At 70.6% G+C, this 226,112-nt stretch carries 197 protein-coding genes and 7 pseudogenes (2 of these 204 cut by a window edge); 98 read left to right on the top strand and 106 right to left on the bottom strand.

Annotation, left to right across the window (positions count from 1 at the left end; all coding sequences use genetic code 11):
* Positions 1–62, bottom strand: partial view of an HdeD family acid-resistance protein gene (locus ACFY0T_RS19015; protein ID WP_388871375.1) — the 5' portion only. It extends 517 nt beyond the left edge of the window; 62 of the gene's 579 nt are visible here — the first part of the coding sequence; the start codon lies at positions 60–62; its stop codon lies off the left edge, out of view.
* Between the two features lie 66 nt (positions 63–128).
* Between ACFY0T_RS19015 and ACFY0T_RS19010 the strand changes: the two genes are divergently transcribed.
* Positions 129–872: an enoyl-CoA hydratase/isomerase family protein gene (locus tag ACFY0T_RS19010; RefSeq protein ID WP_388871373.1), complete on the top strand. Its 744-nt coding sequence runs from the start codon at positions 129–131 to the stop codon at positions 870–872.
* On the opposite strand, the gene ACFY0T_RS19005 is transcribed toward ACFY0T_RS19010, so the two are convergent.
* Together ACFY0T_RS19005 and ACFY0T_RS19000 are read right to left on the bottom strand one after the other, a co-directional pair.
* Entirely contained in the window at positions 865–1,500 is a 636-nt protein-coding gene (locus tag ACFY0T_RS19005) for a DJ-1/PfpI family protein (RefSeq protein WP_388871370.1), read from the bottom strand. The two genes, ACFY0T_RS19010 and ACFY0T_RS19005, sit on opposite strands and share 8 nt — an antisense overlap.
* A 26-nt stretch (positions 1,501–1,526) precedes the next feature.
* Positions 1,527–2,480, bottom strand: a complete 954-nt coding sequence (locus tag ACFY0T_RS19000) for a GlxA family transcriptional regulator (protein WP_388871367.1) — start codon at positions 2,478–2,480, stop codon at positions 1,527–1,529.
* A gap of 113 nt (positions 2,481–2,593) precedes the next feature.
* On the opposite strand from ACFY0T_RS19000, the gene ACFY0T_RS18995 reads away from it, so the two are divergent.
* On the top strand, positions 2,594–3,460 hold the full coding sequence (locus ACFY0T_RS18995) for a hypothetical protein (RefSeq protein ID WP_388871364.1): 867 nt from the start codon (positions 2,594–2,596) through the stop codon (positions 3,458–3,460).
* Between the two features lie 88 nt (positions 3,461–3,548).
* Positions 3,549–5,927, top strand: coding sequence for a Tex family protein (locus tag ACFY0T_RS18990; protein WP_388871361.1), 2,379 nt, complete (start codon positions 3,549–3,551; stop codon positions 5,925–5,927).
* Positions 5,928–6,255: 328 nt separating this feature from the next.
* On the opposite strand, the gene ACFY0T_RS18985 is transcribed toward ACFY0T_RS18990, so the two are convergent.
* Positions 6,256–7,902 (bottom strand): ABC-F family ATP-binding cassette domain-containing protein, encoded by a 1,647-nt coding sequence (locus ACFY0T_RS18985; RefSeq protein ID WP_388871359.1) that lies wholly within the window; start codon positions 7,900–7,902, stop codon positions 6,256–6,258.
* An 87-nt stretch (positions 7,903–7,989) separates the two neighbouring features.
* The gene (locus tag ACFY0T_RS18980) at positions 7,990–9,009 is read right to left on the bottom strand and encodes an oxidoreductase (protein WP_388871357.1); all 1,020 of its coding nucleotides are present in this window, start codon (positions 9,007–9,009) and stop codon (positions 7,990–7,992) included.
* A gap of 66 nt (positions 9,010–9,075) precedes the next feature.
* Between ACFY0T_RS18980 and ACFY0T_RS18975 the strand changes: the two genes are divergently transcribed.
* On the top strand, positions 9,076–10,038 hold the full coding sequence (locus ACFY0T_RS18975; protein WP_388871354.1) for an FAD-dependent oxidoreductase: 963 nt from the start codon (positions 9,076–9,078) through the stop codon (positions 10,036–10,038).
* 9 nt (positions 10,039–10,047) lie between these two features.
* Here the strand turns inward: ACFY0T_RS18975 and ACFY0T_RS18970 are convergent, their stop codons facing one another.
* Together ACFY0T_RS18970 and ACFY0T_RS18965 are read right to left on the bottom strand one after the other, a co-directional pair.
* Complete coding sequence (locus ACFY0T_RS18970; RefSeq protein WP_388871548.1) at positions 10,048–11,334, bottom strand: M14 family metallocarboxypeptidase; 1,287 nt, start codon at positions 11,332–11,334, stop codon at positions 10,048–10,050.
* Entirely contained in the window at positions 11,334–13,295 is a 1,962-nt protein-coding gene (locus ACFY0T_RS18965) for a Xaa-Pro dipeptidyl-peptidase (RefSeq protein ID WP_388871352.1), read from the bottom strand. The genes ACFY0T_RS18970 and ACFY0T_RS18965 overlap by 1 nt, the downstream gene beginning before the upstream one ends.
* A 228-nt stretch (positions 13,296–13,523) precedes the next feature.
* Between ACFY0T_RS18965 and ACFY0T_RS18960 the strand changes: the two genes are divergently transcribed.
* Entirely contained in the window at positions 13,524–15,035 is a 1,512-nt protein-coding gene (locus ACFY0T_RS18960) for a M1 family metallopeptidase (protein ID WP_388871350.1), read from the top strand.
* On the opposite strand, the gene ACFY0T_RS18955 is transcribed toward ACFY0T_RS18960, so the two are convergent.
* A complete protein-coding gene (locus tag ACFY0T_RS18955) occupies positions 15,010–15,942 on the bottom strand; it encodes an adenosine kinase (RefSeq protein WP_388871347.1) in 933 nt (310 codons plus the stop codon). The genes ACFY0T_RS18960 and ACFY0T_RS18955 overlap by 26 nt on opposite strands.
* A gap of 151 nt (positions 15,943–16,093) precedes the next feature.
* Positions 16,094–16,573, bottom strand: a complete 480-nt coding sequence (locus ACFY0T_RS18950; RefSeq protein ID WP_388871345.1) for a macro domain-containing protein — start codon at positions 16,571–16,573, stop codon at positions 16,094–16,096.
* 111 nt (positions 16,574–16,684) lie between these two features.
* On the opposite strand from ACFY0T_RS18950, the gene ACFY0T_RS18945 reads away from it, so the two are divergent.
* Positions 16,685–17,128 (top strand): NUDIX hydrolase, encoded by a 444-nt coding sequence (locus ACFY0T_RS18945; protein ID WP_388871342.1) that lies wholly within the window; start codon positions 16,685–16,687, stop codon positions 17,126–17,128.
* 235 nt (positions 17,129–17,363) lie between these two features.
* Here the strand turns inward: ACFY0T_RS18945 and ACFY0T_RS18940 are convergent.
* Positions 17,364–19,199: pseudogene (locus tag ACFY0T_RS18940) on the bottom strand (AMP-dependent synthetase/ligase).
* A 135-nt stretch (positions 19,200–19,334) separates the two neighbouring features.
* Here ACFY0T_RS18940 and ACFY0T_RS18935 point away from each other — a divergent pair.
* Positions 19,335–20,033 (top strand): MerR family transcriptional regulator, encoded by a 699-nt coding sequence (locus tag ACFY0T_RS18935; RefSeq protein ID WP_388871339.1) that lies wholly within the window; start codon positions 19,335–19,337, stop codon positions 20,031–20,033.
* Positions 20,034–20,048: 15 nt separating this feature from the next.
* Here the strand turns inward: ACFY0T_RS18935 and ACFY0T_RS18930 are convergent, their stop codons facing one another.
* Positions 20,049–20,798 (bottom strand): hypothetical protein, encoded by a 750-nt coding sequence (locus ACFY0T_RS18930; protein WP_388871336.1) that lies wholly within the window; start codon positions 20,796–20,798, stop codon positions 20,049–20,051.
* Positions 20,799–20,868: 70 nt separating this feature from the next.
* A complete protein-coding gene (locus ACFY0T_RS18925; protein ID WP_388871333.1) occupies positions 20,869–21,573 on the bottom strand; it encodes an SDR family NAD(P)-dependent oxidoreductase in 705 nt (234 codons plus the stop codon).
* Positions 21,574–21,713: 140 nt separating this feature from the next.
* Between ACFY0T_RS18925 and ACFY0T_RS18920 the strand changes: the two genes are divergently transcribed.
* The 3 genes from ACFY0T_RS18920 (at position 21,714) to ACFY0T_RS18910 (ending at position 25,384) form a co-directional block, all read left to right on the top strand.
* Positions 21,714–22,742 carry an ABC transporter permease gene (locus ACFY0T_RS18920; RefSeq protein WP_388871331.1) on the top strand — a complete coding sequence of 343 codons (1,029 nt, stop codon included), beginning with the start codon at positions 21,714–21,716 and terminating at the stop codon, positions 22,740–22,742.
* Positions 22,743–22,827: 85 nt separating this feature from the next.
* Entirely contained in the window at positions 22,828–23,898 is a 1,071-nt protein-coding gene (locus tag ACFY0T_RS18915; protein ID WP_388871328.1) for a sugar ABC transporter substrate-binding protein, read from the top strand.
* A 1-nt stretch (position 23,899) separates the two neighbouring features.
* Positions 23,900–25,384, top strand: a complete 1,485-nt coding sequence (locus ACFY0T_RS18910) for a sugar ABC transporter ATP-binding protein (RefSeq protein WP_388871325.1) — start codon at positions 23,900–23,902, stop codon at positions 25,382–25,384.
* A gap of 34 nt (positions 25,385–25,418) precedes the next feature.
* Here ACFY0T_RS18910 and ACFY0T_RS18905 read toward each other — a convergent pair whose 3' ends face one another.
* From ACFY0T_RS18905 to ACFY0T_RS18865, 9 genes are all read right to left on the bottom strand, one after another.
* Positions 25,419–26,159, bottom strand: a complete 741-nt coding sequence (locus tag ACFY0T_RS18905) for an IclR family transcriptional regulator (RefSeq protein WP_388871322.1) — start codon at positions 26,157–26,159, stop codon at positions 25,419–25,421.
* A 58-nt stretch (positions 26,160–26,217) separates the two neighbouring features.
* On the bottom strand, positions 26,218–27,552 hold the full coding sequence (locus ACFY0T_RS18900; RefSeq protein WP_388871319.1) for a glycoside hydrolase domain-containing protein: 1,335 nt from the start codon (positions 27,550–27,552) through the stop codon (positions 26,218–26,220).
* A gap of 145 nt (positions 27,553–27,697) precedes the next feature.
* The gene (locus ACFY0T_RS18895; RefSeq protein ID WP_388871316.1) at positions 27,698–29,323 is read right to left on the bottom strand and encodes a thiamine pyrophosphate-binding protein; all 1,626 of its coding nucleotides are present in this window, start codon (positions 29,321–29,323) and stop codon (positions 27,698–27,700) included.
* Positions 29,324–29,444: 121 nt separating this feature from the next.
* Positions 29,445–31,622, bottom strand: coding sequence for a 3-hydroxyacyl-CoA dehydrogenase NAD-binding domain-containing protein (locus ACFY0T_RS18890; protein ID WP_388871313.1), 2,178 nt, complete (start codon positions 31,620–31,622; stop codon positions 29,445–29,447).
* A 47-nt stretch (positions 31,623–31,669) separates the two neighbouring features.
* On the bottom strand, positions 31,670–32,884 hold the full coding sequence (locus tag ACFY0T_RS18885) for an acetyl-CoA C-acetyltransferase (protein ID WP_388871310.1): 1,215 nt from the start codon (positions 32,882–32,884) through the stop codon (positions 31,670–31,672).
* A 36-nt stretch (positions 32,885–32,920) separates the two neighbouring features.
* Positions 32,921–34,063, bottom strand: coding sequence for an acyl-CoA dehydrogenase family protein (locus ACFY0T_RS18880; RefSeq protein ID WP_388871308.1), 1,143 nt, complete (start codon positions 34,061–34,063; stop codon positions 32,921–32,923).
* A 15-nt stretch (positions 34,064–34,078) separates the two neighbouring features.
* Positions 34,079–35,092 (bottom strand): LLM class F420-dependent oxidoreductase, encoded by a 1,014-nt coding sequence (locus ACFY0T_RS18875; protein WP_388871305.1) that lies wholly within the window; start codon positions 35,090–35,092, stop codon positions 34,079–34,081.
* 3 nt (positions 35,093–35,095) lie between these two features.
* Complete coding sequence (locus ACFY0T_RS18870) at positions 35,096–36,268, bottom strand: CaiB/BaiF CoA transferase family protein (protein ID WP_388871302.1); 1,173 nt, start codon at positions 36,266–36,268, stop codon at positions 35,096–35,098.
* Between the two features lie 142 nt (positions 36,269–36,410).
* Entirely contained in the window at positions 36,411–36,791 is a 381-nt protein-coding gene (locus ACFY0T_RS18865) for an MmcQ/YjbR family DNA-binding protein (RefSeq protein ID WP_388871300.1), read from the bottom strand.
* 138 nt (positions 36,792–36,929) lie between these two features.
* Here ACFY0T_RS18865 and ACFY0T_RS18860 point away from each other — a divergent pair, with 138 nt between their 5' ends.
* Positions 36,930–38,102, top strand: coding sequence for a saccharopine dehydrogenase family protein (locus tag ACFY0T_RS18860; RefSeq protein ID WP_388871297.1), 1,173 nt, complete (start codon positions 36,930–36,932; stop codon positions 38,100–38,102).
* A 10-nt stretch (positions 38,103–38,112) separates the two neighbouring features.
* Here ACFY0T_RS18860 and mmpA read toward each other — a convergent pair whose 3' ends face one another.
* Together mmpA and ACFY0T_RS18850 are read right to left on the bottom strand one after the other, a co-directional pair.
* Positions 38,113–38,259: a morphogenic membrane protein MmpA gene (mmpA, locus tag ACFY0T_RS18855; RefSeq protein WP_388871294.1), complete on the bottom strand. Its 147-nt coding sequence runs from the start codon at positions 38,257–38,259 to the stop codon at positions 38,113–38,115.
* A gap of 104 nt (positions 38,260–38,363) precedes the next feature.
* Positions 38,364–39,053 (bottom strand): endonuclease V, encoded by a 690-nt coding sequence (locus tag ACFY0T_RS18850; protein ID WP_388871291.1) that lies wholly within the window; start codon positions 39,051–39,053, stop codon positions 38,364–38,366.
* A gap of 61 nt (positions 39,054–39,114) precedes the next feature.
* Here ACFY0T_RS18850 and ACFY0T_RS18845 point away from each other — a divergent pair, with 61 nt between their 5' ends.
* Positions 39,115–39,411 carry a YciI family protein gene (locus tag ACFY0T_RS18845; RefSeq protein WP_388871545.1) on the top strand — a complete coding sequence of 99 codons (297 nt, stop codon included), beginning with the start codon at positions 39,115–39,117 and terminating at the stop codon, positions 39,409–39,411.
* Positions 39,412–39,446: 35 nt separating this feature from the next.
* On the opposite strand, the gene ACFY0T_RS18840 is transcribed toward ACFY0T_RS18845, so the two are convergent.
* Together ACFY0T_RS18840 and ACFY0T_RS18835 are read right to left on the bottom strand one after the other, a co-directional pair.
* Positions 39,447–39,770 carry a plasmid stabilization protein gene (locus ACFY0T_RS18840; protein WP_388871288.1) on the bottom strand — a complete coding sequence of 108 codons (324 nt, stop codon included), beginning with the start codon at positions 39,768–39,770 and terminating at the stop codon, positions 39,447–39,449.
* A 74-nt stretch (positions 39,771–39,844) separates the two neighbouring features.
* On the bottom strand, positions 39,845–40,930 hold the full coding sequence (locus ACFY0T_RS18835) for a WD40/YVTN/BNR-like repeat-containing protein (RefSeq protein ID WP_388871286.1): 1,086 nt from the start codon (positions 40,928–40,930) through the stop codon (positions 39,845–39,847).
* A gap of 303 nt (positions 40,931–41,233) precedes the next feature.
* Between ACFY0T_RS18835 and ACFY0T_RS18830 the strand changes: the two genes are divergently transcribed.
* Positions 41,234–41,650, top strand: a complete 417-nt coding sequence (locus tag ACFY0T_RS18830) for an SsgA family sporulation/cell division regulator (RefSeq protein ID WP_388871283.1) — start codon at positions 41,234–41,236, stop codon at positions 41,648–41,650.
* A 15-nt stretch (positions 41,651–41,665) separates the two neighbouring features.
* Here the strand turns inward: ACFY0T_RS18830 and ACFY0T_RS18825 are convergent, their stop codons facing one another.
* Positions 41,666–42,535, bottom strand: a complete 870-nt coding sequence (locus ACFY0T_RS18825; protein WP_388871279.1) for an isocitrate lyase/phosphoenolpyruvate mutase family protein — start codon at positions 42,533–42,535, stop codon at positions 41,666–41,668.
* Positions 42,536–43,422: 887 nt separating this feature from the next.
* Entirely contained in the window at positions 43,423–44,148 is a 726-nt protein-coding gene (locus ACFY0T_RS18820; protein WP_388871276.1) for a GPP34 family phosphoprotein, read from the bottom strand.
* Positions 44,149–44,446: 298 nt separating this feature from the next.
* On the opposite strand from ACFY0T_RS18820, the gene ACFY0T_RS18815 reads away from it, so the two are divergent.
* From ACFY0T_RS18815 to ACFY0T_RS18805, 3 genes are all read left to right on the top strand, one after another.
* Positions 44,447–46,081: an ABC-F family ATP-binding cassette domain-containing protein gene (locus ACFY0T_RS18815; RefSeq protein WP_388871274.1), complete on the top strand. Its 1,635-nt coding sequence runs from the start codon at positions 44,447–44,449 to the stop codon at positions 46,079–46,081.
* Between the two features lie 127 nt (positions 46,082–46,208).
* Positions 46,209–46,985 (top strand): dimethylargininase, encoded by a 777-nt coding sequence (gene ddaH, locus ACFY0T_RS18810; RefSeq protein WP_388871271.1) that lies wholly within the window; start codon positions 46,209–46,211, stop codon positions 46,983–46,985.
* A gap of 224 nt (positions 46,986–47,209) precedes the next feature.
* Complete coding sequence (locus ACFY0T_RS18805) at positions 47,210–48,187, top strand: acyl-ACP desaturase (protein ID WP_388871268.1); 978 nt, start codon at positions 47,210–47,212, stop codon at positions 48,185–48,187.
* Between the two features lie 75 nt (positions 48,188–48,262).
* Here the strand turns inward: ACFY0T_RS18805 and ACFY0T_RS18800 are convergent, their stop codons facing one another.
* The 3 genes and pseudogenes from ACFY0T_RS18800 to ACFY0T_RS18790 form a co-directional block, all read right to left on the bottom strand.
* On the bottom strand, positions 48,263–51,631 hold the full coding sequence (locus tag ACFY0T_RS18800) for a hypothetical protein (RefSeq protein WP_388871265.1): 3,369 nt from the start codon (positions 51,629–51,631) through the stop codon (positions 48,263–48,265).
* Positions 51,632–52,012: 381 nt separating this feature from the next.
* On the bottom strand, positions 52,013–52,513 hold the full coding sequence (locus ACFY0T_RS18795; protein ID WP_388871262.1) for an NUDIX domain-containing protein: 501 nt from the start codon (positions 52,511–52,513) through the stop codon (positions 52,013–52,015).
* A 36-nt stretch (positions 52,514–52,549) separates the two neighbouring features.
* A pseudogene (locus tag ACFY0T_RS18790) lies at positions 52,550–53,903 on the bottom strand (tetratricopeptide repeat protein).
* A 225-nt stretch (positions 53,904–54,128) separates the two neighbouring features.
* Between ACFY0T_RS18790 and ACFY0T_RS18785 the strand changes: the two are divergent.
* The 4 genes from ACFY0T_RS18785 (at position 54,129) to ACFY0T_RS18770 (ending at position 57,205) form a co-directional block, all read left to right on the top strand.
* Positions 54,129–54,878, top strand: coding sequence for a hypothetical protein (locus ACFY0T_RS18785; protein WP_388871259.1), 750 nt, complete (start codon positions 54,129–54,131; stop codon positions 54,876–54,878).
* Between the two features lie 75 nt (positions 54,879–54,953).
* Positions 54,954–55,865, top strand: a complete 912-nt coding sequence (locus ACFY0T_RS18780) for an aminoglycoside phosphotransferase family protein (RefSeq protein ID WP_388871257.1) — start codon at positions 54,954–54,956, stop codon at positions 55,863–55,865.
* On the top strand, positions 55,866–56,597 hold the full coding sequence (locus ACFY0T_RS18775; protein WP_388871254.1) for a class I SAM-dependent methyltransferase: 732 nt from the start codon (positions 55,866–55,868) through the stop codon (positions 56,595–56,597).
* 29 nt (positions 56,598–56,626) lie between these two features.
* On the top strand, positions 56,627–57,205 hold the full coding sequence (locus ACFY0T_RS18770) for an HAD domain-containing protein (protein ID WP_388871251.1): 579 nt from the start codon (positions 56,627–56,629) through the stop codon (positions 57,203–57,205).
* Positions 57,206–57,378: 173 nt separating this feature from the next.
* Here the strand turns inward: ACFY0T_RS18770 and ACFY0T_RS18765 are convergent, their stop codons facing one another.
* The 3 genes and pseudogenes from ACFY0T_RS18765 to ACFY0T_RS18755 form a co-directional block, all read right to left on the bottom strand.
* A complete protein-coding gene (locus tag ACFY0T_RS18765) occupies positions 57,379–57,639 on the bottom strand; it encodes a hypothetical protein (protein WP_388871248.1) in 261 nt (86 codons plus the stop codon).
* Positions 57,636–58,864 (bottom strand): annotated as a pseudogene (locus tag ACFY0T_RS18760) (SDR family NAD(P)-dependent oxidoreductase); the annotation flags it as partial. The gene ACFY0T_RS18765 and the pseudogene ACFY0T_RS18760, both read right to left, overlap by 4 nt.
* Positions 58,865–58,946: 82 nt before the next feature.
* Complete coding sequence (locus ACFY0T_RS18755; RefSeq protein ID WP_388871245.1) at positions 58,947–59,486, bottom strand: hypothetical protein; 540 nt, start codon at positions 59,484–59,486, stop codon at positions 58,947–58,949.
* Between the two features lie 187 nt (positions 59,487–59,673).
* On the opposite strand from ACFY0T_RS18755, the gene ACFY0T_RS18750 reads away from it, so the two are divergent.
* Positions 59,674–62,145, top strand: a complete 2,472-nt coding sequence (locus ACFY0T_RS18750) for a hypothetical protein (protein ID WP_388871242.1) — start codon at positions 59,674–59,676, stop codon at positions 62,143–62,145.
* 11 nt (positions 62,146–62,156) lie between these two features.
* Here ACFY0T_RS18750 and ACFY0T_RS18745 read toward each other — a convergent pair whose 3' ends face one another.
* Positions 62,157–62,405 (bottom strand): WhiB family transcriptional regulator, encoded by a 249-nt coding sequence (locus tag ACFY0T_RS18745; RefSeq protein WP_388871543.1) that lies wholly within the window; start codon positions 62,403–62,405, stop codon positions 62,157–62,159.
* A gap of 271 nt (positions 62,406–62,676) precedes the next feature.
* On the opposite strand from ACFY0T_RS18745, the gene ACFY0T_RS18740 reads away from it, so the two are divergent.
* Positions 62,677–63,468, top strand: a complete 792-nt coding sequence (locus ACFY0T_RS18740; RefSeq protein ID WP_388871540.1) for a VOC family protein — start codon at positions 62,677–62,679, stop codon at positions 63,466–63,468.
* 365 nt (positions 63,469–63,833) lie between these two features.
* Here the strand turns inward: ACFY0T_RS18740 and ACFY0T_RS18735 are convergent, their stop codons facing one another.
* On the bottom strand, positions 63,834–64,673 hold the full coding sequence (locus tag ACFY0T_RS18735; protein ID WP_388871239.1) for a patatin-like phospholipase family protein: 840 nt from the start codon (positions 64,671–64,673) through the stop codon (positions 63,834–63,836).
* Positions 64,674–64,777: 104 nt separating this feature from the next.
* Here ACFY0T_RS18735 and ACFY0T_RS18730 point away from each other — a divergent pair, with 104 nt between their 5' ends.
* A complete protein-coding gene (locus ACFY0T_RS18730; protein ID WP_388871237.1) occupies positions 64,778–65,446 on the top strand; it encodes a TetR/AcrR family transcriptional regulator in 669 nt (222 codons plus the stop codon).
* 10 nt (positions 65,447–65,456) lie between these two features.
* Here the strand turns inward: ACFY0T_RS18730 and ACFY0T_RS18725 are convergent, their stop codons facing one another.
* Positions 65,457–66,503 carry a LacI family DNA-binding transcriptional regulator gene (locus ACFY0T_RS18725; protein ID WP_388871234.1) on the bottom strand — a complete coding sequence of 349 codons (1,047 nt, stop codon included), beginning with the start codon at positions 66,501–66,503 and terminating at the stop codon, positions 65,457–65,459.
* 139 nt (positions 66,504–66,642) lie between these two features.
* Here ACFY0T_RS18725 and ACFY0T_RS18720 point away from each other — a divergent pair, with 139 nt between their 5' ends.
* Positions 66,643–67,545, top strand: coding sequence for a hypothetical protein (locus ACFY0T_RS18720; RefSeq protein WP_388871231.1), 903 nt, complete (start codon positions 66,643–66,645; stop codon positions 67,543–67,545).
* On the opposite strand, the gene ACFY0T_RS18715 is transcribed toward ACFY0T_RS18720, so the two are convergent.
* The 3 genes and pseudogenes from ACFY0T_RS18715 to ligD all read right to left on the bottom strand — a co-directional run bounded on the left by ACFY0T_RS18715 (position 67,542) and on the right by ligD (position 69,370).
* A complete protein-coding gene (locus ACFY0T_RS18715; RefSeq protein ID WP_388871228.1) occupies positions 67,542–68,057 on the bottom strand; it encodes a hypothetical protein in 516 nt (171 codons plus the stop codon). The genes ACFY0T_RS18720 and ACFY0T_RS18715 overlap by 4 nt on opposite strands.
* A gap of 77 nt (positions 68,058–68,134) precedes the next feature.
* Positions 68,135–68,281, bottom strand: a pseudogene (locus tag ACFY0T_RS18710) (multicopper oxidase domain-containing protein); the annotation flags it as partial.
* A 72-nt stretch (positions 68,282–68,353) separates the two neighbouring features.
* Positions 68,354–69,370 carry a non-homologous end-joining DNA ligase gene (gene ligD, locus ACFY0T_RS18705; RefSeq protein WP_388871225.1) on the bottom strand — a complete coding sequence of 339 codons (1,017 nt, stop codon included), beginning with the start codon at positions 69,368–69,370 and terminating at the stop codon, positions 68,354–68,356.
* A gap of 74 nt (positions 69,371–69,444) precedes the next feature.
* Here ligD and ACFY0T_RS18700 point away from each other — a divergent pair, with 74 nt between their 5' ends.
* Both ACFY0T_RS18700 and ACFY0T_RS18695 read left to right on the top strand, forming a co-directional pair.
* Complete coding sequence (locus ACFY0T_RS18700; RefSeq protein ID WP_388871221.1) at positions 69,445–70,515, top strand: ATP-dependent DNA ligase; 1,071 nt, start codon at positions 69,445–69,447, stop codon at positions 70,513–70,515.
* Positions 70,516–70,754: 239 nt separating this feature from the next.
* The gene (locus tag ACFY0T_RS18695) at positions 70,755–71,729 is read left to right on the top strand and encodes a DUF3048 domain-containing protein (protein ID WP_388871218.1); all 975 of its coding nucleotides are present in this window, start codon (positions 70,755–70,757) and stop codon (positions 71,727–71,729) included.
* Positions 71,730–71,937: 208 nt separating this feature from the next.
* Here ACFY0T_RS18695 and ACFY0T_RS18690 read toward each other — a convergent pair whose 3' ends face one another.
* A complete protein-coding gene (locus ACFY0T_RS18690) occupies positions 71,938–72,405 on the bottom strand; it encodes a MarR family winged helix-turn-helix transcriptional regulator (RefSeq protein WP_388871215.1) in 468 nt (155 codons plus the stop codon).
* Positions 72,406–72,653: 248 nt separating this feature from the next.
* Between ACFY0T_RS18690 and ACFY0T_RS18685 the strand changes: the two genes are divergently transcribed.
* The 8 genes from ACFY0T_RS18685 to ACFY0T_RS18650 all read left to right on the top strand — a co-directional run bounded on the left by ACFY0T_RS18685 (position 72,654) and on the right by ACFY0T_RS18650 (position 79,931).
* On the top strand, positions 72,654–73,436 hold the full coding sequence (locus ACFY0T_RS18685) for a CoA transferase subunit A (protein ID WP_388871212.1): 783 nt from the start codon (positions 72,654–72,656) through the stop codon (positions 73,434–73,436).
* Positions 73,436–74,077, top strand: coding sequence for a CoA transferase subunit B (locus ACFY0T_RS18680; protein ID WP_388871210.1), 642 nt, complete (start codon positions 73,436–73,438; stop codon positions 74,075–74,077). The genes ACFY0T_RS18685 and ACFY0T_RS18680 overlap by 1 nt, the downstream gene beginning before the upstream one ends.
* Positions 74,077–75,279, top strand: coding sequence for a thiolase family protein (locus ACFY0T_RS18675; protein ID WP_388871207.1), 1,203 nt, complete (start codon positions 74,077–74,079; stop codon positions 75,277–75,279). The genes ACFY0T_RS18680 and ACFY0T_RS18675 overlap by 1 nt, the downstream gene beginning before the upstream one ends.
* A gap of 10 nt (positions 75,280–75,289) precedes the next feature.
* Positions 75,290–76,060 carry a protocatechuate 3,4-dioxygenase subunit beta gene (gene pcaH / locus ACFY0T_RS18670; protein ID WP_388871204.1) on the top strand — a complete coding sequence of 257 codons (771 nt, stop codon included), beginning with the start codon at positions 75,290–75,292 and terminating at the stop codon, positions 76,058–76,060.
* A 2-nt stretch (positions 76,061–76,062) separates the two neighbouring features.
* Positions 76,063–76,626, top strand: coding sequence for a protocatechuate 3,4-dioxygenase subunit alpha (gene pcaG / locus ACFY0T_RS18665; protein WP_388871202.1), 564 nt, complete (start codon positions 76,063–76,065; stop codon positions 76,624–76,626).
* Positions 76,623–77,951, top strand: a complete 1,329-nt coding sequence (gene pcaB / locus ACFY0T_RS18660) for a 3-carboxy-cis,cis-muconate cycloisomerase (RefSeq protein ID WP_388871199.1) — start codon at positions 76,623–76,625, stop codon at positions 77,949–77,951. The genes pcaG and pcaB overlap by 4 nt, the downstream gene beginning before the upstream one ends.
* The gene (gene pcaD / locus ACFY0T_RS18655; protein ID WP_388871196.1) at positions 77,948–79,075 is read left to right on the top strand and encodes a 3-oxoadipate enol-lactonase; all 1,128 of its coding nucleotides are present in this window, start codon (positions 77,948–77,950) and stop codon (positions 79,073–79,075) included. Before pcaB ends, pcaD begins: the two co-directional genes overlap by 4 nt.
* 64 nt (positions 79,076–79,139) lie before the next feature.
* Positions 79,140–79,931 carry an SDR family NAD(P)-dependent oxidoreductase gene (locus tag ACFY0T_RS18650; RefSeq protein WP_388871194.1) on the top strand — a complete coding sequence of 264 codons (792 nt, stop codon included), beginning with the start codon at positions 79,140–79,142 and terminating at the stop codon, positions 79,929–79,931.
* A 189-nt stretch (positions 79,932–80,120) separates the two neighbouring features.
* On the opposite strand, the gene ACFY0T_RS18645 is transcribed toward ACFY0T_RS18650, so the two are convergent.
* A complete protein-coding gene (locus tag ACFY0T_RS18645) occupies positions 80,121–82,790 on the bottom strand; it encodes an ATP-binding protein (RefSeq protein ID WP_388871191.1) in 2,670 nt (889 codons plus the stop codon).
* A 259-nt stretch (positions 82,791–83,049) separates the two neighbouring features.
* On the opposite strand from ACFY0T_RS18645, the gene ACFY0T_RS18640 reads away from it, so the two are divergent.
* The 3 genes from ACFY0T_RS18640 to ACFY0T_RS18630 all read left to right on the top strand — a co-directional run bounded on the left by ACFY0T_RS18640 (position 83,050) and on the right by ACFY0T_RS18630 (position 86,596).
* Positions 83,050–84,336: an MFS transporter gene (locus ACFY0T_RS18640; protein ID WP_388871188.1), complete on the top strand. Its 1,287-nt coding sequence runs from the start codon at positions 83,050–83,052 to the stop codon at positions 84,334–84,336.
* 4 nt (positions 84,337–84,340) lie between these two features.
* Positions 84,341–85,495 carry an anhydro-N-acetylmuramic acid kinase gene (locus tag ACFY0T_RS18635; protein ID WP_388871185.1) on the top strand — a complete coding sequence of 385 codons (1,155 nt, stop codon included), beginning with the start codon at positions 84,341–84,343 and terminating at the stop codon, positions 85,493–85,495.
* An 81-nt stretch (positions 85,496–85,576) separates the two neighbouring features.
* Entirely contained in the window at positions 85,577–86,596 is a 1,020-nt protein-coding gene (locus ACFY0T_RS18630; protein ID WP_388871182.1) for a DUF2510 domain-containing protein, read from the top strand.
* Between the two features lie 175 nt (positions 86,597–86,771).
* Here ACFY0T_RS18630 and ACFY0T_RS18625 read toward each other — a convergent pair whose 3' ends face one another.
* Positions 86,772–87,389 carry a TetR/AcrR family transcriptional regulator C-terminal ligand-binding domain-containing protein gene (locus ACFY0T_RS18625; RefSeq protein ID WP_388871179.1) on the bottom strand — a complete coding sequence of 206 codons (618 nt, stop codon included), beginning with the start codon at positions 87,387–87,389 and terminating at the stop codon, positions 86,772–86,774.
* A 258-nt stretch (positions 87,390–87,647) separates the two neighbouring features.
* Between ACFY0T_RS18625 and ACFY0T_RS18620 the strand changes: the two genes are divergently transcribed.
* Entirely contained in the window at positions 87,648–88,586 is a 939-nt protein-coding gene (locus ACFY0T_RS18620; protein ID WP_388871176.1) for a phosphatase PAP2 family protein, read from the top strand.
* On the top strand, positions 88,583–89,539 hold the full coding sequence (locus ACFY0T_RS18615; RefSeq protein ID WP_388871173.1) for a hypothetical protein: 957 nt from the start codon (positions 88,583–88,585) through the stop codon (positions 89,537–89,539). Before ACFY0T_RS18620 ends, ACFY0T_RS18615 begins: the two co-directional genes overlap by 4 nt.
* A 90-nt stretch (positions 89,540–89,629) precedes the next feature.
* On the opposite strand, the gene ACFY0T_RS18610 is transcribed toward ACFY0T_RS18615, so the two are convergent.
* From ACFY0T_RS18610 to ACFY0T_RS18580, 7 genes are all read right to left on the bottom strand, one after another.
* On the bottom strand, positions 89,630–90,496 hold the full coding sequence (locus ACFY0T_RS18610) for a phospholipid scramblase-related protein (protein WP_388871170.1): 867 nt from the start codon (positions 90,494–90,496) through the stop codon (positions 89,630–89,632).
* Between the two features lie 52 nt (positions 90,497–90,548).
* Positions 90,549–92,600 carry a phosphocholine-specific phospholipase C gene (locus ACFY0T_RS18605; protein WP_388871168.1) on the bottom strand — a complete coding sequence of 684 codons (2,052 nt, stop codon included), beginning with the start codon at positions 92,598–92,600 and terminating at the stop codon, positions 90,549–90,551.
* 464 nt (positions 92,601–93,064) lie between these two features.
* A complete protein-coding gene (locus tag ACFY0T_RS18600; RefSeq protein ID WP_388871165.1) occupies positions 93,065–93,880 on the bottom strand; it encodes a BTAD domain-containing putative transcriptional regulator in 816 nt (271 codons plus the stop codon).
* A gap of 390 nt (positions 93,881–94,270) precedes the next feature.
* Positions 94,271–95,485 carry an alpha/beta hydrolase family protein gene (locus tag ACFY0T_RS18595; protein ID WP_388871162.1) on the bottom strand — a complete coding sequence of 405 codons (1,215 nt, stop codon included), beginning with the start codon at positions 95,483–95,485 and terminating at the stop codon, positions 94,271–94,273.
* Entirely contained in the window at positions 95,482–96,168 is a 687-nt protein-coding gene (locus ACFY0T_RS18590) for a TetR/AcrR family transcriptional regulator (RefSeq protein ID WP_388871159.1), read from the bottom strand. Before ACFY0T_RS18590 ends, ACFY0T_RS18595 begins: the two co-directional genes overlap by 4 nt.
* A gap of 5 nt (positions 96,169–96,173) precedes the next feature.
* Positions 96,174–97,781, bottom strand: coding sequence for a DHA2 family efflux MFS transporter permease subunit (locus ACFY0T_RS18585; protein ID WP_388871155.1), 1,608 nt, complete (start codon positions 97,779–97,781; stop codon positions 96,174–96,176).
* 355 nt (positions 97,782–98,136) lie between these two features.
* Positions 98,137–98,820 (bottom strand): 4'-phosphopantetheinyl transferase family protein, encoded by a 684-nt coding sequence (locus ACFY0T_RS18580; protein ID WP_388871153.1) that lies wholly within the window; start codon positions 98,818–98,820, stop codon positions 98,137–98,139.
* Positions 98,821–99,190: 370 nt separating this feature from the next.
* Here ACFY0T_RS18580 and ACFY0T_RS18575 point away from each other — a divergent pair, with 370 nt between their 5' ends.
* The 9 genes from ACFY0T_RS18575 to ACFY0T_RS18535 are packed head-to-tail and all read left to right on the top strand — an operon-like array spanning position 99,191 to position 109,781.
* On the top strand, positions 99,191–101,011 hold the full coding sequence (locus tag ACFY0T_RS18575) for a fatty acyl-AMP ligase (RefSeq protein ID WP_388871151.1): 1,821 nt from the start codon (positions 99,191–99,193) through the stop codon (positions 101,009–101,011).
* A 35-nt stretch (positions 101,012–101,046) separates the two neighbouring features.
* The gene (locus ACFY0T_RS18570) at positions 101,047–101,382 is read left to right on the top strand and encodes an acyl carrier protein (RefSeq protein ID WP_388871148.1); all 336 of its coding nucleotides are present in this window, start codon (positions 101,047–101,049) and stop codon (positions 101,380–101,382) included.
* The gene (locus ACFY0T_RS18565; RefSeq protein WP_388871146.1) at positions 101,379–104,435 is read left to right on the top strand and encodes a type I polyketide synthase; all 3,057 of its coding nucleotides are present in this window, start codon (positions 101,379–101,381) and stop codon (positions 104,433–104,435) included. Before ACFY0T_RS18570 ends, ACFY0T_RS18565 begins: the two co-directional genes overlap by 4 nt.
* Positions 104,435–105,457 (top strand): 3-oxoacyl-ACP synthase III family protein, encoded by a 1,023-nt coding sequence (locus ACFY0T_RS18560; RefSeq protein ID WP_388871143.1) that lies wholly within the window; start codon positions 104,435–104,437, stop codon positions 105,455–105,457. Before ACFY0T_RS18565 ends, ACFY0T_RS18560 begins: the two co-directional genes overlap by 1 nt.
* Positions 105,454–107,388, top strand: a complete 1,935-nt coding sequence (locus ACFY0T_RS18555) for an HAD-IIIC family phosphatase (protein WP_388871140.1) — start codon at positions 105,454–105,456, stop codon at positions 107,386–107,388. Before ACFY0T_RS18560 ends, ACFY0T_RS18555 begins: the two co-directional genes overlap by 4 nt.
* A complete protein-coding gene (locus ACFY0T_RS18550; protein ID WP_388871138.1) occupies positions 107,385–107,624 on the top strand; it encodes a phosphopantetheine-binding protein in 240 nt (79 codons plus the stop codon). The genes ACFY0T_RS18555 and ACFY0T_RS18550 overlap by 4 nt, the downstream gene beginning before the upstream one ends.
* Positions 107,621–107,872 carry a hypothetical protein gene (locus ACFY0T_RS18545; RefSeq protein ID WP_388871135.1) on the top strand — a complete coding sequence of 84 codons (252 nt, stop codon included), beginning with the start codon at positions 107,621–107,623 and terminating at the stop codon, positions 107,870–107,872. The genes ACFY0T_RS18550 and ACFY0T_RS18545 overlap by 4 nt, the downstream gene beginning before the upstream one ends.
* Positions 107,869–108,978, top strand: coding sequence for an alpha/beta fold hydrolase (locus ACFY0T_RS18540; protein WP_388871132.1), 1,110 nt, complete (start codon positions 107,869–107,871; stop codon positions 108,976–108,978). Before ACFY0T_RS18545 ends, ACFY0T_RS18540 begins: the two co-directional genes overlap by 4 nt.
* Positions 108,975–109,781, top strand: a complete 807-nt coding sequence (locus tag ACFY0T_RS18535; RefSeq protein WP_388871129.1) for a thioesterase II family protein — start codon at positions 108,975–108,977, stop codon at positions 109,779–109,781. Before ACFY0T_RS18540 ends, ACFY0T_RS18535 begins: the two co-directional genes overlap by 4 nt.
* On the opposite strand, the gene ACFY0T_RS18530 is transcribed toward ACFY0T_RS18535, so the two are convergent.
* Genes ACFY0T_RS18530 through ACFY0T_RS18510 form a run of 5 tightly spaced genes read right to left on the bottom strand, consistent with a single transcriptional unit; the run spans position 109,720 to position 116,496 of the window.
* The gene (locus tag ACFY0T_RS18530; protein ID WP_388871126.1) at positions 109,720–110,598 is read right to left on the bottom strand and encodes an MBL fold metallo-hydrolase; all 879 of its coding nucleotides are present in this window, start codon (positions 110,596–110,598) and stop codon (positions 109,720–109,722) included. The two genes, ACFY0T_RS18535 and ACFY0T_RS18530, sit on opposite strands and share 62 nt — an antisense overlap.
* Positions 110,599–110,633: 35 nt before the next feature.
* Entirely contained in the window at positions 110,634–112,706 is a 2,073-nt protein-coding gene (locus tag ACFY0T_RS18525; protein ID WP_388871123.1) for an AMP-binding protein, read from the bottom strand.
* The gene (locus ACFY0T_RS18520; RefSeq protein ID WP_388871121.1) at positions 112,703–113,878 is read right to left on the bottom strand and encodes a thiolase family protein; all 1,176 of its coding nucleotides are present in this window, start codon (positions 113,876–113,878) and stop codon (positions 112,703–112,705) included. Before ACFY0T_RS18520 ends, ACFY0T_RS18525 begins: the two co-directional genes overlap by 4 nt.
* Before the next feature lie 6 nt (positions 113,879–113,884).
* Positions 113,885–115,297 (bottom strand): MFS transporter, encoded by a 1,413-nt coding sequence (locus ACFY0T_RS18515; protein WP_388871118.1) that lies wholly within the window; start codon positions 115,295–115,297, stop codon positions 113,885–113,887.
* The gene (locus tag ACFY0T_RS18510) at positions 115,294–116,496 is read right to left on the bottom strand and encodes an alpha/beta fold hydrolase (RefSeq protein WP_388871116.1); all 1,203 of its coding nucleotides are present in this window, start codon (positions 116,494–116,496) and stop codon (positions 115,294–115,296) included. Before ACFY0T_RS18510 ends, ACFY0T_RS18515 begins: the two co-directional genes overlap by 4 nt.
* A 109-nt stretch (positions 116,497–116,605) precedes the next feature.
* On the opposite strand from ACFY0T_RS18510, the gene ACFY0T_RS18505 reads away from it, so the two are divergent.
* A complete protein-coding gene (locus tag ACFY0T_RS18505; protein WP_388871114.1) occupies positions 116,606–117,223 on the top strand; it encodes a TetR/AcrR family transcriptional regulator in 618 nt (205 codons plus the stop codon).
* 78 nt (positions 117,224–117,301) lie between these two features.
* On the opposite strand, the gene ACFY0T_RS18500 is transcribed toward ACFY0T_RS18505, so the two are convergent.
* Complete coding sequence (locus tag ACFY0T_RS18500; protein WP_388871111.1) at positions 117,302–118,150, bottom strand: DUF2690 domain-containing protein; 849 nt, start codon at positions 118,148–118,150, stop codon at positions 117,302–117,304.
* A complete protein-coding gene (locus ACFY0T_RS18495) occupies positions 118,147–119,001 on the bottom strand; it encodes a peptidoglycan-binding protein (protein ID WP_388871108.1) in 855 nt (284 codons plus the stop codon). The genes ACFY0T_RS18500 and ACFY0T_RS18495 overlap by 4 nt, the downstream gene beginning before the upstream one ends.
* Positions 119,002–119,319: 318 nt before the next feature.
* Here ACFY0T_RS18495 and ACFY0T_RS18490 point away from each other — a divergent pair, with 318 nt between their 5' ends.
* The 5 genes from ACFY0T_RS18490 to ACFY0T_RS18470 all read left to right on the top strand — a co-directional run bounded on the left by ACFY0T_RS18490 (position 119,320) and on the right by ACFY0T_RS18470 (position 126,831).
* Positions 119,320–119,709 carry a peptidoglycan-binding protein gene (locus ACFY0T_RS18490; RefSeq protein ID WP_388871105.1) on the top strand — a complete coding sequence of 130 codons (390 nt, stop codon included), beginning with the start codon at positions 119,320–119,322 and terminating at the stop codon, positions 119,707–119,709.
* A gap of 230 nt (positions 119,710–119,939) precedes the next feature.
* Positions 119,940–120,917 (top strand): DUF3068 domain-containing protein, encoded by a 978-nt coding sequence (locus ACFY0T_RS18485; protein ID WP_388871103.1) that lies wholly within the window; start codon positions 119,940–119,942, stop codon positions 120,915–120,917.
* Between the two features lie 583 nt (positions 120,918–121,500).
* Complete coding sequence (locus ACFY0T_RS18480; RefSeq protein ID WP_388871100.1) at positions 121,501–122,343, top strand: hypothetical protein; 843 nt, start codon at positions 121,501–121,503, stop codon at positions 122,341–122,343.
* Complete coding sequence (locus ACFY0T_RS18475) at positions 122,343–124,622, top strand: bifunctional serine/threonine-protein kinase/ABC transporter substrate-binding protein (RefSeq protein WP_388871097.1); 2,280 nt, start codon at positions 122,343–122,345, stop codon at positions 124,620–124,622. The genes ACFY0T_RS18480 and ACFY0T_RS18475 overlap by 1 nt, the downstream gene beginning before the upstream one ends.
* A gap of 40 nt (positions 124,623–124,662) precedes the next feature.
* Positions 124,663–126,831, top strand: a complete 2,169-nt coding sequence (locus ACFY0T_RS18470; protein WP_388871094.1) for a bifunctional serine/threonine-protein kinase/ABC transporter substrate-binding protein — start codon at positions 124,663–124,665, stop codon at positions 126,829–126,831.
* A gap of 44 nt (positions 126,832–126,875) precedes the next feature.
* On the opposite strand, the gene ACFY0T_RS18465 is transcribed toward ACFY0T_RS18470, so the two are convergent.
* From ACFY0T_RS18465 to ACFY0T_RS18450, 4 genes are all read right to left on the bottom strand, one after another.
* Positions 126,876–129,764, bottom strand: a complete 2,889-nt coding sequence (locus ACFY0T_RS18465) for an AAA family ATPase (protein ID WP_388871091.1) — start codon at positions 129,762–129,764, stop codon at positions 126,876–126,878.
* 151 nt (positions 129,765–129,915) lie between these two features.
* Entirely contained in the window at positions 129,916–130,062 is a 147-nt protein-coding gene (locus ACFY0T_RS18460; RefSeq protein ID WP_388871088.1) for a hypothetical protein, read from the bottom strand.
* A gap of 143 nt (positions 130,063–130,205) precedes the next feature.
* Positions 130,206–130,712: a hypothetical protein gene (locus tag ACFY0T_RS18455; protein ID WP_388871085.1), complete on the bottom strand. Its 507-nt coding sequence runs from the start codon at positions 130,710–130,712 to the stop codon at positions 130,206–130,208.
* A gap of 407 nt (positions 130,713–131,119) precedes the next feature.
* Positions 131,120–131,560: a hypothetical protein gene (locus ACFY0T_RS18450; RefSeq protein ID WP_388871082.1), complete on the bottom strand. Its 441-nt coding sequence runs from the start codon at positions 131,558–131,560 to the stop codon at positions 131,120–131,122.
* Between the two features lie 35 nt (positions 131,561–131,595).
* Between ACFY0T_RS18450 and ACFY0T_RS18445 the strand changes: the two genes are divergently transcribed.
* The 6 genes from ACFY0T_RS18445 to ACFY0T_RS18420 all read left to right on the top strand — a co-directional run bounded on the left by ACFY0T_RS18445 (position 131,596) and on the right by ACFY0T_RS18420 (position 137,953).
* Positions 131,596–132,726, top strand: a complete 1,131-nt coding sequence (locus ACFY0T_RS18445; RefSeq protein ID WP_388871079.1) for a saccharopine dehydrogenase NADP-binding domain-containing protein — start codon at positions 131,596–131,598, stop codon at positions 132,724–132,726.
* 953 nt (positions 132,727–133,679) lie between these two features.
* Positions 133,680–135,155: a helix-turn-helix domain-containing protein gene (locus ACFY0T_RS18440; RefSeq protein ID WP_388871076.1), complete on the top strand. Its 1,476-nt coding sequence runs from the start codon at positions 133,680–133,682 to the stop codon at positions 135,153–135,155.
* Positions 135,152–135,724 (top strand): helix-turn-helix domain-containing protein, encoded by a 573-nt coding sequence (locus ACFY0T_RS18435; RefSeq protein ID WP_388871074.1) that lies wholly within the window; start codon positions 135,152–135,154, stop codon positions 135,722–135,724. Before ACFY0T_RS18440 ends, ACFY0T_RS18435 begins: the two co-directional genes overlap by 4 nt.
* Before the next feature lie 181 nt (positions 135,725–135,905).
* Positions 135,906–136,634: a ParA family protein gene (locus tag ACFY0T_RS18430; protein WP_388871071.1), complete on the top strand. Its 729-nt coding sequence runs from the start codon at positions 135,906–135,908 to the stop codon at positions 136,632–136,634.
* Positions 136,631–137,515: a hypothetical protein gene (locus ACFY0T_RS18425; protein WP_382278940.1), complete on the top strand. Its 885-nt coding sequence runs from the start codon at positions 136,631–136,633 to the stop codon at positions 137,513–137,515. The genes ACFY0T_RS18430 and ACFY0T_RS18425 overlap by 4 nt, the downstream gene beginning before the upstream one ends.
* Positions 137,516–137,680: 165 nt before the next feature.
* Complete coding sequence (locus tag ACFY0T_RS18420) at positions 137,681–137,953, top strand: hypothetical protein (RefSeq protein WP_351613292.1); 273 nt, start codon at positions 137,681–137,683, stop codon at positions 137,951–137,953.
* A gap of 20 nt (positions 137,954–137,973) precedes the next feature.
* Here ACFY0T_RS18420 and ACFY0T_RS18415 read toward each other — a convergent pair whose 3' ends face one another.
* From ACFY0T_RS18415 to ACFY0T_RS18405, 3 genes are all read right to left on the bottom strand, one after another.
* Positions 137,974–138,834 (bottom strand): tetratricopeptide repeat protein, encoded by an 861-nt coding sequence (locus tag ACFY0T_RS18415; RefSeq protein WP_388871068.1) that lies wholly within the window; start codon positions 138,832–138,834, stop codon positions 137,974–137,976.
* Positions 138,835–138,942: 108 nt separating this feature from the next.
* Positions 138,943–139,407 carry a MarR family winged helix-turn-helix transcriptional regulator gene (locus ACFY0T_RS18410; protein ID WP_382278936.1) on the bottom strand — a complete coding sequence of 155 codons (465 nt, stop codon included), beginning with the start codon at positions 139,405–139,407 and terminating at the stop codon, positions 138,943–138,945.
* Positions 139,408–139,571: 164 nt separating this feature from the next.
* A complete protein-coding gene (locus ACFY0T_RS18405) occupies positions 139,572–140,798 on the bottom strand; it encodes an acyl-CoA dehydrogenase family protein (protein ID WP_388871065.1) in 1,227 nt (408 codons plus the stop codon).
* Between the two features lie 63 nt (positions 140,799–140,861).
* Between ACFY0T_RS18405 and ACFY0T_RS18400 the strand changes: the two genes are divergently transcribed.
* On the top strand, positions 140,862–141,689 hold the full coding sequence (locus ACFY0T_RS18400) for an SDR family oxidoreductase (protein ID WP_388871062.1): 828 nt from the start codon (positions 140,862–140,864) through the stop codon (positions 141,687–141,689).
* A gap of 11 nt (positions 141,690–141,700) precedes the next feature.
* On the opposite strand, the gene ACFY0T_RS18395 is transcribed toward ACFY0T_RS18400, so the two are convergent.
* The 3 genes from ACFY0T_RS18395 to ACFY0T_RS18385 form a co-directional block, all read right to left on the bottom strand.
* Positions 141,701–142,105 carry a hypothetical protein gene (locus ACFY0T_RS18395; RefSeq protein ID WP_388871059.1) on the bottom strand — a complete coding sequence of 135 codons (405 nt, stop codon included), beginning with the start codon at positions 142,103–142,105 and terminating at the stop codon, positions 141,701–141,703.
* Between the two features lie 134 nt (positions 142,106–142,239).
* Positions 142,240–143,652, bottom strand: a complete 1,413-nt coding sequence (gene lpdA, locus ACFY0T_RS18390) for a dihydrolipoyl dehydrogenase (RefSeq protein ID WP_388871056.1) — start codon at positions 143,650–143,652, stop codon at positions 142,240–142,242.
* 183 nt (positions 143,653–143,835) lie between these two features.
* The gene (locus tag ACFY0T_RS18385) at positions 143,836–145,050 is read right to left on the bottom strand and encodes a saccharopine dehydrogenase NADP-binding domain-containing protein (RefSeq protein WP_388871053.1); all 1,215 of its coding nucleotides are present in this window, start codon (positions 145,048–145,050) and stop codon (positions 143,836–143,838) included.
* Positions 145,051–145,114: 64 nt separating this feature from the next.
* On the opposite strand from ACFY0T_RS18385, the gene ACFY0T_RS18380 reads away from it, so the two are divergent.
* Positions 145,115–145,744 carry a TetR/AcrR family transcriptional regulator gene (locus ACFY0T_RS18380; RefSeq protein WP_388871051.1) on the top strand — a complete coding sequence of 210 codons (630 nt, stop codon included), beginning with the start codon at positions 145,115–145,117 and terminating at the stop codon, positions 145,742–145,744.
* A 65-nt stretch (positions 145,745–145,809) separates the two neighbouring features.
* Here the strand turns inward: ACFY0T_RS18380 and ACFY0T_RS18375 are convergent, their stop codons facing one another.
* The 3 genes from ACFY0T_RS18375 to ACFY0T_RS18365 form a co-directional block, all read right to left on the bottom strand.
* A complete protein-coding gene (locus ACFY0T_RS18375) occupies positions 145,810–146,871 on the bottom strand; it encodes an LLM class flavin-dependent oxidoreductase (RefSeq protein ID WP_388871048.1) in 1,062 nt (353 codons plus the stop codon).
* Entirely contained in the window at positions 146,871–147,404 is a 534-nt protein-coding gene (locus tag ACFY0T_RS18370; RefSeq protein ID WP_388871045.1) for an SRPBCC family protein, read from the bottom strand. Before ACFY0T_RS18370 ends, ACFY0T_RS18375 begins: the two co-directional genes overlap by 1 nt.
* Positions 147,405–147,511: 107 nt before the next feature.
* A complete protein-coding gene (locus ACFY0T_RS18365) occupies positions 147,512–147,961 on the bottom strand; it encodes a winged helix-turn-helix transcriptional regulator (RefSeq protein WP_388871042.1) in 450 nt (149 codons plus the stop codon).
* A gap of 155 nt (positions 147,962–148,116) precedes the next feature.
* Here ACFY0T_RS18365 and ACFY0T_RS18360 point away from each other — a divergent pair, with 155 nt between their 5' ends.
* Positions 148,117–149,013: a short-chain dehydrogenase/reductase gene (locus ACFY0T_RS18360; protein ID WP_382095649.1), complete on the top strand. Its 897-nt coding sequence runs from the start codon at positions 148,117–148,119 to the stop codon at positions 149,011–149,013.
* Between the two features lie 40 nt (positions 149,014–149,053).
* On the opposite strand, the gene ACFY0T_RS18355 is transcribed toward ACFY0T_RS18360, so the two are convergent.
* Positions 149,054–149,737 (bottom strand): TetR/AcrR family transcriptional regulator, encoded by a 684-nt coding sequence (locus ACFY0T_RS18355; protein ID WP_388871039.1) that lies wholly within the window; start codon positions 149,735–149,737, stop codon positions 149,054–149,056.
* A 260-nt stretch (positions 149,738–149,997) separates the two neighbouring features.
* Between ACFY0T_RS18355 and ACFY0T_RS18350 the strand changes: the two genes are divergently transcribed.
* From ACFY0T_RS18350 to ACFY0T_RS18335, 4 genes and pseudogenes are all read left to right on the top strand, one after another.
* Positions 149,998–150,966, top strand: coding sequence for an enoyl-CoA hydratase/isomerase family protein (locus ACFY0T_RS18350; protein ID WP_382278918.1), 969 nt, complete (start codon positions 149,998–150,000; stop codon positions 150,964–150,966).
* Between the two features lie 6 nt (positions 150,967–150,972).
* On the top strand, positions 150,973–151,896 hold the full coding sequence (locus ACFY0T_RS18345) for an alpha/beta fold hydrolase (protein WP_351833723.1): 924 nt from the start codon (positions 150,973–150,975) through the stop codon (positions 151,894–151,896).
* Between the two features lie 35 nt (positions 151,897–151,931).
* Positions 151,932–153,407 carry a class I adenylate-forming enzyme family protein gene (locus tag ACFY0T_RS18340; protein ID WP_388871035.1) on the top strand — a complete coding sequence of 492 codons (1,476 nt, stop codon included), beginning with the start codon at positions 151,932–151,934 and terminating at the stop codon, positions 153,405–153,407.
* Positions 153,408–153,435: 28 nt separating this feature from the next.
* Positions 153,436–153,912: pseudogene (locus ACFY0T_RS18335) on the top strand (MFS transporter); the annotation flags it as partial.
* Positions 153,913–154,099: 187 nt separating this feature from the next.
* On the opposite strand, the gene ACFY0T_RS18330 reads toward ACFY0T_RS18335, so the two are convergent.
* On the bottom strand, positions 154,100–154,972 hold the full coding sequence (locus ACFY0T_RS18330; protein WP_369250575.1) for an alpha/beta fold hydrolase: 873 nt from the start codon (positions 154,970–154,972) through the stop codon (positions 154,100–154,102).
* Positions 154,973–155,036: 64 nt separating this feature from the next.
* Between ACFY0T_RS18330 and ACFY0T_RS18325 the strand changes: the two genes are divergently transcribed.
* Positions 155,037–155,642 (top strand): ABATE domain-containing protein, encoded by a 606-nt coding sequence (locus tag ACFY0T_RS18325; protein WP_369250574.1) that lies wholly within the window; start codon positions 155,037–155,039, stop codon positions 155,640–155,642.
* 71 nt (positions 155,643–155,713) lie between these two features.
* On the opposite strand, the gene ACFY0T_RS18320 is transcribed toward ACFY0T_RS18325, so the two are convergent.
* Entirely contained in the window at positions 155,714–156,223 is a 510-nt protein-coding gene (locus ACFY0T_RS18320) for a helix-turn-helix domain-containing protein (RefSeq protein ID WP_316783501.1), read from the bottom strand.
* A gap of 115 nt (positions 156,224–156,338) precedes the next feature.
* Between ACFY0T_RS18320 and ACFY0T_RS18315 the strand changes: the two genes are divergently transcribed.
* The gene (locus ACFY0T_RS18315) at positions 156,339–157,352 is read left to right on the top strand and encodes an NADP-dependent oxidoreductase (RefSeq protein WP_388871031.1); all 1,014 of its coding nucleotides are present in this window, start codon (positions 156,339–156,341) and stop codon (positions 157,350–157,352) included.
* A gap of 261 nt (positions 157,353–157,613) precedes the next feature.
* On the opposite strand, the gene ACFY0T_RS18310 is transcribed toward ACFY0T_RS18315, so the two are convergent.
* Both ACFY0T_RS18310 and ACFY0T_RS18305 read right to left on the bottom strand, forming a co-directional pair.
* The gene (locus ACFY0T_RS18310) at positions 157,614–158,624 is read right to left on the bottom strand and encodes an enoyl-CoA hydratase/isomerase family protein (protein ID WP_388871028.1); all 1,011 of its coding nucleotides are present in this window, start codon (positions 158,622–158,624) and stop codon (positions 157,614–157,616) included.
* A 68-nt stretch (positions 158,625–158,692) separates the two neighbouring features.
* On the bottom strand, positions 158,693–159,853 hold the full coding sequence (locus ACFY0T_RS18305; protein WP_382278906.1) for an iron-containing alcohol dehydrogenase: 1,161 nt from the start codon (positions 159,851–159,853) through the stop codon (positions 158,693–158,695).
* A gap of 128 nt (positions 159,854–159,981) precedes the next feature.
* Here ACFY0T_RS18305 and ACFY0T_RS18300 point away from each other — a divergent pair, with 128 nt between their 5' ends.
* Complete coding sequence (locus ACFY0T_RS18300) at positions 159,982–160,944, top strand: LysR family transcriptional regulator (protein ID WP_382278905.1); 963 nt, start codon at positions 159,982–159,984, stop codon at positions 160,942–160,944.
* Between the two features lie 137 nt (positions 160,945–161,081).
* On the opposite strand, the gene ACFY0T_RS18295 is transcribed toward ACFY0T_RS18300, so the two are convergent.
* The gene (locus tag ACFY0T_RS18295; protein WP_351613366.1) at positions 161,082–161,684 is read right to left on the bottom strand and encodes a TetR/AcrR family transcriptional regulator; all 603 of its coding nucleotides are present in this window, start codon (positions 161,682–161,684) and stop codon (positions 161,082–161,084) included.
* Positions 161,685–161,852: 168 nt separating this feature from the next.
* Here ACFY0T_RS18295 and ACFY0T_RS18290 point away from each other — a divergent pair, with 168 nt between their 5' ends.
* A complete protein-coding gene (locus tag ACFY0T_RS18290) occupies positions 161,853–162,566 on the top strand; it encodes an SDR family oxidoreductase (RefSeq protein WP_351613369.1) in 714 nt (237 codons plus the stop codon).
* Between the two features lie 442 nt (positions 162,567–163,008).
* On the opposite strand, the gene ACFY0T_RS18285 is transcribed toward ACFY0T_RS18290, so the two are convergent.
* The 4 genes from ACFY0T_RS18285 to ACFY0T_RS18270 all read right to left on the bottom strand — a co-directional run bounded on the left by ACFY0T_RS18285 (position 163,009) and on the right by ACFY0T_RS18270 (position 166,719).
* On the bottom strand, positions 163,009–163,839 hold the full coding sequence (locus tag ACFY0T_RS18285; RefSeq protein WP_388871024.1) for an enoyl-CoA hydratase/isomerase family protein: 831 nt from the start codon (positions 163,837–163,839) through the stop codon (positions 163,009–163,011).
* A 112-nt stretch (positions 163,840–163,951) separates the two neighbouring features.
* The gene (locus tag ACFY0T_RS18280; RefSeq protein ID WP_388871021.1) at positions 163,952–164,758 is read right to left on the bottom strand and encodes a strictosidine synthase; all 807 of its coding nucleotides are present in this window, start codon (positions 164,756–164,758) and stop codon (positions 163,952–163,954) included.
* Between the two features lie 32 nt (positions 164,759–164,790).
* The gene (locus ACFY0T_RS18275; protein WP_388871017.1) at positions 164,791–165,657 is read right to left on the bottom strand and encodes an alpha/beta fold hydrolase; all 867 of its coding nucleotides are present in this window, start codon (positions 165,655–165,657) and stop codon (positions 164,791–164,793) included.
* A gap of 66 nt (positions 165,658–165,723) precedes the next feature.
* Entirely contained in the window at positions 165,724–166,719 is a 996-nt protein-coding gene (locus ACFY0T_RS18270) for an NADP-dependent oxidoreductase (RefSeq protein WP_388871014.1), read from the bottom strand.
* Between the two features lie 149 nt (positions 166,720–166,868).
* Between ACFY0T_RS18270 and ACFY0T_RS18265 the strand changes: the two genes are divergently transcribed.
* A complete protein-coding gene (locus tag ACFY0T_RS18265; protein WP_388871012.1) occupies positions 166,869–167,492 on the top strand; it encodes a TetR/AcrR family transcriptional regulator in 624 nt (207 codons plus the stop codon).
* 147 nt (positions 167,493–167,639) lie between these two features.
* Here ACFY0T_RS18265 and ACFY0T_RS18260 read toward each other — a convergent pair whose 3' ends face one another.
* On the bottom strand, positions 167,640–168,248 hold the full coding sequence (locus tag ACFY0T_RS18260) for a TetR/AcrR family transcriptional regulator (RefSeq protein WP_388871009.1): 609 nt from the start codon (positions 168,246–168,248) through the stop codon (positions 167,640–167,642).
* A 48-nt stretch (positions 168,249–168,296) separates the two neighbouring features.
* On the opposite strand from ACFY0T_RS18260, the gene ACFY0T_RS18255 reads away from it, so the two are divergent.
* The 6 genes from ACFY0T_RS18255 (at position 168,297) to ACFY0T_RS18230 (ending at position 175,309) form a co-directional block, all read left to right on the top strand.
* Positions 168,297–169,217, top strand: a complete 921-nt coding sequence (locus ACFY0T_RS18255; protein WP_388871006.1) for an alpha/beta fold hydrolase — start codon at positions 168,297–168,299, stop codon at positions 169,215–169,217.
* Between the two features lie 593 nt (positions 169,218–169,810).
* A complete protein-coding gene (locus ACFY0T_RS18250) occupies positions 169,811–170,722 on the top strand; it encodes an alpha/beta hydrolase fold domain-containing protein (RefSeq protein WP_388871003.1) in 912 nt (303 codons plus the stop codon).
* A 183-nt stretch (positions 170,723–170,905) separates the two neighbouring features.
* The gene (locus ACFY0T_RS18245; RefSeq protein WP_388871000.1) at positions 170,906–172,795 is read left to right on the top strand and encodes a propionyl-CoA synthetase; all 1,890 of its coding nucleotides are present in this window, start codon (positions 170,906–170,908) and stop codon (positions 172,793–172,795) included.
* A gap of 292 nt (positions 172,796–173,087) precedes the next feature.
* Positions 173,088–174,155 (top strand): alkene reductase, encoded by a 1,068-nt coding sequence (locus tag ACFY0T_RS18240; RefSeq protein ID WP_388341434.1) that lies wholly within the window; start codon positions 173,088–173,090, stop codon positions 174,153–174,155.
* 173 nt (positions 174,156–174,328) lie between these two features.
* Positions 174,329–174,463: a hypothetical protein gene (locus ACFY0T_RS18235; protein ID WP_382146396.1), complete on the top strand. Its 135-nt coding sequence runs from the start codon at positions 174,329–174,331 to the stop codon at positions 174,461–174,463.
* Between the two features lie 273 nt (positions 174,464–174,736).
* Positions 174,737–175,309 (top strand): TetR/AcrR family transcriptional regulator, encoded by a 573-nt coding sequence (locus ACFY0T_RS18230; protein ID WP_266695800.1) that lies wholly within the window; start codon positions 174,737–174,739, stop codon positions 175,307–175,309.
* A gap of 253 nt (positions 175,310–175,562) precedes the next feature.
* On the opposite strand, the gene ACFY0T_RS18225 is transcribed toward ACFY0T_RS18230, so the two are convergent.
* A complete protein-coding gene (locus tag ACFY0T_RS18225) occupies positions 175,563–176,354 on the bottom strand; it encodes an alpha/beta fold hydrolase (protein WP_388870996.1) in 792 nt (263 codons plus the stop codon).
* A gap of 835 nt (positions 176,355–177,189) precedes the next feature.
* On the opposite strand from ACFY0T_RS18225, the gene ACFY0T_RS18220 reads away from it, so the two are divergent.
* Genes ACFY0T_RS18220 through ACFY0T_RS18210 form a run of 3 tightly spaced genes read left to right on the top strand, consistent with a single transcriptional unit; the run spans position 177,190 to position 179,353 of the window.
* The gene (locus ACFY0T_RS18220; protein WP_388870993.1) at positions 177,190–178,254 is read left to right on the top strand and encodes a Rieske 2Fe-2S domain-containing protein; all 1,065 of its coding nucleotides are present in this window, start codon (positions 177,190–177,192) and stop codon (positions 178,252–178,254) included.
* A complete protein-coding gene (locus ACFY0T_RS18215) occupies positions 178,251–178,421 on the top strand; it encodes a hypothetical protein (RefSeq protein WP_388870990.1) in 171 nt (56 codons plus the stop codon). Before ACFY0T_RS18220 ends, ACFY0T_RS18215 begins: the two co-directional genes overlap by 4 nt.
* Positions 178,418–179,353 carry a PDR/VanB family oxidoreductase gene (locus ACFY0T_RS18210; protein ID WP_388870987.1) on the top strand — a complete coding sequence of 312 codons (936 nt, stop codon included), beginning with the start codon at positions 178,418–178,420 and terminating at the stop codon, positions 179,351–179,353. The genes ACFY0T_RS18215 and ACFY0T_RS18210 overlap by 4 nt, the downstream gene beginning before the upstream one ends.
* Here the strand turns inward: ACFY0T_RS18210 and ACFY0T_RS18205 are convergent.
* Positions 179,304–179,736, bottom strand: a pseudogene (locus ACFY0T_RS18205) (IclR family transcriptional regulator C-terminal domain-containing protein); the annotation flags it as partial. The gene ACFY0T_RS18210 and the pseudogene ACFY0T_RS18205 overlap by 50 nt on opposite strands.
* Here ACFY0T_RS18205 and ACFY0T_RS18200 point away from each other — a divergent pair.
* A pseudogene (locus ACFY0T_RS18200) lies at positions 179,732–179,983 on the top strand (ABC transporter ATP-binding protein); the annotation flags it as partial. The pseudogenes ACFY0T_RS18205 and ACFY0T_RS18200 sit on opposite strands and share 5 nt — an antisense overlap.
* On the opposite strand, the gene ACFY0T_RS18195 reads toward ACFY0T_RS18200, so the two are convergent.
* The 12 genes from ACFY0T_RS18195 to ACFY0T_RS18140 all read right to left on the bottom strand — a co-directional run bounded on the left by ACFY0T_RS18195 (position 179,955) and on the right by ACFY0T_RS18140 (position 194,050).
* Positions 179,955–182,129: a discoidin domain-containing protein gene (locus ACFY0T_RS18195; RefSeq protein WP_388870984.1), complete on the bottom strand. Its 2,175-nt coding sequence runs from the start codon at positions 182,127–182,129 to the stop codon at positions 179,955–179,957. The pseudogene ACFY0T_RS18200 and the gene ACFY0T_RS18195 overlap by 29 nt on opposite strands.
* Positions 182,130–182,281: 152 nt before the next feature.
* The gene (locus ACFY0T_RS18190) at positions 182,282–183,877 is read right to left on the bottom strand and encodes a glycoside hydrolase family 13 protein (RefSeq protein ID WP_388870982.1); all 1,596 of its coding nucleotides are present in this window, start codon (positions 183,875–183,877) and stop codon (positions 182,282–182,284) included.
* 81 nt (positions 183,878–183,958) lie between these two features.
* Positions 183,959–184,834, bottom strand: coding sequence for a carbohydrate ABC transporter permease (locus ACFY0T_RS18185; protein WP_388870979.1), 876 nt, complete (start codon positions 184,832–184,834; stop codon positions 183,959–183,961).
* Positions 184,831–185,784 (bottom strand): carbohydrate ABC transporter permease, encoded by a 954-nt coding sequence (locus ACFY0T_RS18180; protein WP_388870976.1) that lies wholly within the window; start codon positions 185,782–185,784, stop codon positions 184,831–184,833. The genes ACFY0T_RS18185 and ACFY0T_RS18180 overlap by 4 nt, the downstream gene beginning before the upstream one ends.
* Before the next feature lie 5 nt (positions 185,785–185,789).
* Complete coding sequence (locus ACFY0T_RS18175) at positions 185,790–187,142, bottom strand: ABC transporter substrate-binding protein (protein ID WP_388870973.1); 1,353 nt, start codon at positions 187,140–187,142, stop codon at positions 185,790–185,792.
* Between the two features lie 137 nt (positions 187,143–187,279).
* Positions 187,280–188,278, bottom strand: a complete 999-nt coding sequence (locus ACFY0T_RS18170; RefSeq protein ID WP_388870970.1) for a LacI family DNA-binding transcriptional regulator — start codon at positions 188,276–188,278, stop codon at positions 187,280–187,282.
* Positions 188,279–188,344: 66 nt separating this feature from the next.
* On the bottom strand, positions 188,345–189,034 hold the full coding sequence (locus tag ACFY0T_RS18165) for a GntR family transcriptional regulator (protein ID WP_388870967.1): 690 nt from the start codon (positions 189,032–189,034) through the stop codon (positions 188,345–188,347).
* A 78-nt stretch (positions 189,035–189,112) separates the two neighbouring features.
* Positions 189,113–190,114, bottom strand: coding sequence for a proline racemase family protein (locus ACFY0T_RS18160; protein WP_388870964.1), 1,002 nt, complete (start codon positions 190,112–190,114; stop codon positions 189,113–189,115).
* Positions 190,115–190,146: 32 nt separating this feature from the next.
* Positions 190,147–191,043, bottom strand: coding sequence for a dihydrodipicolinate synthase family protein (locus ACFY0T_RS18155; protein WP_388870961.1), 897 nt, complete (start codon positions 191,041–191,043; stop codon positions 190,147–190,149).
* A gap of 76 nt (positions 191,044–191,119) precedes the next feature.
* Entirely contained in the window at positions 191,120–192,604 is a 1,485-nt protein-coding gene (locus ACFY0T_RS18150) for an FAD-dependent oxidoreductase (protein WP_388870959.1), read from the bottom strand.
* The gene (locus ACFY0T_RS18145) at positions 192,597–192,896 is read right to left on the bottom strand and encodes a (2Fe-2S)-binding protein (protein WP_388870956.1); all 300 of its coding nucleotides are present in this window, start codon (positions 192,894–192,896) and stop codon (positions 192,597–192,599) included. The genes ACFY0T_RS18150 and ACFY0T_RS18145 overlap by 8 nt, the downstream gene beginning before the upstream one ends.
* Positions 192,893–194,050 (bottom strand): NAD(P)/FAD-dependent oxidoreductase, encoded by a 1,158-nt coding sequence (locus ACFY0T_RS18140; protein ID WP_388870953.1) that lies wholly within the window; start codon positions 194,048–194,050, stop codon positions 192,893–192,895. Before ACFY0T_RS18140 ends, ACFY0T_RS18145 begins: the two co-directional genes overlap by 4 nt.
* Positions 194,051–194,152: 102 nt before the next feature.
* Here ACFY0T_RS18140 and ACFY0T_RS18135 point away from each other — a divergent pair, with 102 nt between their 5' ends.
* A complete protein-coding gene (locus tag ACFY0T_RS18135) occupies positions 194,153–195,562 on the top strand; it encodes an aminopeptidase P family protein (RefSeq protein ID WP_388870951.1) in 1,410 nt (469 codons plus the stop codon).
* 21 nt (positions 195,563–195,583) lie between these two features.
* Here ACFY0T_RS18135 and ACFY0T_RS18130 read toward each other — a convergent pair whose 3' ends face one another.
* The 4 genes from ACFY0T_RS18130 to ACFY0T_RS18115 are packed head-to-tail and all read right to left on the bottom strand — an operon-like array spanning position 195,584 to position 199,586.
* Positions 195,584–196,399: an ABC transporter permease gene (locus ACFY0T_RS18130; protein WP_388870948.1), complete on the bottom strand. Its 816-nt coding sequence runs from the start codon at positions 196,397–196,399 to the stop codon at positions 195,584–195,586.
* A 10-nt stretch (positions 196,400–196,409) separates the two neighbouring features.
* Positions 196,410–197,300 (bottom strand): ABC transporter permease, encoded by an 891-nt coding sequence (locus ACFY0T_RS18125; protein ID WP_388870945.1) that lies wholly within the window; start codon positions 197,298–197,300, stop codon positions 196,410–196,412.
* Positions 197,301–197,307: 7 nt separating this feature from the next.
* Complete coding sequence (locus ACFY0T_RS18120) at positions 197,308–198,507, bottom strand: ABC transporter substrate-binding protein (RefSeq protein ID WP_388870942.1); 1,200 nt, start codon at positions 198,505–198,507, stop codon at positions 197,308–197,310.
* Positions 198,508–198,548: 41 nt separating this feature from the next.
* Positions 198,549–199,586, bottom strand: a complete 1,038-nt coding sequence (locus ACFY0T_RS18115) for an ABC transporter ATP-binding protein (RefSeq protein ID WP_388870939.1) — start codon at positions 199,584–199,586, stop codon at positions 198,549–198,551.
* Between the two features lie 134 nt (positions 199,587–199,720).
* Between ACFY0T_RS18115 and ACFY0T_RS18110 the strand changes: the two genes are divergently transcribed.
* The gene (locus ACFY0T_RS18110) at positions 199,721–200,527 is read left to right on the top strand and encodes a FadR/GntR family transcriptional regulator (RefSeq protein WP_388871538.1); all 807 of its coding nucleotides are present in this window, start codon (positions 199,721–199,723) and stop codon (positions 200,525–200,527) included.
* Positions 200,484–201,263 carry a cache domain-containing protein gene (locus ACFY0T_RS18105; RefSeq protein WP_388870936.1) on the top strand — a complete coding sequence of 260 codons (780 nt, stop codon included), beginning with the start codon at positions 200,484–200,486 and terminating at the stop codon, positions 201,261–201,263. Before ACFY0T_RS18110 ends, ACFY0T_RS18105 begins: the two co-directional genes overlap by 44 nt.
* 162 nt (positions 201,264–201,425) lie before the next feature.
* On the opposite strand, the gene ACFY0T_RS18100 is transcribed toward ACFY0T_RS18105, so the two are convergent.
* The gene (locus tag ACFY0T_RS18100) at positions 201,426–202,082 is read right to left on the bottom strand and encodes a hypothetical protein (RefSeq protein WP_388870933.1); all 657 of its coding nucleotides are present in this window, start codon (positions 202,080–202,082) and stop codon (positions 201,426–201,428) included.
* 221 nt (positions 202,083–202,303) lie between these two features.
* On the opposite strand from ACFY0T_RS18100, the gene ACFY0T_RS18095 reads away from it, so the two are divergent.
* The 4 genes from ACFY0T_RS18095 to ACFY0T_RS18080 are packed head-to-tail and all read left to right on the top strand — an operon-like array spanning position 202,304 to position 206,207.
* Entirely contained in the window at positions 202,304–202,960 is a 657-nt protein-coding gene (locus ACFY0T_RS18095) for a helix-turn-helix domain-containing protein (RefSeq protein ID WP_388870930.1), read from the top strand.
* Between the two features lie 32 nt (positions 202,961–202,992).
* Positions 202,993–203,523, top strand: coding sequence for a toxin-antitoxin system, toxin component (locus ACFY0T_RS18090; protein ID WP_388871535.1), 531 nt, complete (start codon positions 202,993–202,995; stop codon positions 203,521–203,523).
* Between the two features lie 13 nt (positions 203,524–203,536).
* Positions 203,537–204,745, top strand: coding sequence for an MAB_1171c family putative transporter (locus ACFY0T_RS18085; RefSeq protein ID WP_388870927.1), 1,209 nt, complete (start codon positions 203,537–203,539; stop codon positions 204,743–204,745).
* On the top strand, positions 204,729–206,207 hold the full coding sequence (locus ACFY0T_RS18080; protein WP_388870924.1) for an FAD-dependent monooxygenase: 1,479 nt from the start codon (positions 204,729–204,731) through the stop codon (positions 206,205–206,207). Before ACFY0T_RS18085 ends, ACFY0T_RS18080 begins: the two co-directional genes overlap by 17 nt.
* Before the next feature lie 243 nt (positions 206,208–206,450).
* On the opposite strand, the gene ACFY0T_RS18075 is transcribed toward ACFY0T_RS18080, so the two are convergent.
* Positions 206,451–207,485 carry an alpha/beta fold hydrolase gene (locus tag ACFY0T_RS18075; protein ID WP_388870921.1) on the bottom strand — a complete coding sequence of 345 codons (1,035 nt, stop codon included), beginning with the start codon at positions 207,483–207,485 and terminating at the stop codon, positions 206,451–206,453.
* 284 nt (positions 207,486–207,769) lie between these two features.
* On the opposite strand from ACFY0T_RS18075, the gene ACFY0T_RS18070 reads away from it, so the two are divergent.
* Positions 207,770–208,006, top strand: coding sequence for a hypothetical protein (locus tag ACFY0T_RS18070; protein ID WP_388870918.1), 237 nt, complete (start codon positions 207,770–207,772; stop codon positions 208,004–208,006).
* A 146-nt stretch (positions 208,007–208,152) separates the two neighbouring features.
* On the opposite strand, the gene ACFY0T_RS18065 is transcribed toward ACFY0T_RS18070, so the two are convergent.
* Together ACFY0T_RS18065 and ACFY0T_RS18060 are read right to left on the bottom strand one after the other, a co-directional pair.
* A complete protein-coding gene (locus tag ACFY0T_RS18065) occupies positions 208,153–208,842 on the bottom strand; it encodes a 4'-phosphopantetheinyl transferase (RefSeq protein ID WP_388870915.1) in 690 nt (229 codons plus the stop codon).
* On the bottom strand, positions 208,790–209,698 hold the full coding sequence (locus tag ACFY0T_RS18060) for a metallophosphoesterase family protein (protein WP_388870913.1): 909 nt from the start codon (positions 209,696–209,698) through the stop codon (positions 208,790–208,792). The genes ACFY0T_RS18065 and ACFY0T_RS18060 overlap by 53 nt, the downstream gene beginning before the upstream one ends.
* A gap of 300 nt (positions 209,699–209,998) precedes the next feature.
* On the opposite strand from ACFY0T_RS18060, the gene ACFY0T_RS18055 reads away from it, so the two are divergent.
* The 3 genes from ACFY0T_RS18055 to ACFY0T_RS18045 all read left to right on the top strand — a co-directional run bounded on the left by ACFY0T_RS18055 (position 209,999) and on the right by ACFY0T_RS18045 (position 214,113).
* Complete coding sequence (locus tag ACFY0T_RS18055; RefSeq protein ID WP_388870910.1) at positions 209,999–211,162, top strand: ATP-grasp domain-containing protein; 1,164 nt, start codon at positions 209,999–210,001, stop codon at positions 211,160–211,162.
* A 130-nt stretch (positions 211,163–211,292) separates the two neighbouring features.
* Positions 211,293–212,975, top strand: coding sequence for a carbohydrate binding domain-containing protein (locus ACFY0T_RS18050; protein ID WP_388870908.1), 1,683 nt, complete (start codon positions 211,293–211,295; stop codon positions 212,973–212,975).
* A gap of 115 nt (positions 212,976–213,090) precedes the next feature.
* Positions 213,091–214,113, top strand: a complete 1,023-nt coding sequence (locus ACFY0T_RS18045) for a D-cysteine desulfhydrase family protein (RefSeq protein WP_388870905.1) — start codon at positions 213,091–213,093, stop codon at positions 214,111–214,113.
* A 4-nt stretch (positions 214,114–214,117) separates the two neighbouring features.
* Here ACFY0T_RS18045 and ACFY0T_RS18040 read toward each other — a convergent pair whose 3' ends face one another.
* From ACFY0T_RS18040 to ACFY0T_RS18025, 4 genes are all read right to left on the bottom strand, one after another.
* Entirely contained in the window at positions 214,118–215,002 is an 885-nt protein-coding gene (locus tag ACFY0T_RS18040) for a sulfotransferase family protein (RefSeq protein WP_388870904.1), read from the bottom strand.
* Positions 215,003–215,155: 153 nt separating this feature from the next.
* Positions 215,156–218,239 (bottom strand): alpha-mannosidase, encoded by a 3,084-nt coding sequence (locus tag ACFY0T_RS18035; RefSeq protein ID WP_388870901.1) that lies wholly within the window; start codon positions 218,237–218,239, stop codon positions 215,156–215,158.
* A 28-nt stretch (positions 218,240–218,267) separates the two neighbouring features.
* Positions 218,268–219,605, bottom strand: a complete 1,338-nt coding sequence (locus tag ACFY0T_RS18030; protein ID WP_388870898.1) for a 6-phospho-beta-glucosidase — start codon at positions 219,603–219,605, stop codon at positions 218,268–218,270.
* Positions 219,606–219,656: 51 nt separating this feature from the next.
* The gene (locus ACFY0T_RS18025; RefSeq protein ID WP_388870895.1) at positions 219,657–220,406 is read right to left on the bottom strand and encodes a DeoR/GlpR family DNA-binding transcription regulator; all 750 of its coding nucleotides are present in this window, start codon (positions 220,404–220,406) and stop codon (positions 219,657–219,659) included.
* A gap of 126 nt (positions 220,407–220,532) precedes the next feature.
* Here ACFY0T_RS18025 and ACFY0T_RS18020 point away from each other — a divergent pair, with 126 nt between their 5' ends.
* The 5 genes in view from ACFY0T_RS18020 to ACFY0T_RS18000 are tightly spaced (at most 43 nt apart) and all read left to right on the top strand, a layout consistent with a single transcriptional unit that may run on beyond the window.
* The gene (locus tag ACFY0T_RS18020; protein WP_388870893.1) at positions 220,533–221,540 is read left to right on the top strand and encodes a carbohydrate kinase family protein; all 1,008 of its coding nucleotides are present in this window, start codon (positions 220,533–220,535) and stop codon (positions 221,538–221,540) included.
* A 43-nt stretch (positions 221,541–221,583) separates the two neighbouring features.
* Positions 221,584–222,870 (top strand): ABC transporter substrate-binding protein, encoded by a 1,287-nt coding sequence (locus ACFY0T_RS18015; RefSeq protein ID WP_388870891.1) that lies wholly within the window; start codon positions 221,584–221,586, stop codon positions 222,868–222,870.
* Between the two features lies 1 nt (position 222,871).
* Positions 222,872–223,834: a carbohydrate ABC transporter permease gene (locus tag ACFY0T_RS18010; RefSeq protein WP_388870888.1), complete on the top strand. Its 963-nt coding sequence runs from the start codon at positions 222,872–222,874 to the stop codon at positions 223,832–223,834.
* 12 nt (positions 223,835–223,846) lie between these two features.
* Positions 223,847–224,683, top strand: a complete 837-nt coding sequence (locus ACFY0T_RS18005; protein ID WP_388870886.1) for a carbohydrate ABC transporter permease — start codon at positions 223,847–223,849, stop codon at positions 224,681–224,683.
* Positions 224,683–226,112, top strand: the 5' end (the start) of a protein-coding gene (locus ACFY0T_RS18000) for a glycoside hydrolase family 2 TIM barrel-domain containing protein (protein ID WP_388870883.1). It continues 1,552 nt past the right edge of the window; the window shows 1,430 of its 2,982 coding nt (coding positions 1–1,430); it begins with the start codon at positions 224,683–224,685; its stop codon lies beyond the right edge, outside the window. Before ACFY0T_RS18005 ends, ACFY0T_RS18000 begins: the two co-directional genes overlap by 1 nt.

Here is a 226,112-nt window from a genome sequence, read left to right as displayed (position 1 = left end):
CCGAAGCCTCGGGTGAGCCCGGCGGTCGCGTCCTTCGGCTTCGCCGCCCTGGACTTGGCCATCAGCGCCTCCTCGCGCCTGCCCCCTTCTTGATCGTACGTTCGGCGGGTGCGGATAGCATCCGGCTCATGGAGCCGCAGCTGCTGCACAGTGTCGGCGACGGGGTCGCCACCGTCGTCATCCATCACCCGGCCAAGCGCAACGCCATGACGGCCGGCATGTGGCGGGCGCTGCCACCCCTGCTCGACGGGCTGGCCGCCGACCCCGCCGTGCGCGCGCTGGTACTCACCGGGGAGGGCGGCACCTTCTGCGCGGGGGCCGACATCTCGACACTGCGTGGCTCCCCGGACGAGGCGCAGGGTCTCGCCGTGCTCGCCGAGGAGGCGCTCGCCGCGTTTCCGAAGCCGACGGTGGCCGCGATTCGCGGGTACTGCGTGGGCGGTGGATCGCAGCTCGCGGCCGCCTGCGATCTGCGCTTCGCCGAGGAGGGGTCGCTGTTCGGGGTGACGCCGGCGAAGCTGGGGATCGTCTATGCGGCCTCCTCGACACGACGGTTGGTGTCGCTGGTGGGTCCGGGCGCCGCCAAGTACCTACTGTTCTCGGGCGAGTTGATCGATGCGGAGCGCGCCTTGCGCACGGGTTTGGTGGACGAGGTGCTGCCGGAGGGCGCGCTCGACAAGCGCGTCGGGGAGTTCGCGAAGGTGCTGACCGCGCGCTCGCTGCTGACGCAGGCGGCGGCCAAGGAGTTCGCGAACGGGCGTACGGACCGGGACGCGTACTGGGCCGAGCAGGCGCGGGGCAGCGGCGACACCGCGGAGGGGGTCGCCGCGTTCCTGGAGCGCCGGCAGCCGCGCTTCACGTGGACTACGTGAGGATGAAACGGCTCTTCGAGCGGAACTCCTCGACGAGGTGCGCGGGCGCCTTCTGCGGGGATCCGGCGTCGTAGGGCGGCTGCGGGTCGTACTCGGTCAACAGCTGTACGGCCTGGGCGTGTTCGTCGCCCGCGATCCGGCCGAGCAGGGTCAGCCCCATGTCGATGCCGGACGAGACGCCGGCCGCGGTCACGTACTTGCCGTCGAACACGACCCGCTCCCCCGTCGGCTCGGCGCCGTATTCCTTGAGGGCGTCGAGGGCCAGCCAGTGGGAGGTGGCCCGGCGGCCGTCGAGGAGCCCCGCGGCGGCGAGCAGCAGGGAGCCGGTGCACACCGAGGTCGTCCAGACGCTGGTGTCGTCGGCGGTCCGCAGCCAGTCCAGGAGGACCTCGTCCGCCATCAGGTCGAACTGGCCCGGGCCGCCCGGGACCACCACGATGTCCGGGTTCGGCACCTCGGCCAGGGCCTTGTCGGCGGTCACCGCCAGATGTCCGGTGTCGGAGCGTACGGGGCCGGCGTGCTCGGCCACGAAGACGGTCTCGGAGTCGGGCAGGCGGCCGAGGGTCTCGTACGGGCCCACGGCGTCCAGGGCGGTGAAGCGGTCGTAGAGGACGATGGCGATCTGCATCGGGGTCCTTTCCAGGGCGGGGTGGGTCAACGGGTGGGCGCGGGCCGGAAACGGCGGCGGTACTCCGCCGGCGCCGCGCCGAGGGTCTTCACGAAGGCGCGGCGCATCGCCTCGGGCGTGCCGTAGCCGGAGGCGCGGGAGATCTCCTCGATGCCGTCGCCGGTGTCCTCCAGGAGGCGCCGGGCGTGTTCGAGGCGGACCCGCTCGACGTACCGGCCTGGCGTCATGCCGGTCTCGGTCCGGAAGGCGCGGGCGAAGTGGCGGGGCGAGAGGCGGGCGCGGGCGGCGAGGGACTCGACGCCGAGGTCGTCGTCGGGGTGCTCGGTGATCCACTGCTGGACCTCGCGCAGGGGTGCGCGCTGCGCGGTCTGGGCGGCCAGCTGGGCGCTGAACTGGGCCTGGTTGCCCGGGCGCCGCAGGAAGACCACGAGGTGGCGGGCGATGGCAAGGGCGGCATCCCGGCCCAGGTCCTCCTCCACGAGCGCGAGGGCCAGGTCGATGCCGGAGGTGACGCCCGCCGCCGTGTACACCTGGCCGTCGCGGACGTAGATGGGGTCCGGGTCGACCTGGATCGCCGGGTGGTCGCGGGCGAGTTTGTCGCAGTAGGCCCAGTGGGTCGTAGCGCGGCGGCCGTCGAGGAGCCCCGCCGCGGCGAGCAGGACGGCGCCGGTGCAGACGGAGACCAGGCGTTCGGCGCGGGGGCCGTGCTCGCGCAGCCAGGAGGTCAGGCGGGGGTCGGGGCGCCGGGTGCCCGCACCGCCCGGGACGAGCAGGGTGTGCGGGGTGGACACCTCGGCGAGCGCGTGGTCCGGGACGAGGGTGAGACCGCCGGAGGTGCGCACGGGCGCGCCGTCCAGGGAGGCGGTGCGGATGCGGTACGAGCCGCCGCGGTAGACCTCGGCGCCCGCGAAGACCTCCACGGGGCCCGTGACGTCGAGGCTCTGCACATCGTCGAAGAGGACGACCAGGACGGTTCGCATGTCCTCGATTCTTGGCGGGCGGCGTGATGGCCGCAATGACGCGTACCCCACCTTTCCTGCCATCCCCGGTCCTGCGGTTCCCCACGTACCGACCAGTCGGTAATGTGCCGGGCATGACCACTCCACTGCCGGAGCGCGCCGGACGGCGCTGCCACAACATCCTCAATCCGCTGCACTCGACGCACTACTTCTCGCCCGACCTGGGGCGGGAGCTCGCCGCGGTCGGGATCGAGGACAGCAGGGGCGCGTACTTCGCGGTGCGGGCAGCGGCCATGGGAGCGGTGGGCCCGGGCACGGTGACCGCGACGTTCTACAACTTCCGCCACGAGCTGGTGGCGCAGCACGTGCCCGAGGTATGGCAGGCCGCCTCTCCGCAGACCGTGCTCGCGGCACGCGCGCGTGCCGTCGATTCGACGCTGCGGCGGCTGCTCGGCGAGGACGTCATCGCCTCCAAAGAGGTGGCCGAGGCGGCGGAGCTCGCGCTGCGGGCGGCCGAGGCTTGCGGCAGGACCGCGCGCCCGCTGTACGCCGCCCACGCGGAACTCCCCGTGCCCGACGCGCCGCACCTCGCGCTCTGGCACGCCGCCACCCTGCTGCGCGAGCACCGCGGCGACGGCCACCTCACGGTGCTGCTCGACGCAGAACTGGACCCGGTGGAGGCCCTGGTGAGCCACACAGCGACCGGCAAGGGCATGGCCCCGAAGTGGGCGCTGGGCACGCGCGGCTGGTCCCGGCAGGACTGGGAGGCCGCGGTCGGGCGGCTGCGGGAGCGCGGACTGCTCGACGCGGAGGGCGAGTTGACGGACGCAGGCGTGGCCCTGCGGGCGGAGATCGAGGAGCGTACGGACCGGCTGGACCGCGCCCCGTACGAGCATCTGGGCGCCGCGGGCGTCGAACGCCTCACCGAGCTGACCCAGGGCCTTCTGATGAAGGCGCTCGCGGCCGGCGCCTTCCCCGAGGGCATGACCGGCAAGGACTGACACCCCCGATCGGTGCCCTGATCCCCCGTTGTCGGTGCCACCTGCCACAATTGCCGCGCAACCTCAGTGGAGAAGGCGGTACGGGATCGTGACGACACCCCTCGTAGGGTCCATCGAAGGCAGGATCGCCGAGGAGCTCGGCGTACGGGAGCGGCAGGTCAAGGCCGCCGTCGACTTGCTCGACGGCGGTTCGACGGTGCCCTTCATCGCCCGCTACCGCAAGGAAGCGACCGAGACGCTCGACGATGCGCAGCTGCGCACCCTCGAGGAGCGGCTGCGCTATCTGCGGGAGCTGGAGGAGCGGCGCTCCGCCATCCTCGAATCGGTGCGCGAGCAGGGCAAGCTCAACGCCGAGGTCGAGGCGCAGATCAGGGGCGCCGAGACGAAGGCGCGGCTTGAGGACATCTATCTGCCGTTCAAGCCGAAGCGGCGCACGAAGGCGCAGATCGCACGCGAGGCGGGCCTGGACCCGCTGGCCGAGGGCCTGCTCGGCGACCCGTCGGTGGAGCCCCTCGCCGCGGCGGCGGCCTTCGTCGACGCCGACAAGGGAGTCGCCGATCCGCAGGCCGCCCTGGACGGCGCCCGGTCGATCCTCACCGAGCGGTTCTCGGAGGACGCCGACCTGATCGGCGAGCTGCGCGAGCGCATGTGGGTGCGCGGCCGCCTGGCCGCCAAGGTGCGCGACGGCAAGGAGGAGGCGGGCGCCAAGTTCGCCGACTACTTCGACTTCGCCGAGCCCTTCAAGGAGCTGCCCTCACACCGCATCCTCGCCATGCTGCGCGGCGAGAAGGAGGAGGTCCTCGACCTCGTCCTGGAGCCCGAGGAGCCGACCGAGGGGCCTTCCTCGTACGAGGGGATCGTCGCGCACCGCTTCGGGATCGCCGACCGCGGCCGTCCCGCCGACAAGTGGCTCACCGACACCGTCCGCTGGGCCTGGCGCACCCGGATTCTCGTGCACCTCGGCATCGACCTGCGGCTGCGGCTGCGCACGGCCGCCGAGGACGAGGCGGTCAACGTCTTCGCGGCGAACCTGCGGGATCTGCTGCTCGCCGCCCCGGCGGGCACGCGCGCGACGCTGGGCCTGGACCCCGGCTTCCGTACCGGCGTGAAGGTCGCCGTGGTCGACGCGACCGGCAAGGTCGTCGCGACGGACGTCATCTACCCGCACGTCCCGGCCAACAAGTGGGACGAGGCCCTCGCCAAGCTCGCACGGCTCGCCAAGGAACACGCGGTCGAGCTGATCGCGATCGGCAACGGCACGGCGTCCCGCGAGACCGACAAGCTCGCCGGTGAACTCATCACCAAGCACCCGGAGTTGAAGCTCACCAAGGTCATGGTCTCCGAGGCGGGGGCGTCGGTGTACTCGGCGTCCGCGTTCGCCTCGCAGGAGCTGCCCGACATGGACGTGTCGCTGCGCGGCGCGGTGTCCATCGCACGCCGGCTTCAGGACCCGCTCGCCGAGCTGGTGAAGATCGACCCGAAGTCGATCGGCGTCGGGCAGTACCAGCACGACCTGTCCGAGGTGAAGCTGTCCCGGTCGCTGGACGCGGTGGTCGAGGACTGTGTGAACGGCGTGGGCGTGGACGTGAACACGGCGTCGGCGCCGCTGCTCGCCCGGGTCTCCGGCATCACCTCCGGGCTCGCGGAGAACATCGTGGCGCACCGGGACGCGAACGGGCCGTTCCGCTCGCGCACGGCCCTCAAGGACGTGACCCGGCTCGGTCCCAAGGCGTACGAGCAGTGTGCGGGCTTCCTGCGGATCCGCGGCGGGGACGACCCGCTGGACGCGTCCAGCGTGCACCCCGAGGCGTACCCCGTGGTGCGGCGCATGGTGAAGACGGCGGGGAGCGAGGTCGCGTCCCTCATCGGCAACACCGGGGTGCTGCGCTCGCTGAAGCCGAACGACTTCGTCGATGAGACGTTCGGTCTGCCGACCGTCACGGACATCCTGAAGGAGCTGGAGAAGCCGGGTCGCGACCCGCGGCCCGCCTTCAAGACGGCCACCTTCAAGGAGGGCGTGGAGAAGATCTCCGATCTGGCGTCCGGGATGGTGCTGGAGGGTGTCGTCACGAATGTGGCCGCGTTCGGGGCCTTTGTCGATGTGGGTGTCCACCAGGACGGGCTGGTGCACGTGTCCGCGATGTCCAAGACCTTCGTCAAGGACCCGCGGGACGTGGTGAAGCCCGGGGACATCGTGAAGGTGAAGGTGCTGGACATCGACATTCCGCGGAAGCGGATTTCGCTGACGCTGCGGTTGGACGACGAGGCCGCGCCTCAGGGGGAGCAGCAAGGGGGCGGGCGTCCCCAGCGTGGGGGGCGGCCGCCGCAGCAGCGGGGGCAGCAGCAGCGTCAAGGGCGTGGGGGCGCCGGTGGGGCGTCGCGGCAGGCTGCGCCGCCTGCGAACAGTGCGATGGCGGATGCGCTCCGGCGCGCGGGGTTGGTGGACCCCAAGCGGGGGCGCGGCTGACGTTCGGCGTTCGGTGCCGGGGCCTTGGTGACAGGGCACCCGGCACCGGGGTCGAGCTCGGGGTGGGTGCGCTTACCGGCGCTCGCAGGGTGCCTCCCCCAAGCTCTTCGAGCAGGGGGTACCCCCAGCGCCCACCCGTGCCGCCTGGGGGTCCCCCCACGCCGTTAAGGCAGTGGGGGAGGCAGATTGCCCGCAGTTGGAGCCGGCGGGCCGCCCTGCGGCACGATTGCCCACAGCTACGACAGTTACCACGGCACCCGGCACCCACGTGTCGCTGCGGGTGGGCTGCCGCCCCGGCGGCACGGCTGCCCGCGGCTGTGCAGTGCTGCTACGACGGCAGCTCCGTCACCTTGCCGTCCGCCACCTCCAGGCGGCGGGTCGTGTGGACTGCGTCCAGCATGCGGCGGTCGTGGGTGACCAACAGGAGCGTGCCCTCGTAGGAGTCCAGGGCTGACTCCAGTTGCTCGATGGCCGGGAGGTCGAGGTGGTTGGTCGGCTCGTCGAGGACGAGGAGGTTGACGCCGCGGCCCTGCAGGAGGGCCAGCGCCGAGCGGGTGCGCTCCCCCGGGGAGAGCGTCGCCGCGGGGCGGAGCACGTGGTCGGACTTCAGGCCGAACTTGGCCAGGAGCGTGCGGACCTCGGCCGGTTCCGTCTCCGGGACCGCCGCGCAGAAGGCGTCCAGCAGGGACTCCGAGCCGTGGAAGAGCTTGCGGGCCTGGTCGACCTCGCCGACGATCACGCCGGAGCCGAGGGAGGCATGGCCGGCGTCCAGAGGGACCCGGCCGAGGAGGGCGCCCAGCAGGGTCGACTTGCCCGCGCCGTTCGCCCCGGTGACCGCGACCCGGTCCGCCCAGTCGATCTGCAGTGTCGCCGGACCGAAGGTGTACTCGCCGCGCCGCACCTCCGCGTCCCGCAGCGTGGCGACGACCGCGCCGGACCGCGGTGCGGCCGCGATCTCCATGCGCAGCTCCCACTCCTTGCGCGGCTCCTCGACCGTCTCGAGCCGCTCGATCATGCGCTGGGTCTGCCGGGCCTTCGCCGCCTGCTTCTCGCTGGCTTCGCTGCGGAACTTGCGGCCGATCTTGTCGTTGTCGTTGCCCGCCTTGCGCCGGGCGTTCTTGACGCCCTTGTCCATCCAGGAGCGCTGCATCTGGGCCCGCCCTTCGAGCGCGGACCGCTTGTCGGCGTACTCCTCGTAGTCCTCGCGGGCGTGCCGGCGCGCGGTGTCGCGCTCCTCCAGATAGGCCTCGTATCCGCCGCCGTAGAGCGTGATCTGCTGCTGCGCCAGATCGAGTTCGAGCACTTTGGTGACCGTGCGGGTCAGGAACTCGCGGTCGTGGCTCACCACCACCGTGCCCGCACGCAGGCCGCTCACAAAGCGCTCCAGCCGCTCCAGGCCGTCCAGGTCCAGGTCGTTCGTCGGCTCGTCGAGCAGGAACACGTCGTAGCGGGACAGGAGGAGCGAGGCGAGTCCCGCGCGAGCGGCCTGGCCTCCGGACAGGGAGGTCATCGGCTGGTCCAGGTCGACGCCGAGTGCCAGGGAGTCGGCGACCTCCTCGGCGCGCTCGTCGAGGTCGGCGCCGCCGAGGCCGAGCCAGCGCTCCAGGCTGTTCGCGTACGCGTCGTCCGCGCCCGGCGCCCCGTCGACGAGCGCCTGTGTCGCCTCGTCCATCACCCGCTGGGCCTCGGCGACGCCCGTGCGGCGCGCGAGGAAGTCCCGTACGGTCTCGCCCTCCCGGCGCTCCGGCTCCTGCGGCAGATGCCCGACGGTCGCGGACGGCGGGGACAGCCGCAGCTCCCCCTCCTCCGGTGTGAGGAGACCGGCGAGCAGCCGCAGCAGTGTGGACTTGCCCGCGCCGTTGGCACCGACGAGCCCGATCACATCGCCGGGCGCGACGACGAGGTCGAGCCCGGAGAAGAGGGAGCGGTCGCCGTGTCCGGCGGCGAGATTCTTGGCGACGAGAGTGGCAGTCATCAGGGTGCCGATCCTAATCGCCCGGCGGCCGGGACCGCGCCGCGATTTTCCGGTGCGGGAGAGCCCCGGCGGCGCAGGCCACCGCGGTCAGCGTGCCATCGCCTCCACCAGCACGCCTCCCGTGGTCCGCGCCACGATGAACGACTCCCCCTTCACCGCCTTGGCGTCCAGCGCGACCCGGTGCCTGCCCGCCTCCAGGATCCCGTCGAAGACCTCGTGCGCGTGGGTGCGGGAGAGCCGGTCCAGCCGGTAGGCGGTCAGCTGGACCCGGCACGTGGAGGCGACCTCGATGCCCGCCTCGCCGTCGGCGGCGACCAGGCGCGTGAGTCGGCGCAGCTCCTGCGGGCTGCGGTCCAGGGCGTGCTCGATCTGGGCGACCAGGAGCGGAACGATCGGGGCGAGGCCCTCGACGTAGGCGACCTCGACGCCCGCGCGCTGGAAGGACTGCCGTACGGCGGCACGTTCGTCCGCGCCGACGGTCCGTCCGAAGACCACCGCGCCGTAGGTACGGAGTTCGTCGGCCGGGACGTCCGCGGCGTCGCGGGTGATGTCGGCGCCTATGCCGATGGTGCGCAGGGCGGCGGCCAGCTTGGCGAGCAGGGCGACGCGGGCGCCGATGAGCAGGACGCGGCGGCGTGGTCCGGAGTCCCCGTCGAGGAGGGAGTTCAGCGCGCTGCGGTACTCGGCGCCGCGGAAGCGGAAGGGCCCTATCCCGTGGTAGCCGTTGAGCTCCAGGTCGGCCCGTTCGTCGGTCTGCCAGGCGAAGTCGCGCCATACGTAGTCGTCGCCGGCCTTCTCGATGACCGCGGTGACGGCACCGCATTCGAGGCTTTCGCATTCGGGGCAGCCGTAGATGACGTACCGGCCGCCGTCGAGCGGGGCCTCGGCCTCCAGGAGGAGGCTGCGCACCTGGGCGGTAAAGATCGCGGGTGGCACGTCGGAGGCGAGCGGGGACACCGCGTCGAGGTCGGAGAGCTGGAACAGCAGCGGGCGCCCGTCGACGATGAAGTCCAGGAAGTCCCGGTGCACTTGGTAGTCACCGTTGGCGAGGACTCCACCGGCACGCATCGCCGGTGCCAGGCCGAAGGTCGCGTACTCGGCAGACATGCTGTGAGTATTCCCAGACTGGGAGTGATGTGACCACTGCATGACATATTCCGCTACCGTCCACCCGTGGAGAACCCTCGCAGCGGTGAAGTGATCGTGGTCGGCAGCGGTGTCATCGGCCTGACGACGGCAGTTGTCCTGGCCGAGAGCGGCAGGCAGGTACGGGTGTGGGCGCGGGAGGCCGCCGAGCGGACCACCTCGGCGGTTGCGGGCGCACTGTGGTGGCCGTATCGCATCGAGCCGAAGGCGCTCGCCCGCGAATGGGCCCTGGAATCACTCTCCGTGTACGAGGAGTTGGCGGTGCGGCCCGAAGAGACGGGCGTACGCATGGTCGAGGGCGTACAGGGCGAGTCGCGGCTGGACGAGCTGGGCCCGTGGGCCGCCCGGGTGCCGGGACTGCGGGCGTCGACGGCCGAGGAGTACGCGGGGACGGGGCTGTGGGCGCGGCTGCCGTTGGTCGACATGCCGGTGCATCTGGGGTGGCTGCGGGAGAGGTTCGTGAAGGCGGGCGGGACAATCGAGGCACGCACCGTGACGGACCTCGCGGAAGCCGAGGCGCCGGTCGTCGTCAACTGCACGGGCCTGGGCGCCCGCGAGCTCGTACCCGATCCGACGGTACGGCCCGTGCGCGGGCAGCTCGTGATCGTGGAGAACCCTGGTATCCGCACCTGGCTCGTCTCGACCGACGCGGACGCCGGGACGACCACGTACGTCTTCCCGCAGCCGGACCGGCTGGTTTTGGGCGGCACGACCGAGGACGACGTCTGGTCGCTGACGCCCGACCCGGCCGTGGCGGCGGAGATCGTCGAGCGGTGCGCGGCGCTGCGTCCCGAGATCGCCGGGGCGCGCGTGCTCGACCACCGGGTGGGGCTGCGGCCGGTGCGCGACACGGTCCGGCTGGAGCGCGAAGTGCTGCCGGACGGGCGGGTGTTGGTGCACAACTACGGTCATGGCGGTGCGGGCGTCACGGTGGCGTGGGGGTGCGCGCGGAAGGCGGCCGGGCTCACGCGCCCGACCGCCTCCGCCTGACGACCGTCCTCAGCAGGCCGTCTCGGGTTCCGCGGCCGTGAGGTGGTACGGCGCGCGATCGTCGAGGAGCAATGGGACGAGGGCGCGCAGCGACTGTCGCAGGGGTACGAGGACGCCGGCCCTGTCGTCGTCCCGCCGTACACGCACGCCGTGCAGGGCGAGTTCGCCGCGCACGTCCGTGTACTGGTCCGCCGTGAGCCGGTAGCCGCAGGGCGGGTCCTGGATCACCTCGGCGGGTTCGGCCGGGTCGTTGTCGGCACCGCCGAGATAGACCGGCCCGGAGTCCCGGTAGCCCGCGAGCCGGGCCGCACCGGTGGCCGCGGCGACCCGTCCGCCGCGCTCGCCCGCGAAGCCGAACAGGCCGCCCAGGGCTGCCAGTTGGGAGTGCACGCGACGCCGGTTGTTCAAGGAGGCGTCGGCCTTTTCGGCGTCCGTGAGCGCGTCGACGCGGCTCTCGATGAGGAGTCCCACGGAGTGCTTGACGCCCGACATGTTCCGCAGGATGCGCTCCTGCCCGTCACCGGCGGTCTGTTTGATCGGGTCGCCGGTCATGGGGTCGGTCCAGATGCCGTACGTGCCCGTCGAGTACCCGCCCTCGTGGGCGGCGGGCCGTACATAGTCCCGCGACAGGGTCTCCGCCTCGTCGTGCACGGCCGGGTCCGTGTTGAGGTTGCGCGGCCAGAGGTCGAAGAGGTCCTTGTCGTAGTACGGGGGCGTGGCCCCGTACTCGTGCAGGTCGTAGACGACATCGGGTCCGCGGTCGCGCAGGACCGCCGCCATCGCCCGCGCCTCGGCCGTCCTGAGGGCGAGGTGGTCGCGGTTGATGTCGACACCGTCGCCGTTCTCGCGGGTGTCGGCGGCGCGGCCGTCGGGGTTGGCGGTGGGGACGACGAGCACCGTGGTGCTCTTCAGGAAGCGCCGGGTCTGCTCGTCCTTGGCGTACGCCAGGTCGCGGATCGTGGTGAGGCAGGCCTCGCGCCCGGACGGCTCGTCGCCGTGCTGGCTGCACACCAGGAGGACGGTGGCGGCCGTGCGGTGCGTGCCGACCCGGACGAGCTGGAGCGGTCGGGCCTGCTTCGTGGTGCCGATCCGGGACACGGACACCCGGTCGCTCGCCTTGTCGACGGCCGCCAGGAATTCCTGCTCCTCGGGCCCGCTGGTCCAGCGTGCGCCGTCGGTCCGCTCGAATCCGGTACGCGGCGGGGCTGGTGTCGCGTACGCGGGAGCCGTCAGCAGGGGCGCGGCCAGGGCCGTGGCGGTGACCGCCACGGCCAGGGCGCGGATGCGTAAGCGGATCAACGGGCCTCCCCCGGGACCCGCTGGGCGGCGCGCGGCTCCTGTACGCCGTCGAGGACAGCCGTGCTCGGCGTCGTGGCGGAACCCGTCGTCGCCCTGGTGAAGGCGTCGGCGCCGCCGACCAGCGGGACGCGGGCCGACGTACGGGAGAGGTCCAGCGTCAGGGTCGGTGTGCTCGACGGAGGATCGATGAGGTCCTTGTCGGTGCCCGCGACGATCAGCGCGAGCCGGTGGCCCTTGGGGACGACGTGGTCGGTGGCCGCCAGGTCGAGCGTGATGGTGTACGCCGTGCCGGGGGTGAGCGGGACGCCCTTGAGGTCCGAGGCGTAGTTTCCGAGGTCGGCCCAGCCGCGGCTGAAGACGGTGTAGTCGACGTCGGTCTTGTTCGCCTGCGTCACCTTGAAGCAGGGGCTGTCGCCGGCCGTGCTCGCGCCCCAGCAGGTGCGGTCGGTGAGCGTGGTGATGCCCTCGCCGGCCGCGTTGTAGTCGCGGATGGTGTCGGGGCCGAGGTCGACGAGTACGGCGGAGAGATGGGCCGTCGAGGTCGTCGGGGTGGCGGTGACGGTCACCTTGGACGAGCCGGACAGGCGCAGGTCGTGGGTGAGCGGCTTGCTGACGAAGCCCGCCTTGTCGGGAGTCGGCTGGTCGATGTGCGCGGCCCAGTCGGTCTCGCTCAGCGCCGGGTTGTCGGTGAAGGTCTCGGTTCCGGAGTTCGTCCGCAGACCGAGGGTGCCGACGCCCGCCTGGGTGCCCGTGCCGGGGCGGAGGGTCGTCGTCTCGGTGGTGCGGGGCGGCCAGACGCGGGAGGTGACCCACTGGTCGGGGTGGCGCTCGATGTCGGCCATGGGCTCGTCGTCGATGCCGTTGTCGTAGCCGAGGAGTTCGTGGTCGAACCAGCGGTGCAGGGTGTCGACCCAGGTGGCGCGGCGGAAGTCGAACGGGTCGACGTGGCCGGTCTGGGAGAGCCAGATCTTGCGCTCGACGCCGTTCTTGGCGAGGGCGTTCCACCACTGGCCGACGTGCTTGGTGCGGACGTTGAGGTCCTGCATGCCGTGGATGAGGAAGACGCTCGCCGTGACCTTGCTCGCGTCCTTCACGTAATCGCGCTCGGTCCACAGCGAGGTCCAGTCGCCGGTGCGCGGCGCCTCGTCGACGAGCTTCTGCTGTACGGCGGCGCACTTGGCGCGGGCGTCGGGGCTGTCGACGTAGTTGGACAGCCAGTCCGGGCCGGAGTCGTAGAGCGGGGCGCCCTTGGCGAAGTAGTAGTCGTACCAAGAGGAGATGGCGCTGATCGGCACGATCGTCTTCAGGCCCTTGACGCCGGTGGCGGCCACGCCGTTGGCGATGGTGCCGTCCCAGCTCTTGCCGATCATGCCGGTCTTGCCGTTGGTCCAGGTGGCCTTGGCTGTGGCGGTGCCGGTGCGGGTGGTGTATCCCTTGGCCCGGCCGTTCAGCCAGTCGACGACCGCCTTCGCGGACTGGATGTCGGAGCGGCCGCCGACGTCCACGCAGCCGTCGGAGCGGTTGGTGCCGGCCAGGTCGACACCGACGAAGGCGTAGCCGCGCGGCACGAAGTAGTTGTCGTAGAACAGCGGCATCTGGACGACGTTGCCGTTCGCGTCGTACGTCTTCTTCTGGCTCTCGTTGCCGCGCCCGCAGCAGGAGTAGTACGGGCTGGCGTCCATGATCACGGGGATCTTGCGGCCCTGCTGGGCGAGTTCGCGCGGCCGGACGATGTCGACGGCCACGCGGTCGGTCTTTCCGTCGCTGTCGCCCTCGAGGCCGGTGTCCACCCAGACGGATTCACGGATCGCGTTCTCGTACGAGTAGATCGGGGTGCTCTCCCGCGGAGCGCTGTGTGCAGCGGACGGGGCCAGGAAAACAGCCATCAGGGCGGCCGTGGCCGCCGTCGCGAGCGATCTCCAGGTCGTGAAGCGCATGCGGCGCGCTGGTTTCGGCATGCGCGGAACGTACCCCGGTCAACTCCCGTGCAAAAGGGGGCCGGTGACGGTCGGAAAGGTAGGCGGGGCGCAGTGAGCCATGGTCGGATCTGAAAGGTCCGTGGGGCGGAATCGCTCATGTCGGCCGAATGGCGATCGTGTGACACGGGCGGCCATGGACATGACCGGGGCCACAGGGACTGAATAGGCTCCGGACAGACTTCATGCCCCGACGACTTGGAGCTTGACGTGCACCGCAGACTCATCGCCCCGGGCGCGCTCGCCGCCTCCCTCCTGCTGGCGATCCCGGCATCGGCGGCCGACTACTCGCCCGGGGCGCCGGGCATCGGCGACCCCTACTACCCGGCCTACGGCAACGGCGGATACGACGTCTCGCACTACGACCTGCGGCTCAAGTACCAGCCCCGGACGGACGAGTTGGAGGGCACGGCAACCCTCCTGGCCACCACCACACAGGATCTGTCGCGGTTCGATCTGGACTTCCTGCTCGATGTGAGCGAGGTGCGGGTGAACGGCGCGAAGGCGTCGTTCGCGACCTCGGGTCAGCACGAGCTGGAGGTCACCCCGGCGAAGCCGCTGCCCAAGGGGACGCCGATCACCGTCGTCGTCCGCTACAGCGGGGTGCCGTCCACGAAGAGCGCGTACGGCTTCTCGACCTGGCACCGCACTCCGGACGGGGCGGTCGCGGCGGACGAGCCCGAGGCGGCGTGGTGGTGGTTCCCGAGCAATGACCATCCGCTCGACAAGGCCACGTACGACGTGTCGGTGGCCGTCCCCGACGGCACCCAAGCCATCTCCAACGGCACGCTCCAGTCGACGAGTTCACGACTAGGCTGGACCCGCTACAACTGGCGTTCCAACAAGCCGCAGGCCACCTATCTCGCCACGCTCGCCCTCGGCAAGTTCGACATCACGACCAGCACGTCGGAGGGCGGCGTCCCGGTCATCAACGCCTACAGCAAGGACCTCGGCGACAACGACGGCGCGGCGCGGGCCAGTGTGGAGCGGACCGGGGAGATCGTCGACTGGCTGAGCGGCTACTTCGGGCCGTATCCCTTCAGCTCCGTCGGCGGGTACGTCCCCAACACCACCACCGGGTACGCGCTGGAGACGCAGACCCGTGTGTACTACAGCCCGCGGCAGTTCGCGAACGGCTCCAACACCTCTGTCGTCGTACACGAGTTGGCGCATCAGTGGTACGGGGACGACGTGTCGCTGAAGGGCTGGAAGGACATCTGGATCAACGAGGGCTTCGCCCGGTACGCGCAGTGGCTGTGGTCGGAGCACGAGGGCGAGGGGACGACGCTGGAACTCGCGGACTACGTGTACGCGTCGCATCCGGCGGACGACGCCTTCTGGACGGTCAAGCCCGGCGACCCCGGTCCTGACAACCAGTTCGACATCGCGGTGTACGACCGGGGGGCGCTGGCGGTCCAGGCGCTGCGCAACGAGGTCGGGGACGACGCGTTCTTCGCCATCCTGAAGGGCTGGCCGAAGGACCACGCGTACGGGAACGCGTCGGTCGGCGACTTCCAGAAGTACGCCGAGCAGGTGTCCGGCAAGCCGCTCGCCTCGCTCTTCGACACGTGGCTGTTCCAGCCGTCCAAGCCGGGGGCGCCTGCGGCGCAGGGCGCGGCGATCTCCGCGGGCTCGGGGAAGAAGGGGGTTCCTGCCCAGGCGCCTGCGCAACCGAAGTCGTGGAAGAAGATCGCCGCTACTGACTCCGTTCACTCCGGCTGAGCTGCAACTTCTCGACGCGGGCCAGGAGTTCGTCACGGCCGATGACTTCGGCCCGCGTCGACGGCACGGTGCAGGCGTGTGCACCGGCCACCGCGCCGTATAGGGCGCACCGCCGGGCTTCCTCCCCGGCCAGCCAGCCCAGGAGGAAGCCCGCGGCGAAGGCGTCGCCGGCGCCGTTGGAGTCCACCACCGGGCTGGGAGGAGTGACCGCCGGGATGTGGGTCACCTCGTCGTCCGCCAACAGGTAGGCACCGTCGGCTCCGGCCGTGGCGACGACCACCTGGGCCCGGCCCCGCTCGACGATCCGGCGCATCGTCCGCTCCGGGTCGGCCAGGGCGGTGGTGGACACGAACACGACGTCGGCGGCGTGGGCGAACGGCTCGTGGTAGGGATTGACGCCGTCCCAGTTGTGCAGGTCGGTCGAGAGAGTCACCCCGGCCTCCCGCAGCGCGGGCAGTGCGAAGGCGCACGGGTAGGTGATGGAGACATGGGCGTGGCGGCTCGCCCCCGCCAGGGCCCGGACCGTCTCCTCGGGCAGGTGGTCCGATTCCTGCGAGCGGCTCTCGTCGTACAGGGACAGCCGCCGTCCTTCGGGGTCCACGAGGTTGACCGCGCGCTTGGTGCCGCCGGGCTGGAGGACGTCGGTGAACGCGATGCCCCGGTCGCGGTGCAGTGCGCGGATCAACTCGCCCTCGTGGTCGTCGCCGATCATGTCGAGGTGGTGCGTGCGCAGGCCGAGGGTGTGCACGCCCAGCGCGACGAAGTCTCCGGTCTGGCCGGCGCGGGTCTCGATCCCGGGCCGGATCATGTAGCTGTCGGCGAAGGGGAGCGGCAGCTCGGGGACGTAGACGATCGTGTCCACGCCCGCGCCTCCGAGCACGAGGACGTCGATCTCGCGGCTGCTCATGATTGTTCCCCGATCGTCGACTTCCGTTGCCGGCAGGTGAGTCAAGCAGGCAGCCCGAGGCCGCGGCAATGACTTGCAGAATATTTCAGCAAGTCATTTCGCCTGTGGTTCCTGGCTGTTGGCGACGTGGGCCCTCGACTCCCGGACGAACTCAGTCCCCGTGGTCGTACACCGTCACCGCCAGCCCACGCTTGACCAGCCGCTCGGTGATCAGCGGCTCCACGCGGGACCATCTGCCGCCGGCCAGGCCGCAGCCGATGCGCGGCATGTGGACGGACGCGCCGAGTTCGGCGGCCTTGTCCGCGAGCAGTCCGAGCGCCGTGTCGATGGCCTCGTAGCGCACGGGTACTCCCTTGCTGCCCGTGCGTATCCCCCGCTGCCCCACCAGGTTCGTCACCCACACATAGCCCTCGACCTGCACGAACTGGGCCGCGCCCAGGCCGAAGTCGTTGTGCGCGCGGTCCCGGTGCCAGGCGCGGTACGCCTTCTCCGGCTCCGGCCAGCGGCGCGAGAGGGCGAGTACGAAGCCCTTCCCCCATCCCCCGATGTCATTGCAGACATGGGCGATCACCTTGACGCCCTTCACCGACGGAACGGTGGCGTCACCCCGGACATACATGATCCCCGACATGACGCCACCGTAGGCGCTGCCACTGACAGTCGCCTGTGAGCTGCTGATTCAGGAGCCGACGGCCCTGAACCGCCCCCTCGCGAACCCCTACTTCGTGAGCTCGCTCAGCTCGTGGCCCTCGGCCTTCGAGACGCGGCGGCGGAGCACGAACCAGCCGCCGACCAACAGGGCTTCCGAGGGCGCATCCTGCTCCAGCGGCGCGTGGACAACGACATGTGGGCCCTGCCCGGCGGTGCGATGAACTTCGGCGAGTCCCTGCCGGACTGCGCGGTCCGGGAGGTCAAGGAGGAGACCGGCTACGACGTGGAGATCACGGGCATCGTCGGCACCTACACGAACCCCCGGCACGTGTTCGCGTACGACGATGGCGAGGTCCGGCAGGAGTTCTCGATCTGCTTCCTGGCGCGGCCGGTGGCCGGACGGCTGGCCGTGTCCGAGGAGTCCACCGACGTCCGCTGGTTCGAGCCCGACCAGGTCGACGCGCTCCCTATGGTCCCCAGCATCCGGAAGCGGGTGAACGACTGGCGCAACGGCAACATGCCCGCGCTCCGGTGATCACCGTTCAGCCGGCCTCGCTCCCGCCCCACGATCATCACCTTCGCGAATCGGCCACACAGCCCACCGCGCTACCGTCAGAATCTCGCGCTTGTCTTGGCCGGAGTTGAGGCAGTCGTAGACCCGGCTCGGGCTGGCCCCGGTCGTGGACACGATCTCAAAGGCGGACCGGCCGGACGGGACCCCGGATAGGACGCGGTGGAACCGCCTTCTTGCGGTACATCTCACGTGATGATCACGGGGTGTACAGCTCCTCGATGACGTGCCTGTAGCGCTCCTGGATCGCCCTGCGGCGCAGCTTCAACGACGGGGTCAGCTCGCCCGTCTCCGGGCTCCACTCCTCGTCGAGCACCCGGTACCGCTTGATCTGTTCGGTGCGGCTGAGCCGTGTGTTGGCCCGCTCCACGGCGCAGGCGATGCCTTCGTTCAACACGGCCGGGTGGACCTCCGCCGTCAGATCCGGGACGATCAGGGCCACCAGATACGAGCGGCCGTCGCCGTGCACATAGGCCTGGTCGACGTAGGGGTGCTCCTTGAGGGTGTTCTCGACGAGCGCGGGCGAGACGTTCTTGCCCGTCGAGGTCACGATCATTTCCTTCTTGCGGTCGGTGAGCCAGAGGAAGCCGTCCTCGTCGATCCGCCCGATGTCACCTGTGGCGAACCAGCCGTCGGCGTCCCGGGCCTCCTCGACCGAGCCGTCCGCGCGCAGATAGCCGTCGAAGACGGTCGCGCCGCGCACCAGGATCTCGCCTCCCCGGCGATGCGGAGCTCGAGGCCGTCCAGGGGCCTTCCCACCGAGCCTGGGCGGAAGGCGCCGGGGCTGTTTGTGGTGGCGACCCCGATCGTCTCTGTCAGACCCCAGGCGTCCATGATCACGAGGCCGAAGCTCGCCCAGAAGGACACCACGGCCCTCGACATGGGGGCCGACGCGCTCGCCGTCCACACCAGTCGATCGAACCCGAAGAGGGCGAGCATCGGGTCGAGCCACTCTTCCTTCGCCGTGCGGTACTCCTCCTCCAGGTCCGGGTGCGGTTCCACGCCCTGTCCGCGACAGTGCACGTACGCGCGTGCGGTCGCCATCGCCTTGTCCACGGCCACGCGCCGCTCCCCGGGCAGCCCGGTCAGCACGGCCCGCAAGGCGTGCGCGAGCTTCTCCCACACGCGCGGGACCCCGAAGAACTGCGCGGGGTGCAGCTCGCGCGCGATCGCGCCCACCTGCGTGGGATCCGCGCAAAGATACACGTGCGAGGCGCGGAACACCGGCAGATAGATCCCGAGCATGCGCTCGGCGATGTGCGCGAAGGGGAGGTAGCAGAGGTGCGCGACGTGGTCGGGGAGTTCGACGAGGCGGTCGAGGGCGAGCGCGTTGAGGACGACATTGCGGTGGCTGATACGTACGCCCTTGGCGTCGCCCGTGGTGCCGGAGGTGTAGACGACGGTGAGGGGATCGGTGGAGCGCGTCTCGCGCCGGCCCTTGTCGTCGGCGGTTTCCGGCGCCTTGAGGGAGTCGTACATCTGGTCCCGCTCCGGGAGGGAGTCGTACGTTCCTTCCTGCTCCCTCAGGGAGTCGCACGTCCGGTCCCCCTCCCTCAGGGAGTCGTACGTCCGATGGGGTCCCGCCTCGGTCGCCTCCGCGACGACCAGCCGCTCCAAGGGCACCCCAGGATCGCTCAACAGCGGTTCCCAGCATGGCAGTTCACGTGCACCCTCGACGATCGCGAGGCGGGCCCGGCTGTGCCGGGCGATGTGTGCGACCTGTTCGGGGGCGGCGGTGCCGTAGACGGTCACCGGGACGGCGCCCAGGTGGGTCAGCGCCAGATCGCTCAGCCAGTGCTCGGGGCGGTTGGTCACCATCATGAGGACGTGGTCTCCGCGCTCGAAGCCGAGGGCGGTGAATCCGGCGGCGAGGACGGCGTCGCGGGCGCACCTCGCGCCAGGTGAGCGTGGTCCAGCCGTCCTCCGCACGCCAGGACAGCGCCGGCAGCTCCCCATGGTCCTCGGCGTTGCGCAACAGCAGGGCGGGGAGCGTGAGTTCGGCGGGTTCCCCGGGGAGTCGCAGGATCGTGGTCATGACCGCCTCCTGGCGCCGTCGGCTCGGTGCGCAGCGCTCCGGACGCTTTCACAACACTGGTGAGACAGCAATACTGTTGCACCGGATCGACTGTGACACCTGAACGCTGCACAGCACGGAGAGACAGGACCTGCCATGACGACGGACACCGAGGAGCCGACGCTCACCGTCGACGAGCTGGCCGCGCGGGCGGGCGTCACGGTCCGTACGGTCCGCTTCTACAGCACCAAGGGCCTGCTGCCGCCGCCCGTGATCGGCCCCCGGCGCGTGGGCCACTACAGCCAGGAGCATCTGGCCCGGCTCGCGCTCATCGAGGAGTTGCAGCACCAGGGCATGACGCTCGCCGCGATCGAGCGGCATCTGACGCAGCTGCCGCCCGGCCTGAGCGCCCATGACCTCGCCATCCACCGTGCCGTGGTGGCCTCCTGGGCGCCCGACGCGGCGGAGGACGTGACGCGTGAGGAGCTGGAGCGGCGGGCCGGGCGCTCCCTGGACAACGAGGAGTTGGACCGGCTCGCCGCGATGAACGTCATCGAGCGGACCGCGGACTCCTTCCGCGTGGACCCGGGGCTGCTGCGGCTCGGCGTACAGCTCCTCGACGTACCGCTCGCGCAGGAGACGATCCTCGCGGCGCGCACCGTCCTCATGGAGCACTCGCGGGCGGCGGCCCACGAGTTGTCCACGCTGCTGCGGGACGCGGTGGGCGAGCGCGAGTCCGTGGCGGCGGTGAAGTCGCTGTCGGCGCACATGCAGCCGCTGGTGGTGCAGGCGCTGCTGACCACGTTCCAGCGCTCCCTCAAGGAGGAGCTGCGGGAGTGGCTCAGGGAGTCCTGAGCCACTCCCCCTGCCCTACGAGACCGCCAGTCCGGCCGCGGACGCGGTGGGCGTGTCGCCGGCCGCGAGCTGCCGCAGCCGCTCGGCGTACATCCGGTCGAGCCCGGTCAGCGTGCCCGACACGGTGGTCAGGGACACGTTGTCCTGGTCCCGGTGCGTCAACGTGCCGATGTACTTGCCCTGCAGGATCACCGTCTCCTGCCTGGTGGACAGCGACGGCGTCTTGTAGTGGAAGGTCACGCTTCCGGCGCCGTACGCCTGCGTGTCGATCACCTGGAGCTTGCTGTTGCCCTGGGCATGGCTGTTCCAGGCGCGGAACGCCTTGGCGGCCGCCGACGCGTTGCGGTACACGATGACTTCGAAGCGGGCGCCCTCGCTCTTGTCGCTCGTGCTGTATCCGACGTCCCCGCGCGCCACCGCGTTCTTGCACTTGGCGGCGGGGTCCTTGCAGCTCTTCGGCCCCCGGGCGCTGGTGTACATCGTGTCGGCGACCGTGCGCAGGGCGCTCGGCATGCTGTCGGCCGGCGGCAGCACGGACTGGGCCGCCTGGGCGCCGGTCAGTGAGGTGCCGCCCGTCGAACCGCCCGTCGACCCACCGGTCGTACGGCTGCGGGACGTGGACGAGTACCCCCGGCTCTTCTTCTTGTGCTTCTTGTCCTGGCATCCCGTGAGCGCGAGCGACAGGACGAGAACGCCGACTCCGGCTCCTCGCAGCACTCGCTTGGTGGTGCACCGCACGTACGGCCCCTCCGTTGGCGTGATCATGATCTACGGCAGCCTAGGACGTCGGAGGAACCCCTCCGGTTGCGCCCGCCACCGCACGCACAAGAAACCCTCACAAGTAGGCGGATCCACCTGCCACGTTGAGGGTCTGGCCGGTCAGGAAGCCGCTGCCCTCGTCCACCACGTACAGGAGGGTGGAGACGAGGTCGGACGGCTCCTGGGTCTTCGGGACGGCCTGCTGGGCGCGGACGTGCTCGAAGCCGCCGTCCGCGCCGACGGTCTGCTCGGCGGTGGCGGTGCGCACCATGCTCGGCGCGATGGCGTTCACGGTGATGTCGTACGGCCCGAGCGCGGCGGCCAGCGCGCGCGTGAAGCCGATCAGGCCCGCCTTCGAGGAGACGTACGCGACCATCGTGGGCGGCGCGGTGAGGACGGCGGCCGACGTGATGTTCACGATCCGCCCCCAGCCCGCCACCTTCAGATACGGCAGTACGGCACGGGTCACCAGGAACGGCGCCTCCAGGTTGACGCGCATGACCCGCCGCCACTCCGCGGGGGTCGTGTCCTCGAAGGCGGACTCCGGGTAGACGCCCGCGTTGTTGACGAGCACGTGCAGCGTCCCGAACCGGTCGATGACGCGCTCCAGCGCCTCACCGACCTGCTCCTCGTCGGTGACGTCGGCGATCAACTCCACGTAGTCCAGTACCCGTTCGGCCGTCTCGTGCTGTGGTACGAGATCGATGCCCGCGACCCGGTATCCGCGCCGGGCGAGCGCGACGGCGAACTCCTGCCCGAGGCCCTGTGCCGCTCCGGTCACCCATGCGCCGAGTGTGATGACCCGTCAGGCACTCGGCAAGAGCGCATTCCACTCGCCGGAACGGCCCTGTTGCCGCGGGCGTTCACGGGGCCCACGCTGCGGGCGACCGCCCAGCGTCAGCCGTACGGGAGCCGTGCCCGATGACCGAGACCGAGCGTGCCGTGGACGACGCCGAGCACACCCGCGAACAGGGCGACGGGCGACGGAAGTTCGGGGCGCTGCCCCGGCGGCTCGGCCGTGACGAGCTGGGCGTGCTCGTCGTGCTCGGGCTACTGATCGCCGGAATCGGCATCCCCTACCCCGACTTCCTCGACAGCGACAACCTGCTCACCACCGCCCACAACTCCGTCTACATCTCGCTGATGGCGTGCGGGATGGTCTTCGCGCTCGCCATGCGCGAGGTCGACCTCTCCGTGGGCGGCACCTACGCGATGTGTCTGGTCGTCGGGGCGCTGCTGGTGCGGGACGGTACGGCGCCCTGGCTGGCGGTCCCGGTGGTGCTGGTCACCGGCGTCGTCCTCGGCGTCTTCAACGCGCTGGTGACGACGCTGCTCGCGCTGCCGTCGTTCATCGTGACGCTGGGCACGCTGATGCTCTACCGGGGCGTCGGGCTCGCCCTCGCCGACGGCAAGCAGATCACCGATCTGCCGCTCGACGACTCGTTCTTCACGCTGGCGGGCGGCGACGCGGCGGGGGTGCCGTTCGCGCTGTGGGTGCTGCTCGCCGTGGTCGTCGTGCTGGCGGTCGTGCTGACCCGGACGCGATTCGGGGCTCGGGTGCGGGCGATCGGGTCCAACCCCGACGCCGCCGCGTTCAGCGGCATCCCCGTCGTCCGCACCCGTATCCAGGCGCTCGCCCTGTCCGGGCTGACCACGTCGTGCGCGGCGACGCTCGCGCTCGCCTTCTACGGGGCCGGTGACCCGACCCTGGGCCAGGGCTACGAGTTACAGGCCATCGCCGCGTGCATCATCGGCGGCACGCCGCTTGCCGGGGGACGCGGCTCGGTGGTCGGGGCGGTGGCCGGGGCGATGATCCTGTCCGTGGTCGCCTCCGGGCTCGTCTTCTTCGAAGTACCCATCAACTGGACGTCGTTCGCGACGGGCGGGGTGATCCTCGTCGCCGTCGCGGCGGACAGCGCACTGCGCCGTACGGGACGCCGGCGCCGCTGACGTCCAAGCCCCTTTGGTACAGGGCCTGTTCGGAGCCTGCTCGGTACCTGGTCGGATCTTGTTCAGAGCCTGTTTGGAGGCCGTGATGCACCCCCGATTGCGTACGCTGCTGGCCGTGCCTGCCGCGCTGGCCCTCCTCGCCGCCGCCGGCTGCGGCAGCGGCAACGGCTCGGGCGGCGACAAGAACGGCAAGCTCGACATGGGCATCGCCGTGGCCAACATCAGCCTGAACTTCGCCCACGAGATGGTCCTCGGCGCGGAGAGCGCGGCGAGCCACGAGGGGAACGTGAACTTCAAGGCGGTCGGGCCGCCCAACACGGACGGGCCCGCCGAGGTGCAGCTCTTCCAGAACCTCACCGCCCGCGCCAAGGACGGCATCGTCCTGGAGAACCTCGACCCGCCGATCTTCACCCGGCCCGCCGCGCGCGCCGTCGACCAGGGCATCCCGATCGTCGCCCTGGACACCTCGCCGACCGATGGCAGCAAGGTCGACTTCTATGTGGGCAACGACAATTACGCGCTCGGCGAGCTGATGGCCAAGGAGGCGCTGAAGCGGCTGGGCGACGATCCGAAGGGGCAGATCGTCATCGGCGTGCCCAACCCCGGGACTCCGGTGCTGGACAACCGGGCCAAGGGCATGGCCGACACCTTCGCGAAAGAGGCCCCGAACGTCAAAGTCCTGGGCCCCTTCCAGACGTACAGCGATCCCGGGCAGAACTACAGCTCCTGGTCGGCGCAGGCGAACGCGCACCCCAAGGCACTCGCCTTCCTCGGTGTCGGTGACGCCGACAGCTACAACCTCGCGAAGATCAAGAAGGCCGAGAACGGCAGCTGGCTCACGGCCGGCTTCGATGTCGACCCGAAGACCCTCGACGCGGTCAAGGACGGCTCGAACTTCGTCACCATCGACCCGCAGCACTTCCTCAAGGGCTACCTCTCCACGGCGATGCTGATCGAGGCCGTGCGCGACCACCACGGCAAGCTGCCCAAGGGCTGGTTCCTGTCCCCCGGCAGGGTCGTCGACAAGTCCAACATCGACGAGATCATCACGCGGCAGAAGTCCGCCACGGCGGCGTACGACTGGTACAAGCCAACGATCGACAAGCTGCTCGGCGACCAGAAGGCCCAGCTCAAGCCGCTGAAGGACGCGCGCTGAGATGAGTGACGGCGACATGCTCGTGGCGCGGGACGTGGTCAAGTCGTACGGCGGGGTCAGGGCCCTGGACGGAGCGGGCATCAGACTGCGCGGCGGCGCGGTCCACGCGCTGGTCGGCGAGAACGGGGCGGGCAAGTCGACGCTCGTACGGATCCTGTCGGGCACGGTGGCGCCCGACGCCGGGACGGTACGGCTCGCACAGGAGGCGCGGGCGGGTGGAATCGCCGTCGTTTCACAGGAGTTGAGCCTCTTTCCCGACCTCACCGTCCGCGAGAACCTTTACCCCCATCGCCCGCCGCGCCGCTATGGCCTGCTCGACCGGGGCGCCATGGACCGCGCCGCCCGCCCCGTCCTCGCCGAGCTCGGACTCGATGTCGACCCCGGCACAATCCTCGGCGAACTCCCCCTGGCCGACCAGCAGTTGACCGAGATCGCGCGGGCACTGCTGCGGCGCCCCAAGGTCCTGGTGCTCGACGAGCCGACCTCCGCGCTGTCGGCCGCCGCCGTGGACCGCCTCGAACGGGTGCTGCGCACCCTCACCGGGCGGGGCATCGCGATCCTGTACGTCACCCACTTCCTGGAGGAGGTGATGCGCTTCGCGCAGCGTGTGACCGTACTCCGGGACGGTCAGGTCGCGCTGTCCGGGGCGCGACGGGAGGACGTGGACGTGCCGGAGCTGGTGACGGCGATGCTGGGCGGTCAGCCTCCGCAGCCCGTACGCCGTTCGCGCGCCGTCGGCGACGGTCCACCGCCGGTGGTGCTGTCCGGAGTGAGCGTCCCGGGGCGGCTCGCCGACGTCACCTTCACCGTGCGCGCGGGCGAGGTGGTGGGCGTGGCCGGGCTCCAAGGGGCCGGCCATCTCGCCGCGTTGGAGGTGGTGTGCGGGCGTACGGCGATCTCGGCGGGGCGTGTCGACGTGGGCGGCCGCGGGCTGCCGCACTCGCTACGGGCCGCGGTTCGCGCGGGGGTCGCGTTCGTGCCCAGCGATCGCAAGCGGTACGGGCTGATGGCCGAGCGGATGGTGTGGGAGAACGCGACCGCTGTGAGCTGGCTGGCGCTGGGGCGCGGCGGCATGGTGCCTTCGCGGGGTGAACTGGTCCGCCGGACTGGCGACTTGACCGGTCGGCTGCGGCTGCGTGGTGGTCCGTACGACGTCGTGGCCCGGCTCTCCGGCGGGAACCAGCAGAAGGTCGTCTTCGCCAAGTGGCTTGCCACCGAGCCCCGCGTGGTCGTGCTCGACGATCCGACCCGAGGGGTCGATGTCGGCGTCCGAGCTGAAATGCACCGCATCGTGGGCGAGTTGGCGGCGGGCGGGGCGGCAGTGCTGATCGCCTCGACCGATCATGCGGAGCTGACGGAGGTGTGCGATCGGGTGCTGGTGTTCGTGCGGGGGAGGATCGTGGGCGAGGTGCGGGGGGAGGGGCTTACGGAGCATGCGTTGGCGGTGGCGGTGCAGTCGGGGGTGACACGGCCGGGGTGGCGGTGAGGCCGCCCCGCTCAGGGCCAAGCAGTTCACCCGGTCAGGCCGAAAGCGTGCGGGTCAGCGCACGTGCCGCCGCGCACACCCTGGCGCCGATGCGTTCCACGTCCAGGCGGCGGGTACCGCCGGTGACCGAGATCGCGGCGATGGGGCGTGCGCCGCGACCGTGTTCATAGACGGGGGCCGCGACGGCCGAGATACCGGCCTCGGCCTCCTCCAGGTTGATGCCGAAGCCGCGCGCCCGGGTCGCGGCCAGGTCCCGGGCGAGCTGGCCGGGCAGGACGAGGGTGCGCGGGGTGAGTCGGGGCAGCGTGAGGTGCGGCGGCCGGGGAGCGTGAGCGAGGAAGACCTTGCCGGTCGCGGTGCAGTGCGCGGGCAGTCGGCCGCCGGTGCGGGAGACGATCGGGGTGGCGCGGCGGCCGGTGATCTTCTCCAGGAAGAGTGTGTCGGGCCCGTCGGGCACGGCGAGGTGCACGTTCTCGTGGGTCTCCTCGTGCAGGTCGCCGAGGTAGGGCAGCGCGGCGTCGCGCAACTCCCGTGCGGACGGGGCCGATTGGCCGAGCACGAAGAGGGCGAGACCGATTCGGTAACGGCCGTCGGGGGTGCGCTCGACGAGTCCCAGCCGGACGAGCTCGCCGATCAGGCGGTGGGCGCTCGGCTTGGGCAGCCCGGTACGCAGGGCCAGCTCGGCGAGGCTCAGCGCGCCCTCGGATTCCCCACAGGCGCGCAGCAGCGCCGCCCCGCGCGCGAGCACCGACTTGGGCGCCGGACCGTCCGTCATGGACCGATGGTGGTCGCTTCCGGGAGGGGGTGACAAGGTGTGGGTCACCGCGAGTGGCTCAGCAACGCGGAACCGGCTTGCTGTATGACGTGTTGCTGGGTGTCGCCACGTAGTAGTCCGACACGTAGTGCCCGTTGTCCAGCCGGTCCCAGACCTTGGTCGTGCCGACTGTCGAACCGGCGCGCTGGCATGTGACCCACGCCAGCGCCCCGTTGGGGGAGGTACCGACGGCGGTGTACCCGCTGCCGGGGCCGCTGCGTTCGGTCAGGCCGCCCGTGGCGGTCACCTGGTAGGGGTAGGTGCAGCGGGGCAGGGGCGAGCTGTAGCCGGTGTTGGACGGCGTGCTGACGTAGTAGTCGGAGACGTAGCCGCCGTTGCTCAGCTTGTCCCACACGGTCGTGGTGCCGACCTTGGAGCCGGGCGCCTGGCAGATGACCGCGAGGGACGAGCCGGGGGCGTAGGTGGCGGCGACCGGGTAGCTCGTCGACGGCCCGGTCCGTGCGTTGAGCGCCGTCGCGCTCGTCACCTTGTAAGGGTAGGCGACCGTGGCCACCGGAGCGTCGAGCCGGTCGTTGTCGATGTTGACCGTGACACCGTCGTAGGTCTCGTCGTGGCCGCCACGGTACTGCTTGGCGCGCTGGTGGACGGCCCACTTGGAGTCGGCGATGCCGGTCCAGCCGGTGAGGGAGTCGACGCCGTCGTAGCGCGCGATCCACAGGGTGTCCGGACGGGCGTACGCCGTCGAGGTGTAGACGTCGGCGAGCTGCTTGGCGCCGAGGTTGAGGTTCATGTAGACGCCGGAGACGTAACCGACCCGGTGCAGTTCCTTGGTCCAGGCCGAGGCGTAGGTCAGTACGGCGGTACGGCACGTGCTGTCGGTCTGGGTGTAGTGCTCGATGTCGTTGTAGAGGGCGCTGCCGGGCAGCATGCCGAGGGACTTGGCCGCCGTGATCGCCTCCTGGGCGGCGGCGGTGCCCTGCGACTTGGCCGTCGCGGGGCTGGTGCTGATCTTGGCGTCGGTCGGGCGGGCTCCGCACGGCGGTTGCAAGCCCTTGTGGATGGGCAGCAGACGCCACTTCAACTGCGACACGGAGGCCACCCAGGAGGCGGTCAACTGCGGCTGGGCGCATGTGCGGTTGATGCCGGAGACGTACACGCCGAGGGCGCGGTACGGCGAGGCGTTCCAGGCCTGCACGGTGGACAGGGGCGGAGCGGTGCAGGCGTCGAAGGCACGTCCGGAGTACCGGGTGGCACTCGCACCCGCCGGATAGCCGACCGGCGTGGCCGGTTCGGCCGCGGCGACGGGGGCGAACACGAGGGCGGCGGCACCGCCCAGGACGCACGCGGACGAGGCGGCGAGAATTCTTCGCGGGGCTGAACGCGGGTACGGCATGATGACCCCCCGGGGCGGTGCGCTGCAGTTCTCTCAGGTTCACCGTCCGTCCTGGACACGTCCATACGCCGATCAGCCTGGTCCATGGACCGCCCCGCTCCCTCACGGCGGCCGGTGGGCCCGGGCGCCTCCCGGCCGCGGCCCGTCACGTCCGTAGCGGTACGTCGACCAGCAGCGGCCGCGTCAGCTTCCCTGCCCCCGCGACCAGTTCTCGCAGCTGATCCGCACTGTCCGCCCGTACCGCGTCCACCCCGAAGAAGCGTGCCACCTGCGTGAAGTCCAGCTGCCCCAGCTCGGTGCCGGGGCACACGCCGCGGCCGCCCCTCGCCTCGTACGTGTCCTGGAGCGTGCGGTAGACGCCGTTGCTCAACACCACGAACAGGACGGGCGCCGACTGCCGTGCCGCGCTCCACAGGCCCTGGATGCCGAACAGGGCGCAACCGTCGCCCAGGACGGCGACGACGGGCCGGCCGGGCTCGGCGAGCGAGCGGCCGACCGCGGCGCCGATGCCCCAGCCCAGGCCGCCGCCGACGGTGTGGGTGTAGCTGCCGGGGCGGTCGAGGCGGATGAGGCGACGGAGCAACAGGCCGACGGTGATGGCCTCTTCGACGACCACGGCGTCCGGCGGCAGGCCGCGCGCGACCGCGTGTGCGGCGGCCCAGGGGGCGAGCGGGGCCGGGGAGTAGGCGGCGCGGGCGGCGGACTCGGCGCGGTCGCGTTCGGCGGTGTGGCGCTCACCGGCGCGCAGGGTGCGGGACTTGGCGGTGCGGTCGGGGACGCGGTCGCGCAGGAGCTCGGCGAGGCGGTGCAGGGACGGGCCGAGCGCGCCGACGAGACCGGCGTCGGCGGGGAAGTTGCGGCCGATCTCGTCGGGGTCGGAGTCGAGATGGACGACCGTGAGGCCGGGCGGCAAGGCGGGTCCGGGGCTGTAGTGGTGGGGCGTGAAGGCGTGGGCCCCGGCGATCAGGACGGCGTCGTACGGGGCGAGGGCTGCGCGGATGGCGTCGTGGCGGGGCGGCAGCATCCCGGCGTACAGGGGGTGCGTGGTCGGGAAGTTCAGGCAGTCGGCCATCGGTTGGTGGTGGACGGTCGCGCCAAGGGCCTCGGCCGCCAGGACGAGCGCGCCCATCGCGTCCTCGCGGCCCACGCCGTCCCCGGCGACGATCGCGGGGCGGGCGGCGGCGCCGAGCAGGACGGCGGCCCGGTCGAGGCCGACGGCCGGTCCGGGTCGTGGCGGGGGTGTGCGGGCGGGCACCTCGACCTCCGTGTCCTCCGTGAGCAGATCCATGGGGAGGGAGAGGAACACCGGTCCGGCGGGCGGCCGTACGGCCTGGGCGAAGGCGCGGCGTAGGGCGAGCGGGAGGTCGTGGGCGTGCTGGACGTCGTACGTCGCCTTCACGGCGGGCGCCGCCAGGCCGACGAGGTCGCCGGAGAGCATCGGGTCCTGCTGGAGGTGGCGGCGGTCCTGCTGGCCAGCCGTGACGACGAGCGGGGTGCGGGAGCGGCGGGCGTTGAGCAGGCCGATCAGGCCGTTGGCGAGTCCGGCGGCGATGTGCAGGCTGACGAAGGCGGGGCGGCCGGTGCCGCGGGCGTAGCCGTCGGCCATGGCGACTACGGCGCCCTCGTGCACGCCGAGGACGTACTCGGGGACGTCGGCGGCGGACAGGGCCGCCAGGAACGGCAGTTCGGTGGTGCCGGGGTTGCCGAAGACGCGGTCCACGCCCTCGCCGCGCAGGATGGCCAGGACGGCGAGGGCGGGTCGGCATCCCATGGGGGCTCCTCGTGGGGACGGGGACCGTGCGACCGGGCGGCGTACTGCGCGACCGGTTCGCCGGTCAGCGTCCGGGTCCCGTCCCCGCGAGGGCAAGAGCGCCGTGTCGCTGAGCGGTACGTCAGCGCGCGTCGGTGAACGTCTCCCCCTGCTCCGCCTTCTCCACCAGCAGCGCGGGCGGCGTGAACCGCTCCCCGTAGCGCTCGGCGAGTTCACGCGCGCGTGCCACGAATCCGCGCAGTCCACCCTCGTATCCGTTGATGTACTGCAGCACGCCGCCCGTCCAGCCGGGGAAGCCGATCCCGAAGATGGACCCGATGTTGGCGTCGGCGACGGAGGTCAGCACGCCTTCCTCCAGGAGCCGGACGGTGTCCAGCGCCTCGGAGAGGAGCATGCGCTCCTGCATGTCCTTGAAGGGGATCTCGTAGCCCGGCTTGGTGAAGTGCTCGCGCAGCCCCGGCCACAGCTTCCCGCGCTTGCCGTCCTCGGCGTAGTCGTAGAAGCCCGCGCCGCCGCTGCGCCCGGTGCGGCCGAACTCGTCGACCATGCGGTCGATGACGGCCTCGGCCGGGTGCGTCTGCCAGGTGCCGCCCGCCTCCTCGACGGCCTGCTTCGACTCCTTGCGGATCTTGCGCGGCAGGGTGAGCGTCAGCTCGTCCATCAGCGACAGGACCTTGGCCGGGTAGCCGGCCTGGGCGGCGGCCTGCTCGATCGACGCGGGCTCGATGCCCTCGCCGACCATGGCGACGCCCTCGTTGATGAAGTGCCCGATGACGCGGGAGGTGAAGAAGCCGCGCGAGTCGTTGACGACGATCGGGGTCTTCTTGATCTGCCGTACGAGGTCGAAGGCGCGCGCCAGTGCCTCGTCGCCGGTCCGCTCGCCCTTGATGATCTCGACGAGCGGCATCTTGTCGACGGGCGAGAAGAAGTGCAGTCCGATGAAGTCGTTCTGCCGGTCGACGCCCTCGGCGAGGACCGTGATCGGCAGGGTCGAGGTGTTGGAGCAGAGCAGCGCGTCGGGCTCGACGACGTTCTGGATCTCCTGGAACACCTTGTGCTTGAGCGCCGTGTCCTCGAAGACGGCCTCGATCACGGCGTGGCAGCCGGCCAGGTCGTTCGGGTCGGCAGTGGGCGTGATGCGGGCGAGGAGGGCGTCGGCCTGGTCCTGGCTGGAACGTCCCCGGGAGACGGCCTTGGCGCAGAGCTTCTCGGAGTAGCTCTTGCCCTTGGCCGCCGCCTCCGCCGAGACGTCCTTGAGGACGACGTCGATGCCCGCGCGGGCGCACGAGTAGGCGATGCCCGCGCCCATCATCCCGGCGCCGAGGACGGCCACCTTGCGGACCTGGCGCGGCTCGATGCCCTGGGGCCGGTTGGCCCCGGAGTTGACCGCCTGGAGATCGAAGAAGAACGCCTGGATCATGTTCTTCGAGGTCTGCCCGGTGACCAGCTCGGTGAAGTAGCGCGCCTCGATGATCAGCGCGGTCTCGAAGTCGACCTGCGAGCCCTCGACGGCCGCCGCGAGGATGTTGCGCGGGGCCGGGTAGGGGGCGCCGTTCAGCTGCTTCTTCAGGTTGGCCGGGAAGGCGGGCAGGTTGGCGGCGAACTTCGGGTTCGACGGCGTACCGCCCGGGATCTTGTAGCCCGGCTTGTCCCAGGGCTGCTGGGACTCGGGGTTGGCGTCGATGAAGGCGCGTGCCTTGGCGAGCATCTCCTCGGGCGTGGCGGCCAGGTCGTGGACCAGGCCGTTCTCCAGGGCGCGCCGCGGCGAGTACTGGGTGCCTTGGAGCAGCACCTTCAGCAGGGCGTCCGCGATGCCCATGAGGCGGACGGTGCGGGTGACGCCGCCGCCGGCGGGCAGCAGGCCGAGGGTGACCTCGGGCAGGCCGATCTTGGAGCCGGGCGCGTCGAGGGCGATGCGGTGGTGGGAGGCGAGGGCGATCTCGTAACCGCCGCCGAGCGCGGCGCCGTTGATGGCGGCGACGACCGGCTTGCCCAGGGTCTCGATGCGGCGCAGGCAGGACTTGATGTCCGTCCCGAGGTCGAAGGCCTGCTGGGCGTCCTCCGGGCCGGCCTTGATCATGTCCTTGAGGTCGCCGCCCGCGAAGAAGGTCTTCTTGGCGGAGGTGTAGATGATGCCGCGGATGGAGTCCTTCTCGGCCTCGGCGCGGTCGGCGATCGCCGCGATGGAGTCCTTGAAGGCCTGGTTCATGGTGTTGGCCGACTGGTTGGGGTCGTCGAGGATGAGGGTGACGACGCCGGTCTCGTCCTGTTCCCAGCGGATGGTGGTGCTCTCGGTCATGGGGAGGGTCTCCGGTCTCCGTTGAAGTCTGTCGGTCCGCTGGGGAGTTACAGGCGCTCGATGATGGTGGCGATGCCCATGCCGCCGCCCACGCACAGCGTGGCGAGGCCGTAGCGCTTGTCCTGGCGCTCCAGTTCGTCGACGAGGGTGCCGAGGATCATCGCGCCGGTCGCGCCGAGCGGGTGGCCCAGCGCGATCGCGCCGCCGTTGACGTTGATCTTGTCCAGGGACAGGCCCATGTCCTTCGCGAACCGCAGCACGACCGCGGCGAAGGCCTCGTTGATCTCGACGAGGTCGATGTCGTCGATGGTCAGTCCGGCCTTGGCGAGCGCCTTGCGGCTCGCGGGCGCGGGCCCGGTCAGCATGATGGTGGGCTCGGAGCCGGAGACGGCCGCGGAGACGATCCGCGCGCGCGGGGTGAGGCCGTAGCGCTCGCCGACCTCCTTGGAGCCGATGGCGACGAGGGAGGCGCCGTCGACGATGCCGGAGGAGTTGCCCGCGTGGTGGACGTGGTCGATCTCCTCGACCCAGTGGTACTTCTGCAGCGCCACGGCGTCGAATCCGCCCAGCTCGCCGATGTCGGCGAACGACGGCTTCAGCTTGCCGAGCGAGTCGGCGGTGGTGCCGGGGCGCAGGTGCTCGTCGTGGTCGAGGATGACGAGACCGCTGCGGTCCGTCACGGGGACGACGGACTTCTCGAAGCGCCCGTCCTTCCAGGCGGCGGCAGCGCGCTCCTGGGAGAGAGCCGCGTACTCGTCGACGTCCCGGCGCGAGAAGCCCTCAAGGGTGGCGATGAGGTCGGCGCCGATGCCCTGCGGCACGAAGTTGGTGGCCATGTTGGTCATCGGGTCGGCGAACCAGGCGCCGCCGTCCGAGGCCATCGGCACCCGGGACATCGACTCGACGCCGCCGGCGAGTACCAGGTCCTCCCAGCCCGAGCGGACCTTCATCGCCGCCATGTTGACCGCTTCCAGGCCCGAGGCACAGAAGCGGTTCTCCTGGACGCCGGCCACCGTGTCGGGCAGTCCGGCGGCGATCGCGGCGATCCGGGCGATGTCGGAGCCCTGGTCGCCGACGGGGCCCACGACGCCGAGCACGATGTCGTCGATCGCGGCCGGGTCGAGCCCCGGGAAGCGGCGCTGGACCTCGTGGATGAGCCCGACGACCAGGTCGATGGGCTTGGTGCCGTGCAGGGCGCCGTTCGCCTTGCCGCGGCCGCGCGGGGTGCGGATCGCGTCGTACACGTACGCTTCGGTGCTCACTGATCAAGCCTTTCAAGGGGGCTGAGGGCAAGAGGGTTAGCCGAGCAGGGAACGGCCGATGATCTCCTTCATGATCTCGGTGGTCCCGCCGTAGATGGTCTGGATACGTCCGTCGGTGAAGGCCCTGGCGACGCGGTACTCGGTCATGTAGCCGTAGCCTCCGTGCAGTTGCAGACAACGGTCAGCTACCCGCTTCTGCAGCTCGGTGGCCCACCACTTGGCCATGGAGGCGTGTACTGCGTCGAGTTCGCCGTTCGCGTGATCGACGATGCAGCGGTCGAGGAACGTGCGGGTGACGGCGCACTCGGTGGCCATCTCGGCTATCTCGAAGCGGATGTGCTGGAGCTTGGCGAGCGGCCGCCCGAACGCCTCGCGCTCCTTGACGTACTCGGTGGTGATCTCCAGCAGATACTCGGCGGCGGCGATCCCGGCGACGGCGATCCCCATGCGTTCCTGCGCGAGGTTCGTCATCAGATGCACGAAGGCGCCGTTCAGCTCGCCGAGCAGGTTCTCCTTGGGGACGCGTACGTCGTTGAAGAACAGCTCGGCCGTGTCCTGGGACTTCTGGCCGATCTTGTCGAGGTTGCGGCCGCGCTCGAAGCCCTCCATGCCGCGCTCGACGACCAGCAGGGAGAGCCCGTGTGCACCGCCTTCGGGAGTCGTCTTCGCCACGACGATCACCAGGTCGGCCAGGATGCCGTTGGAGATGAAGGTCTTGGAGCCGTTGAGCAGCCAGTGGTCGTCCTTGTCCTCGGCATGCGTCTTGATGCCCTGGAGGTCGGATCCGGCGCCGGGCTCGGTCATGGCGATCGCCGTGATCAGCGAACCGTCGCAGAATCCGGGCAGCCAGCGCCGCTTCTGCTCCTCGGTGGCCAGGTCCGTCAGATACGGCCCGATGATGTCGTTGTGCAGCCCGAGGGCGAGCCCGGCGGCTCCCGCGCGCGTGAACTCCTCGGAGAGTACGGCGCTGTAGCGGAAGTCGGCGTTGCCGCCGCCTCCGTACTCCTCGGGCGCGGCGAGCCCGAGCAGCCCCTGCTTGCCTGCCGCCCGCCAGGCGTCGCGCGAGACGATGCCGTCCTTCTCCCACTGCTCGTAGTGGGGCAGCACCTCCTTGGCGAGGAAGGTGCGCACGGTCTCGCGGAACGCGTCGTGCTCGGCGGTGAAGATCTGCCGCTTCATGCGGGAAACGCCCTCCTAGAGCCAGCCCTTGACGGTTTCGATCAGCCGGGCCGGTTCCGGGCCGACGGGAATGACGTTGAGCATCGTCACGCCGGCCTCGCGGAAGGCCTCGACGCGCTCGCGGACGTAACTCTCGGGCCCGCACAGCGACATGAGCTCGCAGAACTCGTCCGGCACGGCGGCCTCGGCCTCCTTCTTCCTCCCGGAGAGGTACAGCTCCTGGATGAGCCGTGCCTCCTTCTCGTAGCCGTACGCCACCGCGAGGTCGTTGTAGAAGTTCTTGCCGGGCGCGCCCATGCCTCCTACGTAGAGGGCGATTTTGGGCCGTGCGAGGTCGCGTACGGCAGCCGCGTCCTCGCCGATGGCGAGCAGTCCGCCCGCGACGGTCCGCAACGGGCCGAGGGCCGGGTCCCGGCGTGCGGCGCCCTCCGCGAGCGCGGTGCCCCACACCTGGTGGGCCTTCTCCGGGATGAACAGGGTGGGCAGCCAGCCGTCGGCGACTTCGGCGGTCATCCGGACGTTGGCGGGGCCCAGCGAGGCGACGTACAGCGGTACTTCGGGGCGTAGCGGTTTGGTGAGGATCTTCAGGGGCTTGCCCAGGCCGCCGGGGCGGGGCATGTCGGTGATGCCGTGGTGGTCGATGACCTCGCGGCGCAGGATGCGGCGGGTCAGCTCGATGGCTTCGCGGGTCCGGCCGAGCGGCTTGTCGTACGCCTTCCCGTGCCAGCCCTCGACGACCTGCGGGCCGGAGGCGCCCAGGCCGATGATGGCGCGGCCGCCTGAGATCGCGTCGAGCCCGGCGGCCGTCTGGGCGATGAGGGCGGGGGTGCGCGAGTAGACGTTGAGGATCGCGGCGCCGATCTTCATGCGTGCGGTGCGGGCGGCCAGATAGCCCATGATCGTGGGCGAGTCGAAGCCGTAGGCCTCGGCGACCCAGACGGCGTCCAGACCCGCGGACTCCAGTGCGGCGACCTCGTCGGCGGCCTGCCGGGGGTCGCCCGCGTAGTCGAGCGGGAGGGAGAGCTCCATCAGTCAGTCTCCAGCCTTCATCGGGTGGCCGTCGTTCATCGGGTCGTGGTCCTTCATCAGGTGGGGCACGCCCCAGTCGCGGGCCACGTCGGCCGTGTCGGCTCCCGGCTGGGCGGGACCGCTGCGGACGGCGGTGTGGGAGACGGAGAAGCGGGGCGCGGGGGCCGGCTGGGTGATGCCCCCGTGGTCGACGAAGGTGCCGCGGGCGGCGAGATGCGGGTGGGCTGGCGCCTCACGCAGTGACAGAACCGGTGCCACACACGCGTCGGAGCCCTCGAAGACCGCCGTCCACTCGTCTCTGGTACGGGTCTTGAAGCGGGCGGCGACCGTCTCACGCAGCTCGCCCCAGCGGGCCAGGTCCTTGTGGGCCGAGGCCAACTCCTCGATGCCGAGCAGGTCCACGAACTCGTCGTAGAACTGCTGCTCCAGGGCGCCCACCGCCATGTACTGGCCGTCGGCCGTCTCGTACGTCCCGTAGTAGGGGCAGCCGCCGTCCAGGAGGTTGGCGCCGCGCCGGTCCTGCCAGCCGCCGGCGGCGAGCATGCCGTGGATCATCGCGGCGAGGTGCGCGGCGCCGTCGACGATGGCCGCGTCCACGACCTGTCCGGCGCCGGTCGCGCGGGCGTGGTGGAGCGCGGCGAGGACGCCGACGACGAGGTAGAGCGAGCCGCCCGCGTAGTCGCCGACGAGGTTCGCGGGGACCGTGGGCGGCTCGTCCGGACCACCGATCATGCCGAGGGTGCCGGTGAGCGCGATGTACGCGATGTCGTGTCCGGCGCGCCGGGCGAGCGGACCCTCCTGGCCCCAGCCGGTCATCCGCCCGTAGACGAGCTTCGGATTGCGGGCGTGGCAGGCCTCGGGTCCGACGCCGAGGCGCTCGGCGACGCCGGGGCGGTAGCCCTCGATGAGGATGTCGGCGCGTTCGGCCAGGTCGAGGACGCGGTCCGGGCCGTCCGCGCTCTTCAGGTCGATGATCACGGAGCGCTTGTTGCGGTTGGTGACGTCGTACTCCGGGTTGATCGCGAGCCCCGCGCCGCCGGGCCGGTCCACCCGGACGACGTCCGCGCCGAGGTCGGCGAGGAGCATCGCCGCGAACGGGCCGGGGCCGATGCCCGCCAGCTCGACGACGCGCAGCCCGGCGAGCGGGCCGTGCCCGGGCGTCCCTGCCACTGCCATCAAGCCCCCAGCACTGTGACACTACTGATGTGACATCAGCGATGTTAAGAACGTGTTCCACATCGGGCAAGCCCTTGACGAGCAAGCGCTTAGTTAAATTCCCGGGTGCAGATCGTGAGAAAGAGGGACAAAACGGGGCGTGTCAGCGCTCGTCCAGCTCCGCGATCAGCTTCTTCGGCGCGATCACGCGGTAGCTCTCCTCGACCCAGTCGCACAGCAGCTCCGCGGCCGGAGCGCCCCGCTCCTCCAGGGGTATGCGCACCCAGCCGGAGCTGCCGAGGCCGTATCCGGCGGGCTCGGCGCCGGGCGAGGCGAGGGCGTGGGCGTGCGCGGCCTCGTCCTTGAGCTTGAGGGTGACGCCCAGCGGATAGCGGCCGTCGTCGACGCCGAGGAAGACGAACACCTTCTTGTTCACCTTCGCGACGGTCTCGCCCCAGGGGAACTCCTCCGCGGCGCCGGGCAGGCCGAGGGCGAACTCGCGTACCTTCTCCCACTTTTTCAGGGCGTTCTTCGGCACGGCCACGACTACCTCCGACCTCTTCGTCCGACCTCATCGTTCGGCTGCTCGTACCTCACGCTAGCCTCAGCCACCGACAACGGCGCTTCGCGCACGGCAGTGGGGGAACCGCCCGCTCGAGCGCAGCCGAGAGTGGGGAGTGTCATGAGCAGGCCAAATGGGACGGATCGCACGTACGACATCGTGCTTTTCGGGGCCACGGGGTTCGTCGGAGAGCTCACCGCGGAGTACCTCGCCGCGCACGCGCCCGAGGGGCTGCGGTGGGCGATCGCGGGGCGGAGCGCCGAGAAACTGGAGCGGCTGCGGGAGCGGCTGGCCGGCACCCCCGGTGTACTTCAGGCCGACGTGGCCGATCCTGAGTCGCTGCGCGAACTCGCCCGGCACGCGCGCGTGGTGGCCACGACGGTGGGGCCGTACCTCACCTACGGCGAGGAACTGGTCGCCGCCTGCGCGGACGCCGGGACGGACTACGTGGACCTCACCGGTGAGCCCGAGTTCGTGGACCTGATGTACGTCCGCCACGACGCCCGCGCGCGGGAGACGGGGGCGCGGCTCGTGCACGCGTGCGGCTTCGACTCGATTCCGCACGACCTGGGCGCGTACTTCACGGTGCGGCAGCTTCCCGAGGGTGTGCCGCTCGCGGTCGACGGATTCGTCCGCTCCCAGGCGATGTTCTCGGGCGGCACCTTCGCCTCGGCGCTCAACCAGTTCTCGCGCGGTCGGCACATGCTCGCCGCCGCGCAGGACCGCAAGCGGCACGAGCCGCGGCTGATGGGACGGCGGGCACAGGCGCCGCTGAGCGCTCCGCGGTTCGCCAAGGAGGTCGGGGCGTGGGCGCTGCCGCTGCCCACGATCGACGCCCAGGTGGTGCAGCGGTCCGCGCGGGCGCTGGAGCGGTACGGGCCTGACTTCCGCTACCGCCACTACGCGGCCGTCGAGCGGCTGCCGTTCGCCCTGGGCGGGGTCGCGGCGGTGGGCGCGGTCTTCGCGGCGGCTCAACTGCCACCCGCGCGCCGCTGGTTGTCCGACCGGATCAAGCCCGGGGACGGGCCGAGCGTTGCGCGGCGCGCGAAGAGCTGGTTCTCGGTGCGGTTTGTGGGCGAGGGCGGCGGGCGGCGCGTCTTCACCGAGGTCGCGGGCGGCGATCCCGGCTACGACGAGACCGCCAAGATGCTCGCGGAGTCCGCGCTGTCCCTCGCCCTCGACGACCTGCCGAAGACGTCCGGGCAGGTCACGACGGCGGTGGCTATGGGCGACGCGCTGATCGAACGCCTCCGCGCGGCGGGGATCACGTTCCGGGTGGCGGCAACCCGGTGACCACGGCCCGTCAGGACGACCAGCCCGTCACCGTGTAGATCATCCCGCCGATCCAGGCGAGTCCGGCGATCACGGCGAGGACCAGTGCGGCCATCACGGCGCGTTCGACGGGCTGGGCGGGGTGGGCGGCGGGCTTCGGGGCACGGTGCGTCGTCATGGGGCACAGCCTGCCGATCATGGGGGTGCCGCCACATCCGTACAGGTACTCAGAACACGTACTCAGAAGACGTGCCCAGTCGGCGCATCAACAGGCCGGGCCCCTCAGGCAGTTGCTTCCCGCAGGGCCCGCCTGCACAGGGAGTCCGCGCGGCGGGTCGACTCCGGGAGGCGGTACTTCGGGGTGAGGGTGAGCGTGTGCGCGCACGCGTTGGCGAGGCTCACGCGGTGGCCGACGGACACGAACACCGGCTTGATGCCGTCCTGTGTGCGCAGCGCGCGGCCGACTTCCTCGGCGCCGGCCTGGAGGGGGGACGCGCTGCCGCGCCGGGCGCCGGGCTCGTCGTACGAGAAGGTGAAGGGGTTCTTGGCCACGCCGATCGTGGGGAGCCCGGTGAGGACGCCGAGGTGGCTGGCGAGGCCGAAGCGGCGCGGGTGGGCCAGGCCGTAGCCGTCGCAGACGACGAGGCCGGGGGCGCAGGGCAGGGCGTCGAGCGCGGCCAGGACGGTCGGGATCTCGCGGAAGGCGAGCAGCCCCGGAACGTAGGGGAAGGAGACCTGGCCGACGGCGGTGGCCTCGGCGACGACGTCGAGAGTCGCCGCGTCGAGCACGACGGCCGCGGCCACGACGACGTCCCGCTCGTCGTCGTAGGCGACGTCGACCCCCGTCACCCGTCCGGTGCCGGGCGGCGGCCCCGGCTCGTCGAGCACCACGCGCTCCCGCAACTCGTCCTGCACGGCACGGGCTTGCTCTTCGGTGGCGGGCCAGCCCGCGGGAATCCTTACCTTCGTCATGGTGGGAACGAGCCTAGAGGGCCACGGAACGGGCCGGTCGGACAGGGGTAGGCTCATGATCATGTTCGTACTGGAGCTGACCTACACCGCACCGCTGGAGGCGGTCGACGCCGCTTTGGAAGCTCATGTCGCGTGGCTCGACGAGCAGTACGCGGCGGGGGTGTTTCTGGCGTCCGGGCCCAAGAACCCGCGCGACGGCGGGGTGATCCTTGCCGTCGCGGAGGACCGGGCGCGGATCGAGGAGATCACCGCGGGCGACCCGTTCGTCAGGGCGGGCGTGTGCGCGTACCGCGTCGTCGAGTTCGTGGCGACCAAGACGGCACCCGCCCTGGAGCGGTACCGGGAGACGCCGGGCTGAGCCCGGCCTCTCCGGTTCACTTGCCGAGGGCGCGTTCACTTGCCGAGGGCGCGCTTCAGCTCGCTCTTGTTCATGTCCGAGCGGCCGTGGATGTTGCGCCGCTTGGCCTCCTCGTACAACTGGTCGTAGGTGGGCCCCTCGGAACCCGTGTGCGAGCGCTGACCGCCGCGCTTGCCGGACGACATGTCCTCGACGGACGTACGGCTGGCGGTCTTCGACTCACCGGCCCGGGCGCGCTCCTTGTTCACCGTGCGCGCGGCGATCTCCTCGGCGCGCTGCTGGCTCTCCCCCCGGTCGAGTGCGCTCTCCTTGATTTTCTCGTACTGGCGTTCCCGCTTGGGGCTCGAACCGCGTGGCATGGCTGATCCCTTCCTCTCGCGGTGACGGCCTTGCGCGACACGAGTACCCCGTATCGGGGCCGACACCGCACGGGTCATTGCTCCAGGCGGGCCACCCGTCCCTTCTCGCCGGAGGCCCAGCAGCCCAGGTCGGGGGTGCAGTCGACGGTGTCGTACGAGCCGGTGTCCAGGGTGCGCCAGGTGCGGCCGCCGTCCGTCGTCAGGTCGGTGCCGGTGGGGCCGACCGCGAGCGCGGCGGTGCGGCTGTGCGGAAGCCAGGTGACGCCGGAGCGGTAGGCGGGCGGCGGCTGGGCGGCGGGTGTCCAGGTGCGGCCGCCGTCGGGGGTGAGCGCCGCGGCCTGGGGTGAGGCCTGGTCGGCGCGGTAGTCGCCGCCGACCGCGAGGCCGTGGGTGCGGTCGCGGAAGGCGACGGCGAAGACACCGCGCGCCGGGTCGCCGGCCGGGATCGGCGTGTCGGAGGCCGTCCAGGTCACTCCGCGGTCCGCGGAGTGCAGCACGCGCGCGCGTGCGCCCCCGCCGGTGGCCAGCCACACATCACGCGGCCCCGAGCTGACCAGGCACTGCCCGCTGGCGGCGAAGCCCGCTTCGCCGTCCTGTGCCGCGGGCATCCCGGCGCTGGGCAGCACCTCCCAGGAACGGCCGCCGTCACTAGTCGACAGGATGCGGAACTTACCGTCCACCGGGTCGCTCATGGCCAGTCCGTGTCGCCGGTCGAAGAAGGTGAGGCAGTCGTAGAAGGCCTTCGGGTCGGTGTTGCGGAAGGACTCCGTCCAGCTCGCGCCGCCGTCGTCCGTGCGGAAGACACGCGAGGCCTCGCCCTCCCCGATGGCCAGGACCACGGCGCGCCGCGCGTCGAACGCCTCGACGTCGCGGAACTCCAGGTCCGCGGCGCCGGGCGGTGAGACGTTCCGCCAGTGCGCGCCACCGTCGGTGGTGCGCAGCACGGTGCCCTTGGATCCGGCCACCCAGGCCGTGTCCCGGCTGACGGCCGCGAGGCCGCGGAACCGTACGTCCGTGCCGCTGTCCTTGAGCTCCCAGTGCGGCGCCTTCGCCGCCTCGTGCGCCTGCGCGGGTACCGTCAGCGCGGCGGCGAGCGCGGCCGCGCACAGTCCCACGATGACCATCCGACTCGTACGTCTCGTCTTCCCCAAGCCCCTCATGGCGGGCGAAGCTAGCCCATTCCCCCGGTGCCGTCCAGATGGCGTCCTCCGGGAACCTCGGGGGCTCGACTGAGTGTCCTCTCGGATGTCCGGAGAGCAGGGGACACGAAATGGATCACCACCTGGATCCCGTGGATCAGCGCGTGGATCACAACCTGGATCCCCGTGGATCACCACAGTGAATGAAATCGGTGACAGAGGTCACTCGGGTTTCAGGTGCACGCAGTGGCTCATTTCTTCGTCTCTTCAATTGACCGGCCTCACCGCCCGGAGTTCGTCCAGCCGTCACAAGGGAGCAAGGCGTTGTCCACCGTCATCGAGCAGCCCGTAGAGGCCCGACTCGTCGCCGCCGCGCCGCGGATGCCGAGCATTCCCGCAACGCTCCACTACGACCAGAGCGACCCCTTCGCGGTCCGTATGACCTTCCCCGCCCCGGCCACGCTGGAGGGCGTGGACGTCTGCTGGACGTTCGCGCGCGAGCTCCTCACGTCCGGGTTGGAGGAGTCGGTGGGCTGTGGCGACGTCCGGGTGCGGCCGTACGGCTACGACCGCACCGTTCTGGAGTTCCACGCACCCGAGGGCACCGCGGTGGTGCATGTGCGCTCGGGCGAGGTGCGGCGCTTCCTGCAGCGCACGACCGAGCTGGTGCCCGTGGGCCTGGAGCACCTCCAGGTGGACCTGGACCACGATCTGGCGGAGCTCATGCGGGGTACGTGCTGAGCGGCGCCGACCCCCTCAGCCGCTTCTGCCCATCAGGGTGTTGAGTTCGGCGTAGCCGAGCCCGTCGGTCAGCGAGTCGTAGGTCCCCGCGTCCAGCAGCTCCCGCGCGGCACGGCGGACCACGGCGTGTGCGGCTTGCGCGATGCCCGAACCCGCGCTGATCCGGGCCACCCCGAGCGCGGCCAGCTCGGTGACGGACGGCGCGCCGGGGCCCACCAGTACGTTCAGCGGGCCCTCGATGCCCTCGGCGAGTGTCTTGACGGTCACCGGATCGCCGGCTCCGGGGACGAAGACACCGTCGGCTCCGGCGGCGAGGAAGGCGGCCGCCCGCTCCAGGGTCTCCTCGATCTTGCCCGCGCCGCGCAGATAGGTGTCGATGCGGGCGTTGATGTACAGCGGCACGCCGGCGGCGTCGGCGGCCGCGCGGGCTGCCGCGATGCGTTCGGCCTGCTCGGCGACCGGGCGCAGCGGGGCGCCGCCGTCGAGCGCGTCCTCGTCGTAGAGCGCGTCCTCGATGTTCACGCCCACGGCACCCGCCGCGAGCACGGCGCGGATCGTGTCCGCGACGCCGTCGGCGTCCTGCGCGTAACCGCTCTCGATGTCCGCGCTCACCGGAACCCGCACCACGCCGGCGATCCGCCCTACCGCACCGAGAGCCCCGTCCCTGTCGAGCCGGTCCCCGTCCGCCGCGCCCAGCACCCACGCGAGCCCCGCGCTGGTCGTCGCCACCGCGCCCGCGCCCGCCTCCTCAACAATCCGGGCACTCACCGCGTCCCACACATTCGGCAGCACGAGCGGACGACCGGGCACATGCAGCCCACGAAAGGCAAGGGCGGTTTCGCGCAGCGAACTCGAGCTCACGGGAAGAGGATGCGGATTCGTCATGGAGACGAGCCAAGCAGGGGGCGGAGCTGGGAGCTGGCAGAAAAACGACGTATACGTGGGCGTAGGGCGACTGGGGGTCAGGCTGCGCGGGGAGCGGAGGGGGACTGGGGGTCAGGCCGCGCTGGGGCGGCGGGCACGCGCGCGTGCGGACGGTGCGGGCACGAGCCCGCGCGGCGGCGGTGGCCCGCGCACCAGGATCCCGGGCAGGAGTGCGCTTCGCAGGGGCGGTGGTGGCAGTGGCGGTGGCGCACGAGGGAGCGCGGGGACGCGCGGTAGCGAAGACTCGACGGCGGGGCGCGTGGGCACGGGCCTGCGGGCGCGTCAGCACAAGTGCCGGAGCGCAGACGCGAGTACGTGCGGTGTCAGTGGCTCGTGGGCCGAAAGTACGGCACCACGGGACCTCACCGTCACGCCGACACCCATACCGGAGCACAGGCGCCGGCACCCGTGGCAGCGGTCGCCCGCGAGCCAGAAACTCGGCCACCACCAACGCCCACCACCGCGCCAACACCCGCGCCGAGCCGGAGGCAACCAGCCCACGCGGCAGCGGCGCCCCCGCGAGCCGCCCCCGCGAGCGCGAGCACCCTCGGTTCGCGTCAGCGCACGCGCAGCGGTCGCCCTCGAGCCAGAAACACGGCCACCACCAACGCCCACCACCGCGCCAACACCCGCGCCGAGCCGAAGGCAACCAGCCCACGCGGCAGCGGCGCCCCCGCGAGCCGCCCCCGCGAGCGCGAGCACCCTCAGTCGCGTCCGCACATGCGCCGGAGCACACGCACGCCGAGCCACGGCGTGGCACGGCCCGGCACACCACGGCCCGGCCCGGCGCTGCCGGGGCCGGCACAGCCATGCCACGCCGGCGTCGCACGCGTACACATGCCGCTCCCTCAACCCCCCGCAGACGCCCCCGAGCCTGCCCCCGACTCCGATCCGGATCCCGATCCCGATCCCGATCCCGACGCGGTCGTCGTCACCGTCGCGATCACTGCCGTGCGCACCTCCTGGATGACCTTCTTCAGGGCCGGAGCCGCCGCGCCGCTGCGTTCGGTCAGGTCTTCGATGCGGTTCTTGTGGAGTTTGCGGTCCTTGGCCGGTACGAGGGTGCGGAGTTCGGCCGCGGCGGCGAGGGCGACGAGGGCCGCGTCGCGGTCGGAGACCTCGGCGACGGGCAGCGGGCCCTCCAGCACTTGCTGGGCCTCCGCGCGCAGCGCGTCCACGGCGGGCAGCCGCTCCAGCTCGTACTCCACGGAGGGAAAGAGGCCGAGGACCCGCTTCTTCTCGGCCCGGAGGTATCCCTCGGCCGCGAGCTGCGCGCGTACGGCGTCCAGGGTGACGCGCGCCCGCAGCGTCACCCATGCCTTCCACTTCCGGGGCCGGGACTCCGCGACGAGTTCCAGGAGCCCGTCGAGGACGAGATCCCCGGTGCGGGAGTCGGCGTCGACAGGGGTGACGATGCCGTTCTCGTCGATGAGCAGTCCGCGCTGCGCCAGCTCGGTGAGGGCGCCGGCGCGCACCAGGTGGTGGAGGTGGGTCGCGCCGGTGACCTTGAGCTTCGTGGTGTCCCAGGCCAGGAGATAGAGCCGGGCGGGCAACGAGAGCGAACCGTTCGGCACGTGATCTCCTTCGCGTCGTCGGGGCCACGTTAATCCTTTGACAGCCTCCGGGGCCGCTCCTACGGTGTGTGGCGGTCCTGTTGCCGTCGATAGGAGAAGGACGTTGCTCGTCTGAGGTCTGAGACACCGCGTCACACACAGCCGCTTCTGCCTGGCTTCGTGTGCGCAGCGTGCGACCTCGGCGTACGAGCCGTCCTCCGGTGCGGGGCCTTCTTGCTGCCCTCCGAACTGGATCGTCGTCACCTCGCGGTGTCCCGAACGCGTACCCCTGACCGCATCCAGCAACCGCGAGGCCCTCATGTCTACCTTCCCCACCTCCATCACCTGTACCTCCCTCTCCTTCGCCTGGCCCGACGGCACCGCCGTCTTCGATGACCTCCAGGTCGCCTTCGGCCCCGGCAGGACCGGGCTCGTCGGCGTCAACGGATCAGGAAAATCAACTCTGTTGAAGCTGATCGCCCAAGAGCTCACCCCGGCCGACGGCACGGTCCGGGTCGCCGGCGAGGTCGGTTATCTGCCGCAGAACGTCACGCTCGACACCGGTCTGCGGGTCGACGAGGCGCTCGGCATCGCCGCCACCCGCGCCGCGCTGCACGCCATCGAGGCGGGTGACGTGGCCGAGGAGCACTTCGACGTCGTCGGCGACGAGTGGGACGTCGAGGAGCGGGCCCGCGCGACGCTCGGCGAACTCGGGCTCGGACACATCGAGTTGGACCGCACCATCGGCGAGGTGTCGGGCGGCGAGTCGGTGTTGCTGCGGCTGGCCGCGCTGCTGCTGCGCCGACCCGACGTACTGCTGCTGGACGAACCCACCAACAACCTCGACCTGTACGCGCGGCGACGGCTGTACGCGGCCGTCGAGGCCTGGTCCGGAGTCATGGTCGTGGTCAGCCACGACCGCGAACTCCTCGACCTGGTCGACCAGATCGCCGATCTGCGCTCCGGAGAGGTCACCTGGTACGGCGGCAACTTCTCCGCCTACCAGGAGGTGCTCGCCGGCGAACAGGAGGCGGCGGAGCGCATGGTGCGCGTCGCCGAGGCCGACCTGAAGAAGCAGAAGCGCGAACTGGTCGACGCCCAGGTCAAGTTGGCTCGCCGCAAGCGCTACGGCCAGAAGATGTTCGAGCAGAAGCGCGAGCCGAAGATCGTCATGGGTGCGCGCAAGCGGGCGGCCCAGGAGTCCGCGGGCAAGCACCGCATCATGCACGAGGAGAAGCTCGCCGAGGCGAAGGAGCGACTCGACGACGCGGTGGAGGCCGTACGGGACGACGACGAGATCCGCGTCGACCTGCCGTACACGGCCGTGCCGCCGGGCCGCACCGTACTCACGCTCGAGAACCTGGAGTTGCGGTACGGCGCGCGCGTGTACGGCGTGTTCGATCTGCGCGGGCCGGAACGGATCGCGTTGATCGGGCGCAACGGCGCGGGCAAGACGACGCTGCTGCGCACGATCAGCGGGGAGTTGGACGCGGTGTCCGGCGAGGCGCGGGCCCATGTGCCGCTGCGCTTCCTGCCGCAGCGGCTCGACGTCCTGGACGAGGAGCTGACCGTCGCCGAGAACGTGGCCCGGTACGCGCCGACCGCCACGAAGAACCGGATCCGGGCGCGCCTGGCCCGCTTCTTGTTCAAGGGGGCGAAGGCCGACCAGCGCGCGGCGACGCTCTCCGGCGGCGAGCGCTTCCGGGCGGCGCTCGCGGCGCTGATGCTGGCCGAGCCCGCGCCGCAGCTCCTCATGCTCGACGAACCGACGAACAACCTGGACATGGCGAGCGTCCGCCAGCTCACGACGGCCCTGGAGTCGTACGAGGGCGCCCTGATCGTCGCCAGCCACGACCTGCCGTTCCTGGAGTCCATCGGCATCACGCGCTGGCTGATCCTGGAAGGAGGAGAACTGAAAGAAATCGCTCCGGAAACTGTCGGGTATCCCGCCTAGTGCCGCGCACGGCGGCCACCTACCGTCGGGTACAGGTGTTGCCCGACGTCAGGCAGGGGGCTTTTGTGCGCGCGAGCCGCGCTGCATGATGTGCGCCGACACCCCCTGCCGATTCGGAGATCCACCCGTGCCCAGCCAGAAAGCCCTCATCCGCCGGCCCAGTCCCCGTCTCGCCGAGGGGCTCGTGACGCACATCGAGCGGGCGAAGGTGGACGTCGACGTGGCGGTCGAGCAGTGGGAGGCGTACGCGGAGGCACTGCGCACGCACGGCTGGGAGACCGTCGAGGTGGAGCCGGCCGACGACTGCCCGGACTCGGTGTTCGTCGAGGACACGGTGGTCGTCTTCCGCAATGTCGCCCTGATTTCCCGCCCCGGCGCCGAGTCCCGGCGCGGCGAGACCGCCGGGGTCGAGGAAGCCGTGGCCCGTCTGGGCTGCTCGGTGAACTGGATCTGGGAGCCGGGCACCCTCGACGGCGGTGACATCCTCAAGGTCGGCGACACGGTGTACGTGGGCCGCGGCGGGCGCACCAACGCGGCCGGGGTCCAGCAGCTGCGCGCCGCCTTCGAACCCCTCGGGGCGCGGGTCGTCGCCGTGCCCGTGAGCAAGGTGCTGCATCTGAAGTCGGCGGTCACCGCGCTGCCCGACGGCACGGTCATCGGGCACGAACCGCTGGTGGACACGCCGTCGCTGTTCCCGCGCTTCCTGCCGGTGCCGGAGGAGTCCGGGGCACACGTCGTGCTCCTTGGCGGCGGAAAGCTCCTGATGGCCGCGAGCGCTCCGAAGACGGCGGAGCTGCTCGCGGACTTGGGCCACGAACCGGTCCTCGTGGACATCAGCGAGTTCGAGAAACTCGAAGGCTGTGTGACATGCCTCTCGGTCCGGCTCCGGGAGTTGTACGTCTGATCGGGTGATCGCGGCGGACGTTCGGCCCTGGGACCTGGGGATCCCCGGCGCTCCCGGGCGTGCGCCCCGGGGGCCCGCGATCTCCGTTCGGGACCCCCGCTGATCAGCGGGTCTTTACAGCGAACTTAACCTACGGTTTCGTAACCTACGGAAACGTAGCCTACGATGCCGTAGGTTGCGTCCCCGCTCGTCTGTACACGTCCCCGTCCCTCCCTGGAGCACCAGTGACGATCACTTCTCCCCACCTCGGCAGCCCGTCCGCCGCCTGGACCGACGCTCGACTGCTGTACGCGCTGGAAGAAGTCGTCGAGACGGAACTCAACCGCCATCTGAAGGTGGCCAAGGACTGGATGCCGCACGAGTACGTGCCGTTCAGCGACGCCCGTAACTTCCCCGGCTTGTTCGAGGACGGCGAGGCCTGGGACAAGGAGCAGTCCAAGGTCACCGAGATCGGCCGGATCGCGCTGGTCGTCAACCTCCTCACCGAGGACAACCTCCCCAGCTACCACCACGAGATCGCCACGCTCTTCGGCCGTGACGGCGCCTGGGGCACCTGGGTGCACCGCTGGACCGCCGAGGAGGGCCGGCACGGCATCGTGATGCGCGACTACCTGCTCGCCTCCCGCGCCGTCGACCCCGACAAGCTCGAGGCGTTCCGCATGGCGCACATGAGCGAGGGCTTCGAGTCGGACAACCGCCACTCGATGCTGCACTCCGTCGCGTACGTCGCCTTCCAGGAGCTGGCGACCCGTATCTCGCACCGCAACACCGGTCACCAGTCGGGCGACCCGGTCTGCGACCGCATGCTGGCGCGCATCGCGACCGACGAGAACCTGCACATGGTCTTCTACCGCAACCTGCTGAAGGCCGCGTTCGAGCTGGCCCCCGACCTGACCATGCAGGCCGTGCGCGACGTCGTCGTCAACTTCCGGATGCCCGGTCACGGCATGCCCGGCTTCGAGCGCGCCGCCGCGCAGATGGCCATCGGCGAGGTCTACAACATGCGCATCCACCACGACGACGTGCTCCAGCCGGTTCTGCGTCACCTCAAGGTGCTGGAGATGGACGGCCTCGGCCCCGAGGGCCTGCAGGCCCAGGAGGAGCTCGGCCTCTTCATGGGCGGCCTGGACGCGGAGGCCTCCAAGTTCGACGAGAAGCTCGCCGCCCGCAAGGCGCGCATGGCGGCACGAGCCGCTGGCTGACGCCCGCCGCTCCCGGTCACCTCACTTCCGGACCCGTCACCTCCGGGGCCCGTCACGGGCCCTGTCCGGGTCACCTCACTCGTACGCCGTCATCTGGTCCAGCGCCGCGTCCCGCACGTCGGCCACCGGGTGGCGGCGCAGTGCTCTCAACTGCTCCCGCCAGGGCGCGGCCCAGCCCGTACGGCTGCCGATCGCCGCGGTGACGGCCGCCGCGAGCAGCCCCTCGCCGTGCCCGCCGTGCGCGCTCAGCCGCCGTACCGCGTCGAGTAGCGCCTCGGGATCCCCCTCGTGCGCCTGCCGCCGCAGCCGCTCCCCGAGCTCCCCGGCCGTCCGGGCGGCCAGCGCCGGGCGGCCCTCGGTCAGGGCGGCCAACCGCTCCAGCCGCATCGGCTCCTCGTCCAGGTCCAGGTGGAATGCCGTGATCGCGGCGGCCTGCGGTGCGAAGGCGTCGTACCCGGCAAGCAGTTCACCGGCGGCGAGGGCCGCGGGACGGATGGGGCCCGGGGCGGTCCTGGCCTGCTGGGCGAGGCGCGCGACCAGGTAGTCGACGCGCTGACGGGCGGGCCGATCGCGCCGCTCGTCGGCGTCGGGGCAACCGTCATCGTCCGCCGTGGCGGTGGTCTCCGCCTCGGCCAGCGTCCGCAGCGCCTGCTCAAGGCCCGGGCCGCCCTGCGGCGAGCCCGCCGCCACGGTCACCAGACCGCCCGCCGCGGCGCGCCAGCTCGTACGTTCCGTCAGATCCGTGGTGGCGTCGGCGAGGACCGTCGCGGCCTGCGGGGACCAGGGCGCCCAGCGGGCCAGGGCCTCGAAGGCGAGGGTGGCGGTCTCCGGGTCGTCGGTGGAGGCGACGTCGCGTACCAGGTGGGCGTACCGCTCGCGGTGGGGCTCCGGCAGGTCCAGCGGGCGCACCCGCAGGACCGCGGTGCGCAGCACCGGTTCGGCGCACGCGGCGTCGCGCAGCAGATCCCAGACGGGTTCCTCGGCGAGCAGGCCGCCCGCGAAGGCCACGCAGGCGGCGCGGACGTCGAGATGAGCGCCCGGCGCCGCGTACGCCTCGGTCAGCAGCGCCGCCGCCCGCGGCATCGGCAGCCGTACGGCGGCGAGTCGGGCGGCCTCCTTGCGGCTGGTCACCTTGGCGCGGGACGCGAACAGCACCGCGCGCAGCTGCTCGGCGAGGCGTGACGGCGCCGCGTACCGGGACGCCCCCGTGGCCGCGTACACGGCGACCCGCGCCCGCTCGCCGCCCGCGTGGGCCAGCAGCTCGGGCAGCGCGTCGGCGGGCAGGTCGGTGCGGGCGAGCGCGGCGAGGGCCGCCTCGGCGAGCACCACCTCCGGGGAGTCCGTCCAGCGACGTACCAGATCGGCACCGATGCCCGGGACGAGCGCACTCTGCGCGAGGGCCGCCGCCCGCTCGTACAGCGGCAGGCCGGCGTCCTCGGTCTGCGCCGCCAACTGCCGGGCCACCGCGCGCCGTTGGCGTGGCACCCAGCGTCGTACGTCACGGTCGACCGGTACGGTCCAGGGCGTGCCCTTGGTCAGAAAGCGCCCGTACGGCGGGGCCTCGGCGAGCAGCGGGTCGAGCAGATCGGTGCGGCGCCGGGTAACGGTCTGGAGGACGGGCCACAGCGCCGCCGCGGACGGTTCGAAGGCGAGGACGCGTGCCGCCCGCTCGTCCCGCGTCGCGGGTGGCTCAAGCCAGAGCTCGACCGCGGAGCGCACGGTCGCGTCATTGCCGTATCGGATGGCCTGCCACAGGAGTTCCTGCAGCTCGGGCATGCCGGCCGCGCGGCGCCCCACCGCTCGGGCGAGCGCGAAGGCGAGGCTGTAGTCGGCCTTCTCGGCGCCCGCCTCGATCCAGGGGCGCAGGGCCTCGTACACCTGGTGCTCCTGGCCGCGGCGCAGCCTCGCGTCGAGCCGGCCGAGGTCGGCGCCTCCGGTGTTGCCGGAGATCCGGACCAGGGTGCGCAGCGCCCAGTTCACCAACTCCCGTCGCCCGCCCGCCGCGTGCTCGCGCAGGACGGAGAGGGCGAGCCGGCTGAGGTGCTCTCTGGTGCCGGGCGAGGAGTCGGGGGCCTCGACCGCGTCGACGGCGATCCGGTCGAGGTGCGGCTCGGCCTCCTCGGTGAACAGCGCGGGCCGGACCCCGGACAGGGTGTACAGCGCGGTCGAACGCACCGGGTCCTGTTCGTTGCGCAACCGCCCCATCTCCTCCAGTGCGGAGGTGACGGCCGCACAGTCGCCGGAGCGGGCGGCGTTGCGGATGAGCAACGGCCAGGCCTCGGCGCGGTCTTCGGCGGCCGGGCGGCGGGTGGCCTCGACGAGCCGCTCGCGCACTTCGGCCACGGGCAGGAAGGACTCGGCGAGCAGCAGGGAGTTCCACAGGGCGCCGCGTTCGCGCGCGACGGCGGCCATCCGCCGGGCCTCCTCGGCGACACAACTGCGCGGCAGCACTTCGAGGATGACCGCGTCGATGGTGACGTGTCCGGCTCCGCGGTCTTCCTGTGCGGCCCGGTAGAAGGCAGGGCGTCGCGCAGGCGGTAGTGCCTTCACGAGCGGCGCGAGATCGCCCCACTCGGCCAAGGCCCTGCCGAACACGGTGAGTTCGGGCGCGCCTGAGCGGGCCAGCCTGCGCAGCACTGCCGGGCCGAGGGCCCGTCTGCGGCGCGCGGCGAATCCGGCGGGCGTGAGCAGCAGCCTGAGCAGCCGGCTCGCGTCGGCCGCCGCGAACTCTCCGAAGCGATCACGCAGTTGGTACGGAAGGGTGACGGGTCCGAAGCGTTCGATCAGGTCGAGCACACGCAGGGGCTCCGCTCCGACCGTGGCGGCCACGCCGGGCGCGTACCGGGCCCACCAGGTGGCGCGCAGGGCCTCGGGCAGCTCCGTCAACTCCCGTTCGGCGACGTCGAGAAGGGTGCAGGGGTGCCGCTTGGCAAGGGCCTTCCATCCGGTGACGGCGTGGAAGAGCTCGGGAAGCAGCCTGCCGACCGTCTCCGCCGTGCACCCGGGCAGCAGCCGCGCCGCTTCCGCGTCGCCCCAGTCCCGCCGCAGCCCGTCCACCAGCCGGTCGGCGACCGCCGTGCGCCGTCCCACGACGATCGCACGCACCAGCTCTCTACGGACCGTCTCCGGGGCGTCGTCGAGCGCCGACTCGTAGGCGGAGTCGGGGACTTGGAGGCTCGCGGCGACGCGCAGGGCGTGTCCGCGCACGAAGGTGTCCGGATCGGCGATGTGGTCCGCGATCCACTCGGCGTCCCGGCCGACCGACGCCGCGACGACGGCGATCCCCCGCTCGTACGGTCCGCGGGCCTCCAGCTCCTCCAGCACCGGCCGCAGTGGGGCCATCTCCCCCACCCGCAGGGCGAGTTCGCGCATGCGCTGCGGGTACGGAAGCGGATCGAGGACGTTCAGCAGGCTGTCGGCGTCCTGCTGCGGGGTGCGGGCCATGCGGGCATTGTGCCTGCTGGAAGCCGTGCGACGTACTGATTTCCCGGTGCGCACCGCTTGGCTGCCGAGGATCATGCGACCCATGCATGACATCAGCACGTCGAGGCGCGCGATCGAGTTCCTGCTGGGTCTGATCGGGCCCGACGACGCCGAGCGGGTGAGGCGGCGCATCGGGTTGCCCCGGCCCGGCGCGGAGGAGGAAAGGCACGCCCCCGCCGCGCTGTACGCCGCCTGGTCGATCGCGTCCTTGGAGTCGACACGCTGCCCGTCTGATCACGCGGACGCGTCCTATCCTTTCTGTCGCCATGCAGCCCCTCCCAAGCAGATCGAACGCCGCTCAGGACCGTATCCGCAGCCACTGACAACGAAGGGGTGCAGACGCTATTGCCATCCGTCGAGTGAGACTTGCTGCCCGTCGGTGAGGTAGCGGTGCAGCGCGCTGGCGGTGGTGTCAACGAAGCCCTCAGGGATGGCGTCGGCGTCGACCCATCGGACCTGGGCATGCTTGCGCGGCTCGCGGTTCTCGGGTTCGCCGGTCCATTCGTGGGTGGCAAAGACGACGGTGAGGAAGCCGTTGGGGGCTTCGACGCCCCAGGCGCCGTGGATGATGTGGGCGACCTTCAGGGCCTCGGGCTTCACGGTCAGGCCCGTTTCCTCGTACAGCTCGCGTACGGCGGTTTCGGTGATGGGTTCGCCGGGTTCGCTCTTGCCGACCGGGAGGTCCCACATGCCCTGGGCGAACTTGGCGTTCTGGCTGCGCTGGAGGAGGACGATGCGGTTGGTGGCCTTGTCGTGGACGATGACGGCGGCGACCAGCAAGGTCATGGATCCGAGGGCGGGCTTGAGGGCTTTGGGCTGGTCGTCGGTTGTCCGCTGAGCCACGGTTGCGTCCCTTTCGTCGGCCGGTTGGTGGGCAGCTTAGGCCAGCGCTTCGCGCGCACGGCGGGCGAGTTCGGCAGCTCCGGGCACTTTGCGGCGCTGGTAGACGGAGAGGGTGGAGCGGAGCGATGTGATCGCTTTGCGGGTGCGGTCGGAGGTCATGCCCTCCATCAGGGTCAGGGCCTGGGACCAGGCTGCGACGGCTTCGTCTGCGCGCGCCTGGGCGGCGAGGCTGTCACCAAGGTCGGCGTAGGAGGGCGTGGACTCGCTTGTACTTCTCGGGGTCCCAGCGGGTCAGGGCGTCGCGGTGCTGCTGTTCGGTGCCGATGTGGTCGGCGAGGTCGGTGAGCGTGCGGGCGGTGTGGCTGGCGACGGTGCCGGCGGCGGGGCCGCTGACGCGGGAGTAGCTGGGCTGAGGACCGTCGTCGCGCAGTAGGGCGTCTTCGGCGGCGAGCAGGGCCCGGGCCGCTGCGGGCTTCTCACCGACGGCGGCGAAGGCACGGGCGTGGGTGATGTGGAGGAGGGCTTCGGTCTGGCCGTCGACGTGGCCGAGGCCGCGGGTGAGCGCGCCTTCGACGAGATCGACGCAGTGGTGGGGCTGCTTGAGGCTGAGCGCCTGGTGGGCGAGGGCTCGCATCATCCAGGCGGCGTGGCCGTGGGAGTCGGCTTCCCAGGCGAGCTGGTAGCCGACCTGGTAGTAGCGCTGGGCGGCGCCTTCCTGGCCGAGGTCGTGGTGCTTCCAGCCTGCCAGGTAGGCGAGTTCGGCCACGGCGCCGAATGCTGCTCGGCGTAAGGCTTCGCTTGGGAAGCGTCCGCGGAGCATGGGGGCGGCGGTGTCGGCGAGGTAGGCGGTGACGGTGGTCAGGCCGTGGCCGCCGCCGAGGCGTTCGTCGGCGGCGCTGAAGGCCGCAGTGATCTGGCGTACGACGTCCATGTCCTCCGTCCCGACCACGGAGGTGCCGGTGCGGGCGCGGAGCATGCGGGCGGTGGCCTCGTGGTCGTGGGCGAGCGGCATGGCGACGCCGGCGGTGGTGAAGGCGGCCACCGCGAGGAAGCGGCGGCGTTCGACGTCGGCGCGGCCCAGGTCGCTGGCGGCCAGGACGGGATCCCGCTCATCCGGCCGGTCGGCGTCTGGCATGCGGAGGCCGAGCTCGGTCTGGGTGATGGTGCGGCCTGCCCGGCGGGACAGGGCTTCGGCAAGGTACTGGCCGGCCCGGCCGGTGGGTCGGCGGGTGCCGTTCACCCAGTGGGAGATGGCCGACTTGTTGGTCTGGAGGATCTCGCCGTTCTCGGCGGCGATGCGCCGGATGTCCCTTGCCAGGGCCTCGTACGTGCAGCCGATCGCGTCGATGGTGTCGCGCAGGCGGGAGTTGGGTTCTCTCTGTGCTGCCACGCGCGCCTCCCGTCCGGGACTGTAAACCGCGTATACCGCTTCAACTGCCTCTCACCGTACCCACTGTGCGTGACAGAGGGTTCACTAATCATCAGCCGCCCGGCCCCGGTCCGACACCGTGACCAGGCTCCCCCTTCGGCCGGGCGGCCCCCGAAGTTCCCTACGCCTACACCGGGTTCGGGCATTCCCGTGCCCGAACCCGGCCGATCAGGGACGGAGAGCACGGTGACCACCATCGACACCACGGCCATCACGGTCGTACTGCCCGAGGCGTTCGACGAGCGCTGGAGCCGCCTGCCCGGCATCCAGGTCGACGGCCGACGCATCACCATCGACCCGGCCGACTACTTCTTCCGCTTCGAGTCCAGCACGTGGCTCGTCGCCGACTGGGAGCTGGTCAAGTCCCAGCTCCTGGACCTGGAGGAGACCACCGAGAGCGCGGTCGAGCAGCTCGCGCTGGAGTTCATCACGACCCACGCCAAGTCCACCTCGGACGCCACCCGGGTGCTCACCACCGCCTACAAGGTGTACGCATACCTCTTCCGCGACGAGCACCTCGCCGGCCTCGGCCTGCCGCAGATCACCGCCGACCACCTGCGGATGCTACGCGAGGCAGCCACGCTGATGGCGCTCAACAAGGTCGAGCTGGACGGGCACGTCTCCAACGTCGGCCCGTGCTGGTTCTTCCCCGCCGCCACCTCCGTCGTCTTCGACCTGGACGACGAGATGGGCGGCCTGCTCGACGAGGTCTACCACGGCGGCTGGTTCAACGAGCACCGCCGCATCGAGTCCATCAAGGCCCACGCCGCTCTCGGCGGACGGCTCGTGCACGGCTGCCAGTCCGTGCCGGACCAGTCCGGCGGTGTCGTGGCGCCCTACGGTGCCTCGATGGCCGCCTTTCGCGACGACCTCGCCGCTTTCAAGGCCGGATGGATCGAGCAGGTCTACGCCCACCGCGTGACCCCGGCCGCGTAGCACCACCGCCCCGGCTCCGGGGCGGGCCGGCACTCTCGCCCGCCCCGGATGCCTTCAATCGCACTGGAGCCCCTTATGGACACGACCCTCAACGCCGACCTCCTGGACAACCTCCTGACCATCGCCGGCCGGTCCACCGTGGTACGTGAGGAGGTGCGCGCGTGGTCCATGTCCGGCGTCGAGCGCCTGACATTCACCGACGGCACCACCGCCATCTTCAAGTACGCCAAGAGGCCGTTCGACAGCGAGGATCAGGCACTCCGGCTGGCCCACACCCTCGGTGTCCCGGTGCCTGCCGTTCAGGCCTCCGCAGTTGTGGACGGCTGGCTCGGGATGCTGCTGGAGGACCTCGGCCCTGCCGTTCGCGAGGCCGACGACCTCGACGGCGCTGCCGCTGCCGTCGTCCTGCACCGCACCCGCACGGCCGCCGCACTGCCCGTCCTCGACCAGGAGCGGCTGCGTACTCTGCCGAGCCGGGCTCTGGAGCACCTCGCTCGGCTCCGCAAGGCCGAGCGGTGGCCGGACGCGGACGACGTCGAGGACGCCCTCGACCGGATCGCCCAGGCAGCTGAAGCACGCTCGGCCGGTGCGACGGTGGCGCCGTTCGGCTGGGTGCACTCCGAGTTCCACCCCACCAGCCTCCACATCGGCCGGCACGGCTGGAGGCTGCTGGACTTCGCCCGCGCCTTCACCGGCCCCTGCCTGCTCGACCTCGCCAGCTGGCACGGCACCCTTGGCACCCCCGACCCCGTGCGTCTGCGGGTCTTCCTGGACACCTACGTCACCGAAGGCGGCACCCCCGACGCCCTCACCGAACGCGGCGGACTGCCCGCCGAGAAGTGGGCGCTGGGCTGGCACCGCATGTGGGCCGTCGAGTGGTTCATGGAACAGTCCATCCGCTGGATCAACGACCCGGCCACCGACCCCGCCTACATCAAGGCCGTCCGCCGCCACCTCACTGACGTAATCCGCCTCCTGGAGGTCTAGGTGCTCGCCCAGGCTTCCCCGTGGTACGTCCACGCTCTCCAACGCACCACGGCTGCTCCCGCCGAGCCGCTGTCCGTGCGTGCACGGATGGAGTGGACGACGCGGCCCGGTAGCGGACCCGGCACCGAGATCCTCGGCCCGGACCTGCGCCGCAAGCGCGTGCTGGAACTCGGCTGCGGCCCCGGCCACAACGCCGCCCACCTCGCCACCCTTCCCCAAGCTCTCGGCTCCGCTCGAGCAGGGGAGACCCCAATCGGCGCCCAGGTCACCGGCGTCGACCTCGTCGGCCTGCAGGTCCGCCGAGCCCGCTCGCACTACGGCCGACTGAGCAACCTGTGTTTCGTCGCCGGCCAGGCCCTGCACTACCTGCAAGCCTCCGACGAACACTTCGACGCCATCTACTCCGTCTTCGGCGCCATCGGCCTGGTAGCCCCCGAGCTCCTGCTCCCGGCCATCGCCCACCACCTCAAGCCCGGGTGCACCCTCGCCTTCTCAGTCCCTCACCCCCAGCGCGGCGGCCTACGCCCCACCACCGACGACCGGCCCCGCCGCGACTACGTCACCCTCCCCGACCGCACCCGACTACCCATCGCCCGCTGGGACTTCGACACCGACCGCTGGGAGAAACACCTCGACCGCGCGGGCCTCTGGCTCACCTCCACGCAGGAGTTCCACGACGCACGTCATGGCCGCTGCCCCACCACCCTCCTCATCACCGCACGCAAGCTCTGACCCCACCCCAGCTCCCTTGGGAGAAACCGATGCGCCCGCCCTACCTGCTCCTCGACGTCGACGGCGTCCTCATACCCTTCCCGGACGCGAAGGGAGCCAGCCCGGCGACCCACACACGGCACGACGTCGTGCCCACTGGCCGAGACCCCGACGCCCCCGTGACCATCTGGCTCAACCCCAATCACGGCACCTTGCTCATGCAGGTGATCCGGACCGGCCTGGTCACGCCGGTCTGGTGCACCAGCTGGCGCCAAGACGCCACCACCCTGATCGGCCCGCTCCTCGGCCTCCCGCCCCTGCCGTACGTCGACCTGCCGCGCCCGCAGATCACGACCAGCCACCCCAACGGCTATCTCTGGAAACGCGATCACGTCGACACCTGGCTCGGCGACGCACCCGCCATCTGGATCGACGACGACTTCACCAGCCTCGACCACACCTGGGCAACGGAACGCACCTCCCGCGGCCAGGCGACCGCCCTTGTTCAACCGGATCCTCACCTCGGACTGCTCGCCGAGCACCTTGTCGAGGTCCTGGCGTGGGCCGTGCGGTTGCCCGTCACGCAGGCGGGGGCCGCGAGCGTTACAGGCGGTGCCGAGGCCGCGTAGCGGAAACAAGCCGTAGGAAGGAGTGTTGCCCTCGTCGCCACACACAGCGAGGGCAACACCTCCTGCTCAGCAGGACTGGTCAAGGGCTACAGGCTCCGCCGGTGCTGCTGTTCGGTGGGTGTCGCCACCGTTGGGTGTGAGGGTTTCGGCCCGTTGGGCAGAGGCCGAGGCCGTCACGGTACGGGAGAGGGCCCTTCGGACCGTGCCGACAACGCCGCGGCGACCAGCGCGGCACCCTCCGCCCCGATCCCCTGCTTGCACAGGTCAAGCCGGCCGTCGGGCAGCGCCGTACCCGCCGTGAAGTCCAGCCGCTCCCCCGCCGGACGGCCACCGCGCAACCAATCGAGCAGCGGCGCCAGTTCGGCCACCGGACGAGGCAGGACGAGTGGCACGCCCACGAACCGCGCCGCGGACCCGGACTCGGACTCGCTCACCACTGCGCCTCCTGGTAGTCCTTGAGGAACACCCCGGACAGGGGTACACCGGCCTCGCCGCGCACGATCGGGTCGTACACGCGGGCCGCCCCGTCCACGATGTCGAGCGGCGTACGGAACCCGGCGCCCGCCATCCGCTCCTTCTTCGGAGCGGGGTTCGTCACTGATCCAGCCGGTGTCGACGGCGCACATGTGCACGCCCTGCTCCGCCAGTTCGGCGGCGCTGGTGCGCGTGAGCATGTTGAGGGCGGCCTTCCCCATGTTGGTGTGCGGATGGCCGGCCGTCTTGTTGCGCACGGCGAAGCTGCCCTCGACGGCCGTCACATTGACGACATAGCGGCGGGGGTTCGGCGAGGCGAGCAGGAGCGGCAGCAGCCGGTCGCAGAGCAGCGCCGGCGCGAGCGCGTTGACCAGCTGCGTCTCCAGGACCTCGGCCGGGTCGAGTGCACCGAGCCGCGCCGACCAGGAGTTGTCCGGGGAGGGGTCGGGCAGCAGCCCGGCCTCGTCGGCCTCGCGCAGCACCACGGGCAGCGCCGACGGACCTCCCTCCAACGCCCGCATCGGCGTGAACCCCGGCGCCTGCCGCGCGCCCTCAGGCAGTTCGGCGTACTCCCGCGGCCAGCAACGCGTACGACTCCGGGGGCCGGCGCACCGTCTGCGCGGCGTTGTTCACCAGGATGTCGAGCGGCTCGCCCTCCTGCCGCAACTGCTCGCACAGCCCGAGGACCTGCCGTGGATCCCGCAGGTCGACGGTCAGTACCCTGAGCCGGTCCAGCCACTTCTCGCTCCCCCGTTCGGCACGGAAGCGGCGCACGGTGTCATGCGGAAAACGGCTGGTGACCAGGAGTTCGACGCCGTCGCGCAGCATCATCAGGCCAGCTGGAAGCCGATCTTGACCCGGCCCCCGGTGAGCAGCGCGCGGCGGCCGCTCAGGTCGGTGCTGAGCGCGCGCCGCGCGATGTTGTCGGCGGCGCAGTCCGGGCACAGCCGGTGGGTAGAAGGAGTGGACCTGTCGATAGGGCGTTTTGCAGACATAGCAGGTGCGGGGCCTGACCAAGACACCACCTGCGCCGGTCGCACCGGGGTGGGCCAGCGGCGCGTCCTCCCGCCGGTCGAGCGCCCCGGTCGCGGTCGCCGCCATCGTGGCCGCGTCGGCGGCGGACAGGTCGGCGCCGCGTACCTTGCGCCTGCGCAGCCGCCCGTCGCGCGCGAAGGACTGCGCTACGCCCGGATGCGCCCCCGGATCTTGACGGCACACCCGCCAGGCGTCCGCATCGATTTACGACCCGGCCCGGGGATGCCCGACGTCAGACGGGTACGACGGGACCGGCGGGAGAGTCCGCGCGCCCCCGCGCGAACTGCGCCCGGCTCACGTGCCGTACGAAGGCGATGGCGGCGACCGCGGCCAGTACGCCGAGGGCGTCGGTGAGCATGCCCGCGCGCAGCGCGTCCCTCACCGCTTCCGTCTGCTCGGCCCGCCGGTGGAGGTTCTGGGCCCAGCGGCCGACGACGATCCACGCCACGAAGGCGACGCACCACGCGACGGCCCAGAGCCGGGAGCGACGGCCGGCGGTGTCTCGGGGACGGCCCGACGCGCGCATGTCGAGAGCGACGTGGTCCCGCACCTCGACGAACCACCCCACGCAGAGAAACGCCGCCCCCGCGAAGGACGCACCCTGGATGCCCGAGAGGTTGCCCACCCACATCTCGGCACGCAGGACGGGCTCGCCGTGCGCCATGCGCCCCAGCACGGCGTGCATGCGCAGCTGCGCCACCAGATGTGCCGCGGCGAAGACGATGTTCGCTCCCAGCGCGGCGCACACGACGGCGCCTGAACCCTTGCCCACCAGTACTCCCCCTCGACAGTGGCCGAATCTGGTCGGCTTGAGGAGGAGCAATGTAGGTGCCGCGGAATCGATCTGTCCACATGTGGCCTCGGACAGGGCCCCGCCGCGCATCCGTTCTCCGTGGGGCCGTCGTACCGATTTACGGCCCGCCCCCGCGGTGCAACGGTGCCCCCAGGGGGTGAGCATCATGGCCCAGACCCATGAGTGGATGTTCTACGAGGTCATGTGGCGCAGCTGGGCGGAGCGGGCGCAGGTCCCGTATCCCGTGCCCTGGTGGGCTCAGCAGGCCTTCCGGCGGTGGAGCGACGACTTCGACGCCGGGACGTACGACTCGAAGGAGGCGGCCTTCGCCTCCAATGCCCTGTACCGCTACTGGAACATGGTCGGCGTCAAGGACCATCGCCAGGAGTCCCTGATCGGGCAGGCGGGCGAGATCGAGCCGGTCTACGACAAGTACTGCCTCTCCTTCTTCCTGTACGACCCGGCGACGGGCGCACTGCGGCTGCCGCAACTGCCCGACTCGGGAAGCGTCGAGCAGCGTATGGAGGCACCGCATCTGCCGGTCGTGCTGACGACGTTCCGTACGCCGGAGGACGTGGAGTTCGTGCAGCGCACCTTCGCCACGACCGTGGGCTCGCGTCAGCGCGACCTCGTCGTCACCCGGGTGACGGTGGGCAGTCCGACCGGACACCCGCGCGAGGGGCTGCTCTGCGCGGCACTGATGCCGGCCGGGCCGAGCGGCTTCCAGCGGCACGACCGCAACGGCCGGGAGATCACCGACCGCCGACTGACGTATCTGCGCCATCTGCCGGACGAGCAGCGCGTGGAGACCAACTCGGGCTGGGGGCCGGTCTTCGACACCGCGCCCGACCAGTACGGGGTGTACGGCAATCCGGACTCGTCGTTCGACCCGGACGCCTATGTCACGCACAGTCCGTTCCACGACCTCGTCATGAGCGGGAAGCTGAATGGCGCGATGGAGGCACAGGACCAGGTGGCCGGGCTGTGCAGCGCGGTGTTCGCCTGGCCGTTCCGGGTGTGGGAGGACGAGGTCTTCGAGATCGACGTACGGCTGCCCGTGGACCTGTACAGCGGGTCGGCCGATCTGGCGGAGCTGCGGGCGACCCCGGTGACCGAACTGGAGTCGGCCAACCGGGACTTCTGGACGGCGAAGCTCCTCGGCCAGGGACTGCAACCCCAACTCCCGCGCACCGTAGGACATCTCACGGACCTCTTCCGACAGGCGCGATCACAGCTGCTGATCCTCTCCGACCGGGGCGAGATCCATCCGGGCCCGACGGTGTACGACTCCTTCTGGATCCGCGACTCGTCGGTGGAGGCGACGGCGTGCTCTCTCGTCGGCGACACGGCCCTGGCGGACACCCAGTTGGGCACGCAATATCCGCTGAAGTTCAACCTGGGCGGCGGGCGCGTCGGGCCCTGCGCCGAGTACGGCTTCTACGGCGGCCCGCACGAGAAGGACGACCACGAGTGGGACAGCAACGGCCAGGCACTGTGGGCGATCGGCCGCTTCGACCGTACGCGCGGCCCGACCGCGGCCTTCGGGGCGAAGCTGTACGTGCCGTTTGTGCGCGATGCCGCTCGCTGGATCCGCGACAACCGGGACGGATACGGCCTGTTGCACCAGGGCTGGAGCGCCGAACACCTCGGCGAACGCGACAAGCGGCACTTCTGGGACGACTTCTGGGCGCTGGCCGGGCTCTACGAGGCGGCCCGGCTCGCCGAGCGGATCGGCGCGCCCGAGGTCGCCGAACTCTGGGGCGCCTTCGACGACTTGAAGAAGGCCACCGGCGACGCGATCCGCTGGGTGCTGGCCGAGCAGCGTACGCGTGGCGCGTGGGAGACGTACATTCCGACCGGACCGGACGACGTCGGCCGGCTCGACTCGACGCTGATCGGGACGGCGGCGTACTTCCATCCGCTGCGGCTGCACATGGGCAGCAAGCTCGGCGAGGACGTGGACCGCGCGGCACGCTGCACGCTCGACACGATGTACGCGCACTTCGTGACCGGCGGCTACCGGCACGAGTCGGCCTGGAACGCGTACGGGCCCTATCTCACCCTGCAGTTGGCGCACGCGTATCTCCTCGCGGGCGACCCGGCGCGGATGGACGCACTGCTCGGCTGGGTGGTGAGCGCGGGCTTCCCGATGGCGGCGGGGCGGCCCGCCGCGCTCGGCGCGTGGAACGAGCAGCACGCCTTCCCGGTCGCCTCGGACTTCGCCGAAGTCCCCTACCGGCACTGGTACATGGGCGACATGCCGCACGGCTGGGCGGCCGCCGAGTACCTCCTGCTGATCCGCGACATCCTCTTCTTCGAGGCCGACGAGGACCGTGATCCGCATGTGTACATCGCGCCGGGTGTACGTCCGCACTGGGTGCCGGCCGGCGAGCGAGTCGGTGTGGACGCCGCACCCACTCTGTTCGGGGAGCCGTTCGGTTACCGGCTCACGCACGATCCGGTCGGGCGGACGGTGACGGTGGACATCACGCAGGCGCCGGAGCGGGTGCGGTTCGTCTATCCGTGCCGGTTCGGCGCGGTGCGGTCGGCCTCCGCGGACGGACGGCAGCTGGCAGTGACGGGGAACGACGTACAAGTTCCGGCCGGGACATGGCAGTTCACGGTGTCGTACGGCTGAGGGGTACCAGGTCAGTGCTGTTCCGTGCGCCGGAGGCCGAGGCGCTCCTTTTCGGAGAGGCCGCCCCAGACCCCGAAGCGTTCGTCGTTGTTCAGCGCGTACTCCAGGCACGCGGAGCGCATCTCGCACATACCGCAGATGCGCTTCGCCTCGCGCACCGAGCTGCCCGGCTCGGGAAAGAAGAAGTCGGCCCCCGTCTGCGCGCACAGCGCCTGCTCCTGCCAGGCCATGTCGGACGCAGTGATCGTTTCCAAGTGCATGGGCATGATCGTGCCGCGCGGCGAAAAACGTTCGATCAACGCGGGATCAACGGCACGCTCCGAGGCCTCCGGCGGCGTCTGATGATGGCCCCGTCGCACGGCCAAAGGCACGGCGGCGCGCGGGGCGCGTGACAACAAGGAAAACTCCCCTGGTCACCCAGGGTAACCACGGCTGTCGCCTGAGCCCGCCCGCGCGCTCCGGCAGCGATTGTCAGTGGGCGGTGGAAGACTCGTCAGTGCAGGCAACGGGACCCCTCAAAGGAGGGCCATGATGCTCACCACCCGTTTTGTCACCGGATCCCCGAACTGGCTGGATGTCGGCACATCCGACATCGACGGCGCCATCTCCTTCTACGGAGGCCTCTTCGGCTGGCAGTTCCAGTCGGCAGGCCCCGACGCCGGCGGCTACGGCTTCTTCCAGCTCGACGGGAAGACCGTGGCCGGCGGTATGCAGACCACTCCGGAGCAGGGCCCTCCCTCCTGGACCGTGTACTTCCAGAGCCCTGACGCGGAGGCCACGGCCAAGGCGGCCGAGCAGGCCAAGGGCGCCGTGCTGATGCAGCCCATGGACGTGATGGGCGAGGGCCACATGGCGATCCTGGCCGACGAGGCGGGCGTGCCTTTCGGCATCTGGCAGCCGGCCCGCACCAAGGGCCTGGACGTGGCCGGGGACCCGGGCTCGCTGTGCTGGGTCGAGCTCTACACCGCGGACATCGCCGCGGCCGCCGCGTTCTACAACTCGGTCTTCGGCTGGGAGACCTCGGCGGTGCCGTTCCCGGGCGGCACCTACACCTGCATCAACCCCGCGGGGACCGAGGAGGAGGCCATGTTCGGCGGCGTCGTCCCGCTGGCCGACGACCCGATCGAGGCCGAGTCCGGTGCGTACTGGCTGCCGTACTTCGAGGTCACCGACGCGGACGCCGTGGTCAGCAAGGCCCAGGAGCTGGGCGGCACGGTCCGCATGCCCGCGACGGACGTGGAGGGCGTGGGCCGCATGGCGAAGCTCGCCGACCCGTACGGAGCCCGCTTCGCGGTGATCAAGAGCGCGCCGCAGCAGAGCTGAGACCCGGATCGGTGGGGCCGCTGGTCCGGCGGGCCCCACCTGTCCCGGCCTATCGCCTGTCCCGGCCTATCGCGTCGACTGTGCGGTCCCGCCTCGGCTCGGCCGGTTCGGCGACCGCGAGGCTGACGCTCCCCCAGTTGTACGGCGCCGGGGTCTCCTTCGTGCGCGATGACGTGTGCGCCGCCGCCCCGTGAGTGAAGCCGCGCAGCGGCGCGGGCGCGTGTGACGTGTGCGGCGCGGCGCGTGACGACGTGTGCGGCGCGGGCGCGCGACCGCAACCCCGACGGCGCACGGTGACCGTCGGGTTCACGGGATCCGGCGCTCCGTCGGCTCCGGCTCGTAGGCCCCGCGGGCTCGTGACGGCGTCAGCCGTGCCACACCTCGGCCACCGAGTCCGCGAGGGCGACGGCCTGGGCGTGGCCGGCACGGGCGGCGGCCGAGCGGCGGGAGTCGTCCATCATGTTGCGGCCCATCACGCACCGGGCGGCGGCATCCGGGGCCAGGAGGCTGACGCGCGCCCCTGCCGCCGCCAGATCGGCGGCCTGCCGCAGGGCACTCGGGTGCGGGCCGACCGCCTTGGGAATCGGCGCGATCGCGACGATGCGACCGTGGCCGCGGGCGAGGTGAAGGTTGCTGGTCGAGCGACTGCCGCCGTCCATCCAGCGGCGGCCCCCGGCGCTGACGGGCGGCCAGACCACGGGCACCGCGCAGCTCGCCGCCACCGCTTCGAGGAGGGTCACACCCGAAGACGCGTCGAACGCCTCGAGGTTTCCGGTCCGCGCGTCGACCGCGGTGATCCGCAACTCCCGCTCGGGCCACTGCCGTACGTCGCCCAACAGGGTGCCCACCGCGTCGAAGACCTCCGACTCGGGGACGGTACGGGCCGCGAGCGCGGCCCGGCCGAGGCGTGCGACGGAACGCCTCGGGTTCCGGGAGCCCAGTGCCGCCCACAGGAAGCGAGCCGTCTGGCCCAGGGTGACGGTCAGGTCGATGCCATCCGCCCCGGCGAGCTGGCGCTCGTACAACTCGGCGGCGGTGACGCCGGAGGCGAGCCGGGAGCCGAAGATCGCGCCCGCGGAGGTGCCGATGACGACATCGGCCCCGGACACCTCGACACCGGCCTCGGCGAGTCCCGCGAGCACCCCGACCATCCACGCGCCGCCGACCGCCCCGCCACCGCCCAGCACCAGCGCCGTGTTCGCCATCAGGTCCACCCCTCCCACTCAAGTGGGGAGCACTCCCCAGTTCCCGTTCCGACGATAGCATCGGTACCGGGGAGTGGTCCCCGGTACTACCGAAGGGTGGGGTCATGGCGGTCGGCGCGAACGGGCCGGATCCGGTACGGCGGCGGCGCGACGCCCGGCGCAACCGCGAGCTGCTGGTCGAGGCGGCCCGCGAGGTGTTCGCCGTACAAGGGCTCGACGCGCCGCTCGATGTGATCGCCCGCCGGGCCGGCGTGGGGAACGCCACGCTGTACCGGCATTTCCCGAGCCGCGCCGCGCTCGTCGACGAGGTCTTCCGGGACACCCTCACGGCGACCATGGCGGCCGGGGAGCGGGCCCGGACCGCGAAGGACGCCTGGACGGGCCTCCTGGACTACATGGACGCGGTGTTCACGGGGCTGGCCGCCGACCGCGGCGCGATCGACCTGATGACCACACGCCTGGAGGGCGTCGCCACGCTCGAGGCCGTGCACGCCCACAACCGGGACACGGTGGACATGCTCCTGCGCCGTGGCCGCGAACAGGGCACGGTGCGTGGCGATCTCACCACCGAGGACCTCCTCTTCGCGCTCGCCGCGCTCGGCCGCGCCGTCCCGGCGCTCACGGCCACGGCCCCGCAGGCCTGGCGCCGCTCGCTCGCGCTCCTCCTGGACGGACTGCGGATCTCCCCGGCCGCCGCGCCGCTGCCCGAGCCCTCGCTCACTCCGGACCAACTCGGAGAAGTCCTGGGTAACTTGGGCCCGCACCGAGCGTGACACAGAGCGCCTACGCGGAGGCCCGTCGTACGAGCGTCGTCGGCAGGACGACGCTGGAGGGTGCGCCTGCCAGGTGGTCCGCGCCGGCCCCGCGGTCGAGGCGACGCAGCAGGAGCCGGGCCATCAACCGGCCCATCTCCTCGATGTCCTGACGAACCGTCGTCAGGGACGGATCCGTCTGCTCCGCGACCGGCAGCATGTCGTCGAAGCCGATCACGGCGACGTCGTCGGGCACCCGCCGCCCCCGCTCGCGCAGGACGCGCAGGGCTCCCGAGGCCGACAGATCGTTCGCGGCGAACACCGCGTCGACATCGGGGCGGCGCTCCAGCAGCTCCCGCATGGCACGCTCGCCGCCCGCGGGCGTGAAGTCGCCCTCGGCGATGAGCGCCGGATCGACGTCCACCATGACGTCCCGGAACCCGTCGAGCCGGTCGACCGCGGACGTCTGGTCGAGGGCACCAGTGATGTGGGCGATGCGTGTACGCCCACATCCGATGAGGTGCCGTACGGCCTCGCGGGCGCCGCCCCGGTTGTCGGAGTCGACGTACACCGTGGGCACGGCGTCGCGGACGCCGTCGCCCCAGCCGGGCCGCCCGCCGAACACGGTCGGCACGCCCGCGCCGTGGATCAGTCCAGGCAGCGGGTCGTCCAGGTGCAGCGAGAAGACGAGCGCGCCGTCGACATGGCCTCCGGCGAGATAACGTCCGACGCGTACGTGATCGTCCCGGCCCTCCGTGAGCAGCAGCACGAGTTGCGAGTCATGTGCCGTCAACTCCTTGCTGATGCCGCGGAGTTGGAGAGCGAAGAAGGGGTCCGCGAAGACCCTGGTCTCCGGTTCGGCGATCACGACGGCGACCGCGTCGTGGCGCCGGGTGACAAGGCTGCGCGCGGCCTGGTTCGGCACGTACCCGAGCTCTTCGACAGCCCGCCTCACCCGTTCGACGAGCGGCTCCCGCACCCCGTCGCCGCCGTTCACGACACGCGACACGGTGGCCCGGGAGACCCCGGCCCGCGCGGCCACGGCCTCCAACGTGGGGCGCGACGCTGTCCCGGTCACCTCTGGGCACCTCCTGGGCGGTTGCGGATCAGGATAGCCGCGGGTGTGCCACGGTGAGAGCGCTCCCGGATGACCGAAAACGGCTTGCGCCGACACATCGGGCACGTCGAAGATCGCCGTATGACCATGAGAAAGGCCCATGACGCCTGACCGCCCCGCGACCAGGCCGGCCGCCTTCGCCCGCCTCCCGCGCCCTTACCGGGACCTGCACATCCTGCGCAGCACGGTCGACGCCTTCGGACGCGCGCACTGGCTGCTGACCGAGCGCCCGCCGGAGCCGCGCCGCGAGAAGCCGTACGACGCCGTGGTGGTGACGGTCGAGGACGGCCGCCCGTACGAGACGCATCTGAGCGCGCTGCAAGCGGCATTCCCCTTGTTCGACGCTCTTCCGGACGGCGGATTCGTCGTCGCGGACGCGCGCAGTCGAGCCGACGAGGAGCATGTGCAGGTCTTCGACGCCCTCGGCCGCCTCTCGTGGACGTTTCGCGTAGGAGACGGCATCGAGCACCTGCTGACCGATGAAGCCGGCGACCTGTGGGTGGGCTACTTCGATGAGGGCGTGTACGGCGACGACGAGCTCAGCTGGCCCGGGCTGCGGCGTTGGAGCCCCACCGGGGACCACCTGTGGACGTACCACTCGGTCGACGGTGGTGGCGCGATCAGCGACTGCTACGCGCTCAACGTCAGCGGCCGCTCGGCCTGGGCCTGCGCCTACACCCACTTCTCCGTGCTGGAGATTCGCCCGGACTCGGGTGTGAAACCCCGCTCGAATCAGGTCCGGGGCGCCAAGGGACTGGCGGTCCACGGCAGTCGAGTGGCCCTTCTCGGCGGCTACGAAGACGATCACGACCGCCTCGTCATCGGCGAGCTGACGGACACGGGGGTCACCCCTGTCACGCAGGGGCGGCTCGTCCGCCGCGACGGCTCCACCCCCGGCCGCCGCCGTCTCGTGTGCCGCGGCGCGCGCATCTACGTGCAGGAGGAGCCCTTCACGGAGTGGGACGTCCTGGACATCGGCCCGCAGTCCACGCCGATGGGCTAACTCCCGTTCGGCCACAGGGCCTTGAGCCGGTCGGGCAGGATGTCCCGAGCCGCCTCCAGGAAGAGTGGACCTTCGTCCGCGGTCTCCTTTCCTCCTTCGTGGATCGCGCGCATCGCCCTGTCCACCCAGGCGTCGTCGAGCCGCTCCCAGTCCGCCGCGAGCCGACGCAGAAACACCAGGCGGAAGCGCCGTCTGGTGTCCCGGTCGTACGGGGCGAATCCATTGAGCGAGATCTGCAGGCAGTCGTCGAAGGCCGAGGTGAGGTCGGCCGGGCTGCTGTCCTCGTCGGCGGTCAGCCACAGGCGGACGAGCGCGTTCACCGCGGATACGGGCGCCTGACGTCCGCTGTCGAAGAAGGTGACGACCGCTGTGTCCCAGGCACCGGCCCAGGGCTCGAGTCCGTGCGCGAACACGTCATCGAGGGCGTCACAGAGGAACTTTGCCTGTTCGCGCAACTGATGGTTGTCGTGCTCGACCCAGGCGAGCCAATCCCCTTCCGTCTGTGGTCTCATCTCGTAGTCCGGCCCGTGGTCGTAGGTCCAGTACGGATCCGACCGCCAGGGCTCGGTCTCGGCGTCCCCCCGCAGGCGTGACCGTGGAGATGGAACGTGTGGTAGTACTCGCCGTGCGTGATCATCACGATCTCTACGCGATCGCCCACCGTGGCCTCGAAGTCGGGGCCGGAGTGGGCGGGCTTGTTGCTGATCGTCATGTCGTTGAAGACGATGGTGAAGGTCCGGTGAGAGACTGCCGGACGTTCGCGGCCGCGCTCGAGGGCTGACCGGCGCGGAGATCCATCAGAAGCCCCCTAACCGTCCTCGTGCTTGGCGCGGCTCGGCTGCACGCGCTTCGGCTCGCCCGGCATCTTGGGGTACTCGGGCGGATACGGCAGATCGCCCAGGCCGTGGTCGTGCTCGTCGCGGCTGGCGAGCTCCAGCAGGGCTTCCAGGGAGAAGGCGTGGTCATCCATGTCGGCGTGCACATCGCCGAGTTCGGCGAATCGCCCCGGCATGGTCGCCAGGTCGAAGTCCCGGGGCTGGGCGTCGTCCACCTCGTCCCACCGCAGGGGCGCGGAGACGGGGGCGTGCGGGCGGGGGCGTACCGAGTAGGCGGAGGCGATGGTGCGGTCTCTGGCTGCCTGGTTGTAGTCCACGAAGATCTTTTCGCCCCTTTCCTCCTTCCACCAGGCGGTGGTGACCTGGTCGGGCATACGGCGCTCCAGTTCGCGCCCGACGGCGATGGCGGCCCGGCGTACCTGCGTGAACGTCCAGCGCGGCTGGATGGGTACGAAGACGTGCAGTCCGCGGCCGCCGGAGGTCTTGGGCCAGCCGCGCAGATCTCCGTACTCGTGGAGGACGGCGCGCAGTTCATGGGCGGCGCGCACCGCGTCGGCGTAGTCCGTGCCGGGCTGCGGGTCGAGGTCGATGCGGAGTTCGTCGGGGCGGTCGACGTCGTCGCGACGGACCGGCCACGGGTGAAAGGTCAGCGTGCCGAACTGCGCGGCCCACAGGACAGCGGCGGGCTCGGTGGGGCACATCTCGTCGGCGCTGCGGCCGCTGGGGAAGGTGATGTGGGCGGTCGGAATCCAGTCGGGCATGTTCTTGGGGGCCCGCTTCTGGAAGAAGGACTCGCCCGTCACCCCGTCCGGGTACCGCTCCAGGGTGGTGGGGCGGTTGCGGAGGGCGCGGAGGATGCCGTCGCCGACGGCAAGGTAGTACTGGGCGAGGTCCAGCTTCGTGAAACCGCGCTCCGGGAAGAAGACCTTGCCCGGGCTGGACAGACGTACGGTCCTCCCGGCTGCCTCGAGTTCCACCGCATCGCCCATGCGAGCCACGGTAGGCGCAGCGCGCAGACCTCGCACACCGGGCGGGAGGCCCCGAGACCGCGCAGAATCAGAACATGGATCTGCCGGTGATGCCACCCGTGAAGCCGATGCTCGCCAAGTCCGTGGCGAAGATCCCGCCGGACATGCACTACGAGGCGAAGTGGGACGGCTTCCGCGCGATCGTGTTCCGCGACGGTGCCGAGGTCGAGATCGGCAGCCGCACCGGGAAGACGCTGACCAGGTACTTCCCCGAGCTGGTCGAGGCGCTGCGGGAGCGGCTGCCGGAGCGCTGTGTGATGGACGGCGAGATCGTGATCGCCAGGGAGGGACGGCTCGACTTCGACGCGCTCACGGAGCGGATCCACCCGGCGGACTCGCGGGTGCGGATGCTGGCAGAGAAGACCCCCGCCTCCTTCGTGGCCTTCGATCTGCTGGCGCTGGCCGACGAGTCACTGCTCGACGTCCCGCTGGGCGATCGGCGCGCCCTGCTGGTGATGGCGCTGTCCGGGGTGACGGCCCCGGTCCATGTGGCGCCGGCGACCACGGACCGCGAGGTGGCGCAGCGGTGGTTCGAGCAGTACGAGGGCGCGGGCCTCGACGGGGTGATCGCCAAACCGCTCACGCTGCCCTATCGGCAGGACGAGCGCGCCATGTTCAAGATCAAGCACGAACGGACAGCGGATGTCGTCGTCGCCGGTTACCGCTTCCACAAGAGCGGTCCGATCGTCGGTTCCCTACTGCTTGGCCTGTACGACGACGGGGGCACCCTGCAGCACGTGGGCGTGAGCGCGGCGTTCCCGATGAAGCGGCGCGCTGAGCTGGTGGGGGAGCTGGAGCCGCTGCGCATGGAGGATGTCGAGCAACACCCGTGGGCGGCCTGGGCGGAGGAGTCGGCGCACGAGACGGCGCGGTTGCCGGGCGCGCCCAGCCGGTGGTCGGCGAAGAAGGACCTCTCCTGGGTGCCGCTGCGGCCCGAGCGGGTGGCCGAGGTGGCGTACGACCACATGGAGAACGGCGTGCGGTTCCGCCACACGGCCCGCTTCCGCCGCTGGCGCCCCGACCGCACCGCCGAGAGCTGTACGTACAGCCAGTTGGAGGAGCCGGTGGGATACGACCTCGCGGAGATCTTCGGTCCGCAGGACTGACCGGGCTGACCGGGCTGCTGACCGGGCTGACGGGACCAACCGGACTGGCTGGACTGGCCGCTCTGGCTGGACTGACGGCTGCCGATTCCTCATGTGACCGCCGCCGATCCCTCGCGAAGAGCCCCCCACTGATCGGCTGATCAGTTCAACTGCGCGAACAATCAGAATCGAACGGGTATAGCCACCGATACACCTATAAGCGCACAATCGATGGCACAGAACGGGGGCGCACGGTGGGCATGCGACACATGGCGCGGATGCGGCGCGGCGCGATGACGGCGGCTCTGCTGGCCGCAACGATGACGTGCTCCCTGCTGGCGGGCTGCACCCGCGACGGCGCGATCGACGACGGGCGCGGCCGGACACAGGGGCCGAGCCAAGACCAGGACAGTACGCCGAGCAGCGGTTCGGTGCTTGCCGTGAAGATCGACAATGTACGCGCGGCCCGCCCGCAGACAGGCCTGGAAGCAGCTGACGTGGTGTACGCGGAGCAGGTCGAGGGCGGCCTGAGCCGGCTGATGGCGGTCTACGCGACCCGGTTCCCGAAGGTCATCGGGCCCGTGCGCAGTGCCCGCGAGTCGGACTTGGAGCTGCTGCGCCAGTTCGACGAGCCGACGCTCGCGTTCTCGGGTGCGCAGCACAAACTTCTCCCGCTGATCAACAAGGCCCCGCTGCACGCACAGCCGCCGGAAACGGCGTCCGGCGCCTACTACCGGGGCACGGACAAGCCCCCGCCGCACAATCTGTATCTGCGCCCGCAGCGACTGGTGGGATCCGCGCCGGGCAGCGCCGCCCTCACCACCGGGTTCCGCTTCGGCCCGGCACCCGCAGGCGGCAGTCCGGAGACCTCACGCACCGTGCGCTTCCCGGCGGCCCGCTTCACCTTCACCTGGTCCGACAGCCGGCAGCGCTGGCTGGTGGACATGGACGGGACGCCCACCGTGACGACCGAGGGCAAGAAGGTGGCTCCGGCGACGGTCGTCGTGCAGTACGTGAAGGTGCGCGCGTCCCAGTTCCACGACTTCCTGGGCAACAACACGCCGTACACGGAGACGGTGGGCTCGGGAAAGGCCAAGGTGCTGCGCGACGGCCGTGCCTTCGACGTGAACTGGGCGCGTCCCAGCGCGACGGACGGCACGGAGTTCACAACGACGGACGGCGCGCCGATGAACTTCCCGCGGGGGCAGGTGTGGGTGGTCTTCGCGAAGGCGTGACCGAAGCGGGTGCGTGACCGAAGCGGGCGCGTGACCCAAGCGGGCTGACCCAAGCGGGCGCGTGACCCAAGTGGGCGCGTGCCCCAAGCGGGCGCCCGGGCCCAACCCGACCCGACCAGGCCCCGATCGGCCGACCCGACGGATCGCACCCGAACGGGCCCTGCCGAAGACAGGCCCTAAGTCTCCCGAAGGCAGGCCCTGAGCCGCCCTAAGCCTTCGAGGACGCCAGGGGTTCCGCCGGGTTGCGGAGCCCCTCCGCCGCGTCCGACACCCGCTGGATGAGGTCGAAGAACATGGTCTGCTCCTCGGCGGAGAGCGGGGCCAGGAAGACCTGGTTCATCCGGGCCGTGCGCACGGTGAGCTTGCGGTGTGTGCGCATTCCCTCGTCCGTGAGGCGCAGCAGGAAGCGGCGGCCGTCCTGCGGGTCGCGCACCTTGTCGAGCAGGCCACGGCGGCCGAGCCGGCTGATGACCTCGGCGATGGTGGACCGGTCGAGCCCGACCCGCTCCCCCACCGTGCGCTGGTCGAGGCCCGGCTCCGCGACGAGGGCGTTCAGGACCGCGAACTGCGGCGAGGTGATCTCCTCGGAGACCATCGTGTTCCACAGCAGATAGTGCGCCTGCTGCAGTCGCCGGGCGAGGTGCCCGGGGTGGGTGGAGAGGTCCACCGCGGCCATGTGCGCTCCTCGGGTCCAGGTACGCGCGCCCCGCCGCGCCATACGAGGGTGATATTCGTTGGTGCACTGAACGATACCCGGCCACCGTCGGACCTGTCTCGTCGTATGCCGAGACTCTCACCTGCCCCTTCCCTGAGGGCCTTGACGGGCCAGGGATCGGGTGGCAGCGTGTGGGAAACCTCGAAGAAATAATCAGTGCCCTGACTAATTGAGGCGCTGGAACGCTCGGGAGAGATGGGGCTTCACGGATGGACAAGGTGGTCGCCACAGCCCTGGAGGCGGTGGCCGATGTGCCGGACGGCGCGACACTCGCGGTCGGTGGATTCGGCCTGAGTGGTGTGCCGAACGTGCTGATCGAGGCGTTGTACGAGCGGGGCGCCAGCGGCCTGAGCGTGGTGTCGAATAACTGTGGGGCCATGGAGTCCGGCCTCGCGATCCTGCTCGCGGCCGGGCGGATCGCCCGGGTGACCGGCTCCTACATCGGCGCGAACAAGGAGTTCGCCCGCCAGTACCTGGCCGGTGAGCTGGAGGTGGAGATGATCCCGCAGGGCACGCTCGCCGAGCGGCTACGCGCGGGCGGCGCCGGGATCCCCGCGTTCTACACCCCGGCCGGGGTCGGCACGCAGGTCGCGGACGGCGGACTGCCGTGGCGCTACGACGGCTCCGGCGGCGTCGCGCTGGCCTCCCCGCCGAAGGAGGTGCGCGAGTTCGACGGCACCCAGTACGTGCTGGAGCACGGCATCCGCACCGACTTCGCCCTGGTACGGGCCGCCAGGGGCGACCGGCACGGCAACCTGGTCTTCAACAAGTCCACCCGCAACTTCAACCCGCTCGCCGCCATGGCCGGCCGGATCACGATCGCCGAGGTGGAGGAGCTGGTGGAGCCCGGGGAGATCGAGCCGGACGCGGTGCATCTGCCGGGCATCTTCGTGCAGCGCGTCGTCGCGCTCACCCCGCAGCAGGCGGCCGACAAGCTGATCGAGAAGCGGACGGTCTCGGCGCCCGTGGCGGACGGAACGGTGAGCGAGTAATGGCCTGGAGCAGGGAAGAGATGGCCGCCCGCGCGGCGCGCGAGCTGCGCGACGGCCAGTACGTGAACCTGGGCATCGGGCTGCCGACGCTGATCCCCAACTACCTGCATCCGGGGGTCGAGGTGATCCTGGAGTCGGAGAACGGCATCCTGGGCACCGGCCCCTACCCCGCCGAGGACCAGGTCGACCCGGACCTGATCAACGCGGGCAAGGAGACCGTCACGGTGCTGCCCGGCGCCTCGTACTTCGACTCGTCACTGTCCTTCGGGATGATCCGCGGCGGGCACATCGATGTCGCCGTGCTCGGCGCGATGCAGGTGTCCGAGCAGGGTGACCTCGCCAACTGGGCGATCCCCGGCAAGCTGATCACCGGGATCGGCGGCGCGATGGACCTCGTGCACGGCGCCCGCACGGTCATCGTCGTCATGACCCACACCGCCAAGGACGGCTCGCCGAAGATCCTCGAACAGTGCGCGCTGCCGCTCACCGGCAAGGCGTGTGTGAACCGGATCATCACCGACCTCGGCGTGCTGGACGTCACCACCGAGGGCCTGGTGCTGGTGGAGACCGCGCCGGGCGTCACCGTCGAGGAGATCGTGGCGAAGACCGCCGCGAAGGTCCGCATTCCCGAGGAGATCTGATGAAGGACGTCTACATCGTCGACGCGGTCCGCACCCCGATCGGCAAGTACAACGGCTCACTGGCCGCCGTCCGCCCGGACGACCTGGCCGCCCACGCCCTCCGTGAACTCCTCGCCCGCACCCCCGACTTGGACCCCTCCCGGATCGAAGACGTCTACTTCGGCAACGCCAACGGCGCCGGCGAGGAGAACCGCAACGTCGCCCGCATGGCCGCCCTGCTCGCCGGCCTGCCCACCTCCGTGCCCGGCGTCACCGTGAACCGGCTGTGCGCTTCGGGCCTCGAAGCGGTCATCCAGGCCGCCCGGGCCATCGCGGTCGGGGACGCCTCCATCGCCGTAGCCGGTGGCGTGGAGTCGATGACGCGGGCGCCGTACGTGCTGCCCAAGTCGGACAAGCCGTTCCCGGCCGGGCACACGGAGTTGTACTCCACCACCCTGGGCTGGCGCATGGTCAACCCGAAGATGGACCCCCAGTGGACGATCCCGCTGGGCGAGTCCGCCGAACTCATCGCCGACAAACACAAGATCACCCGCGAGCAGCAGGACGAGTTCGCCCTCGCCTCCCACCGCAAGGCGGCCAAGGCCCAGGCCGAGGGCCTGTTCGACGCCGAACTCGCCCCCCTCTCCCTGCCGCAGCGCAAGGGCGACCCGGTCGTGTTCGCCGCCGACGAGTGCGTACGCGCCGAGGCGTCCCTTGAGGCCATGGCCAAGCTCAAGCCGTCCTTCCGCACGGAGCACGGCACGGTGACCGCGGGCAACGCCTCGCCCCTGAACGACGGCGCGGCCGCCCTGCTGCTGGTCGACGAGGAGGGACTTAAGGCCACCGGCCGCGAACCCCTCGCCCGCATCCGCGCCACCGGCGTCTCCGCCATCGACCCGCACTACTTCGGACTCGCCCCCGTCGAGGCCGTCAACCGCGCACTCGCCAAGGCGGGCAAGGCATTTGACGACCTGTCCACGCTGGAGCTGAACGAGGCCTTCGCCGCCCAGGTCCTCGGCTGCGTCGCCGAATGGCCCGAGTTCGACCCCGCCATCCTCAACCCGCAGGGCGGCGCCATCGCCCTCGGCCACCCCCTCGGCGCGTCCGGCGCCCGGCTCGCCGGCACCGTCGCCCACCAACTCGCCCGCCAGGGCTCCGGAGTTGGTGTCGCCACCCTCTGCATCGGTGTGGGCCAGGGCCTCGCCCTCGTCCTCGAACGATAGGAAGTCGACCATGGCTCTCACTCAGTCGGACATCGACATCGAGATCAAGGATCTGCAGGACACGTACGACAAGGCGGTCGCCGGCGGCGCGCCGGTCCGGCACCATCCGTCGCGCGACTACGCCCCGTACCGCAGCTCCCTGCTGCGCCACCCCAAGCAGCCGCTGGTCGCCGTGAACGGCGGCGACCCGGAGACGGTCGAGCTGTCGGGCCCGGTCTTCGGCGTCACCGACATCACCGAGATCGACAACGACCTGACGCTCCAGCACCGGGGCGAGCCGATCGGCGAGCGCATGACCGTCTCGGGCCGGCTGCTCGACCGCGACGGCCGTCCCGTGCGCGGCCAGCTCATCGAGATCTGGCAGGCCAACGCCGCCGGCCGCTACGCCCATCTGCGCGAGCAGCACCCGGCGCCGCTGGACCCCAACTTCACTGGTGTGGGGCGGACCCTGACGGACAATCAGGGCCGGTACACCTTCACCACCATCAAGCCGGGCCCGTATCCGTGGGGCAACCACACCAACGCGTGGCGGCCCGCCCACATCCACTTCTCGGTCTTCGGCACGGCGTTCACCCAGCGGCTCGTGACGCAGATGTACTTCCCGAGCGACCCGCTGTTCCCCTACGACCCGATCCTGCGGTCCGTGACGGACGAGGCGGCCCGCAACCGGCTGATCGCCACCTACCAACACGACCTCTCGCAGCCCGAGTTCTCGCTCGGCTACGCATGGGACATCGTCCTCGACGGTCCCTCCGCCACCTGGATCGAGGAAGGCCGTTGAGCATGACCGAGCGGTTGCTCCCCACCCCGTCCCACACGATCGGCCCCTTCTACGGCCACGCGCTGCCCTTCCCCGGCGGCGGACAGGTCGCGCCGCAGGGCCACCCCGACGCGATCACCCTGCACGGGTACGTGTTCGACGGCGCGGGCAGCCCGATCCCCGACGCCCTGCTGGACTTCTGGCAGGCGGCGCCCGATGGCTCGCTGAAGGGCGCGCCCGGCTCGATGCGTCGCGATCCGTCGACGGGCGGCTTCCTCGGGCGCAACGGCACCGACTTCACGGGCTTCGGCCGGGTCGCCACGGACGCCGACGGACACTACGCGCTGCACACGCTGCCGCCGGGCAACGCCGGGCTGCCGTACATCAGCGTGTGTGTGTTCGCGCGCGGTCTGGTGCACCACCTCTTCACCCGCGCGTACCTCGCCGACGGCGCCGACCCGCTGCTCGACTCGCTCCCGGCCGACCGGCGCGCCACGCTGATCGCGGCCGAGGGCGCGCACCGCACGTACCGTTTCGACATCCGCCTTCAGGGCGAAGGCGAAACGGTCTTCCTGGAGTTCCAGTGACAGCTGTCGACCCTGTCGGATCCGACGCCCTGCTCGCCCCCGGGTGGGCGGGCTCCCCCGCGTCGGCCGCCACCTCGGACGGAGCGTTTCTGCAGGCGCTCCTCGATACAGAGGCGGCGCTGACGCGGGCCTGGGCGGAGCTCGGCCCGGCCCCGGCCGAGGCCGCGTCGGCGGTGTCCGCCGTCGCTGCTGCGGACCTCGACGTCCGGGCCGTCGCACTGCTGGCCCGGAGCGGCGGCAATCCGGTGATCCCGCTGGTCGCGCGGCTGACGGCGGCGGTCGGCGAGGAGCACGGGCCGTATGTCCACCGGGGCGCGACCAGCCAGGACATCATGGACACGGCGATGATGCTGGTCGCGCGCCGCACCCTGGACCTGGTCCTGGCGGACCTGGACCGTACGGCGCGGGCGCTGGGCGGACTGGCCGCCGCCCACCGCGACACGGTCATGCCCGGGCGGACGCTGACGCAGCACGCCGTGCCCACGACCTTCGGACTGAAGGCGGCGGGGTGGCGGTCGCTGGTGCTGGACGCGCGGGACCGCCTCGCCGCCGTCCGGCTCCCCGCCCAACTGGGCGGCGCTGCCGGAACGTTGGCGGCCTTCACCGCCTTCGGAGCCGAGGACACGCAGGCCCTCGTGGCGGCGTACGCCCGTGAACTCGGGCTGGTGGAACCGGCGTTGCCCTGGCACACCCTGCGGACGCCGATCGCCGATCTGGCCGGTGGCCTGGCCTTCGCGGCCGGAGCACTCGGCAAGATGGCGGCGGACGTCCTCACCCTGTCCCGTACGGAGATCGCCGAGGTCGCCGAGGGGGCCGGGGGCGGGTCGTCCGCGATGCCGCACAAGGCCAATCCGGTGGCGGCCACGCTGATCGCCGCCACGGCCCGGCGCGCGCCCGGGCTCGCCGCCACGCTGTACGCGTCGATGGTCGCCGAGGACGAGCGGCCGGCCGGTGCCTGGCATGCCGAGTGGGAGCCGCTGCGCGATCTGCTGCGGCTGGTCGCCAGCGCCGCAGGCAACGCCACCGAGCTGGCCGAAGGGCTCCGGGTGAACGCGGACGCCATGCGTCAACACCTCGATCTCACCCACGGGTTGATCGTCTCCGAGCGGCTGGCCGTCGAGCTCGCTCCCGTGCTCGGCCGGGCCCGCGCCAAGGAGTTGCTGACGCGGGCCGCGCGGCGCGCCGTCGCCGAGAACCGGCCCCTCGCGGACGTACTCGGCGAGGAGCCGGAGCTCAAGGAGCTCGACCTCGCGGACCTCACCGACCCCACCCGCTACACGGGCTCCGCGGGAGCCCTCACCGACCGTGCCCTGGAGCGACGTTGACTCACAAACTGCTCAACCACCGCGCCGAGGGTCCCGCCACCGCTCCCCCGCTGCTCCTCGGGCCCTCGCTCGGCACGTCGTACGCCCTGTGGGACAAGGTCGCGCCCGAGCTGTCCGTCACCCACCGGGTCGTCCGCTGGGACCTGCCGGGCCACGGCGGTTCGGCCGCGGACCTGATCGGGCCCGGCGCGAGCGTCGCCGACCTCGCCGAGCTGGTGCTCGCCCTCGCCGACTCGCTCGGCATCGACCGGTTCGCGTACGCGGGCGTCTCCCTCGGTGGCGCGGTCGGTCTGCAGCTGGCCGCGCACCACCGGGAGCGGGTGGAAAGCCTCGCCGTCATCTGCTCGTCCGCCCACTTCAACGGCTCCAAGCCGTGGGAGGAGCGGGCGGCGGCGGTACGCCGCGAAGGACTCGAGGCGCTGGCCAAGAACGCCGACTCCCGTTGGTTCACGCCCGGTTTCACGGTGCCACGGTTGGTCGAGGACCACCGGACCGCGGACCCCGAGGCGTACGCCGCCTGCTGTGACGCGCTCGCCGCCTTCGACATCCGGGACCGGCTGTCGTCGATCAGCGCCCCGACCCTGCTGATCGCGGGCCGCGAGGACCCGGCGACGCCGCCCGCGCATCTGCGGGAGATCGCCGACGCGGTGCCCGGCGCCTCACTCACCGAGATCGCGGGCGCCTCGCATCTGGCGCCGGCGGAGCGTCCCGAAGCCGTGCTCGCGGCGCTGCGCGGGCACTTCGACGGGTACGAGCTGCGAGGCATGGAGGTACGCCGGCAGGTCCTCGGCGACGAGCACGTGGACCGCGCGCAGGCACGGCAGACCCCCTTCACCGCCCGTTTCCAGGACTTCATCTCCCGCTATGCGTGGGGCGAGATCTGGACGGATCCGACGCTGGCGCGCCGCGAGCGCAGCATGATCACGCTGACCGCGCTGGTGGCGCACGGCCACTACGACGAGCTGGCGATGCACGTCCGCGCGGCGCGGCGCAACGGTCTCACGCCCGAGGAGATCGGCGCGGTCCTGCTGCAAACCGCCGTGTACTGCGGTGTCCCGGCGGCGAACTCGGCGTTCGCGGTGGCGCAACGGGTGCTGGCGGAGGACGACGAGGCAGGTGGGTGACCCTGCTGGTGGTAGCTTCAACAGCACCCCGTACATGCCTCCACACCGTGCCTAGGGTGGAGGCATGTCCACTGTTCTGATCACCGGTGCCACCTCCGGACTCGGCCGGTACATCGCCTTCGAACTGGTCCGCTCCGGACACGTCGTCCTCGCGCACGGCCGCGACCCCGGCCGTACGGAGCGGCTGGTCGACGAGCTCCGTACCGAGGGTGAGGCGCACGGCTTCGTCGCCGATCTGGCCGCGCTGGCACAGGTGCGCGAGCTGGGCGACCAGGTCGCCCGCGCGCATCCCGAACTCGACGTGCTGATCAACAACGCCGGTGTGGGCAGTGGTCCGCGCGGTTCCGGCCGTGAGCTGAGCGCCGACGGCCACGAGCTGCGGCTCGCGGTGAACTACCTCGCCCCGGTCGCCCTCACCCGCGCCCTGCTGCCGGTGCTGCGTGCGAGCGCCCCCGCCCGGATCGTGAACGTCGGCTCGGTGGGCCAGGAACCCCTGGACTTCGACGACCCGGAGCTGACCCGGGGCTACAGCGGTGTCTCGGCGTACTGCCGCAGCAAGTTCGCCCTGGCCGCGCACACGTTCGCCCTGGCCGAGGAACTGGCGGGCACGGGCGTCTCGGTGAACGTCCTGCACCCCGCCACCTACATGGACACGGCGATGGTGCGCGAGGCCGGGGTCAGCCCCTGGTCCACCGTCGCGGACGGCGCGGCGGGTGTACTCGCCCTCGCGACACGGGAGGTGGGCACGGGTCGGTACTTCGACGGCATGAGCCCCTCGCGGGCGCATGCGGAGGCGTACGACCGCGAGGTCTGGAAGCGGCTGCAGGCGACGACGGACCAGCTCCTCGGCGCCTGAACCGGCCAGAGGGCGCGTGCGCCCTACGCGCGCCCAGGCCATGCGTGCGCCCCGGCCAGAGGTACGCGCCCCCGTCGGAGGTACGCGCGTGTGCCCCGTCAGAGGTGCGTGTGCGAGCCCCGGCCACGGGTGCATGCGCGCCCGGGCGGGAGTGCCCGCGTGCCCCCCGGCCAAAAGCCCCCGCCCCGCCTAAAGGCCCGCCAGCGCCGCCTCCGCCTGCCGCACCAACCCGTCCGCCCCGCACGAACGCGCCAGTGTCAGCCCCTTGTTGAGCTCCGACACCGAGCGGGCGGCGATGCCGTGTTCGACGCGGGCCGCCGCGTGTTCGTACTGGCAGGGCGAGGCTTCCAGGTAGGTGACCGCCTGGGCGGCCAGTCGTACCGCGCGCTGGCCCGTTTCGAGGGCCGCGGCGCAGCGGAGCGCCTCGCCGATGGCCGTGTCGGTGCCGAAGCGCTCGGCCTGGCGGCGGGCCTCGGTGGCCAGGGCGGCGGCGCGCGCCGGGTCGTCCGTGGCGAGGGCCCGGGCGAGGTCGACCGCCCAGGGAGCGAGCACCGTGTTGTGGTGACCGCGCGCGGTGGCGGCCTTCTCGGCCGCCTCCAGTTCGTTGATGCCCTCCTTCGTGCGGCCGGCGGCGAGCAGCAGACGGCCGCGGACGGAGCGGGTGTCCGGGAGCACGATGGTGGACGGGTACGGGGGTGCGAAGCCGTAGCGGTCGGCGATCTCCGCGGCTTCCTGGACACGGCCGCGGGCGAGCAGCGTGTCGATGAGTCCGCAGGTGGCCGACCAGTACAGGGGCAGCCCGCGCCCGACCCGTTCGGCAAGACGCAGCGACTCGCGCTGGTAGGTCTCCGCGTCGGCGAGGCGGCCTCGTCTGCGGTGCGCGAGGCCGAGGTAGGCGTTGGCCAGGGAGAGGTGACCGCCGCTCCAACCGGCCTTCACATAGGCGTGCAGGGCCTCGCTGAACAGGCTCTCGGCCCGGTCGAGCCGGTCGGCGTAGGCGTACGCGCTGCCGAGCATGAGAAGGAGTTCGACGCCCCACTCGGTGTCGGTCCAGCCGAGTCCCGGTGCGAGGCGGCCGTTGACGAGGGCGCGGTCGCACAGTTCCACGACCTCTTCGGCGTTCTCGCCGCGTGTCATCGCGTCGAAGCCGCGCAGTATGAGCAGCGCGCGCTCGGAGTTGTCCCGGCCGGTGCAGGTCCTGACGAGTTCGGCGAGACCGCGGGAGTGTCCCGAGGGGCGCTCCTCGCCCGCGTGGATGCCCTCCCACATGTAGTGCACGGCCGTCAGTCGCATCCGGTCGGGTCCCGGTTCCAGCCGGGCGGCCTCCGCGTCGACCGTGCGGACGGCCTCGTCGAGCTGGTCGTTGTGGAGCAGCGCCTGGGAGAGCCGGAAGACGGCGTCCACGCGCATGTCGTCCTCGAGGCCGGGCCTTTCGAGGGCGGCGCGCAGATGGTTGATCGTCGTGGAGGGCGCGGTCAGGAGTGTGGCGCAGCCCAGTTCGTAGAGCACGCGCGCGTGGACCTCGGGAAGCGGGGGCTCGGCCAGCGCGCGCTCCAGGCAGCGCCTGGCCGCGTCGGGCGCGCCCACGGCGAGGTGTTCGCGGGCGGCCTCGCGCATCTGCTCGACGAGTTCGGGGTCGTCGTCCGGATGGACTTCGAGGAGGTGGCGGGAGGCCGCGGCGGCGCCCCGGCCGGACTCCGTGACCGCCCACGCGGCCTGGCCGTGCATCGCGGTGCGCAGGGCGTCCGGGATCGAGCGGTAGACCGCGGTCGCGATGAGCGGGTGCACGAACTCCAGCTCACCGTCGGGCACTTGGCCGTACGTCGGCTCGGTCCTGGTCAGGATGCGGGCGGCGCCGAGCAGTTCGGCGCAGCGGACGGCCTCCTCGGTCTGCATGCCGGCGAGTTGGGCGGCGAGGTCGAGGGAGATCCCGGTGCCGAGGATCGCGGCCGCCCAGGCGAACCGGGTGGCGTCGATGCCGAGTCCTTCGAGGCGGGCGACGAGCCCGCGGCCGCGGGCGGAGCGGTTCAGGTCGCGCAGCTCGGCGGCCGAGCCCTCGGCGGGCTCCAGCGCGCTGTCCTGCACCTTGGCGAGCAGTTCGACGGTCTCGTACGGGTTGCCGCCGGTGACCGCCCACACCTCGCGGCAGAACGGTGCGTCGGCGTGCTCCCCGAGTGTGGCGCGGGTCAGTCCCTCGGCCGCGGCCGGGGTCAGCGCGCTCAAGGTGGTGACCGGTCGGGCCGCGGCGGCGACCATGTCGAGCAGCCGGGCGCTCTCGCCGCTGACCCCGCCGGGACGGCGGGCGACCACGACGAGGACGGACAGGTCGTCGAGGCGCTCGGCGAACGCGGCCAGCCAGCGCAGCGTCTCCTGGTCGGCCCAGTGCGCGTCGTCGATGAGCAGTACGAGCGGCCACTCGCGCTTGGCGAGCCTGCGCACCGCGGCGACCAGCCCGTCGCACACGCCTTGCGGGTCGGGCTGACGGTCACCCGGTTCCGTTATCCCGAGGGCGGGTCCGGCGATGTCGTACCAGTCGCCGAGGTATTCGCGCGCCTCCTCGGGCATCAGCGAGACGAGGGCGGGCTGCAGCAGCTGTCGTACGACATTGAAGGGGACGGACGTGACGGTCTCGCCGCCGCGTGCCGACCACACCGCGCAGCCGCTGCTCTCCGCGATCCGGCGGGCCTCGGCGAGGAGCGCGGTCTTGCCGAGGCCCGCCTCGCCGCTGAACACCAGCAGGCTGCCCGAGGAGGCGGAGTCCGCGCGCAGCGCGGCGATCGCCTCTTCGAGGGTGGCGACTTCCGCATCGCGCTCCCACAGGGAAGCCGAGGCGACCGCTCCGGGCCGTGCCTCCGTCATCCCGCTACCTCCCCAGGTCGCCCAAACGACGTACTGACAACGAGCCTAGCCGCCGCGAAGCCCCAGTGGAGGCGGGTCCGGACAGCTGTTGCCGAGACGAGTGACAGCGATATCGCGGAGGCGACGCTGCGGAGCGTCCACCTGCCCGTGTGAAAGTTATTGACAGTCAACAGGCCGCGAATTGAAGCTAATTTTCCAACATCAGTCTCCGTCGCGGCCGGGACCGCCCGGCCCCGGCACGCCCCCGGGAGGAACCGGCATGAGCGCCCCCGCGCACGACTCGGACCTGCGCGCCGCCCGGCCCGAGCACTCCCGCAGAGCCCTGTTCGCGGGCTCCGTGGGGAACTTCATCGAGTGGTACGAGTTCGGGATCTACGGCTATTTCGCGACAGTCATCGCGGCGCGCTTCTTCACACCGGAGGGTGGCAGCGAGGTCGAGGGCCTGGTGAAGACGTACGCGTCCTTCGCACTGGCGTTCTTCTTCCGCCCCGTCGGCGCGGCGCTGTTCGGACGGCTCGGCGACCGGATCGGGCGGCGTCCGGTGCTGATCCTGGTGATCGCTCTGATGACGGCGGCGACGACCCTGATCGGAGCGCTGCCCACGTATGCCACGGTCGGCGCTCTCGCCCCGTGGCTGCTCACGTTCCTCCGGGTGCTCCAAGGGCTGTCCGCGGGCGGGGAGTTCGGGGGCGCGGTCTCGGTGATGACGGAGTTCGCGCCGCCCGGCAGGCGGGGACTGTACGGGTCGTGGCAGTCGTTCACGGTGGCGCTGGGGCTGCTGGGCGGCGCGGGCGTCGCGGCGCTGCTGGCGACCGTGCTCAGCCCGCACGAGCTCGAATCCTGGGGCTGGCGGCTGCCGTTCCTGCTCACGCTACCGCTCGGCCTCGGCGCGCTGTGGCTGCGGTTGCGGCTGGACGAGACGCCGTCCTTCGAGCGGGAGCGGCAACGGGAGCGCCCGCCCGGCCGCGAGGTGGCCGCGGCGATCGCGCTGGGCGCCGGGCGCGTCATGGGCTGGGCGGCGGCCGGTTACACCTTCCTGGTCGTGCTGCCCTCCTACCTCCAGAGCACCCTGAACGCCTCCTTCCAACAGGCACTGCTCGCCACGGTCCTCGCCAACCTCGGCTTCGCGGTCACGATCGTCCCGGCGGGACTGCTCAGCGACCGGATCGGGCGGCGCCCCGTGATGCTCTCGGGGGCCGTCCTCGTCACCGTGCTGGCCATCCCGCTGCTCAACCTCCTGCAGGACACCGGGACTTCGAACGCGGTGAAGGGTGTCGCCGTGTTCGTGGCGGGTGCCGTCGTCGGGCTGATGGCGGGGCCCGGCCCGGCGATGCTCTCCGAGATGTTCCCGACGAGCGTCCGCTACACGGGCCTGGGACTCGCCTACGCCCTGGCCAATGCGGTGTTCTCGGGCTGTGCAGGGCTCATCATCACGGAGACCATCAAACGGACCGGGAGCGTGGACATCCCCGCGTACTACGCGGCGGCCACGTGCGCGGTGAGCGTGCTCGCGCTCTCCACGCTCCGTACAGGGAAAGGGAGTTGAGCAAGTGCGGGTGATCGGTCTGATGTCCGGCACGTCGTACGACGCGATCGACGCGGCGGCCGCCGAAATGGCCCTCGACGGGGACAGCCTCGTCCTGCGGCCTCTCGGGCTCGTCAGCGAGGCGTACGACGACGAACTGCGCGACGCGCTCGCCGCGGCGCTGCCGCCGGCCCCCACGAGCCTGGCCGAGGTGTGCCGCCTGGACACCCTCATCGGACAGGCCTTCGCGGCGGCAGCCGTCCGGGCCGACCGTGAACTGTGCCACTCGGGTGGCGAGTTGGTCGCCTCGCACGGCCAGACCGTCTACCACTGGGCGGAGCACGGGCAGGTGCACGGCACCCTCCAGATCGGGCAGCCCGCCTGGATCGCCGAGGCGACCGGGCTGCCCGTGGTCGCCGACTTCCGCCCGCGTGACATCGCCGCGGGTGGCCAGGGCGCACCGCTGGTGAGCCTGGTCGACCTGCTGTGGCTGCGCGGCCGGCCGGGGACGCCGGTGGCGCTGAACCTCGGCGGCATCGCCAACCTCACCGCGCCGGACGGCACCGCCTTCGACACCGGGCCCGCGTGCGCGCTGGTCGACGCGGCGGCACGGGGGCTGAGCGGCGGGCGCCTCGACTACGACGTGGACGGGGCCCTCGCCGCTCGCGGCACCGTCCACGAGCCCCTGCTGCAGCGGCTGCTCGCCGAGCCGTACTACGCGTTGCCCGCGCCCAAGACGACCGGCAAGGAGCTGTTCCATCTCGGCTATCTGCGCGACGCGTTGGCGGGCTTCGGGACGCTGACCGCGGAGGACGTCATCGCGACCCTCACCCGGCTCACGGCCCGGACGGTGGCCGACGCCGTGCGCGCCGTGCGGGCCACGGAGGTGATCGCCTCCGGCGGGGGCACCCGCAATCCCGTCCTCATGGCGATGCTCGCCGCGGAGCTTCCCGGGGTGGCGCTGCGCACCTCCGACGAACTGGGGCTGCCGTCGGCCGCCAAGGAGGCGTACGCCTTCGCCGTGCTGGGTTTTCTGACGCTGCACGGGCTCGCGGGCACCGATCCGGCGAGCACCGGCGCCCGGCACCCCAGCGTGCTCGGGTCGATCACTCCGGGCAGGGACGGGCTGCGGCTGCCGCCACGGGCGGACCGGGCGCCGGTACGGCTGGTCCTTAAGTGACGCCTCCCGGAACAGTCCCGGAGTGACGCCTCCCCGAGCCCTCTCATCCGCCTTTCACCCAGGGCTCATACGGTGGGCACCATGACGCAGGTGACTCCTCCCGGCTGGTATCCCGACCCCGGGCAGACAGATGACGCTCCCGCCACCGAGCGCTGGTGGGACGGTAAGGCATGGACGGATCAGACCCGCCTCGTCGGGTCGGCCGCCACATGGGGTCCCCCGGCACACCCACCGGCCGCCGGACCGTATCCGGCCTTTCCCCCGGGCTCGCCGCGGCGCGGACTGCGCACCGGCATCGCCGTCGCCGCGGCGATCGCCGTCCTCGCGGGCATCGGCGGCGGTGTGTACGCGCTGACCAAGGACGACGGCAACGGCGGCAACAGCGCGAACTCCCAGGGACCGGGCGGGCAGAACGGCCAGGGCGGACCCGGGGGCGGACAGGGTGGCACGGGTGGTCCCGGGGGCGGCCAGGGCGAGTCGGGCGGCCCCGGCGGCCTGCCCGGCGGCTCCGGCGGATCGGGCGGTCAGACCCCGGCACCCGGTCAGTCCGCGCAGCCGCAGACCGAGGACGGCTATGCCGTCGACGCCGTCAGCGGTATCAGCATCCCGATCCCCGACGACTGGACCGCCAAGGCCAACACGGCCGGGGCCGCGATCGCCACCAAGGACACCTACAAGTGCCCCGGCGACACCTCGGAGGACTGCCAGCGGGGCGGCGCGTACTCGGCTCCCGCGCTCGCGCAGCGTCTGACGTCGACCACGGCGGAGGCGGCGGCCAAGGAGGACATCTCCAAGAACGCCACCGAGTCGTACGGCAAGGGCTACGGCACGATCACCTCGCACACGGAGCTCGCCTCGAAGGCGGTCACCGTGGCCGGTGAGAAGGGCTATCTGGTCCGCTGGAAGGTCGTGACGAGCAAGGGCGACGACGGTTACGTCGAGTCGCTCGTCTTCCCCTCCCCCGCCGACTCGAAGTCCCTCGTCGTGGTCCGTTTCGGTATCGACGTCAGTTCCAAGGCGCCCAAGCAGTCGGTGATCGACACGATCACCAAGGGCATCAAGGTGGCGTCGGGGGCCGGCGGCAACGGGCAGAACGTGTAGCCCGTACACACAGGTAGTCCGTACACCCGTACCTACGGACATGGATCGGCCGGGTGGGGCGCCCCTCCGCTCAAGAGGAACCCCACCCGGCCGGGGGGTGCGCGCCGCCCCCGTCCCCACGGTGCGGCGCGGAACAGGCCGACGTCCGGTCATCCCGCGGACGGCGACCTGAGTCTTATGTCAGGCCGAGGGCCGGCAGCACGACCGCCTCCACGAACTGTGTGAGATACGCCGCATCCGCATGCTGGCCCTCCAGGACGGGGCGAATGCGCAGGATGCCGAGCAGCTGAGCCGGGATGAACTCCAGAGCCGGATGGTCGGCGGCGATCTCACCCCGCTCGACCGCGCGGTTGATCATCTGCCGGAGCTCCACGACCTCGGGCTCCACAAGCGCCTCGCGCAGCGCCTGCTGAAGCTCCTCGTCCTGCATCACGGCATTGCTGAGGCCCTGGAGGAGCTGGGTGCTGTCCCGCCCCGGCCACTCGCCCGCGGCCCGCGCCGCCTCGCGCAGGTCCCCGGCGAGCGAGCCGGTATCGATCCCGGCGAACCGCGGACAGCGGTTGGCGCGCAGCGCCGCCGCCACGAACTGGGGCTTCGTCCTCCACTGGCGGTACAGCGTGGACTTGCTGCAGCGGGTGCTCGCGGCCACGCCCTCCATGGTGATGGCCTCGTAGCCGCACTCGCGGATCTGGTCGAGCACGGCGTCGTAGAACTCCTGCTCACGCTCGGGCGTGATCTTGGAGCGGCGCGAGGCGACAACCGTCTCCGGTCCGTCTGCGGCCTGCGACGTCATGGCTCTTCTCCTCGCTCAATCCGGTTCGTTCCGGTGGTCCACGGTGTCCCGCTTCACACAGTCTAATCGATACGCCAGTGTACCGGTACGGATCCGTATCGGTACACTGGCGTATCGGTACAGTGCCGTATCGGTTCACTGCCGTATCGATGAGCCTTGGACAGGATCCACTCCTCTGTGGAGTGGGGGTCGAGTGGATCCTGTCCTGGGCTCACCGCGCACCACCCCACGCAAGACCGTCAGCAAGGGGGCCGGGGGATGGATTCCCGAACCGAGCCTGCAGAGTCCGCATCAGAAGCAGAACCGGAGCCGCCCGACGCGGCCATACGCCGGGCGTCGCCACGCGGCGCCCTCGCAGAGCCGCACGGGCGCTCCGCCGACGCCAAGCGGCACGCGCGCGCCGCCGACGCGAAGTGGCCCGCGCACGACACCGCGGCGCGTCCGCCGCTCCTGCGTGAGCTTCTGCTCGTCGTCGGGCTCTTCGTCGTCTACAAGGTCGGCCGGCAACTGGCCACCGGCCACACCGGCGAGGCGTTCGGCAACGCGCACCGGGTGTGGGACCTGGAGCGGGCCGTGCACCTGCCGGGCGAGGGCGCCGTGCAGACCGCACTCCTGCACAGCGACACCCTCGTGCACCTCGCGAACACCTACTACGCGACCGTCCACTTCCCGGCCACCGCGGCCTTCCTGATCTGGCTCTACCTGCGGCGCCCGGCCCACTACATCTGGGCCCGCCGGGTCCTCGCCGTGGTCACCGCCGCCGCCCTGGTGGGGCATCTCGCCTTCCCGCTCGCGCCGCCACGCCTGATCGGCGAGGCGGGTCTCGTGGACACCGGGCAGGTGTACGGGCCCACGGTGTACGGGGCGCACCCGGCGACCGACTCGATGGCGAACCAGTTCGCCGCGATGCCGTCGCTGCACTTCGGCTGGGCGCTGATGGTGGCGATCGGCCTGATCGCGGCCACCCGGTCCCGATGGCGCTGGCTGTGGCTGCTGCATCCGCTGCTCACCCTGCTCGTGATCGTCGGCACGGCGAACCACTACTGGCTCGACGCGATCGTCGCCACCGCGCTGCTCGGCATCGCGCTCGCCGTGATCCACCTGCCGCACCGGACGGTGACGACCGCGGGCCGCGCCCAGACACGCGTCGACAGCCCCGTACAGGACATGCCGGAGCTCGTGGGGGCGGGGCGATGAGCGCCACTCTCACCGCCGTCGTCCTGTCCCTGTTCTCCGCCGTCGCGTACGCCGCCGCGGCCGTCGCCCAGGAGCGGCTCGCCTCCCGGTCCGTCGGCTCGGGCACACTGCGGCTGCTGGCCAGCGGCGCCTGGTGGTGGTCGGTGGTGCTCAACGCGTCCGCCGCGCTGCTGCATGTCGCCGCGCTCAAGTACGGCCCGCTCACCCTGGTGCAGCCACTCGGCGCGCTCACGCTCGTGGCGGCGGTGCCACTGGGGGCGCGGGTGGCCGGACGGCGGGTCAACGCGGTCGAGTGGCGCGGTACGGCGCTCACGCTGATCGGCCTGGCCGCGCTGCTCGTCACGACGTCCGGGCCCGCGCCCGACGACGTGCTGAGCGTGCCGCAGGCGCTGGCCGTCGCCGGTACGACAGCCGTGCTGATCGGCGGCCTGTCACGGCCGGGCGCGCGGCCGGGGCTGCGGCACGCGACCGCGTCCGGGTTCGCCTCGGGTGTCGCCTCGGCCCTCACCCAGACGGTGACGGTGGCCGCGACGGACCGCTCGGGCTCGCTGCTGAGCGCCCAAGTGGTCGTGGTGGCACTGCTGGTGGCGACCTTCGCGGCGGGCGGACTGCTCCTGTCGCAGACCGCGTACCAGGGTGGTCTCGGCGCACCGCTCGCCGTCGTGACGCTCGCCAACCCGGTGGCCGCCGTGGTGATCGGCCTGTCCCTGCTCGGCGAACGCCTTCAGGGCGGCGCGGCGGGCGTACTGCTGGCGCTCACGGGAGGGGCGATCGCGGCGTGGGGCGTGGTGACGCTGTCGCGGTCGGCGCCGGAGCCCGTGGCCGTGCCCCCCTCCGTGGTGGACGATGACCACCCGGTCGCCGCGGTGCTGGCGCTGGGGCCCGGATCAGCGACGTACGAACCCTCGTTGGTGCCCCAGCAGCCCAACTCGGGTCATCTGACCGCGCACTAGCGCCGGCTCTCCGGCGTCAACGGCAGAAGGACGTCAACGGCAGAAGGGCGGTTGCGGATCTCCGCAACCGCCCTTCTGTCTGTGTCACTGTCAGCCCAGTCCGCGGGAGTCCTGCTTGAGCGCCGTGTCGACGGTCAGTGCCGTCGCGACGACGAGGCTCAGCAGGGGCTCGGGGAGCTGGAAGTGGATCTGCAGGACGTAGTTGTCCGCAGTGGTGAACATCGTCTTGGCGAGGCCTTCCCAGGTCTTCGTGATCCGGGCGACCTCGTTGTCCGCGTGGTCGACGATCGCGAAGTTCCAGGCACGCCAGTTCTCCGCCTTGATCGCGCCGACCTGCCGGCCGTCGACGTTCATCGCGAAGTTGATCTTGCCGATCATGTTCTGCTGCACGATCTCGCCGACCGGCGAGCCGTCCGGACGCGACACGATCACCCGCGACTTGAGGAACTTCGCGGGGCGGGTCAGCAGCAGCTGCGGCTGACCGTACGCGTCACGGATCTCCAGCTTGTGGGTCAGGAACTGGTCGAGGCTGGAGACGAAGCGCAGGATCTTCCTGAACACGCCCTGACCGACCTCGGTGACCGAGCCGATCTGGTTGCCGTTCTGATCCATGACCTTGTACTCGTTGGTCACCTCGATCAGCTTGGCCTTCTGGTTCACCACCAGGACCGGTTCGGTGAACAGGGTGCCGCCGCCGGCGCCGCTGGGCGCGACCCCGGCCTGCTGCTGCACCTGTCGCTGCACGCGCTGGTCGGGACCCGCGGCGGGCTGCTGGGGCTGCTGGGCGTATGCCTGCTGGGGCTGTTGGGCCTGCTGCGGTACCTGCTGTGCCGCCTGGGCCTGCTGGTCCGCATTCGTGTGCTCGGTCCATTGCGAGCCGTCCCAGTAACGCAACGTCTGGGGCGCCCCGTGGGGATCCGGGTACCAACCTGCAGGAGTGTTCGAATGCGTGGTCACCGGGGCACACTACCGCGAGATGGCCGGAAAACAATCGGCACTTGGGTAACCATCAGCCGGTGACGATCGCCGGGTCGCTCACACCGGGCAGACCGTTCTCGACATGTCCGGCGAATCGCCGCAGAAACGTCGCGTCCGCGTCCGACACGACGGTCAGGTCGTACCAGCGCCTGCTCGCCCGCAGATCCACCGTGTACTTCACGGTCGCGCCCGCCCGCACCTTGAACGACTGCGCCTTTCCGCCATAGCCGTTGGTGAGCTCGAGACTCACCGTGCCCGAGCCCTTGTTGGTGAAGGTCAGCTCCACGTTGCCGCCGGCATGGCGCGCCGTGACCTCGGGTCCCGCCGCCTTGCCGGGGCCCTTGAAGGTGCGCAGGAAACCGTTCGGACCGTGCACGGTGAGGTCGTACGAACCGCCGGAGTACGCCGAGTTCCAGGTGTCCGAGATCGTCTTGCCCGCCTCGGTGGTGTACGTCCAGGGGCCGTCGGTGCGGTTCCCGGAGGTGACGAGGAAGGCGGCGCCGGCCTTGGCGCCCGAGCCGAAGGTGAGCGTGAACGTGCCGGCCGCCGGGTCCGCCGAACCGTCCACGCGCGGCGCGTACTTGAGCGGGCGGGCCGCGCGCGATCCGCGCTCCTGCTTGGGCAGCACCGGGTTCGCGGGCGGGGTCGGCACGTAGTCGGGGTGGCGGTCGTGGTCCGGCGGCTCATACCCGTCGGTGTCCGGCAGCGCGACCGGCTTCGTGTCCTTGTGGGCGAAGTCGAAGGCGGCGGTGAGGTCGCCGCTGATCGCGCGCCGCCAGGGCGAGATGTTGGGCTCGTGCACGCCGAAGCGGCGCTCCATGAACCGGATGATCGAGGTGTGGTCGAGCGTCTCGGAGCAGACGAAACCACCCTTGCTCCAGGGCGAGACGACGAGCATCGGCACACGCTGGCCGAGACCGTAGGGTCCCGCCGTGCGGCTCGCGTCACCCTTGTAGAGGTCCGGGCCGACATCGACCGTGGACTTGCCCTGCGCGGCGGACTGTGGCGGGAACGGCGGCACGAGGTGGTCGAAGAAGCCGTCGTTCTCGTCGTACGTGATGAACAGCGCCGTCTTGCTCCAGACCTCGGGGTCGGAGGTGAGCGCGTCGAGGACCTGGGAGATGTACCAAGCCCCGTAGTTGGCGGGCCAGTTGGGGTGCTCGGTGAACGCCTCGGGCGCGACGATCCAGGAGACCTTCGGCAGCTTCTTGCCCCGGACGTCGGCCTTCAGCTGGTCGAAGAAGCCCTCGCCCTTGCGGGCGTCGGTGCCGGTGCGGGCCTTGTCGTAGAGCGGGTCGCCGGGCTTGGCGTTGCGGTACTGGTTGAAGTACAGCAGCGAGTTGTCGCCGTAGTTGCCGCGGTACGCATCCGAGATCCAGCCCCAGGAGCCGTTCGCGTCCAGGCCGTCGCCGACGTCCTGGTAGATCTTCCAGGAGATCCCGGCCGCTTCGAGGCGCTCGGGGTACGTCGTCCAGTCGTAGCCGACCTCGTCGTTGCCGAGGACGGGCCCGCCGCCCTTGCCGTCATTGCCCGTGTAGCCCGTCCACATGTAGTAGCGGTTCGGGTCGGTGGAGCCGATGAACGAGCAGTGGTAGGCGTCGCAGATGGTGAACGCGTCGGCGAGCGCGTAGTGGAACGGGATGTCCTCGCGCGTCAGGTACGCCATCGTCGTCGACGACTTGGCGGGCACCCATTTGTCGTACTTGCCCTTGTTGAACGCGGCATGTCCGTCGCTCCAGCCGTGCGGGAGGTCCTGGATGAACGCAAGGCCCAGGTCGTCCGCCTCGGGCCGGAAGGGGAGCACGTCCTTGGTGCCGTCCGACTGGTACCAGACCGACTTGGTGCCGGAGGTCGTGGCCGGGCGGGGGTCGCCGAAGCCGCGGACGCCTCTCAGTGAGCCGAAGTAGTGGTCGAAGGAACGGTTCTCCTGCATCAGCACGACGACGTGCTCGACGTCCTCGATCGTGCCGGAACGGTAGTGCGCGGGCAGCGCCGCGGCCCGCTGGATGCTGCTGGACAGCGCGGTGAACGCCGCGGTGCCGCCGGCGAGTTGGAGGAAACGGCGCCGATTCACTTGAGGCATGGGTGGGTGACCTCTTGTCCTGACGGGCCCGGTCGGCCGGATGGTGAGGGAACGTGCGCGGTTGGAGTGTTCCAAGAGCACCAAACGTCAGGGAAGGGTCCTGTGGCTCCTATGTGAAAGTCGGCGGTACGTGAGGCGAACGGTTTCGGACGGGCCGTCAGCCGATGGCTGCTGCGAGGGCTCACCCCCACTCCGGCCCGCCGGTGGCCCGTAGCGTCGCCGTGCGCCGGAGGTGATCAAGGGCGAGAGCGGGGCAACGGCGGGACATGGAGTGGGTTCGACGGTCTTCCGATACCAGCACCAGGGCCACGGTCACGGCACCGTGGCCGGTGCCCGCTCGTGCACGGCCGAGCACGGCATCTCAGCTCCCCCCGCCTGGTGCGGGGGTCAACTGCACGCTACCCGTGGGCAGTTAAGTGACCGCAAATGCCGTATAAAGCGCGCACGGGCGCGCGGTCCCGCGGTCAGCGGATGGCGGGGATGACGCCGGCAGCCTCCAAGCATGCCGGATCCGCCCGGAGTATGGCCTCGTGAGCCAGGCGCAGGGTCGGCCCCGGCTCGACGCCGAGCTCCTCTCTGATCACCCGGCGGGCGTTGCGGTAGGTCCCCAGCGCGTCCCCCTGACGGCCCGCCCGGTACAGGGCCACCATCAACTGGCGGTAGAAGGGCTCCCGCAGCGGATGCTGGACGAGGAGGCCCTTCAGGTCCTCGATCACCTCGTGATGGCGGCCGAGCGCCAGCGTGGAGTCGATGCTCAGCTCGGTGCAATTCAGCCGTTTTTCCTCGTGCACGGCCGCGAACGATTCGATGTCCAGCGACCCTTGAATTCCCTCCAGAATAGGCCCCCGCCACAGCGACAACCCCTTGCGGAGAAGTTCGGAGGCATGGAGAAAATCGGCCGCGCCGTATCGTTCTCGGCCACGGGTGTAGAGCACTTCGAAGTCTTGGAAATCTGTTGTGGCGCCGCTCACATCGAGGATGTATCCCGGCGATGTCGTGGCGATCGGAGACGTTCCTCTGGGTCCGTTCAGGATTTTCCGCAACTGCGAGACGTACACGCGCAGACTCGCGAAGGCGCAGCGCGGCGGACCCTGCTCCCAGAGTTCCGCCACAAGCTTCTCCCCCGGTACGGTCTCGCCCGCCCTGATCAGCAGCAGGGCGAGCAGTTTGGTGAGCTTGGGCTGCTCGGGCGTCAGGTCGACTCCGCCGCGGGTCACCCGCAGCCGCCCCAGCAGCTCGTAGCGGAGCGCATGGTCGGCCTGTAAATAGGACAGGGACACGACAACCCCCCGAATGCGCGAAACGCATTCAACTAAAATTCCGGTTCCCCCGTCCGACCCCAGGTATGGGGCGCCATATGGACAGCAGTTTACTGCTATGCCGTGCAGCTTATGCGAGGTCGTTGCACGTTGCCAGTCCGTCCCGTTACACAGCCATTAAGGAGAATGAACATCCGAAGGCCCGGATACGGACGGCCGGAGAAACATCTACCGCCGCGTACCGGGCCGCCGAATGATATTCAGCCAAGAGCCCGGCCCGCCGGTGAGCGGGCCGGGCTGTCCGGGCCGAGAGCATGCCGCGTCTGCGCCGCCAGTGGGGCGGCCGCCGGTCAGACCGGCGGACCGGCCGGCGGCCCCCGGTCAGGCCGCCGCCAGCCGGTCCGCCCCCGGTCAGGCCGCCGCCGGCCGGTCCGCCCCGAGTGTCTCCAGCAGCCACGAGAAGAGCCGGTCGTGGAACAGCCGCATCGCGCCCGAGTGGCAGTGCGCCCCACCGCCCTCGTCGGCCGTGAACACATGTAACGTCTTGGGCGAGTTGAGCCCCGTGTACACCTTCTTCGCGTGCTCCAGACCGGCGAAGAACAAGTCCTCCTCCGCGTCGAGGACGAGCACGGGGCTGCGTACCTGGCCGATCACCTCCGCCAGACCGAACGCGGGCAGCCTGCGCAGCAGTTGGGACGGGGTGTCGGCCCCGAAGGTCCACAGCGTCTGCCGCAGCAGCCAGCGGGTGAACGTCTGCTGGGCGGCGATCCCCCACATCACCGGGTCGGCGAAGTCGTCGCATCCCTGCTCGACCCAGTCCAGCACGAACGGCGGCAACCCCACGATGTCGCCCAGCTGCCAGACCGCGTCATGGGCGACGCAGCCGGCCAGCCGGTGCTCGAACGCCGCTGCCCGCACCGCGAGCAGACCGCCGAGACTGGTGCCCATCAGCGTCAGACGGTCGGGGTCCACGCCGGGCAGGGACAGCGCGTGGTCCACGACCGGCGTGACCACCTTCTCCCAGTCGGGGCGGAAGACCAGCCCCTGCTCGCGCAGGACCGAGCCCTGTCCGGGCCCCTCGAAGCACAGACAGTGGTAGCCGTGGGCGAGGGCCGCCGCCGCCACGAAGAAGTAGCCCTCCTCGACGGTGGAGTCGAGGCCGCCGTGGTGGATGATGGTCGGCCTGGGCTCGTCCGAGTCGTCCGCCCGGTAGAAGTAGGCAGGCAGCGAGGTGTCCTCGTAGGGGATGCGGACGAACTCCGGTGGCCGGTCCAAGAGTTCGGCCGCGTCGGCGAAAGTCTCCCGGGACAGCCGCATCAGTCGCAGGGCCTCCGGGTCCCGTTGTTGTTCGCGCTGGAAGAACTCGGCGGTCCGGTAGTAGTTGTGCGCCCGCAGCAGGGCGGAGCGGGCGTCGACGGTGCGGCCCTCGTCGCGGGCTGCGGTGCCCAGCCGGTGGACGCGTTCGGCGAGAGTGGCCCACGCGCGCCGCCAGGCTTCGGTGTCGCCGTCGGGGATGTGTGCGGCGACCGCGACGACCTCGCCGAGCTGCGCACCGCCGTAATCGGCGTAACCGGCGGTGCGCAGCGCCTGGTAGTCGAAGGCGGGGTCGTCGAAGAGGAACTTCATGGCAGCGGCTCCTGTGGTGGTGGGAGGTGCTCCGGTGCCGCGCCGGGGAGTGTCCCGGCGCGGGTGGTGCGGGTTCCGTTCAGGAACGTGTCGACGATCAACTCGGCGAACGCCACGGATTCCACGGGGCGTTGACGAAGAATCAGCCGGGCGGCCATCGGCCCGGTGAGCAGTTCGACCGCGTCGTCCAGGTCGAGGTCGGCGCGCAGCTCACCGCTCGCGACGCCGTCCCGCAGCGCCCGCAGCATGGCTTCGCGCCGTGCGGCGACGACGGTGTCCTCGAACCGCTCCACCAGCTGCGGGCGGCGCACCGCCTCCCCGAGCAGGCTGCCGATCAGCCGGTGCAGGTTGGTGTCCTGGCCGCGGTGGCGCAGTTGGTCCACGAGAGCCACCAGCTGGTCCCGCAGGCCGAGTCCGTCCAACGGCGGCACGGGGAGGTCGAGGGTGCTCAGCGCGGCGAGCACCAGCTCCTCCTTGTTGCGCCAGCGGCGGTAGATGGTCGCCCGGGCGACGCCGGCACGCTGGGCGACCAGGTCCATGGACAGGTCGCCGAAGCTGCGTCCCTCGCTGAGCAGGCCGAGCGTGCTGTCCAGGATCGCCCGGTCGGCGGCGGGGTCGCGCTGGCGGCCGCCCCGGGGAGTGTGTCCCGGGACGGCCGCCGGACGGTCGACGTGTGGCGGCATACGGTTCAGACCTCCGTGGTGTGGACCTCTTTGTTGGCGGTCGGCTCTTCGACGCCGGGTGTCTCGACGGCCGTACGGGAAGGCAGGAGCACCAGGCAGACGAGGGCGCCGAGGAACGTAACGCCGGCGGCGACGAGGGCCGTGAGGTGCATGGCAGACACGAACGCGTCGACGGCGCGGGCCGCGAGCGCGGAGCCGGGCGCCCCCAGCTTCTCCGCGACGCTGAGGGTGGCGGCGACGGACTCCTGCGCCGTGTCGCGGACCGGGGCGGGCAGCGGCGTCAGGTGCTCCTCGATCCGGGAGCGGTAGGCAACGGAGAGCACCGAGCCGAGGACCGCGACGCCGAGGGCGCCGCCCACCTGCCGGAAGGTGGTGTTGACCGCCGCCCCGGTGCCGGCGCGGTCCTGGGCTACGGCGGACATCGCGGCGGATGTCGCGGGGGGCATGACGCAGGCGATGCCGATGCCCATGACGAAGAGGACGGACTCGATGACCCAGACCTCGGTGTGTTCGTCGATGGTGGCCACGGCGAGGAACGCGAGCGAGGTGAGCAGCATGCCGCCGGCGCACACCGGCCGCACTCCTATGCGCTTCGCGGCGAGCGTGGCCGGCGGCGAGAACGCCACCTGGGCCACGGCCAGGGGCAGCAGCAGGCAGCCGGCCTCCAGCGGGGTCCAACCCCGCACGCTCTGCAGGTAGAAGACCAGGAAGAAGGTGGCACCGAGCAGGGCGAAGAAGACCAGGCCGATCACCGTCACGGCGGCGGAGAAGCGGCGGTTCAGGAAGAGGGCGAGGTCCAGCGCGGGGCGCGCGCTGCGGCGCTCCCAGAGGGTGAAGAGGGCCAGGACGGCGAGGCCGCCGAGCATCGGTCCCCAGACCGTGGCGTCCGCCCAGTCGTCCGACTCGCCGCCCTTGATCACTCCGTACACGAGGACGGTCAGGCCCGCGATGGAGAGGGCGACGCCGAGCGGGTCGAAGCCGGTGCGCTCGGGGTCGCGGGACTCGGGCACGACGAACAGGGCGGCGACGGCGCCGATCACGACGATGGGCAGGTTGATCAGGAACACCGAGCCCCACCAGAACCGTTCGAGCAAGGCACCGCCGGTGATGGGCCCCAGCGCGACCGCAAGTCCGGCGGCGCCCGCCCAGACGCCGATGGCCTTGGCGCGTTCGGCGGGCGGGAAGACGGCCATGATGATCGCGAGGGTGGCGGGCAGGACGAGGGCGCCGCCGACACCCAACCCGGCCCGGGCGACGATCAGTTCATCGGCGCTGTGGGCGTAGGCGGACCACAGGGAACAGCCGCCGAAGACGACGAGTCCGGCCAGCAGTGTGCGTTTGCGGCCGCAGCGGTCGGCGAGGACGCCGGTGGTGAAGAGCAGGGCGGCGAAGACGAGGGTGTAGGAGTCGATCGACCACTGCAGCTCGCTCTGCGTGGCCCCGAGGCCGACGGGTGCCGGCTCGGCGAGTGTCTTCAGGGCCACGTTCAGGATCGACGTGTCCAGGACGACGAGGAGGAGGCTCACCAGCAGGACCGCGAGGACGCGCCACCGGTGCGGGTGCGCGGTCTGCGGGGTGTGCTCGGCGAGCTTGAGGCGGGGCTGAGATGTCACGGATTCCGCTCCTCGGAAGGAAGAGGGGGTGCGTGAGCCGAGTGCCGTTCTACTGCCGTGTCCTGTTGACGCTAGACCCGGCGGTCAATCGAGTCAACGGTGTATCGAAACATCGTTGACTCGATTGCCCGCTCCCCGCTGGGCGCACTTCACGAGTCGCCAGAGGCCCTCCGGTCCCGGCACACTGCGGGCAACGGCCGTGCGAGCCCGGCGCATTGGCGAGCTTCCGTCGCTCCGGGTCCGGCGCGCCGCCGGACAACCGCCGTGCGGACCGGGCGCCCTGACAGCCAGCCACCGTCCTTACGATCCCGGACCGTTGCCGAGAGACCGTCCTGCGGTGAGGCGCGCTGTCGGCCTACCCGCCCTCCGGGCCCAGCGCGCTGGCGACCACAAAGCGGCCCGCGACCTGTTCGCAGCGCAGGTGCCAGCCTCGTGCCGTTCGGTCCAACCGCCAGCCGCCGTCCCGCGGTTCGGGCCGGGGACGCAGGCGGGAGAAGTCGTGCGCCAGGCCTACGCCGAGTGCCTTCGTGTAGGCCTCCTTCAGCGTCCACAGGCGTACCAGCCTCAGGTTCCGCTCGGCCTGCGGCAGCCCGCACAGTTCCGCCAGTTCTTCCGGGTGGCAGAACTTCTCGGCGAGTCCGGGTGCCAGCAGGGGGCGGTCCGACGCCTCGACGTCCACTCCGATCCGGCGGCCGCGGGCGACCCCGACCACCAGCATCCCGGCCGTGTGGCTGATGCCCACGTCCAGTCCGGCGGGCCGGTGCAGGACCGGCCGCCCGTGGCCGTCGCGGCCCACGACCACCCGGCCCGGTACGGTGCCCGCCACGACGGCCACCGCTTGGCGCAGCAGCAGTCGGGAGCCCAACAGCCTTGCCCGTACGAGGGGTTCGCGTGCCGTGCGGTAGCGGGGCCAGTCCGGGCCGAGCACCTCACGCACGGCCGACACCGTCTCCCCTCCCCCTCCCCAGTCGTCCAGCCGGCCGTGGCAGACCGCGTAGCCGTGCCGCAGCACGGCCTCATGGACCGCGCGCCAGCCCACCGCGGGCAAAGGGCCAACAGGGAGCGGTCTCCCGTCCGGTAGGGAACCCCCGGGAAGCGGCCCCCCAGCAGGCAAGAACCCCCCGGGGACCGAATCCCCCTCGAATGCCGCGCCCGAATCCACCATCACGGCCTCCTTCGTCGCTTCGGCAGACACTGCGTGCCAGCACTGACTGTGCCACTCCGTGCACCCACCGTTGTATCCGCTCGGGCGATGACCGTCCGGAGAACCCCGAACCCGTGACGTGCGCACCAATTTTCGCTTTACGTCTCCTTTTCACGGCACCTCAAGGCTGAGGACACCGGGTGGCACTCGGTGCCTCCCGAAGGTTCCATGCCGCGCCGGTCACCGACCGCGGAAAGGACAGCCCGTGCCGCCCCAGCCTGATCCCCGAACATTGACGGACGCCGTACGAGCCGGCGTGGACCGCCATCCCGACCGTGCCGCCTTCGTGTACCTGCACGAGGACGGCCTTGGGATGCGGCCCGAGGAGCTCAGTTACGCGGAATTGGACCGGCGGGCCCGCGTCGTGGCCGCCCAGCTGCGCCATGCGTCCAAGGGCGACCCTTCTCGCCCGGTCCTGCTGCTCTACCCGCCGACCCTGGACTTCGTCACGGCCTTCCTGGGCTGCTTCTACGCGGGCCGTACGGCCATTCCGGCCCCGCTGCCCGACGAGCCCGGCGAACGGCTGGCCCGGGTCAGCGGCATCCTGCGGGACGCCCAGGTGGGAGCGGTCCTGACCCTCCCTCAGTACCGGCAGGCCATCGGCGCCTGGCTGGTCGCCTCGGGGGACCAGGACGTGGCGTGCCTGTCGACCGGGGCGGACGAGGACGACGGGGCCGGTGCCGACCTGTGGACCCCGCCCCGGGTGCGCGGCACCGACGTGGCCTTCCTCCAGTACAGCTCCGGCTCCACCAGCGAGCCCAAGGGCGTGATGGTCACGCACGCCAACCTCGCCGCCAACCAGGAGGCCATCCGTTCCGCCATGAAGACGCCGGAGGGTGTCGTGGCGGGCAGCTGGCTGCCGCTCTACCACGACATGGGGCTCATCGGCATGACGCTGCAGCCGCTGTGGGTGGGCGGCACCAGTGTGCAGATGTCACCGATCGCGTTCATCAAACAGCCGGGCCGCTGGCTGCGCATGATCCACGACTACCGGGTGGAGGGCACCGCCTCGCCCAACTTCGGCTATGAGCTGTGCGTCCGGCGCGTCTCCGAGGAGCAGTCGGCGGGGCTGGACCTGTCCAGCCTGCGGGTGGCGCTGAATGGGGCCGAGCCGGTGCGCGCCGACACCCTGCGCGCCTTCGTCCGCCGCTTCGCCGGCAACGGACTGCGCCCCGAGGCCGTGCTGCCCTGCTACGGCCTGGCCGAGAACACGCTGCTGGTCTCCAGCGGCGACACCGAGTCGCCGCACCTGGAACTCACCGTCGACGCCCAGACCCTGGAACAGGACGAGCTGCGGCCCGCCCGCACCGGCCGCCCGAGCCGCACCCTGGTCGGCTGCGGCCGCCCGAAGGACACCGAGGTCCTGATCGTGGACCCGATGACCCAGCGAGTGCTGCCCGGCGGGCAGGTCGGCGAGATCTGGCTGCGCGGACCGTCGGTGGCCGCCGGCTACTACAACCGGCGTGAGCTCACCGCCGAGACGTTCCAGGCAGTGACGGCGGACGGCCGGGCCGGATACTTCCGCACCGGCGATCTCGGGGCGCTGCTCGACGAGGAGCTCTATGTCACCGGGCGGATCAAAGAGATGCTCATCCAGCACGGCCGCAACCTCTACCCGCAGGACATCGAGCAGGCCGTCCAGGAGTCCGGGGACGCGTTCCGGCGCGGCGGCGGCGCGGTGTTCAGCGTCACCGACGAGGCGAACGACCGCGCCCACGTGGTCGTGGTGCAGGAGCTCAGGGCCCGGGCGACCAGCGACGAGGAGGCCCTGGCCCGCCTCGCCGCCTCCGTGCAGGCGCTGCTCAGCCGTCAGTTCCAACTGCCCGCAGTGAGCGTGGTGCTGGTACGGCCCGGGGCGATCCGCAAGACCACCAGCGGCAAGACGCAGCGCACGCTCATGCGGCGGCACTTCCTCGACGGCGGCCTGCCCGTGCTGCACCAGCGCCTGCAACCCGCGGTCGCCGCCCTGCTTCCCGCAACGGCCGCGACACCCGAGCAAACCGCCGCCCTGTCGCCCCGCCGCTGAGATCCGAGTCCGAGATCCCGAGAGAGAAGTACGCCATGAGCATCGCTCCCGAAACGCGTACCGCGCCGGCCCCCCAACCCCTGGACCGTCCCTTGCCGCACGGGAAGGCTCCCGACCTCGACCTGTGGCTGACCGAACGGGTGGCCTTCCACCTGCACAAGACGCCCGACGAGATCGACCCCGACACCCCGCTCGCCGACTACGGCATCGACTCGGTCGCGGCGATCAGCATCTGCGGCGAGATCGAGGAGCGCTACCGGCTCGCGGTCGCCCCCACCATCGCCTACGACTTCCCGACCGTGAACGCGCTCACCGGTCACCTCGCCGAACGCCTGGCCGACCAGGCGAAGCACGACAGGGACCCCTCATGACCGAGCGTGAACCCATCGCGGTCGTCGGCCTCGACTGCCGCTTCCCCGGCGCCCGCGACGCCCAGGAGTACTGGTCGCTTCTCATGGACGGACGCGACGGCACGGACCGCGTGCCCGAACAGCGCTGGGACGCCGACCGCTACCACGCCGAAGTGCCGGCCTCCCCGGCAAGCGCCCACGAGGCCCGGCCGCCGGGCCGCAGCAACACGGTGCGCGGCGGCTTCATCGCCGACCCCGACGCTTTCGATCCCGGCTTCTTCGGGATCGCCCCGCGCGAGGCCGCCGCCATGGACCCACAGCAACGGCTGCTGCTGCAGTGCTCGTGGCGGGCCATCGAGGACGCCGCGCTCGCCCCGCAGGACCTGGCCGGTACCGAGACCGGCGTGTTCGTCGGCGTGATGGCCAACGAGTGGGCGTACCTGCAACTCGCCGACTACGACCGGATCACCGCCCGCTACGGCTCCGGCAACGGTTACTTCATGGGCGCGAACCGTGTCTCGTACCACCTCGACCTCAAGGGCCCCAGCCTGGCGGTGGACACTGCCTGCTCCTCCTCGCTCGTCGCCGTCCACCTGGCGGTGAACGCGCTGCGCGCAGGAGAGTGCGACCACGCCCTCGCGGCCGGCACCAACCTGATCATGACGCCGGTCATCAACATCTTCTACGCGCAGGCAGGTCTCTCGGCGCCGGACGGCCGCTGCAAGCCGTTCAGCGCCTCGGCCGACGGGATCGGACGGGCCGAGGGCGTGGCGGTACTGGTGCTGCGCAGGCTGAGCGACGCTCTGGCGGACCGTCAGCCGGTGTACGCCGTGCTGAAGGAGACCGGGATCAACCAGGACGGGCGCAGCAACGGCATCACGGCGCCCAACCGCTGGGCGCAGCAGCAGCTGATCGAGTCCGTGTGGCGGCGGGCCGGCGTCACCGCCGACGACATCAACTTCGTGGAGGCACACGGCACCGGGACGCTGCTCGGCGACTTCATCGAGGCTCAGGCGCTGGGCGAGCTGACCTGTGGCCGCAGCGGCGGCAGCGTCGCGCTGGGCTCGGTCAAGAGCAACTTCGGGCACGCGGAGGGCGCGGCCGGGATCGCCGGGCTCATCAAGGCCGTCCTCGCTCTGCACCATCGCACGGTGCCGCCGAGCCGGTTCGCCGACGACGAGAACCCGAAGCTGGACCTGCCCGGGCGTCGGCTGTCTCTGCTGAGGTCGCCGCTCAAGCTGCCGTCCGGCACCGTGCACGCCGCGGTGAGCAGTTTCGGCATGGGCGGCAGCAACGCGCACGCGGTGCTGGCCTCCGCGCCCCGCGTGGTCCACCGCAGCCGGCACACGGCACCGGGCGTCTTCACCGTCTCCGCCCGCACCCCGGAGCGGCTGCGCGCGAATCTGCTGGCGCAGGCCGACGCCCTGGCCCGGCGTCCCGAGAACCAGCTGGCGCAGCTGTGCTGGACCAGCAACCGCGTCAAGTCCCGGCTGCCGCACCGGGCGGCCGTGGCCGCGGCCGATCTGCCCACGCTGGTCGCCGGGTTACGCACGGCCGCGGAGCACGCCGAGGAGAGCGCGCGGGTGGACGGCGGGCGGCGCGGGGTGCCGTCCGTGGCGTTCGCCTTCACGGGGCAGGGCGCACAGCACCCCCGTATGACCGCGTCCTGGTACCGGTCGTGCCCCGCCTACGCACGCCACCTGGACGAGATCGACAAGCTGCTCGCCCCGCACACCGGGGTGTCCGTGCGCGACCTGATCCTCGACGGCGACGCGGAGGCCCACCGCGCGCGGCTGGCCCAGCCCGCGCTGTTCGCCGTCGGGTACGCGATGGCCGCCACCCTGACCGACGCCGGGATCAGGCCGTCGTACGTGATCGGTCACAGCATCGGCGAGTTCGCCGCCGCATGCGCGGCCGGGGCCCTGGACGTGGCGGACGCGGCGCGGCTGGTCGCCCGGCGCGGGGCGCTGATGGAGAAGCTGCCCGAGGACGGCGGGATGCTCTCGGTGAGCCTGGGCGCCACGGAGGTGGAACCGCTGCTGGTGGGGCGGGAGCGGCTTGGCGTGGCCGCGGTCAACGGCCCGCGCAGCACGGTGATCGCCGGGGATCTCGGCGAACTGGCCGCGGTGGAGAAGGAGTTGGCCGAGCGCAGGGTGTCCGTCCGGCGGCTCACCGTCTCCCATGCCTTCCACTCGCCGCTGATGCGGCCCGTGGTCGAGGAGTTCCGCCGGGAGTGTGCGGACGTGTCCGACCGGCGGCCGGTCCTCCCGGTCTTCTCGACGGTGTACGGCCGTGAGATGAGCGGCGAGGAGACCATGGACGCCGGCTACTGGGCGCGCCAGATCACCGAACCGGTCCGGTTCGCCGAGGCCGCGGGCGCGCTCCTCGCCGGCGGCGTCACCCACGTGGTGGAGATCGGCCCGCGCGCGGTGCTCACCCCGCTGCTGTCGCAACTGCGGGCGGACGGGGACCACTCCGTGAGCCTGCACAGCGCGCACCCCGGAGGGCACGCTCCCGGCCACCGCCCCCAGCAGCTGTTCGGGGAGCTGTGGTGCGCCGGTCTCACGCCGGACTGGGAGCTGCTGTACGACGAGGCGGACCGGGTGCCGCGTCGGCTGCCGCCCCATCTGTTCGACGCCTCGTTCCGGTCCTGGCGCTCCGGCGCCCCCGCGAGGCTTCCTGAACCGTCCGCGCCGTCCGTCCCCCCGGGCGCGGACACCACCGCGGTACCGAGTGGCGCGGACCGCGGGGAAGCGTGCCCGCCGGCCCCGGCGGGGAACCGGCCCGACTCCCTCCCCGCCCTGACACGCCGTCTGGTGTGCCGGGTCGGCGGGCACGATCCCCAGCACGTGCACGACCACCACCGGCTCCACGAGGACCTGGGCTTCGACTCGATCCAGGTCATGGAGCTCAAGACCCGGATCGAGGACGCGCTGCCGCAGCTCGGGTCGCTGCCGATCGAGGAACTGCTCGCCAGCCTGCGCACCGTGGCCGACCTCGTCGGGTACCTGCGCGGCCAACTCGCCGACGGCTCCGCCACCCCCGTACCCGTGCCTTCGGAAGGAACCCGCTGATGGCCCCTCCCACCGCGTACCTGGCCTCGGTCGGCACCTGCCTGCCCGGGGACCCGGTGGACAACGCGACCCTGGCCAAAATCGTCGGCGTCGACGAGACATGGGCCGAGATGTTCATCGGCAACACCAGCCGGTACTTCGCCGTCGACCTGGCGACCGGCCAGGTACGGCACAGCCTGGCCGACATCGCGACGACCGCCGCCGACCGGGCGCTGGCGGAGGCGGGCCTGGAGGCGGGCGACATCGACTGCGTCGTCATGGGTACCGCCACCCCGGACCATCTGATGCCCGCCACGGTGAACCTGGTCGCGGACCGGCTCGGCGTCGACAACGTCCCCACCTACCAGCTCCAGTCCGGCTGCGCCGGTGCCGTACAGGCCCTGGACGTGGCCCGCACCCTGCTGCTGGCCGGGCGCTGCACCACGGTGCTGGTGATCGGCGGCGACGTGTGCGCCAAGCATCTGGAGACCGACTTCGACCCGGGCAGCCGTACCTCCGCCGAACTGGTCAACTACGTGCTCTTCGGCGACGGGGCCGGCGCGGCCGTGCTCAGCACCGAGGCCATGGGCCAGGGCATCGAGATCCGACAGGTGCTCAACCGGCTGGTGGGCCTGGGCCGGGAACCCGGCCAGGTCATCGACTGGTTCGGACTCGGCGACCGGCACAGCGACCGCACGGCGGTCTTCGAGGACTACAAGGCGATCGAGGAGGCGGTGCCGGTCATGGCCGGGCAGATGTTCTGGGAGCTCTTGGACGACCTCGGCTGGGGCGCCGACACAGTGAACTTCCTGCTGCCCCCGCAGCTCTCCGGCCGGATGAGCGACCGCATCTCCGCGGGCATGCCCGCACCGGACGCCCACCGCATCAACGTGGTGCGCACCGTGGGCAACAACGGCAACGCCCTGCCGTTCCTCCAGCTCGCCGAGCTGCTGCGGCAGTGGGACGGCCCCGGGCGAGCGGTCGCGGTCGCCATCGAGTCCAGCAAGTGGATCAAGTCGGGTATCGCCCTGGAGCGTTCATGACCGAGACCGAGAACCGCACCTTCGGCGCGTCCGGCACCTGGCACGACCCCCAGGCTCTCGGCACCCTGCGCGCCCTGCACCGGGCGGGCACGCTCGCCACGGAGTACGGACGGGTACGGGCCCTGCTGGCACGCATGCCCGCGACCGACCTGCCGGCCGCGGGCCACTTGCTGGCTCGGCTCGACCCGAAGGAGGTGTGCCGCCACGCCGACGTGCCGGTGGTCACGGTCGCCGTCACGGGCCACTCCACGGTGGCCCCGCTGGTGGCCCCCCTCACCGCCGAACTGGCCCGGCACGGGATGCTGTTGGAGGCGAAGGTCGCACCGTACGGTTCTTATCTGCAGGACCTGATGCGGCCCGCGACGGCCGGCGAGGAGCAGCCGCAGCTCACGCTGTGTCTGCTCGACGCGCACACGGTCTTCGACGACGTCACCGTGCCCTGGCGGGTCGAGGACGTCGAGGCCGCGGCACGGGCCCGGCTTGCGCTCGTCGCCGGCGCCGTGCGCACCCACCAAGAGGCCGGGCGTGGCCTGCTCGTCCTCAACACCGTCCCGCTGCACCGCCGTCACACCCACCAGCTGGTCGACCTGCGCTCCCGCGCCCGGCTCGGCGCGGTGTGGCGAGACTTCAACCGCGGGCTGCTGTCCCTCGCCGAGCAGCACCCCGGGGTGGTCACCGTGGACCTCGATCCGCTGGTGGCCGAGGGCGTTCCCGCGTGCGATCCACGCACCGCGCAGTACGCCCGCGCCCGGCTGTCCGACGCGCTGCTCGCCGCCTACGCCCGGGAGGCCTCCCACGTCGTCCGCGCGCGCCTGGGCCGCACGCGCAAGTGTCTGGTGCTGGACCTGGACGGCACGCTGTGGGGAGGGGTGCTCGGCGAGGACGGGCCCGGCGGCGTCGAACTCGGCTCCGGGCTGCGGGGCGAGGCCTTCCAGGAGTTCCAGCGGGTGCTCGGGCAACTCGGCGCGCAGGGCGTGCTGCTGGCGGTGAGCAGCAAGAACGACACCGACGCGGTGCGCGAGACGCTGCGCACCCATCCGGCCATGGTGCTGCGCGAGGACGACTTCGTCCGCGTCAACGCCAACTGGAAGGCGAAGCACGACAATCTCCGCGACATCGCCGACCGGCTCGGGCTCGGCCTGGACAGCTTCGTCTTCGTCGACGACAGCCTCTTCGAGTGCGGGCTGGTCGCCGAGCAGCTGCCCGAGGTCGCCGTCGTCCGGGTCGACGAGGAGCCCGCCCTGCACCCCTCGGCGCTGCTGGCCGACGGCTGGTTCGACCTGTTCGAGCTCACCGAGGCCGACCTGGAACGGGCCGGCCGCTACCGCACCGAGGCCCTGCGGCAGGAATTCCGCGAGGACTTCGGCTCCTACCAGGACTATCTCGAAGGACTCGGGCTGGAGGTCGTCCTGCGGCCGCCCAGGGAGCCGGAGATCGCCCGGGTCTCCCAGCTGACGCTGCGCACCAACCAGTTCCACCTGGCCACCGAACGCCTGCAGGTCCCGCAGGTGTCGGCGCGGATGGAGCGCCCGGGGCTGCACGTGATCGCGGTGCGGGCGCGCGACCGGTTCGGCGACCATGGCCTGGTCGGCGCCCTGTTCCTGCGGCGCGACGGAGAGGTGCTGCGCATCGACAACTTCGTCCTCAGCTGCCGGGTGTTCTCCCGGGGCATCGAGAGCGCCTGCGTGGCGGCGGTGCTGGAGTTCGCCCGGGACACCGGCGCGGCCGCCGTGACGGGCCGCTATCGGCCCACGCCCCGCAACTCCGCGTTCGGCTCCTTCTACGCCGAGCACGGCTTCGCCGTCACCGGCACCGATCCGGACCACCCCGACGCCGTCGTCTTCCGGCACGACCTCGGCGACATCACCCCCGCCCCCGCCCATCTGCGGCTGCAGGCCGCGTTCGGGCCGTTCGACGGAGACTCCGCATGACCACTGCCCTCGCCGACACCGAAGAGTTCCGCACCCTCCTGGAGCAGGAACTCGGCCTGCAGGTCCGGGCCGAGGACCTCGACCGCCCCCTGGACGACTTCCCCGACTGGGACTCCGTGCTGCTGCTGCGGCTGGTGACCGTCGTGGAGAACCTCGTCGGCCGGCCCATCCCGGTGGTCGACCTGCTGGAGACGAGGACGTTCCGGCAGATGTACGAGGTGGTGGTGGGCCGGTGACCACGCCCCAGGTCGATCCCGCACGCGTATCCGCCGAACCCGAGGCCTGCCTGCACTTCCATGCCCTGTTCCTCGACACCCAGTTGGACCTCGTCCTGTCCCCCGGCTTCGGCAGGCGGATGCGGGCCGGCCTCGCCCGCCTCGTCACCGGCGGTGGGGACGGGCCGAGGACCGGCGGCACGTCCTGTGTCCCGGCGCGTGTCCCGGAAGAGGCACGTGTCCCCGAAGAGAAAGGAACGGCCCGATGATCCCCGTAGCCGAGTTGCGGAGGTTCGCCCTTCCCCAGGCGTACGCCCAGGGCATCCCCGGGGATGTCGTCCACCGGGTGATGCGGAACCTCAGTGAGGCCGCCAAGGACGAAGGCCCCGGCGTCTGGACCCACGAGTGGTCCTCGCTCGCGAAGGCGGCCGAGGCACGCGGCCGCGATCTGGACGCGGTCCGCTACTACACGATGGCCCGCTTCCCGTACGTCGACGGGCCGGACCGGCAGGCGGCACAGAGCGCCGGTGTGGAGGCCTTCGACCGCTGGCGCAAACGCGTCCGTGGCATCTCCCGGCTCGATCTGCCCTTCGACGGGGCGGGCTTCGCCTGCTGGGCCTCCGGGCTGTCCCAGCGCAGCAGGCTCCCGCTCATCCTCGTCCTGGGCGGCGTCACCAGTACGAAGGAGCAGTGGGCCCCGGTGCTCGCCGGAGCCGACCGGCTCGGCGCGACCGTCGTGGTCACGGAACTGCCCGGCGTCGGCGAGAACACCCTCACCTACGGAACGGACAGCACGCGCATGCTCATGTATCTCGTCGACCTGCTCGGCCGTGCCGCCGACGCCTCCCGTACCTGTGTCGTGGGCCTGAGCTTCGGCGGGCATCTCGCCCTGCGGCACGCGCTGGAGGACGACCGCGTCCGGGGACTGGCGACCGCCGGGGCCCCGGTGCGCGACTTCTTCACCCGCGCCGCGCACCGCACGCCGCTGCCCCGCCTGATGACGCTGACCCTGTCCCACGTGATGCGGACGCCGGTGGACCGGCTCCCGGCCGCCCTCGCCGACTGGGGCCTGGACGAGGAGCAGCTCACCCGGCTGCGCACCCCGGTCGCGTACGCGGCGAGCCGCGACGACGAGGTCGCGCCGCCGTCCGACGTCCGGTTGCTGGAGCGGACCGTGCCGCACCTGCGCCTGGTCGAGAACGACGCCCTCGGCGGCCGGCCCGACCAGGCGGCCGAGACCCGGCTGTGGCTGCTGTCGCAGGCGCTGCGCATGGCCGGCACGGCAAGCGGCGTACGCCGGGCCGCCTCGGCCCGGGCCCGGGTCCTGCGCGCACGCCGCCGCCTCGCCCGTACGTCCGCCGGAGCCCCTGCATGACCACCACGGCTCCGGCGTCCTGCCTCGGCCGGGCGCCCCGCGAGGACGCCCGGCTCAGGCTGTTCTGCTTCCACCACGCGGGCGGCGGCGCCTCGTTCTTCAGCTCGTGGCCCGGGCGCCTGCCGTTCGACGTCGACGTCCTGCCGGTGCAGTTGCCGGGCCGCGAGGCACGCTACCGCGAGCCCCGCTTCCAGGACGCGGGCGAGGTCGTCGAGGCCCTCGGGCGTGATCTCGCGCCACTGCTGGACGAGGGGCCCTGGGCCGCCTACGGCCACAGCATGGGCGCGATGGTGGCCTTCGCGCTGACGGCGGCCCGGCTGCACGAGGGCGGCCGCCCTCCCGAGGCCCTCTTCCTCGGGGCGTACGCGGCGCCACACGTATCGCCGACGCTGCCGCCGCCCGACCGGTACGACGACCACGAACTGGCCCGTCTGCTGGTGGACTTCGGCGGTCTGAGTCCGCAGTTCCTCGGACGGGACGACTGGCTGCGGGTGCTGCTGCCCATCCTCCGCGACGACCTGCGGATCTGCGCGACCCACCACCGGGCGGGGCTGCCGGACCCGGACGACGAACGGGCCCGGCTGGCGGTCCGCGTCGAGGTCTTCGCCGGCGTCGACGACCCGCTCGTCCCCCCGGACGCGGTGCGGGCCTGGGGACGGTACGTGCACAGCTTCCGCATGACGACCGTCCCCGGTGGTCACTTCTTTCCGCGCCAGGCGCCCGACACGTTCTTCGACCGGCTCAACCCTTCGCTGGCCCGGCTTCTCGCGGAGCTGGGCGCACCACCCGCGGCACCCGGCTGATCCGCCGCCGGATCTCGTCGGCGTTCTTCTCGTACAGCCTGCGCTGCTCCTGGACGCCCGGCATGACCCACAGCGGGCGTGACGAGGCGTCGGCGAAGCGGAGTCCCCGGGTGTCGGGCCGCAGTCCGGTCAGGGTGAGCGCGAAGGGCTCCAGGTAGTCGATGCCGGCGTCCGACGTGAGCCGGAACGGCCGGTCGTGGCCCGGGTAGACCACGTCGGACACGGTCAGGACCCGCTCGATGCTGCGGGCGGCCTGGTCGGCGTCCCAGAAGACCAGGGGGTTGCGTTTGGTGCGGGCGACGTACGCGAAGTGCAGGGCGTCGCCGGTGATGGTGGCGCGCCCCAGCTCGGTCTGCACGACCACTCCGATGCTGCCGGGCGAGTGGCCGGGCAGGCCGATGACGTCCACCCCCGGGATGATCTCCTCCCCGTCCGTGACCTCGCGGACGGGGAGTTGTTCGAGGAGCAGCCCCGTCCAGGCGGGCGTGGCCCAGTCGTTGGCGTGCGGGGTGTGCGCGTACCGGCGCTCGTCGGGGTGGAGGAGGAGGGTGGCCTGCGGGAACAGGTCGATGTTCTGGACGTGGTCCCAGTGGGCGTGGGTGAGGACGACGGTGTCGATGTCCTCGGCGTCGAGGCCGTGTGCGGCGAGCGCGTTCCACAGGAAGGGACGGCGGCCGACGTGGGCGGCGTCGACGAGGATGTTGCGGTCCCGTCCGGAGGCGTCCGGGCCGCGGACCAGGAACACCCCGCAGAAGGCGGGATAGCCCTGGTCCGTGTCGATGGCGAAGCCGGGCAGGAGGATGTCGATCGTCGGCATGGAACTCCCTTGGTCCGTGGGCGGGTTGCCCGCTTTCACTGGTCCTGCAGGGCGGTACGGATCGCGTCGAGGCCGGACGGGTTGACGAGTGTGGACAGGTCGCCGGGCGCCTCGCCGGTGACGAGGCTGCGGATGAGCCGCCGCATCACCTTGCCGTTGCGGGTCCTGGGCAGCTCCGGTACGGCGACCACCCGGCTGGGCCTGAACGCGGGGCCGAGCGCGTCGGCCACCCGCCCGCGGATCCGCTCGGCCTCCGGTGCGCCGAGGGGCCACCCGGCCGCCGGGACCGCGAAGCACCACAGGGCCTCGCCCTTGACGGGGTGCGGTATCCCGACCGCGGCCGCCTCGGCGACGGCCGGGTCGCCGACGACGGCGTCCTCGACCTCGGCGGGCCCGAGGCGTTTGCCAGCCAGCTTGATGATGTCGTCGAGGCGGCCGTGGACGAACCACTCGTCGCCGGTCCGGGAGACGAGGTCGCCGTGGGACCAGCGGCCGGGCCTGCGGCCGAAGTAGGTGTGGGCGAAGCGTTCCCGCGCCCGCCACAGTCCCCGGGTCATGCCGGGCCAGGAGTGCCGTACGACGAGTTCGCCGACGTGTCCTTCGGGCGTCTCGGTGCCCTGGTCGTCCTCGATCGCCGCGTCGATGCCCAGGCAGGGTGCCGCGAAACTGCACGGCGACTGGGGCAGGGTGGGCGCGGAGGCGAGCAGGGATCCGCCGACCTCGGTGCCGCCGCAGATGTTGATCACCGGGCAGCGTTTGCCGCCGAAGTCGGCGAAGTACCAGCGCCACGCCTCCTCGGTCCACGGCTCGCCGGTGGAGCCGAGGACTCGCAACCGGGACGGCGCGGTCGGGTGCTTCGGGTCGCGGCCCATCAGCATGCGGGACAGGCTGGGCGAGCTGCCGAAGACGGTGACCCCGTGGTCGTCGAGCAGCCGCCACAGGCGGGTGACGTCCGGGTGGTCGATCGCGCCCTCGTACGCCAGGACGCAGGCGCCTGCGAGGGTGGCGCCCAGGGCGACGAGCGGGAACATGATCCAGCCGGGGTCGGTGACCCAGAAAGCCACGTCGTCCGGCCGCAGGTCGAGGTTGTACCGGGTCTCGCTGCCGACCTGGACCGGAAAGCCGCCGTGGGTGTGGATCGCGCCCTTGGGGCGCCCGGTGGTGCCCGAGGTGTGCAGCAGGAGGAAGGGGGCGCCGGCGGGGAGCGAGACGGTCGCGGCGGGCTCGGCGCCGGCGAGCCGGTGCCAGGTCGTCGTCGCCGGCCCCGGCGAGGCGGTCGGCTCGTCCTGCGACACGTCGCCTGCCCAGGAGGGCCTTGACGCGCGGGGCGTTGCGCCCGCCCCTACGGGTGCGGACGGCACGTCCCGGCCGCTCGGCCCGGAGTCCCGGACGCTCGGCCCGGAGGAGTCCCGCGACGCTGCCGACTCCTCGAGAACGACGACGAGATGACCTACGCAGGTGGCCTTCTCCAGTGCCGTACGGGCCACCGTCTCCATGTCGTGCCGGCGGCCGTGCCGGGTGGTGGCCGCCGCGGTGACCAGGACCCTCGCCCCGGCGTCGACGAGCCGTACCGCGATCGCCTCGGCGCCGAAGCCGGAGAACAGCGGCACCAGGACGGCGCCGATGCGCGCGCAGGCGAAGAGCAGGACGAAGCCTTCGGGACCGGACGGCAGATACCCGGCCACCCGGTCGCCCTCCACAACCCCGAGGGCGCGCAGTCCGCCCGCCACCCGGGCGCTGCGGGCGGCGACCTCGTCGTACGTGAGGATCCCCTTCGTGCCGTCCTCCCGCTCCCAGCGCAGTGCGGGAGCCTGCCCGCGGCCCTGCCGTAGATGGCGGTGGAGACAGGAGTCCACGAGGTTGGTGCGTCCGCCCGGGAACCAGCGGGTGAAGGCGATGCCTCCGGTGTCGTCGCACACGCGCGTCGGCGGCGTGTGCCAGACGATGCCGATGTCCGCCGCGGCCCGCTCCCAGAACCACTGGGGGTCGGTGGCGGACCTGGCCTGCAGTTCGCGGTAGCCGCCGTCGATGCCGTACCTGCGGCAGAAGGCCGCGATGTTGCCGTGTTCGGTGAACTCCGGCGTGGGGTGCCAGACGTACGCGCTCATCGGGTCCCGTCCGGGTTCTCGATCAGTGCGGCGATGCCCTGGCCGCCGCCGATGCACAGGGCGATCACGGCCAACCGGCCGCCGGTTCGGCGTAGTTCGTGAGCCGCCTTGAGCAACAGGACGGTTCCCGTGGCGCCGATGGGATGGCCAAGGGCGATCGCCCCGCCGTTCGGGTTGACGCGGTCCGGATCGAGTTTGAGTCCGTCCATGACGGCCAGGACCTGGGCCGCGAACGCCTCGTTGAGTTCGATCACGTCGATCGCGTCCAGGGTGAGGCCGTTGCGACGCAGCAGGCTGCGGATCGCCTCGGCCGGGGCGACGCCCATGATCTCCGGCTCCAGCGCGGTGACGACCGCGTCGCGCAGCCGGCACAGCGGTGCGGCGTCGGGGGTGAGATCGGCCGAGCGCATCAGCAGCACGGCGGCGGCGCCGTCGTTGATGCCGGCGGAGTTCCCGGCGGTGATCGTGCCGTTCTGCGAGAACACGGGAGCCAGGCCGGCGAGCTTGTCCACCGTCGTGCCGGGCCGGGGATGTTCGTCCGCCTCGACGACGCCGCCCGGGGTGGCCACAGCCACGATCTGCGCGTCGAAACGTCCCTCGGCGACGGCGACGGCGGCCCGGCGCTGGCTCTCGGCGGCCCACCGGTCCTGCCGCTGCCGAGAGACGCGGTACCGGTCCGCCACCACCTCGCCGGTCATGCCCATCGGGTAGCGTCCGAAGGGGTCGGTGACCAGGGAGACGGTGCCGTCGAGGGTCGGCTCTCCCGGTACCTCGTCGGGGGCCCGTTCGCTGTAGTCGAGCAGTGGCTGACGGGTCATCGACTCGTTGCCGCCCGCCACGACGACGTCGACCTCGCCGAGGGTGAGGCTCTGCGCTGCCGACCAGACGGCCTGCAGGCCGGACCCGCACAGCCTGTTGACGTTGTACGCGGGGGTCGTCACGGGCAGCCCGGCGGCCAGGGACGCACGCCGGGCGTTGAACGCGTCGGGGCCCACCTGGCCCACGCAGCCCAGGACGACCTCGCTCACGGCGCCGAGGTCCAGCCCGCCGCGGACGACCGCTTCGCGGATCACGAGGGCGCCCAGCCGGTGCGCGGGAGCCGAGCTCAGTGCCCCCTTGTACCGGCCGATCGGGGTACGCGCCCCGTGGACGACGGCGATGTCTACGGGCATCGGGGGTCACTCCTTCGCTGAGGGCTCCGCGTCCGCGCTGGACGCACTGGACGCACTGGACGCGCTGGACGCACTGGACGTCGCCGGCTGTGCGACGGGCAGGGTGAGGGCGTCCCGGTCGGGTCGGATCAGGAGCGCCGAGACCACGGCACCGGCGATCAGCAGGCAGGCGGCCAGGTCGAAGGCCCGGCCGTAGCCGGCGGCTTCGGTGGGCGCCGCGTCGATGATGCGCCCGGTGACATAGGGGGCGAGCAGGCTGGAGAGGGCGGCGAGGGCGTACGAAAGGCCCAGGGCGGCGCTGCGCCGGCCGGCCGGGCAGATGTCCGCGATCGCCGCGTTGGTCAGCGGGGTCTGTCCGTTGCCCGCGGAGAACGCCAGGACCAGCAGCGGCAGCAGGAGGGGGGCGGGACCGGCCCGGGTCGCGAGCAACAGACACACGCCGGCGAGAAGCGGCAGCAGCGCGCCGACCAGTCCCTGCGCGACCCGGGCAGTCACCCCTCTCCGCAGCAGCCGGTGCGCGACGGCTCCGGCGGTGAGGACCAGGACGGCCATGGACAGGGCGGGCAGCCCGACGATCCCGCTGATCTCCGCGTCGCTGAAGCCCGCCTGCTCCTCCAGGAAGAGCGGCAGCCAGGCGAACCCCAGGGCGAGCGTCCACATGACCGCGAAGGTGGAGAAGGTGGCCCCGAGCCAGGTGCCCGTCGTGACGACGCGCCGGAAGGGGACCGCGGGGCGCTCCCGGTCGGCAGAGACCGTCGGGACGTCCTCCGCCGACACTTCGTCGTCTGCCGCTCCGGGGCCCAGGTGTGCGGCGTACGGCCCGCCGCCGCCGATCCGCAGCCAGACCAGGGTCCACACCACCCCGAGGGCCCCGAGCAGGCCGAACGCGGCCCGCCAGCCGAGGGTGTTGCTGACCAGGACGACCAGCGGGGCGGCCAGGACGGTGCCGCCCGCGCCGCCCGCGACCACGACGGCCGAGGGCAGAGCGCGCCGCTTCTCCGGAAACCAGGTGAACGCCGTGTAGTTGGCCAGCGGGAAGCCCGGCCCCTCACCCGCACCGAGCACGACCCGGGTGGCGACGAGCGCTCCGAATCCTGTGGCGGGCAGGAGGATCGGCAGTTGCGCCGCCGCCCAGACCAGGGCGAGCACGGCGAGCAGGGGCCGGGGGCGGATGCGGTCGCCCAGGAAGCCGACCGAGACCGCCGAGAGGCTGAACAGGAGGTAGAAGCTGCTGGCGATGGTGCCGAACTCGGTGGCGGAGAGCCCGAGGTCGTCCTTGATGGGGCCCGCGGTCAGGCCGAGTACGGCCTTGTCGGCGGCGTTGACGACGATGAAGAGTGCCAGCACGGCCAGGACGGTGCGGGCCCGGCGGCGGGTGCCGTCCGCCGTGGCCGGCCGGGTGTCCGCCCCGACCGTCATGCGCGGACCAGACGTTCGTCGAGCCAGTCGAAGACCCGCTGGTGGAAGCGGAGTGCCGCGCCCTCCTGGCAGTGTTCGCCGGCCCCTTCGGCGGCGGTGAACACCATCAGCTCCTTCGCACAGCGCAGCGCCTGGTGCACTCGCTGGGCCTCGCCGTGGAAGACCAGGTCGTTCTCCGCGTCGAGGACGAGCGTGGGACAGGTGATGTGAACGGCCGCGGTGTCGAGGTTGTACGGCGCACAGGCGCGCAGCGCCTCGGGGGGCGTCTTGGCCCCGAAGACCCACATGCCGTGCCGCAGGAACCAGCGCACCTGGGTGCTCTGGGCCATGCTGACGGCCAGGGCGGGCCCGGCCACGTCGTCCCGACCGTCCGTCACCCACTCGCCCAGGTAGGGCGGAATGCCGCGGAGGGGGACCTCGTAGAAGTCGTAGATCCCGTTGTGCAGGACGCACGCGGCGAAGCGGTCCTCGAAGGCCACGGCGCGGGCGGCCAGCAGTCCGCCGAAGCTGGTGCCGAACAGCACGAGCCTCTCAGGGTCCACCTCCGGGCGGGTCAGGGCGTGGTCCACCACGGGCGTGACCACGTGCTCCCAGTCCGGCCGGAAGACCAGTCCCTGCTCCCGCCGGACGGACTGCTGGCCGGGTCCTTCGAAGGCAAGGACGTGGTAGCCGCGGCGCAGCGCCCCGCCGGCCACCATGAAGTACAGCTCCTCCAGGGTGGAGTCGTAGCCGCCGTGGTGGATCACGGTGGGCCGGCGGCGGCCCGTGTCGTCCGCGAGGAACAGGTATCCCGGGAGGGTGGTGTCCTCGTAGGGGATCCGCAGGGGCACGACCGGTGCCTCTAACAGCTCCGCCGCCTGCGCGAAGGTCTGCCGCGAGCACCGGGCGAGGCAGGCCGACTCGGGGTCGCAGTCCCGGTCCTCGACGCGGAAGAAGTCGGCGGTGCGGTAGTAGTTCGAGGCCCGGAGGAGGGACTCGCGGGCGCTGACCCGGTGGCCGGCGGCGAGTGCCTCGGCACCGACGTGGTGGAGGCGTTCGCCGACGGCGGTCCACTCCCGGCACCAGGCCTCCTCGTCGCCGTCGGGGATGTTGCGGCAGACGGCCAGGACCTCGCCGAGATCGGCGCCCGCGTAGGCGGCGTGCCCGGCCGTGCGCAGCGCCTGGAAGGAGAACGCCGCGTCGTCGAAGAGGAATTTCATCGGGACCCCCTTTCCCGAGACAGAACGGAACAGGGCCGTTCCGTCTCGCCGGAACGTACACCCGGCCCAAACGGAACGCAACCGTTCCGTTCGGTGTTAATCTCCCGCAGTGGAATCGACCAGCCGTAACGACGTCGACCGCAGGCCCACGGGCTCCGCGGTCCTGCGGGAGTCCGTGACCGAGACGATCAGGCGGGCGATGTTCGAGGAGCTGGCCGAGACCGGGTTCGCCCGGATGTCGATGGAGGCCGTGACACGCCGGGCCCGCGTCGGCAAGGCGGCCCTCTACCGCCGCTGGCCCTCCAAGGAGGCGATGGTCGTGGAGCTGGTCTCCGAGGCCGCCGCCGAACACCTCCCCGCGACGGCCGACTCCGGGTCACTGCACGACGACGTCGAACGGTTCGTCCGGGACACCATGGCCGACCTCCGCCATCCGCTCGTCGGCCGGATCATCCCCGACCTGGTGGCCGAGTCGGCCCGCAACCCCTCGCTGAGCGCGGCGCTCCACGAGGCGGTCCTCGCCCCCCGGCGCGCCGCGGTGGCGACGCTGCTGCACCAGGCGATCGACCGCGGCGAGCTGCCGGCCGACATCGACATGGGCCTGGCCGTCGACCTGTTCGGCGCCCCGCTGTACTTCAGGATGCTCGCGGTCGGCGGGCCCACCGACGACACCTACGTCGCCCGCCTCACCCGCGCCGTCCTCGCGGCACTCGCCGCCAGCCGCTGAGCGACGGCCCCAGCCAGGCCCTGTCGTCAGACTCCCGTCGTCCAACCCGCTATGCAGGCGAAGACTTCACGACAAGACCTACGGCGCGACGCACTCGCGCGCGTCGCCGGACGCGGGCATGAGGCAGGCGCGCAGCGCCGAGGGCTGCCGCGCCGGGACCATCTGCGTGAAGAGGTAGCCCTCGGCGTCGAACTTGTCGGCGACGGCGGCCTGTTGGGGCGGGCTTCCGGGTGCGGTGATCTCGACGCGGTCGCCGACCCGGGTCTGCCAGATCCGCGCCCAGGCCGCATCGCATCGCGCGCTGAACCTGATCTCGAGCCCGGCTCCCGTGCGGGTGCGCCGGCCGGCCAGCGTGCGCGCGTCCCGCCCGCAGGCCATGCTCTGCGGATCCCCGCCCCCACAGGCCTGTCCACGACAGCCCGGGGACGGAACCGACACCGTCGTGGCCTCACCGGGTGACACCTCCCCGCCCTGCGGCCGGACCGTACCCACCGCCACCCCCACCGCGAGGGCGACGGCAATCCCGACCACGAGGGCCGTCACACGCCGCGCCGACCGGCCGGCCTTGGGGGATTCCGGGGATTCCGGGGATTCCGCCGGCGCCTCCTCCCGCTGCCCGGCATCCGCCGGTTCGGTCCGCTCCCGGTCCGCGTCGGTCGCCGACGCGTCAGCGGAACTCCCCTCCCCCGTACGTCCGCTCCACTCCGCGTCGGCCAGTTCCCACAGGGCGACCGGCCGCTGCGAGGTCTCGCCCGCGAGCCGGCACAGCGCCTCGACCGCCTGCCGGGGCACCGGGGCGCTGCCGTTCAGGTACCGCCACCAGGAGGACTTGCTGTACGGCGTGCGGTGGGCAAGTCCGGCCAGGCTGAGGCCGGTGCGCTGCCGCAGCGCCCGCAGTTCGGCCGCCAGCCGAGCTCGCGCCGTCATCGGCGCAGCGCCCGCCAGGTGTGCGGACCGACCTTGCCGTCGACGACCAGGTCGTGCTTCTCCTGGAACCGCTGCACGGCCCGTTCGGTGCGCTCGCCGAAGATCCCGTCGACGGGGCCCGGCGAGAACCCGTGGTGGCGCAGCAGGCACTGGGCCTCGACCACGTCCCAGCTCGTCGACCCGTTCTGGAGTACGGCGACGCGGGTGTCGCTGTGTCCGGCGCGCATCAGCCCGTGCTCGCGCCGCACCTCGCAGCCGTACGTCCGTCCGGGCTGGTACGTGTAGGCGCTGGTGTCCGCCCGCACGGCGGACTGCCCGGTGGGCGGCGCACCGCCGGGCCCGTCCCCGCCGGGCGCGGCGACCACCAGGCCGACGACCAGCGCCGTGAGTGCCGCCGCGCCGACGGCAGCGGCCCACTGGATGCGCCGGGAGTTCCGCCTCGGTCCCGTGGGCGAACCGGGTGCGGAGTCGTCGCGATCGGCGTGTGCGCCGTCGTCGCTGTCACCGCCACCGTCGTCATCGCCGTCGCCGTCGTCCGTGTCGGCGGAGGTCACGTGCTCTGTCGCCGCCCGATCCTGGTCCGTCTGCCCCCATGTGGCCTCCGCGAGCTCGTGGAGGACCAGCAGACGTGTGGCATCGCCCCCGCTCAGGCGGGCGAGTTCCGCGACCGCGCGGCGGGGTGGCAGTGCCCTGCCGTTCAGGTAACGCGCCCAGGAGGAGCGGCTGTACGCCGTCCTGGCCGCCAACGCGGTCGTGCTCAGCCCGCTCCGGTCCTTCAGGAGCCGCATCTGTACCACGAGTTGCCGAGCGCGACCGTCGAGTGATCCGGGCAGCTTCTTCCAGCGCGACATGATCCACCTCGTTCGCGCCTGATTCTCTACCGGGGAGTACACATCCCGGCGGAGCTCATCATGGCGCGCGTGCCTCGGCCCTCCGGCGGTTCCGGCCCCGATTGGCGTCTTACCGACCCCCTGGAAGCGGTCCGGGTGTTCCAGCGGTGCGCCTTCGGGCGCGGCTCTCGCCCAGGTCAGAGGGAGGGCGTTCCGTGATTGCCCAAAAGTCCCGGCCGCTCTCGCCGTTGGCCGAATCGGCCGCAAAGCTCGACGGCACCCGGGCGGCACAGCCGGATTGATGCCGCCCGTTCACCGTTCACCAAAGGGAGCTGAACCATGAACATGCGCAGGCATCTCGCGCTGGCGTCCGCCACGGCGGTTCTGGGCAGCGGGCTCGCGATCGCCCCCGCCGCCTCGGCCGGAGCAGTCACCGACCAGGCCGCCGACGCGCCGGCGAAGGAGTACAGCTGCTCGAAGATCTGGTACTCCGGCACGGCACTGACCGTGCGCGGCCACACCGGCAAGCGGGTGATCGAGACACAGTGTCTGCTGAAGCTGTCGAAGCAGACCGGCAAGTTCTGGAAGAACCACGGCTACAAGGTCGACGGCATCTTCGGACCCGACACCGAGCGGGCCGTCAAGTACCACCAGGGCAAGGCCCACATCCTCGTGGACGGCAAGGTCGGCAAGCAGACCTGGAAGACGCTGCGCACGTACAAGTACTGACCGGACCGCCCCATTCGGCCCGTCCGCCACGGGGGTGCGGACGGGCACAGGGGACCACAGCCGGGCACCGACTCCGTCCGATCATGAGCGAGTTCCGGCTCCGCGTTGTCACTCGAGTGCGTTGACGCCCTCCCGAGGACGCGCCTACGGTCCCTCGCCCATACCTGTGCGCGCTGTCCTCACGTCGTCCGGCTGCCCGCGCGCCGGGCGGCCAAGCCCTGGAGTGTCGGATGCGCCGTACCGCCTCGCACCTCTCGCTGTTCCTGCTCGGTCTCGGGACCTTCCTGCTCGTCCTGGCGATGATGCTCGTGTGGTACGTCAGGCCGCATGCCGCCGTGAATCCCATCGACATCGACGTGACCGCCATCTACACGGGCACGGGCAGCGTTTTCGACGTCGACGAGGCCAGGACGCTGCACAACCGGCGGATCACCGTGACGCAGCGCGTGCGCGGCGACGTGGTCGACAGCGAACGGAGCGGGGCGGCGGTCTGGGACGTGGTCACCACGGTCGACACGGACGAGTCGCTTCCCGCCGACGACCCGCGCGACGCCCTGGAGTTCGTCACCGGCCGGTGGGTCACCGACCGCAGGACCAACAAGCCCGTGCACTGCTGCGAGGAGGAGCCATACCACGAGGGCGAGGCCTACCTGAAATTCCCCTTCGACGTGCAGAAGCGCCCTTACCGCTGGTGGGACAACACCCTCGGCGCCACCGTCGTCCTCTCCTACCGGGGCACCGAGAGGATTCGCGGATACCCGGGGTACGTCTTCACGGGCACCGTCCCTCCGACGAAGATCGGAACCCGTCTGGTGCCGGGGGCCCTCGTCGGGAAACCGGAGGCCGACCGGGTGGTCGCCGAGGAGTGGTACGCCAACCACGGCATCCGGCTGGTCGTCGACCCGAGCACCGGTCGCTCGCTCTACGCACAGGTCGGCCCCCGCCGGACGCTCCGCGCACCCGGCGGTACGCAGGACGCCGTCGTACTCCTGGACAGCCGGAAGCTGGCCTTCACGCCGGCCACCCAGAAGTTCCAGGTCAGCCATGCGAAGAAGGAGAGCGGGCAACTGCGGATGGTGGGGCGAACGCTGCCGATCGGCGCGGGTGCGGCGGGATGCGCGCTCACGGCCGCCGGCGGCATCCTGCTGGCGGGAAGCCGTCCGCGGCCCCGTACGCCCGAGACCTCCTCGTCCACGCCCTCGAAGTGATCCGGCTGCACCCGCCTCGGGCAGAGGCAGTGGCACACGCTGGAGGAGCACACGCCGTACGGGGTGTGCCACTCGGCTCCCCGCACCGATCTTGGGCCCGAACTGCGGCTCTGGACAGGGCATTTGCCGAAGCCCTTCCGCGAGACGGAAGAGGCATGGCGGCGCTGTCACGCCCTCCCACACGGTGTCGCCACCACAGGAGACGGGAGCCGCTTCCATGCCTCACATGACATCTGGGCACCGCCGGGATGCCGAGCAATGACCGGGGCGACGCAGCCCGCGTTCGGTCAGGGACATATGACGTCGTTCAGCTTGAAGACCTAGATGCGTGACTACGTCCGCGGGCTGCTCTGCCCGGTCGGCCGTAAGAAGGCCAGCGGCTGGCCAAATACACCGGACACCAAACCCCCGACCACCTCCCCCCGGCCTGGTGACCCGCGTTGGGCTCGGCGTCGGCCGAGTGTGCCCCGGGCGGCACACCTGCGGAATACGTAGCCGGATACGTGGTTCTACTGAGGTCCCTTCCCTCCCAGCCGTCTACGTTCGAGGAGTCGGACGGAGCGAACGGTGTTGAGGGGACTGAGTGACGGACAACACCCATGGAGTGCGGGGCAGTTGGGTGACCTTGCTGGTGGCGGGGAGTCTGCTGGCCGGGTGTTCGGCCCGGACGGAGGACGGGGCTTCCCGGCAGAGCAGCTCGCCCTCGGCCAGGACGTCGCCGAGCACATCGGCCAGTGCCTCGCCGGGCGCCGGGGCGACCCCGTCGGGCGGCTCGTCCGCCGCCACTTCCGTCTTCACGCCCGATGCCTCCCTCGTCCCTGGGACCTCGAAGGACGGGCGCCGCCTGGCCGAGTCCGTCGTCCTCGCCCCGCGCGACTGGGGCCGAGGTTACGTCGCCCAGGAACCGGCCGAGAGCACCCCGGGCACCTGGGCCGTGCTGAGCGAGAGCTGCCGCTGGCAGCGTGAGAAGCTCCCGCGCGGGGTGCTGGCGAGCGCGTCCCGCTACAGCCGGCTGCCTGCCGGCGGAGGAAGGGGCGCGGTCAAAGTGACGGCCGTCGCCACCGTGCACGCCTCCGTCCTGGGCGCCGACGAACAGCTGAGCACCACCCTCGAAGAGGTGCTGCGCTGCCCGGAGCAGCGGCCGCGGTCCGCCGAGCGGATCACGGGTCTGATGTCGCTCGGCACCCCCTTCGGCGCCCGCGAGCAGGAGTACGCCGACGACTCCATACTCGAGGCCGGCGCGTACGTCGAGAGCGGTGGTGCCGCACAGCCGTACCGGTGGATGGTCGCCCGGCTGGGCACGGTCGTCGTGGCCGTCTCCGTGACGGGCGCGAAAGGGAACACCGCGCAGGAACTCCAACAACTGGGCAGCAAGGCCCTGGCTCAGATGCTGACGCGCATCGAGCAGCGGCTGAAGGGGAAGTGATGGAGCCGCTGCGTACCTCCGACCCCGCCAGGCTGGCGGACTACCGGCTGCTCGGACGGCTCGGCGCCGGCGGCATGGGCGTGGTGTACCTGGCCCGCTCGGCCGGCGGAACCCTGGTCGCACTGAAGGTGATTCAGGCCGAGTACGCCGAAGACACCGATTTCCGGGAGCGGTTCAGGCGCGAGGCGGACACGGCCCGCCGGATGACCAGCCCGTGGGTGGCGTCCCTGGTGGACGCGGACCCTGAGGCGGCGCAGCCCTGGCTCGCGACCGCGTTCGTCTCCGGTCCCTCGCTCGCCGAGGCCCTTGCCGAGCACGGGCCGCTGCCGGTGCCGAGCCTGCGGGTGCTGGGGGCACGGCTCGCCGAGGCGCTGCGGGAGCTGCACGCGGCCGGTCTCGTGCACCGTGACGTCAAGCCCGGCAATGTGCTGCTGGCGCTCGACGGACCACGGCTGATCGACTTCGGTGTGGCCCGCGATCCCGACGACACCTCGCTCACCTCGACGGGTGTCGTGGTCGGCACGCCGGGGTTTCTGCCGCCGGAACAGGCGCGGGGCGGGCGGGATCCGGGACCGGCCGGAGACGTCTTCTCGTTGGGCTGTGTGCTGGCCTTCGCGGCGACCGGCCGCCTTCCCTTCGGCACTGGGTCGATTGACGCACTGCTGTACCGGACGGTGCACGACGCGCCGGACGTGGAGGGTGTTCCGGCGGAGCTCGCCGAGGTCGTGAGCAGCTGTCTGGAGAAGGACCCGGAGCTGCGGCCCACGGCCGAGACGCTGTCCGGGACCCTCACGGCCGCCACGCCCTCGTCGCCCACCTCGCCTCCCGACCCTCGGGAGGCCCTGAGAGTCGTACGTCCGCCGGCACCCGAGGAAGACAGGACTCCCGCCGAAGAGGAGCCGGCCCCCGGTGAAGAGGCCTGGCTGCCCGAGCCGTTGGTCCGGCTGATCGCGGAACGGTCGGCCGCCGGGCTCGCGCTGCCCTCCATCGACGACACCGAGGTCGACCCCGCGTCCGCCGGCGCCGCTCCGACGGACACCACGGCCGCGCAGCCTGCGCCCCGTGCCGTCGGCAGACGCCGTTTCCTCCTCCTGGCCTCAGGCGCGGCGGTCGTCACGGCTGGTGGCGGACTGGCCGCGTGGGCGGCCCTCGCCCGTGACGGCGAGAACGACAACGCCGCCCCGAACTCCACCAGTCCCGTGTACACCCTCGGTCTGCATGCCGACCTGACCGGCGATCAGAAGGCGGTCGGCCGGGCTCAGGAGCGGGGGCTGCGGCTGGCGGTCGACGAGTTCAACTCCCGTGCGAACAGCCCCTTCGTACTCGACGTGAAGACGGTGGACGACGGCGGCGATCCGGCGCGGTCGGTCGCCGCGGCCAAGAAGCTCGTCGCCGACCGTGCCGTGCTGGCAGTGATCGGTCCCACCACGGACGCCACCGCCCTGGCCTCTCTCGCGACGTACGACGCCGCCTCGCTGCCCCTGATCGCGGTGTCGCCCGGCGCCACCGTGCTGGGGGTGATGGGCAGCCGGTCCATCCTGCACGCCCGGGTGACGGACACGGTCCTGCCGTTCTACCTCGACGCGTATCTGCGCGGCACCGCGATGTCGCGCACGGTCGGGATCGTCGATGACCGGGCTGCTGACGCCTACGCCTGGGAGATCAGCAGCACCCTCGCCAAGATCCTGCGGGACGCCCGGCAGCCGGCCGTGCCGAAGGTGGTCAGCGCCCTGCGCACCGACTTCGGGCCGACCCTGGATGCCCTGGTCGACGGGGGCGCGGACTCCGTGGTTTTCGCCGGCTACCACGACCGGGCCGCGCTGCTGGCCCGGGAACTGAGCAGCCGTGACTTCCCCGGGGCCAGGGCCGCCGCCCAGGGAGCGCTGGACGCCCGGTTCCTGTCCGCCGCGGGGGACGCAGCCGACGGCTGGGCGATCGTCGCCCCGGTCATGGACGCCACCGTGGCGCCCGAGGCGAAGACGTTCAGGGCCGCTTACCGCAAGCGTTTCGATGCGGAGCCGGAGCGGTACGCCGTCGAGACGTACGACGTGGCGCAGCTCGCGGTGAAGAGTCTGCGTTCGCTGACCTCCGGGCGCCGCACCCGGCAGAACCTGACGACGGCGCTGCGCTCGGCCACGTACAAGGGGATCAGCAGGAACTTCGCCTTCAACCAGAAGACCGGGGCCCTGGTCGTCGACGGCAGCGGGGTCTACCTGTGGAAGGTCGACGGCGGCCGGTTCGCGTACCAGGGCGTGGCTTCCTTCCAGGTGTCCACCTGATGGAGCGCTTCGTACCAGGTGTCCACCGGGTGAGGCGCTGATGGAGCCGTTGCGCGGCGCCGACCCGGCCAGGATCGCGGGCTACCGGTTGCTGCGCCGGCTGGGCGCCGGCGGCATGGGTGTGGTGTACCTGGCCCGCTCGCCCGGAGGCGCGCTCGCCGCGGTGAAGGTGATCCGCGCGGCGCACGCGGACGACGCGGGATTCCGGGCCCGTTTCCGCCGCGAGGTGGAGACGGCGGGCCGGGTCGCCAACCCCTGGGTGGTGCCGCTGCTCGACGCGGACCCGGACGCGGAGTCTCCGTGGCTCGCCACGGCGTTCGTGCCGGGGCCCTCACTGGCGGAGGCGGTGGAGGAGTGCGGCCCGCTGCCGTACGGGACCGTCCGCGTCCTGGGGGCGCGGCTGGCCGAGGCGCTGGACGCGGTGCACGGGGCGGGTCTTGTGCACCGGGACGTCAAGCCCGGCAATGTGCTGCTCGCGGTCGACGGACCCAGGATGATCGACTTCGGTATCGCCCGGATGCCGGAGGACACCGCGCTCACCGCCAGCGGGATGGTGGTCGGCTCCCCCGGGTTCCTCTCCCCCGAACAGGCGCAAGGCAGGGGCCGGGAGATCGGGCCGGCCAGTGACGTCTTCTCATTCGGCTGTCTGCTCGCGTACGCCGTGACGGGCGGGCGCCCCTTCGGGCACGGCTCCGCGGCCGAGATGCTGATGCGCACGGTTCACGACGAGCCGGACCTGGACGGCGTACCGGAGCCGTTGCTGCCGCTGCTGCGGGGGTGCCTGGCGAAGGAGCCCGGCTCCCGGCCGGCCGTGGCCGAGGTCCGGCGGACCCTGGACGGAGTGGGCGAGGGCGGAGGCTGGTTGCCGGAGTCCCTGACCCGGCTGATCGCGCGGCGTTCGGCCGCCGTGCTCGCCCTGCCTGCCGTCGAGGCGACCGAGGTGTCCGGAGCGACGGTGGCCGACGCCCCGCCCGGCGACGAGACGGCCGTCGTCGGGGGAGGCGCCACGCGCCGCCGTTTCCTGGTTCTGAGTTCGGCCGCCGGGGTCCTGGCGGCCGGCGGAACGGCGGCGTGGTGGACGGCGCGGAGTCCCGGCCGCCCCTCGGCCCAGGGAAGCGGAACCGGGCTCCCACGGCTGGTGGTCGCCGTGCACGCCGACCTGAGCGGCAGCGGCCGTACGACGGGCCGCGCCCAGGAGGACGGCGTCCGGCTCGCCGTCGACCACCTCAACTCCCGCGCCGGCCGCGGCTTCGACCTGGCACTGCAGGTGCACGACGACGAAGGCAGCACGACCCGGGCGCGGCAGGTCGCCCGGCGGCTGGCGGCCGACGACCGTGTCCGCGCGGTGCTCGGGCCGACCACCGATGCCTGTGCGAAGGCCACCCTCGGCCTCTACCAGCAGGCACGGCTCCCGATGGTCACCGTGTCTGTCGGACTCAACGAGGTGGACCTCACCAAGTACCGGGTGTACGCCGCCACCCGCCCCGATGACGCGACCCTGGCGGCCCCGGTCTTCGCGTACCTCGTCCGCATCGCCGGGGCCCGCAAGACGGTGCTGATCGATGATGCCGCCGAGGGCGACTTCAGCTGGCGTCTGTGCTCCGGCGTCGACGAGGCCGTCCAGTCCGCGCAGCGCACCACGGTCCGGCGCACCCTCGCCGCCGAGGACGACACGGACGACGACTTCCGTGCCCTCGCGAAGTCGGTGACGGATGCGGGCGCGGACGCGGTGGTGTTCGCCGGCGCGTACGCGCGGGCCGCGCGGCTGGCCCGGGCGCTGCGCTCCGCGCGCTACTCCGGTGCGCGGCTGGCCACCCAGCGCGCCCTCGACCCCCGCTTCCTCGCCTCGGCGGGCGACGCCGCCGAGGAATGGGTGTTCGCCGCCTCCTTCCTCGATCCGACCCGGGTGGCGGCAGCGAAGTCGTTCGTCGCCGCCTACCGCGCACGCTTCAGCACGGCCCCGCCCTGGTACTCCGCCGAGGCCTACGACGCGACGCTCTTCGTGGCCCGCGCCATGACGGCGCTGGGCGCGTCGCGCGCGGAGCGGGGCGCGATCGTGGGCCGGTTGCGCGAGACCGACTACCGGGGGATCACCAAACGCCTGCGCTACGACTCGTCCGCCTACCGCTACACGGACGCGATGTACCTGTTCCGGGCGACCGGGGGCGCCTTCCGATGTCTCGGCGACTACCGGGACGCCACGGCCTGAGCCACGCGTCGTGCCTCAACTGTGGTGCGCGTCTGGTGGGTTGTTCACGCGCGCCGGTCGAGGGCCGCACGCGTCATGAGGCCTGCCAGTGCCGAGCGGGACGGCACGGAGGTCTTCCGGTAGATGGCCGACAGGTGGGTCTCGACCGTGCGGCGGCTGAGGTACAGCTTCGTCGCGATGGCCTGGTTGCTCAGTCCTTCGGCGACGAGTTCGGCGATCTCCCGTTCACGTGTGGTCAGTTGGTCGAGCTCCGTGGGTGCGCGCACGGTTTCCTCGGTCTGGGGGCGCACGAGCTCGGCCAGGTCGGACAGCAGGCGCGCGCCGCCGTCGTCGGCGATACGGCGGGCCCGCTCCCACATCGCGACGGCGCGCGGAACGTCGCCCGCGGCCTGCGCCTGGACAGCGGCCAGCAGCAGGGAGTACGCCTCCCAGAGCGTCGCACCGGAGGGGGCGTACGCCTGCGCGGCGCGCTCGAAGAGGTCCGCGGCTGCGCGGGCGTCACCGTGGTGCTGGGCGAGCGCCGCCTCGGCGCGCAGTGCCGCCCCGCGCTGACCGTGCAGACCCATCCGGTTGGCTTCCTCGACGGCTCGTGCGGCCCAGCGCGCGGCCTGCTCGGCGTCGCCGATCGCGATGGCGGTGCTGACGAGGGTGTCCAGCTGGCCGGGGCGTATGGAGGGCTGCAGCCCCAGTAGTTCGGGACCGCCGGCCTTCAGGATGGCGTCCTGCGCGCGGTGCGGGTCGCCGCTCACGAGCGCCGTGTGCCCGAGCACGCACCTGGCCAACGACGCCCACCAGTGTCTGCTTCCGCCGGCCGCGGCCACGGCCTCCTCTGCGGTCGTCAAGGCCCTGGTGTCGCCCAGGGGGCGGCGCAGGAGAAGGATCAGCGACTTGAAACACAGGGTGAAGGCCAGGAGATCGCTGCTGCCGATGGCTCGTGCGACGGCTTCCGCCTCCTCGGCCGACTCCAGAGCAGACGGCAGCCGACAGGTGTTGAGGTGCACAAAGGCCTTGCTGCTCAGCAGGTGGGGCAGGACGTGGACCTGACCGCTGCGACGGGCGATGTCCAGACCCCGGTCGGCATGGCGTTCCGCGTCGGCGTAGCGCTCGAGCAGGGCTTCCGCCCAGGCCAGCCACACCAGCGACTCGCACAGTTCCGTGAGGTTGGGGTCGGTCAGACCGTCTGCGAGCCCGGCGGCGGCATCGGCGAACCGGCGGGCCGCCGCCGTCTCCCCTTCGTATGCCTCTCCCAACGCCCCCAGCGCCAAGGCCCCCATCTCTCCCATGAGGTCGCCGTGGGAGCGGGCCACCGCGAGCGTCCGCTCGATGTCGTCGCGTACGTCGGGGTAGGAGACGGTGTTCAGGGCGGCCATGCCCAGCGCGAGACCCAGGGAGACCGCCTGGCGGGGCTCGGGGCCGGGGCTGCGGACCAGTTCCCGCTGCAGCAGGGCGATCGCTTCCGGGGAGTGTCCGAGATGCCGTTCCATCATGGCGCACAGCGCTATCGCATCCCCGCGCAGCGATGCGTCGTCCTGCCCGGACCTGCTGATCAGCATGTGGAGCAGATCGCGGCTCTCCCGCAGGCTGCCGCCCACACCGAGTGCTCTGGCGCGCGCCAGCGTCAACTCTCCACGCTGCTGTGCGTGGGCGGGCGTGTCCGGCATGAGCCGAAGGACGACGTCCAGCAGATGGGCGGCCGTCGCGGGCGCCGTGTGGGCGAACCGGGCGGCCGCCTCGCTCAACACGGCCGCCGCCACGGGATCCCAGCCGACCAGCGACCGCTCGACGTGATGAGCACGCTCGGCGGCTGAGGCACCTGCCCGGGCCAGTTCGTCCGCCGCGCCGCGGTGGATCTCGGCGCGGCGTGGTGCGGCGGTGTTCTCGTAGACCAGTGCCCGCAGCAGCGGGTGGCGCAGTGTCCAGCGGCCGTCGGACCCCATGCGCAGCAGATCGCGCCGCGCCAGTGCACCCATGCAGTCGTCGAGTTCCTCCGGCGTGGTGTGTCCGGTCGTCAGGCTCAGCATTGCGGGCGTGGCATGGTCGCCGAGGACCGCCACCGCTTCGACGGTACGGCGCTGCGTCGCGGTCAGCGCGGTCAGTTCGTCCAGGAGCAGGGATCCCAGTCCGCTCGGCACTCCGGACGCGGTGTCGTCGTGGGCCCGGACGGTGGTGCCGCGCGACGACGCGCCATGCCGGTAGGCGTGCAGAAGGCAGTGGAGGTACAGCGGGTTGCCCTCGCTGGATTCGTAGATCTCCTTCGCGTCGCCCAGTGGCAGGTCGGAGGCGAGCGCCTCGATCGACGCCTGCTCGGGCAGCGGTCGCAGCGCCATGCGCTGTACGGCCCCACTGTCGACGCCGCGTGTCAGAGCAGCGGCAAGGGAGTGCGGCGTCTGCCGTTCTCGACGGGCCACGACCACAAGCACCCGGCCGCCCACCGGGTGCCGGATCACATGGTCCAACAACTCCAAAGACGCGGGATCCGCCCAGTGCAGGTCGTCCAGAGCCATCACCAACCCGCTGCGCTCCCCGAGCCCGGTCAGCACGTCCGCGACGGCGCGATAGAGGCCGAACCGGTCACGGTTGCCCGAACCCGACTCCGAGCCCTGCACACTGTCGGCTCCGCGCAGCACAGGTGCCGCCGCCTCGGGCACGGCATCCGAGTCGAGAAAGGCACGATCGACGTCGGCGAACGCGTCCGTGAACGTCTGGAACGGAGTGTGCTGCTCGTACTCCGTGGCCGTGCCGCGCAGCACGGTCAACCCACCCTGCCGCGCCCGCGCACAGAGCTCGCTCAGCAGCCGGCTCTTCCCCATGCCGGCGTCTCCGGCGATGTCTACGACAGCGGGGACGCCGTCCTGCCCCAGACTGCCGATCACCGAGATGAGCCGCTTCAGTTCGTCAGTTCTGCCGACCAGCATCGTCGCCGTCTCGTCCAACGCCGGTACCAGTGTGTCTCCATTCCCCACCAAGTCCGCGTGATCATTGCCGAGTTGTCGCTCCTCCGCAACCTTGCCTGCACGACCTGCCGATACCCTCATAGAAACGTCATCATCCCCGGCGGGAGCCGACTACACGATCCCTGGGGCGTCATTCGACCAGGTAGACCTTTCCGGTCCGGCCTCCGTCGATCGAGCGGACGTAGGCCTGGGCAGCCTTCTGCACCGGTACTGGTGGGACGCCGGCTGAGAGGTCGCCGGAGGCAGCTGCGAACTCGGTGAAGATCGCCGGGCCCACGGCGTTGGTCCTCTGTCCGCGTGACAGCTCTGTCGCCGCCGGGGCAAAGGACTCGAAGGCGCCGTTGGCGAAGGTGCGGATCGACGCGGGGTCGGTGATGTCGTGGGCCTACCTACGGCCCTACTAGCGCCGATCGCGTCGCGTCACGAGTCCTCGTCCGCTGTCACCCAAGCCCACCTGTGCTGGACGTTTCCGCGATCCGGGCTGTCGACGCGGGTGACATGAGGCCCTCCCACGCTGGTCGACCGCAGCCCGCTCAGTAAGGTGCGGTATGCGAAGAAGAGGGTCGCGAACATGGTGACGGCGAAGGCCAGACCAGGCCCGTATCCCAAGCCCGTGGCTGTGCGGTTCACGTGCACGAATCCGTAGCCCGAGAGGATCGTCGCCAAGGCGAAGACCTTCCACAGCACACCGTGCACGCGCCGCTCACGGCGTACGTCGGCGAACGACGGAAGGGTCACCAGGAGCCGCGCGCCGCAGTGGTCGCACGTCTCATGGATCTGGTTCGCGCGGTCCTCGAAACGCTCCAGGCAGCCGGTCGTGGCGTTGGTGAGGGCGGTCGACAAGGTCATGCCTCCGCCGCCGTTCACGTGCCTGTCGACGATGTGCATGATCCTGTACTCGAAACTTCCTGTCACCTCGGCGGCCACGGCTCCCCCTTCTCCCCGATTCCCCGTCACAACCTGGTGATCGATTCCAAAGCGTGCACCTCCCAGCCCGATCTCGGAACATCCGCGTTCACCTGTCGAAGTCGACGCTGAGTGTGGCGGAGGCGGCGATGGTCTGGCAGGTGAGGACGTAGCCTGCGGGTCCACTCCTCACGCGCACCGCATGCCGGCGGGGCGCAGCTGCGAGGTGCAAGTTCCACGCCTCCTGCGGGCACTTGTTGGCGGTACCGGCCGGCAGTGGTCTGCCGGCCCCGCGGCACACGCGCACCGCGGACGCCAGGAATTCGTACGATCCTGATCTACCGCGCACCCGGGCAGCATCCGTAGAACCACGTGATCCACTACGTAGCCGGGCCCGGCGTCCGGGCGTCATCCGAACGACATACGGCCTACTGCCCTGCGAGCAGGTACCGGGCCCGCCACTGCGGCAAGCAGTCGCGGAGGTACAGCGCGAAGGGCATCCACCAGATCAGGTCGTTGGTGACGAGGATGACGCCGGAGGCCAGGGGCCACTGGCCGGTGAGGGCCAGCCACAGCCAGCCGAGCGGTCCGAGGACCTTGCCGGCCAGGCCGACCGCCGCGATGAGGAAGCCTTCGGCGGGGCGCAGGGCCACGTCGAGGTAGAGCAGGCCGTACAGGCCGAGCACCATGCCCAGCGTCATGAAGATCTGCGGATGGTTCTGCGGGGCCATGTCGGCGACCCGGAACAGCCATTGGGGGTCGAGGGCCGCGTAGCAGCCCCAGGCGATGTTGTAGATGCCAGCCGCCGCGAAGACCCGTCGGTGCAGTCGCTCTCGGGGAACGGGAGAAGTCGTATGTGATATGAACATGACCGTATTGTGCAGGTGCCGTAGCATCCCGCCGCATGAGTGAACCGAACATCGTCGTGGTCGGGGGCAGCGGCTTCTACGGCCGGTACGTCGTCGCCGATCTGCTGCGCCGCCCCGACGTCCGCGTCACCGTGGTCTCCCGTCGGCTGCCGGATCCGCCCTTCCCGTCCGAGCGGGTCCGCTGGGTCGCAGGCGACCGCGACGCCCTGGAGCGGCTGGGCGGCCTCCTCGGTGACGCGGCCGCGGTCGTGCACTGCGCGGGCCCGTTCCAGGCCCTCGACGGCCCCGGCACCCACCCGCTCGGGCCGCTGCGGGCAGCGGTGTCCGCCGGAGTTCCGTACGTCGACATCTGCGAGGACCGTGCCTTCCTGGACGCGGCGACGACGGTGGCCCGCTCCGCGACGGCTCCCGTCCTGACCGGGGCGTCCGTCGTGCCGGGCCTGCAGGCGCTGGTCGTCCACGACCTCGCACGTGGCATGGACCGTGTCGACGGCGTCCTGTGCTGCGCCGCTCCCGACACCCGGCGCCACCGCGGCCCGGCGATGTTCGAGGCGATGATGCACGGCGCAGGGCTCCCGTTCAGCGCTCCCCGCGGCGGCGTACAGACCTTGGTGCACGGCTGGTCCGAGCCGGAGTGGACCCTGTTCCCGCCGCCGGTCGGCAGGCGCCTGGTCCACCAGGTGTACGAGATGGCCGACCTGGACGTCCTGGCCGAACTGTGCCGTGCCGGCACGATCGCCTTCAAGGCCGGCACCGAATTCACCGCAGTCAACCGGGCGTTGGGGCTCTTCGCAGCGCTGCGTGCCCGTACCGGGCGACCCCGCGCCACCAAGCGCTGGACCCCGCTGGTGCGGGCGCTCTCGTGGCTCGTCGGCCGGGTCGGCGACGAGGCCGGCGGCTTCACGGTCACCGTGAGCGGTGAGCACGGCGGCCGGCAGGTCGTCCGGCGGTTGGGGATGACGGCCGCGCAGGACGGCGGTCGCATCCCCTCACTGCTCGCCGGTATCGCCGTCGACCACCTGCTGGCGGGTCGGCTCCGCACCGCCGGCCTCGTTCCGCTCCACTCCTGGCTGGCACCGCACGAACTGCGTACGGCGCTGCGCGACCGGGACATCAGCCTGTGGCGGAGGGACGACGAGGACGACTGGCGGCCGTGGGAGGAATGACGAACCGGCTCAGCGTGGCCGCAAAGCGGACGACGGTCTTTCCGTCAGCCGTGGCCGTCGGCGGGCCGTGGAACCGGACGACGGTCAAGGTGCTTGAGTTCGTTGCTGCCAGGTTGAGCGACCACCAACCCCAAGTAGACGCCGGACATCCGTCGGATCTGGCCTGAGTCCGAGATCCGGACCATCCGCGGGCCATCGGCCCCCGCTTGCCTCGTGTGGACGCTGTTCCCACTGGTCAGCGAAATGGATGACGTCTACCACCAGCAGACGAAGAAGCTGCTGGTGAGTCCCTCCCCACCTGGCCGCCTGCGGCAGCCACTCAGCCTGCCTTCATCGGCCCAACGGTCCGAACACCGACAGACGGGCCCGCACTCTGACCAGCCTCTTCACGGAAGTCCTTCCGCCTGACAGAAGCCGCCTTGCCGACTCACCGCAAGCGTCACGACCCTGAGTCCAACCACGGCACGCGGGGCGAGGGCGCCCCGCTCTCAGGGACGGGAACGCCATGCCTCACATGACCGCCTTCGCCAGGAACCAGTGGTACAGCTAGCGCACCTTTCTGACCTGCGCTTGTGTGGGGGCGATGAGGCTGTGACCTGCTAGGACGGGTTGCAGAGGCGAGCGGAGGCAGTCAGAGGAAAACACTCTGATTCGACCCCGGTTCGACCCGGGTCGCTCAAAGGCAGTCAGAGGCAACAGCCTCTCCAACTGGCCTTTGAGAGACCCGAGTTGGACGGCGTGGATCACGAGTGGGCGACTCTGGCGGCATTCTGGCTCACCCCGGTCGAGTTGCGATGGGGACGCCTGCCTCCGCTCGGGGCCAGACGCGCGAAGGCCTCCAGGATGGCCGTCCTGGAGGCCTTGGCCGGCACCGATTGGAGGTCGGTCCCGGACACCACCCGTGGTTTTAGCGGGCCTGGGTGGCGTCCACGTCTTTGCGAGACGACCCCACCGTGCCACACAGCACCTACCAGACGAACCCCCAGCAGCGGCACTCTCACCCGTCCGGCCCCTCGGGCCTCTCACACCTGCCTCCGGTTGTTTCCGATCTCGTACTCCTCGGGGACCTCACCGGCCGCTACGCCGCCGGTAGTTACAGCAGACTCGCCTCCGACGGTCGGGCGGTGGTGCTGCGCGGGGACCGTCAGGGCGCGGCCGAGCACGGGCACCGGATCACCGCGGCCATCGCCTGCCACGTGGCCCGTATCGGCGGCACCTTCGACCAGCTGACGCAGCTTCTGCTACATCCCGAGCATGAGGGCGGCAGGCACGCCCGGAGCATCGCGCTGCGCTCGGGCGAGTCGCGTGCGCTCGGCTACATCCGCCGGGTGTGGTCCAGTGCCTCGGAAGCCGTCGACACCAGCAGGGCGCTGGGTTCCCGGCACGAGGCGTACGAGGTGCTCGCCGGGCTGCGCGACCGCATCGAGACGACGCCCTGGCGCGGAGAGCGGGGACGCACCGCTCTGCGGGTCCTGCGGGCGCACCTGAACTTCGCTGAGACCGCGGGCGGCCTCCTGCACCATGCCAGTGAGCGGCAGACGGCCGAAGAAGCCGGCATCTCCCGCACGACATTGCGGGCCGTCTACGAAAGTGTCCTCAAGCCACAGGGCTGGCTGCGCCGGTTGCGGGTCGGTCATGGCCGGGAGGGCTCGACCTGGTACCTCAACGCGCCGTCGTCTCGTTTCCGCACCACTCAGTACCCCCCCGACCCGGCACTTGAGGAGTGGCCCACTCCTGAGACGGCCACGACTGCCGACATCGACTCCACCGTCCTCGGCCAGCTGATGGGTCACGACGCCTTCGCCCACCACGGCCTCGGCAGCGCCGCCCTCGTGATCATCAGTGCTCTGTGCCAGCGCCCCCACCAAACCGTTACCGAGCTCGTCGGCAGCTCATCGGTCTCCCGCGCCACCACCTACCGGATCCTTCGACGCCTCGCCGAGCACGGCCTCTCCCACCACACCGGGGAGACCTGGGCCCTCACACCGCGTGCTCTGGAGGGTCTCGGCAGCAGCCTTCCGGCTCTCGTTCCCGGACGCGACGCCGTGCGCGCACAGGGCTGGGACACAGTCGCCGAGCAGCACGGCACCAGGGGACTCGCCGCCCGGCGCAGGGCCCTGCACGCGGCCCAACGCGCCGCGTACCGGGAGGCGTTGGACCGGCTCGCAGAGCACCGCAGCAAGGCCGTGGTGATCGTCCGCGACGGCCGCCAGGTCCTGATCCCCGGGCCACGTCCCGACGAAATCCCGTCCGCCTGGCGCACCTCCGGCGGGCGTGTCCTCGATCCGCTCACCGGCCGCGCTACACCCGACTGGCGGATCGCCACGGACGGCCGCCTGATCCTCATCACCCCATCCGACCAGCGCAGTTACGACGAACTGGCCGCCGCCCATGCCGAAGCCCTCAGCGAATGGAACTCCGCCGCATGACCCGACACCACCTGCCGAACACTTCCGTCGACGGCCAACCCGTGGCCCCGGAGGCCCTGCGTGAGCAGTACGAGGCCGGCGCCACGGTCGAAGAACTCGTCGCGATGAGCGGCCTGTCGTACGGGACGGTTCTCAACCGACTGCGCGAGGCCGGGACCGTGATGCGCACCTCGTGGCAGACGCGCAGGCTGCGCGACGGGCAAGCCCGTCGCAACCTCGCGGCCCATCTACGCCGCCTCTACGAACAACAGGGCGCCACACTCACGGAGTTGGCCGCGGCGGGTTCCGTGACACGTCGTGCCGCTCGGCGGCTGCTGATCGAGGCCGGGGGCACACCCCGCACCACCCAGCAGACACTCCGCATCCGCTCCGCGGCCAATGCCGCACGGCGTATGAAGCTCGCGCTGTTCCCGCGTGCGCGGTACGAGGCCGGCGCCACCGTGCCGGACCTCGCCGAGGGGTGCAACTACTCCGTCGGCACCGTCTACCGGCTCCTGCACCAGGCGGGCACCCGTATGCGGCCCCGGCACCACCACGGACCGGCCCACGACCCGAGGAAGCGGTCATGAGCGCGTCTGCGCGTGTCCCTGTCCGGGTCCGGCAAGTCACGGGACCGATGACGAGCCATCCCGAACCCGACTCCGCAGCACGGGGTCCTCCTCCGTCCGTACTCAGCCGCCTCCGGCGTCGGCCTTCTCGCCGATGCACGCACGTCAACACACTTTTCCCGATTCAGGAGATCAAGCACTCGTGAGTGAGAACACCCGTAGCAAGACCCTGGCCGCAGCCGCAGCCACGGGCACGGCTGGCGTCTGGGACGCCTTCGTGATCGTGGTCGGCATGCTCAAGGGCGGCACCGGCAAGACCACCTCCGCCTGGTTCATCGCCCTCTACTACGCCGTCGTCCTCAACCTGCCCACCCTGCTGCTGGACGCCGACGCCACCAGCCAGGCCGCCTACGACTGGTTCAAGGTCGCCCAGGCCGCCGGCTTCGAGATCCCCACCAACCTCGTCATCGAGCGCTACCCCTTCGACGACATCGCCGAATACATCCGCACCAAGCGCACCGAGTTCGGCGCGATCGTGGTCGACGCCGGCGGCGGCAGCGCCCGCATCTTCCACGAGGCCGTCACCGAGGCCAACCTGCTGCTCGTCCCCGTCGCCCCCACCAAGATCGAACGCCGCAAGCTCGTCGCCACCTTCGACGAGGCCGAGCGCGCCGCCGCCCGCAACCCCCACGACGTCACCGCCCACGTGGTCATGGTCAAGGCCGACGACCGCACCAGCCTGCCCGGCCGGGCCAAGGAGCAACTGCTGGAGCCCGCCGAGGGCGAGGGCATCGGCCCGGACCGTGACGAGCCGTTCCCGCTCGCCGAGACCACCATCCACTCCTGGGTGCACTACATGGAGGCCTTCGGCGAGATCCCGACCGAACTGAGCGAGTACGCCAACCTGATGAAGGAGCTGACCGAGGCATGAGCGAGAAGAACGAGAGGCCGAAGCCTCCCGCCCGCCGCACCAGCGGGCGTCCCCTGGGCGGGGCCAAGAAGACGACCCCGCCGCCCCCTCCCCCGACCGCCGAGCTCACCCCCGAGCAGTTCGCCACCGAACAGGCCACCGCCCAGGGCGAAGGCCGTCCCGCTGCCAGCGAGCCGCAGGCTCAGCCCGCTGTATCCATCGGGGTATCGACGCAGGACCCGACCGAGATGATGGCCGAGGTGGCGCAGGAGCCCGCGGCACCGCCCGCCCACCCGCGCGTCGAGGCCGCGCCGGGCAGCCCGGTGCAGGACCCTGCTGCCAGTCAGCCAGCCCGCCCAGCCGTCGTCGCCTCCGAGGCCGGAACAGAATCTCCTGTGGCGTCGATGGAGTGGCAGGCGCTTGGGCAGACCGTGGCCCCGGCTGCACAGCCTTCAGCACCTACGGCTCAGCCCACGCCATTGGCCGAGCACGTCTCGCAGCAGGGGGCGTCTCAAGACACGGGAGCTGCTCCGGGTGTGGCGCACACCGCTGAGGTGGCGATTCACTCGACAGTTCTTCCCGTTATGGGAGCCGCTGCGTTCCCTGTGAGTGCTGGCGCAGCGAATCCTCAGCACGAGCAGCAAGCCGGTTCGGATACGGCGCCCAGTAACGGGACTTCATGGGAGCACGGGTCGGGGCGCCCGAAAGACATCCCGGAAGCGGCGGTCGTCCTCAATCAGCGCATCATCGCGCGCGAGAGCCTCGACTCCTCGGTCCCCGCCGCGCTGAAGCTGAAAAGGCGCATCAAGCGCTTCGCGCTGGACAACGAACTCGACCACCTGCCCATGGGCGACATCGTCTCGGTTGCACTGGACGAATGGCTCACCACCCGCGGCTTCTGACACGCCGTACGGCACAGGGGGCGGCCGCCAGCTCGCTGAGTGCGCGGCCGCCCCTTCCGCCGACTATTCCAATAGCCCAATAGGCGGCTAACTAGCCGCCTAGCCAGACTGATCGGAGCAGCCTTCGTGCCCGACCTCTCCCACCACGCCCGTCGGCTACGCGACATGGCCGACACACTCGAAGCCCAGTCCGAGCCCGCCGACGATCCACTCGCCCCTCATCCAGACACGCTCGCGGTCATCGGCAACCGCAACATCAAACGCGGACAGCTCAACTACGCCGTCCCCGACATCCTGCAACTCCAGCGACGAATCCGCCGCTACAACGCCGACCACGACGTTCCCCACGGCGACATCGTCGTCCTGGCCCTCGACACCTGGCTTCGTGCAAAGGGCTACCCACCCGACCTCACCCGGCCCCAGGCAAAGGCGCAATGAGTAGGGCGCCAGACCAATGGTTAGGTTTGGAGGGCGGCGAGCAGATCGCCGATTTGCCCTGCTTCCTCCATGAGGCCGAGGTCTTCGAACATGCGCTCCGCGCGCACGAAGTAGGTGACGGCCTGGTCTCTGTCACCCGACGTGGTCAATGCCATGCCGATACCGCACAACGCATGGGCGTGGAGGTCGCGGGCGTTGGCTTGCTTGCAGGCCGCTTCTGCCTGCAAGCAGTAGGCGATCTGTTGCTGTGGTGAGAGGTCGTCCAGCTGAGTACAGGTCAGTAGAATCGCCGCCTCAACGAGCGGGCTCCCCACGGCACGGCTGGCCTCGACGGCGCGTTGGCAAGCAGCCTGTGCCGCCTCAGGCCGTCCCGAGGCTTGCAGCGCGAAAGCCGCCGCGCACAGTGCATTCGCTTCATTCGTGGGGTCGCCGAGACGTTGAAAAAGGGAGGCGGCCTCTTCTGCTGTTGCACACGCCTCTGCGTAGTTCTCGAGCTCCTGATGGTCCAGGGAAAGGTTGTTCAGCACCGCGGCCTGTTCGCGCAGATCCCCTACGGCTCGCTGGATGGCGAGAGCCTCTTGGTGGATTAGCAACGCCTCTGCAGGTTTCCCGGAGTCGTGCAGGGCAGAGCCCTTCCCATTGAGTGCCTTACCCCGTTCGTTGTGATCGTCGAGTGAAGCAAAAAGTGCGAGGACCCGCTCGTAGGCGGCGAGAGCTTCGGCGTAGCGTGAGGCACCGTTCAGTGCGATGCCGAGGTTGTTCCATGCGCCTGCCTCTGCGGCGATTGCTCCTGCCTGGTGGGCGATGGCGCAGGCGGTCGTTGTGACGGCGATCAGGTCGTCGAAGTACCCACGCCAGACGAGGTAGTCGTAGAGGACCACCGGAAGCTTGATGGCGATGTCTTGCTGCGCGACCTCGGCGGCCGCCCTTCCGGGACTTCGCCAGAACCGGGGCGTACCGCCGCACCCAGGTGCGATCCCCTCAAGCCGCTAAGCCCGTCTCGCTCCATTCTGCTCCCGGACGGCGTCGAACAGGGAGGTCAGAGTGGGACTTCCCGCGAGGCTGCCCAGCAGGGCGTGAAGCGAGTCTCGTTCCGTGGCACCCAGGTCTGCGAGGATTTCGCCGTCGAGATCGACGAGTGTGCGGTTGAGGCGGGCCAAAACCTTGCGCCCTTCGGCGGTGATGTCCACGGCGTAGCGGCGACGATCCTGCGGATCTCGTGTCCGCTCCGCGTATCCGGCGCGCTCCAGGTCGTCGAGACTCGTCACCATCGTCGCGGGGTCGATGCGCAGGAACGAGCCAAGTGCCAGTTGCGGCATGGCACCGTTGTCCGCCAAAGCCTGCAGGACGCTGTAATGCCGCACTCGCAGGCCGGTCCCGCCGATGCCGTCCTCGGCGATCCTGAACGCCACCTGTCCGAGTTTGACCAGCAGGCAGATGGTGTGTTCGGCCACTGTCCCCGGTACCAGCGGAGCCTCGGACATCGTTTATCCCGCCCATGGTTAGTCATACGTATGGTCCTGTCCATCGTACGAGAAAGCCCGAGGCGGCGAACCGCTGCAGGCCGACGGGATGCCCCACTGTCCGTCGGCTTACTGCACCGGCGCGTCCTGGGCGATCAGCCGACGATGGCCCGGCCGAAGATCTGCCGAGCTATGACCCACTTCTGGATCTCATTGGTCCCCTCGTAGATCTCGCCGATTTTGCTGTCCCGGTAGATCGCCTCGACAGGGCCGGGACTGCCGTCGGCACCCAGTTCGCGCGCGAAGCCGAGGCCTCCGAAGGCTTGGACGGCGTCGCGTGCCATGTCCACGGACAGCTTGGTGGCGTAGTACTTCGCCATCGCGGCCTCGGGCTCCGGGGACGGGTCACCGGCGTCCAGGCGCAGGGCGGCCTTGGTGTAAAGGGTGCGGGCGTTCTCGATCTCGGTGGCCCGTTCGGCGAGCAGGAACTGCCAGTGCTGGTTGGCGGCCACCGGCTTGCCGAAGGCGTGTCGCGTCGACAGGTGGGCCACGGTGTGGTCGAAGGCGGCCTGCGCCATGCCGACCCCGGCAGCCGCGATGCCGATCCGGCCATAGGTCAGAGTCGACAGCGCATGGCGCAGTCCGTGCCCTTCGGCGCCACCAAGGAGGTCGTCGTCGGAAAGCTGCACTCCCGTGAAGCGGATGTCCGCGGTGAGCTGGCCGCGGTTGCCCATCTTGCGGTCGGGAAGGCCGACTTCCACTCCGGGAAGTGCCGTGTCGACGATGAACATGCTCAGCCGGGTGCCGGTGCGGGCGAGAACCACCACGAACCCGGCGACGGGCGAGTTGGAGATCCACCGCTTGTGGCCGTTCAGCACCCAGCCGGCCTCGGTGCGTATCGCCTCGGTCTGTACCGCTTGCGGAGACAGGTCGCTGGAGGCATCCGGCTCAGTGGTGGCGAAGGCACCGACCACTGAGCCTTCCGCGACCTTTCGCAGCCACCGCTGCTGCTGCTCCTCAGTGCCCTGCCGCAGGGCGTTGCCCGCCAGGATGCAGTGCACATCGAAGACGGCCGCGACGCTGCTCGAGTAGTAGGCCAGTTCCTCGATGGCCGCGGCAGTGGCGGTCGCCGGGTGGGTCAGGCCGTCGCCGCCGATCTCGCCGGGGAAGGGGATTCGGAAGACCCCCGCCGACGCAAGCCCTTCAAAAACATGCCGGGGGAAGCCGTCCGTGCGCTCGTCGCCACCGGCGATCGCCACGGCGTGCGGAGCCACTTCGCGTTCTGCGATCCGGCGCACGGCAGCGCGAACGGACTGTGTCTCTTTGGGGGCCAGGAGCTCGTGGTAGAGCCGGTCGATCTGGCGTGTGGGAGTCGAAGTCATACGTGGAAGATACCATTAGCATCGCGTATCATTAGTTCGGCAATCTATTTTGGAGGTTCAGCCATGACTCAGACGCTGGCCGGCAAGACCGTCCTGATGTCGGGAGGCAGCCGCGGCATCGGACTCGCCATCGCCCTGCGCGCGGCCCGCGACGGTGCGAACGTGGTGATGCTCGCCAAGACCGCCGTGCCGCATCCAAAGCTCGAAGGCACGGTCCACACCGCCGTCGACGAGGTTGAGCGCGCGGGCGGCAAGGGGCTGGCCGTAGTCGGCGACGTCCGCGAAGAGGACGATGTGCGCACCGCCGTCAACGCGGCGGTCAGCGCCTTCGGCGGCATCGACATCGTGGTCAACAACGCCAGCGCGATCGACCTGTCGTCGTCGGAGCAGCTGGAGATGAAGCGGTACGACCTGATGCAGGACATCAACACGCGTGGCACGTTCCTGCTGAGCAAGGCAGCGATCCCGCATCTGCGCGAGGCGAGCAACCCGCACATCCTCACGCTCTCCCCGCCGCTGAACCTCGCGCCGCACTGGGTGGGGAAGCATCTCGGTTACACGCTGTCGAAGTACGGCATGAGTCTGTGCACCATCGGGCTCGCCGAGGAGTTCGCCGCCGACGGCATCGCCGCCAACTCGCTGTGGCCGCGGACCCTGATCAACACAGCCGCCGTGCGCAATGTGGTCGGCGGCGCCGGACAAGCCCGTAATCCGCGGATCATGGCTGACGCCGCGTACGCCATCGTCACGCGTGACGCGCGGAAGTGCACCGCCAACCTGTTCATCGACGACGAGGTCCTCTCGGACGAGGGCGTCACCGACCTGTCCGCCTACAGCCCTGCCGGCTTTGAGGGTGATCTCGCGCTCGACATATTCGTCGATCCGGCCTGATCCCGCACCGCTCAGCACATGAACGCGAGGGCGTTCTCAAGGACCTCGTCGGCGAGCTTCGAGCCGAAGGCGACGCGGGACAGTTGCAGCGACCCCGCCATCATCGCGAAGAGTCCGAGGGCCTTGGCGCATGCGGGCTTGGGATCCTCGGGTGCCAGATGGCCAACGATCTCGTCCACGATGGCCCGCGCGCCGTCGCTGCCGACCCGATTGACCGCGCCCGGGCAGCGGCTGACTCCTCGAGTAAGGCGACGGAAGGACATCCGACGCCGCACTGGTACCGGAGCCACCGACACCGTCCCGTCTGGAGCGCCAGCCGACGTGGCGAATGCCGGAGGCGGCACGAAGCCGTCCACTTCCCGGCCCAGCAGCGCGGCGAACTCGATGGTGGTGAGATCGCCCCCGCTGGGGCCCATGGCCTGGAGACCGATGGGCAGCCGCTCCTGCCCTTGCTCACCATCTCCTCTATCTGACTGTCTCGCGCGCAGGTCGGCAACGCGGCAGACCCCCGATGCATCCCCACACCGCATTTCGAGGGGACGGCGCCCTGCTACATGTTGATCATGTGGCCCGCGAGGCCGTGGACGGCTTCCTTGACCGCTTCGCCCAGGGTCGGGTGGGCGTGGACGTTGCGGGCGACCTCGTGGACGGTGAGGTCCCACTGCTGGGCCAGGGTCAGCTCGGGGAGCAGTTCGGTGACGTCCGGGCCGATGAGGTGGGCGCCGAGGAGCTCGCCATACCTGGCGTCGCTGATCAGCTTCACGAAGCCGGTCGCATCGCCGAGGCCGTGGGCCTTGGCGTTCGCGGTGAACGGGAACTTGGCGACCTGGACGTCGTACCCCTGCTCCCTCGCCTGGGCCTCGGTGTAACCGAAGCTGGCGATCTGGGGCTGGCAGAAGGTGGCCCGCGGGATCATCGCGTAGTCGAGCTCCATGGTCTCGGCATCGGCGAGGGTCTCGGCGGCGATCACGCCCATCGCCTCGGCGGCGTGCGCGAGCATCAACTTCGCGGTGACGTCGCCGATGGCGTAGATGTGCGGCACGGAAGTGCGGCAGCGGCCGTCGACGTCGATCGCGCCGCGCTCGGTGACGCGCACGCCGGTGTTCTCCAGGCCGTAGCCCGTGACATTCGGCGCGAACCCGATCGCCTGGAGGACCTTGTCGGCCTCCAGGACCTGCTGGACGCCGTCCTTGCCGGTGACCGTGACACGGACCTGCGCGCCGGACTCGTCGATCGACTCGACACGGGTCGAGGTGAGGACGTCGATCCCCAACTTCCGGTACTGCTTGGCCAGCTCGGCGGAGACCTCCTCGTCCTCCAGCGGCGCGACCCGGTCCAGGAACTCTACGACGGTGACCTTCACCCCGTAGCTGTTCAGGACGTAGGCGAACTCGATGCCGATCGCGCCGGCGCCGGCGATCACGATGGACTGCGGCAGATCCTCGGCGAGGATCTGTTCCTCGAACGTCACCACCCGGGAGGTACGGCGGGTGCCCGGTAGCAGTTTCGGGGTGGCGCCGGTGGCGATGATGCAGTCGTCGAAGCCGATGGTGCGGGTGTTCCCGTCGTAGTCGGCGACCTGGAGCGTGTGCGGGTCCAGGAACGTGCCACGGCCGCTGATCTCCGTGATCCTGTTCTTCTTCATCAGGTAGTGGACGCCCTTGACCCGGCCGTCCGCCACCTTCCGACTGCGGCGGAAAGCCTCCCCGTAGTCGAAGGAGACCTGCCCCTCGACCTTGATGCCGAAGGTCTTCGCCTCGCGCGTGAAGAGGTGCGCGAGCTCGGCGTTGCGCAGCAGGGCCTTGGTGGGGATACAGCCCACGTTCAGACAGACGCCGCCCCAGTACTTCTCCTCGACGACCGCCACCCGCTTGCCCAGTTGAGCGGCCCGGATGGCGGCGACGTATCCGCCGGGGCCCGCACCAAGCACCACGACGTCGAAGCGCTCGCCCTGCTCGTCCATGGAAGGTTCCTTTCCGCTGGGGTGGTCGGCTCCTCGCGAGGGACTGGCCGGCTCCCGATCGAACAACCTGTTCATCAACTCATTGGTGGCAGCTGCAGCTGCCGCCTGCCTCAGGGAAAGCGCAGGCAGTCCCCCGTACGTCCATCTCAGCGCCCCGACGCCATGATCTTGCCCGGGTAGCGATCAGCGGCGGCGGGGCGCCGACACCTCATGGACTTCATGCACTCCGGCCTCGGCTGCACCGAGCCTGAGGGTGTCGAGCCCGAAGGCCGCGACCGGTCCGTGCGCGCCAGGTTTGAGGACCGCATCCGGCGCCGCTGCCTGCACCGCGCCCCACGCCAGAAGAGATCCCGTCATCTCGTACGGATCCGGCCCGGTGAGGGTTGTCGTGACCAGGGGCCGGCCCTGTCCGTCACGGGCTACAGCGATCACCAGGGAACGGCCGTCGAGATCCGGTTCACGGCGGGATCCCGGGAGCCGCTCGGACCATCGCGCCAACGCGGCCCGCACCTTCGCCGACCGCAGCAATGGCGCCTGCAGGGTGGCGGCGATCTGTATCGGCCGGGTCCACCGTCCGAGCCAGCCCAGGCCTACCTCGACACTCTCCAGCTGAGGGAAAACCGCCGGGAGTCCGAGATGCTCCGTGCCCGGGACGGTCAGGGCCGAACGCTTCACACCGGCGTAGCGAAATGTGCGGACCCTCTTGGCGGCACGTTCGTCGATCAGCCGGGGAGGCTGCCCGGGACGTGCAGGACGGTAAGCGAAGCCGTCCTCGGCCGCCGCGGCAACGAGTGTCTGCCACGTACCTGCCGTGGTCAGGGTGTAGGAGTCGCGCAGAGTGCTGCGGTAGAGCAGTTCGTCCCCGTGTCCCGAGCGGGTGATGAAGTAGCCGATCTCGACATGTCGTGCCCGCTCGCCTGCCGTGTCCAGAGCCAGCGCGCCGGCGAGGTTGCCCGGCACGTAGTCATAGCCGAACGACGGCACGAGAGTCGCTCCCCGGGCGGCGGCCACGGAGTCCAGCTCATCGCGGACACGGCGAGCGAAGGGCCCCTCCCCCGCGGAGTCGAAGTAGTGGGCCCCTGCCCGCGCGGCGGCCGTGACCGGGACCATACCGACGTGGGTGAACGGCCCGACGGTAGAAAGGACCACGTCGCTGGGCTCCAGGAGGCGCGCGAAGTCGGACGCCGACGTGGCGTCCACCTCGAACACCGGAAGCTCTGCCTCGAAGGTGTCAGCCAGAGCCAGCATCCTGGTTCGGCTACGCCCGGCCAAGGTCGGCTTCTCGCCTCGTGCGAGCAGTTCCCGGAGCACTCGCTGTCCGGTGTATCCCGTCGCGCCCAGCAACACGATCCTGCGCTTTCCCACGGCTCCGCCTGCCTTCCCGGGGGGCGTTGTCATGACGACCATCGACCGACCGTGAGTCATTCATTGACTTCGGGTCATTGAATATACGATGGCACACATGAGAGGGCCAAACCGACGCCAGATGTACGCGGAGCAGACCCGGGCGGACCTGGTGGCGACCGCGCGCAAACTGTTCGTCGACAACGGCTTCGCGGGCACGTCGGTCGAGGCCATCACCGGGGCGGCGCTGGTGAGCAAGGGCACCTTCTATCACCACTTCCCGGACAAGAAGGCGATGTTCGCCGAGCTGTACACGGAGCTCATTCAGCAGGTCGGGGCTCTGGGAGACGCGACGTCCGAGGCGGTCCGGGCCACGCCGGACGAGCCTGCCATGACCGCGGTGGCCGACCTCACGCACGCCTTCCTGCGGCGGACCATCGACGACCCCCTGCACCGTGAGCTGATGGCCCAGGCACCCGCGGTCCTGGGCGAGCAGTACCGGCACATCAACGAAACCGTCGCCCAACCGCCGATCGAACGGCTCCTGACCGTTTTGGCCGAACGCGGCGACCTGCAACCGGATGTGCCTGTCGCCACCGTCGCCCGGCTGCTCTTGGCAGGCCTGTGCGAGGGCAACCAGATCATCGCCGCCGCGGCGGATCGGGAAGATGCCCTGGCCAGGACGTTCCGCGCGATCACCCTGCTGATGTCGGGCCTGGCCGCCGACGACATCAGCGCCCGCGGCTGACCTGACCGGGACCCCGTCGACGGCACCGACGCTGAGCGGCCCTCGTTGACCGGCATGCCCCGTCGCTACCGTGCCGCCTCGTCCTCGATGTCGCGGACCAGGTCGATGGCCCGGCCCAAGGTCGCGAGCCGGGCGGCGAGGGTCTCGCCGGCGGGATAGAAGCGAACGGTGTCGACACCGGTGTCGCGCCACACGCGCAGCCGCTCGCGCACCATGTCCTCGGTTCCGATCAGCGTGGTCGCCAGCACCATCTCGTCGGTGACCAGGCCGGCCGCGCCGTCCCGGTCCCCCGCCTGCCAACGTGTCCGGACCTCGGCCGCCACCTCGGCCCAACCCTGGCGGCTGTAGGCGTTGTTGTAGAAGTTCGTGGTCGCCGAGCCCATGCCGCCGAGGCTGAAGGCGAGCTCCTTCTTGCGCCCGGCGACCATTGCGCGCAGCGCGTCCTCGTCTTCGGCGAAGGCGACCTCGGCGCCCTGGCAGATGTCCAGGTCCGAGCGGCTGCGACCAGCGGCAGCCAGGCCCTGGTCCAGGTGGTCGAAGTACGCCTCCTTGGCGCCCTCGGGTACGAAACTGGTGCCCAGCCAGCCGTCCGCGATCTCACCGGTCAGGTGCAGCATCTTCGGGGAGAGGGTCGCCAGGTAGACCGGGATGTCGTACTCGGCGCGCATCGACAGCCGCATGGGCTTGGCTTCCCCGCCCGGCAGGGGGATCTGGAACTCCCGCCCGGAGTAGGCGACTTTCTCCCCCGACGCGGCCCGCCGCACGATCTCGACGGTCTCTCGCATCCGTGACAGCGGACGGTCGAAGGGCACTCCGTGCAGTCCTTCGATCACCTGCGGCCCGGAGGGTCCCAGTCCGAGAAGGAAGCGCCCGTCGGAAATCCGGGACAGCGTGATCGCGGCGCGGGCGATGGCCATCGGCGTGCGGGTGCCGAGCTGAATGATTCCCGATCCGAGCAGCATGCGCTCGGTCCTCGCGGCGAGGTAGCCCAGCGGCGAGGGCGCCTCGGAGCCCCACGCCTCCGCCACCCAGCAGATGTCCAGACCGAGCTTCTCCGCCTCGGTGACGTAGTCGACGATCTCCCGCCAATCGGCGCCGGAGGCTTCGATCGTGGTAGAGGTGCGCATCAGAGAGTCGCCTCGCCAGAGGCCCCGGCGCCCTCAGCCAGCTTCTTGATCCCCTCGACAGTGGCGGTCATGTTGGTCTCGAACTCCCGCATGCGCACGAAGACGATCTTCTGCTCCTTCTCCGGCATGCGGTCGATGGCGAAGGAGAGACCCGAGCGAGCGGGCCCCATCTGCATCCATTCCCGCAGCAGAGTGCCGCCGTCCTGCGGCTCCAACAAGAACCGCCAGATCGCTGTCGGGTTCAACGGGTCCTCCACCGCCCAAGCGAGCCTCCTCGACGGCTCACACTCGACGATGTGGGACGTGGTGGCCCACTCCCCCAAGGACTCATGACTGCTCCGGCCGATGAATCGGGCCCCCAGGGCAGGGCCGCCTCCGCCATCCAGCCACTCGACCGATTGCAGCTCGGGACTCAGGCGCGGCATCAGCTCAATGTCGGACACCAGCGTCCACACCTCTGTCGGTGGGGCGGCGATCCAGGTGTGGACCTCAACCGTCGGCTTGTCCGCATAGCGCGCGCCCGTCCACTCCATGATCCCGCAGCCTCTCGCCAAAGACACCCACGTGAGCTTTTGACCTGTAAAGTTGCGTAAATAGACTTACCTGTCAAGGGTGAGTGCGGATCTGCGGAACCACTGAGTCAGTCCGCGAAACGCCCCTTCACATCCGGCCGCTCGGCCAGGTGCGGCGGATAGCCAGGGCCCATCCGAGTACGGGTGTTGTCTGCGGTCATCGGCTCACCACAGGCGGCGCACACCACCTCGGCATGGGTTTCCTCCCCGCACACCTCGTGATGCATGGCGACCGGCGGGCCCGCTTCACCAGCCAGCCAACGGTCCCCCCAGCGATTCATCACCAGCAGCACGCCGTAGAAGTCGCGCCCCTTCTCGGTGAGCACGTAGTCGTAGCGAACCGGCTCCGCCTGGTACGGCCGCTTCTCCAGCAGCCCCTCCTCCACCAGCCGGCGCAGCCGGTCCGTGAGCGTGTTGCGTGCGATCCCCAGCGACTCCTGGAACGCGTCGAACCGCCGGATCCCGTAGAACGCCTCGCGCAGCACCAAGGGCGTCCACCAGTCCCCGAGCAGGTCCATGGTCCGCGCGATCGAGCAGGGCCACTGAGCAAAGGATGTCCGCCTCATGACAGCCAGCATAGGTTCGTCCAGTCATGAGACCCAGCAGGTACGGCGAGTACGGAACCTGCGCGCGATGCCTTGTGTTCCATAAATAACGAAGTTATGTTGCCGCCATGAAACGTGACTTGCTGGGCAGAAAGCTGGTTGTCACCGGAGCGGCACGCGGGATCGGCGAGAAGGTGGCCCGCCTGGCCGCCGCCCGAGGGGCTCGTGTGGCCCTGATCGGCCTGGAGTCCGATCGGCTGCGCGCCCTCGCCGATGATCTAGGCCCCGCCGCCTCATGGTCTGAGGCCGATGTGCGTGACGGTGCCGCCCTCCGGTCAGCGATCGACGGGGCCGCGGAGGTCATGGGCGGCGTCGACCTCGTCGTCGCCAATGCCGGCGTCGTGGCGTACGGAACGGTGCGGCAGACAGATGAGGCGTCGTTCGAGCGGGTCCTGGACGTCAATTTGAACGGGGTGTTCCGCACCCTTAAGTACGCGACGCCCCATCTGGAGCGCAGCCGGGGCCATGTACTGGTCGTGGCGTCCGCGCTCTCCTTCATGCCGCTGGCCGCGATGGCCTCGTACGGCGCGAGCAAGGCCGCGGCCGAGATGCTCGCCCTGACCTACCGCCAGGAGGTGGCACACCTCGGGATCACGGTCGGCCTCGTGCACCCCTCCTGGATCGACACGGACCTCGTCCGGGGGGCCGAGGCAGACCTCCCCTCGTTCCAGGGGCTGCGCCGACGGCTGCCCTATCCGGGCAATGTCACCACGAGCGCCGACCGGGCTGCCGCTGCGATCGTCGACGGGCTCGTGCGCCGACGCAGCCGCGTGTACGTCCCGCGCGCCGTCGCCGTGGCCAACTGGGCCAAGGGGGCACTGAACTCGCCGCTGACCTGGCCCTGGGCTCGGCGTTTCGCGGCCCGCGCGGTTCCGTCCCTGGAACGGGAGGTCGAGGCATTGGGGAGGCATGACCAACTCACGCCGGGTACCAACAGCCCCACCGTGGAGACCAGGTCGCCCTAGCGTGGAGCGCAAGGGGCGGCACCCGGCCGCCCCCCCCTTCTCACAGGCCTTGGATGATGGATTCGTACAAGCGCGCGCCGGCCTCGTGCGAGGCCTCGGCACGTTCACGCCTGTCACCCAAGCCGACAGAGAAGTTCACACCCATCGGTAGAAGCACCTGCATCACCGCGTCGTCGAACTCGACGAAGTGCTCGGCCAGTTCAAGGGTGATGTAGCCGTGTACAAAGCTCCACAACTGAGCGGCTATGACCTCGGGTCGCTGCTGCCGGCCCCTGCCGGAGCGCACGAGCCGTTCGCACGCCGCGACGACATGGGCGTGGGCTTCTCGAAATCCCGGTGAGCGCCCACTCAGGCGAAGGTCCGCGTCCGACAGCGGCCGGTATGTCGCGCGAGTGGACAGGCCGAACATCAGGTCGTAGAGGTGAGGGTTCTCGTGGGCCATTCGACGACACGTCAAGGCCATGGCGAAGAGTTCCGCGATCGGATCCTCAGTCACCGGCACCTGGGCAAAAGCTCTACCGAGTTCCTTGAACCCATGGTCGGCAACGGCGCTCATCAGCTCAGGGATCCCGCCGAAGTGGCTGTAGACCACCATGGTCGACAGTCCGCTCGCGGAAGCCACCGTGCGCGCCTTGATGGCCGACGGCCCCTGCTCGGCCAGCAGACCGATGGCCGCCTGGACAAGTCGCTCCTGCGCGTCTCCGACCCTCGCCCGCCCTGCCATGTCTCGCCCGCCTCCACCGTTGACACATTGAAAATAACTTGGTTATCTAACTCTTCACGGCAATGTTACACATTGTGGGCGACATGTCGTCACGGACACGGCGTACGTCTCTGGACCCGTCGTCACGCGCTGCCCAGTCTCATGCCGCCTGCGCGGACACAACCCCCGGGGCGAACACGACCCCATCACTGCCACACGCGGCCGCAACTGTCCCACGCACTTTCCCACCCCTCCATGAACTCAGCACGGGAGCAGACTTCATGCCGTACACAGACAAGGGCCATCTCAAGATCGAGGACCGGGGAGCCGTCCTGGTCGTCCGTGTCGACGGTGGCCCGCACCAGGAGTTCGGCCTCGACATCTCCACCCAGCTGGACAAACTGGTGGACCGGGCCGACCGCGATCCGAACATTCGTGCCGTCGTCTTCACCGGGGCGCATCCCGAACGGTTCGTCAGCCATGCCGCGGTCCGATGGCTTCAAGAAGAGGGCGCAGCCAGCCCTACCGTCGGCCGCCGCGGAGCCGCCGCCGTCGTGCGCATGGCAAAGCACGTGGACCGATCTCGTCTCCTGGGCACCTTGATGCGCAAGACTCCGATGCGAGGTGCCCTCCAACTGGAGCGCCTGCACACGACGTTCCTCCGGATGAACCGCAGCGGTGTCCTCTTCGTCGCTGCCCTCAACGGTTCGGCTCTCGGCCTCGGCGCGGAGTTCGCCTGGGCCTGCGATCTGCGGGTCATGGCTGACGGAGACTTCTTCATCGGCCAGCCAGAAGTCCTCCTCGGCATCATTCCCGGCGGAGGCGGCACCCAGCGGTTGACTCGCCTGATCGGTACCCACCGGTCCTTGGCAGCGATCCTCGAAGGCAAGCCCTTCACACCTGCGGAGGCTCTCGCCAATGGAGCGGTCGACCAGGTCGTTCCGCAGGACCAGGTGGTCACACAGGCGATAGAACTCGCTGAACGCCTCGGCAAGCGATCGAAGGGATCGGTCGCGGCTGCCAAGAGGTCGGTGTACTTCGGCGGCTCCATGTCACTGGAGGACGGTCTGCACGTCGAACGCGCCGAGTTCTTCACCAGGGTGATGTCGCAGGAAGGTCAGGAATTGATGCTCGGCTACCTGAATGCGACAGACGTGATCGGCGAACTCCCGCTCTACAGGCCTGACACCTACACGCAGGCACTCGCCTCGGGCAGCGTGCCCCGGCGCCGCTCGACGAATGAACGGTGACTCGACATGACAGCACCACAGCCCTTCATCCGGCACAACGTCACCTTCCCCTCCGGCGACAGTACCTGCGCCGGCTGGCTCTACCTGCCCACGGGTGTCACCTCCCCGCCCGTCGTCGTTCTCGGACACGGCCTGGGCGCCACCCGCGAGATGCGCCTCGACGCCTTCGCCGAGCGTTTCGCACAGGCCGGCATCGCCTCCCTTGCCTTCACGTACCGACACTTCGGGGACAGCGGCGGCCACCCTCGCCAGCTCCTGTCGATCAAGCGCCAGCTGGCCGACTGGGACTCCGCCCTCGCCTACGTCAAGACACGCCATGATGTCGACCGCGCACGCGTCGCGGTGTGGGGCAGCTCCTTCGGCGGCGGCCACGCCATCACGGTGGCCTCTCGACATCCGGAACTACGCGCGGCCGTGGCCCAGTGCCCGTTCACCGACGGTCTCGCCTCCGCGCTCGCGCTCGGCCCGGTCGCCTCGCTCAGAATGACCCCCGTACTTGCCCGGGATCTGACAGCCAGAGTGCGTGGTAAGGCACCCGCGATGGTTCCCATCGCCGCCGCCCCTGGCTCCCCGGCCCTCATGAACGCTCCGGACGCCCTCCCCGGATACCAGGCACTGCAGCCTGCCGGGACAACGTTCCGCAACGAAGTGGCGGCACGGGTCATTCCGACCATCGCCGGTTACCGGCCCGGGCGTGCGGCAAGGAAGGTCGCCATGCCCATCCTCTTCTGCGTCAGCAACACCGATTCGGTCACGCCTCCCGCCCAGACCCTCCGGTACGCCCGGACCGCGCCCCGGGGAGAGATCAAGAGATACGACGCCGGTCACTTCGACTTCTATACCGGCGAGACGTTCGAGGCGCTGGTCCGCGACCAGATCGAGTTCCTCTCCCGCCAGTTGGACCCGGCACCTGCCGTGTCGACGACTTGACCGGATCGCATCACACCGAGACAGGTACGTTCGCCATGAATTTCGCTTCTCTGCCCGACCGCCGAGCCGAGCTCGACCCCCAGGGGGCCGCGGTATCGGACGGGCGGCAGTCCCTCACCAACGCCCAACTGCTGAGCGGGGTCCTCCGGACGGCGCGCCAGCTCCACGATCTCGGAATCGGTCCCGGTGACGTCGTCGCCCTCAAGCTGACGAACCGCGTCGAGTTCGTCCTTCTGCTGTTCGCCGCCTGGCGGCTCGGCGCCACCATCACACCGGTCAACCCGAGCATGACCGATGTCGAAGTGGTCCGGCAGCTCAAGGACTCCGGTGCGCGCCTGCTCGTGGTCGAGGACGGTTCGGAAACCACGGCAGGCCTGGCCACACTCACCGTCGGTGAACTGAGCGAACATCAGGCGCCGGAGTGGGATCAGGCACCGCGTCTGGACTCGTCCGCGCTGGCTCTCCTCATCTACACCAGCGGCACGACCGGGGTACCCAAGGGCGTGATGCTCGACCACGCCAACATCGACGCCATGGTGGAGATGGGACGCCAGGCTCTCGAGCTGGGGCCGAGCGACCGCTGCCTGCTGATCCTGCCGCTCTTCCACGTGAACGGCATCGTGGTCAGCATCCTGACGCCGCTTCTGGCCGGCGCCAGTGTCGTCATCGCGGGCCGCAGGTTCGACCCCCACCACTTCTTCGACCTCGTCGAACAGGAGCGCCCCACCTTCTTCAGCGCCGTCCCGACGATCTACAGCATGCTCGCAGCACTCCCTGACGACGTTCGGCCCGACACATCGTCGGTGAGGTTCGCGGTCTGCGGCGCCGCACCTGCCTCCGCCGAGTTGCTGACCCGGTTCGAGGCCCGGTACGGGTTTCCCCTCGTCGAGGGGTACGGGCTCTCCGAAGGAACCTGCGGCTCCACCATCAACCCCGTCGCGGGACCCCGTCGCGCAGGAACCGTGGGGCTTCCCTTCCCCGGCCAGGAGATCCGGATCCTCGACGCCGACGGTACCGAGGCGGCGCCGGGCACGGACGGCGAGGTCGTCCTGAGGGGCCCCAACATCATGCGCGGCTATCTCGGCCGTCCGGACGACACGGCCCGGGTCGTCGTCGACGGCTGGTTGCACACGGGCGACGTGGGCCACCTCGACGCCGAGGGCTATCTGACCCTGGTCGGACGCTCGAAAGACATGATCATCCGTGGTGGGGAGAACATCTACCCCAAGGAGATCGAGGACGTGCTCGCGAGCGACCCGTCGGTCCTCGAGGCCGCAGTGATCGGCGTACCCGACGAGAAGTGGGGCGAGGTGGTGGTCGCCTACGTTCAACCCCGGCCTGGTTCGACCGTCGACCCGGCGGCGCTCAATGCGCTTTGCGCGCGCAGCCTGACCGGCTTCAAGCGCCCGGCCTCATACGTCGTGGTGGAAGCCATCCCGAAGAACGCGGTCGGCAAGATCGACAACGGCTCCTTGCGGGCAGGCCACACTGCCGTCCTTGCAGGGTCCTGATCAGCGCAGTTGGGGTTATGGTCCGCACCTGTCCGACCGCATCGGCGGCGCTCCCGTTGTCACAGTCGGCATGGCCCTGAACACAGTGGGCCTGGGGCTCTGGGCGCTGGCCGTCGAGCCGCAGGTGTCGTACACCTCGCTTCTGCCGGCGCTGATCGTCTGCGGAATCGGCATGGGTATGTTCTTCGCTCCCAGCGCGTACCTCGTCATGGGCACGGTCCGCCCGGAGGAGCAGGGCATAGCCCCCGGTGCCAACAACGCGATCCGCGAGGTCGGCGGTGCCATAGGCGTCGCATCGCTGGCGGCGGTGTTCTCCGCGCAGGGCGGCTACGAATCGGCCTCACTGGTCGTGGACGGGCTGGTGCCGGCGCTCTGGGTCGGTGCCGGTGCGGTCGGCCCGGCGGCGGCCCTGGCTCTCCTGATGCCCCGGCGGCACGGGGCTGACGGCCCAGCTGCCGGCCTTGCCACGGAAGACGCTCCGGCCGGCGCATCGGTCGCAATCTGAGCTCCACGCCGGGGGGTGGCCCAGCCTGTTGCAGCTGGGCCACCCCCCGGCGCTCCCGTCCTTCACGCTTCAAGCTCATTCGCCGCGCGCGGGGGCATCGCACCGTGGTCGAAGCCCCTCCGACGACTTGCCCATGCGGCCAGTGCGCACCCTCCGGAGGGACGCAATGTCCGTCACCGCGACGGCGTCAGCGGTTCGTCTCTCCGGCCAGGAACGGGCGCAAGTGCGCCAACAGCGCCTCCGGCTGCTCTTCCGGGATGAAGTGACCGCATTCCGGGATCTCGGCACCCGTGACGTCATCCGCGTAGTCGCGCCAGATCTCCAGCGTCGGCAAGCGGGCCGGCAGCCCCGCGGCACCCCACAAGGCCAGCATCGGCATGGCGAGGCGGCGCTCCGCGGACGCGTCGATGTCGTCCAGCGCAATGTCCTGCTCCATGGCCCGGTAATCGTCGAAACTCGCGCGCATGGCACCCGGACGGGAGAAGGCGCGGACGTACCCGTCGACTGCATCGGGTGTCAGTCCGTGGCGGTTGTAGGTCCACCGCTCGAAGAAGTACTCGAGATACCCCCGCATGTCATGCCCCACCAGCCGCTCGGGCAGATCGGGCTGCATCTGGAACAGCCAGTGCCAGTACCCGGAGGCAAGCGAGGCGTCCAGGCGGCGGAACATCTCCCGGGTGGGCACGATGTCGAGCACGGCCAGCCGTTCCACCTGCTCCGGGCGGTCCAGCGCCCAGCGGTGCCCCACCCGCGCGCCGCGGTCGTGCCCCACGACCGCGGCCTTCTCGAAGCCGAGGACTTCGACGAGGCCGGCGATGTCGGCGGCCATCCGCCGTTTGTCGTAGCCGGTGGTGGGTTTGTCGCTCAGGCCGTAGCCGCGCAGGTCGGGTGCCACGACGGTGTGGTCGGCAGCGAGATCCGCCAGCACCGGCCGCCAGCAGTCGGAGGTCTGCGGCCAGCCGTGGAGCAGGACGAGCAGAGGGCCGGAGCCCGCGCGGAGGTAGTGCAGACGGACCCCGTCCACCTGACTCACTCCGGTCGCCACTGTCGGCTGCCCCATGGATCCGCCTCCTTCGCACGCACTAACCCTCTTAGATGGTTAAGCTAACGTGCAGAATAGGGACGTGGCAACGGACGGTATGTGGATCTGGGACGGCGGGCGGGTCTGCCTGGACCTCGTCAACACCCTGCGCGACCGTTGGCGGACATCGCCGACGGAGACACTCCGGAGTTCAGGCGACCTGGTCCTCTGGCTTCACGAGGCCGGGCTGCTCGCACCGGACCCCCCGCACCCCGCCACTGCCGCCACCCTGGCGTCGGGCCGCCGACTGCGCGAGGTCGTCGACCGGGCCGTGCTGGCGGGCGCCGACGGCCGTCTGCCGGCAGCCGACGACATCATGATGCTCAACCGATCAGCAGCGGAGGCCCCGCGCCCCGCCCTGCAGATCACCGTCACGGACGGACGCCTGGAGCCTGCCGGCACCGCGAAGCTGGCCACCGACCCCGCGGTCGCCTTGGCGCTCGTCGCTCAGGATGCCGTCGATCTACTTCTGTCCGCCGAGATCCGGCGCGTACGCGTCTGCGGCGCGGACACCTGCGCCCTGCGCTTCTTGGACCGCTCCCCTGCCCACAACCGCCGCTGGTGCTCCATGGCGCGCTGCGGCAACCGCACCAAGGTCCGCCTCCACCAGGCCCGGGCCAGAGGGAGCGAGCACACCCCGAGAGGCTGAGGCCCTCCGCCCGGCACCCTCGTCTACAGCCAGCGACGTCGCGCCGATCGCCCGACGCAACCGCGTTCAGCTCACTCGGCGGCCTTCATGCGAAAAGCGGGCCCAGGAACGCTCTCGATGTCTTCCTCCCGCACGGAGTGGCCTTGTTCGCAGCGGACGTGGACGTTGACGTGCGCGCCGCACCCACGGTGCCGCGTCAGCACGGCCGGCCCCTCCGGATCGGCGCGATACCGGTCGCCCCACTGCAGGAGCCCCATCACGGCCGGCACGAGATCCATGCCCTTCGGGGTGATCACGTACTTCGGCCGGCTCCGCGCACCCGGCTCCTTGTAGGTCTCGGTGGCCAGGATCCCTTCCTCCACCAGCATCCGGAGTCGCGCCGCGAGCAGGTTGCGAGGACAGCCCAGGACGCGTTCGAAGTCACCGAAGCGGGACGAGCCGTACCAGACCTCGCGGAGGATCAGGATCGTCCACTTCTCCCCCACGACCTCAAGGGTCCGCGCGATCGAGCAGTTCGACATGTCCCGGTCGAGACGGGGGTCCATGCCGGAGTCCTGAAGAGCTTCGGTCCACACATCCATGGGGTGATACTAACCTCGCCTAAGTTTACTTTCCTATACCCAGCAAGTAGCGTCACAACTGGCACATCAACCCGGCCGCGCACGCGAAGCGGGGCCTCCCAGAAAGGCGGCCGGCATGAAGGCATTCGTCGTCGCGAAGTACGGCAAGAACGGCGCCCGCGCCGCACAGGTACCCGAGCCCACCGTCGGGGACCGCGACGTCCTGGTCAGAGTGAGCGCCGCCAGCATCAACCCGCTGGACAAGATGGTCCGCAACGGAGAGTTCAAGCAACTCCTGAAGTACAGGCTTCCGTTCACCCTCGGCCACGACGTGTCCGGCGTCGTGACGCGTGTCGGTTCCGCCGTACGCGGCTTCGAAGTGGGGGACGAGGTCTACGCCCGTCCCCGCGACCTGCGGATCGGCAGTTTCGCGGAGTTCATCGCGATCGACCAGAACGACGTCTCGCCCAAGCCGGCCTCACTCACCTTTGAAGAGGCAGCCGCAGTACCGCTGGTGGCCCTGGCCGCCTGGCAGATCCTCGTCGACCGCGCCCGCGTGCAGCCGGGCCAGAAGGTACTCATCCACGCCGGTGCCGGTGGCCTCGGATCGACGGTCATCCAGCTCGCCAAGCACCTCGGCGCCACAGTGGCGACGACGACTGGCACCGACACCGAGAAGCTGGTCAGGAGCCTCGGCGCCGACGTCGTCGTCGACTACACCAAGGAAGACTTCTCCAAGGTGCTGTCCGGCTACGACCTGGTGCTGGACTCCCTGGGCGGGACAAACCTCGAGAAGTCCCTGACGGTGCTGAGGCCCGGCGGTCTGGCCATCGGTGTCGTCGGCCCGCCGGACGCCGGGTTCGCCAAGCAGCTCGGCGCCCCCTCGTTCATGGGCCTGGTGATGAACACGCTCAGCCGCAAGGTCCGCAAGCAGGCCAAGGCGCTGGGCGTGCGCTACCAGTTCCTCTTCATGCAGGCCGACGGCTCCCAGCTGCGCAAGCTCAGCGCCCTCTACGACAGCGGGAAGCTCCGCCCGGTCGTCGACAGGACCTTCCCGTTCGACCAGACGCTCGAGGCGATGGCGTACGTCGAGCAGGGCCGCACCAAGGCCGGCAAGGTCGTGGTCTCGATGGTGCCCGACGGCGACTGAGATCAGGCCGGGCCGCTACGCCGCCCCGAGCCGTGGTCGATACCTCGCACCCGTTGCGCGTCAGGCTGGGTCACGGCTCCGAACCACCGCGCCTATGCGAGCCCGCCGAGGCGGAGAGACGGAGATTTCACCGCGCCAGGCGAAATCCCCTTACGGCTCGCGGTAATCGCCGCTCATGACGGACAGGGCCTGACAGGCTTGCATCGACCACGCACCGGCGCCGTGGACGGCTCCGCGTCCCTCCCGACCCCGCGGAATTACTCAGGACTGCAGCGTCCGTCCGTCGTGCGACGCGCGTTGCCAGTGGGGACTGCGGTCCTTGTCGACCAGGGCCGCACGGACGCCCTCCAGGAAGTCCGGCGTGCGGATGGTCGTGCGGGTGAGAGCGAGTTCGATGGCGAGGCATTCGCGCAACGTGTACTGCCTGCCCCGCGCGAGCAAGGCGTGAGTGATCTCCAGGCTCTGCGGCGAGGCCGCCTCCAGGGCGGCCAGCGCTGCTGCGGCCCAGGGGGCGTCGAGGTGGTGCAGGCGTTTCTCGATCTCGCCGAGGGTCGGCGCACCGAACGCCCAGTCCACGTCACCGCGTACGTCCGCCAGCCTGCTCTCCGCCACCGGGGAACGGCCAGCAAGACGGTTCAGGACGACGTCCACCGGGTCACCGGGGCTGTCGGCCAAAGCGTCCGCGACCGCGGCGAGCCGGTCGCTGGGGACGAAGTGTGTGGCCAGCCCCGTGTACAGGGCGTCGGCCGCGTCGAGCCGGTGCCCGGTCAGTCCCAGGTACATGCCGATCGCGCCGGGCAGCCTCGGCAGAAAGTAGCTGGCCCCGATGTCCGGGAAGAACCCGATCCCGGTCTCGGGCATCGCCAGCACCGCGCTCTCGGTGACGACGCGGAAGCCGCCGTGGACGGACAGCCCCAGACCGCCACCCATACAGAGGCCGTCGATGAGCGACACGATCGGGACGGGATACTCGGCGATCCGGGCGTTGAGCCGGTATTCGGAGGCGAAGAACCCTTCACTGGCCGCGGCATCCCCGGCAAGGCTGTGCTCTCGGATCGTGCGAATGTCTCCGCCGGCGCAGAACGCCTTCGTGCTGGTGCTGGCGAGCACCACAGCGGACAGGCGGGTGTGCTCCCGTGCGGCGAGTGCGCCGTCGATGGCGCCGACCATGCTCGTCGTCAGGGCGTTGAGCGCCTTGGGCCGGTTCAGCAGGATCCGGCCGACGCCTCGGTGCACGTCGGTGAGAACCTCGACCGCAGCGGTATCAGTCATGGCTCGTCATCTCGCACTCCGCGTGGACCTGACTGTCGTGGCCATCACGGTTCCTCACTCGCCGGGTGTCAGGCGTAGATCTGGGCGTAGAGATCCTGGATCTCGTCCGCGGTGGGTACGACGGGGTTGTTGGCCGGGGATCCGGACTCGAGCGCCTGCTCTGCCATGAGGGGCAACAGGCGGAACCACTCGTCCTTGTCGATGCCGTGGGCCCGAGGGGTGGGCACTTCAAGATCCTTGCACAGGTCACGGAGCGCCTCCACGAACCTCTCGGCGGCCATGGCGTCACTGTCGCCGTCGGTGGCGGCTCCGAGGGCGCGGGCGCAGTCGGCGTACCGGCTCTCGGCGGCGGGCACGGAGAACGCCGTCACCGCGGGGAAGAGCATCGCGTTCGACAGACCGTGGGCAACGTGGAAGTGAGCGCCGATAGGACGGCTCATGCCGTGCACGAGCGCCACGCTGGAGTTGGAGAAGGCGATGCCGGCCTGGGTCGCGGCGAGCATCATCGCCTCGCGAGCCTCGACGTCTCCGCCGTCGACGTAGACGCGGCGGAGGTGGCGGCCGATGGTCCGGATCGCGTTCAGGGCAAGGCCTTCGGAGAACGGATTGGCCCTGCGGCTCACGTACGCCTCGACGGCATGAGTGAGCGCGTCGACACCGGTGTCCGCGGTCAGCCGGGCCGGCATCGACAGGGTCAGTTCGAAGTCGACGACGGCGGCGACCGGCAGGAACGCCGGCCCCGGACAGAGCATCTTCTCGTCCGTCGCGCTGTCGGTGATGATGGTGAACTGGGTGGCCTCCGAGCCGCTGCCCGCAGTGGTCGGGACCGCGATCACCGGAAGCGCCGGGCCGAGGCTGGTGTGCGGGGCCTTGTAGTCCCGCATCCGGCCGCCCTGGACGCCCAGCAGACCGAGGGCCTTGGCAGTGTCCATCGGGCTGCCGCCGCCGAACCCGATCACCGAGTCCGCCCCGTGTTCCCGCAGCACGGCCAGGCCCGCCTCGAGCGAGTCGGTCGTCGGATCCGGGACGGTGCCGGCGAACAGGCACGGCTGTAGCCCGGCATCCCTCAGCGTCGACATCAGGCGTTCCGCCACACCCGTCCCGGCAAGGAACGCGTCCGTCACCAGCAAGGGGCGGTGCAGGCCCAACCCTGCAACGACGTCACCCAGCTCGCCGACGGCACCGCCGCCGACGCGCAGGATCCGCGGGAGGGAAAGGCTGGCAACCATGGCGGCCCTTTCGGCAAGAACAGCGGAGCATGTCGCGCCCGCTGCCCCGACTGTGCGGCCCCGCACCGTGTGCAAACAACCACCAATGGCGCACACCGACTGTGCAGAAACGCAGATACGGTGGGACTGTGCATCCCCACTCCCCGGACGAGAGCCCCGCTCCACGGCCGGCCGGCTCGCCTCGCTCCATCGATCCGCGCAGACTCCGCGCGGACGACCTGCGCTACCTGCTCGCGGTCTCCCGTACCGGACGCCTGGTGACAGCCGCCGACGCACTCGGGGTGGACCACACCACCGTGTCACGCCGTGTCGCCGCGCTGGAGAAGAGCATCGGCCTGCGCCTCATCGAACGCGGCCCGGACGGATGGACGCTGACGGAGATCGGAAGAGCCATCTCGGACAGCGCGCGCGTGATCGAGGAGGCCATCGACCGCGTCGTCGACACCGTGGAGGGCCAGGACTCGCCGTCCCTGCACGGCACGGTGCGCGTCAGCGCGCCCGACGGCTTCGGCACCGCCTTCGCCACGCCCGCCCTCGTACGGGTGCGCCGCCACCACCCCCAGCTCCAGGTCGAACTCATCACCGCGACACGGCAGCTCGCCCTGCGCCCGTCCGGTTTCGATCTCGCCGTAGTCATCGGCGTTCCCTCCAGCAGCCGCCTGGTGACCGAGCACCTCACCGACTACACGCTGGGGCTCTACGCCTGCGACGACTACCTGGCCAAATACGGCCGGCCGAAGTCGCTAGCGGAGCTGCGCGAGCACCCGCTCATCTTCTACATCGAGTCCATGCTGCAGGTCGGCGACCTCGACATCGAGCGCCACCTTCCCGGCATGACCCCCGCCTTCTCCTCGACGAACGTCTTCGCCCAACTCGAAGCCACCCGGCAGGGAGCCGGCATCGGCGTCCTTCCGGCCTTCCTGACCCAGCGGACGCAACTGCGCCGGCTACTCCCCGACGAGATCGACATCCGGCTCCCCATCACCCTGGCCGTCCGCCGGGAGACGGTGACACACGCCGCCGTGCGCGCCCTGTGGGCCGCGCTACGGCAAGAGGTCGCCGAACGGGCCGATGAACTGCTTCCGGAGTGAACGCCGGCGAGATGCAGGTGCGGTGGAATCCCGCCGATCGAACCACAGCCGCCGCCCGGTCGCGGCGGTCGGGATCAGAGCCATGGCGTAGCCGAAAACCATCCTGATGATCGCCTGGGACGGAGGGCGGCCGCGCTTCAGCGAGGCAGCAGGACGTCGACCTGCCCCCGGATGTCCTGCACGATCTCCTCGACACTCAAGGCGATGTTCACGCTCACCGCCATGCTGAGGAACATCACGGCGGACACGATGTGTGCCAGCGTCGCGGCGTCGCCCTCTGCGACCCGCTCGTCTCGGCGGAGCACGGCGGCGACGGCCTCCTCGGTCTGCGCGACGATGGCGAGTGCCGCACCGTGCCGGGGCTCCTCGGGGTCGCCGAAGACCATCTCTCGCAGGTAGGTACGTCCGTTGTCGATCTGGGTGCGATTGCACTCCACGATCGGCCGGACGATCGCCATCACCGCGTCCAGCACGCCGGGGACGGTCTCGGCGTCGGCCCGGCCCTGCTCGAGCGCTTCGATGTACTTGGCGTTCTGCACGAGCAGGAGGAGTTCGCCCTTGGTCTTGGCATAAAGGAACAGGGTCCCGGTGCCGATGTCGGCCTTGTCGGCGATCTGCTGGGTCGTGACCTCATCGACGCCGTGTTCGGCGAACAACTCCGTCGCGGCAGCGACGATGCGGTCGAATTTCTCCTGCTTGTTCCGCTCGCGCCGTCCGACCGGCCGGGGGGCGACAGACATGGCGGTGTCCTCCGGGAATAGATTATGACTGCAGTCAGTTATGACTACACTCGCTACCGCGTGGGCTCGAATATGGCTGTGCTCATTCTCCCACGACAGGGCGAGCAGTCATTGCTCCACCCGTGCAGAGCCACGCACCTCACATCCCCCTGGAACGAAGGAACACCCATGCCCTCCCTCGATGGAGCAGTCGTCCTCGTCACCGGCGCCAATGGCGGTATCGGCACCCACTTCGTCCACGACGCCCTGGCTCGCGGCGCCGCCAAGGTCTACGCCACCGCCCGTTCCCCCCGCGCCTGGGACGACGAACGCATCGTCCCCCTGACCCTTGACGTCACCGACCGCGCGTCGATCGACGCGGCCGTCGCCGCCGCGGCGGACGTCACCGTGCTCGTCAACAACGCGGGCGCCACCCCGCCGAGCGCGAGCCTGCTGGACGTCACCGAGGCGGACATCCGGGCGAACATGGAGACGAACTTCTTCGGACCAGTCCTTCTTGCCCGCGCCTTCGCACCGATCCTCGCCGCCAAGCAGGGGTCAATCCTCATCGACGTGCACTCCGTTGCCAGCTGGTACGCCTTCGGCGGCGCCTACAGCGCGTCCAAGGCCGCACTGTGGTCGGCCACCAACTCTCTGCGCATCGAGCTCGCACCCATGGGCGTCCACGTGACGGGTGTGCACATGGGCTACGTCGACACCGACATGGCCGCGCACGCCGAGGGACCCAAGATGCTGCCGACGCAGCTGGTGACGACGGTCTACGACGCGGTCGAGGCCGGCGAGTACGAGGTCCTGGCCGACGAGTTGACCCAGGGGGTCAAGGCGGCTCTGAGCGGCCCGGTCGAGGCGCTCTACCCGGACCTGCGCGGCACGAACGCCTGAACTTGTCCTTCGGTCCCGATGTGATCTCCTGACGTCGGGACCGCTTGATCCATGGGGTTCGAACGGTGTGCCGGCATCGCGGAGGCGTGCACCGTCGTATCGGCAGTCGGCCCAAGCAGCAGTCCGATCGATCAGCAGCCCGGCACCATCGGTGCAGTCGCCCAGCGACCGCCAAGGACACTTCCCCGACACCACCCGCAGCCCTGTCGGCGTACAAACCGCGCCACTGGGTGGTGAGCCCTGGACCACGGTACGGAAGACGTCGAACACCGCACCGCGTCCGCAGCAGCCCCGATCCGTCGGTCGTACTCGATGGTGACCGGGCTTCGCGCCATCGTTCCCCTCCCCCATCGGGCAGGCGTACGACGACCCAGATGGGACTCGCGACAAAGCGAGCACGGCCGCGGCATCTGCTGCGTACGTGCTCGCTTCCTGCCGGGTGTCAGCGTTGCTGGTTGGCGACGCCGATGTGGTGCCCGAGACGGTATTCGAAGTCGATGCCGGCCTGTTCGGCGAGGGCCTGCGTGCCTGCGGCCCGGGTGAGGAAACCGGGGAGGGTGAGGGAGTGGGCGAACTCGCCGTACGCGGCGACCAGGTCCGCGTCCGGGGGCAGGGATGCCCGGTTGATCTGGGCTTTGGCCGAGGCGAGTGAGGTGCGGTCGAAGGAGGCCAGCCGGGCGGCGACGGTGCCGACGAAGGCGTCGAGTTCGCTGTCGGGGAGGGCGCGGGTGACCCAGCCCCAGCGCTCGGCGGTGTCGGCGTCGTAGTCGTCGCTGGTGAGGATGGCTTCCAGGGCGCGGTCGCGTCCGATGGCCCGGGGGAGGCGTTCGGCGCCGCCACCGCCGGGCAGCAGTCCGCTGCCGACCTCGGGCTGTCCGAAGATCGCCTTCTCACGACTGGCGTAGCGCAGATCGAGGGCGAGGGCGAGCTCGTTCCCGCCACCGCGGGTGCGTCCCCGGATGGCCGCGATGGTGATGTAGGGCGCTTTGGAGAGTTCCAGGACCAGATTCGTCCATGCTGGCACTGCTTCCGGGTCCTCGGGGGCGGGGAAGTCGGCGGCGGCAGCCAGGTCGAAGTGGTTGTAGAAGAAGTCGGGGGTGGCGCTGTCGAACAGCACGACCTGGATGTCCGGGTCGGTGGCCAGTTCTTCGACGATCTCGATGAGGCGCAGGACGGTCTCGCCGGTGATGAGGTTGACGGGCGGGTTGGCGAAGGTGATCTTCGCGATCTGCGGTGAGGTGCGCTCGAAACGGATGGGGCTGTGCTCGCTCATGGCTGGCTCCGGATACGGATTCGGATGTGTGAGGGGTGTCAGACGGCTACGGGGGCGCGAGGAGGGCGGGGAAGCATGGCGCGGATGCATTGCTGAGCAGAGCCCGCGCCGCTCACTCCTCGTAGTGCGGGAGGATGTCGCCGTTCTTGACGTAGGTGAGGGCGGCGGTGACGTCGTAGGCGTGGATCGCGGAGACCTGCGGTGCCAGCCGGTTGGACAGGTCCTCGATCGCGTTGCCGGTGAAGAAGGCGTCCCGTGCTGCGGTGTCGGCGAACCCGAGGCTGACCGAGGCGTGGAAGTGCTGGTCGTGGGGGTTGTCGTGGGCGACGTCCGGGGTGTCCCAGAGCTTTTTCGTCCAGGGCAGGAACGTCTGCGTGCGCAGTTCCGTCAGCGCTCCGGTGCCGGCGAGCGCGGGGGCGAGCTGCTCGTTGACGAACTTCCGGAAGGCGCCGGAGCCGACCCCGTTTCTGCGGCGAAGATAGATCAGCGCGCGGGCACCGACCGTCTGTCCGGGGCCTGCGACGTCGTACCAGCGGGATGAGTTCGGCGGGCCGGCGTAGAGCAGGGTGCGGCGGAACACGTTGATCTCGTCGGCGTAGGCCAGCTTCGTCTGCTTGCGCCCTTTCAGGGGTGCAAGCACCGATTGGAAGGTGACTTCCGCGACGCCGTCGATCTTCCGGTCGGCGGGAATCGCGGTCTGGACCCCGTCGATGGCCGGCCACAGGCCCGGGTTGTGCTCGGCGAGGTGGATCTGCCGGTACTCGTCCAGGCCCGGGGTGGCGGAGATGATCCCCGAGTGCGGGCCCTTCCAGTGGTCCATGCCGGTCTGGCGGGGCTGGTCGGTGCGCACCCACAGCAGGATCGAGGAGGTGAGAGGCTTCTTCACTTCTGGGGGCGCAGCGACCGGTGACGTGCTCATGATGTTGCCCTTTTTTCCTGGTCAGGTGGTGGTCATCGGGCCAGGAACTCGACCGCTACGGGGGCGAACTCCTGGTGGTACTGGAAGATGCCGCCGTGCCCGGAGTCGGGGTAGATGATCAGCTCGCTGCCCTTGATGCGCCGGTGCAGGTCCTCCGACAGGACCGACGGCACCATGCGGTCGTTGTCGCCGTTGGCGATCAGGGTGGGCTGCGTGATCGACGACAGGTCGTCGGGGGCGGAGCGCCCCCACTTCTTGATCGCCTTCAGCTGCGTCTGGAACGCCTTGGTCTTGATGTCCACGTCGCGGTCGACGGTGCGCTCCTTGAGCCGGTTGACGAACGCGCGTGCGGCGGGCTTGCCGGTGGCATTGCGGTTGAAGAACAGGAACTCCTTGGGGTCCGAACGGGTCAACGTGGCACGCAGGATGTCCCAGTAGGTGACTCGGGCGACCTTGTCCATGTCCTTGCCGCCCTTGGGTCCGGTGCCGGTGAGGACCAGCTTGCGGACGAGCTCGGGGTGCTTCACCACCAGGGCCTGAGCAACCATGCCGCCGAGGGAGAAGGAGAAGACGTCGATCCTGTCGTACCCGAGCGCCTTGACGAAGGTGTAGGCGTCGTCGGCCATCGCCTCGACGCTGTCCGGCACCTGGCCGGTGGACGCCCCGACACCGCGGTTGTCGAAGGCGATGACGTGACGGCCCTTCGCGATGGGATCGATGATGCGGGGGTCCCAGTTGTCCAGGGTCGCGGCGAGGTGGACGAAGAAGAAGACGGGGATGCCGCCCTTCGGTCCCAGCTCGCGGTAGGCGTAGGTGACGCCGCCGGCGCTGACGGTGCGGGCCGGGGCCTTCGCGTAGGAGGTGATGACGGCTTCGTTCGGGGTGTCGGTGCTGCTCATGGCGGAATCTCCTCGTGCGTTTTGTGTCGCTGTGTGTTCTGTGTCGCCCGTCGCGGTTGCGGCGGGTCAGCTGTTGCCGATGACGGCCTTGCCGCGGATGCCGCCCTGGGACAGGGACTGCAGCGCCTGCGGGGTCTGGTCGAAGCCGGCCACCTTTCCCACGACCGGGCGCACCACGCCCTGGTCGATGAGGGTGGTGATCTGGCGGAGCTGGTCGCCGCTGGCGCGCATGAACAGGAACTCGTACGTCACGCCGAGCTTCTTGGCCTGCCTGCGGATCTTGCTGCTCAGGCCTGCGACCGCCAGGCGCATCAGCGGGTTCAGGCCGGCCTCGCGGGCGAACGCGGGGTCCGGGGGGCCGGTGATCCCGATGGCTTTGCCGCCGGGCTTGAGCACCCGCAGGGACTTCTCGAGGGTCTCCCCACCGATGCTGTCCAGCACCAGGTCGTAGCCGGTCAGGAGCTGTTCGAAGTCCTGGGTGCGGTAATCGATCACCGCGTCCGCGCCGAGCGCGCGCACGAAGTCCGCGTTGGAACCGCTGGTGGTCGTGGCGACGTGCGCACCGAGGTGCGCGGCGAGCTGGATCGCGATCGAACCGACCCCGCCGGCGCCGGCGTGGATGAGAACCTTCTGCCCGGGCTGCAGCTTCCCGCGCTCCACCAGCGCCTGCCACGCCGTGAGCGCCGCCAGCGGCAGCGAGCCAGCCTCTTCCATGCTGATCGATGCGGGCTTGAGCGCCAGGTCGCCCTCCGCTACGGCGATGCGTTCGGCGAACGTGCCGATGCGGTCCTGGTGGGGCCGGGCGTAGACCTCGTCTCCGGGCTTGAAGCCGCGAACCGCTGTCCCGACGCTGATGACGGTGCCCGCGACGTCGTTGCCCAGGATCAGCGGCAGCTTGTAGGGCAGGATCTGCTTGAACTCACCGGCGCGGATCTTCTCATCCAGCGGGTTCAGTCCGGCGGCCTCCACCCGGACGAGCACGTCGTGCTCCCCCACGGTGGGTTCGGGGACGTCCGCCTCCTGCAGCGGCTCCTTGTACTTGGTGACCACGAACGCTCTCATGGGGCGCCACTCCTAGAATTTGTCTTATTTATCCACGTTTGCGATTGGACCGGCCAACCCGGTATGGCATCCGGGGTCTCGCCCCGCCCGGCCAACCCGAGTACACTCAACTATGAGTCCACTCAGAAATATTGTCAAGGGAGGTCCCCATGGGAAGCGGTCACATGCCGATCGGGCGCCGCGAGCGGGCCAAACAGGCCAAGCGCGAGCGCATCATGACCGCAGCCCGCGAGCTGTTCGTCGAACACGGCGTCGACAAGGTCACGACGCAGCAGGTCGCCCGCCGGGCCGATGTCGCGATCGGGACGCTCTACCTGTACGCGTCCACCAAGGCCGAGTTGCTGATCATGGTGCAGAACGAGAAGTTCGCCGCCGCCGTCGATACCGGCCTCGCCGCCGCGAACACCGCCGTCGGACAGGGCGCGCTGGAGCGGGTCATCGCTCTCATCCGTCCCGTCGTGGAGTGCGTGAGGGAGCACATCGAGAACGGCCGCACATACCTGCACGAACTCGTCTTCGGCGACCCGGCCGAGCCCTACCGGCGAGCGGGTCTGGCCCTTGCCGGCCGCCTCGAGGACGGCATCACCGGCCTGCTCACCCGCGACGAGCACGTCGGCGCCGCCGACGCGGCGACGCTGGCACGGGTGATCACCGCGATCATCCACATCAGCACCACCGCCACCCTGTACCTGCACCGCAGCGACGATGCCGTCCTCGCCGACATCCGCGACCAGATCCACGCCACCCTGGCGCCCCACCACCGGACCGCATGACCGCTCGCTCCAGGCGCCACCCATCAAACCCCTGGAAAGGGGGCACTTCGTGAGCACGCATTACGGCGGCGTCGCCCTCGGCGCCGGAACAGCGGGTACGTCACCGCGATCCGCGCCGCGCAACTCGGCAAGACCACTCGGCTGCGGTCAGGCGTCCGGGCCTCCCGCCTCCGCCCCGTCGACGTTGCCGTGTGTCAGTGACGCAAGAATCTCCGCGCGGCAGACATCGAGGATTTCGTCCGCCAGTGGAGAACCGTCCGGGCATGCGCGCGACAACATGACCGCGCCGACCGAGTGGGCGAGCATGTCGATCACCATGGTGCGGGTCGCGCGCTGGTCCACATCCCCCGGCGTATCACTCTGAGCCTGAAGGGCCGTCAGCAGGTTCTCGATCCCGGCTGCGAACTCCGTTTTGATGTCCGCCGGCTGGCGTGCGGCGTCGCCACTGAGGGCCGCGATGGTGCAGCCGTCACCGCGCCCGTCGCGATGCTCCCGCGAGACGTAGCGCTCGACGAACTCGGCGGGGTCCAGGCCTTCCGCCCGTGCCGCGGTCTGCGAGAGCCCGCTTGCGGACGCTTCGGCCATCAGGTCGGCCTTGGAGCGGAAGTGCTTGTAGAACCCGCCATGCGTGAACCCGGCGGCTGCCATCAGTTCCGCCACACCGACACCGTCGTAGCCGCGCTCGCGGAACAGCCTGGCGGCTGTCGCGACGATGTGGGCACGGTTGCGCTCTGCCTGCGCCTTGGTGACCCGCACGATCGGCCGCCCTTCCTCAATTGACGCTCGGCGGTCAAGCGTACATAGATGTCGATCGACATCAAAGGTCTTGACTTTTTAAATTACGCCCGTAATCCTATTACTTACCCGTTCCAGAAAGGCCAGACCATGAGTGACACCCATGTGACCGCACCGACCCAGTACATCGAGGTCGACGGCGACCGCTTCGCCTACCGACGCTGGGGCAAGCCCTCCGGCGTCCCGATCTTCCTGCTCCAGCACTTCCGCGGAGGCATGGACAACTGGGATCCGCTGCTCACCGACGGCCTGGCCGAAGGCCGTGAGGTCATCCTGTTCAACGGGCGCGGCATCGCCTCGTCTTCCGGCACCCCGCGCAACCGGATGGAGGACATGGCCGACGACATCGCCGCCGTCATCCGGGCGTTGGGCCTGGAGCAGGTCGATCTGCTCGGCTTCTCACTCGGCGGCTACCAGGCGCAGGAGGTCACGCTGCGCCACCCCCAGCTGGTACGCAAGCTCCTCCTGCTCGGCACCGGCCTCCGCGGCGGGGACCCGACAAGTGACCCCCAGGTGCCTCAGTACGCGCTGAATCCGGTCCCCACCCTGGAGGACTTCCTCTTCCTGTTCTTCGGCCGCTCGGAAGCCGCGGTCGAAGCGGGCCGCGCCTTCTGGGAGCGCCGCCACCAGCGGGCCGACCAGGACACGCCGAGCTCGCCCGCAGTCGCGCAGGCACAGTTCGAAGCGGTTGTCGCCTACGCAGAACCGCTGCCGGGCGAGAATCCCTACGCCTTCCTGAACGCGATCACCCAGCCGACGCTGGTCCTCAACGGCGAGAACGACGTGATGATCGCCTCGATCAACTCCTGGCACCTCGCCCAGAACATCCCCAACGCTCAACTGCTGATCTACCCCGATGCCGGGCATGGAGCGCAGTTCCAGTACCCCGAGCGCTTCCTGAAGCACGCCATTCAGTTCCTCGAGGAGTAGCACCCGTGCAGTCGCTGATGCCTGGTGTGCAATGACGGCCCAGCTCAACGGGTCCCAGGACTGCGACAAGCGCGCCTTCTCATCCATGAAGTCATGTGCGCCTCCACGGTCGCGGACACAGGACAGTCCGGCGGTCGGATCGCCACCGATCCCGTCGGCCTGACCAGTTGCTCGGCAAGCCGACAGGCCTACCGGTACGGCCGGCCGAGGCAGGCAAGCCCGCGCGATGCAGGCAGGGCGCACTGGCGCCCTGGTGTCGCGCCCGCACCCACCGCCACGCGACCGCACCGAAGCCAAGTTGGACGCGGCGGCAGAAACCCCGGATCGCCGGCGCGGACGCCGCCCACAGGCGCGTCGCACGCACTCGCCCCACCGGCCCCGGGCGGTCCGGTCCACAGGTCGCGACCCGCCCGGCAGGCGCCCTGAAGGATCCATGCCCGATGCCCCGTCATGGGCCTCCGCGCATCCATCAGGTGACTCCGACTCATCTGAGTTTACTTTCATATACTCAGCCACTAGCGTCATGACCAGTACATCGACCCGCCCGCCGCGGGGGAACGCGGCACGGCACCCGCCCGACAAGGAGCAGCACCATGGCAGTAAGCCAAGAGGCACACGAGTTCGCGGAGTTCCTCGCGAGCGTGAGCGCGAAGTCGTCGACACCCGGTCTCGACCTGGCCGTCATCCGCGACATCGTGGACTCGAACCACAAGGCGTCGACCGAGCCGGAAGGCGTCACCTACGCCGAGGTGGACGCGGGCGGCGTCCCCGCCCTCTGGGCCATCCCCGAGGGCGCCGACCCCGACAAGGCACTGCTCCACTTCCACTTCGGCGGATCCGTCACCGCCTCCATGCACTCCGACCGCAAGGCCGCCGGCCACATCGCCAAGGCCGCCGGCGCCCGCTCCCTCGTCGTGGACTTCCGCCTGGCGCCCGAACACCCCTACCCCGCGCAGCTCGACGACGCCGAGACGGCCTACCGCTGGCTGCTCTCGCAGGGCTACGAGCCGCGGAACATCGGCAGCACGGGCCACTCGATCGGCGGCACCCTCGCGGTGCTGCTCCCGCTGCGCCTGCTCGCGCAGGGCGAGGCGACCCCGGGCGCGATCGTCAGCGTCTCACCCTGGACCGACCTCACCATCCAGAACGCGTCGGTGGACGAGAACGAGGACAACGACAAGATGCTCAGCAGGAACACCCTCGAACTCTTCCGAGCAGCCTGGCTCCAGGATCCCGGAGTGGACTTCGCCAACCCCGCGATCAGCCTCGTGAACGCCGATCTGACCGGCCTGCCGCCCACGGTCGTCCACTACGGCGAGTACGAGACCCTCGCCGACGACGGCGCCGAACTCGGCCGCCGCCTCGCGGACTTCAAGGTCACTTCCGAGGTCCACCCGCTGCCTGAGGGACAGCACTCGTTCGTCCTGGGCGCGGGGCGCGTACCCGAGGTGGACGAGGCGATCCAGCAGATGGGTCAGTGGCTCCGCAAGCACCTCGGCGCGTGAGCTCAAGCCGCACCTGGCGGAGAGGCCTGTCGGCCGGACCGCCGCACCACCGCGATGCCGGTGACCGGACCGCCGGTCGCCGGCATCCTGCTCGACCAGATCGGCCGGCATGCGGTACTTGTGTCCGACACGGTTCCGCACACAGCCACACCACCGTCCCTTGATGCCACAAAGGAGTGCGCGATGGGAACGTACGAGGATGTCTTCCGCGCCAGTACCGAGGACCCGGAGAGCTTCTGGCTGAAGGCGGCGGAGGGCATCGACTGGGATGTCACCCCACGACGCGCCCTGGACTCCTCGGGCGCCCCCTTCTACCGCTGGTTCCCCGACGGTCGGCTCAACGTCTGTTTCAACGCGCTCGACCGGCACGTCGAAGCCGGCCGCGGCGAACAGGCTGCCCTCATCTATGACTCACCGGTGACCGACACCCGGCGCACCTACACCTACGTGCAGTTGAGGGACGAGGTGGCGGCGTTCGCCGGGGCGCTCTCGCGGCTCGGTGTCGAGCACGGCGACCGTGTGGTGATCTACATGCCGATGGTCCCCGAGGCCGTTGTCGCGATGCTGGCCTGCGCACGTATCGGCGCGGTGCACTCGGTCGTCTTCGGCGGGTTCGCCCCGCGCGAACTCGCCCTGCGCATCGACGACGCGGCTCCGAAGGTGGTCGTCTCCGCCTCCTGCGGCATCGAGGGCAAGCGTGTCATCGCGTACAAACCCCTGCTCGACCGGGCGATCGAACTCGCGGCCCACAAGCCGGAGAAGAGCGTGATCCTGCAACGCCCGCAGGAGACGGCCGAATTGGGTCCCGACGATCTCGACTGGGGCGAGCTGGTAGCCGCCGCACCGCCCGCCGACTGCGTTCCCGTCGCCGCCACCGATCCCCTCTACATCCTCTACACGTCCGGAACGACCGGAAAGCCCAAGGGAGTCGTACGTGACTGCGGCGGCTACGCGGTCGCCCTCCACTGGTCGATGGGGTCCGTCTACGACGTGGGCCCGGGCGAGACGATGTTCACCGGCTCCGACGTCGGCTGGGTCGTCGGGCACTCGTACATCGTCTACGCACCGTTGCTCGTCGGAGCCACGACGGTCCTGTACGAGGGGAAGCCGGTCGGCACACCGGACGCGGGCCAGTTCTGGCGCGTCGCCGCCGAGTACCAGGTCAAGACCATGTTCACGGCGCCCACCGCGTTCCGGGCCATCCGCAAGGAGGACCCGAAGGGAACGCTCACCGCGGACTACGACCTGACCGGCCTGCGCCACCTCTTCCTCGCCGGTGAGCGCCTCGACCCCGAGACATATCACTGGGCGAGCGATCTGCTCGGCATCCCGGTCATCGATCACTGGTGGCAGACCGAGACCGGGTGGCCCATCGTCGCGAACCCGGTGGGCATCGAGGCGGCTCCCCTCAAGCCCGGGTCTCCCACCCGCCCGCTGCCCGGGTGGGACGTCCGTGTCCTCGACCCCTCGGGCAAACCGGTGCCCGCAGGCGTCGACGGCGCAATTGTCGTACGACTCCCCCTGCCGCCCGGCGCACTGCCCACGCTCTGGCAGGACGACGACCGCTACATTGCCTCCTATCTCTCCGCCTACGGCGGCTACTACCTCACCGGCGACAGCGGTCACATCGACGACGACGGCTACGTCTTCGTCATGGGCCGCACCGACGACGTCATCAACGTCGCCGGGCACCGTCTGTCCACCGGCAGCATGGAAGAGGCCCTGGCCGCCCACCCCGACGTCGCCGAATGCGCCGTCATCGGCGTCGCCGACGCCCTCAAGGGACAGGTACCGCGCGGTTTCGTCGTCCTCAAGGCCGGCGTCGACCGCGAACCGGGACAGGTCGAGTACGAACTCGTCCAGCTCGTGCGTGAACGCATCGGAGCCGTCGCCTCCCTCAAGGAGGTCGCGGTCGTGGCCGCCCTGCCCAAGACCCGTTCGGGAAAGATCCTGCGCAAGACGATGCGCGGCATCGCCGACGGGCACGACGAACCCATCCCCTCCACGGTGGACGACCCAGGCGTCATCGAGGCCCTGCGCCCTGTTCTCCGACGCCCTGGCCAAACCGCGTGAACGGCTGACCCGCAGCCCGGTCGACGACGGGCGAGCTTCCGGACCGTGCCGTGCGGCACACCAACTCGGAGGCCCCGCAGACTGCCGACTCCTGCTTGCAACTGCCCGCACACCCACATAGTATTACGATTGTAATTCCATAGATCGCGCCGACACAGCTCGGCCGACAGGGGTCATGACGGGTCCCCATCGGGCCCCAAGCAGGACGGCCCGGTCCTCCCGCTCGGCTGATCACACCTACTGCCGGCCCCCGCCCTCAGCGATCGACTACTCATCATCTGAGGAATCACCCATGCTCAACGCCCTGTGGAACCCGACCGTCGCCGGAGAGATCTCCCTGCCGCACCGGCTCGCCATGGCCCCCCTGACCCGAAGCCGGGCCACCCTCGACGGCGTGCCGACCGAGCTCAACGCCGAGTACTACGCTCAGCGCGCCTCGCACGCGCTCATCATCACCGAGGGCACCCAGCCCTCCGCCGACGGCCAGGGCTACCCCGTGACCCCGGGCATCTACACCGAGGAACACATCGCCGGCTGGCGCAAGGTCACCGACGCGGTACACGAGGCCGACGGACGCATCGTCATCCAGCTCATGCACGTCGGGCGCATCTCCCACCCGGACAACACCCCCCACCACCGGCAGCCGGTGGCACCCTCCGCGATCAAGCCGGCCGGACAGACGTTCACCCCGTCCGGGCTCCAGGAGATGCCGGTGCCGCGCGAGCTGTCGACAGCAGAAGTCGCTGCGACGGTCGACGACTTCCGGCGTGCCGCCGCGGCCGCCATCTCGGCCGGCGCCGACGGCGTCGAGATCCACGGGGCCAACGGCTACCTGGTCAACCAGTTCCTCTTCCCCAGCACCAACCAGCGCACCGACCAGTACGGGGGCTCCCTCGACAACCGCATCCGTTTCGCGGTGGAGGTCGCCACGGCCGTGGCCGACGAGATCGGCGCCGGCCGCACCGGCATCCGGATCTCTCCCGGCAACCCCTTCCAGATCAACGACCTCACGGAGAGCGATCCCCACGAGCTCTACCCGCACCTCCTGCGCGCCCTCGCTCCCCTCAACCTCGCCTACCTGCACATCGGCCACGGCGGCGACGAGGAACTCCTGCACACCCTCCGGAAGCTGTGGCCGACCACGCTGCTCCTCAACCGGGGCGGTGCCGATCTCTCCACCCGCGCCAAGGACATCGAAGACGGCCTGGCCGATGTGGTCACCGTCGGCACCATGGCACTCGCCAACCCCGACCTCGTCGAACGCGTACGCTCCGGCGCACCCCTGAACACCCCGGACCCCGCCACCTTCTACGGCGGCGGCGCGACCGGCTACACCGACTACCCCACCCTCCCCGCCTGACGAAAGACCGCGCGTCCGGGCGAAATCATCGCCCTCGCATGCCTGGAACAGGCCTACGCCGCACGGTGGTGACGCCCCGAGGAGCAGCGGGCCGTCACCACCGCGCCCGTAGGCATTTCCCTCGCACCTTCGAGAGGGAGACACACCGAAAAGAGCATGCGGTTGCTGGAACCATGGGCAAGAAGGAGGTCCGCCCGGGCTGCCAACTGCGCCTGGGCCAGGGCGGTTTGACAGCCCTTGCCGACAACGGCGCCGATGGCCCGCACCGTGCCCGTGTCATGGAAATGGACGTTGCCGATCCCGCGTGACGCGACCAAGGAGTCCGACGCTTCGACGACTTCCACCGCCACATCGGCCTGTCGGAGGCGTCCCCAGTGACCGTTTCCAGAAGTTGATCTCGGCCGGCATCCTGAAGGCCGTCCCACTGAGCCAGTGGGGCGAAGCATACGTACTCGGCCCCGAGGGTCCCGTCCGGAGAACCGGCACCCGAATGGCCTGCCGATCGTAATATTACGTACATCAGGTCATGGATTAGGCTTGACTGCGAGGCATCGGCCTTACGGAGCGAACGGAGGATTCTCGTGGTGCGCTACGCCAAGGAGCACAAGCAGGCGACACGGCAACGGATCATCGAGACGGCGGGCCACCGATTCAAGCAGGACGGCATCGACGGTTCGGGCGTCTCCACTCTGATGTCGGATGCCGGGCTCACCAACGGAGCCTTCTACGCCCACTTCGCATCCAAGGACGACCTCGTCGCCAACGTCGTGACCGACCAACTGCGCACACAGGTCGCGAGGTACGGCACTCTGCGGCCCGGCCGCCAGGGTCTCGAAGACCTGGTTCGCGACTACCTGTCGCCTGAGCAACGGGACCACCCCGGCGACGGATGCCCCTCCGCCGCGCTGCTCGACGAGATCAGCCGCTGCGGGGACGAGACGCGGCAGGCTTACACCGACGGCGCACGAGACATCGTGGACGAGATCGCCGCCCGCCTGACGCCTGCGAATCCGCAGTCCGCCCGGGGCAAGGCCATCGGGCTCTTCACCATGATGGTGGGCACGTTGCAGCTCTCCCGAGCCCTCTCCGACCAGAAGTTCTCAGACGAGGTCCTGGCGCAGGGGATCGAGAACGCCCTCTCCTTCATGCGCTGAGGGGAACCGTTCACGGCCTCGCACAACGCCGCCGAGGGCAACGGCCGCGAGGCTGGAAGCCGCCCGATGCGACGGTCACGGCCAGTGGAATCACGATCATCGCGGACGGCGGCCATCCAAGGGAAACGCCATCGCGCGCGCCACGAGGCTCGTCCCCGCGTCGACCACGCCCTCGCCCGGCCGACGGACGGGGGCGGCCGGGCGTCCACCAGGCCAACCCCCCGTCTCATACGGCGACCGCACTCGACGCCTACTACCGTTCGAGGAACTCGAGAGCCGTCTGCACGAACTGTCGGTGGAACTGGAAGATGCCGCCGTGACCGGCGTCGGGGTAGATCACCAACTCGCCGTTCGGCACCCGCCTCGCCAGGTCGGCCGAGTTCTGCGACGGAACCATCCTGTCGCTCTCACCGTTCGCGACGAGCACGGGCTGATGGATGACGGAGAGATCGTGGGGCTGCTCCAGCCCCCAGCGATGAATGGCCTTGAGCTGAGCACCGTACAACGTGAGCGAGATCGCCTTGCCCCTGTCGTGGGTACGTTCCTTTAACCGGGCCAGGAACTCCTTGCCGGCCCGACGCCCGCCCGCGGTGCGGGTGAAGAAGAGGAACTGCTTCGGGTCCTGAAGGGTGAGCAGCCCACGGACAGTGTCGAAGTGGGACAACCGGCTCACGTTCTTGATGCCCTCACCGCCGGCCGGGCCGGTACCCGTGAGGATCAGCTTGCGGACGAGCTGCGGTTCGGTCTGCGCGATCACCTGGGCGACCATGCCGCACATCGAGAAGCCATGGAGATCGACGTACTCGAGCCCGAGCGCCCGGATGAAGGTGACGGCATCCTTCGCCATCGCCTGAATGGTGCGCGGAGTCGTACCGGTAGAGGCGCCGACGCCCCTGTTGTCGAATGTGATGACCGAGTCCGTCCAGCACTCCGCAGACCTGACGGCCGCTACCGCAACGCCGGCCGGCCCGACCTCACCGTCAACGGCAAGAACGCCAACGACCAGGCACTCTCCGCCGCGCCGCCCAGCGACGTCGTCCGGCATTGGAAACGCCACCGGCAAGTCCCGCACGCTCAGCGTCAACACACCTACGGCTGGCACGTACGCCATGTCGGCCGAACGGATGTCCCTGGGCAAACGCGACGAACACACCGGCACCGCGTCCCGCGTGTCGTCACCCTTCCTGGCAGGGCCATCGTCGACACCGGCATGTCTACCTGCCCGACGGTTCCACGCTCCACGCCGCGGTGTCTCAGCGTGAGAGCCGGACAGCCCGGCACAAGCGACTGTCGGCCGCCCGCTTGGGCAAGATCCGGACCAGGTCCGGGCTAGCTGACTCAACGAGGAGCCACAGGCGCGCAATTGACCTGGTAGGCGGCCTGCCACGCTGGTACCACCAGCAGACGAAGAACCTGCCGGTGACCGCCTCCCGACCCTCGGGTTCGGCAGCCGCTGACGCGACCAGGCGCATGACGTCTGATCACGCTGTTGACCTGCAGCAACCGACCGAACGTGGCGGGAGGAAGGCTAATTCGACCCCGATTCGACCCCGCCCCCTCCCTTCGCGGCAACGACCAGCCCTGATCTGCAGCCATGCGAATTCTGCCGCTGTACCAGCCATACACAGCCAGGAAGTCACCACAAAGAAACCAAATCAGCCACTCTTCGCAATTCATCGAAGCTGCAGCGACACGAGTCGTAGGCGAAGAACAGAAGGCACGGCTGCACGTTCCACTCGGGTCGAACTCCGAGGCGTATCCAGACCAACCCTCTGACCAGGCCCTTTACATCGACCCTTCCGTGAGGCGGAAGCAGTGTTGCGCCCCCCTGACGCCCTTCCGGACGATGTCGCCATCACCCAACGACGGGAGCCGCAGCCATGCCGCACATGACGACCTTCGCCAGGAACCAGTGGTACGTCGCCGCCTACTCGCGCGAGGTGGGGCGCGAGCTGCTCGGCCGGACGATCCTTGGCGAGCCGCTCGTCTTCTACCGCACCGAGGACGACGGGACGGCCGTCGCCCTGTCCGATCGCTGTGTGCACCGCCGCTTCCCCCTCTCGGAGAGCCGGCTCGACGGCGAAAGGATCGTGTGCGGGTACCACGGGTTCACGTACGACACGTCGGGCGCCTGTGTGTACGTGCCCGGGCAGAAGCGCATACCGCGCACGGCGCGCGTCGCCTCGTACCCGGTCGTCGAGCAGGACTCGTTCGTCTGGGTCTGGATCGGCGACCCGGCCCTCGCCGACCCGGGGGCCATCCCGCGCGCCCGTCACATGGACTCGCCGGACTGGACCACGGTGTCCGGCATGGAGCCCATCGACGCCGACTACGGCCTCCTCGTCGACAACCTCCTCGACCTCTCCCACGAGACCTATCTGCACGGCGGCTACATCGGCACCCCCGAGGTCGCCGAGACGCCGATCACCACCGAGGTCGACGAGGGCGCGGGCATCGTGCGGGTCAGTCGGCACATGGACGACGCCGAGTGTCCGCCGTTCTACGCCCGCTCGACCGGCATCGAGGGCCGCATCACGCGCTGGCAGGACATCGAGTACCACGCGCCGTGCCTGTATCTGCTGCACAGCCGGATCGCACCGGTCGGTGTGCTGCCCGAGGCGGACGGCAGCGACCCGAACGCCTTCCACACCGAGATCACGTACGCGATCACGCCGTCCGCCGACGGCAAGGTGTACGACTTCTGGGCGGTCTCCCGGGACTTCGCCCGCGACGACGAGGAAGTCACCACGTTCCTGCGGGACTTCAACCACACGGTCGTGATGCAGGACGTCGACGCGCTCAACCTGCTGCAGAAGACGCTGGGCAGCGAGCGCTCCGGCTACCAGGAGCTGAGCATCAACATCGACGCCGGCGGTCTCGCCGCCCGCCGCATCCTCGCGCGTCTGGTCGAGGAGGGCGACAAGCCGATGGAGAAGGTTCAGTGACGAGCCCGACCGGCGAGATCTACCGCGTCGACTGGCTCCCGGGCACCGACGTCCTGCACGGCACCTGCCACTGCGGCGCCGAGCACACCGCCCAGGACCCGATCGAGATGTGGGAGTGGATGCTCGCCCATCCCGAAGGACACGAGCCGCAAGGACCCAGTTCATGACCTCCTACGAAGCCGAACTCGTCGTTGAGCGGCGGGAGTCCGTGGCCGACGGCGTGCTCGCCCTCACCCTGCGCCACCCGCTCGGCGAGGAGCTCCCGCCCTGGGAGCCGGGCGCCCACATCGACGTGGTGCTCGGGCCGGAGATGGAGCGCCAGTACTCGCTGTGCGGCTATCCGACGGACCGTCACACATGGCGGATCGCGGTGCTGCGCGAGCCGGACGGGCGCGGTGGATCCTCGTATGTGCACGCGCAGTTGGGGCAGGGGGACAAGGTCAGGGTCCGCGGGCCGCGCAACCACTTCGCCCTCGAGCCGGCCCCTCGCTACCGCTTCATCGCGGGCGGCATCGGCATCACGCCGATCCTGCCGATGCTGGCCGCGGCGGAGGCGGCGGGCGCGGAGTGGACGCTGCTCTACGGCGGTCGGACCCGCAACTCCATGGCGTTCACGGAGGAGTTGAGCCGCTACGGGGACCGCGTGCGGGTCGCCCCCCAGGACGAGACGGGGCTGCTGGACCTGGCGTCCGTGCTCGCCGGGGTCCCCGAGGGCACGCTCGTCTACTGCTGCGGTCCCGGCCCCCTGCTGGACGCGGTGGAGGAGGCGTGCCCGGCCGGGCTGCTGCACATCGAGCGCTTCCAGCCGAAGGTCCAGGAGACCGGCCCGGACAGCGAGTTCGAGGTCGTCCTTGAGCGCACCGGCCGCACACTGACCGTCCCCGCCGGCGTCTCCGTCCTCGACACCGTGCGGGCCGCCGGCGTCGAGGTGCTCTACTCCTGCACCGAGGGCACCTGCGGGACCTGCGAGACAGATGTCCTGGAAGGGGCCCCGGACCACCGGGACTCGGTGCTCACGGACGAGGAGCGGGAGGCCGGCGAGACCATGCTCATCTGCGTGTCCCGGTGTCTGGGGAAGCGGCTCGTGCTGGACCTGTGAGCCGCAGGTCCAGCAGGTCCGCCTCGATGCGGGCCACGGTCGCCAGCAGGTGGGGCAGCAGATCGCGGCGCACGGACGCCACGGAGTTGCGGCTCGCGTGCACCGGAATGTTCACCGCCACCACCTCGCCGTCCCGGTCCCGCACCGGGGCGGCGACCGAGCGCAGCCCCTCCTCCAGCTCCTGGTCGACGATGGCGTACCCCTGGCGTCGTACGCGGCCTAGTTCCGCCTTCAACAGCTCGGCCGTCGAGGACGCACAGCGAGGACGGCTCCCCCACCCTGCCAGCGAGTTGCTCCAGATGCGGCTGGGCGATCTCCGCGAGCGTGAGGCCGGAGAGGTAGGCGTAGCCGAGTTCCAGCACGCGCGGGGTGAGCCGGATCACCATCCTGTTCGTGACCCATGACATCGACGAGGCCGTCTACCTGGGCGAGCGGGTGCTGATCCCCTCCGCCTCCCCCACCGTCGTAGAGGAGCAGTTGAAGGTCGATCTCCCTGACGAGCGGGACCAGTCGCACACACGGGTCGCCCCGCGCTTCGCCGAGCTGCGGACCCATGTGTACGAGCAGATCCAGGCGGCGAAGCGCGGGGCGCCCTCGGACCTCACGACAGATACGCCTCCACCTCGCTGAACTGGGCCGCCGGCCAGCCGGTGTTGGCGGTGACGTTCAGTCGCAGGTAGCGCAGGTTCGTGTCGCTCGGCAGGGTCACCGTCACCGTGTTCCCGGTCGCCGGGTCGAAGCGGTAGTCCTTCGAGGCCACGACCGTCGCGTACGACGAGCCGTCCGTGCTCCCCAGGACCGACAGGGTCTGCGTGCGCGCCTGCCAGACGGACGCGGGCGGCAGTTTCAGAACGAGTCGGCGCGCGGGCTGAGGTGAGCCGAGGTCGACCGTCCAGGACTGTGGGAAGGCGTTGTTGGTGGACTCCCAGTAGGTGTGCGCGTCGCCGTCGACCGCCTTGCCGGGCGTGTAGACGTCCTGCGAGCCGGTGGCGGTGGCCGGGCGGCCCTTGGCGAGGTTGCGGGCCGGATCGGGGTCGGGGTTCCCCGAGCCGGGCTGCGGCCAGGTCGAGCAGTCCGCCCAGGTGCTGTCCCAGCCGGAGTTGCCGCCGCCGTTCGTCAGCGTGAAGGTGCCGGAGCCGGTCGGGTACGGGCAGTTGTAGACGCCCGCCGCACCGACCCCGGTGGCCTGGACGTTGCTGAACTTGGCGGCGCCCTGCGATTCGGCCTGGACGACGACCGTGCCGACGTTGGTGACGGTGGCGCCGTCGACGGTGATGTTCTTCGTCGCGTAGCCGTGACCGCCGCCCGACACGAACTCGAAGGCGCTGTACGGGCTGTCGGTGATCGTCGTACCGGTGATGTTGACGGTCGCCTCGATGGCGTTGTCGTAGGAGTCGACGCGCAACGCGCCCATCGGGTGGTTCCAGTTGGGGTTCATCGCGCCCGCGCGGACGAGGGTGTTCCCGGAGACGGTGATGGTTCCGGAGAGCGGGTGGAAGGGGTCGAGGAACTTCTGGTTGGAGACGGCGATACCGCTGCCGAGGGCATTGGTGTCGGAGACCAGGTTGTTCTTCACGGCCAGGTCGGTGCCGCCGTAGATCGCGATGCCGTTGGCGAGGTTCGGCTGGGTGATCGTGTTGTTCTCGAAGCTGCTGTTGGTGTCCGGCGCGTAGAGCGACCACATGGCGAGCGCGTCGTCGCCGTTGTTGCGCAGGAAGTTGTTCCGGACGCGCACCCCGCGCGCGTTCCCGTTGAGGTTGAGGCCGTCGGCGGTGGTGTCGAGGATGCGGTTGTTCTCGACGACGAGGTTGTCGTTGTTGCCGGTCAGCCAGAGGCCGACCTTGAGGTGCTGGAGCCACATGCCGGTGACTGAACTCCCCGGCCCCAGTGAACCGTTGACGAAGTTGTCCGGGTTGGAGTCGACGCGCTCGGTGACCTCGCCGATGACCGCGAAGTCCTTGAGGCGCACGCCGCCCGACGAGCTGGTCTGGTCGATGAAGCGCGAGGTGTGCACGACGGAGTACCAGCTGCCCGCGCCCTGGAGCGTCACGTTCTGGACACCGTTGAGCGAGGAGGTGACGCGGTAGTCGCCCGGCGGGATCCACACGACTCCCCCTTGCGCGGCGGAGATCGCGTCCCGGAAGGCCTGCGTCGAATCGCCCTGGCCACTGGGGTCGGCGCCCTTGTCGGTGACGGACACCGACCCTGCGGGGCGGGCGGCGGACGCGGCGACCTGCTCGAAGTCGGCGACGTCGACGGTCACTTGGGCGTTCGTCGCCTGGAAGGCGACCTTGTCGCCCGCCTGTACGTCCTGGCCGAGCAACAGCCGGGCGTTGTCGAAGAAGTGGTGGGTCTTGGCGCCGGGGATCCAGGAGGTGTCGACGTACGAGTACGTGGAGGTGACGGTGAGCGTCTTCGCCAGCTTGGTGCCGTTGACGTACACGTCGAGGGTGCCCGACTGGCCGTCGGGGACGCTGTACGAGACGTTCGCGGCGTTGGCCGCGCGCGGCACGGTGAACTCGACGCGCTGGCCCGCGCTCAGCCGTACGGCCTGCCGCCCGGAGGCCTCCGAGGCGAGGGTGCCCTGGGTGTAGTCGGGGCCGATCTTCGTGCCCGTAGAGGTGGCGGACTCGGCCTCGACCGAGGTGAAGGGCAGGTCGGCGCCCACGGCCGTCACGGCGGAGTGGGCGGGGGTGGCGCTGAGCATGCCGGCGGCGAGGGCGACGGCGGCAGCGCACGCCAGTGGCATGCGCCTGACAGATCTGGAGCTGTGCATGTGCTGATCCCTTCGTGGTGGGGGTGCGGGGATAGCTTTGTGCGGAGGAAAGCTCTGGGTGGGATTCGCTCTGGGCGGGGCCGGCTCTGCGCGGAGATCGCTCTACGCGGAGTTGGCCCTGCGCGGAGATGGCTGAATGCGGTACGGCGGTCTCAGACGCGCAGCCAGACCGCCGTGTCCTGCGGGAGCAGCCCTTCGGCATCCAGGGGGCCACTGCTGAGGAGGAGTTGGGTGTGGGGCGGGAGCTCGACCGGGCGGCCGGCGAGATTGACGGCGCAGAGCAGACCGTCCGTGCGGGCGAAGGCGAGCACGCCGTCGGGTGCGGGGAGCCAGCTGAGCGGGCCGTCGCCGAAGCCCGGTTCGGTGCGGCGGATGCGGAGCGCCGCACGGTAAAGGCTGAGCATCGAGCCGGGGTCCTGGGCCTGGCGGTCGGCGGCGTACGCGGGCCAGTCGGCGGGCTGCGGCAGCCAGGGTTCGCCGCCGAATCCCGCGTACGGCGCGCCGGCGGCCCACGGCAGCGGAACTCGGCAGCCGTCGCGTCCCGGGTCGTTCCCGCCGGAGCGGAAGTGCATCGGGTCCTGGATGCTCCCCGGCGCCAACTCGACCTCGGGCAGGCCGAGTTCCTCGCCCTGATAGACGTAGACGGAGCCGGGCAGGGCGAGTGAGAGCAGGGCGGCGGCCCGTGCCCGCCGGGTGCCGAGGGCGAGGTCGGTCGGGGTGCCGAAGGCCTTGGTGGCGAAGTCGAAGCCGGTGTCCGCGCGGCCGTAGCGGGTGACCGTACGGGTCACGTCGTGATTGCACAGCACCCAGGTGGCGGGCGCGCCGACCGGTGCGTGCTCGGCGAGGGTCTCGTCGATCGACGTACGCAGCCGTCCGGCGTCCCAAGGGCAGGACAGGAAGGAGAAGTTGAAGGCGGTGTGCAGTTCGTCGGGGCGCAGGTAGCGGGCGAAGCGCTCGGTGTCGGGGAGCCAGACCTCGCCGACGAAGATGCCGTCGTAGGCGTCGGCGACCGCGCGCCAGGAGCGGTAGATGTCGTGGAGTTCGTCGCGGTCGACGTACGGGTGGGGGTCGCGGCCTTCGACGAAGTCGGGCAGGTCCGGGTCCTTGGCGAGCAGCGCGGCCGAATCGATGCGGACGCCCGCGACACCCCGCTCGAACCAGAAGCGCAGGACGTCCTCGTGCTCCTGGCGGACGGCCGGGTGCGCCCAGTTGAGGTCGGGCTGTTCGGGAGTGAACAGGTGGAGGTACCAGTCGCCGTCGGGGAGGCGGGTCCAGACCGGCTCGGCGGAGCCCGCGAACTGGGACGGCCAGTCGTTGGGCGGGAGGTCACCGTGCGCTCCGCGTCCGGGGCGGAAGTGGAAGAGCTCGCGCTCGGGGCCTCCGGCGAGGGCGGCCCGGAACCACGGGTGCTGGTCGGACACGTGGTTCGGCACGATGTCGACGAGGGTGCGGATGCCCAACTCCCGTGCCTCGGCGATGAGTTTCTCCGCCTCCGCGAGTGTCCCGAAGGCCGGGTCGATGGCGCGGTAGTCGGCGACGTCGTAGCCGCCGTCGGCCATGGGCGAGAGGTACCAGGGGTTGAACCACAGGGCGTCCACACCGAGTTCGGCGAGGTACGGGAGCTTGGCGCGGACGCCCGCGAGGTCGCCCGTGCCGTCGCCGTCGCCGTCCGCGAAGCTGCGGACGTACACCTGGTAGATGACGGCGGAGCGCCACCAGTCCTTCGGGGCATGGGTGGGCTGTCCCACGGTGCCTGCCTTTCTGTCGAGGGGGCGGCGCAAGCTCTGCTCTGTCGAGGGGGTGGCGTCGGCTCTGCAGAGCGGGCGGCGTCAGCCCTTCGTGCTGCCCGCGCTGATCCCGGCGATGATGTGCCGCTGGAACACCAGGAACATCACGACCATGGGAATGCTCGCGATCACCATCGCGGCGATGAGTACGGTCAGCGGGATGTTCTGGGACAGCTGGACGAGTGCCACGCTGATGGGCTGCTTGTCGGTGTCGGAGAAGACCATCAACGGCCAGAGGAAGTCCTGCCAGACGGCGACCAGGGCGAAGATCGACACGACACCGAGCACCGGCCGGGACATGGGCAGCACGATCGACCACAGCGTGCGCAGCCGACCGGCGCCGTCGATCTCGGCGGCCTCCAGGACGTCCCGCGGGATCTGGTCGAAGAAGCGCTTGAGGAGATAGAGATTGAAGGCGTTGGCCACGGCGGGCAGCCAGATGCCGAGCGGGTCGTTGAGCAAACTGGTGTGGATCAGCGGGAGATCGGCGACGGTCAGGTACTTCGGGACGACCAGCGCCTGCGCGGGGACCATCAGCGTGGCGAGGATGCCGCCGAGGATCAGCTTGCCGAAGGCGGGCTTCAGCTTGGAGAGGGCGTACGCGGCGGCGGTGCAGAACACGAGTTGCAGCAGCCAGGCGCCGGTGGCCTGCACCACGGTGTTCCACAGGTGGGTGGGCAGGTCCATCAGCTCCCATGCGTCGGTGTAGCCGGTGAGGTGCCATTTTTCCGGCACGAGGGACGGCGGGGTGCGCACCACCTCGTCCGGCGACTTCATGGCGCCGGTCACCATCCAGTAGACGGGGAAGAGGAAGGCGAGCGCGAAGAGCAGGACGACGCCGGTGAAGACGGTCCAGTAGAGGGCCTTGCCGCGGGGGCGGGCGAGCGCGAGCGGTGAGACCAGCGTGCGGGTGCTCATGCGTCCTCACCTCCGGAGCGGGTCAGCCGCAGATAGACCGCCGAGAAGGCGCTGAGCAGGACGAGCAGCATGACGCTCAAGGCACAGGCCCCGCCGAAGTCGTTGTAGAGGAAGGCGTACTTGTAGATCAGGTACAGGACGGTCACGGTCGCGTTCTCGGGGCCGCCACCCGTGATCACGAACGGCTCGGTGAAGACCTGCATGGTGGCGATGATCTGCAGCAGCATCAGCATGAGGATGATGAAGCGGGTCTGCGGGATCGTCACATGGCGGACGCGCTGCCAGATGGTCGCGCCGTCCAGCTCGGCCGCCTCGTACAGCTCGCCGGGGATGCTCTGCAGTGCGGCGAGGTAGATGAGGACGGTGCCGCCGAGATTGGCCCAGGTGGCGACGATGACCAGGCAGACGAGGGCGGTGTCGGCGCCGTTGGACCAGTTCGAGGTGGGCAGGTGCAGAAAGCGCAGCGCCTCGTTGGCGAGGCCCGCTCCGGGATCGTAGAACCACTTCCACAGCAGCGCGCTGACCACCGGCGGGATCATCACCGGCAGATAGACGACGACTCTGAAGAACGCCTTGGCGTGCCGGAGTTCATTGAGTACCAGCGCCATCACGAAGGGGACGGCGAAGCCGATGAGCAGGGCGAGGAGCGTGAAGGTGAGCGTGTTGCGCCAGGCGGCGGTGAACTCCGGGTCGTGGACGACGCGGGTGAAGTTGGCGGTGCCCACCCATGCGGCGCCGGAGCCGGGCGTGTACTTCTGGAAGGCGATCACGACCGCGCGGATCGCCGGGTACCAGGAGAACAGCGCGAAGCAGAGCAGGCCGCCGATCAGGAAGGCATACGCGCGGGACTGGTCGGCGAGCCGGCGCCGCCACCGGTTCCCCGCCTGGGGCGGCACCGGCACCGGCCGTACGGCGGTCGTCTCGACGGGTCGTGCCGCGGTCTTCGGCATCGGTGTCAGCCCCGGGCGAGGATGGAGTCGATCTTGCCGGAGGCGTCCTTGAGGAGCTGGTCGATGTCGGCGTCCTTCTTGGTCAGGACGGAGGAGACGGCGCCGTCGAGGACCGAGTAGATCTGCTGGGCCTGCGGCGGCTCGATCTTCATCTCCAGGCTCTGGTTGCCGTCGAGGAAGGCCTGGTAGTTCTCGACGGGGACATTGGCGTTGGCCTTCTTGACCTGCTGGTCCTTGGCGTCGGCGGCGCCGGTGAACAGGCGCGGCTCGGGCAGGCCGACGGGCGCGTCGTGCTGCTTGGCGCGGGCGTAGTCGCCGAGGAAGCCCTTGCCGGGCGTCAGGAACATGTGGTCGAGCCACTTGAGGCCGGCCCTGATCTGCGCCGGGGTGTCCTTCTTGTTGAACATGTAGCCGTCGCCGCCGATGAGCGTGCCCTTGCCGCCTGGCATCGGGGCCAGTGCGAGGTCCTTGTAGTTGCCGCCCTTCTCCTTCACCAGGATCGGGATGTTGTCGGGAGCGGAGAGGTACATGCCGAGCTTGCCGGAGCCCATCAGCTGCTGGACGTCGTTGATGACCAACAGCTGTTTGCTGCCCATGGAGTTGTCGCTCCAGCGCATGTCCTTGAGGTTCTGCAGGACGGCCTTGCCCTCGGGGGTGTCGACGGTGGCCTTCTTGCCGTCCTCGCTCACGACGTTCCCGCCCTGCGAGTAGAGCTCGGCGGTGAAGTGCCAACCCCCTTGGTTCTGGGCGCTGTAGTCGGCGTAGCCGACGGTGCCGCCGCCGAGCGCGGCTATCTTCTTGGCGTCCGCCCGCACCTCTTCCCAGGTCGTCGGGGGCTTGTCGGGGTCGAGGCCGGCCTTCTCGAAGAGCTTCTTGTTGTAGATGAGGCCCATCGAGTAGCCGGTGCGCGGGACGCCGTAGATCTTGCCGTCGACGGTGTAGATGTCGCGCAACTGCTGCTGGATGGTGCCGTAGCTCTTGAGCTCCTTGACGTAACGGGTGATGTCGGCGGCCTGGTTGACGTCGACGACGTGCCCCGCGTCGGTGAAGTACGTGTAGAAGACGTCCTCCATCTGACCGCCGGCGAGCTTGGCGTCGAACGTCTTGGGGTCCTGACATGGGAACGCGTCGTGTGCGACGACGTCGATGTCCGGGTTGGCCTTCTCGAACGCCTTGATGTCGGCCTCGAAGAACGAACGGTCGACCTTGGCGCTCTTGGGCGGCATGCAGTTGACGGTGATGCGGGTCTTGCCACCCGCGGATCCGTCATCGCTCGCGCCGCAGGCCGTGACGGCGCCGAGCGCGAGGGTGGAGACCATGAGCGTGGTGCGGGTGCGGCGGAACCCGGTGCTTCTCATCGGTGGACCCCTTTGGGCAGGAGCGGAGGCCCACGGCGGCGCGCCGCCGTGTTCTGGCGCCGCACACTCAAGCACCGCCGACATCTGTCCGCAAGATGTCGCGCGAATTCTGTAATTAATCGACAGCCCTGTGGATCTCAGTCACGCGGAGCTTGCGCCGTGGAACCACGCACCACCAACTCCGGCTCGAACAACAGCTCTTCCGGGGGTACGGAGCTGCCGCCGATCTGCGCGTTCAGCAGCTCCACCGCCGCCCTCCCCATGGCCTCGATGGGCTGACGGACGGTGGTCAGCGCAGGCTCCGTGCAGTTCATGAGGGCCGAGTCGTCGTAACCGACCACGGAGATCTGCGAGGGGACGCCGAGTCCCTTGCGGCGCGCGGCCCGTACGGCACCGAGCGCGAGGGGATCGCTGGCGCAGATGATGCCCGTGACCCCGCGGTCGATGAGCCGGGAGGCCGCCGCGTGGCCCCCCTCGATCGAGAACATGGCCCGCGCCACGTACGCGTCGGACAGCCCGGGGGCGACCGCCCGGGCCGCCGCCAGTTTGCGGCCCGAGGGGATGTGATCGGCCGGCCCGAGCACCAGTCCGATCCGCTCGTGTCCCAGCGAGGCGAGATGGCGCCACGCCTGCTCAACGGCCACCGCGTCGTCGCAGGACACACCCGGAAAGCCCAGGTGCTCGATGGCCGCGTTGACGAGTACCACCGGGATCTTGCGGTCCGCGAGCCGCCGGTAGTGGTCGTGCGGGGCGTCGGCCTGCGCGTACAGACCGCCCGCGAACACCACCCCGGAGACCTGCTGCTGGAGCAGCAGGTCCACATAGTCCGACTCGGAGACGCCGCCCTTGGTCTGCGTGCACAGCACCGGGGTGAGCCCGAGCTGCGCGAGCGCCCCGCCGATCACTTCGGCGAACGCCGGGAAGATCGGGTTCTGCAGCTCGGGCAGCACGAGGCCCACGAGACGCGCGCGTTCACCGCGCAGCTGCGTGGGCCGCTCGTAGCCGAGGACGTCGAGGGCGGAGAGCACCGACTGCCGGGTGGCCTCGGAGACTCCGGGCTTGCCGTTGAGCACCCGGCTGACCGTGGCCTCACTGACCCCGACCTTCTTCGCCACCTGAGCAAGTCGTCGCGTCATGCGCGCAAGAATAGCGCAAGAAATGCAAGCGGCTTGCGTAAAGGTGGAGCATCTCGCCGGCGCCGACTAGGGGGCCGCCCACAGGCCGCGGACATGCCCCAGGTGTCGGGTCATCACTTCGCGTACGGCGTCCTCGTCACGGGCGAGGAGCGCGTCGAGGAGTTCGAGGTGCTCCTCCGCGGAGGCCTCCAGGCGGCCCGCCTCCACGAGGGCGTTGAGCCCGTAGAGGCGGGAGCGCTTGCGCAGGTCGCCGACGACCTCGACCAGGTGCGCGTTGCCCGCGAGGGCGAGCAGGCCGAGGTGGAAGCGGATGTCCGCCTCGACGTAGGCGATGAGGTCGCCGGCCGCCGCCGCGGTCACGATCTCCCGGGCGGCCGGGCGCAGCGCCTCCAGGGAGACGGGATCCGCCGTGGTGGCCAGCTCGACCACGGTGGGGATCTCGATGAGCGAGCGGATGTGGGTGTACTCGTCGAGTTGCTTCTCGGAGACCGCGGTGACCCGGAAGCCCTTGTTCGGCACCGTGTCGACCAGGCCCTCCTTGGCGAGATCGAGCATGGCCTCACGCACCGGCGTGGCCGAGACACCGAAGCGGGCGGCGAGCGTCGGCGCCGAGTACACCTCGCCCGCACGCAGTTCGCCGGCGATCAGCGCGGCCCGCAGCGCGTCCGCGACGCGCTCGCGGTAGCTGCTCTTCTTCCCGCCCAGCGTGGGCAGGGAGGGAGCGGCTGAGGGTGCGCTGCTGCGCTGGGCGGCCATGGGGTGTCTCCTCGTACGGGCACATGCCACGTCGGGGGCATATGCAATGTCACGCGCTACCAGTATCCCCGGAAGGCCCTACAGAACGAATCCGGCCGGGAACGGATCGGAGGGGTCGAGCAGATACTGGGCGGTGCCGGTGATCCAGGCGCGGCCGGTGAAGCTGGGCAGCACGGCGGGGATGCCGGCGACCTCGGTCGTGCCGAGCAGACGGCCGGTGAACTGGGTCCCGATGAAGGACTCGTTCACGAACTCGGTGTGCAGCGGGAGTTCGCCCCGCGCATGCAGTTGTGCCATGCGCGCGCTGGTGCCCGTACCGCAGGGTGAGCGGTCGAACCAGCCGGGATGGATGGCCATCGCGTGCCGCGAGTGGCGGGCGGTGGCGCCGGGCGCGTACAGGTGGACGTGGTGGCAGCCGCGGATCGACGGGTCCTCGGGGTGGACGGGCTCGTCGGCGGCGTTGATGGCGTCCATCAGGGACAGGCCCGCCTTGAGGATGTCGTCCTTGCGGGAGCGGTCGAAGGGGAGCCCGAACTGCTCCAGCGGCAGGATGGCGTAGAAGTTGCCGCCGTATGCCAGGTCGTAGGTCACCGTCCGCCCGTCGGCGAGTGTGGCCTTGCGGTCGAGGCCGACGGAGAAGGACGGCACGTTCTTGAGCGTGACCGCCTTGGCGGCGCCGTCCTCGACCGCGACCTCGGCGACGACCAGGCCCGCCGGGGTGTCGAGCCGGATGGTGGTGACCGGCTCGACGACCTCGACCATGCCGGTTTCGACGAGCACGGTCGCCACGCCGATCGTGCCGTGCCCGCACATGGGCAGATAGCCGGACACCTCGATGTAGACGACGCCCCAGTCGCAGTCCGGGCGGGTGGGCGGCTGGAGGATGGCGCCGCTCATCGCCGCGTGGCCGCGCGGCTCGTTCATCAGGAGCTGCTTGATGTCGTCGCGGTGCTCACGGAAGTGAAGTCGCCGCTCGTTCATGGTCGCGCCCGGGATCGTGCCGATCCCGCCGGTGATCACCCGGGTGGGCATGCCCTCGGTGTGCGAGTCGACGGCGTGCAGGACGAGTGTGCTGCGCATGGGATCACTGACTCCTGATCGTCGAAGGTGGGTCAGGCGAGACCGGCGGCGACGGCCCGCTCCGTGGCCTCGCGGACGGCGGCCTCCTGCTCCGGCAGCAGCGGGACGCGCGGCGGGCGGACCGGACCGCCGTGCCGGCCGACGATGTCCATGGACAGTTTGATGGCCTGCACGAACTCGACCTTGGAGTCCCAGCGCAGCAGCGGGTGCAGCTGGCGGTACAGCTTGCCGGCGGTGTCGAGGTCGCCGTCGACGGCGGCGCGGTACAGCTCGACGCTCGCACGGGGCAGCGCGTTCGGGTAGCCGGCCACCCAGCCCTTGGCGCCCGCGACGGCAAGCTCCAGCAGGACGTCGTCGGCGCCGATCAACAGGTCGAGCGTCGGGGCGAGTTCGGCGAGCCGGTAGGCGCGGCGCACATCGCCGGAGAACTCCTTGACCGCGTGGATGTAGCCCGCGCCGTGCAGCTCGGCGAGCAGTTCGGGCACCAGGTCGACCTTGGTGTCGATCGGATTGTTGTACGCGACGATCGGGACGCCCGCCTTGGCGACCTCCTCGTAGTGGGCGAGGACGGAGCGTTCGTCGGCGCGGTAGGCGTTCGGCGGCAGCAGCATCACGGCCTGGCAGCCCGCGTCCTTGGCCTGCTCGGCCCAGCGGCGGGCCTCGGCGGAGCCGTAGGCGGCGACGCCGGGCATCACGCGCGCCCCGCCGATCGCGGCGACGGCCGTCTCGACGACCTTCGCGCGCTCCTCGGGCGTGAGCACCTGGTACTCACCGAGCGAGCCGTTCGGTACGACGCCGTCGCAGCCGTTCTCCACCAGCCAGGCGCAGTGTTCGGCGTACTTGTCGTGGTTCACGGAGAGGTCGTCGTTCAGCGGGAGCGCGGTGGCGACGAGGACTCCGCGCCAGGGGCGGTTCTCGATGGCGGTCATGAGCAGATCCCTCTCAATAGGGTGTGACATTTTATTGGCGGCGACGAGGCACTGGCGAGGTGCCGCGCCCCCGGAGTCAGTGGCCCTCGGGGCCGTGGTCTTCGGGGCAGTGGACGTCGGGGCCGTGGTCTTCGGGGCAGTGGTCTTCGGGCTCCCCAGTCCGGGCGAGCACGCCGAGCGGCACCGGGCGGGCCAACAGCCGCCGGGCCGACGTCTGTTCGCACCCGGCGAGACCCGCGACCGCGGGCTCGCACATCCGGCCCTGGCACCAGCCCATCCCGGCACGGGTGAGCAGCTTCACGGTGCGTACGTCACCCGCGCCGAGCTCGTCGACGGCCGCGCGGATCTCACCGCCGGTGACCTCCTCGCAGCGGCATACGACGGTGTCGTCGGTGACCTGCTCCGTCCAGTGCGCGGGCGGTGCGTACACGGTGTCGAGCGCGGCGAAGAACTCCCGCATTCTCGTACGGGACTTGGCGACCGTCGCCCACGCGCGCGGGTCGGGTGCCGTGCCGGTGAGCCGGGCGGCGACGGAGCGGCCGGCGATGTGGCCCTCGGCGAGCGACAGCGCGGAGCCGCCGATGCCGGTGGTCTCGCCCGCGGCCCAGACGCCGGGCACATCGGTGCGCTGCTCGTCGTCGACGGACACCTTCAGTCCGTCGATACGGCAGCCGAGCGACTCCGCGAGATCGGTGTGCGGCAGCATGCCGTGCCCGACGGCGAGCGTGTCGCAGGGGATGCGCCGCTCGGTGCCGGGCCTGACCCGCCCGTCGATGTCGAGCGCGGCGACGGTCACGGCGTCGAGCCGCTCCTGGCCGTGTGCCTCGACGACGGTGTGCCGGGGGATGAACGGGACGCGGTATCGCAGGAGTTGGGCCGCGTACTGGGCCCCTTCGGCGACCTTGCCGGGCTGGGCGGCCAGCGCGGCCGCCTTGCGCGCGAACGCCCTCGGGTCGGCGGACTCGACGAGCGCGGCGACCTCCACGCCCGCCGCGGCCAGCCCGGTCGCCACGGGCAGCAGCAACGGCCCGGTCCCGGCCACGACAGCGGTCCGCCCCGGCACGACGAGCCCGCCCTTGAGCATGGCCTGGGCCCCGCCCGCGGTCACGACACCGGGGAGGGTCCAGCCGGGGAAGGGCAGCACCTTCTCGTACCCGCCGGTGGCGAGGAGCACGGCGTCGGCGTGGACGGTGACGGGCTCCTCCTGGAGGGGGCCGAGGAGGGCGTGGACGGTGAAGCCGCCAGGGTGTGCTTGCGCCGCCGGTGTCGGCGCGCAGCGCTCGACCAGCCACACATGGTGGTCCGTCAGGTGCTCGACCCTGCCCGCCGCCATATGCCCGGCGAGCCCCTGCGCCAGTCGGTCCCAGGTGCGCCACTGGTGGTGAAGTGCCCGCGGGCGGCGCGCGCCGAGCCCGGGCGCGGGCTGGCGGTAGAACTGCCCGCCGGCCTCCGCCGCCGAGTCGATCAGTGTGACCCGGATGCCGCGTGCCGCGGCGGCGAGGGACGCGGCGAGCCCCGCCGGGCCCGCGCCGATCACCGCGAGGTGCGGTCGGTCAGTCATCGTGGCCCGTGCCTTCCTGCGTCCGGATCGTGTCGCCCGGCCGCACCGGCACCAGGCAGGCCCGTTGGTTGGGGCGGTCGTTGACGGTCACGAGGCAGTCGAAGCAGACGCCGATGCCGCAGAAGACGCCGCGCGGGCGGCCCGCGCCGCGGGTACTGCGCCAGGAGGTGACGCCCGCGGCCCACAGCGCGGCGGCGACGGTCTGGCCGGGCAGCGCCTCGATCTCACGGTCGTCGAGGGTGACGGTGAAGGCGGGTCCCGGCTCGGCCCGTACCAGTTCCAGGGGATTCACGCGGCCTCCTCGGGGAAGCGGTCGGGCCGGAACGGCGCGAGGTCGAGGTCGGGGGTCTTGTCGGTCAGGACCTGCGCGAGCAGATGCCCGGTACCGGTGGCGAGCCCGATGCCCGCGCCCTCGTGCCCGCAGGCGTGGAAGAGGCCGGGCACCCGGGGGTCGGGGCCGATCGCGGGGAGGTGGTCGGGCATGTACGGGCGGAAGCCCAGGTAGGTCCGCAGGGCCCGCACCTCGGCCAGGAACGGGAAGAGTCGCGTCGCACCCGCCGCGAGTGCCCGGACGACCGGCAGCGAGAACGACCGGTCGAAGCCGACCCGCTCCCGGCTCGCGCCGATCAGGATCGGCCCCGCGGCCGTCCCTTCGACGACAGGCGACGTCTGGAGCGCCGCCGAGTCGCTGGCCACGTCGGCGACATAGTCCGCGGCGTACACCTTGTGCCGGACCCTGCGCGGCAGCGGCTCGGTCACGAGGACGAACCCGCGGCGGGGCAGGACGGGGAGGGAGACACCGGCCAGTCCGGCCACCGCCGAGCCCCAGGTGCCGGCCGCGTTCACCACGGCGGGGGCATGGATGTCCCCCCGGTCGGTCCGCACGCCCAGCACCGACCCGCTCGCCGTGCGCAGCACCTCGGTCACGGTCCGCCCGGTCAGCAGCCGTGCCCCCGACGCCCGCACCAGATGGGCGGCGGCCAGGGCCGGCATCACCTGGGTGTCCTGCGGATAGTGCACGGCGCCCGCGAGCCCTGGCGCCAAGTGCGGTTCCAGGTCGTGGAGTCGGTCCGCCGCGACCGGCACGGCCGAGACTCCGGCCGCCCGCTGCCCGGCCGCGAAGGTCTCCAGCGCGGTCAGCCCTTCGGGCGTGGAGGCCACGACGACACCGCCCTTGGCCTCGTACTCGATCGCCGGTCCGAGCCCCGCCTCTCCCGCTAGGTCGGCCCACAGGCGCCCCGACAGCAGGGCGAGGTCGAGCTCGGGCCCTGGCTCCTTGTCGGAGACGAGCAGGTTTCCCTCGCCCGCGCCGGTCGTGCCGCCGGCCACCGGACCGCGGTCCACCACGGCGACGTCGAGGCCCGCCCGCACCGCGTACCAGGCGCAGGCAGCGCCCACCATTCCGGCCCCGACGACCACGACATCGCAGGTAAATGGCTTGCTCACATCAGTACTATGTCACATGCTTCTGTTCTGGGGAACAGTCGACGACACACACCGACGACACATTCAGACGACGCACACAGACGCATATAAGGGGTGCCTGACGTGGCCAAGGGTCGAAAGAACGGTCTGTACCGAGGAATCTCCGACGAGCTGTCCACCCTGATGCGCACGGGCTGGGCCGACACCGAACAGCGCGATCTGCCACCGACCGAGCAGGCGCCCCACGCGGCCCGCCGCCGCGCCGCGCTCTCCGCCCGCTTCCCGGGCGAGCGACTCGTCATCCCCTCCGGGAGCCTCAAGACCCGCTCGAACGACACCCACTACCCGTTCCGCCCGTACTCGGGCTACGTCCACCTGACGGGTGATCAAGCCCGGGACGGCGCCTTGGTGCTGGAGCCCCGCGCGGACGGCGGGCACGACGCGCACTGCTATCAGCTCCCTCGCGACAGCCGGGACAGCGACGAGTTCTGGACGGGCATGACGGCCGAACTGTGGATGGGCCGCCGCCGCTCCCTCGCCGAGTCCGAGCAGGTGCTCGGCCTGCCCTGCCGTGACATCCGCACGATCGCCGAGGACCTCAAGAACGCCGGCGTACCGACCCGAGTCGTACGCGGCCACGACCCCGTCATCGACGCGGCGCTCACCACGGACGAGGAGCGCGACGCCGAGTTCGAGGAGGCGGTGTCCGGGCTGCGGCTGGTGAAGGACGCCTGGGAGATCGGCGAGATGCGCCGGGCGGTCGACGCCACGGTCCGCGGATTCACCGATGTCGTACGGGAGTTGTCGCAGGCGGTCGCCACCTCGGAGCGCTGGATCGAGGGCACCTTCTTCCGCCGCGCCCGCGTCGAGGGCAACGACGTCGGCTACGGCTCCATCTGCGCGGCCGGCGAGCACGCCACGATCATGCACTGGCAGGACAACGACGGCCCGGTCCGCCCCGGCGAACTGCTCCTGCTCGACGCCGGCGTGGAGACCCGCACCCTCTACACCGCCGACGTCACCCGCACCCTCCCGATCAGCGGCACGTTCAGCCCGCTCCAGCGCCAGATCTACGACGCGGTGTACGAGGCCCAGGAGGCCGGCATGGCCGCGGTGAAGCCGGGCGCCCGTTACCGCGACTTCCACGAGGCCGCCCAGCGGTCGATGACCGAACGGCTCGTGGAGTGGGGCTTCATCGAGGGCCCGGCCGAGCGGGCGTACGAACTCGGTCTGCAGCGCCGCTTCACCATGGCCGGCACCGGGCACATGCTCGGGCTCGACGTCCACGACTGCGCCAGGGCCCGCAACGAGGAGTACGTCGACGGGGTCCTGGAGCCGGGCATGGTGCTCACCGTCGAGCCGGGCCTCTACTTCCAACCGGACGATCTGACCGTGCCGGAGGAATGGCGCGGCATCGGCGTGCGGATCGAGGACGACCTCCTCGTCACGGCGGACGGGTACGAGAACCTGTCGGCGGGGCTGCCGCGCTCCGCCGACGAAGTCGAGACGTGGATGCGGGAGTTCGCCGGGTAACCCCTGGGGGATGCCCGCCGCTCAGATCCTGCTCTCGGTCGCCGTGTCGGCGGACAGCCGCTGCGCCGCGTAGATCGGAATCACCGAGAGCAGGACGAGCACCGCCGCCACGACGTTCACGACCGGGGCCTGCTGGGGCCGTGTCATGTTGTTGAAGATCCAGATCGGCAGGGTCTCGATACCGGGCCCGGCCGTGAATGTCGTCACCACGATCTCGTCGAAGGAGAGCGCGAAGGCGAGGAGTCCGCCCGCCAGCAGCGCCGAGCGCACCAGCGGGAAGGTGACGTCGACGAAGGCCCGGAAGGTGTCCGCGCCCAGGTCCATCGCCGCTTCCTCGTACGAGCCGGACGTCCGGCGCAGCCGCGCGACGACGTTGTTGAAGACGACCACGATGCAGAAGGTGGCGTGGCCGACGATCACGGTGAACATGCCGAGGCCGACGCCGAGCGGCTCGAGCACGGTGCTGAAGGCCGAGTTGAGCGCGATACCGGTGACGATGCCGGGCAGCGCGATCGGCAGGACGACCACGAAGGAGATCGCGTCGCGGCCGAAGAAGCGGTGCCGGGCCACCGCGAAGGCGATCAGCGTGCCGAGCACCAGGGCGATGGCGGTGGCGCCGAGCCCCGCCTTGACCGAGACCCACAGGGCCGCGCGGGCGCCCTCGTTCTCCCAGGCGACCGACCACCAGTGGAAGGTGAGCCCCGGCGGCGGCCAGCTCGCGCTGCGGTCCGGGTTGAAGGAGTTGACCAGGACCAGCGCGAGCGGGACGTAGATGATCGCGAAGCCGAGCCCGGCGGCGACGCGCAGGGCGATGCGCGCGGAACGGGAGAGTTGCACTGCGGGCTCCTCAGAGGCTGCTCAGGGCGCCCGTGCGGCGCATCGCGAGCAGGTACAGCACGATGACGACGACGGGGACCGTGCCGAGCGCGGCGGCCATGGGCAGGTTCAGTTCGATGTTGGAGTAGACGAGGTTGCCGATGAGCTGGGTCTTGCCGCCCACGATCTGCACGGTGATGTAGTCGCCGAGGCTGAGCGAGAAGGTGAAGACCGAGCCCGCGGCCACCGAAGGCAGCACCATCGGCAGGACGACGGAGCGGAAGGTGCGTCCGGGGCGCCCGCCCAAGTCGGCCGACGCGTCCAGCAGGTTGGCGGGCAGCTGCTCCAGGGCCGTGTGGATCGGAAGGATCATGTACGGCAGCCAGAGGTACGTCAGCGCGATGATCGCCGCGGGCAGTCCGTACCCGGGTCCGCTCAGCCCGAACGGCTTCAACATCCAGTCGGTGAGCCCTCCCTGAGAGAGGATCAGCCGCCAGGCATACACCTTGACGAGGTAACTCGCCCACAGCGGAGTCAGGATGGCGACGACGAGCAGCGGGCGCCACTTGGGCCGGGCGATGCGGGCCGTGTAGAAGGCGACCGGGAAGGCGATCACCGCGCACAGGGCGGTGACCGCGAGTGCGACGCCGATGCTGCGCAGGATCACCTGCCGGAAGACCGGCGTCGTGAACAGCGCGTGGAAGTTGTCGGTCGACCAGACCTTCACCACCTCGGAGGTGAAGGAGTCGGTCGTCCAGAACGCCGAGACGAACAGCACGGCCAGCGAGCCGAGGTAGAGCACCGCCAGCCAGAGCAGCGGCGCGGTCAGCAGCAGGGACAGCCTGAGCCGCGGCCGGCGGTGCAGGGTCCCGGCGAGCCGCCGGACGGGGGAGCGTCCGGCGGCCTGCGCGGTGGAGGTCATCGGTGTGTCAGCCCTTGATCTCGGTCCAGGCCTGGACCCACTTGGCGTAGGGCACGCACTTGACGTCGGTGCGGCCGTCGAGGCACTGCTCGATGGGCGTGTTCCAGAACGCGATGTTCTTCCAGTAGCTCTCGTCGGTGGCGTGGAAGGTGTCGCAGAACGACTTGTCGCTGGTCTCGTCGCACGCCTTGGCGTTCGCCGGGGCCTCCCCGAAGTACTCGGCGACCTGGGCGTTCACCTTCGGCGAGATGATCCAGTCCATCCACTTGTAGGCGCAGTTCGGGTGCTTGGCCTTGGCGGAGATCATCCAGGTGTCCGACCAGCCGGTGGAACCCTCCTTGGGCACGAAGGCCTTCACCTTGGCGCCCTCGTCCGCGGCGAGGTTGGCGATGACCTGCCAGGTGGTGCCGACCACCGAGTCACCGCTCTTGAACGCGGAGATCTCCTTGAGGTAGTCGCTCCAGTACTCCCCCACGTTCGCGCTCTGCTTCTTCAGCAGGTCGACGGCCGCGTCGAACTGCTTCTGGTCCAGTGCGTAGGGGTCCTTGATCTTCAGCTCCGGCTTGGTCGCCTTGAGGTAGAGCGCCGCGTCGGCGATGTAGATCGGCGAGTCGTACGCCGTCACATGCCCCTTGTACGTCGAGGCGTCGTCGAAGACCGCGGACCAGGAGGTCGGGGCGGGCGTGACCTTCTGCGTGTTGTACATCAGCAGGTTGGCGCCGCGGCCGTGCGGAATGCCGTACATCTGGCCGTCGACGGAGTTCCAGGCCCCGTCCTTGAGGCCGCTGAAGACGTCCTTGTAGTTGGGTACGAGGTCGGTGTTGACCGGGGCCGCGTCGCCGGAGGCGATGAGGCGCAGGGAGGCGTCGCCCGACGCGGAGACAGCGTCGTACTGGCCGGTCTTCATCAGCTTGACCATCTCGTCGGAGCTGGCGGCGACCTTGGAGTTGACCTGACAGCCGGTCTGCTTCTCGAAGTCGCCGACCCAGTCGACCTTGGGGTCGTTGGAGCCGTCCTCGACATAGCCGGCCCAGGCGATGAGGTTCACCTGGCCCTCGGTCTTGCCGAGCTTCGACTGCGCCTTCAGGTCGGGCGGGTTGAGCCCGGTCGACGAGGAGGAGCCGCCCGAGTCGGACGATCCGCAGGCGGTGGCCGCGACGAGCACCGCGACCGCGGCGGCGGCTTGAAGGGTTCGGGTGAGGCGCACGACGGACTCCATACGTGATGGGGGACTGAGCGTGGGGGGGGTCAGCGGGGGTCGGGGACCTTGAAGGAGTGGCGGCGGTGCCACTGGAGGCGGACCCGGGTGCCGCGGTAGGCGGCGACGTCCTCCGAGGAGGTCTCCAGGTTCTGCTGGAGCGCGGTGAGGCGGCCGCCCGCGTCGAGGTCCACGAGGAAGCGGGTGGCGTCGCCCAGGTAGACGACCTCGGCGACGGTGCCGGTGGCGGTGGAGTGCTCGGGCTCGTCGGCTTCGGCGGACTCCTTGAGGACCCGGATCTTCTCGGGCCTGATGCTGTACGTGCCCGGGGCGCCGACGACCTGCCGTGCGGACTGGCCCTCGAGCAGGTTGGATGTGCCGACGAAGCCCGCGACGAAGGGCGTGGCCGGGCGTTCGTAGATCTCGGCCGGGGTGCCGACCTGTTCGATGCGGCCCTGGTTGAAGACGGCGATGCGGTCGCTCATCGTCAGGGCCTCCTCCTGGTCGTGGGTGACGAAGACGAAGGTGATGCCGACCTCGCGCTGGATCGCTTTCAGCTCTACCTGCATCTGCTCGCGCAGCTTGAGGTCGAGGGCACCGAGCGGCTCGTCGAGCAGCAGCACACGGGGGCGCCCGACCAGGGCGCGGGCAAGCGCGACCCGCTGGCGCTGGCCTCCGGAGAGCTGGCCGGGGCGCCGCTTGCCGAACCCTTCGAGGCGTACGTCGGCGAGCGCCTTGCGGGCCCGTACCAGCCGCTCGGCCTTGCCCACCTTGCGGACCTTGAGGCCGTAGGCGACGTTCTGCTCCACGGTCATGTGCGGGAACAGCGCGTAGTCCTGGAAGACGGTGTGCACGTCCCGCTCGAAGGGGGCGAGCCCCGTGACCTCCTGGCCCGCCAGCTCGATGCGGCCCGCGGTGGGGCTTTCGAAGCCGGCGATCATCCGCAGGACGGTCGTCTTGCCCGAGCCGGACGGGCCGAGCATCGAGAAGAACTCGCCGTCGGCTATGTCCAGATCGACTCCGGCCACGGCGGTCGTCTCACCGAACGCCTTCTGCAGGCCCTGGAGCCGGATCGCCATTGCCTCCATGGGCGGGGAACCTTTCTGGTGCGCTGAAACGTTGGAACGTTGCACGGAAAGATATGAAGTCATAGTTCAAAGCTCAAGACCCCCTTAGAGTAAAGGTTGAGTCAACGCACAAGGTGGTGGCCGTGAAGCAACACATGGGCGACGGTGTCCGAAGAGCCGTCTTCACCCCCGTGGACAACCGCGCCCGGGTCGAGACGGTCGTCCGCAGGCTCGGCGACGCCATCGAGCTCGGACTGCTCGCCGACGGGGAGCAGCTGCCCGGCGAGATGGAGCTGGCCGGGCAGCTCGGCGTGTCCACGGTCACCTTGCGCGAGGCACTCATGGCGCTGCGGCAGCAGGGGCTGGTCACCACGCGCAGGGGGCGCGGCGGCGGCAGCTTCGTGTCCCTGCCCGAGGTCCCCGGCGAGGAGCGACTGAAGGCCCGGCTGGCCGGCTGGAGCACCGAGGAACTGCGCGATTTGGGCGATCACTGGGCCGCCGTGTCGGGAGCGGCCGCGGGGCTGGCGGCGCAGCGCACGGAGCCGGGCGATCTCCAGCAGCTGCGCCGCACGCTGGAGGAGCTGGCGTCCGCCGAGGACGCCGCCGCGCGCAGCCGCCTCTACGGCCGGTTCCATGTCGAGCTCGCCGCGGCGGCGCAGTCCGCCCGGCTGACCCGCGAACAGGTCGCGCTCCAGACCGAGGTGGGCGCGCTGCTGTGTCTCGTGCTCGGGGACGACGAATATCGTGAAGAAGCCGCCGACCGTCACCGCTCCGTAATCTCCGCCGTGCAAGATGGGGCCCACGAATCGGCCAGAGCGCTGGCCGAGCGGTGCGTCCAGGAATCGACGGCGCGGCTCATCGCCCTGCGCCTCGCGATGCCGCGCGCCGTGTCCGGTCCCCGTGCGCTGGAGGGCACCCATGAGCAGGAGCCCCGGCTTGGCGGGCGCCGCGGCGACGCTTGACGCGACGCCGGAGGCGGCCGTCGCCGTCCAGGTCCGCTCCACCCTGGAGGCCGTGTTCGAGGCGGTCGCCGAGACCCGTGCCGATACGGCGGCCCTGCTCACCCGGGTCGCCGCGCGGGGCCGTCGCCCCGCGAGCGTGGATCTGGCCGCGCTGCGCCCGGGGCTGCATCTGCGGCTCGCCCGGCAGGAGTTGGTGTCGGGCGTCGGGTTCGTCGCGGCACCGGGCCTGCTCGGTGACGTGCCGGCGTGGCTGGAATGGTGGCAGCAGGGCTCCGACGGGGACGTACGACCGCTGCTGCTCGACCTCGATCCGCGGCACTCCGCCTACTCCGACTACACACACTGGGACTGGTTCGCCCTCCCCCGCGACACCGGGCAGCGCGCGGTCGCCGGGCCCTATGTCGACTACCTCTGCTCCGACGAGTACAGCCTGACGCTGTCCGCGCCGGTGCAGGTGGAGGGCCGGTTCGTGGGGGTCGCCGCGGCCGACGTGTATCTGCGGCACTTCGAGGCGGCGGTCGTCCCGCTGCTCCAACGGCTGCCGGGGGCCGCCCACTTGGTGAACGCGCGCGGACGGGTGGCCGCGTCCGCCGATCCCGCGCATCTGGCCGGATCGCTCACCAAGGGTCCGGACCTCGGGGCCGTCCTGGCGTCGGCGCGGACCGCGCGCCTCGACGGGATGCGACTCGTTCCGTGCGACGGCGTGCCGCTCGTGCTCGTGATGCTGGACGACTAACCTCTCGCGGGCGGCATAGCCGGGCGGGGCTCGGACCGACGTACGGCCGGGGCGGAATCAGGTTGCCGTACGACTGGGCGGGTTCGGACCGATGTACGACCGGACGGACTCAGACCGCCGTACGGCCGGGCGGGCTCAGAACGCCGTACGGCTTGAGGCGGTTCAGACCGCCCGTAGCTCCGCCGCCCCGTTGCGGGTCTTGCGCGCCTTGCGCGGGCCCGCCGTCGCGTGCCGCGCCTCGCGCAGGACCAGTGTCATCCGCGTATAGCCCATGTCCTGAAGGGTCCTCGGGGTGTCGTCGACGATCCGGCAGTCCGTGCTGCCCCAGCGCGGGTCGGGGTGCACCAACGGGCGTACGGCGCCGTCGTGCTCGACGGCGTCCGGGCCGACCGCGCGGATCCAGTGCGGCAGTCCGTGCCGGTAGGCGGCATCCATGATCGGGTCCTGGGCGATGTCCCGGCGGATCGACTGGAGTCCGCGGTCCTGCCCGTGCCGCTCCACGGCGGCCGCGAAGTGGGCCAGCATCGGCAGACACCAGCTCGACTCGTGCTCGCCGAGCACGGTGCTCGCATCCGGATGGAACAGGACGAACCGGAGGAAGTTGTCGCCGGGCATGGCCGTCGGATGCGGGGCGACGCCGCCGAAAAGTGTCTCGAACGCGGCGTTGGACAGAACGACGTCCCAGCGGTGGTCGAAGACGATGGAGGGGAACGGGACGGCCTCCAGGAGGACGGCGTAGTCCTGGAGATACGCCTGAGCCTCGAGGCTCTCGGGGACAGGTCGCGGCTGGGACCGCTGCCTTCCTGCCTGGTACGCCATCGGGAGGTCACCCCTCTTGCCTCTGCGGCCTTCACGCGGCGCCCCGATCCTGCTGCCCAGGCCGTAGCCGTGTCAACTATCGTGGCATTTGGCGCCTGTTGACGGCTGAATCTCGCCACAGTTGTGGCGAGACCTGGATGTGAGTTCGAGCGAGAGGCTAGTCTCCGGATGGTTCCTGACCTTCGTGAGAGCGATCTGAGAGAGACGTAGGAGATCTGTCGGTGACGGATGGCTTCGAAGTTCCGGGCGCCACGGCGACGGTTCTGCTGCAGGCCGTCGTGGCCCGGGTCACCGCACTCGCCGACCGGCTCGGTGTGGAGCACGCCGAGGTCTTCGACGTCAAGCGCCTGTCGGCCGAGTCCGGCGTCCCCGAACCGGTGGTGAAGGCCCTGCTCAGCGGCCGCCCCGCCGGGGAGCCCGATCTGCAGGCCCGTTTTCTGCAACGCCTGGACCTGCTGCGCCGCACCCGGCTCAAGCCCAACGGGCGGCGGTACACCCAGCAGGAGATCGCCGACGGCGCCGGCATGTCACGCCAGCAGGCCGGGGCGCTCATCAACGGCGACCGGCGGCCCACCATGGAGCACTGCGACGCCATTCAGCGCTTCTTCCGGGTGCACGCCGGGTTCCTCACGGCCGAGGACTCCGAGGCGCTCGTGGGCGCCCTGCAACGCTCCGAGCAGGAGCTCCTCCAGCGACTCGCCGACCGCGAGCGCGCGGCGGCCTCGGTCGCGGACGACCCGCTGGAGCGGCTGCTCCTGGACCACGGCGTCCGCGGAATCGCCTGGCGGGCCGCGCAGTTGCCCACCGACCAGCACCGGGACAAGGTCGCCGAGTGGCTGGACATGCTCTTGGAGAGCGTCAAACGGCCAGAGTCGTGAGCCGGGGGAGAACTGTGGGCATCGGAAAGGAAATGCGCCGCCTGTGCGGCGAGTTGGTCGCGGAGCTCTCGCTCCCGGCACCGGCGGAACCCGCCGCCCTGTACGCGGCGCTGTGCGACGCGATGAGCAGACGCCGCGGCCGTCCCGTCCAGTTCCGTACGGCCGCGTTCCCGCCCGGCACCGCCAGCGGGCTCTGGCTCGACATGGCCGAGCAGGACCTCGTCGTCATCGAGGAACGCACCGCGCCCGACCACCAGCTGGTGATCCTCGGCCATGAGCTGTGGCACATGAAGGCCGGGCACTGCAGCCACCATGTCGAGGGCGCCGCCGTCGCGGCCCGCTTACTCAGCGACAGCGCGGATCTGCAGGCGACCGTCCTGAAGGTGGCCGCCCGCACCCGCTTCGACCTCGCCGACGAGAAGGAGGCCGAGAGCTTCGGTCTGCTGCTCGCCAGCAAGTGCCGTACATGGCTGGCCGGTTCGTCGCTGCGCGGACCCGTGCAGCGCGACGGTCTGGCCGGCCGTATCGAGGCGTCGTTGGGCTATCGCGGACCGCAGGGCTGAAGGCCCCGAGGACATGGACGGATCCAGCTACTACTTCCCTGCCGCCGCCATGGGCGCCGCCATCGCCTTCAAGGGCCCCGCGCTGATCCGCGGCTGGCGCGACCCGCTGCTGCGCTCCGTGGGCGTCCTCCTGGCGCTCGCGGGCCTGGTGTTCCTCTTCGCGGCCCCGCCGACCATCGCCGCGGTCAACGAGGTCACCGGGATACCCAACTTCTCGGCGCCACTGGTCTATTGCCTACTGAGCGCCTTCAGCGCGTCCTGTCTGGTGCTGATCATCAACTGGCGCGGCGGGCCGCCCGAGGTGACCCGGCGGCTCACCCGCCGCTGGATCGCCGCGTACAGCGTGGTGGGCGTGGCGCTGATCGTGCTGTTCGCGCTCGGGGACGCCCCCGTGGAGCGGCTGCGGGACCTCGACACCTACTACGCCAACACGCCCTTCCTGCGCGAGATGATCGTGCTCTACCTCGCGTCGCTCACCGTCGCGGGCGTCGCGATGAACGTCATGTGCTGGCGCTGGGCGGTCCAGGTGCACGGCTGGCTGCGGGCCGGGCTGCTGATCATCGCGTTCGGCTCGCTGTGCAACATCCCTTACGCGGTCGCCAAGTTCATCGCCGTGGTCGCCCGCTGGAACGGCGGGAACCTGGACGGCCTGAGCACCAACGTGGCGCCCGTACTGGCCTCCGTCGGGGCCCAGATCACCGCCGTCGGCTTCTGCGTGCCGCTCGCTTGCCAGCGCATCGGGGACAGCTGGAACACCTGGTCGACATACCGCCGGCTCGGGCCGCTGTGGCGGGAGCTGAAGCCGGTCTCCACGCACGAGGACCGCGCGGTGCGGATCTCCTGGTGGTCCCCCGCCGAACTCCAGGTCACCCAGCGGGAGTCCGACATCCACGACGGCATGCTCAGCCTGTACCCCTACTTCGACTCCGAGGTGCGCTCCCACGCCTACGACGCGGCCCTGGCGGCGGGTTCCTCGCCCGCCCAGGCGCAGGCCGAGGCGGACGCGGCGATGGTGACGGCGGCGGTGCGGGCCCGTGCCGCCGACCCGGAAGGCAAGGTCATCAACTCGGCGGAGGCGGCCACCGCCCCGTCGGCATCCACCGAAGGTCCCCGCGATCTCGTGCGGATGTCCCTCGCCCTGCGTCAGTCACCCGTCGTCGCGGCCGCCCGAGGGCAGGCCGCGACCAGGTCAGAGAGCGACTTCCATGAACGAACCAGCTAGCGCCTCCCGGGACGCGGCTTCACCGAACAGATCCGCCGACCCCGCCCACCGTCCACCGCGGGGTGAGGCTTCCCGTCGGGCCGTCGTCATCGGTGGGGGGCTGGCCGGCGTACTGGCCGCCGCCGCCCTGCACGAGTACGCCGACGTCACCGTCGTCGAGCGCGACGCGCTGCCCGACGGGCCCGAACCACGCAAGGGCCTCCCGCAGGCCCGCCACGCCCATCTGCTGTGGTCCGGCGGCGCCCGCGCGATGGAGGACCTGCTGCCCGGGGTGACCGACGCGTGGCTCACCGCCGGCGCCCGGCGCATCCCGCTGCCGACCGGCCTCGTCTCCATGTCGGCGCAGGGCTGGCTGCGGCGCTTTCCGGAAATGCAGTTCATGATCGCGTGCAGCCGGGATCTGCTCGACTCGGTCCTGCGCGCTCAGCTCCTCAAGAACGAGCGCGTCACCCTCCTGCAGCGCACCGAGATCCTCGGTCTGGAGGGCGGCGCCTCCCGGGTGACGGGCGTACGGGTGCGGACGCCCGAGGGCGAGGAGAGCGTCCTGGAGGCCGATCTGGTGGTGGACGCCTCGGGGCGCGGCTCACGGGCGAGCACCTGGCTCGACACGCTGGGCGTGCCCGAGGCGCCGATGGACGAGGTGGACTCCGGGCTCGCGTACGCCAGCCGGATCTTCCGCGCGCCCACGGGCGCCGAGGACTTCCCGGTGGTCAACGTGCAGCCGGACGCGGCGCAGCCGGTGCCGGGCCAGTCCTCGACCATCGTGCCCATCGAGGGCGGGCGCTGGCTGGTGACGCTCTCCGGCACGCGCGGCGGTCAACCGACCGGCTCCGCCGAGGAGTTCGAGGCGTTCGCGCGCGGCGTGCGGCATCCGGTCGTGGGCGAGCTGATCGCGCGCACCGAGCCGCTGACGGACGTCGTGCTCACCCGCTCCACGGTCAACAGACGGCGCTTCTTCGAGAAGGTGAAGGACTGGCCCGAGGGGTTCGTCGCGCTCGGCGACGCCGTCGCCACGTACAACCCGGTCTACGGGCACGGCATGTCGGTGGCCGCGCAGGGCGCCGTGGCGCTGCGCGGGCTGGTGGCCGAGCACGGGCTGACGGACCCGGGGCTCGCGCGGCGGGCGCAGCGTGCCGTGTCCCGTCCGGTGGCGGTCGCCTGGGAGCTGGCCACGGGCACGGACATCCGCTACCCGGGCGCGATCGGCAAGCAGCCGGGGGGCGCGCAGAATCTGCTCGGCCGATATGTGAACCGGCTGATGCTGACGGCGACCGGACGCCCGCTGGTCACCCAGGCCCTGCTCACCGTGATGACGCTGTCCGGGCCGCTCCCCGCCCTCTTCAAGCCCGAGGTCGCCCTCGCGGTGCTGCGCGGCCCGCGGCGCCCTCCGCCGGCCGAACCGCCCTTCACGGACAAGGAACGGGAAACGGCCCGCCGGGCCGAGTCACCCGCCAGAGGCTGACACCGCGCCCCGCGGGGAGCGAGCGGACGCCCATCGCACAACGCCCGCTCGCTGCCCGCACCGGGGGCCTCCCCCACCCCTCTGCAAGCCCAAGATCGCCTTCGCGGCGACAGGCGGCCCACTGCGACCCCGCCGGCTGGGCCGTCGTCCACGGCTCCGGACCCGCCCAGGGGCCGACGCCTGGACCCGCCGAGGCGGGCGGGCGTCAGGTCGCGCCGACGAGACCCGCCAGGGGCGCAGGCGTCACGTCGCGCTGCGTTCGCTCGCCTCCCGCAGGTCCCGTTCCACCGCGCGGTTCTGGGCCGTGTCCGGCTGCCCGGCCGCGGTGCCGGGGCGGCCGACGCGCAGCAGCTCCCGCCAGTGCTCGCGGCTCCAGTCGGCCGGGCTCGTGGTGCTGGTGAACTCCTCGACCAGGGCGAGGAAGCGCGCCGGGTCGCGGTGGAAGGGGAAGTGGCCCGCGCCCTCGAAGATCTCCAGGCGGCTGCCCGGCATCGCCTCGTGCGCCCCGTACGCGTGCCGTACCGGCACCACGCTGTCCCGGTCGCCCCAGAGCAGCATCGTGGGCATGCCCTCCGTGAGGTAGCAGCGGTCGAGCATGGTCACCGCCTGCCCGCGCCAGTCGACCACGGCGCGCAGGGTGCGGATGAAGGCGCTGCGGGAGGTCACGTCGGGCAGCGCGTCCACGAGGGTCAGCAACTCCGGTGCGTCCTGGCCGAGATCGGTGTCGAGAAGCCTCATCAGGTAGGCGAACAGGCCGACTTGGAAGCGCATGCCGGGCAGTCGCAGCGTGGAGAGCATGAGGTGGGCGCCGGGCAGCGAGACGGCGCGCAGTACGGGGTTGACCTCGCCTCCGACGCCACCCGCGCTGACCAGAATGAGCCGCTCGGTGCGTTCGGGGAACTGGTAGGCGAACTGCATCGCGACACCGCCGCCCAGCGAGTGCCCGACCAGGGTGGCCGATTCGATGTCGAGCGTGGCGAGCAGATCGCGCACCCCGTTGGCGTACGCGGCCACCGAGTAGTCGGCCCGCGGTTTGTCGGACGCCCCGTGGCCGAGGAGGTCGGGCGCGATCACCGTGTGGGTGCGGGCGAGGTCGGGGATCAGCTCCGCCCAGGTCGCCGAGGAGTCGCCGATGCCGTGGATCAGGACGAGGGCCGGGCCCTCGCCCGCCATGCGGTAGGCGCGCCGGTAGCCGTGCACGACGCGGTGGTGCAGGCGCAGTTCCCCGTCGCCCACCGAGCGCAGCCGCAGGCGCCGCGGAGGCGGTACGTCGACCACGGGGTCACCTCCTGTTCCCGGACCGCTGTGAAGTCGGCCCCAGGTCGCCTTGGCGGCGGCTTCCAAGCCACCGCCAAGGCGACCTCCAGCTCTCCACTCCAGCCTAGGGCGCCTGTCCCACAAGGGATTTCCGTGAGGTTTCGCCTCCGCTAAGCGGGCGAACCTCCGCGGACCGAAACGGGATTGTCAGTGCTGGACGGCAAGCTGGAGTCACGTACCGCCATGCACCACTTCATGTACCGCCATGTACCGCTACGACAAGCCGACCCGGGGAGAGCCGACCGATGCCGACCGCTGTACTGACCGACCGTGAACGCGCCGCCGTGCAGGCCTATCTCCGTCTCCTGCAGACCGTACGAGCCGCCTTCGACAGCCCGCCGGACGGGCGCCGACCACCCGTGGTGCCGCCCGCCGCGCTCGCCGAGGCGGAGCGAGCGCTGGCGGCGGCCGGGCTCGCGGGCAACGAGGAGGCGTTCTTCCGGCTGCTGCACACCTGGTGCCCGGAACCGGTTCAGGGATGAGGCATGGGGGCCGGAAGCCGACTCAGGCGTGAGGCACGGTGCCCGGCGCCCCTTCACGGGCAACGTACGGTGCCCGGCGCCGCATCACGGGTGTCGTACGGCGCCCCGCGCCGACTCACAGGTCACGTACGGCGCCCCGCGCCGAATCAGGCGTGTGGCACCGTGACCACGGTAGCCACCAGCTCCCGCTGGACGGTCCAGCGCCCGTCGAAGGCCCCGACGCGCTCGCCGCCCACCAGCGGTCCCGGCACCAGGAGTTGGGCGCGGAAGCGCCCTGACAGGGCGGGGCCGCCGGACGCGGGGCCCGGGAGGATGTCGATGTCCGCCTCCGAGAAGTCCAGCCACTTCTTGGTGAGCGGGAACCACGCCTTGTAGACCGACTCCTTGGCGCTGAACAGCAGCCGGTCCCAGTGGACGGAAGGTATCTCGGCGCCGAGGCGGTCGAGCCGGCCCACCTCGGTGGGCAGGGCCACGGCGTCGAGGACCCCCTCCGGGAGCGCCAGGTGAGGTTCGGCGTCTATGCCGAGGGAGGCCAGATCGGTGGCGCGGGCGAGCGCGGCGGCGCTGTAGCCCTCGCAGTGCGTCATGCTGCCGATCAGGCCCGACGGCCACTGCGGCGCTCCGCGTTCGCCCGGCAGGACGGGCCCCGGGGGCACACCGAGCTTCTCCATGGCGCGCCGGGCGCAGGTGCGCACGGCGGTGAACTCGCGGCGTCGCTTCCGCACGGCCCGCGTCAGGAGCGCCTGCTCCTCGGGGTACAGGGTCGCGCCCTCGGCCCCGTCGTCACCGTAGCTCTCCACGGCCACGACCGACTCCGGGAGCAGCTCCTCCATCACCGGCTCCGACCTCCATGGGCAGAATGCGGCGCAGTGTGCCCGGTGTTCCCGGTCGGTTGCGCCATTCGCGGGGGTAACCCACCGACACTTCTTCGAAGCGGACACCCTCGTGCCAGGTGGTCCGCGGGATGTGGAGATGACCGTAGACCATGGCCTCGACACGGAACCTGTGGTGCCAGTCGGCGGTCAGCCGGGTGCCGCACCACATCGCGAACTCGGGGAAGCGCAGGATGTCCGTCGGGTGGCGGTCCAGCGGGTAGTGATTGACCGGGATCGTGGGCAAATCGTCCGGCAGTTCGGCGAGCCTGCGCTCGGTCTCGGCGACCCGGGCGCGGCACCAGGCCTCGCGGCTCGGGTAGGGGTCGGGGTGGAGCAGGTGCTCGTCGGCGCAGATCACCCCCGTGCCCTGGGCGTAGGCCAGCCCCTCGTCCTTGGTCACGCAGCCCTGCGGCAGGAACGAGTAGTCGTAGAGCAGGAAGAGCGGCGCGACGACCGCGGGGCCGCCCGGGCCCTCCCAGATCGGGTACGGATCCTCGGGCGTCGTGACGCCCAACTCCCGGCACAGGTCCACCAGATGGTGATAGCGGTCGACGCCGCGCAGTTCCACCGGGTCCTTGGGGTGCGTCCACAGCTCGTGGTTGCCGGGCACCCAGATGACTTTGCGGAAACGGCCGCTGAGCGTTTCCAGGGCCCACCGGATGTCGGCGACGATCTCGCCGACGTCACCGGCGACCAGGAGCCAGTCGTCGTCCGTCTCGGGGCGCATCTTCTCGACGATGGCGCGGTTCTCGGCGTATCCGATGTGCAGATCGCTGATGGCCAGCAGGTTCCCGTGACCGCCGTCTGTCGACCGCACCTGTGCACACCCCCGAAGAAGACGATGGGAAACACAAGAACACATCCGCCCCCCACGGGACAAGGACGGCCCGCCCACGACCCTCCCCGGGTCCGGAACCCGGCGTCCGTGATCTCTTGTCGAGGGCTTCCGAAATCCGTAACACGCCCGTAGCAGCACAAGGGCCCCACGCCCCTTATGATCGCCCCAACACGGCCGCCACGAACCTGCTTTGGCGTACGGCGGCTTGGTGTTCCTCCCTCTCCCCTGGCCGGGCACGGCCTGCTCCGCCGTGCCCGCGAACCATGAAAGGTGGCCTGCATGGGCTCTCGCGTACGCGTCTGGCTCAACCGCACGTACGCGGAGAACGTGTTCTTCATGGATCAGCTGCGAAGTAATCCGCAGCATCGCGCGGTCGAGATCCATGCCACCCACGGCGACCCCGACTCCCCCGTGCTGGCCGCGGCCGACACCGCCGAGATGGAGCCGGAGGGCCTGTCCCCGCGCGCCTACGTCGAGTACGCCCTCGACCTGTGCGCACGGCGCTCCGTCGACGTGTTCGTGCCGGTCCTGCACCAGGCCGCCATCGTGGCGCAGCGCGCCGAGTTCGCCGCGCTCGGTACGACGCTGCTGGCGCCGCCCGCCGAGGCCGTGGCCGTCTTCCAGGACAAGGTCACCGCCTACGAGGCGGTCCAGGCGGTGGGCGTGCCGGTGCCGCCGTGGTGGCGGGTGCGCACCGAGGAAGAGCTGCTCACGGCGGTCGACGCGCTGGAATCCGCGGGCCACAAGGCATGCTTCAAGCCGGCGGCAGGGGCGGGCGGGGTGGGCTTCCGCGTCATCACGCGCGCCCCCTTCTCACTCATGCACCTCAACGGATTTCCCAGCCCGTACGTCCCGCTGAATCTGGTCGTGGACGCGCTGCGCGAGGCCGACCACCCCGTCGACTGGCTGGTGATGCCGCGTCTGGAGCAGCCGGAGGTGTCCGTCGACTGCCTCACCGGTCCCGACGGCCGGGTCCGCATGGCGGTGGGCCGCACCAAGAACGGGCGCCGCCGCGGGTTCACCCTCCACCCCTCCTGGATCGAGCCCGCGCGCCTGCTCGCGGAGGCGTTCGGACTGCACTATCTGACGAACATCCAGTTCCGCATGTACGGCGACGAGCCGGTCCTCATGGACGTCAACACCCGTCCGGCGGGCGGACTGCACCAGCTCGCGCTGTGCGGCGTCAACGCCCCCTGGGCGGCGGTGCAGTTGGCGCTCGGGGAGGAGACGGGCGAGGTGGTTCCGCCGTTCCTCGCGCAGGACTACACGGTGGTCTCTGGCCCCCGTCCGGTACGTCCGGTGTCGTTGCCGCAGCAGCGCACCGACACGCCCGCGCCCGTGCTGACCGACACGCCGGCACCCACACTGCCCGCCGTGCCCGCACCGTCCCCCGCCACCGAAAGTTCACCCGCCGGCGCCACCGCGGCCATCGCACCCGTCTGACGCCACCTCCACCCATCAACCGGTCTGGACCAATTCCCGCTCAGTGTCTTGACAGCGGGATTGGTCCATACCAACTTGGTTGCGCACCTCTCTGCACTCCCGAACACCCCCATTTCTTCAGGGAGATCGCGTGCGCATCACATACCTCAGACGTTCCAGACATCGCTTCTTCGCTCTGCTCGGCACCGCCGCCCTGGCCCTGGCCGGGGCGGTCGCCCTCCCCAGCACGGCCCACGCGGCCAACATCCTGACCAACCCCGGCTTCGAGTCGGGCAGCCTCTCCCCCTGGACATGCACCGGGAACCTGGGCTCGGTCGTCTCCAGCCCCGTGCACGGCGGTTCCAAGGCCCTTGCGGGGGCGGCGAGTTCGAGTGACAACGCTCAGTGCAGCCAGACCGTCTCGGTGCAGCCGAACACCACGTACAGCCTCTCGGGCTGGGTGCGCGGCAGCTATGTCTACCTGGGCGTGGACGGCGGTGCCTCGACCTGGACGACGTCCCCATCGGCGTACAGCCAACTCACCGTGTCCTTCACGACCGGTGCCTCGCAGACCAGCGCCAAGATCTACGTCCACGGCTGGTACGCGCAGGGCACTTACTACGCGGACGACATCAGCCTGGACGGGCCGGGCGGCGGTGGCTCCGACACCCAGGAGCCGACCGCGCCCACGAACCTGACCTCCACGGGCAAGACCTCGTCGAGCGTGTCGCTGTCGTGGGGCGCGTCGAGCGACAACGTCGGCGTGAGCGCGTACGACATCTACAGCGGCTCGAACCAGGTGCTCAGCGTGTCGGGCACGAGTGCGACGGTCAGCGGTCTCTCGCCGAGCACGGCGTACACCTTCACGGTGAAGGCGCGGGACGCGGCCGGGAACGTCTCCGCCGCGTCCAACTCCGTCTCCGTGACCACGAACGCGGGCGGCGGCGGCACCGGCTTCAAGCAGGCGGCGCCCTACCTCTACCTCGGCTGGGGCGATCCGCCGAGCGCGACCTCGGTGATGAGCTCGACCGGAATCAAGTGGTACACGATGGCGTTCATGCTCGACTCGGGCGGCTGCAACCCCGCCTGGGACGGCAACCGGCCGCTGACCGGCGGCAACGACCAGACCGTCATCAACTCCATCCGCTCCGCGGGCGGTGACATCGTCCCGTCCTTCGGCGGCTGGCAGGGCAGCAAGCTCGGCGCCAACTGCTCGTCGGCGAGCGCGCTCGCCGGTGCGCTGCAGAAGGTGATCGACGCCTACGGCCTCAAGGCCATCGACATGGACATCGAGAACACGGACGAATTCGAGAACGAGGCCGTCCAGGCCAGGATCCTGACCGCGCTGAAGACCGTCAAGGCCAACAACCCGGGCCTGAGGACGATCGTCACCTTCGGCACCTCGACGACCGGCCCGACCTACTACGGCAACCGGCTCATCGAGCAGGCGCAGTCGCTGAACGCCAACATCGACGTCTTCACGATCATGCCGTTCGACTTCGGCGGCGGCTCCGACATGTACGGCAACACCGTGGGCGCCACCGAAGGGCTGAAGGCCAAACTGAAGTCGACCTTCGGGTGGGACGACGCGACGGCCTACTCCCACATCGGCATCTCCGGCATGAACGGCCTGTCCGACCAGCAGGAGAACACCACTCCGGCGATCTGGACCCAGATCCGCGACTGGGCGAACTCCCACCACATCGCCCGGCTCGCCTTCTGGTCGGTCAACCGCGACCGGCCCTGCCCGGGCGGCGGCGTGGTGAGCAACTGCTCCGGCATCAGCCAGAACAACTGGCAGTTCACGTCCATCACGGCCGGCTTCACGGGCTGAGGACAGCCGACAGCACAGTGGCCGTGAGGTGGGTCGTCCGGTGCGTCCGGGCGGCCCACCGTCACGTCTGCCCGTTACGCTCCTCGCGACCCCGGCACCACCAGAAAGGCCCGCGGTGATCACGACTGGCTCCGACGACGGCACCCTGCCGCGCGCCCTTCTGGGCAGCTGGCCCACCCCCCTCGAACCCGCTCCCCGGCTGGCCCGCGCGCTCGGCCTCGGCGCGGACGACCTGTGGGTCAAGCGCGACGACCTCACCGGCCTGGGCGGCGGCGGCAACAAGATCCGCAAGCTGGAGTGGACGTGCGGCGCGGCCCTGGCCGAAGGCGCCACCACCCTGGTGACCACCGGCGCGCCGCAGAGCAACCACGCGCGGCTGACCGCGGCGGCCGGCGCCCGGCTGGGGCTCCGTGTCGTCCTCGTGCTCGCCGGTGCGCCCGGAGCGTCGGCCTCCGGCAATCTCGCGCTCGACGGGCTCTTCGGCGCCACCGTCGTCTGGGCGGGCGACGGCGAGGGGCTGGAGTCCCGGGCGCAGCGGGTGGTCGAGGAGCTACGGGGGCGGGGCGAGGTCCCGGCGCTGATCCCCTTCGGGGGGTCCAGCGCGCTCGGCGCCCGCGGCTACGTCGAGTGCGCCCGCGAACTCCTCGACCAGGCCCCCGACGTGGCGACCGTCGTCGTCGCGCTCGGCTCGGGCGGCACCATGGCCGGACTCGTCGCCGAGCTCGGCGGCGCACGCGTGCTCGGCGTGCACTGCGGCGCCGTCGCCGACCCCGCCAAGACCGTGTCCGACCTCACCTCCGAGCTGACCTCCGACCGGTCCGGGGCACCGTACGCGCCGCACGAGCTGCGGTTGCGGCTGCGGCTAGACCAGGTCGGAGACGGGTACAGCACGCTCACCGAGCCGGTCATGAGCGCCCTGACCCTGGCCGCGCGCACCGAGGGCATCGTCCTCGACCCGATCTACACCGGGCGCGCGATGGCCGGGCTGGTCGCAGCCGTCGAGGACGGCGACATCACCCCGGGACAGCGCACCGTCTTCCTGCACACCGGCGGTCTGCCCGGACTCTTCGGCCACCCCACGACACTCGCACGGGCGGAGGCCGCCCTCTACGGCGACTCGGGCGGGTCAGGCAAGTGACCGTTCAGTCCGCCTGGTACCCCCAGGCACGCGCCAACTCGGCCAGCCTGGGCGGCAGTTCGACGGTCGGATCGGCGCCCCGGGCGGGCTGTACGCGGCCCGACTTGATGGTCTCGCTCCAGTCGCCGAGCTGGGGGCGGAAGGCGCCGTGGTCCTGGGTGCCGTAGTCGAGCATGGCGGGCTCCCAGCCGACGCCGAGATAGTCGCAGACGCCGCGAGTGGTCGTCTCCGGGTCGGCGGTGAGCTGTTCATACGTGATCACGTGGGCGTCGAGGTTCTGGCGGGCCTCTTCCAGCTTCTCGCTGTAGTCGAGGACCTCGGCGGTGATGGCCTCGTGGTCGGGCTCCGAGCGGCGGTTCGTCAGCGAGGTGATGACCGCGCCCGGGTGGCGGAGCAGGACGATGTAGCGGGCGTCCGGCCAACATCGGTGCAGGCGGGGCCAGACCAGAGTGTTCGGCGGGGTCTTGTCGACGATGATCCGCTTGCCGCTGCGGGTGAGTTCGAGGTGCAGCAGCCGGTCCCACAGGGCGTGTTCCAGCTCGTCCTTGTCGAGTTCCAGCGCCCGCATGGCCTCCGCGGTGAAGTCGCGGGACAAGTGGACGTGGACGGTACGCAGATGCATCTCGTGCGGGGCCCGGATCTGGCTGTGGCTGTTGAGCAGGACCCGCAGCAGGGTCGAGCCGGAGCGCACGGACGAGAGCACGAAGACGGGCGAGTCCACCAGGCGCGGGGCGCGCGGGGCGACGTACGACCGCTCGTCAGGAGCCTCGGGGCTCCGGGGGGACGGCACGGCGTCCAGAATCCGCCTCGGCGGACGCACCGCCTCGGCCATCAGCCTCCCCCTGCGCCTCAGCCCCTTGCCGATCGCGGCCATACGCGGGTCTCGCACTGTGACACCTCTGTTCTCTCGTCTCCCCCGCATCACAGGGGGGAAGGAAGAATTCCAGGTGTCGCGCAGGGAACGTGCCGAAGTCACGGCGGCTGCCGCACCCGCCGTGACCTGGCCTCTTACCGCTTCCTTAATTCTTCGTGGGAAGTGCGGTCACTGTTTCCGCACAGCCAGGCGCACTGTCTGCACCTCGAAGGGACGCAGAGTGACGTGAACGCTGTCGTCGGCCGTGTCCGCCGTCGTCAGCGGGCGTTCCAACAGGTCGGTGACCTGGGCCCCGGCGAGCGGGAAGCCCGTGCGCAGCGTGCCCTGCGCCCGTCCGCCCCGGGACTCGTAGAGGCGTACGACGACATCGCCCGAGGCGTCGTCGGCGAGCTTGATGGCCTCGATCGTGACGCCCTCGCCGTCGACCGAGACGACGGGCTCGTCGGGACCCGCGGAATCGGCCACCCGTAGCGGCAGGTTGAGCGCGTAGCCCTCCGCGACCGCGTCCTCGATGCTCGCCCCCGGCAGCAGCGCGTATGTGAAGCGATGCTTACCCTGGTCGGCCTCGGGGTCGGGCACGCGCGGGGCGCGCACCAGGGACAGCCGGACGGTCGTCGTCGTACCGCCGTCCTCACGGACGGTGCGGGAGACGTCGTGGCCGTACGTGGAGTCGTTGATGACCGCGACGCCGTAGCCCGGTTCGCCGATGTGCACCCAGCGGTGGCCGTACACCTCGAAGCGGGCCGCCTCCCAGCTGGTGTTGGTGTGCGTGGGGCGCTGGACGTGGCCGAACTGGATCTCGGCGGAGGAGTGCGGGGCACGGATGTCCACCGGGAAGGCGGACTTCAGGATCTTCTCCGCCTCGTGCCAGTCGATCTCCGTCTCGATGTCGATACGGGGGCTGCCGGCGCGGACGGTGATCGTCTGCGTGATCTTCGAGCCCTTACCGAAGGCGCGCTCCACCCGGATGGCTCCGAGCAGCGGGTCCTCCTCGACCACCGTGATCGACTCGGCGTCGAGGAGGTCCGTGTAGCGGTTCTTGTAGTGCTTGTCGATGTCCCAGGCGTCCCAGTAGTTGGGGAGGTCGCTGTGCAGGCGGAGCAAGTTGCCCTTGTCGGCGAGGACTTCGCGGTTCGCCTTCAGGTCGCGCACGGAGGCCAGGGTGCCGTCTTCGGCCAACTCGACGCGGACGAGGCCGTTGTCGAGGGTGCGGCCCTCGACCTTTACGGGCTGCGGGGGCTGCCCCGTGCCGAGGGGGGCACTGCCGTTGGCGGGGACCTCGGTGTAGGCGAGGGTGCCGTCGGGGGCGCGGACGACCTCTGCGCGTCGGCAGGGGCTGACGTTGAATACAGAGGCGCCCGGCACCGCGGTACCAGCGGTAGCGGCGGTACCACCGCTACCGGCAAGTGCGGTTACCGCCTCTCGTGTCAGCGTCTCCAGCTCCTCCGCCACCCGCGCGTACTCCGCCTCCGCCTCCCGGTGCACCCAAGCGATCGACGAGCCCGGCAGGATGTCGTGGAACTGGTGGAGGAGGACCGTCTTCCAGAGGCGGTCGAGCTTCTCGTACGGGTAGGAGTAGCCCGGCGCGTGCAGCGCGGCGGTAGTCGCCCACAACTCGGCCTCGCGGAGCTTGTGTTCGCTGCGCCGGTTGCCCTGCTTGGTGCGAGCCTGCGAGGTGTACGTGGCGCGGTGCAGTTCGAGGTACAGCTCGCCGACCCATACCGGGGCGTCCGGGTACTCCTCGCGGGCGGCGGCGAAGAACGCGTCGGGGTGTTCGACGACGACCTTCGCCGAGCCCTCCAAGTCGGCGAGCCTGCGCGCCCGTTCCATGATCTCTCGGGTGGGACCGCCACCGCCGTCGCCCCAGCCGAAGGGTGCCAGGGACCGCGTGCCGCGGCCCTTGTCGGCGTAGTTGCGCACGGCGCGGGCCATCTCGACGCCGCTGAAGCGGGCGTTGTAGGTGTCGACGGGCGGGAAGTGGGTGAAGATGCGGGTGCCGTCGATGCCCTCCCACCAGAAGGTGTGGTGGGGCAGCTTGTTGGTCTGGTTCCAGGAGAGCTTCTGGGTGAGGAACCACTCGTTGCCGGCGAGCTTGGCGAGCTGGGGGTAGGCGGCGTTGTAGCCGAAGGAGTCCGGCAGCCAGACGCCCTTTGTCTCGATGCCGAAGTGCTCGATGAAGAACCGCTTGCCGTGGATGAGCTGGCGGGCGAGCGCCTCACCGCCGGGCAGGTTGCCGTCGGCCTCGACCCACATACCGCCGACCGGCGCCCACTGCCCCCGCTTCACCGACTCCTGGATACGGGCCCAGACCTGCGGGTAGTTGTCGCGCACCCACTCGTACTGCTGGGCCTGCGAGCAGGCGAAGATGAACTCCTCGTACTCGTCGGCGAGGGCGGTGACGTTCGAGAAGGTGCGGGACGTCTTGCGTTTGGTCTCGCGGATCGGCCAGAGCCAGGCGGAGTCGATGTGCGCGTGACCGACACCGGAGAGGGTGTGGGCGCTGGCGTGCGCGGGCTTGGCGAGGGCCGGGGCGAGCACCTCGCGGACGGCCGTCGCGCTGCCGGAGATGTCGTCCAGGTCGAGGGCGTCCAGGGCCCGGTCCAGGGTGTGCATGATCTCGTGGCGGCGCGGGTCGTGCTCCTCCAGCTCCACCATCAGTTCGCGCAGCACCTCGATGTCGAGGGCGAGGTGCCAGACTTCCTCGTCGAGGACGGCGAGGTCGGCGCGACGGAAGGTGTAGAGGGGCTTGTCGCCTGCGGTGAGGACATCGCCGAGCGGGGTCGGGCGTGCGAAGTCGTTGGCGAGGATGTCGGGGTTCGAGGCCGCCTCGACGAGGTAGTCGACCGATTCCCCGCCCGTCGCCGGGTTGCCGATCGGCACGTACTGGTTGAGCGGGTTGACCGCCTTCAAAGGCGTGCCGTCCGTGAGGTGGACGAGCGCCTCGGCCTGGTTGCCGGGCCAGTCACCGGTGAAGCCGAGGTCGATGACGGCCTCGACGCGCTTGCCCGCCCACTCGGCGGGGACCTGTCCGCGCATCCGGAACCAGGTGGTCCCCCACGGCGGGCCCCAGGGTGTGTCCATGGCGAAGGGTTCGTACGAGGCGGCCGCGGCCTCCTCGAACGGGACGGGTTCGCCCGGCGCCTGCCAGGCCTCGACGGCGAAGGGGACGGAAGCCGCGTAGATCGCGGGCTTGACGCGCTGATTGTGGATGCGCTCTACGCGCTCCTCGATCCGGCGGCGTTCGTCGTGCATGGGAAGTCTCCAGGAAGATGAAAAGCGCTTACTTGAGGTACGCCAAGCCTGGGTGGACCGAGGTGTAGCCGTCGACCAGTCTGCGCGCCACGTTCACGGAGTCCACGAGCGGGTGCAGGGCGAAGGCCTTCACCGCGGTCGTGCGCGAGCCCGACTCGGCCGCGGAAAGCACCTCGCGCTCCACCGCCTTCACCGAGCACACCAGCCCGGTGGCGTGGTCCGGCAGCGGGTCGACGGCGACGGGGTGCGCGCCGTTGGCGTCGACGAGGCACGGCACCTCGATGACGGCCTCCGTGTCGAGCACGCCGAGCGTGCCGCGGTTGCGGACGTTGAGGATGAGCGTGGTGCGCTCGTCGCGGGCGATGGCCCGCATCAGGGCGAGGGCGACCTTCTCGTAGCCGCCGGAGAGGTCGTCGGCGTCGCGTTCGCCCGCGCCGGCCGTCTCCCGGTTCTCGGACATGTACGTGGCCTCGCGCTCGGCACGGGTACGGTCCCAGGCCGCCAGCGCGGCGGCGTCCGGGCGCTTCATCTCGTCGTAGAAGTGCGCCTGCTGGTCCCGCAGGAAGGCGCCGCGGGTCCGCTCCGCCTCCTGGTAGGCGCGGACGGCTTCGCGGTTGAAGTAGTAGTAGTGCAGGTATTCGTTCGGGACGGCGCCGAGCGACTGGAGCCACTCCGGGCCGAAGAGCTTGCCCTCCTCGAAGGAGCCGAGCAGCTCCGGGTCGGCGAGCAGCCGCGGGAGTTCGTCGCGGCCCGCGATGCGCAGTCCCCGTACCCAGCCGAGGTGGTTGAGGCCGACGTAGTCGATCCAGGCCTCGCGCGGGTTCGCGCCGAGGACCTTGGCGATCCGGCGGCCGAGGCCGACCGGCGAGTCGCAGATGCCGATGACGCGGTCGCCGAGGTGCCGGGACATGGCCTCGGTGACCAGGCCCGCGGGGTTGGTGAAGTTGATGACCCAGGCGTCGGGGGCGAGGCGGGCCACTCGCTGCGCGATGTGGACGGCGACGGGCACCGTGCGCAGGCCGTACGCGATGCCGCCCGCGCCGACCGTCTCCTGGCCGAGGACGCCCTGGTCCAGGGCGACCCGCTCGTCCGCCGCGCGTCCTTCGAGGCCGCCGACGCGGATCGCGGAGAAGACGAAGTCGGCGCCGCGCAGGGCCTCGTCGAGGTCGGTGGTCGTCGTCACCTCGGGCGCGTCCGGCACGCCCGCCGCCTGCTCGGCCAGCACGCGGGCCACGGCGGAGAGCCGATCCGCGTCCAGGTCGTGCAGCACGACATGGGTGACGCGGCCCTCGGCGCGATCCCCGAGGAGTGCCCCGTACACGAGCGGGACGCGGAATCCGCCGCCGCCCAGAATGGTCAGCCTCACGCAATTACCACCTTTGCAGTTCGTGCATCGACGCAGGACTCGCGGCGAGGGTCACGCCACGACCACCTGCACGCCCGCTTCCTCCAGGGAGGACCGCGTCGCCGCGTCCACGGGCGCGTTCGTCACCACCACGTCCAGTTCCTCGGGGCCGCAGACCTTCGCCATGCCCGTCCCCGGGAACTTGGCCTGGTCGGCGAGCAGGACCACCCGCTCCCCGGCCTTGATCATGGCGCGCTTGACCGGCACCTCGACGACGGTCGTGTCCATCACCTGACCGCCCGGCCGGACCCCGCTGGTGCCGAGGAAGAGCCAGTCGGCGTGCAGCTGGCGCAGGTTGTCCTCGGTGAGGAAGCCGACCAGGGAGCGGTACTCGCGGCGGACCATGCCGCCGAGCAGCACCAGCTCGATGTCCTCATCGTCCGCCAGTTCCTCATAGACCACCAGATTGCTGGTGATCACCGTGATCCGGCGGCCGTGCAGCTGTCTGGCCAGCCGGTACGCGGTGGTGCCGATGTCCAGGAGTACGGACTGGCCGTCCTGGATCATCGACGCGGCCTTCGCGGCTATGGCGTCCTTCTCGGGCACGCGGACCTCGGCGACCTCGGCGAAGGGCTGGTCGCCCTCGTCCACGACCGCGCCGCCGTGCACCCGCGTGAGCAGGCCCTCCTCCTCCAGTTTCACCAGGTCACGGCGGACCGTGGCCGGGCTCACGCCCAGTTGTTCGGAGAGATCGGTCACGGCCGCGGGACCGCCGGAGCGCAGGGCCCGCAGGATGAGTTGATGTCGTCGCTCTGCCAGCACGCCATGAACACTACTCGTCATTCTCAATCATTTCTATGCTCACTTCTGCTCGACTCTTGCCAAATTCCCGAGAGGCGCGCACGATCCTGTGCACCGCTTGCAGACTTTTGACGAGAGGATGCGCCCGTGGGCGACGAACGGCCCGATGTCCTGCTGACCGGGCTGCTCTTCTACGACCTCGTCCTCACCGGACTGGGCAAGCCGCCGACGCCGGGTGAGGAGATCTGGACCGAGGGCATGGGCGTGAGCCCCGGCGGCATCGCCAACCTGGCCGTCGCCGCCTCCCGTTTCGGCCTGCGCACCTCCCTGGCCACGGTCTTCGGCGACGACTCCTACGGCGCGTACTGCCGCGAGGTCCTCGCCGACCAGGAGGGCATCGACCTCTCGCTCTCCCGCACCGCGGACGGCTGGCACACCCCGGTCACCGTCTCGCTCGCGTACGGCCATGACCGCGCCCTGGTCACCCACGGCCAGGAACCCGCGTACTCGCAGGACGTGCTGATGGGCGACCCGCCCGAGGCGCGCACCGCCCTCGTGCACATCGAGGCCGAGCCACGCGCCTGGCTCGCCAAGGCGGCCGCGAACGGCACGCAGATCTACGCGGACGTCGGCTGGGACCCCACCCAGCAGTGGTCCACGGACCTCCTCGACCAGCTCTCCCTGTGCCACGCCTTCCTCCCCAACGAGGCCGAGGCGATGGCGTACACGCGCACCGACACCGCGGTCGCGGCGCTCGGCACGCTCACCGAACTGGTGCCGGTCGCCGTGGTCACGCGGGGCGGCGACGGCGCGGTCGCCGTGGACCAGACGACGGGCGAGTACGCGGAAGTCCCCGCCCTCGACATCGATGTCCTGGACGCGACGGGCGCCGGAGACGTCTTCGGCGCGAGCTTCGTCGCGGCCTCGCTCGGCGGCTGGCCGCTGGAGGAGCGGCTGCGCTTCGCCGTCCTCGCCGCCGGACTGTCCGTGCAGCGGCACGGCGGTGCGCTGGCCGCGCCCGGCTGGTACGGCGTCGACCGCTGGTGGCGCTCCCTCGAAGATCCCGAACTGCGGCGCGCGTACGGCTTCCTGGCCGACCGGATCCCGGCCGACCCGGGGCCGCCGGTCCGCTACGCACCCGTCACCCCCCAATGATCCGCACCCCCCGAAATCAAAGATCCGAAAGGCGGTGGGAGCTGTGCGGCTCTCACGAAGAGGCCTGCTGCGCGCGGGCCTGGCCGGTACGGCCGCCACGGCGCTCGGCGGCCTGGCGACCGGCTGTGCCGTTCCGACCGGCTCGACCGGCCGGAACATGGTCATGTGGTACTGGAGCGGCGGGCTGAGCCCCAAGGTCGTCCAGGACGCCAAGGCCCGCTACGACAGCGCGGTGAATCTGCAGGCCATCCAGATCGGCGGCTACTACCGCTCGAAGCTGATGACCACCATGACCGGACGCGCCCACATCCCGGACATCGCCGGGCTCAAGGGCGAGGACATGGCCTCGTACCTGCCGAACTCCGACCAGTTCGTGGACCTGCGCACGCTCGGCGCCGACCAGCTCAAGGACCGGTACCTGCCCTGGAAGTGGGACGAGGGCATCGCCGAGGACGGCTCGATGGTGGGCTTCCCGATCGACTGCGGCCCGGTCGCCCACTACTACCAGCCGGCCACCTTCGAGAAGGCCGGACTGCCCTACGAGCCCGAGGACGTCTCCAGGGAGCTGGCCACCTGGGAGCAGTTCATGGCGGCCGGTGAGCAGCTCAAGAAGCGCGTCCCCGGCGCGTTCATCCTCACCGACGCCCTCAGCATCTACGGCATCTCGATCAACCAGACGACCAAGCGGTTCGTCGACAAGGACCGGCACTTCATCGGCGACCAGGAGCATGTGCGCACCGCCTGGGACCGTGCCGTCGAGGCCACCCGCCGCGGACTGGTCTCGAAGATCGTCAACGGGACGCCGGACAACATCTCGGCCACCGAGCGGGGCCTGCTGCCCAGCCAGCTCAACGCCTCCTGGGCGGCTGGCGACATCAAGCTCAACACGCCGAAGACCAAGGGCAAGTGGCGGGTGGCGAGCTGTCCGGGCGGCCCGTCGAACATCGGCGGCTCGTTCCTGTCGATCACCAAGGCGTGCCGGGAGCCGGAGAAGGCCTTCGAGATGATCACCTGGATGCTCGACGCGAGCAACCAGGCGCAGGGTTTCGTCGACTCGGTGCTCTTCCCGTCGACTCCGGCTTCGTACCGCATGAAGAAGCTGCGCGAACCCGACGCGTTCTTCGGCAACCAGATCACCATGGACGTCTTCGGACCGGCGGCGGAGAAGATCCCGGTCGCCTACAACAGCCCGTACGACGTCGCGCTCAAGACCCCGATCGACGACGAGCTGCGGAACTTCTCCGTCCTCGGCAAGGACGAGAAGCAGGCCTGGAAGGACGCCATGAGCAAGTGCCGGCGCATCGCGGACCACCTGGGGGTGAGTTACTGACATGGCTACCGCACCTGTGGTCCAGACGCCCCGGGCGGCCGTGGCCGCCACCCCCGTCGTGCATGCCAAGAAGGGCATCCTGAGCTACTGGCGGCTCTACGCCGCGATCTCCCCGTTCTATCTGCTCTTCCTCGCCTTCGGTCTGATCCCGGTCGGCTTCTCGCTCTACCTCTCGTTCCACCGCTGGGACGGGCTCGGCTCGATGGAGTTCGCCGGACTGTCGCAGTACCGCTATCTGCTGTCGGACAGTCAGTTCTGGACGGCGATCGGGAACACGATCGTCATCTGGGCGCTGGCCACCTTCCCGATGCTCTTCCTGGCGATGGTCACGGCCGTGCTGCTCAACTCGGCGGTCCGCTTCAAGAACGTCTACCGCTTCGCCTTCTTCCTGCCGAACGTCACCTCGATCGTGGCCGTCGCGATCATCTTCGGCTCGGTCTTCTCCACCAACTTCGGCCTGATGAACGCCCTGTTGCAGGCGGTCGGCCTGGACCAGGTGGCGTGGCTCAACACCCCCTGGGGCATCAAGGTCGCCATCGCGACGCTGATGACCTGGCAGTGGACCGGCTACAACGCGATCATCTTCCTCGCCGGTCTCCAGACGATCCCGAGCGAGCTGTACGAGGCCGCGCGGATGGACGGCGCCGGGCCCGTGCAGACCTTCTTCCGGATCACCCTGCCGATGATGCGTCCGGTCGTGCTCTTCGTCCTCGTCATCTCGACCGTCACCGGACTGCAGAGCTTCTCCGAACCGCAGGTGCTGCTGCAGACCACGGACAACAACTCGTCGTTCGCGGGCGGCCCCGGCCACGCGGGCCAGACGATGGTCCTCTACTTCTTCCAGCAGACCTTCGACAACAACGACTTCGGCTACGGCGCCGCCGTGGCCTGGGGCATCTTCCTCGTCGTCGTCCTCTTCTCGATCATCAACTGGCGCCTGGTACAGCGCCGGGGCGAAGAATAGGAGCCCGCCACCATGGCATCCATCAAGGGTTCACGGCAGCGGGGCATAGCGCTCCACCTGGTCCTGATCGTCGGCCTGCTGCTCTCGGTCTTCCCGTTCTACTGGGCCGTGATCATGTCGACGCACTCGTCGACCGAGATCTTCTCCTACCCGCCCAAGCTGCTGCCCGGCTCGCACTTCCTGGAGAACGTCCGCCACCTCTTCGACAACGTCGCCTTCTTCGGGTCGATGTTCAACTCGCTGCTCGTGGCGGGCACGGTCACGGTTCTGGTCCTGTTCTTCGACTCCCTCGCGGCCTTCGTCTTCGCCAAGTTCCAGTTCCCCGGGCGCCGGGTGCTCTTCGCGCTGATGATGGCGATCTTCATGGTCCCGGCCCAGCTCCAGGCCATCCCACAGTTCGTGATCATGGCGAAGCTGGGCTGGATCGGCTCGATGACCGCGCTGATCGTCCCGGCGGCGGCCAACGCCTTCGGCATCTTCTGGATGCGCCAGTACATGAAGAGCGCGATCCACGACGAACTCCTCGACGCCTCGAAGCTCGACGGCGCCGGATTCCTGCGCCAGTACTGGCACGTGGCGCTCCCGGTCGTCCGGCCCGGCCTCGCCTTCCTCGGCATCTTCACCTTCATGGGCCAGTGGAACGACTACGCCTGGCCCCTGATCGCCCTCACCAACCCGGACAACGTGACCCTCCAGGTCGCCCTGTCCCAGCTCAACGGCGTGCACGGCACGACCGACTACGGGATGGTCATGACGGGCGCGCTGCTGGCCCTGATTCCCCTGCTGATCGTCTTCGCGATCGGCGCCAAGCAGATCATCGGCGACCTCGGCAAGGGGGCCATCCGCTGATGACCGATCCGTCGATCCGCGGGCCACGGCCCGCCGATCCCCTGATCGCCCTGCGCCCCTGGGAGGCACCTGAGGTGACCTCCTGGGGGCGGTTGCCGATGAACGCCGTGGACCGGCGGCCGGGCGCGCTGTCCCTGGACGGGGACTGGCGCTTCCAGCTGCTGCCGACGCCCTTCACGGAACCCGGCCCCGAGTGGTCCTCTTCGTACGTCCCCGGCGCCTGGACCATGCAAGGCACCGACGACCTCCCGCAGTACACCAACTTCCGCATGCCCTGGGGCGAGTTCCCGCCCGCCTCGCCCGCCGCCAACCCGACGGGCGTGTACGAGCGCGAGGTGGACGTGCCCGCCGCGTGGGCCGGACGCCGGATCGTGCTCCAGGTCGGTGCCGCCGAGAGCGCGCTGCTGGTCCATGTGGACGGGCGGCCCCTCGGCATCTCCAAGGACTCCCATCTCGCGGCCGAGTTCGATCTCTCCGACGTCGTACGTCCCGGGCGGCGCGCCACCGTGCGGCTCACCGTCGTGAAGTGGTCCGACGCCTCGCACATCGAGGACCAGGATCAGTGGTGGCACGGCGGCATCACCCGCTCGGTGCTGCTGTACGCCACCGATCCGCTGTATCTGGCCGATGTGACCGTGCGGACGCGCCTCGACGGCGAACTGCGGGTGGACTGCCAGGTGCGCAACGGTGCCGGCGCGCTCCCCGAGGCCTGGTACGTCACCGGGGAGCTGGACGGCCAACTCCTCGCCCAGGACGCGGAGTTCGACCGGTCCAACGCCGAGGACGGCCGGGTCTCCGACTTCCTCGGCGAGGCACGCCTCGGCACGGTCGTCCGCGACGTCCGCACCTGGACGGCGGAGACGCCCGAGCTGTACGACCTCACCGTACGGCTGCACCGCGCCGACGGTTCGGTCGCCGACGTCTCCCACCACCGGGTGGGCTTCCGCGAGGTCGAGATCCGCGGCCGGGACCTGCTCCTCAACGGTGAGCGGGTCTTCATCCGGGGCGTCAACCGGCACGACTTCCATCCGCTGACGGGCCGCACGGTGTCGTACCCGGACATGCGGGCGGACCTGGAGCTGCTGAAGCGCTTCGGCTTCAACGCCATCCGCACCGCCCACTACCCGAACGACCCGACCCTGCTCGACCTCGCCGACGAGCTCGGCTTCTACGTCGTCGACGAGGCGAACATCGAGGCGCACGACCACGCCCACGAGATCGCCGACGACCCGCGCTACACCGCCGCCTTCGTGGACCGCGTCGCTCGGATGGTCCTGCGCGACAAGAACCACCCCTCCGTCATCATCTGGTCGCTGGGCAACGAGTCCGACTACGGCGCCAACCACGACGCCGCCGCGGGCTGGCTGCGCCGCCACGACCCGACCAGGCCGCTGCAGTACGAGGGCGCGGCCAAGCTCGACTGGGCCGA

The sequence above is a fragment of the Streptomyces sp. NPDC001530 genome (genome assembly GCF_042894545.1).
Lineage (GTDB): Bacteria > Actinomycetota > Actinomycetes > Streptomycetales > Streptomycetaceae > Streptomyces.
This window is presented reverse-complemented; position numbering and strand designations above follow the sequence as displayed.

What these genes read in the sequence shown, in the direction of transcription:
- ACFY0T_RS18615 (WP_388871173.1), top strand. Translation starts at nt 88,583, where the DNA reads ATGAGCGCCACTCTCACCGCCGTCGTCCTGTCCCTGTTCTCCGCCGTC.
- ACFY0T_RS18085 (WP_388870927.1), top strand. Translation starts at nt 203,537, where the DNA reads ATGGACGGATCCAGCTACTACTTCCCTGCCGCCGCCATGGGCGCCGCC.
- ACFY0T_RS18425 (WP_382278940.1), top strand. Translation starts at nt 136,631, where the DNA reads ATGAGCGAGAAGAACGAGAGGCCGAAGCCTCCCGCCCGCCGCACCAGC.
- ACFY0T_RS18450 (WP_388871082.1), bottom strand. Translation starts at nt 131,560, where the DNA reads ATGTTCATATCACATACGACTTCTCCCGTTCCCCGAGAGCGACTGCAC.
- ACFY0T_RS18825 (WP_388871279.1), bottom strand. Translation starts at nt 42,535, where the DNA reads ATGACGAATCCGCATCCTCTTCCCGTGAGCTCGAGTTCGCTGCGCGAA.
- ACFY0T_RS18210 (WP_388870987.1), top strand. Translation starts at nt 178,418, where the DNA reads ATGACCTCCTACGAAGCCGAACTCGTCGTTGAGCGGCGGGAGTCCGTG.
- ACFY0T_RS18485 (WP_388871103.1), top strand. Translation starts at nt 119,940, where the DNA reads ATGCGCCGTACCGCCTCGCACCTCTCGCTGTTCCTGCTCGGTCTCGGG.
- ACFY0T_RS18490 (WP_388871105.1), top strand. Translation starts at nt 119,320, where the DNA reads ATGAACATGCGCAGGCATCTCGCGCTGGCGTCCGCCACGGCGGTTCTG.
- ACFY0T_RS18475 (WP_388871097.1), top strand. Translation starts at nt 122,343, where the DNA reads ATGGAGCCGCTGCGTACCTCCGACCCCGCCAGGCTGGCGGACTACCGG.
- ACFY0T_RS18360 (WP_382095649.1), top strand. Translation starts at nt 148,117, where the DNA reads ATGAAACGTGACTTGCTGGGCAGAAAGCTGGTTGTCACCGGAGCGGCA.
- ACFY0T_RS18265 (WP_388871012.1), top strand. Translation starts at nt 166,869, where the DNA reads ATGGGAAGCGGTCACATGCCGATCGGGCGCCGCGAGCGGGCCAAACAG.
- ACFY0T_RS18370 (WP_388871045.1), bottom strand. Translation starts at nt 147,404, where the DNA reads ATGGAGTGGACGGGCGCGCGCTATGCGGACAAGCCGACGGTTGAGGTC.
- ACFY0T_RS18690 (WP_388871215.1), bottom strand. Translation starts at nt 72,405, where the DNA reads ATGGCCGCGGTGGACCTCTCCACCCACCCCGGGCACCTCGCCCGGCGA.
- ACFY0T_RS18380 (WP_388871051.1), top strand. Translation starts at nt 145,115, where the DNA reads ATGAGAGGGCCAAACCGACGCCAGATGTACGCGGAGCAGACCCGGGCG.
- ACFY0T_RS18625 (WP_388871179.1), bottom strand. Translation starts at nt 87,389, where the DNA reads ATGACGTCGCAGGCCGCAGACGGACCGGAGACGGTTGTCGCCTCGCGC.
- ACFY0T_RS18385 (WP_388871053.1), bottom strand. Translation starts at nt 145,050, where the DNA reads ATGACAACGCCCCCCGGGAAGGCAGGCGGAGCCGTGGGAAAGCGCAGG.
- ACFY0T_RS18055 (WP_388870910.1), top strand. Translation starts at nt 209,999, where the DNA reads ATGGGCTCTCGCGTACGCGTCTGGCTCAACCGCACGTACGCGGAGAAC.
- ACFY0T_RS18980 (WP_388871357.1), bottom strand. Translation starts at nt 9,009, where the DNA reads ATGTCTGCCGAGTACGCGACCTTCGGCCTGGCACCGGCGATGCGTGCC.
- ACFY0T_RS18930 (WP_388871336.1), bottom strand. Translation starts at nt 20,798, where the DNA reads ATGATCACGCCAACGGAGGGGCCGTACGTGCGGTGCACCACCAAGCGA.
- mmpA (WP_388871294.1), bottom strand. Translation starts at nt 38,259, where the DNA reads ATGACGACGCACCGTGCCCCGAAGCCCGCCGCCCACCCCGCCCAGCCC.
- ACFY0T_RS18540 (WP_388871132.1), top strand. Translation starts at nt 107,869, where the DNA reads ATGATCCCCGTAGCCGAGTTGCGGAGGTTCGCCCTTCCCCAGGCGTAC.
- ACFY0T_RS18010 (WP_388870888.1), top strand. Translation starts at nt 222,872, where the DNA reads ATGGCTACCGCACCTGTGGTCCAGACGCCCCGGGCGGCCGTGGCCGCC.
- ACFY0T_RS18995 (WP_388871364.1), top strand. Translation starts at nt 2,594, where the DNA reads ATGACCACTCCACTGCCGGAGCGCGCCGGACGGCGCTGCCACAACATC.
- ACFY0T_RS18910 (WP_388871325.1), top strand. Translation starts at nt 23,900, where the DNA reads ATGAGTGACGGCGACATGCTCGTGGCGCGGGACGTGGTCAAGTCGTAC.
- ACFY0T_RS18310 (WP_388871028.1), bottom strand. Translation starts at nt 158,624, where the DNA reads ATGACTGATACCGCTGCGGTCGAGGTTCTCACCGACGTGCACCGAGGC.
- ACFY0T_RS18685 (WP_388871212.1), top strand. Translation starts at nt 72,654, where the DNA reads ATGGACAAGGTGGTCGCCACAGCCCTGGAGGCGGTGGCCGATGTGCCG.
- ACFY0T_RS18160 (WP_388870964.1), bottom strand. Translation starts at nt 190,114, where the DNA reads ATGCGCAGCACACTCGTCCTGCACGCCGTCGACTCGCACACCGAGGGC.
- ACFY0T_RS18185 (WP_388870979.1), bottom strand. Translation starts at nt 184,834, where the DNA reads ATGAGCACCCGCACGCTGGTCTCACCGCTCGCGCTCGCCCGCCCCCGC.
- ACFY0T_RS18330 (WP_369250575.1), bottom strand. Translation starts at nt 154,972, where the DNA reads ATGGGGCAGCCGACAGTGGCGACCGGAGTGAGTCAGGTGGACGGGGTC.
- ACFY0T_RS18700 (WP_388871221.1), top strand. Translation starts at nt 69,445, where the DNA reads ATGGATCTGCCGGTGATGCCACCCGTGAAGCCGATGCTCGCCAAGTCC.
- ACFY0T_RS18525 (WP_388871123.1), bottom strand. Translation starts at nt 112,706, where the DNA reads ATGAGCGCGTACGTCTGGCACCCCACGCCGGAGTTCACCGAACACGGC.
- ACFY0T_RS18950 (WP_388871345.1), bottom strand. Translation starts at nt 16,573, where the DNA reads ATGTCGGGGATCATGTATGTCCGGGGTGACGCCACCGTTCCGTCGGTG.
- ACFY0T_RS18305 (WP_382278906.1), bottom strand. Translation starts at nt 159,853, where the DNA reads ATGGTTGCCAGCCTTTCCCTCCCGCGGATCCTGCGCGTCGGCGGCGGT.
- ACFY0T_RS18535 (WP_388871129.1), top strand. Translation starts at nt 108,975, where the DNA reads ATGACCACCACGGCTCCGGCGTCCTGCCTCGGCCGGGCGCCCCGCGAG.
- ACFY0T_RS18125 (WP_388870945.1), bottom strand. Translation starts at nt 197,300, where the DNA reads ATGACCTCCACCGCGCAGGCCGCCGGACGCTCCCCCGTCCGGCGGCTC.
- ACFY0T_RS18920 (WP_388871331.1), top strand. Translation starts at nt 21,714, where the DNA reads ATGACCGAGACCGAGCGTGCCGTGGACGACGCCGAGCACACCCGCGAA.
- ACFY0T_RS18470 (WP_388871094.1), top strand. Translation starts at nt 124,663, where the DNA reads ATGGAGCCGTTGCGCGGCGCCGACCCGGCCAGGATCGCGGGCTACCGG.
- ACFY0T_RS18985 (WP_388871359.1), bottom strand. Translation starts at nt 7,902, where the DNA reads ATGACTGCCACTCTCGTCGCCAAGAATCTCGCCGCCGGACACGGCGAC.
- ACFY0T_RS18880 (WP_388871308.1), bottom strand. Translation starts at nt 34,063, where the DNA reads ATGAAGCGGCAGATCTTCACCGCCGAGCACGACGCGTTCCGCGAGACC.
- ACFY0T_RS18895 (WP_388871316.1), bottom strand. Translation starts at nt 29,323, where the DNA reads ATGGGATGCCGACCCGCCCTCGCCGTCCTGGCCATCCTGCGCGGCGAG.
- ACFY0T_RS18235 (WP_382146396.1), top strand. Translation starts at nt 174,329, where the DNA reads ATGGGCAAGAAGGAGGTCCGCCCGGGCTGCCAACTGCGCCTGGGCCAG.
- ACFY0T_RS18165 (WP_388870967.1), bottom strand. Translation starts at nt 189,034, where the DNA reads ATGGCCGCCCAGCGCAGCAGCGCACCCTCAGCCGCTCCCTCCCTGCCC.
- ACFY0T_RS18550 (WP_388871138.1), top strand. Translation starts at nt 107,385, where the DNA reads ATGACCACTGCCCTCGCCGACACCGAAGAGTTCCGCACCCTCCTGGAG.
- ACFY0T_RS18595 (WP_388871162.1), bottom strand. Translation starts at nt 95,485, where the DNA reads ATGAAGTTCCTCTTCGACGACCCCGCCTTCGACTACCAGGCGCTGCGC.
- ACFY0T_RS19000 (WP_388871367.1), bottom strand. Translation starts at nt 2,480, where the DNA reads ATGCGAACCGTCCTGGTCGTCCTCTTCGACGATGTGCAGAGCCTCGAC.
- ACFY0T_RS18080 (WP_388870924.1), top strand. Translation starts at nt 204,729, where the DNA reads ATGAACGAACCAGCTAGCGCCTCCCGGGACGCGGCTTCACCGAACAGA.
- pcaH (WP_388871204.1), top strand. Translation starts at nt 75,290, where the DNA reads ATGGCTCTCACTCAGTCGGACATCGACATCGAGATCAAGGATCTGCAG.
- ACFY0T_RS18105 (WP_388870936.1), top strand. Translation starts at nt 200,484, where the DNA reads ATGAGCAGGAGCCCCGGCTTGGCGGGCGCCGCGGCGACGCTTGACGCG.
- ACFY0T_RS18295 (WP_351613366.1), bottom strand. Translation starts at nt 161,684, where the DNA reads ATGTCTGTCGCCCCCCGGCCGGTCGGACGGCGCGAGCGGAACAAGCAG.
- ACFY0T_RS18315 (WP_388871031.1), top strand. Translation starts at nt 156,339, where the DNA reads ATGAAGGCATTCGTCGTCGCGAAGTACGGCAAGAACGGCGCCCGCGCC.
- ACFY0T_RS18845 (WP_388871545.1), top strand. Translation starts at nt 39,115, where the DNA reads ATGTTCGTACTGGAGCTGACCTACACCGCACCGCTGGAGGCGGTCGAC.
- ACFY0T_RS18965 (WP_388871352.1), bottom strand. Translation starts at nt 13,295, where the DNA reads ATGCCGAAACCAGCGCGCCGCATGCGCTTCACGACCTGGAGATCGCTC.
- ACFY0T_RS18110 (WP_388871538.1), top strand. Translation starts at nt 199,721, where the DNA reads ATGGGCGACGGTGTCCGAAGAGCCGTCTTCACCCCCGTGGACAACCGC.
- ACFY0T_RS18645 (WP_388871191.1), bottom strand. Translation starts at nt 82,790, where the DNA reads ATGACGGAGGCACGGCCCGGAGCGGTCGCCTCGGCTTCCCTGTGGGAG.
- ACFY0T_RS18280 (WP_388871021.1), bottom strand. Translation starts at nt 164,758, where the DNA reads ATGAGCACGTCACCGGTCGCTGCGCCCCCAGAAGTGAAGAAGCCTCTC.
- ACFY0T_RS18780 (WP_388871257.1), top strand. Translation starts at nt 54,954, where the DNA reads ATGGACACGACCCTCAACGCCGACCTCCTGGACAACCTCCTGACCATC.
- ACFY0T_RS18915 (WP_388871328.1), top strand. Translation starts at nt 22,828, where the DNA reads ATGCACCCCCGATTGCGTACGCTGCTGGCCGTGCCTGCCGCGCTGGCC.
- ACFY0T_RS18100 (WP_388870933.1), bottom strand. Translation starts at nt 202,082, where the DNA reads ATGGCGTACCAGGCAGGAAGGCAGCGGTCCCAGCCGCGACCTGTCCCC.
- ACFY0T_RS18090 (WP_388871535.1), top strand. Translation starts at nt 202,993, where the DNA reads ATGCGCCGCCTGTGCGGCGAGTTGGTCGCGGAGCTCTCGCTCCCGGCA.
- ACFY0T_RS18375 (WP_388871048.1), bottom strand. Translation starts at nt 146,871, where the DNA reads ATGCGCACCTCTACCACGATCGAAGCCTCCGGCGCCGATTGGCGGGAG.
- ACFY0T_RS18770 (WP_388871251.1), top strand. Translation starts at nt 56,627, where the DNA reads ATGCGCCCGCCCTACCTGCTCCTCGACGTCGACGGCGTCCTCATACCC.
- ACFY0T_RS18420 (WP_351613292.1), top strand. Translation starts at nt 137,681, where the DNA reads ATGGCCGACACACTCGAAGCCCAGTCCGAGCCCGCCGACGATCCACTC.
- pcaG (WP_388871202.1), top strand. Translation starts at nt 76,063, where the DNA reads ATGACCGAGCGGTTGCTCCCCACCCCGTCCCACACGATCGGCCCCTTC.
- ACFY0T_RS18175 (WP_388870973.1), bottom strand. Translation starts at nt 187,142, where the DNA reads ATGAGAAGCACCGGGTTCCGCCGCACCCGCACCACGCTCATGGTCTCC.
- ACFY0T_RS18815 (WP_388871274.1), top strand. Translation starts at nt 44,447, where the DNA reads ATGTCTACCTTCCCCACCTCCATCACCTGTACCTCCCTCTCCTTCGCC.
- ACFY0T_RS18195 (WP_388870984.1), bottom strand. Translation starts at nt 182,129, where the DNA reads ATGCACAGCTCCAGATCTGTCAGGCGCATGCCACTGGCGTGCGCTGCC.
- ACFY0T_RS18730 (WP_388871237.1), top strand. Translation starts at nt 64,778, where the DNA reads ATGGCGGTCGGCGCGAACGGGCCGGATCCGGTACGGCGGCGGCGCGAC.
- ACFY0T_RS18590 (WP_388871159.1), bottom strand. Translation starts at nt 96,168, where the DNA reads ATGCCGCCACACGTCGACCGTCCGGCGGCCGTCCCGGGACACACTCCC.
- ACFY0T_RS18720 (WP_388871231.1), top strand. Translation starts at nt 66,643, where the DNA reads ATGACGCCTGACCGCCCCGCGACCAGGCCGGCCGCCTTCGCCCGCCTC.
- ACFY0T_RS18560 (WP_388871143.1), top strand. Translation starts at nt 104,435, where the DNA reads ATGGCCCCTCCCACCGCGTACCTGGCCTCGGTCGGCACCTGCCTGCCC.
- ACFY0T_RS18155 (WP_388870961.1), bottom strand. Translation starts at nt 191,043, where the DNA reads ATGACCGCCATCGAGAACCGCCCCTGGCGCGGAGTCCTCGTCGCCACC.
- ACFY0T_RS18695 (WP_388871218.1), top strand. Translation starts at nt 70,755, where the DNA reads ATGCGACACATGGCGCGGATGCGGCGCGGCGCGATGACGGCGGCTCTG.
- ACFY0T_RS18860 (WP_388871297.1), top strand. Translation starts at nt 36,930, where the DNA reads ATGAGCAGGCCAAATGGGACGGATCGCACGTACGACATCGTGCTTTTC.
- ACFY0T_RS18035 (WP_388870901.1), bottom strand. Translation starts at nt 218,239, where the DNA reads ATGCACGACGAACGCCGCCGGATCGAGGAGCGCGTAGAGCGCATCCAC.
- ACFY0T_RS18355 (WP_388871039.1), bottom strand. Translation starts at nt 149,737, where the DNA reads ATGGCAGGGCGGGCGAGGGTCGGAGACGCGCAGGAGCGACTTGTCCAG.
- ACFY0T_RS18150 (WP_388870959.1), bottom strand. Translation starts at nt 192,604, where the DNA reads ATGACTGACCGACCGCACCTCGCGGTGATCGGCGCGGGCCCGGCGGGG.
- ACFY0T_RS18680 (WP_388871210.1), top strand. Translation starts at nt 73,436, where the DNA reads ATGGCCTGGAGCAGGGAAGAGATGGCCGCCCGCGCGGCGCGCGAGCTG.
- ACFY0T_RS18275 (WP_388871017.1), bottom strand. Translation starts at nt 165,657, where the DNA reads ATGAGCAGCACCGACACCCCGAACGAAGCCGTCATCACCTCCTACGCG.
- ACFY0T_RS18640 (WP_388871188.1), top strand. Translation starts at nt 83,050, where the DNA reads ATGAGCGCCCCCGCGCACGACTCGGACCTGCGCGCCGCCCGGCCCGAG.
- ACFY0T_RS18890 (WP_388871313.1), bottom strand. Translation starts at nt 31,622, where the DNA reads ATGACCGAGAGCACCACCATCCGCTGGGAACAGGACGAGACCGGCGTC.
- ACFY0T_RS18240 (WP_388341434.1), top strand. Translation starts at nt 173,088, where the DNA reads ATGCTCAACGCCCTGTGGAACCCGACCGTCGCCGGAGAGATCTCCCTG.
- ACFY0T_RS18620 (WP_388871176.1), top strand. Translation starts at nt 87,648, where the DNA reads ATGGATTCCCGAACCGAGCCTGCAGAGTCCGCATCAGAAGCAGAACCG.
- ACFY0T_RS18740 (WP_388871540.1), top strand. Translation starts at nt 62,677, where the DNA reads ATGCTCACCACCCGTTTTGTCACCGGATCCCCGAACTGGCTGGATGTC.
- ACFY0T_RS18340 (WP_388871035.1), top strand. Translation starts at nt 151,932, where the DNA reads ATGAATTTCGCTTCTCTGCCCGACCGCCGAGCCGAGCTCGACCCCCAG.
- ACFY0T_RS18555 (WP_388871140.1), top strand. Translation starts at nt 105,454, where the DNA reads ATGACCGAGACCGAGAACCGCACCTTCGGCGCGTCCGGCACCTGGCAC.
- ACFY0T_RS18445 (WP_388871079.1), top strand. Translation starts at nt 131,596, where the DNA reads ATGAGTGAACCGAACATCGTCGTGGTCGGGGGCAGCGGCTTCTACGGC.
- ACFY0T_RS18180 (WP_388870976.1), bottom strand. Translation starts at nt 185,784, where the DNA reads ATGCCGAAGACCGCGGCACGACCCGTCGAGACGACCGCCGTACGGCCG.
- ACFY0T_RS18435 (WP_388871074.1), top strand. Translation starts at nt 135,152, where the DNA reads ATGACCCGACACCACCTGCCGAACACTTCCGTCGACGGCCAACCCGTG.
- ACFY0T_RS18935 (WP_388871339.1), top strand. Translation starts at nt 19,335, where the DNA reads ATGACGACGGACACCGAGGAGCCGACGCTCACCGTCGACGAGCTGGCC.
- ACFY0T_RS18170 (WP_388870970.1), bottom strand. Translation starts at nt 188,278, where the DNA reads ATGACGCGACGACTTGCTCAGGTGGCGAAGAAGGTCGGGGTCAGTGAG.
- ACFY0T_RS18630 (WP_388871182.1), top strand. Translation starts at nt 85,577, where the DNA reads ATGACGCAGGTGACTCCTCCCGGCTGGTATCCCGACCCCGGGCAGACA.
- ACFY0T_RS18285 (WP_388871024.1), bottom strand. Translation starts at nt 163,839, where the DNA reads ATGAGCGAGCACAGCCCCATCCGTTTCGAGCGCACCTCACCGCAGATC.
- ACFY0T_RS18675 (WP_388871207.1), top strand. Translation starts at nt 74,077, where the DNA reads ATGAAGGACGTCTACATCGTCGACGCGGTCCGCACCCCGATCGGCAAG.
- ACFY0T_RS18570 (WP_388871148.1), top strand. Translation starts at nt 101,047, where the DNA reads ATGAGCATCGCTCCCGAAACGCGTACCGCGCCGGCCCCCCAACCCCTG.
- ACFY0T_RS18955 (WP_388871347.1), bottom strand. Translation starts at nt 15,942, where the DNA reads ATGAGCAGCCGCGAGATCGACGTCCTCGTGCTCGGAGGCGCGGGCGTG.
- ACFY0T_RS18835 (WP_388871286.1), bottom strand. Translation starts at nt 40,930, where the DNA reads ATGAGGGGCTTGGGGAAGACGAGACGTACGAGTCGGATGGTCATCGTG.
- ACFY0T_RS18735 (WP_388871239.1), bottom strand. Translation starts at nt 64,673, where the DNA reads ATGGCGAACACGGCGCTGGTGCTGGGCGGTGGCGGGGCGGTCGGCGGC.
- ACFY0T_RS18605 (WP_388871168.1), bottom strand. Translation starts at nt 92,600, where the DNA reads ATGCCTCAAGTGAATCGGCGCCGTTTCCTCCAACTCGCCGGCGGCACC.
- ligD (WP_388871225.1), bottom strand. Translation starts at nt 69,370, where the DNA reads ATGGGCGATGCGGTGGAACTCGAGGCAGCCGGGAGGACCGTACGTCTG.
- ACFY0T_RS18870 (WP_388871302.1), bottom strand. Translation starts at nt 36,268, where the DNA reads ATGGCAGTGGCAGGGACGCCCGGGCACGGCCCGCTCGCCGGGCTGCGC.
- ACFY0T_RS18350 (WP_382278918.1), top strand. Translation starts at nt 149,998, where the DNA reads ATGCCGTACACAGACAAGGGCCATCTCAAGATCGAGGACCGGGGAGCC.
- ACFY0T_RS18520 (WP_388871121.1), bottom strand. Translation starts at nt 113,878, where the DNA reads ATGCCCGTAGACATCGCCGTCGTCCACGGGGCGCGTACCCCGATCGGC.
- ACFY0T_RS18840 (WP_388871288.1), bottom strand. Translation starts at nt 39,770, where the DNA reads ATGCCACGCGGTTCGAGCCCCAAGCGGGAACGCCAGTACGAGAAAATC.
- ACFY0T_RS18405 (WP_388871065.1), bottom strand. Translation starts at nt 140,798, where the DNA reads ATGACTTCGACTCCCACACGCCAGATCGACCGGCTCTACCACGAGCTC.
- ACFY0T_RS18250 (WP_388871003.1), top strand. Translation starts at nt 169,811, where the DNA reads ATGGCAGTAAGCCAAGAGGCACACGAGTTCGCGGAGTTCCTCGCGAGC.
- ACFY0T_RS18115 (WP_388870939.1), bottom strand. Translation starts at nt 199,586, where the DNA reads ATGGAGGCAATGGCGATCCGGCTCCAGGGCCTGCAGAAGGCGTTCGGT.
- ACFY0T_RS18395 (WP_388871059.1), bottom strand. Translation starts at nt 142,105, where the DNA reads ATGGGCCCCAGCGGGGGCGATCTCACCACCATCGAGTTCGCCGCGCTG.
- ACFY0T_RS19005 (WP_388871370.1), bottom strand. Translation starts at nt 1,500, where the DNA reads ATGCAGATCGCCATCGTCCTCTACGACCGCTTCACCGCCCTGGACGCC.
- ACFY0T_RS18565 (WP_388871146.1), top strand. Translation starts at nt 101,379, where the DNA reads ATGACCGAGCGTGAACCCATCGCGGTCGTCGGCCTCGACTGCCGCTTC.
- ACFY0T_RS18320 (WP_316783501.1), bottom strand. Translation starts at nt 156,223, where the DNA reads ATGGATGTGTGGACCGAAGCTCTTCAGGACTCCGGCATGGACCCCCGT.
- ACFY0T_RS18715 (WP_388871228.1), bottom strand. Translation starts at nt 68,057, where the DNA reads ATGAGACCACAGACGGAAGGGGATTGGCTCGCCTGGGTCGAGCACGAC.
- ACFY0T_RS18750 (WP_388871242.1), top strand. Translation starts at nt 59,674, where the DNA reads ATGGCCCAGACCCATGAGTGGATGTTCTACGAGGTCATGTGGCGCAGC.
- ACFY0T_RS18345 (WP_351833723.1), top strand. Translation starts at nt 150,973, where the DNA reads ATGACAGCACCACAGCCCTTCATCCGGCACAACGTCACCTTCCCCTCC.
- ACFY0T_RS18225 (WP_388870996.1), bottom strand. Translation starts at nt 176,354, where the DNA reads ATGCCGGACGACGTCGCTGGGCGGCGCGGCGGAGAGTGCCTGGTCGTT.
- ACFY0T_RS18800 (WP_388871265.1), bottom strand. Translation starts at nt 51,631, where the DNA reads ATGGCCCGCACCCCGCAGCAGGACGCCGACAGCCTGCTGAACGTCCTC.
- ACFY0T_RS18255 (WP_388871006.1), top strand. Translation starts at nt 168,297, where the DNA reads ATGTCGATCGACATCAAAGGTCTTGACTTTTTAAATTACGCCCGTAAT.
- ACFY0T_RS18900 (WP_388871319.1), bottom strand. Translation starts at nt 27,552, where the DNA reads ATGCCGTACCCGCGTTCAGCCCCGCGAAGAATTCTCGCCGCCTCGTCC.
- ACFY0T_RS18495 (WP_388871108.1), bottom strand. Translation starts at nt 119,001, where the DNA reads ATGTCGCGCTGGAAGAAGCTGCCCGGATCACTCGACGGTCGCGCTCGG.
- ACFY0T_RS18400 (WP_388871062.1), top strand. Translation starts at nt 140,862, where the DNA reads ATGACTCAGACGCTGGCCGGCAAGACCGTCCTGATGTCGGGAGGCAGC.
- ACFY0T_RS18510 (WP_388871116.1), bottom strand. Translation starts at nt 116,496, where the DNA reads ATGAAATTCCTCTTCGACGACGCGGCGTTCTCCTTCCAGGCGCTGCGC.
- ACFY0T_RS18745 (WP_388871543.1), bottom strand. Translation starts at nt 62,405, where the DNA reads ATGCACTTGGAAACGATCACTGCGTCCGACATGGCCTGGCAGGAGCAG.
- ACFY0T_RS18365 (WP_388871042.1), bottom strand. Translation starts at nt 147,961, where the DNA reads ATGGACCTGCTCGGGGACTGGTGGACGCCCTTGGTGCTGCGCGAGGCG.
- ACFY0T_RS18530 (WP_388871126.1), bottom strand. Translation starts at nt 110,598, where the DNA reads ATGCCGACGATCGACATCCTCCTGCCCGGCTTCGCCATCGACACGGAC.
- ACFY0T_RS18290 (WP_351613369.1), top strand. Translation starts at nt 161,853, where the DNA reads ATGCCCTCCCTCGATGGAGCAGTCGTCCTCGTCACCGGCGCCAATGGC.
- ACFY0T_RS18245 (WP_388871000.1), top strand. Translation starts at nt 170,906, where the DNA reads ATGGGAACGTACGAGGATGTCTTCCGCGCCAGTACCGAGGACCCGGAG.
- lpdA (WP_388871056.1), bottom strand. Translation starts at nt 143,652, where the DNA reads ATGGACGAGCAGGGCGAGCGCTTCGACGTCGTGGTGCTTGGTGCGGGC.
- ACFY0T_RS18650 (WP_388871194.1), top strand. Translation starts at nt 79,140, where the DNA reads ATGTCCACTGTTCTGATCACCGGTGCCACCTCCGGACTCGGCCGGTAC.
- ACFY0T_RS18070 (WP_388870918.1), top strand. Translation starts at nt 207,770, where the DNA reads ATGCCGACCGCTGTACTGACCGACCGTGAACGCGCCGCCGTGCAGGCC.
- ACFY0T_RS18515 (WP_388871118.1), bottom strand. Translation starts at nt 115,297, where the DNA reads ATGACGGTCGGGGCGGACACCCGGCCGGCCACGGCGGACGGCACCCGC.
- ACFY0T_RS18500 (WP_388871111.1), bottom strand. Translation starts at nt 118,150, where the DNA reads ATGACGGCGCGAGCTCGGCTGGCGGCCGAACTGCGGGCGCTGCGGCAG.
- ACFY0T_RS18220 (WP_388870993.1), top strand. Translation starts at nt 177,190, where the DNA reads ATGCCGCACATGACGACCTTCGCCAGGAACCAGTGGTACGTCGCCGCC.
- ACFY0T_RS18905 (WP_388871322.1), bottom strand. Translation starts at nt 26,159, where the DNA reads ATGACGGACGGTCCGGCGCCCAAGTCGGTGCTCGCGCGCGGGGCGGCG.
- ACFY0T_RS18875 (WP_388871305.1), bottom strand. Translation starts at nt 35,092, where the DNA reads ATGGAGCTCTCCCTCCCGCTCGACTACGCGGGCGACCCCCGGCAGGCC.
- ACFY0T_RS19010 (WP_388871373.1), top strand. Translation starts at nt 129, where the DNA reads ATGGAGCCGCAGCTGCTGCACAGTGTCGGCGACGGGGTCGCCACCGTC.
- ACFY0T_RS18850 (WP_388871291.1), bottom strand. Translation starts at nt 39,053, where the DNA reads ATGACGAAGGTAAGGATTCCCGCGGGCTGGCCCGCCACCGAAGAGCAA.
- ACFY0T_RS18270 (WP_388871014.1), bottom strand. Translation starts at nt 166,719, where the DNA reads ATGAGAGCGTTCGTGGTCACCAAGTACAAGGAGCCGCTGCAGGAGGCG.
- ACFY0T_RS18005 (WP_388870886.1), top strand. Translation starts at nt 223,847, where the DNA reads ATGGCATCCATCAAGGGTTCACGGCAGCGGGGCATAGCGCTCCACCTG.